Here is a 228,989-nt window from a genome sequence, read left to right on the forward strand (position 1 = left end):
CCTTCCGCTACAAGGACTACCGCCGCGACGGCGCGGACCGGCGGCAGGTCATGACGCTTGCGGCCGACGAGTTCATCCGCCGCTTCCTAATCCATGTCCTGCCGCGCGGGTTCCATCGCATCCATGCCGGTGCTGCGGTGGACGCATGATCATGATTGAGACGTTCGAGCGCTGGAGGCAACCGCGAGGACCGCCGCACGCGTCGGCGACAAGCCGGGAGACTGCTCCATGACCCGGCATGGCATGGTCGAACCTTCAGCCGCAGGCGCTCGGCCGCCGGCATCGGACCCCCGCGCGCCCAGAGTAATCACCGACGCCGACACGCGTCCGCCCGGATCAGTTCTTGGCAGCCAATACTGCGCGAAGGAGCAACGCAGCGGCCTCTTCGCATCCATCCCCACGCTTCCCGGCGGCGGTCGCGCCATCGCCGACATCGGCCGCAGTTCGAAATCCCCATAGCCGTCGACTGTGCCCCGCGGGTTCCTTCCTCGGGGACTTTCGTACGCCTGCCGGCGCCCGAAACTCTTCACGATTCCGACGGTCGACTTCTGAGCGATGAACTTGAAAAACGGACATTCAGTAGGGCGGCCGTGCAATAAAGACGCGGCGAGCTGCGATCCGTGGCGCTCGACCTGCCTCGGCTTCTCGGCAACGACCTGGCCGCAAAAGCCGATGCATCTTCTCGGTCTACTCGACGCTGAGGCATGGTAACCTACGTGTTCAGAACCGTCTTCATCGATGCGCCAATCTGCCCTCCGGCGTATTCGTCGCCGAAATCTCGTCGCGTCCGTTCATCCAGCGCGGCGAGTTCAGGCAGCGTGGACATGCGTTCGCTGAAGGCTGAGATACTTGGTGCGGTCTCAGCGAGAAGCCGATCTATGCGGTCGAACCGGTCGGTGACGGTGTGCCAGAGAGTGGCCGTAATCACATCGGCGACCCCGGGTCGGACCCCTCCCAGGAGAGATCCATCGCCTTCCGTTAGACCGTAGCGCAGGCCAAGTTCTTCCCAAATCGTCATCCATTTTCGCAGCTGTGGCTTGAACGAACGTCGGTCCACATCTCCTTGCCGCCGTCAAGGCTTAGCTCGTCGATAACGTCGTTGGCATCATGGCGACTTTCATCGCTAGAGCGCGGAGCTTTGGATCAGCGGGCATCAGTTCGAGCGTCTCACCCAGAAAGTGGACGATGGCAGGCATCTGCGAAACTGCGAACCAGGTTTCGATATCCAGAAGCACCGGCGGGCCCATGAAGGGGGCCGGCGTATCGGACGCCGGCCCTTGCATCAGGTTCGAGATAAAGTCGTCGTTAGTTTCGGTCCATTCCTGCCCGGCAAAGGCCAGGAGAGCCCGAACGAACTGACCGCAGACTATCACCTCCCGCAGCATCGGAGCCGACTTGCCGCTATCATTTTCAAAGGTTGCCTCGTATACCGTCGGCCCGCCATTACAAGAACACATCGCAGCGCGTCCGTCCTATGAGCATCAATCCGTGCCCGCTTCCTGCCAGTGCGGGTAGGTGACGTACGCCGTGACCGCTCCTTCTTCGTGAGATCGGATGGTGACCTGTTCGCCTTTCGGCATGTAGATGACTTCGCCGACTGCGCCCGTGACCATTCCCGACGGCCCTGTTACGGAAAGTTTCCCGGAGAGAACCACCATTACGTCATTCACGGCGAGCACTTCGCTCAACGTCTGATTGGGACCGTATCGGCCGAAACCGACAGTTATGGGGCCGCCGTTCTTTTGGTCGACCATATTGGCGGCGAAGATATCTTCGTCCTGGCCAGGCGACCGCTCGAACGATGCGTCGGATACTGCGAATTTCTGAACCATTGGATTGCCTTTCAGTTTTATTGCGCTGGTACGCTGGTCAACATACTGTTCGAAAGCTAGCTCCACTCCTTGGCGAAAACCGAGGGCTGGTCCCAGGCTGCGACATGTCCTCCACGGGGCGCCTCGCTACACTAGGTCAAAGCCAGATACCGCTCCTCGACCTACCGTCTGCTTGTTTCATGCAGAACCTACCTTTCGTAGGTAGGAACGAAGTTACCGTTGGTAGGTTCCCTCTTGTAGGCGATTGATGGTGTCCGGGCCGCATGACGAAAAGCATCAAAAACGATCGACCTGTCAGGCTTTCCAAGGCGGAGCGCCACAAGCAGTTGTTGCGCTGTGCCCGCGCCATTGCGAGGGATGAGGGCGTCGACCGCCTCACCTTGGGCCGCTTGTCCGGGATTGCGGGTGTCTCGAAGCCCGTCGTGTACGATCACTTCCCGACGAGAACTGCCCTGCTCACCGAACTCTACAAATGGCTGGACGCGGAGCAAGTCGACGCTTTCCGGCAGTCGATGGCGGCGAAGCCAAAATGCAGGGCGGAAACCGTGAATCTACTTGCCCAAGCTTACATCCGGTGCGCCGCGGACACCAAGGGAGAAGTTTACAACCTTGGCGCGGCACTAGCCGGCAGCCAGGAGAAGAGTGCCGTAGTGACGGATTGTCTCGATTATTGCGTCGGGATGTTCGTGGCGGTGCTGGCGCCGCACAGTTCGGTCTCGGAAATCGATCTCGTCCGCAGATGCGTAGGCTTGGTCGGGGCGGGAGAGGCGCTCGCCGCCTCGCTAATACAAGGACGCGGCGACGAAGCCGAGATCGTCGCCGCATTCGGCGCTCTGATCAGGGGAAGTCTGGAAGGATGACCAGCGCGGCACCGCAATTTGGTAGATCGGATCGGCAACAGATGGCGCGACGTGTTCATGGTGCGCCGTGAAGCGGCTGCAATGGCACAACGCCGTTCCGAAGCGAGCGATCGGGCAGGGTCAATCATTCCTCTTCTCTTTCGGAAAAGCTTGGCGATGCCCCTCGCGCCGATGACCGTTGGATGCTGAACCGGATTGGATCGCAATAAGCTGGCGTTTCCCAACGCTACGGCCCGGCAACCGCCAGTTTTACAGAAACCCGCATTTCAGGAGCAGGCTACATGAGGTCACTGCCGCTTGTGGTCGTCCAGTTTTGCAATTTCGGCATCGGCCAGACCCGATATTTGCTGCCCCATGACCTTCAGAAACACCGGCGCTCGCTCCCTGTAAGCGACCTGCTTTTCAGGCGTGCTGTCCCAGGATTGCTGAATGGTGGTGCCGGGACAGGCGATCTTCATTCCATCACTGGCAAACAGAGCCAAAGCAACTTGGTCGATGATGTTTGATGTCATTCCTGAACCCTGCTCGTTTGGACAGATGGGTGAGCTGGCAGCTAACATTGTCACTATTGCGCCCGGCTGCCGATTGGGGGCTTCGGTCTCTAGCGGCGGCAACACAAAGGCAAACTCTCGGGCTTCAAGCTGAGATCCTCGCTTGGTTCTATTGCCCTAAGCGCGGGTTGGACGAAATGACCCAGCGTCCCCGTCAAAGCGCTTCAGGCGTTGGCCAGGGAGAAGATCGTAGGGCGATCGCCAACCGGGAAGTGCCGCGTGTCGGTCCAGCCAGGCGCGCACATGCGGGTAGCTGCGGCCGAGGTCGTATCCGATCTCATCCTCGGGATAGGACAAGTACGCACACATGGAAATGTCGGCGATAGTGACATTGACGCCGACCACAAATGGCTGGTCGCGGAGACGAGCTTCGAGGATCCCGAGGAAATCGTCGATGCGGCGGCGAAAGAACGCCAGCACTGCCGGATCCGGACCTTCGCTGAACGTCCTGATGAAGCGATAGGTGGCCATATAGCCGGACATCTTCTGGTTGTCCCAGAAGAGCCACCGAAGCACTTCGTACCGTGATTCCTCCCCACCAGTGAGAAGGTTGAATTTCTCCGCCAGATAGAGCAGGATCGGTCCCGTCTGCGTCAGCTGCCTTCCACCTTCTTCAAGGACAGGAATCTCGCCCATTGGGTTAAACTTGCGGCGCCATTCCTCGCTCCAAGTAATTCGACCAGCAAAATCGGTCCACACTAATTTAAATGGCTGATCGCAGAGAGTAAGCATCTGAGCAATCTTATAGCTGTTGCCCGACTCTGGGAAATAGTGGAGACGATACGTTTCGGCCATGCCTTCTTGTCCTCTAGTCGAATTCTTCTGTTCGGCACCAGACGGTTATGCATTCATGATCGCCCCGGAGCTTGGCTCCCGGCGGAGATTGGCGCATACCTCGCACGCACCAACCCCGATATTCTATGGTCCTATGGGGCTGTTGGGGACTAGCTTTCGGTCTCAAGTTCGAGAGAAGCATAGCTGGCCCGCAGGAATTCGGCCGGGGTCGTCGGCTTACGACCAAGGAGTTTCTCCATGTCGCCGGACTTGCCCTCCCACTCGCCAGCGTTGACGCCATGGACCCACGTAAGCACGAACCCCGCAGCCGGTTCCGGCAGGCCGGCTGACACGAGGTTGGCGATGTACTCCTGATCGGAGACCGTTTTGAACGGTACAGGCCTGCCGCTGATGTCCGACAGGATCCACGCAATGTCCGAAAAGGACACCGCCGGGTCGCCATACAGAGAGTAGGACTTGTTCTCATGGCCAGCCTCGGTCAACACGACGGCATGGGCTTCCGCCAGATCCTCACGGCAGGCGTAGCCCGCCTTGCCTGTACCGGCCGGCGCATGAACCCCGGCCTCCAGCGCACTGCCGCCAACGTAGAGTTCGACATTGTCGAGAAATGGCGGATGACGGACAAGCGTGTATGTCAGGCCGGAGGACTTGAGTTTTTCCTCGACAAAGCGGTCCTCCTCGGTGACTTGTGGCAGCATAAAATCAGACCCAGCTTTGCGAATAATCGGCATGAAAACGATGTGCTGGACATGGGCTTCTCGTGCCGCATTGATCACGTTTTCATGCTGGGTATTCCGGTCTGTAAATGCCGTCGCCGACACGAGCATCACCTTCTCGATGCCCTCGAACGCACGCACCAGCCCGTCATAATCCAGGTAGTCGCCCTGGCGGATCTCGATCCCCTTGGCGGTAAGATCTGCCGCTTTGGCCGGTTCGCGCGCGAGACCGACAATGTCATCGGCGGGCACCCGGTTTAGAAGATGGTTGAGGGTCATGCGGCCGATGTTACCGGTAGCGCCGGTGACGAGGATTTTGGTCATGGATTTTCCTTTCGGTTCATGGGGGTGGTGCGGCGGAGTAGCGCCAAGCTCTGAATTGATTGGGGCGAGCTGGATCAGTCAGGCGGCGATCACGATCTTTCCGATCGTACGTCTGCTCTTGAGTGTTCATGTGCAGTCTTCATGTCCTCGGCGGTCAGTCCGTCGAGCCGAGTGGAAACGATCGGGCGCAGCCCCCCAGAGGCAACGCGATCGGTAACCTCAGCGAGGATCTCGCCCTGACTGGCGAGGTCAAAGCCGCTGATCACCTTCGCGAACACCATCTCGGTATGGAGAGAGATGGATTTCGACACGATTGGGCTGACGTCGAACGGCGGCGCGCGATCGTTTGTGCGACCACACCTGCTCCGATAAATCCGAACCTCATAGACGCCTCCTAAAAATCTTAATCGCGCACGCTCAATCGGCGATTGTCGAACGCGGTGCGCGTCGACAACGTGGTCGGATCCAGTTAAGACAGAGCAGACGCTTCTTCCAGTACCAACCATTTTGTAAGTGTAAGATTTAGGAGATCAGAATGACCGAGACAAACTTTCGATGCGGCCTGGAAGCGGTCCTGGCAATCCTTGGCGGCAAGTGGAAGCCGCTTATTGTTTATCACCTCGCCAGCGGTTCCAAGCGGACAGGACAGCTCCGCAGGCTCGTTACCAATGTCAGCGAGAAGATGCTGATCCAGCACCTGAAGGAACTGGCGGACGATGGGGTCGTTCGCCGTATCGACTTCCAGACGGTGCCACCGCACGTGGAATACGAGCTGACGGATTTTGGTCGAAGCCTGGCCGAATTGCTCGCGCCGCTATGCGAATGGGGAACCCGTCACAATGCGGAGGTAGCGATGATCGTAGAGAAGCGAGCGCGCGTGGAAGAGTTGACCTAGCAGACCGATCCTTCATCAGGCTCTGCTGTCTCGAAGCGCGCCTTTGAATAGTTCGAAAGCACTCGTGCCTTCTCGGTCGGGATAATAGAGATGATAGCCGGGGAACGGCTCGCACCATGGCTCCAGCAGCCGGATAAGGCGGCCGTCGGCGATCGGCGCCGCCACCAGATCCTCCAGGATGTAGAGGATGCCAAAACCCTCAAGGGTGGCGGCCACCAGCAGGTTGCCATCGTTGAACACCGGCCCCCGCCCTGGCGTGACCGTCACAGCTCGGCCGCCGCGCTCGAACGACCAGGGAGACAGGTCGCCCTGCGCGTTGCGATAGCCGATGCAGCGATGTGCCGTGAGGTCGGCGGGCTCCAGTGGCGCGGGACGCTCGGCTAGATATCCGGGAGCCGCCACCACCGCGACGCGAAGCTTAGGTCCGACCGCCAACGCGATCATGTCCTTCTCCAGTCGCTCGCCGAGGCGGATGCCCGCATCATAGCGGCCCGCGACAACGTCAGTCATTCCGTCCTCCACGCACACCTCCACCTCGATGCCGGGGTGGCGGCGCATGAAGGACGGGAGCATCGGCCACAGCACTGTATCCGTGGCGTGTTTGCCTGACGTGATCCGGACGGTGCCGATCGCCACGCCGCGGGCTTGGGACAGCGCCTCGATCTCGTTGTCCAACCCGACCAGTGCCGGCGACAGCGTGGCGAGCAGGCGCTCGCCGGCACTGGTCGGAGCGACGCTGCGCGTGGTGCGGGCGAGCAGGCGAAAACCGAGTTGGGATTCCAAACGCTTCATGGTCTGGCTCAACGCCGACTGGGTGACGCCGAGCCGACGCGCGGCACGCGTAAAGCTTCGGTCTGAGGCGATGGCCGCAAAGACGGCGAAATCGGCAAGCTGATCAGGACGCATCGATGACCCCTGCTAATCAAACCTATTACTAATAAGGCGGTTCTCACGATCAATTAGCATGACTACCTAGTGAGCAACAGTTGAAGGCATGAGGAGCAGGTGGTGGATAGGGTTTGGCTGATAACCGGAGCAAGCCGCGGACTTGGATGCGAGATCGCGCGCGCCGCGCTCGACGCGGGCGAAACGGTCGCAGCAACGGCGCGGTCCGCCGACGCGGCACGCGAAGCACTTGGGGGCGAACATGGACGCCTGCACGTCCTCCCGCTCGATATCACCGACGCGGTCGCCGCGAACGCGGTTGCCGCCGAGACGATCAAGCGGGTCGGTGCAATCGACGTGCTTGTCAACAATGCCGGCTATGCCGAGTTGGGCTACTTCGAGACCTTCTCCGATGCCGCGGTGCGGCGCCAGTTCGAGGTCAACCTATTCGGCACGATGAACGTGGCACGCGCGGTCGCCCCCCACATGCGGGCGCGCCGCTCGGGTCTCATCGTCACCATCTCGTCGGTCAGCGGGCTGGTCTCCAATGCCGGAGGAGCCGTCTACTCGGCGTCGAAGTTTGCGGTCGAAGGATGGATGGAGGGCTTTGCGCAGGAACTGGCACCCTTGGGCGTCCGATCGCTTCTGGTCGAGCCGGGGATGCTGCGCACCGACTTCATGGACCGGAAGTCGGCAAACTTCGGCAGCATCGACACTCCCGACTACGCCGAAGCGATCACGCAGTACCGCGCCTTCGTCAACGAGGCCAATGGCAATCAGCCCGGCGATCCAAGGCAACTCGCCGCACGGATCGTGACGCTTGCCTCGCAGAGCGAAGTGCCATCGAGGCTCGTGTTCGGCGATGACGCACGCCAGTGGGCCAGTGCGAAGGTTGACCAGTTGCGGCAGGAGATCGCCAGGTCCGCCGATCGTTAGGGCGCCGTGAGTATGCTTCGCCCAAATGCGACAATGGCGGCGCTGACCTGATCCGGGCATTACTGGGGGAGCCAGTGCCCACCGCCGCTTACGAACACGGGCTCCTGCACACGAGGCGCAAGTGTCGGCATCGCCTGTATGATCTCCGTCATGCCCGGAATCTGCAAGCCAGCATCGCGCTGTCCGGCGATGAACAGAGCCGGAACCTCGACCTTCATACCGGAGAGCGACACCTGGAGCTGCCAGTTGCGATCCAGATTGCGATAGTAGTTCAATCCGCTGCGAAAACCTGTCTTCGTGAACGCCTCCGCGTAGATATCCAAGTCAGCCTCGGAGAGCCAAGCGGGGAGTTTGTCGGGATAAGGCAGAGGAGCCAGCAGGCCGTCGCGCCGCGAAACCATTCCGAATGGATTGGGTGTCGTATCCCCGCTCGCGCGGGCCTGCGTCACCGGACGCAGCATAAAGCAGCATGCGCAATGTGCGCCGAAATGTCCTTCTCCAGTTCGGCTTCTGCAATACCGGGTTCCTGGAAGTAGAGCGTATAGAGCTGGGCATCCTGGGTTTGCGGGAAGATGGTTGTCGGAGGCACCGGCGGTCTGCCCATCATAGGCACGCTGAGCGCCACCACACCGTTAAATCGGTGAGGCCTCAGCTGTGCGGCTTGCCAAGTGACTGTGGCGCCCCAGTCGTTGCCGACGATGATTGCCTGCTGTTCTCCAAGAGCGTCGAGCAACGCGATCATATCACCGACGATGTGAAAAAGGGTGTATTCGTCGATCGACTCCGGCGTGTCGCTGCCGCCATAGCCGCGCATGTCGGGCGCAATAGCGTGGAAGCCGGCTCCGGAGAGTGCCCGCACTTGGTGCCGCCAGGCATAGGAGGTTTCCGGGAAGCCATGGCAGAGCAGGACGGCGGGACCGCGGCCCTCTTCGATGATGTTCATCTTGATCGTGCTGGTTCCGACAGTCCGCTGTTTCAAGGCGCTCTCTCGTGGCCTGATTGCCGCTCCTGCCTCAGGTACGGTACGGTGGATAAGGCGACAGAAACGACAAGCCCGCCAAGCAAGACCGTTTGCTCTTCATGGCCTCATGATCGTTCCGTAACTTCATGAAGTGCGGTATAGCAGGAAAGGTCGAAAGCGCGACATTTCAAGTTACGGAATAGGGTGTCGGTATGAAGCAGGACGGCAGGCTGGCGCGAATGGTCCACGTTTTGGTTCACATGGGCTTCTGGGCGGTCGGGAGACTTCAGATACGATCGCGCGGATGCTAAACACCAACCCTGTCGTGGTACGCTGGTTGATGGGTCTGCTGAAGGCTAAGGGTATTGTCGATTCCGAGGGCGGACGAGGTGGGGGATGGACGCTGCAGCAGTCACTTGCTGATATTACAATCCTCGACATCCAGTCAGCGCTTGTCGAGGACCTGTGTTGAGCGCTGGTGTCTCGGGAGATCATCCCAGCTGCCCAGTGGAACGCGCAACTAACGCGGCGCTGACAGCAGCGTTCGGCGCGGTAGAGATCGCAATTCGAGATGAGTTCTCTCGCGTGACCCTAGCGGAGATAGCACAAAAGGCCATCGCTGGAAACGTCGTGAGTGTTGCGGCCAGTTAGCGCGTTACGAAGCTGTGCCACCCCACGTGCGAAAGGGACGCTTTCGATGACGCAGGTGAAATCCATCAGCTTTGCGTCGCAGCAAGCCGATCTCTTACGCGCTCGCGCGACTGCAAGCCAGTTTGATCCCCATCTACACAGCACCTACTCGATTGTTGCGCTCAAGCGGGGTTCGGCCGAAATCAGATCGGCTACATGGAGTGATACCGCCCACGCGGGCGACGTCTTTTTCTTCAACCCATATGAGGTCCATTCGGCGCATTGCCGCGAGAAAGATGTCGAGTACGACGTGTTGTATCCATCCAAGGAATTTCTTAGCAAGTGTCTTGGGTTTGAGTGCTGCCATGGACCTCTCAGGATTCAGACTACCATTCTCAGGCGGCGCTCAAGTACAAGAGAGTTGATCGATGCCCTGGACGCACCTACGGAAGAGGGCAAGTCCATCGAGGCATCGCTTGGAAGGATGCTCGCGGCGTGTGTCTTCTCGACGGATTCTGCGGATGAAAGCTCCAGGGAACTGGCGCGCAGAGCCTGTATGCTGATCCGGAAGAACTGCACACGTGCAATGCGGACCGAGGAACTCGCAAGCGAAATGGGGGTGCACAAGAGCCATCTTGTCAGGGCCTTCAGCAAGGCGGTGGGAATGGCACCTCAGAAATATATGCGTCAGGTTCGCATAGCGAAGGCCACAGAGTTGATTTCTGAGGGCTTTCAACTCAGTGCGGTCGCGCTGATGCTCGACTTTAGCGATCAGGCTCATTTCACACGAGAATTCAAGAAGGTATTTGGGGTGTCTCCTGGCGCACTTTCGCGAGTCATTGACGGGTATCGACGAAAGAAAGGCGGTCAACCCCGCCAAGTCCGTTAGTCAGATCAAGCTGATCGCTAGGCAGGATGGCCTCACTAGCCCCAGCCGCCAACACGGCATGCAAATCATGTTCAATACGCCACATTAGTCAGTGACGTAGCCTTCGGCATCAACAGGTCGAGGTTATCGAGATGCCGCAGCGAGACCACACGTATCCAATGAAATTCCCCGATACGGAGGGCTATTTTGGGCAGTTTGGCGGCAATCACTATCCGCCTGAAGTGTGGCCGGCACTTGAAGAACTCACATCAACCTATCGCTTGCTGAGGTACACGCCCGACTTTCAGCACGACCTGGAGACGGTTCGCGTCGGTCTGCAGGGGCGACCGACGCCGGTCCACTTTCTCAAGAGAACGACCGCTGAAGTCGGTGGCGCGCGAATATACGTCAAGCGTGAGGACCTGAACCATACGGGTGCGCACAAGATCAATCATTGCGTGGGTTTCGCGCTGCTTGCCCGCAAGATGGGCAAGCGCAAGCTGATCGCGGAAACGGGAGCGGGGCAGCACGGGGTCGCGCTCGCCGCCGCCGCCGCCTACTTCGGTCTCGAATGCGAGATCCATATGGGCGAAGTGGACATGGTCAAGCAGGGCTCAAACGTTGGGCGCATGCGCCTCCTCGGTGCCCGGGTGGTTGCTGCAAACGCTGGGCAGTCCGCATTGAAAGAGGCGAGCGATGCCGCTTTCAGCGCCTATGTCGAGCAGCGTGACCACGCCCTCTACGCAATCGGTTCAGCAATTGGGCCGCACCCCTTCCCGATGATCGTAAGGGATTTCCAGTCGGTCGTTGGGCATGAGGCTCGCGGTCAGTTTCTGTCCCTGAACGAGGGGGTATTGCCCGACCACGTCGTGGCCTGCCTAGCTGGCGGATCGAACGCAATGGGCATGTATTCGGGTTTCCTCGACGATCCCGGCGTTGCCTTGCATGCAGTGGAACCTCTGGGTACGTCAGATGAGACCGGGAAACATGCTGCGACTCTCTCCTTCGGAACTCTTGGAACGCTTCATGGGGCGCTGTCCATCGTTCTGCAGCAGGAAGACGGGACGCCATCGCAGGTGTCGTCGGTGGCATCCGGCTTGGTCTATCCCGGGGTGGGACCAGAGATCGCAATGCTGCATGAGGCCGGCCGCCTAAAGGTCTCGGCCATCTCCGACGAAGAGGCGATCAGCACCTTTTTCCGGATAGCAAAGTCGGAGGGAATCATACCAGCTCTCGAAAGTTCCCACGCGCTGGCGTTCGCGATAAAGTTGGCAGAGCGCAGTCCTTCGTCGGAAAGTATCTTGGTGAACCTGTCCGGCCGAGGTGACAAAGATGTCGATTTCGTTCTGAACCACCATTGGGACGAGGACGATTCATGAGAGGTAAACCAGCCTCAGGCGCACATGCTGGTCGCCGATATTCAACTGTCAAGAACTGCCTTCTCACTGACTAGCGCAGCCTGCTTCACAGCTCGAGCGTCTGAAATCCTACACGTAAGCCGCCCGGCTCCACCGTTTCGCGAGAGCTGGCCAATGGCAAGTTTCGGGAGACGACACGTTTACCCCGAACGCCCGCAATGGCGTCGGTTGCAGAACGGCAGCTTTCAACGGACTGTTGCCAGCACTCTACGTCCGTTGTCAGCCGCAGTCCGTTAACGGCCCCGAATATGCAATTTGAGCCAACTACGAGAAGGGATCACGGCGGCTCCAGCAATGGTCGGCCGGATGCGGCGGTGCCTGCCTAGGTGACGAAAAAATCTGCTCAATCTGCAGAAAGCTTTCGACTGGAAATTTGAAATCAGGTGCGGTATAGCGGCTGCCAGCTACCCCCAGGCGTACCTCACGCAGGGGCTCAGCACCGTGCGGGTGTGGTGGAATTGGTAGACGCGCTGGACTCAAAATCCAGTTCCGAAAGGAGTGCCGGTTCGACCCCGGCCACCCGCACCATCATCTCCAGATTGCATCGCTCTCTTTGTCGCAAGGCGGTTGTTTTCCACTGAAGGATCTGTTCTGTCGAGCGGCCCGTCGAAACTTGAATGAGCTGTCGTTGCGGAATTTGCGTCGAGAACGAGGTCCCCACTTTGACAAGTCCTGTTTTAGCTCCAGATTAGTCGGAAATGCGGCCACTCCCACCGCTGGACAGGATGAGTTATGGACAATCAGCAAGAAACTGACGGCGATGCCAATCTGGTCGGTTCGGGCGTTCCCGGCCTGGATCACGTTCTGCGTGGCGGATTTGTGCGCGCCCGGGCCCACCTCGTGGAAGGTCGGCCCGGAAGCGGAAAGACCACGATCGGACTGCAGTTTCTCATCGAGGGCATCAAATGCGGCGAACGATGCCTTTACATAACTTTGTCGGAAAGCAAACGGGAACTGTATTCCGTGGCGGCGCGGCACGGGTTCGACCTGGCCGGCATCGAGATTTTCGAACTTATCCCGCCCGAACTGAGCCTCGATCCCAGCAAACGACAGACGCTGCTTCATTCCTCCGATCTCGAACTCGGCGAAACCGTAGAAATGGTCTTGGCCGAAGTCGAACGCCTGAAGCCAGACCGCGTGGTCTTCGACTCGATTTCGGAAATCCGGCTGCTGTCGCAGGGAATTTTGAAATACCGGCGGCAGGTTCTTGCCCTCAAAAGCTTCTTCCTGCTGCACGACATCACCGTGCTGTTGCTCGACGATCTGACCGGCGAGCAGGACGACCTCAATCTTCATAGCGTCTGCCATGGCGTGGTGCGTTTGGAGCAACGCGTCCCGGTTTATGGAGGCGAGAGACGGCGCCTGCGCGTCATCAAGATGCGCGGAGTCCAGATCCGCGGTGGCTACCATGATCTTGTCATTCGGTCGGGTGGCGTCACGGTCTTTCCACGTCTGGTCGCCGCCGATCATCCCATTGTGGAGGGCGGCGAGTACGCCAAAAGCAATACCGAACTTGATGCCTTGATGAATGGCGGTCTCGACAGAGGCACCACCACACTCATCATGGGCCCGTCTGGCACGGGAAAATCCTCCGTCGCCATATCGTATCTGTATTCCGCGCTCGAACGCGGCGAAGCCGGCTACCTCATGGTGTTCGATGAGACGCTGAGGGTGGTGAAGGAGCGTTCTACGGGAATGGGGATGCCGCTCGAACCCTTCATTCGGAGCGGCTTGTTGAAATTGGATCAGATCGATCCCGCCGAATTGACGCCTGGCGAACTTGCGAGCCGGATACAGGACGCAGTTGAGCGGCAGGACGCAAAAGTCGTCGTTGTCGACAGTCTGAACGGCTACCTCAACGCGATGCCTGAAGAACAATATCTCGTTCTCCAGATGCATGAAATCATCACCTATCTGAACCAAAAAGGCGTCGTCACGTTTCTCCTGCTCGCCAATCACGGCGTGGTGGGGCAGATGAACTCGCAGGTGGATCTCACTTATCTCAGCGATACGGTTGTGCTGCTCCGCTACTTCGAGGCTAACGGCCGGATTCGGCGCGCGGTATCCGTCGTCAAGAAGCGTATGGGCACGCACGAGGACACCATCAGGGAGCTTACCTTGTCTTCAAGAGGGGTGGTTGTGGGATCCGCGCTCGAGGAATTCTCCGGTGTCTTGTCAGGCATCCCAAAATATCACGGAACCAAGTCTGCGTTGATGGGAACCGATATCGGTGACGAGTGACATGATGGATGCGCTCATTCTGGCGCCCTTCGGGCGTGACGCATCCGTTGCCGCTGCTATTTTGGAAGGGCAGGGATTCAGTTCCGAGATATGTGCTGGAATCGGCGACTGCCTCGACCGATTCGATCGGGCGTTCTGTTTTATCGTCACCGAGGAAGCCCTGTTGGCAGAAGACCGCGGGCGCTTGGCGGAATGGGTCAATAACCAGCCGAAATGGTCGGATTTCCCGCTCGTTCTTCTTACCACCAGGGGCAATCCGATCGACGAGCGCCTGGCTTTCCTGAGCGAGTACGGCGTCTCTCTGGAACGACCGTTTGGGCCGCTTGCCTTGGTTGCGGCCGTACGGTCCGCAGTGCGCGCCCGGAAGCGCCAGCTGGAAGTCAGGGCTTTCCTGGATGAGCGGGAACGCACCAATGCGCGCCAGCGCCTTCTCATTCGTGAACTTCACCACCGCGTCAAAAACACATTGGCCAATGTCCAGGCAGTCCTCGGCGCCACTGCACGTTCGTCGACGTCGGTCGACGAACTCTACAAGACGTTTTCGGCCAGGGTCCAATCGCTTGCTCGCACCCACTCGTTCCTCACCGACGATTATTGGCAAACGGCATCCCTCGAAGACCTTCTGAAAGGCGAACTGGCTCATTACGACGACAGCGGTCGCGTCAGATTGGATGGTCCGGCTGTATCGTTGAACGCCGACCAGGCTGTTCCGTTGGGCATGGCAATTCATGAGCTTGCGACGAACTCCAGCAAATACGGCGCCTTGTCAGGCCCGGCCGGCGTCCTCGATGTGGAGTGGTCAACGACCAATGATGAAGGCAACGAGCGGCTTTCGTTTTTTTGGCGCGAGCGTGGCGGTCCGCCCGTCGAGGCGCCGTCGCGCAAGGGATTCGGCAGCATACTTTTCGAGCGCGTGTTGGCCGTACAGCTGGAAGCCAAGATCGACATGCAGTTCCTGCCCGCCGGACTGCAAATTGCGCTATCGCTTCCTCTCAAGCGCGATCGCCTGGTTCCTGAATATCAGGCGGCACCCTAAACCCCACAAGGCATCTGCTTACGCAGGCGGGTAGGCTCAATCCCGTGCTTCCCTCTTGCCGCATCTTGCTCTAGCGTTTCGAGCCTTGTTGCGGGCTCTGAAATGCTGACATACCCGACGCTTCGAAGGCTGTCTTTTATCGGCGCGTTTCTTGCCGCGGCGGCTTGCGTTCTGTCGTTCGGATATTCGCTGGCGACCGGGGTCTACCTCGATCAGGCCGCGTCGCGAGGGCAGACGACCTTGCGCCTGGCCATTGCCGGTCTCAGGGGCCACATCGACCGTTTCGAGCCGCTGCCGGCCCTGATCGCCGATCACGACGACATCAAGGAGCTTGCCGTCAGCCCGAACGACGCCGTCCTGCGCGACCGCGCGAACGAGTATCTCAAGGACATCAACGAACTGCTGCGCTCGTCGGACATCTATGTGATGATGGTTGACGGAAGCACGATCGCCGCCAGCAACTACGATCAGGCGACGAGCTTCGTCGGCGAGAATTTCGCATACCGGCCCTATTTTCAGGACGCTGTTCAGGGCCGCAACGGGCGGTTCTTCGCGCTCGGCACGACCTCCCTCAAGCGCGGCTATTACTTTTCGTCGCCCATTCTGGTCGGTGCCGACATTCGCGGTGTGGTGGTGTTCAAGGTCGACATGGATGCCATCGAAGCTTCGTGGAGGGGCGGCGACAACGAGATCATCGTCGCCGATCCCGAAGGCATCATCTTCATGACCGGGCGCAAGGACTGGCTCTATGCCGGCCTGCTGCCGCTGACGCGCAAGCGCATCGCGCGAACCGAGCAATCCAAGCGCTATGCCAATGCCGTGCTGACGGAACTCCCTGTTTCCAACAGTTCCTATGACGGCCGCCTGCCGCTTCTGACCGTATCGGAAAGCAACGAGCGCCGCGAATATCTCGACGTGTCGGATACGATGGAGGACGCCGGCTGGACGGTGCACGTGCTGCTCGACACGCGCTCCGCCCGCGCCCAGGCTTTCACCGTGGCTGTCGCTTTTCTGCTGGTGCTCGGGCTAGCCGCCCTTGCCGGATTGATCCTGTGGCAACGGCGCGCGCGGCTGGCGGAACGCCTGGAATTGCAGCGGTCCGCGCGCATCGAACTCGAGCAGCGCGTTGACGAACGGACGGCCACGCTGGCGAGCGTCAACAGACAGCTGGAAACCGAAATCGACGAGCGCCGCGCCACCGAGCGGCAATTGCGCCAGACGCAAGCCGATCTCGTCCAGGCCGGCAAGCTCGCAGCGCTCGGGCAGATGTCGGCGGCCTTGTCGCATGAATTCAACCAGCCGCTGACAGCTGTCAAAACCTATGCCGACAACGCACTCGTGCTGCTCGACCGCGAGCGGATCGCGGAAGCGCGGGACAATGTATCGCGGATATCGGGCCTCAGCGACCGCATGGCTTCCATCAGCAGGCATTTGCGCAACTTTGCGCGGAAGCCGAATGAGCAATTGGGGCCGGTCGAGATAGAATCGGTGATCGACGACACGCTCGCCATTGTCGCCTCGCGTCTCAAATCGGCACGCGCCGAGCTGTCGATCGATCTTGGCCCTGCGCCGCTGATGGTCAGGGCAGGCGCGGTCAGGCTGCAGCAGGTGCTGGTCAATATCATCTCCAATGCCGCCGATGCGGTGGAGGGTTTGAAGGACCGCACCATCGAGCTTTCGGTGCAAGCCGACGCCGGACGCGTCCGCATCGCCGTGCGTGACCATGGGCCGGGGGTGCCCGACGCCATCGCCGAGCGTATTTTCGATCCGTTCTTCACAACGAAGGGTGTCGGCAAGGGCCTCGGCCTGGGGCTGTCGATCTCCTACAACATCGTCAAGGATTTCGGCGGCAGCCTGTCGATCGCCAACCATCCCGAGGGCGGCGCCGTGTTCACGATCGAACTCGACGCGATGCCGATGCAGCGGCATGAGGCTGCCGAGTGACGCCATCGACCATCATCCTCGTCGACGACGAAGACGAGTTGCGGCGCTCGACGGCGCAGACGCTGGATCTGGCCGGGTTCAAGGTGCGCGACACGGCGTCGGCGGAGCGCGCGCTGGACCTGTTGAATCCCGGTTTCAATGGCGTCGTCATCACGGATATCCGCATGCCCGGCATGGATGGCATGACTTTGATGAACCGGATTCGCGATATCGACGTCGATATCCCCGTCATCCTGATCACCGGACACGCCGAAGTGCAGCTTGCGGTGAAGGCGATGCGCGAAGGCGCTTATGACTTCATCGAAAAGCCGTTCAACGCCCAGGATCTGGCCGACCGCACGGCCCGCGCCATCGATCATCGCCGACTTGTGCTGGAAAATCGCATCCTGCGGGCCGCGGCCGGCAAGCGCGACGATATCGAAGCGCGTCTTCCAGGCCGCACGCAGATCATGGTCGACCTGCGCTACCAGTTGCGCGCGGTGGGCGGCACGGATGCGGATGTGCTGATCATCGGCGATACCGGCTCGGGCAAGGAGGTTCTGGCCCGCGCGCTTCACGACATCAGCGGACGCGCGGAGCGTCCCTTCGTCGCGATCAATTGCGCGGCATTGCCGGAAACCCTGATCGAAAGCGAGTTGTACGGCCACGAAGCCGGTGCGTTCCCGGGTGCGCTGCGCGCTCGCTATGGAAAGTTCGAGCATGCGCGCACCGGCACGATCCTGTTGGACGAGATCGGATCGATGCCGCTTGAATTGCAGGCGAAATTGCTGCGCGTCATTCAGGAGCGTGTGATCACCAGGCTCGGTTCGAACGAGCCGGTGCCTCTCGATGCGCGCTTCATCGCAACCAGCAAGGTCGATCTCGAGGCCGAAGTCGCCGCCGGCCGATTCCGCGCCGACCTGTTCTACCGCCTGAATGTCGTCACATTGCGCATGCCTTCCCTGGCGCAGCGGCGGGCGGATGTGCCCTTGCTGTTTCTTCAACTGGTCCGCGAAGCCTCCGGGCGCTACCGCCGGGACCACGTCGAGGTCGCGCCGGAAGTGCTCGTCGAGGTTGCGCGCCGGCAATGGCCCGGCAATGTCCGGGAACTGCGCAACGCGGCGGACCGGTTCGTTCTCGGTCTCGGCCTTGGCGGCGAACAGGAAACGCTGCGCGATGCCGACGGCGGACGGCTTGCCGACCAGGTCGCTGATTTCGAAAGAAGTGTGATTGCCGGCACGCTTTCGGCGCATCGCGGAAATCTGAAGCCGGTTTACGAGGCGCTCGGCATTTCCCGTAAGACGCTCTACGAAAAGATGCAGCGCTACGGCCTGGACAAGGGAACTGCGCCGTCGGAGTGACCGCAATTGCGCAGATGGGTGAATCTTCACCCACCGCATCCCTTCGATGTTACGAATTCCACCCATTTTTGACGGTTATGCGGAGAAATTGCGAAGAATTGAGCTTTAGCGCTATGCCACGCCGCTACAACTCGGCAAGTTGCATCCATCACCTGATCGGGCCGGGAGGAAATCGGCGCGTAGGAGGTTGTTTCAAGGGAGGAAATCCGTGAAGACTCTGTTCACAGGCCTGATGGTCGCCGCTGCTTTCGCCGTCACCGCATTCGATGCCAACGCGCAGACCTATCCGGACCGCAACATTACCGTCGTGGTGCCCTTCGCTGCGGGCGGACCGACCGATACCGTCACGCGTCTCGTCGCAGAGGCGATGGGCAAGGATTTCGGCCAGCAGATCATCGTTGAAAATGTCGGCGGCGCCGGCGGCACGCTCGGTGCGGGACGCGTCGCGTCGTCCGATCCGGACGGCTATACGCTGCTGCTTCACCACATCGGCATGGCCACGTCAGCGACGCTCTACCGCAAGCTCGCCTATGACACGCTCAACGCGTTCGAATATGTCGGCCTCGTCACCGAGGTGCCGATGACCATCGTCGGCCGCAAGGATCTCGAGCCAACCGATCTGAAGGGTTTGGTGGAATATGCCAAGGCCAACAAGGATACGGTTACGGTCGCCAATGCCGGCATCGGCGCGGCGTCGCATCTGTGCGGCATGCTGTTCATGAGTGCGATCGGCACCCCGCTGGTGACCGTGCCCTACAAAGGTACCGGACCGGCGATGACCGACCTTTTGGGCGGCCAGGTCGACATCATGTGCGACCAGACCACCAACACCACCAAGCAGATTCAGGGCGGCACCATCAAGGCTTACGCGGTGACCTCCGAGAATCGGCTCGACATCTTCCCAGACCTGCCGACCGTGACCGAAGGCGGCCTTCCGGATGTGACCGTCGGTATCTGGCACGGCCTCTACGCGCCGAAGGGTACGCCGGCGGAGGTTACCGAGCGGCTGTCGAAGTCGCTCCAGCTTGCTCTGCAGGACCCCAATGTGGTGGCCCGCTTCGCCGAACTGGGTACCACGCCGTCTCCGGCGGAAGACGCCACCCCGGCCGCGCTGAAGGAAAAGCTGGAAGGCGAAGTGGCGCGCTGGAAGCCGATCATCGAAGGCGCGGGCCAGTTCGCGGACTGATGTCAAAAATGCGCCGGCGGCCTTATGCCGCCGGCATTTTTCCGCATTCCCGTTCCTCATGCCAGTCGGTGAGACCTCATGAAGTCCTTTACCATTGACCCGGTAAACGGAGCCTGCGGTGCGATATTCGTCGCGCTTGGCGGCTTCTTCGCGTTCCAGTCGCAACAACTCGATTTGGGCACCACGTTCCGCATGGGGCCTGGATATTTCCCGCTCGTGCTCGCCCTGGTCCTGGTCCTGCTCGGTCTCGTCGTCGTCGTCCAGGCGACGCGGATCAAAGGAGAACCGCTCGGCCCCATTGCCTGGCGCGGCGCGCTGTTCATCCTGCCGGCGCCGATCCTGTTCGGTGTCACCGTCCGCGGTCTCGGCTTCGTACCGTCGCTGTTCCTGACCTGCCTGCTTGCATCCTTCGCCAGTTCGCGGATGACGGTGCCGCTGGCCCTGATCCTTTCCGCTGTCATCACCGCGTTTTCGGTCGCCGTCTTCAGCTACGGCCTTGGCCTGCCGTTCCGCAACATCGGCCCCTGGCTGAGCTTCTGAGGAACGGCGACGATGGAACTTTTCAGCAATCTCGCACTCGGCTTTTCCACCGCCACGACGCTGACCAATCTCGGCTTCTGTCTCATAGGCGTCCTTCTGGGCACGCTGATCGGCGTTTTGCCGGGTATCGGCGCCACGGCGACCATCGCCATGCTGTTGCCGATCACCTTCCAGATCGGCGACCCGGTCTCTTCGCTGATCATGCTTTCGGGCATCTATTACGGTGCGCAGTATGGCGGCTCCACCACCGCCATTCTGATCAACATGCCCGGCGAATCCTCTTCCGCCGTCACCGCCATCGACGGCTACCAGATGGCGCGCAAGGGGCGCGCGGGCGTAGCGCTCGCAGTTGCCGCGATCGGCTCGTTCTTCGCCGGCTCGGTGTCGACCTTCCTCGTCGCCTTGTTCGCGCCGCCGCTGACGGCCATCGCGCTGCAATTCGGTGCGGCCGAATATTTCTCTCTCATGATGGTCGGCCTGGTGTCGTCCATCGCGCTCGCCCATGGCTCTGTCGTCAAGGCGCTGGCGATGGTGGTTCTGGGGCTGCTTCTCGGCCTGGTCGGCACGGACATCTATTCCGGAGCGCCGCGCTTCACGCTCGGCATTCGTGAATATGCCGATGGGCTGAACTTCGTGGCCGTAGCTGTCGGCGTCTTCGGTGTCGCCGAAATCCTGCGCAATCTCGAAAGCGAGAAAACGCGCGAGGTCCTGTTGGCGAAGGTGACCGGGCTCATGCCGACGCGCGCCGATTTAAAGGCCATGGCAGCACCCATTTTGCGCGGCACGGCGATCGGCTCGGTCCTCGGCATTCTCCCCGGCGGCGGTGCGATCCTGGCTTCGTTTGCCTCCTACACCGTCGAAAAACGTGTCTCCAAGAACCCGGCGGAGTTCGGTCACGGCGCCATTGCCGGCGTTGCGGGACCGGAATCGGCCAACAATGCCGGTGCGCAGACCTCGTTCATTCCGATGCTGACGCTCGGTATTCCGGCCAATCCGGTCATGGCGCTGATGATCGGCGCAATGATCATTCAGGGCATCGTTCCCGGCCCCAATGTGGCATCGGAACAGCCTGCGCTGTTCTGGGGCATCATCGCCTCGATGTGGATCGGCAATCTGATGCTCATCATCCTCAACCTGCCGCTGATCGGGCTCTGGGTGAAACTGCTGACGGTGCCGTATTACGTGCTGTTCCCCATCATCATGGCGTTCTGCTCGATCGGCGTTTACAGCGTCAACTCGAACGTCTTCGACCTCTACGCCGTCGCCCTCTTCGGGCTTCTCGGCTACATGCTGACCAAGCTGCGCTGCGAACCCGCTCCGCTGCTTCTCGGCTTCGTGCTGGGACCGCTGCTGGAGGAAAATCTGCGGCGCGCCATGATCCTGTCGCGTGGCGATCCCGCCACCTTCGTGACGCGCCCGATCAGCGCCATCCTGCTTGGACTTGCACTCTGCGTATTGATCGTGGTGCTGCTGCCCAGCGTGCGCAAGAAGCGCGACGAGGTGTTCGTCGAAGAAGATTGAGCCGATCAAGCATTGGTTTAGACTTGGGCCGCCCTGCAACGGGCGGCCTAAAAAGTTTGGCTCAGCGTTGAACAGCCCTCAAATCTCGGCGTCGCCGGCAGGCGGTCAATCTGCTGTAGGTGCCCAGCCTTCCTTGAGCAACCGCGCCGCCCATATGCCGGCAAGCATGGCCGGAACAAAGGCAAGTGTGCCCGGTGCTGAAAGGAGAAGTGCTGTGAAAGCCGGGCCAGGACAGAGGCCGCCCAGCCCCCAGCCGATACCGAAAAGCGCCGGACCGAAGAACAGCGCCGGGTCGATCTCCTTGCGGGTCGGGAGTTGGAAACGGCTCGCCAGAAGCGGCCTGCTACGTCGAAGAACAAATCGAAAGCCTACGCTGGCCACCGCCACCGCACCCGCCATGACGAAGGCAAGCGATGGATCCCAAGTTCCGGCAAGGTCGAGGAAATTCAGCACCTTGGCCGGATTGGCCATGCCGGACACGATCAGTCCGGTTCCGAACAGCAGGCCGAGGAGCAGATTGATCAGGATCGACATGGATCAAGCTCCGACGATGTGCCTGGCGATGAAGACGGTCACAAAGCCTGTTGCGAGGAAGATGGCGGTTGCCAGAAAAGATCGTGGTGAGAGCCGTGCTATGCCGCAGACGCCGTGGCCTGACGTGCAGCCGCTTCCCCAAACGGAACCGAAGCCGACAAGCAATCCTGCTGCGATCATCGGCGGTATGTTGGAGGAAATCGACTGTTGAATCGGTTGGTCGGTGATTGAGTTCGCGACCAACGGTGCGAACACCAGCCCCAGGATGAAAGCTAGGCTTCTCGCCAGCGCCTTGTCACGATAGGGCGGGAAGAGGCTGCCGACGATGCCGCTGATGCCCGCAATACGGCCGTCGGTCAACATCAGCAGGACAGCCGACAAACCAATAAGGACCCCGCCAAGCAAGGAAAGGAGTGGCGTGAATTCGGTCATGATGCGACTTTCTGCTTGCGCTGGGGCGCTGAAGGGACAGGCTGGCAGAACAGGCGGTGCATGGTGGATATGAAGACCGTTATGCGCGGGTCGGCAAGCCGGTAGAACACCTGCTTTCCGTCCTTGCGGCCGACGATCAAATCGGCAGCGCGCAATTCGGCCAGCTGCTGTGAAAGGCCGGGCTGGCGGAGACCCAGCAGATCCTCCAACTCGCGCACCGAGCGTTCGCCATCCACCAGCACACAGCAGATCAGCAATCGGTCTGGGTTGGACAGTTTTTTCAGGAAGACCGATGCCTCGTCGACATGCGCCTTCATATTGGCCGCTTCGCAAGACAGCTGTTCGGTCATTGACTTAGCCCCAGCACGCGTCGGGAAACTGGTCGAGCGGGATTTTGAGGTAGCGCACGCCATTGGCCTCGGGCTTTGGCAGGCACCCGCCATTGGTATTCACTTGCAGGGCGTGCAGGATCAGCTTGGGCATGGGAAGCGTCTTGTCGCGTGCCTCCCGCGCGGCGACGAATTCTGCCGCGCTCTTGAATTTCGAGATGTGGATGTTGCCGGCTTTCTGTTCGGCCACCGTGGATTCCCAGCGCGGTTCGCGGCCGCCCGGCTGGTAATCGTGCCCGGTGAAGAGCCGTGTTGCGTCGGGGAGGGCGAGGATATTCTGGATCGAGGTCCACAACGCTGTGGCGCTGCCGCCAGGGAAATCGGCGCGCGCGGTGCCGCCATCGGGCATGAACATCGTGTCGTGGATAAAGGCGGCATCGCCGATGACATAGGTTATCGAGGCGAGCGTATGGCCGGGCGAAAACATCACCCGCGCATCAATGGAGCCGACCTTGAAAGTCTCGCCATCGGCAAAGAGCTTGTCCCACTGCGAACCATCGGCCCGGAATTCAGGCCAGTTGTAAAAACCCTTCCAGAGTTTCTGGACCTCGGTCACTTTCTCGCCGATTGCCGTCGGTGCGCCGGTCTTGCCCTTGAGATACTGAGCCGCGGAAAAATGGTCGGCATGCGGATGCGTGTCGAGAATCCAGGAGAGCGTGTATCCTTTCTCCGCGATGAATTGGAGCAGGCGGTCGGCATTCTCCGTACCGGTTCGCCCGGACTTCTCGTCGAAGTCGTGCACCGGGTCGATGATGACACAGATGCGGGTTTCGGGGTCCGCCACGACATATTGGACCGAACAGGTACGCGGGTCGAAAAAGGCGGCAACCTCAGGTTTCTGCGTCATGACTTTCCTCCCAGCATCGCCCGCGCACCTTGGTCAAGGCCAACGTTATCGGCAAAATGATTGCAATAGTTTGCAATCATTAAAGCGTGATTGTCGCGCACGTCAAGCCGGTGATCGACAGTCCAGCCAAAAGAAAAGGCACCGAGCCTCAGGAGGTTCGGTGCCTTCGCAGATCGGCTGATAAGCCTGGAGTGTCTTACTTGCAGGGAGCCAGGAAGGTAACCGGGCGTCCGTTGCGATCGTACATCGGACGGCCGCGATCGTCATATTGGTGATAGCGGCATTCGCCGGGAGCCGTGCCCGCGCCGATCATGGCGCCCGCCAGACCGCCGAACACGGCGCCTGCAACGGTGGCGCCGGTGTTGCCGCCGATCGCCTGGCCGAGCAGCGCGCCCGTACCCGCGCCGATGGCGCCGCCCGCGACAGCCCGTTCACCCGGAGTATTGCAACCCGCCAAAGCAAGGGTTGCAGCAACTGCACACAACGCAACAAAACGCTTCATTTTCTTTGTCTCCCTGATGGTTATCTCAACGCTACCATAGCAATATACGCATATCCAGCGACTTCGGATCGACCTGCCATCATGCTTTGCAGCGATTGAGGTGCCCGCCATTGATCCTGAAACGGCGTGGCACCCCGTCGCCACGGTTCTCTATGAGAAGGGTGTTGCAGGCCAACTTCCCCAAAGCTCTGCCGCCACATGGCTGCGAAGGGCTGGGCGGCCGCTGGATGCAGCTTTCCGCAGCGTCGCGCGGCGGAGTGGAACTGTTGACGTTCGCAGCCGTTTTCGGGAGTTAACTCGAACAGGAAGGATCGTCATGAATCTCCGCAAATCCGTCGCGCCGCTTTTGCTTTTGTCGATGATGGCAAGCCCCGCCCTGGCGCAGACCACGCCATCGCCGGTCCCGCCGGCAAACAGCATGAAGCTCTCGGAGATTGTCGCAAAGGTCGAGGCGCGCACCCAGTTCGCCTATATCGACGAGATCGATTGGGACGACGAAGGCTATTACGACGTCACCTACTACACCACCGATAAGGCCAAGGTGGAAATCAAGATGGACCCGTCCACCGGCGAGCCCCGCTGATACAGGTCGAAGGCAGGCCGCTCACACGAACGGTCTGCCGATCGGGAATTTGCCCGGCACCAGCCGCTTGAGATAATCGAGCCCCGGCTGGGCGATGTGATTGACGTCCGTCAGCATGAAATCGTCTGGCATATGCCGCGTCTTGCCGGCCACGTCCGACAGCGCCACCTGGCGGATCACGGTCTTTCCGTCGTCCTCCTGCAAGGCCACCGAACCACCGCCGCGCTCGGCCACCTCGACGGCGAAGACGCCGGCATCGAAAGCCTCCTGCGCATCGGTATGGTTAACCGCGCCGACATATCCGCGCGGCACGTAGCCCAGAGCATCGACGCGCGCACGCGTCCCTGGGAGACCCTCGGCCAACGCCTGCTCCAGCGCCCGGTTGAGGTCACTGCCCGACAGCTTCACATTCCCGTGCGCGTCCCGCTCCAGCCGGTCGGGAGAAACCAGGCTTTCGACCAGAGAGCGGCCGTCCGCCGTCGAAACGCCCTCGGAAATCGCCACCACGCAGCGGCCGTATCGACCCATAGTCTCCTTGATGTCGGAGACGAAGCGCGGCACTGAGAAAGCGCGCTCCGGAACATAGAGAAGATGCGGCCCATCGCTGTCCTCGTCGCGCCAGGCGGCTGCGGCTGCGGTGAGGAAGCCGGCATGGCGGCCCATGACGATACCGACATAGATGCCGGGCAGGGCGCGGAAATCCAGATCGATCGACAGAAAAGCGCCGGCGACGAATTCGGCCGCCGAGATGAATCCCGGCGTGTGGTCGTTTTCCATCAGGTCGTTGTCGATGGTCTTGGGCGCGTGCACGAACGCCATGCCGCCGCCCGATGCGTCGGTCAGGATTTGCTGGGTGCCGGCGGTATCGTTGCCGCCGATATAGACGAAGGCGTCGGCGCCGACTTTCTTCAGGCCGGAAAGGACGACATCGCAATAGGCGGCGTCGGGCTTATCTCGGGTGCTGCCCAGTGCTGCGCTCGGCGTGGCGGCGATGCGGCGGAGCTGTTCTTCGGGAATGTCGCTGAGATCGACATAGTCGCCGTCGCGAATGCCGCGCACGCCATGCCGGGCGCCGAGCACTTTCGCGCCAGGATGTCGCCTGCGCGCTTCGAGCACGATACCGGCCAGGGTCTGGTTGATGACGGCGGTAGGACCACCGCCCTGGGCGATGACGAAGGTCTGCGGCATGAAATTCTCCCCGGTGTTTCGGAGAGGATAGCAGAAAGCGTTTTGGCTTTCGCGCTCGTTCTGTCGCGTCAGCTCACGACGATCGGCGTTTTTCCAGAGACGCGGCTATAGAGGTCGATGATGTCCTGGTTGATCAGGCGCACGCAGCCGGACGACATGGCCTGGCCTATGCTCCACCATTCCGGCGAGCCGTGCACGCGATAGCCGGTGTCTTTGCCGTCCTTGAAGATGTAGAGCGCGCGCGCGCCGAGAGGATTGTCGAGGCCGCCTGGCTGGCCGCCGCGCCATTTCACCAGTTCGGGCTTGCGGCCGATCATCTCCGCCGGCGGGGTCCAGGTCGGCCATTTGCGTCCATACTGGATGTTGGCGCGGCCGGACCATTCGAAGCCGTCCTTGCCGATGCCGACGCCGTAGCGGATCGCATCGCCGCCCGGCTGGACGAGATACAAGTGCTTTTCCTGCAGCCTCACGACGATGGTGCCGGGCGCCTCGCCGGTCGGGTCGACGACGATCTGGCGGCGGTATTCAGGCGCGACTTTCTCGAAGGGTACTTTCGGCAAGGTGAAGCCGTCGTCGGTGAAGGACGCATACATCAGCTCCGGGCTCGTCACCTGCTTGTCGACGCTGATGCGCGGACGGATGGTGCCGGTGGGGCTCATGTCGAGCTGCGGCACGTCGAAGGCGTTGGTGAAGCTTGAGGTGGAGCAGCCGGCCAGCATGCCCGCCGCGCCGAGGCCGAACAGCATCTGGCGGCGCGAGGTATGGTGGCGGGGCGCGCTTTCTGGATCTTCAGGATGCAGATCGGAGGATGAGGACACGATACAATTCCACTCGGTTACGCGGATGACGGCCTCGAGACGCTCGGCGCCGGTTATCGACCATCATCAGGAAACATGGTTGATAAAGCATGAACGCCGCAAACCTTTGTCAGAAAAGGATTTGCCGGCCCCTCGGCAGCCGTCTGCCCAGACGCCGACCGTTTTTCCCGGCGCTGCACATCATGACCCAGCGTTGGTCACAATCTCGGCCAGAGCGCTGCCTGAGCCTTTGATCCGCAGCAGACGAGGCAATCATCAGCGAGACACTGAAAACCGATCTGGCGCTGTTCGCAGCGACTCGGCCGGCTGTCGCCTGGTGCTTGGCGCCGTTACGGATATGTCCGAACTCGCCGCCTCGCTGCTGCATTGAGCGAACTCGAAAATAGCGCTTTACAGTTTGCGCCGGCCAAGGATTTATCGTTCTCTTTGACGGAGAAAATGTCATGTCCTTCGAACACTGGGCCGCGTTCGCAGCCGCGTCGTCCATCCTTCTGATCATCCCCGGCCCGACGATCCTGCTGGTCGTATCCTATGCATTGGGGCAGGGCTGGCGTACCGCGCTTCCCATGGCGGTCGGCGTGGCGCTCGGCGACTTCACGGCGATGACCTTGTCCATGCTCGGCATCGGCGCGCTGCTCGCCGCTTCGGCTGGAGTGTTCATGCTGTTGAAATGGGTGGGTGCAGCCTATCTCATCTATCTCGGCATCAAGCTGTTCCGCGCCGGCGGCGCGCTGAACGCAGAGCCTCGCCGCGATGCCGTATCGGCTGCCAAGATGACCGCACATGCCTGGCTGGTCACCGCGCTCAATCCAAAGAGCATCACTTTCTTCGTGGCGTTCCTTCCGCAATTCATCGACCGCAACGGCGATTTCCTCAGCCAGATGCTAATCTTCCAGGCCACCTTCCTGACCCTCGCCTTCCTCAACGCTTTCGGCTATGCGCTCATCGCGTCGCGGGCGCGCTCGGTCGTCGCCAATCCGCGCGCGATCCGTCTGTTCAACAGGGCTGGCGGCACCATGCTGGTCGGTGCCGGCATCGCCACCGCGACGATGCGCTCGGGACAGTGAGCGAACAATTATTGCGGGCCGCGAAAAAATCACGTCCCGGTGCCGCCGGGCGGTTTCGTGCCGCCCAGTTTTTGCTATGAGATAGGCGATCAAGGGAGGATCGCTTATGTATCTCGGGCTCGATCTCGGCACATCCGGCGTCAAGGCGCTGCTGATGGACGCAAACCAGACCATCGTCGGCTCTGCCAATGGCGCGCTCGACGTGTCGCGGCCGCATCACGGCTGGTCGGAGCAGGATCCGGCGCACTGGATCCGCGCCACCGAGGAAGCGGTCGCAGGCCTCAAGGCGAAACATCCGAAGGAACTGGCAGCGGTCAAGGGCATCGGCCTGTCCGGCCAGATGCATGGCGCGACGCTGCTGGACAGCGGCGACAAGGTCCTAAGACCCTGCATCCTGTGGAACGACACGCGCAGCCATCAGGAAGCCGCTAAGCTCGATGCCGATCCGCGCTTTCGCCAGATCACCGGCAACATCGTCTTTCCCGGCTTCACCGCGCCGAAACTGGCCTGGGTAAAAGTCAACGAGCCCGAACTGTTCGCCAAGGTCGCCAAGGTGCTGCTGCCCAAGGACTTCCTGCGACTCTGGCTTGCCGGCGAGCATATTTCGGAAATGTCGGATTCCGCCGGAACCTCTTGGCTCGATGTCGCCCAGCGCAGATGGTCGCCGGAACTGCTGGCTGCGACCGATCTCGACGAAAGCCGGATGCCGCGTCTGGTCGAGGGCACGGAGCCCGCCGGCACGCTGCGCGCCGAGCTTGCCGCGCAATGGGGCATGGGGGCCAATGTGATCGTTGCGGGCGGCGCGGGCGACAATGCCGCGTCCGCCGTGGGCATGGGCACCGTGGCGCCCGGCCAGGCCTTTGTGTCGCTCGGCACGTCGGGCGTGCTGTTCGCTGCCAACGGCGCCTATCTGCCCAATCCGGAAAGTGCGGTCCACACATTCTGCCATGCGCTACCCAATGCCTGGCACCAGATGGGCGTCATCCTGTCGGCGACCGATTCGCTGAACTGGCTGAGCCAGATCAGCGGCAAGAGCGCTTCGGACCTGACCTCCGAACTCGGCGACGACCTGCGCGCGCCGACGGGCGTGACCTTTCTGCCCTATCTGTCGGGCGAGCGGACCCCGCACAACGACGCGGTGATCCGGGGCTCCTTTACCGGGCTTGAGCATGGATCCGACCGGGCAGTGTTGACGCAGGCCGTGCTCGAGGGCGTGTCATTCGCTTTCCGCGACAGCCTGGAAGCGCTCGCCAAGGCGGGTACGACGCTGACCCGCGTCACCGCCATCGGTGGCGGCTCACGCTCCCACTACTGGCTCAAATCCATCGCCACCGCGCTCGGCATCCCGGTCGACATTCCCACGGACGGCGATTTCGGCGCTGCCTTCGGTGCGGCCAGGCTGGGACTGATCGCGGCGGAAAGCGCCGATCCGCATCAGGTCTGCACGCCGCCGAAGACCTCGGAAACCATCGAGCCGGATGCCGCGCTCAGCCAGGCCTATGCCGATGCCTATGCGCGCTACCGGTCGCTCTATCCGGCGATTCGGGCGGTCTCATAAGGCCGGCATCGCCACCCACGTCGCTCAGGAGCTTCAAAAAAACCGGCATGGCAAAAAACATTGCCGTGTCGCGCAACATTTAGCACGCTCGCCCGTTCATCGTCGCTGGAACGACACGCCGTTGCCTTACGGTTGTCATGCAACGCGGATACGATACGGACCATGATGACCAACACGAGCGATAGAGCCATGCAGACCACCGGCGATTCGGCGATTTCCGCATTGTTTTCACGCGCCCGCGACGGCGTGTCGATCGTAGACCAACTCATGGATATGCCGGCTGCGGCCGACAACGATTCGGTGTCTCCCGAATGGAACGCGGCCGTCGCGCGCCGTCTCGAAGGCAAGCTCGTCAGCGCGATGCGCGCCGTCCTCGACAAGAAGGATGGCGGCGTCACCGTCATCACCCGGACCGCCTGCTGATCTGTCCGTCGGGCAAGGTCTCAATCACCCCCTCACCGGTTTGCTGCGCAAACCACCTCTCCCCCACTTCGCAGGGGAGAGGACTGCTGCCTCGTAGGACGAATGCTTCCCAGAACTTGGGTTCCTCGCCGCCTTAAAGGGGAGAGGTGGCGAGCGCAGCGAGACGGTGAGGGGATATTTACTCTGCCGCCGCTCGCAAAAATCGATACGATATTGTCTTCAATTCAGCGGAATGTCGTTTGCTTCCTTGCTCGACTGGTAGGTCGCCGACATGCGGTCGTAAAGTTCGGCGATGGCCTGGCGCCGGGCTTCGAGCCGGCTGCGGTCGGGTTCGGGCAGCTCGCTGATCAGCCGGCCAATGGAATACGCCGTCCAATAGTCGTTGGCGTCGTTGTAGCCGCCGTCGTCGAGGGTGAAAACCTCCTTCAGGATTTTCAGATCGTGCGGAATGGCGAAGGCGTCGCGCGAATCCTGATAGCTGAAGAGGTAGTAGAAATTGTCGAAGCCCGTCCAGGTGATGGCCGACAGGCACAACGAACAAGGCTCGTGAGTGGCGATGAAGATGCAGTCCTTGGTATCGGCGCGCTCTTCTTTCGGCATCTCGTAGAACTTTTTCAACAGATGCACCTCGCCATGCCACAGCGGGTTCTCGATCTCGTTGTTTGTTTCGGCGATCACCAGCGACAGGTCGTCCTTGCGCAGCATGGCGGCGCCGAACAGCTTGTTGCCCTTGGCCACGCCTTGCGCTGTCTTGGGGGCGATGTCGTTTTCGATCACGTCGAGCAGTCGGTCGAGCGTGGCGGCGTCGGTCATGCGACAGGTCCTTCCGTCAGACGGATTTCATAGGGTTCGGGGAAAACGAATTCTTCGAGATTGGTGCCGTCGCCGCCGCGATCCACAACCAGAAAGTCCTGTGGCGCGCCGATGGGCGTCAGCACACCGTGCCACCGCCCGCGCGGATAGTTCACACCTTGTCCGGGCGCCGTCAAGAAGGCTTGCGGTGTGCCTGGCCCGTTTGGCGTATCCGGGCAGACGATGACCAGGAACGGGTTCTGCGACAGCGGCATGAACGCCTGGCTGCCGAGCGGATGCCGCTCGACCATCGTCAGCTGCAACGGGAAATCATAGGGCGTTCCCCTGAAGATCGAAATCAAGGTGCGGGCGTTGTCGCCCGCGGTCTCGACCCTGGCGAGATCGTGATGGCGGATGCACTTCCCGGCATTGATCGGGAAATGGCCTGCGCCTGCTGTGTCGATGATATCGCCGAACGGAGCGAAGTTTTCGCGTGTCAGGGGCTGTGCGGTGATGATGCGGGTCATGGTCGAAATCCCGCTTCTTGCCTGCCTGTCGGGTTCTCGGTGTGGATCAGAAGATTCACCGGAAGCCGCCCAGCTTCGCGTGCCGGTTGACATCCTTGTAGAGCAGGTACCGGAACTTGCCCGGCCCGCCGGCATAGCAGGCCTGCGGGCAAAACGCGCGCAGCCACATATAGTCGCCGGCCTCGACCTCCACCCAATCCTGATTGAGCCGGTAGACCGCCTTGCCTTCGAGCACGTAGAGCCCATGCTCCATGACATGGGTCTCGGCGAAGGGGATGACCGCGCCCGGCTCGAAGGTCACCACGGTCACGTGCATATCGTGGCGCAGATCGGCTGGGTCGACAAAACGCGTCGTCGCCCATTTGCCGTCGGTGCCCGGCATGGCCGAGGGCGTAACATCCGCCTCGTCGAGAAACAGAGGCGGCGGCGTGTCGATGCCCTCGACCGGCTCATAGGCCTTGCGGATCCAATGGAAGCGGGCATGACCGCTGCTTTCGTTGCGCAGCGTCCAGCCGCTGGAAGGCGGCAGATAGGCGTAGCAGCCGGGATGCATGACATGGGTGTCGCCGCCTATCGCGACCGAGATCTCGCCCTCGACCACGAACAGGACGCCCTCGGCAGCCGGGTCGAGTTCCGTCCGGTCGCTGCCGCCGCCGGGCGCCACTTCCATGATGTATTGCGAAAACGTCTCGGCGAAGCCGGACAGCGGACGCGACAGGATCCAGGCGCGGGTGCCGTCCCAGAACGGCAAGGGGCTGGTGACGATGTCGCTCATCACGCCCTTGGGGATGACCGCATAGGCCTCGGTGAAGACGGCGCGGTCGGTGAGCAATTGCGTCTGTGGCGGCAGGCCGCCTGTTGGCGCATAATAGGTGCGGCCTTGCATCGTCATGTCCTCTCAGGCGGGCAGAATATCCTTGAGGCGGAGCAGCGCGATGCGCTCCACCTGCTTGGCGGCCGTGTCGAATTCGGTGGCGCGGTCGTTGGAAACGCGCGCCTTGAAGGCGTCGAGGATTTCGGCCTTGCTGCGCCCCTTCACGGCAATGATGAAGGGGAAGCCGAATTTCGCCGTGTAATCCTCATTCAGCGCGGTGAACGTCGCGCGCTCTTCGTCGGTCAGCGCGTCGAGCCCGGCGGAGGCCTGTTCGTTCGCCGATTCGGGTGTCAGCCGCTTTGCCTGCGCCAGCTTGCCGGCGAGGTCGGGATGGGCTTGCAGCACGCCCAGACGCTCGCTCTCGCTTGCCGAACGGAAGATGCGGCAGAGCGCGTTGTGCAGCCCGCCGGCGCTGTCATGGGCGGGGCCAAGCTCCAGCCCGAAGGCGCGCTCGGCGATCCATGGCGAGTGTTCGAAGATGCCGCCGAACCTCTGCACGAACGTGGCCTTGTCCATGCGCGAGGGGCGCAAGATGGGTGCGCGGTACGGATGCTGTTCGCGCCAATGGCGGGCGATGTCGATGCGGCGCGGCAGCCAGACCTTGTCGTGGCTCTGCACGTAGTCGATGAAGCGCTTCAATGCCGCCGCGCGGCCCGGTCGGCCGACGAGGCGGCAATGCAGCCCGACGCTCATCATGCGGGGGTGCCCGGCTTTGCCTTCTGCGTAGAGCGTGTCGAAGCTGTCCTTGAGATAGGCGAAGAACTGGTCGCCGGAGTTGAAGCCGCCGGCCACAGCGAAGCGCATGTCGTTGGCGTCCAGAGTGTAGGGGATGATCAGTTGTGGGTCGATCGGGGCGCCGTGCCCGTCATGGTCGAGCCAGTAGGGCAGGTCGTCGTCATAGGTATCGGAGACATAGTCGAAGCCGCCTTCGGCAGCGGCGAGCCGCACGGTGTTGACCGAGGCGCGTCCTTCGTACCAGCCCGTGGGGCGCTCGCCGGTGACTTCGGTATGCAGCCTTATGGCTTCCAGCATGTCGGCGCGTTCGGCCTCGATGCCGTGGTCGCGATAGTCGATCCAGCGCAGGCCGTGCGAGGCGATTTCCCAGCCGGCGTCCTGCATGGCCGCCACCTGGTCGGGCGAGCGCGCGAGTGCGGTGGCCACGCCGTAGCATGTGGCCGGCACGCCTGCGTTCTTGAACAGGCGCAACAGCCGCCAGAAACCGGCGCGGGCGCCATATTCGTAGATCGACTCCATGTTCCAGTGCCGCATGCCCGGCCATTGCGCGGCGCCGACGATTTCCGACAGGAACGCCTCGGATGCGGCGTCGCCATGCAGAATGTTGTTTTCGCCGCCTTCCTCGTAATTGACCACGAACTGCACGGCGACATGGGCGCCGCCCGGCCATTTCGGATCGGGCGGGTTGGCGCCATAGCCGCGCATGTCTCTTACGTAACGCATCAAGTCCCTCGCAGATGGGGCGTGAACCCAATGTGCACGATAGCAAAGGGAGAGGTGGCCAATCCCCTCAAAAAATTTGAAAGTCTTTTTGCCGCCGTCTGGTTGGATGGGGCCTATACATAGCCTTGAATTGCCGCAGAATGCACCGTTCGCGTTCGAATGTACCGGCGAAGGGAGGGCTGATGACGAAAGCCTCGGGCGGGCGCCTTACCACCCATGTTCTTAACACCGCGTCCGGCCTTCCGGCGGCGGGGCTCAAAATTGCGCTCTATCGGGTCAGCGGCAATTCGCATCGCAAGCTGCTTGAGGCCGTCACCAACGAGGACGGACGCTGCGATGCGCCACTGCTCGAAGGGAAAGCCTTTCAGACCGGCCAGTATGAGCTGATTTTCTCCGCAGGCGACTATCTCCGAGCCGCTGGCTTGGAACTGCCGGAGGTTGCATTCCTCGACCAGATCCCGATCCGCTTCGGCATGGCCGAAGCCCGGCATTACCATGTGCCGCTGCTGCTCTCGCCCTATGGCTATTCGACGTATCGGGGGAGCTGAGCAATGGTTGAAGTGCGCTCCCACATCCGCTTCCTGCTCAACGGCGATGACATCACCCTGTCAGATGTTAAGCCGGATGAGACGCTGCTCGATTACCTTCGCCTGCGCAGGTCGCTGCGCGGCAGCAAGGAAGGCTGCGCGGAGGGCGATTGCGGCGCCTGCACGGTGCTGGTGGGGCGGCTATCCGGTGGCGGCCTCGTTTATGAAAGCGTCAATGGCTGCATCCGCTTCCTCGCTTCGCTCGAGGGCTGCCATGTGGTGACCGTCGAACACCTCAACGGCCAGGGCGATTCACTGCACCCGGTGCAGCAGGCGATGGTGGATTTTCATGGCTCGCAATGCGGCTTCTGCACGCCGGGTTTCGTCATGTCGCTGTATTCGCTGTGGATGCGCACGCCGGAGCCTTCGGATGCGGCCATCGAAAAGGCGCTGCAAGGCAATCTCTGCCGCTGCACCGGCTACGAGGCCATCATCCGCGCAGCCCGCGCCATCTCCAGCTATGGCAAGTCGGCGAACGACCCATTGGCCCTCGAACGTGCAGCAATTACCGCGCGGCTGTCCGCCCTGCGCGACGGCGCCCGGGTCGAGATCGGCTCCGGCAAGGAGCGGCTGGTCATCCCCGCCGATGTCGACGACCTCGCCGACATCCTCGTCACCTCGCCGAACGCTACCATCGTCTCGGGTTCGACCGATGTCGGTCTGTGGGTGACCAAATTCATGCGGGACATCGCGCCGGCGGTGTTCATCGGCAATCTCGAAGGCCTGCGCATCATCAGCGAGACGGATGGCGTCCTCAGCATCGGCGCGGGCGTCAGCTACACCGAGGCTCATGCCGTCTTGTCGCGGCATGTTCCGGCGCTGGGCGCGCTGATCGACCGCATCGGCGGCGAGCAGGTGCGCAATATGGGCACCATCGGCGGCAACATTGCCAACGGCTCGCCTATCGGCGATACGCCGCCGCCGCTCATCGCGCTCGGGGCCTCCGTCACCCTGCGCAAGGGTGGCGAACGCCGGACGCTCGATCTGGAGGACTTCTTCATCGCCTATGGCAAGCAGGATCGGGCGCCTGGCGAGTTCGTCGAGGCTGTGCATGTGCCGCTGCCGGGCGCGGAGGTGAAGTTCGCAGCCTACAAGGTCACCAAGCGGCGCGACGAGGATATCACCTCCACCCTCGGTGCCTTCCGGCTCGAACTGGCTCATGACGGCACGGTGGCGGCGATCCGTATCGCCTATGGCGGTATGGCGGCGACGCCGAAGCGCGCCAGGGCAGTCGAGGCGGCGCTGCTCGGCAAGCCTTGGACGGAAGAGACCGTGGAAGCGGCGCTGGCCGCCTATGCCGAGGATTTCACGCCTCTGACCGATATGCGCGCCTCCGCTGAATACCGCGCGCTGGCCGGGCGCAATCTTCTGCTTCGCTTTTTTGCCGAGACGACAGGGTTCGCCGGGCCGTTGACGATCTCCAGATACAAGGCGGCATGATGGGCCATTTTTCACCCCCCTCTGTCCTGCCGGACATCTCCCCCTCAAGGGGGGAGATTGGCAACTTCGATGCTTCGCCTCAATCGTTGACGCGGGAGATTGGGGAAAGCGGTCGATATAGCTCGATCTCCCCCCTTGAGGGGGAGATGTCCGGCAGGACAGAGGGGGGTGCCTCGTGGGGGATGCCTGCATGAACCACACCCCCGATCTCAAGGCCGCTGCGATCAAAGGCGGTGTCGCCACCGACCAGCGCCACGATTCCGCGCACAAGCATGTCAGCGGCACGGCGGTCTATATCGACGACATGCCCGAGCCGGCCGGCACGCTGCATGGCTGCCTCGGACTTGCGGATATCGCGCATGGCACGATCACAGCGATGGATCTGTCGGCGGTGCGCGTTGCCCCCGGCGTCGTCGCGGTGCTGACCGGCGCCGATGTGCCCGGCGAAAACGACATCTCGCCGACCGGTCGCCATGACGAGCCGATCCTGACCGACACGCTGGTGCAATTTCACGGCCAGCCGATCTTTGCCGTCATCGCCGAAACGCGCGAGGCCGCGCGTCGCGCCTGCCGTCTGGCCAAGGTGGAATACGACGCGCTGCCCTTCGTCACCGACATCGGCGCGCTCGATCCGCTCAACGACAAGCTCGTCACGCCGCCGCTGACGCTGAAGCGCGGCGATGCGGCTGATGCGATTGCCGCCGCACCGCGCAGAGTGAGCGGCAGAATGCGGATCGGCGGACAGGATCATTTCTATCTCGAAGGCCACATCGCCCTCGCCATTCCCGGTGAGGATCAGGACGTCACCGTCTATTCCTCCACCCAGCATCCCAGCGAAGTGCAGCATATGGTGTCGCATGCGCTGGGCGTTCCCAGCCACGCGGTGACGGTGGAAATCCGCCGCATGGGCGGCGGGTTCGGCGGCAAGGAAACCCAGTCCAACCAGTTCGCCGCCATCGCCGCCATCGCTGCCAAGAAGCTCAACCGAGCGGTGAAGATCCGGCCCGACCGCGATGACGACATGACGGCGACAGGCAAGCGGCATGATTTCCTGGTCGACTACGAGGTCGGCTTTGACGACGAGGGCAATATTCTCGGCGTCGACCTGGTCTATGCCGCGCGCTGCGGCTTCTCCTCCGATCTCTCCGGGCCGGTGACGGACCGCGCGCTGTTTCATTGCGACAACGCCTATTTCTGGCCCGCCGTGAAGGCGGTGTCGGCGCCGCTCTACACCAACACCGTATCCAATACGGCGTTTCGCGGCTTTGGCGGGCCGCAGGGCATGATCGGGGCCGAACGCGTCATCGATGAGGTGGCCTTTGCTGTCGGCAAGGACCCGCTCGAAATCCGCAAGCTGAATTTTTACGGCCCAAATGGCGATAAGAATGGTGACAGAAACGTCACGCCCTACCATCAGACGGTGGAGGACAACATCGTCCACCGCATCGTCGCCGAGCTGGAAGAGAGCGCCGACTATGCGCGCCGCCGCCGCCAGATCGCGGCTTTCAACGCCAACAGCCGCTTCATCAAGCGCGGGCTGGCGCTGACGCCGGTCAAGTTCGGCATCTCGTTCACCGCCACGCATTACAACCAGGCCGGCGCGCTGGTGCATGTCTATACCGACGGTTCGGTGCACCTGAACCATGGCGGCACCGAAATGGGGCAGGGCCTCTATGTCAAGGTAGCCCAAGTGGTGGCCGAGGAGTTCCAGATCGACATCGACCAGGTCAAGATCACCGCAACCACCACCGGCAAGGTGCCGAACACCTCTGCTACCGCCGCCTCCTCGGGCTCGGACCTCAACGGCATGGCAGCGCAGAACGCGGCGCGGCAGATCAAGGATCGGCTGGTCGATTTCGCCGCCGACAAGTTCCAGGTCGCCGCCGACCAGATCGTCTTCCTGCCCAACCGCGTGCGCATCGGCAATCAGGAAATCGCCTTCGCCGATCTGGTCAAGATGGCCTATTTCGCCCGCATCCAGCTGTCGGCGGCGGGCTTCTACAAGACGCCGAAGATCCATTGGGACCGCGACAAGGGCGAGGGACATCCGTTCTATTATTTCGCCTACGGCGCATCGTGCTCGGAAGTCTCGGTCGATACGCTGACAGGCGAATATGTCGTCGAGCGTACCGATATCCTGCACGAGACCGGCCGCTCGCTGAACCGCGCCATCGATCTCGGCCAGATCGAGGGCGGTTTCATCCAGGGCATGGGCTGGCTGACGACGGAGGAGCTGTGGTGGGACGACAAGGGGCGGTTGCGCACGCACGCGCCCTCGACCTACAAGATTCCGCTGGCGTCGGACCGGCCGAAGATTTTCAACGTCACGCTGGCCGATTGGCCAGAGGCGTTCGAGCCCACCATCCACCGCTCCAAGGCCGTCGGCGAACCGCCCTTCATGCTCGGCATGTCGGTGTTTCACGCGCTGTCGGATGCGGTCGCGAGTGTGGCCGACCACCGCATCTGCCCGCGCCTCGATGCCCCCGCCACCCCCGAACGCGTGCTGATGGCGATGGAAAGGTTGAAGGGCGAGGTGGCCGGTGTTTCGAAGAGATGATCTTTAAAGTGATATCGGCCAGGCCGGTGCTTTATGGCGCCCCCCTCTGTCCTGCCGGACATCTCCCCCGCAAGGGGGGAGATTGGATGTCGCCTTGGCTTTCGCCAATCGCAGACGTTGCAGAAAAGACGGGGAGCGTGAAGCAGCTAATCTCCCCCCTTGCGGGGGAGATGTCCGGCAGGACAGAGGGGGGCAACGTCGAGCACCGGGCTTTACCAAGCTGCTCATCCTGGCGGTCTGCCTGATGACTTCACCTGCAAAATCCCTCCGCGCCTTTCTCGACGTCTCTCCCTCCACTGCCCTTGTTCAAGTGACTGAGGCCCAAGGCTCCACGCCGCGCGAGCAGGGCGCCTGGATGCTGGTCTCGCCGGCGGCGATTTACGGCACCATCGGCGGCGGGCAGCTCGAGTTCATGGCGATCGACAGAGCGCGGGAGATGCTGGCGGACGCCTTACCTTCCCCCTTGTGGGGAGGGTCGACGCGTAGCGTCGGGTTGGGGGTGTTTGATAAACCAGAACCCCCACCCCGTCTCGCATCCTCCGCTGCGCTACGGATGCTCTCCGATCCTCCCCTCAAGGGGGAGGGTAAAGGTGGGCCGCTCACCCTCGACATTCCCCTCGGCCCGGAGATCGGCCAGTGTTGCGGCGGGCGCGTGCTTCTCACCATTCGGCTGTGCGACGACGAGCTGCGCGCCGGCCTGATCACCGAAGCGGAAGTGGAGGACGAGGCGCGCCCGCGCATCCTTGTTTTCGGCGGCGGGCATGTCGGGCAGGCGCTGGCCTTGGCCTTTGCCCTGCTGCCGGTGCATGTCGTGCTGGTCGAAACGCGGGCCGACGCGCTGGAGGGCATGCCCGCAGCCGTCGAAACGCGGCTGACCGCCGTGCCGGAGGCCGAGGTGCGCGATGCACCGCAGGGGGCTGCCTATGTCGTGCTGACCCACGACCACGCGCTTGACTTCCTGATCGTCGCAGAAGCGTTGAAGCGGCTGGATGCCTGCTATGTCGGCATGATCGGGTCGAAGACCAAGAAGGCGACGTTCAAAAGCTGGTATCTCAAAACAGCGGGCGGCGACGAAGCTGCTTTTGCGCGCCTCGTCTCGCCCATCGGCGGAAATGCGGTCAATGATAAGCGGCCGGCGGTCATCGCCGCGCTGGCCGCTGCCGAGATCATGACGGCGCTCTCGCGCTGACGGTCATTCCTTTTCCTGGATATGCGCTTCCAGGAACCACAACGACTTGTCGAGCGAGCGCGAATAGGCGGTGAAGATGTCGGCGGTATCAGCGTCGCCCGCCTCGTCGGCTTCGTCGATGGCCTTGCGCGCGTTGTTCGCTGATGTCGCATAGGCGTCGATCAGCGCGTGGATGTGGTCGACCGTCTTGTAGATGTCGGTGGGGTAGGGCTTCAGGCTCGAGGCTTCCTCAACCACTTGCGTGGTGCCGAGAGCCGTGCCGCCGAGCTGCACGGCGCGTTCGGCTATCGTGTCGACATGGTTGTCCAGATCCTTACGGAAGCCGTCCAGCATCTCGTGCACTGCGATGAAATGCGGACCCTTGATGTTCCAGTGCGCCTGCTTGGTGATGAGAGCGAGATCGATTGCGTCGGCCAGCCGCGCATTCAGGAGTTCGATCGATGCCTTCTTCGCATTCGAAGGCACGTCGTTGCGCGTTTCATGGTTTTTCATAGAGATGGCTCCTTGGTCGCGTATGGGATCGCTTGAAGACAGCGCGCTCGGCGGCGCTGCTGCACAGACTATGCAATAATTGGTTCCCTTGCAGCGCGGTTCCAGTGCCCAAGATGGATTATTTTGGACGTCGCTTCGCACGGCCCGACCGGTATTCCGTCTTGCGAACCGACCCTGTCTGGACCATCTTCACCGCATCCGGAGGAGGATGAGATGGTTTTGCGGCTGTACTCCCACCCGCTTTCTTCGTTCAGTCATAAGGTGCTTATCCCGCTTTACGAGAACGACACGCCGTTCGAGCCAATCGTGGTCGATTTCGGCGATCCCGCCTCCCTCGCCGCCTTCAAGGCGGTGTGGCCGATGGGGAAAATGCCGGCATTGGTCGATACCGACCGTGGCGAAACGGTTGCCGAATCCAGCATCGTCATCGAATATCTCGACCGGCACCATCGCGGTGCGGTCCGCTTCCTGCCGGACGATCCGGACCTTGCCAGGAAAGCGCGGTTCTGGGACCGCTTCTTCGATTTCCATGTCCATATTCTTATGCAGCAGATCGTCGGTGACAGGCTGCGGCCGGAAGGCAAGAGCGACCCGACCGGCGTCGAGAAGGCGCGTCGCCTGCTGCGCGATGCCTACGGTGTCATCGAGACCCGGATGGCAGGGCGGACATGGGCGATGGGCGACACGTTCGGCATTGCCGACTGCTCGGCCGCGCCCGCCTTGTTCTACGCCGATACCGCCGAGCCGATCGGAGACCAGTTTCCGGAGACGAAAGCCTATCTGCTGCGGCTTTGCGCCCGGCCTTCCTATCGCCGCGTGCTGAAGGAAGCGAGGCCCTATTTCCGGTATTTCCCGCTCGAAAAGAAGCCTGTCATTCCAGAAGCGTGACGTTCAGCGTCCCGCCAGCGTCTCGCGGATGACGCGCTGGCAGCGCTCGGCCATGTAGTCGAGGAACAGGCGGACCTTGGGGTCCTGCAGCTTGCGATGCGGATAGACAGCGGCAAGCTGGATCGGTGTCGGCGGATGGTCCGGCAAGATGATTTTCAGCCGCCAGTCCCGGATGAAGGGCTCGACCTCGAAACGCGGCTTGTTGATGATGCCGCGCCCCGACAGCGCCCAGCCGGTCAGCACGTCGCCATCGTCGGAATCGAACGGCCCGCGCACATCGTATTTCGCCGCCACGCCATTGGTCTGCAGCAGCCAGTAGAACTCGCGCATGCCGGGATAGCGCAGAAGCAGACAGTCGTGGCGCTGGCTGATGAGCTCCTGCGGCGTCTTCGGCTCACCGCGCCGTTCGAGATATTTCGGCGAGGCTACAAGCACGCGTTCGCAGTCCAGGATACCGCGCATCTTCAGGCTGGAATCCTCAAGCTGGCCGAGCCGGAAGGCGATGTCGATGCCTTCCTTCATGATGTCGACATTGTGGTCCGACAACCGCAGCCGCACCTCGATGTCCGGGTAGGTGTCGTGGAATTCGGGAATGCCCGCCGCGATCAGCCGGCGCCCGAGCCCGAGCGGCGCGGTCACCCGGATCGTGCCGCGCGGCTGGCCCGAAAGGGCAGCCACCGACGCCTCCGCTTCCGTGACTGCATCCAGCACCTGCTTCGCGCCCGTATAGAAGACCGAGCCGTGCTCGGTCGGCATCAGCTGCCGCGTGGTGCGGTTGAACAGCCGCACGCCGAGATGTTTTTCCAGTTCCTTGATGCGATTGGACGCGACGGCGGGCGAAATCCGCATGTCGCGGCCCGCGGCCGAAAGATTGCCAAGCTCCACGACGCGGACGAAAACGGCGATGTTATCGAGATAGGCCATGCGCTCACTATGCCGGGATATGAGAGATCAGGCTAATATTTTCGCGATTTTTTTGAAAGTCCTGGCGAAAGCAAACCCTTTCGCAACGTGGCGACACCAGTAAGATCAGGAAGAGTGAAAAGGGACGGCGCATGAACGACTACGCGGTGTTGTGGGACTGGCTGAGCTTCGGCGTGCGCTGGCTGCATGTCGTCACCGGCATTGCCTGGATCGGCTCGTCCTTCTACTTCATCGCGCTCGATCTCGGCCTGCGCCAACGCCCCGGCATGCCCGCCGGCGCCTATGGCGAAGAGTGGCAGGTGCATGGCGGCGGCTTCTACCACGTCCAGAAATATCTCGTCGCGCCTGCCGAAATGCCGGACCATTTGACCTGGTTCAAATGGGAGGCCTATTCGACCTGGCTGTCGGGCTTCGCGTTGCTCTGCATCGTCTATTATGCCGGCGCTGATCTGTTTTTGATCGACCGCAACGTGCTCGATGTTTCCGCGCCTGTCGCCATCGGCATTTCGCTCGCCTCCATCGCGCTGGGCTGGCTGCTCTACGACCTGTTGTGCAAATCGCCGCTGGGCCAGAACGACACGATCCTGATGCTGGTGCTCTATGCCATCGTCGTCTTCATGGCTTGGGGCTACACGCAGCTGTTCACCGGCCGCGCGGCCTTCCTGCATCTCGGCGCGTTTACCGCAACGATCATGTCGGCAAATGTCTTCATGGTCATCATCCCGAACCAGAAGATCGTGGTGGCCGACCTGATCGCCGGTCGCAAGCCCGACCCGAAATATGGCCGCATCGCCAAGACGCGCTCGCTGCACAACAACTATCTGACATTGCCGGTGCTGTTCTTGATGCTGTCGAACCACTACCCGCTTGCATTCGGCACCCAGTTCAACTGGGTCATCGCCTCGCTGGTGTTCATCATCGGCGTGCTGATCCGGCATTACTTCAACACGGTGCACAAGCGCGCCGGCAACCCGCACTGGACCTGGCTGGTCGCGGCCATTCTGTTCGTCGTCATCATGTGGCTGTCGACCGTGCCGAAAATCCTGACCGGCGAGCCCAAGGTAGCTGAGGCCAACCAGGTCTTCATCGCCTCCAGCCATTTCCCTGCCGTGCGCGACACCGTGCTGGGCCGCTGCTCGATGTGTCATTCGCCCGAGCCGTTCTATGACGGGGTCACCCACGCGCCCAAGGGCGTGGTGCTCGACACCGATTCGTCAATTGCCGACCATGCGCGCGAAATCTATCTCCAGGCCGGCCGCAGCCACGCCATGCCGCCCGGCAATGTCACGGCGATTACGCCCGAAGAACGCGCGCTTTTGGTGGCGTGGTTCGAGCAGGCGCGGTAACGAGCGGTTATGAGAATCGAAATCACCCCCTCACCGGTTTGCTTGGCAAACCACCTCTCCCCCTGCCTGGGGGAGAGGAACCCAAGCTGGAAAAGCGCTGACGCAGACGCTGCCTTTCCTCGCCCCTGGGCAGGGGGAGAGGTGGCCCAAAGGGCCGGTGAGGGGGCTTTTTTCCAGTTTGGTGGAGCGTTGCGATGACCGACCTTCTCCTCCGGGGCCGCACGCTGAGCTTCCTGCGCTGGCCCGACAGCATCGCCGACCACGCCGCCTATGCCTTCGAGGAGGACGGTGCTGTGCTGGTCCGCGACGGCAGGATCGTGGCGGCGGGGCCATTCGAAGCCATTGCGCCGCAGGCCGGCGAAGGCACGCGCACCGTCGACCATCGGCCGCATCTCATTTTGCCGGGCTTCATCGATGCGCATGTCCACATGCCGCAGATGCAGGTCATCGCGTCCTATGGCGCTGAGCTGCTCGACTGGCTCAACACCTACACCTTCCCCGAGGAGTCGAAGTTCGCCGACGCCCAGCATGGACGACGCATCGCGCGGCTGTTCCTGGACGAGATGATCCGCCAGGGCACGACCACGGTCGCCGCCTATTGCTCGGTCCACAAGCAGTCGGCTGAAGCCTTTTTCGCCGAAGCGCATGACCGCGACATGCTGATCGTCGCCGGCAAGGTGATGATGGACCGCAATGCGCCGGAAGGCGTTCTGGACACGCCGCAATCGAGCTATGACGACACGAAGGCGCTTATCGCCGAGTGGCACGGCAAGGGGCGTGGCCTTTATGCGATAACCCCGCGCTTCGCCATCACCTCTTCGCCCGAACAGATGGAGATGGCGCAATCGCTTGCGCGCGAGCATCCCGCCCTGCATATCCAGACGCATCTGTCGGAAAACCACGCCGAGATCGCGTTTACGCAAGACCTTTATCCTTGGGCGAAGGACTACACCCATATCTACGAGCATTACGGCCTGCTCCGCAGCCGCACGCTTCTTGGCCACTGCATCCATCTTTCGGAACGCGAAGCGGACGCGATCTCCGATGCCGGTTCCATCGCGGTCTTCTGCCCGACCTCGAATCTGTTTCTGGGTTCCGGCCTGTTCGACTACCAGCGCTTCCGCCAGCGCGAAAAGCCTTTGCGCATTGCCACCGCCACCGATGTCGGCGGCGGCACCAACTATTCCATGCTGCGCACCATGGACGAAGGCTACAAGGCCATCGCGCTGAATGGCGAGAAGCTCAACCCGTTCGCCTCCTTCTGGCAGATGACGCGCGGCAATGCCGAGGCGCTGTCGATTGCCGATCGCGTCGGCACGCTGGAGCCCGGCACGGATGCCGATCTGGTCGTGTTGAACTCCGCCGCCACGCCGGGCATGACGCTGCGCATGGAGACGGTCAGGTCGCTCGCCGAAGAGCTGTTCCTGCTGCAAACGCTGGGCGACGACCGCGCCGTGGTCGAGACCTATGTCGCGGGAAGGGCGGCAAAATCCGAACTTCCGTCGTCGCTCTCTTGACCTGACACCACGGACGCTGCATCCCGTTCCTGAAACGCGGAGGTGGACATGAGTGCCGAGGATATCGCAGGGATCATCGAGCAGGAGCGTCGGTTGGTGTTGCCCGCCTTCGACGAGGCTGTGGCCTTCGCGCTTGGAGCAGCGATCCGCGAGCGCGGCCTGAAGGAAAAGCTGTCCATCGTCGTCGACATCCAGACATGGGACCGTCCGCTCTTTTACGCCGCCTTGCCCGGCTCCAGCGCCGACAACGCCAACTGGGCGCGGCGCAAGCGCAATGTCGTCCGCCTGACACTCAAGAGCACCTATCGGTTGGTGCTGGAAAAACAGCGCCCCGACAGAACGTTTCCGGTCGGACAAGGGCTCGATCCTGCCGATTACGTGCTGGCCGGCGGGGGCTTTCCCATCGCGGTCGCCAATGCGGGCGTGATCGGCGTCATCGCCGTGTCGGGCCTGCCCGAACGACAGGACCACGGTGTCGTGGTCGATGCGCTGTGCGATCACCTCGGCATCGCCCGCGCGGAGTTGGCGCTGGGATGAGGACGGCACTCACCCCCCTCTGCCCTGCCGGGCATCCATGACCCTCGCCCCCAAACCCTTCCTGACCTCCATCTTCGACGCTGCCGTGGCCGCCGCCGATCCCGAGCGGACGATCCGCGACCATCTGCCGGCGAAGCCCAAGGGACGCACCGTCGTCATCGGCGCCGGAAAGGGTTCGGCGCAGATGGCGGCGGCGTTCGAGAAAGCGTGGGACGGCCCGCTGGAAGGCGTGGTCGTGACGCGCTACGGGTTTTCCGCGCCCTGCGACCGCATCGCAATCCTCGAAGCCTCCCACCCGGTTCCGGATGCGGCTGGCCTTGATGCCTCCAAGGCGCTGCTTAAGACCGTTTCCGGGCTGAGTGAGGACGATCTCGTCGTCGCCCTGATCTCCGGGGGCGGCTCCGCGCTGCTGCCATTCCCGGCCGGCAACCTCACGCTCGAAGACGAGATTGCCGTCAACGAGGCGCTGCTCGCCTCCGGCGCGCCGATCGCGGCCATGAACGCGGTGCGCAAGCATGTCTCGGGCATCAAGGGCGGCCGCCTGGCGCGGGCGGCGTGGCCCGCGCGCGTGGTATCGCTGGTTGTCTCCGACATACCCGGCGACAACCCGGCACTGGTCGCCTCCGGCCCCACGGTGCCGGATGCTGCGACGCGTGCGGACGCCCTGCGCCTGATCGAAACCTACCGCATCGCTTTGCCGGAAAAGGTGTTGGCGCATATCCGCAGCGAGGCATCGGCTGCGCCGCTGCCTTCCGACGTGCATTTCGCCCGCAATGAGGTGCGTGTCATCGCTTCCGCCGCCGTCTCGCTGGAAGCAGCGGCCGCCGAGGCTGGGCGGCAAGGGGTCGAGAGCGTCATCCTTTCGGATTCCATCGAGGGCGAGGCCCGCGATGTGGGCTCGGTGCATGCCGCTATCGCCCGCGAGGTGGCATCGCGCGACCGGCCGTTCCGCAAACCGGTGCTGATCCTGTCGGGCGGCGAGACCACGGTGACGCTTCGCTCCAAAGGCAAGGGCGGACGCAACAGCGAGTTCCTGCTGGCCTTCGCCATCGGCATCGATGGGGTGGACGGCATTTCGGCGCTGGCCGCCGATACCGACGGCATAGACGGCTCGGAAGACAATGCCGGCGCCTTTGCCGACGGCAGGACAGTGGCAAGGATGCGCAGGGCAGGGGTGGACGCCAAGGCGAAACTGGCCGGAAACGATGCCTGGACGGCGTTTCGAAGCGTCGACGACCTGTTCGTCCCAGGCCCGACCGGCACCAATGTCAACGATTTGCGGGCCATTCTGATTCGCTGATTGTCTACCTTGGCTGCGTCTTTGCTTGCTCACCCCCGCCCCTAACCCCTCCCCACAAGAGGGAGGGGGACGTTCCGGCGGAAGCTTTTCCCTAAGCTTCCGAAACCTTTGATGTCCGGCGAGGAAGGCGTCTCCCTCCCCCTTGTGGGGAGGGATAAAGGGTGGGGGTGCAATCAGCGAATGCCATGCCGTATTGCGGGGTGCAAAACGCGGATGGACATCTTATATGGGGGCGACAATTTTCCTCATGAGGCCATCATGACAGACGCTCAGACGCAAATCCCGGTAACCGTGCTGACCGGTTATCTCGGCTCCGGCAAGACAACGCTGCTCAACCGCATCCTTTCCGAAAACCACGGCAAGCGTTACGCCGTCATCGTCAACGAGTTCGGCGAAATCGGCATCGACAACGACCTGATCGTGGAGTCCGACGAGGAAATCTACGAGATGAACAATGGCTGCGTCTGCTGCACCGTGCGCGGCGATCTGATCCGCGTGGTCGAAGGCCTGATGCGCCGTCCCGGTCGCTTCGATGCGATCGTCGTCGAGACCACCGGCCTGGCCGACCCTGTTCCGGTCGCGCAGACCTTCTTCATGGACGACGATGTCCGCTCCAAGACCAAGCTCGACGCGGTGGTCGCGCTGGTCGACGCCAAGCACCTGCCGCTGCGGCTCAAGGACAGCCGCGAGGCCGAGGACCAGATCGCGTTTGCCGATGTCGTCGTGCTGAACAAGACCGATCTCGTGACTGCGGACGAACTGCGCGACGTGGAAGCCGCGATCCGCGCCATCAACCCGACCGCCAGGATCCATCGCACCACCCGCTCGGGCGTCGATTTGACCGAAGTGCTGGACCGCGGCGCCTTCGACCTCAAGCGCGCTTTGGAAAACGATCCGCATTTCCTCGATGCCGACGACCACGGCCATGATCATGCCTGCGGCCCGGATTGCGACCATGACCACCATCACCACGGTCATGATCACCATCACCACCACGACCATGGGCACGATCACCATGACCACGCCCCGTCGGCGATCCATGACGTGACGGTGCAGTCGGTTTCGTTGCGCGGCGGAGAGATGGATTCCAAGAAGTTCTTCCCCTGGATCGAGAAGATCACCCAGATGGAAGGGCCGAACATCCTGCGGCTCAAGGGCATCATCGCCTTCAAGGACGACCCTGAGCGCTACGTCATCCAGGGCGTGCACATGATCATCGAGGGCGACCACCAGCGCGCCTGGAAGGATGGCGAGAAGCATGAAAGCCGGCTGGTCTTCATCGGCCGCGAACTCGACCGTGAGCGCCTGGAACGCAGCTTCCTCGCCTGCCAGGCTTAAGGCCGACTTGTTTGTTGCGTGCGCCGCAAAGCTCGCGCAATTTCCCCCCGCCGGCTCGCTGCGCTCGCCACCTCTCCCCCACTTCGTAGGGGGGAGGAACCCAGGCTGGAGAATGGCCGCTTCCATCGAGGCCGCGTTTCCTCTCCCCCGGGCAGGGGGAGAGGTGGCGAGCGCAGCGAGCCGGTGAGGGGGTGCTTCATCCCACCCGATTCGCTTACGGAAATCGAACATGCCAACAGTCGCCCCACTTGATCTCGACAGCCATTGCCTGGCGACCGCCTTCATCGCCGATGTGCCCTATTTCGCGCTGGCCGATGGGGTGGTTCATCGGCTCGACAATGGCCACAAATGGAGCGAGCTGCATGATGGGCTTTTGGCCACCGCCTATGACGCCGCCAAGGGACGGCTGATCACCGGTGGCGAGGACGGCAAGGTGCTCGCGGTCGGTGCTGGCGGTGCGTCCGAACAGCTCGCGGAGATCGGCCGCAAGTGGGTAACCAGCGTTGCCGCCGGCCCGCAGGGCGCGGTTGCCTTTGCGTCGGGGCGCAACGCCTATGTGCGGTTTGCCGACGGCAAGGTAAAGGAACTCGCCCATCCGCGCTCGGTCGAGGGCGTCGCTTTCTCGCCCAAGGGCATGCGCATCGGCGCTGCCCGCTACAACGGCGCGACGCTGCATTTCCCCGCCGCCGAGGGCAAGCCGGTCGAGCTGGAATGGGCAGGCGCGCATACCGGCATAACCTTTTCCCCCGACGGCAACTTCGTCGTCACGACCATGCAGGAAAACGCCCTGCATGGCTGGAAGCTTGCCGACGGCAAGCACATGCGCATGACCGGCTATCCCGCCAAGGTCAAAAGCCTGTCGTGGAGCGCCAAGGGCAAGTGGCTGGCAAGCTCGGGCGCGCCGGCGGCTATCGTCTGGCCGTTTTCGGGCAAGGATGGCCCGATGGGCAAGGCTCCGCTGGAACTCGGCACGCGCGGCAACTCCATGGTCACCTGCGTCGCCTGCCACCCCAGCCAGGAGATCGTGGCGGTCGGCTATGACGACGGCATGATCCTGGCCGTCCGGTTCGGCGATGCCAAGGAGGTCGTGCTGCGCCGCGCCGGCAAGGGCGCTGTCACCGCCATGAGCTGGGATCAGGAGGAACGCCGCATCGCCTTCGGTTCGGCGGCCGGCGACTGCGGTGTCATCGATATCGCGGCCTGACGCCCTGACCCAACGTTCACCTGATGCCTGACGATTGCACCATCCTGTTTCGTCTGGCTAAAGTGCGCCCGCATTGAAGGCGAGGGCATCATGACGGCATCGACCGAAGGCGGGATCGCGCTGGAGCGCATTGCAGCGCTCCACGCTGGCGAAAGCGCTGTATTCCGCCGCGCAAGACCGAAGTCGGAAGCCGCCATCGGCAACGGCCTGCCCGGCTTTTTCGGCGGCGTGCCGATGCACTGGATGACCGACTGGCCGACGCCGTTCCCCATCGTGGTCGAGACGGCGCGAGGCGCCACCGTCACCGATATAGACGGCATCAGGCTCGACGATTTCTGCCTTGGCGACACCGGCTCCATGTTCGGCCATTCCCCGGCGCCGGTGGCGCGCGCCATTCGCCGCCAGGCCGGGCGCGGGCTCACCTACATGCTGCCGTCGGAAGATGCGCTCGAACTCGGCCTCCTGCTTCAGGGAACATTCGGCCTGCCGCACTGGCAGATCGCCACGACCGCGAGCGACGCCAATCGCTTTGCGCTCCGCGTCGCCCGCGCCGTCACCGGCCGCGATAAAATCCTGGTGTTCAACGGCTGCTATCACGGCGCCGTCGACGAGACGATGGTGCGGCTGAAGGGGGGCAGGCCGGTCAACCGGCCCGGCCTCGCCGGCGAGTTCCGCGACCTGACCCAGCGCACGCGCATCGTCGAGTTCAACGATCCGGCAGCACTCGAAGCGGAACTGGCCCACGGCGATGTCGCCTGCGTCATCACCGAGCCGGTGCTGACCAATTCCTGCATGGTGCTGCCCGATCCGGGTTTTCACGATGCCCTGCGCGCACTGACCCGCAAGGCGGGCACGCTGCTCCTGATCGACGAGACGCACACCGTTTCGACAGGGCTCGGCGGCTACACCCGCGTGCATGGCCTCGACCCCGACCTGTTCGTGCTCGGCAAGCCGGTTGCCGGCGGCGTGCCGGCCAGCATCTGGGGCATGAGCGAGGCGGTCGCCGACCGCTACCAGGCCTACAACCGCACGAAGGAGCAGGGTTACTCCGGCATGGGCACCACCCTGTCAGCCAATCCGCTGCAGTTCGCAGCCATGCACGCGACGCTGACCGAGGTGATGACCGCCAAGAATTATGCCCATATGGACACGCTGGCAGAGCGGCTTCAAGCCGGCCTTGCCCGGGCGATTAGGGCAAACGGGCTGCCATGGCACGTCGCGCGGGTCGGCGCCCGCGTCGAGTTCATCTGCGCGCCGGGGCCGCTGCGCAATGGCGGCGAGGCGGAAGCCGCCCATGCCTCGCGTCTTGAGGCGGCGCTGCATGTCGCGCTGGTCAATCGCGGTGTGCTGATCGCGCCGTTCCACAACATGATGCTGGTCTCGCCGGCCACCACGGCGCGGCAGGTCGACCGCCTCGTCTCGGCCTTTGGCGATATTGCTCAAGGCCTTACGGCGTGAGACAAGCGAGTGACCAACCGAGACCCATCATGACCTCACCTTCCGGCTCGACCGTCGACGAAGCCAAGGCCTTCCTCGACGCCCATCCCGAAATCGAAGCGATCGACATCGTTCTGACCGACGTCAACGGCATCGGCCGGGGCAAGATTATCCGCCGACACGAATTGCTGGGCTTCTACGAGGGCGGGCGGCATCTCCCGATCTCGATCCTCGGCCTCGATATCACCGGCGAAGACGTGCACGAGACGGGGTTGATCTGGGATTCCGGGGATGGCGATCTGCGCGCATGGCCCATTCCGGGTACCCTCAAACCGCTTTTTGGCACCCTTCCGCCGCGCGGTCAGGTGCTGATGTCGATGTATCATCTCGACGGGACGCCGATGACCTCCGACCCGCGCCTTGCGCTGCGGCGGCAGGTCGAGCGGCTGGCCGAAAAGGGCCTGCATCCGGCGGGCGCCTTCGAACTCGAATTCTTCCTCCTGGCCAACGAGCGCGACGCCGACGGCAAGGTGCAGCCGGCGCTGGCGGTGCTCGACGGACGCCGCAGCGGCAAGACCGAGGTCTACTCCGTCGACCATCTGCACGGCATGGAGCCGCTGTTTTCGGATATCTATGCGGCAGCGAAGGCGCAGGATATTCCGGCCGAGACGGTGATCTCGGAATATGCGCCCGGCCAGTATGAGCTGACTTTGCACTACCGCAAGGACATCATGCGGGCGGCCGACGATCTGGTGCTGCTCAAGCGCATCGTGCGCATGGCGGCGCGCCGGCATGGCGTCACCGCCTGCTTCATGGCCAAGCCGATCGAACGTTATGCCGGTTCGGGCATGCATCTGCATGTCTCGCTGTCGGACGATGACGGCCGCAATGTCTTCACCGAGGCCAGGGAAGGCGAATGGTCGCCTATGCTGCTGCATGCGCTGGGCGGGCTCGCCGCCACCATGGCCGAATCGATGCTGGTGTTCGCGCCCCATGCCAATTCCTGGCGGCGCTTCGTGTCGCAATCCTATGCGCCGGTCGCACCGAGCTGGGGCGTCAACAACCGCTCGGTTGCCTTGCGGGTGCCGGCGGGCGATGCCAAAAACCGCCGCCTCGAGCATCGCCCCTCGGGTGTCGACGCCAACCCTTATCTGGTCGCGGCGACCGTGCTTGCCGGCATCGCCAAGGGGTTGGACGAGCAGCTCGATCCCGGCCCGGAGACGACCGGCAACGGCTATGCGCAGACCGCGTCCACCGGGACGGCAATGCCTCCCGACTGGCGCAGCGCCATCGAGGCTGCGAAAGCCTCGGAGTTTCTCAAGCAGGCGCTGGGCGAAGACCTGCACCGCACCTTCACCGAGATCAAGCATGCGGAATATCTACGGGTCGCCCGCACGGTCAGCGAGTTGGACTACCATCTCTATCTGCACGAGGTCTGAGGCGTCTCCTAGTCTGCAAAGCATATGGTTTGCCGACGCAGTTTCTTGTCATTAGGCTGTAACATCCTTCTGTCAAAGAGCGCGGTGTCGGGACCGTGAAGCGGGCTTTCGTCCGTGTTATGATGTTTCCGGCCATGGCTGTGTGCCATGAATGTCGGATCGGTCTGTCCCAGAGAGGGTTCATATGGCCAAGTCGAACAAAAGCGCCGCCATCAACCGGCTTCACTCCGTAGCCCGCCTCGCCAGAACGACGCTTGCCGCGCGGCTTCTGGCGCACGGCTTCTATGCCGGGCAGGACCAGATCATGCTGGCGCTGAGCGTCGAGGACGGCCAGACCCCGGGCCAACTGGCGACACGGCTGGGCGTGCGCCCGCCGACCATTACCAAGACCATCAACCGCCTTCAGGCACAGGGTTTTCTGGAAAAGAAGGCGTCCAGTTCGGACGCGCGCCAGGCGCATATCTTCATGACCGAGACCGGCCGCGACGCGATCCGCGCCATCGAGAAGTCGGTGCGCAAGACCGAGAAGCAGGCGATGAAAGGCCTCGACAAGAAGGAGATCAAGCAACTGACCAAGCTGCTTCACCGCATCGAGGCGAACCTGTCCAACGTCGTCTATGCCGATGCCGACGACGAAGCCGATCTGCCCGAATTGGCCGAGGTGCTCGAAACGGCGGACGCCGGTGCGCAGGAACCGGATGTGAAGGCCGCCGCCGAATAGGAGCTTCGGCTCGGCCGTCATTTCGTCCGATCGACTGGTCTAGCCGTTTGTTCTTGCGGCAAGGCGGCGACTCACCCAGAGTTGCCGCAGATTTTCCCGCCCAATGGCGAGCCGTTGACTGCAACTTCCCAAGACAAACCCACCCCGGTCGCCGCGATCCTCTTCATTTTCGCGTCCGGGCTGTTGTTTTCATTTTTGGATTCGAGCGCGAAATATCTCGTCCTGTCGGGAATGGACGCGGTGTTCGTGTCCTGGTGCCGCTTTGCCGGTCACGCGGTGCTTGTGTTCATCATGTTCCGTGGCTGGAGCAATTTCAGTATTTTCAAGACACGAAGTCTGCCGCTTCAAATCGTGCGCGGAGTGTTCCTGTTCGGCTCGACGATCTTCAATTTCCTGGCGCTGCGGCAACTGCAGCTTGCCGAAACGATGTCGATCGCCTTCTTCGCGCCCATGATCATCACGGCGCTGGCCGGGCCATTGCTGGGCGAATGGGCGGGCTGGCGACGCTGGATGGCCGTCCTGGTCGGCCTTCTTGGCGTGCTCGTCATCACGCGGCCAGGTTTCGGCAGCTTTTCGCTCGGACATCTCTGTGCCCTGGCTTCGGCGGTCAGCTACAGCCTCTATGTGCTGATGACGCGCAAGATGTCGGTGAAAGAGTCGACGGAAAGCCTCATCTTCTATTCCGCCATGGCGCCGATGGTGTTGATGGCGCCAGCCTTGCCCTACACCGTCTCGGCGCCGCCGCATGCCTGGGCCTGGGTGCTGCTGGCAAGCCTGGGCATATTCGGTGGTGTCGGGCACTACTTCATCATTCTTGCCTACCGCCGTGCGACCGTCACCGCGCTGGCTCCCTATCCCTATCTGCAGATAGTCTGGATGATCCTTCTGGGCTGGCTTGTCTTCCAGCAATTGCCGGATCTGTGGACCGTCGCTGGAGCGGGCATCATCGCGCTTAGCGGTCTCTACATCGTTCGCCGGGAACATGTGCTGCGCGTTCAGAACCGCGCCGCGTTGCTGGCCGAAACAGAAGAGCTGGCAAAAAAACGTTGATTTGCCCGCCTGGATTGTCCTATCGCTTTTAAACAGTTTAAAAAGCGAAGCTCTGGGCAAGGCGCCCGATGGCGGAGGAGGCCATACTGGGTCAGAAGATCAAGCTTTCCACAATTGCCGATGCGCTCGGCGTGTCCACTGCGACGGTGTCGCTGGCCTTGCGCGACAGCCCGCTTGTGGCAGACGAGACTCGCGAACGCATCAAGCACCACGCCCGAGAAATCGGCTATATCTACAACAGGCGCGCTGCGAGCCTCCGCACCTCCCGTTCCGGTATCCTCGGCGTCGTCGTTCATGACATCATGAACCCGTTCTTCGCCGAAATCCTACGCTCCATCGAAACCGAACTCGACCGCAGCGGCCAGACCTTTCTTCTGTCCAACCACTATGACGACCTGGAAAAGCAACGCAGCTTCATCGACACGCTGCTGCAGCTCGGCGCTGACGGCGTCATCATGTCGCCCGCAATCGGCACACCGGCCGAAGACATCGCCATGGCCGAACGCAACGGCTTGCCCGCCGTGCTGATCGCGCGCGCCGTGGAAGGCGCTGAAGTGCCGGTGTTTCGTGGCGACGACGCCTATGGCACAGCACTGGCCACCAACCATCTCATTTCGCTCGGTCACCGCAGGATCGCCATGGTCGGCGGCACGGACCAGACTTCCACCGGAAGGCACCGCTACCAAGGTTATCTGGACGCAATGACCGCCGCGGGACTCGAGGTGAAGCCGTCCTGGCGCATTCCAGGGCCGCGCACCAAGCAGGCCGGTTTCGACGCGGCGGGCCAGTTCCTCACCATCGAGGACCGGCCAACCGCCGTCTGCTGCTGGAACGATCTCGTCGCGATCGGGCTGATGAACGGCATCGCGCGCGCGGGCCTTGTTCCCGGGGTGGATGTCGCGGTGACGGGATATGACGACATCGAGGAGGCGGCCATTGCAACGCCGGCCCTGACCACCGTCTGGAACGGCCAGCGCGAAGTCGGCCGTCGCGCCGCCAGCGCCCTGCTCGACAAGCTGAACGGCAGGCCCGTGCGGCTGTCCCAGGAACTCATCAAGCCGGAGCTGCATGTCCGGCAATCCTCCGGAGTGCCCATAAAGACGCCATGACCGACCGACCTTTCGTTCTCATTCCAGGCCATCCGCATCCGCGTGTTTTCGAGCGTTTGCAGACCGGTTTCCAAATCGTCCGGATCGACACCGCGGACCCTGCTCTGGTCACGCCGGATATCGCGAAGAAGGTGCGTGCCGTCGCGGTGTCAGGCGCCGGCACCGGCCGCATCACGGCCGACTTCATGGCCGCGCTGCCCAATCTCGAGATCGTCGCCAATTTCGGCGTCGGCTATGACGGCGTCGACGCACCATATGCCGGCAGGAACGGCATCATGGTTACCAACACGCCGGACGTTCTGACCGAGGAGGTGGCCGATGTCGCCCTCGGTCTCGTCATTGCCACCGCGCGCGAGTTCCACAAGGCCGAGACCTGGCTGCGCCAGGGCCGCTGGGCCAGCGAAGGCAATTATCGCCTGACGCCGGGCAGCCTGCGCGGCCGCAAGGCCGGTATTTTCGGCATGGGCCGCATCGGCCTGGCTGTTGCCCGCCGGCTTGAAGCCTGTGGGCTGCCGGTCGCCTATCACAACCGCCGGCAGGTGCCGGATGTGGTCTATGACTATCATCCGACGCTAAAGGGGCTCGCCGAGGCGGTCGATATTCTCGTTTCCGTCGTTCCGGGAACGGCGTCGACCGAAAAGGCTGTGAATGCCGATATCCTGAAGGCGCTGGGACCGCACGGCATCTTCGTCAATGTCGGGCGTGGCAGCACGGTCGATGAAGACGCGCTGATCGCCGCACTGTCGGATGGCACCATCCTGGCAGCCGGCCTCGACGTGTTCGCCGACGAGCCCAATGTCCCGCAAGGCCTGCTCGACGCGCCCAATGCGATGCTCCTGCCGCATGTGGCTTCAGCCAGCATCATGACGCGCAACGCCATGGCCGATCTCGTGGCCGACAACATCTTTGCCTGGTTCGATGACGGCCGGCCGCTGACCGCGGTGCCTGAAACGGCGGATGTGAAAGCCGCCGCGCGGTAGCGGCGGCTATTCGGCCGCGGCGCGGGTTGCGCCGCGAGCCAGCGCATGCAGGCGAACAGCCTCGCCGAAGGCACGGAAGATTTTCTGCGAGGCGCTGTCCGAGTTCACCCAATATTCCGGGTGCCACTGTACGCCGACGGCGAAGGCGCGCGAATCCCTGACCGACACGGCCTCGACCGTCCCATCCTCGGCCACGGCCTCGATCTGCAGCGTTTGTCCAAGCCGCTCGACGGCCTGCCTGTGGACCGAGTTCACCTGGATTTCGCCGGCGCCGAACACGGCGGCGAGGCAGGTGCCTTCCTTGATCTTCACCGGCTGGCGGATCGCGAAGCGCTCGTCCTGGTTGTCGCTGACCGGCGCGCGGTGGTCCATGATTCCCTCGCGCTCCTGGATCTCGCTCGCCAGCGAGCCGCCGAGCGCGACATTCATTTCCTGGATGCCACGGCAGATGGCGAGCAGCGGCACGCCGCGCTCCACCGCGCGGCGAATCAGCGGCAAGGTGGTGGAATCGCGGGCGTGGTCGTAGGGGCCGTTGGCTTCCGTCGCCTCCGCCCCGTAGAGCCGTGGGTCGACATTGGATTTCGAGCCCGTCATCATCACGCCGTCGACCCGGTCGAGCAGCATGTCGAGATCGAGCCGATCGCCGAAGGAAGGAACGAGAAGCGGAAAGACGCCGGCGCCCGCAATCGCCGCCTCAAGATATTGCTGGGGCGCCGCGTGCCAGGTGTAGTTGTCGAACTGGCGAACGTCGGTGGATACGGCGACAAGCGGCTGATGCATTTCGAACTCTCGGGATTGGCTTTGAAGGCACTCTGTATTGTGCCCACAAAATAGGCGATTTCTCGACTTTTGCCAGCGCGTCCGTTGCGGTGGCCAAAGTCATATCCGGATTGGCCTTAGACTATAGTTTTACCGCCGTTGATACCGTTCAGATTTTTTTCGCTTTGATACCAGAAGCGTTTCGCACGTGGCTTTACTAGGCTTTTCGCCTGTGTATTGTCGAGGCAACGTCGCCTAGCAAATCCAAGGATTTAACCGGTGCCGTCGCCTTACGGATCCACCCAGGGAGGAATTTCATGGATCGCCGTTCATTCTTCAAAAAGGCTGGTGCAGCCGGCGTCGGCGCGGCCGCCGCTACAGCCCTTGCCGCGCCTGCCATCGCCCAGTCCAATCCGAAAGTGACGTGGCGTATCGCCTCGTCCTTCCCGAAGTCGCTCGACACCATCTATGGCGGTGCCGAAGTGTTTTCGAAAATGCTGTCTGAAGCGACCGACGGCAATTTCCAGGTTCAGGTGTTTGCCGCCGGTGAAATCGTTCCTGGCCTGCAGGCCGCGGACGCTGCCGCGAACGGCACGGTCGAAGGCTGCCATACGGTTGCCTATTATTATGTCGGCAAAGACCCGACCTGGGCCCTCGGTGCAGCTGTTCCGTTTGCGCTGAATGCGCGCGGCATGAACGCCTGGCACTATCATGGCGGCGGCATCGCGCTGTTCAACGAGTTCCTGGCCAAGCAGGGCCTGTACGGTCTGCCCGGCGGCAACACCGGTGTGCAGATGGGCGGTTGGTTCCGTAAGGAAATCAACACCGTCGCCGATCTTCAGGGCCTGAAGATGCGTATCGGCGGGTTTGCCGGCCAGGTGCTCAGCAAGCTCGGCGTCGTGCCGCAGCAGATTGCCGGCGGCGACATCTATCCGGCACTCGAAAAGGGCACCATCGACGCCGCCGAATGGGTCGGCCCCTACGACGACGAAAAGCTCGGCTTCCAGAAGGTCGCGCCTTACTACTACTATCCGGGCTTCTGGGAAGGCGGCCCGACCGTCCACCTGATGTTCAATAAGGCGAAGTACGAAGAGCTGTCGCCGGCCTATAAGTCGCTGGTGCATACGGCTGCCCAGGCTGCCGACGCCAACATGTTGCAGAAATACGATTATCTGAACCCCACCGCGATCAAGAACTTGGTGGCCAATGGCGCGCAGCTTCGCCCGTTCAGCCAGGAGATCCTGTCGGCCAGCTTCGACGCAGCCAACGAGGTCTATGCCGACGTCGAGGGGAAGAACCCCGACTTCAAGAAAATCTGGGAATCGATCAAGGCCTTCCGCAAGGACTATTACGTCAACATGCAGATCGCCGAATACAACTACGACACCTTCATGATGATCCAGCAGCGCGGCAGCAAGCTCTAAGCTCCAGCGCAGCACAGAGACGGCGAACCCCGGGGCATCATGCTCCGGGGTTCTTTTTTGCCCGCATTCCTGCCGGCGAACGGCTCTGTCAAAAAAGAAGGGCGCCGCGAGGGCGCCCTTTTCAAGTGTTGCCGTCCGCTCAGTTGAAGCTTGGCGGCTGCGACAGCGGATTGGCCGGGGCAGGCGGCTGCGGCGGCGCCGGCGTACCGCCCGGAGCGGGTGCCGGTGCGGGCTGGTCGCCGGGCATGGCAGGCGGAGCGCCGAAGGGCGACGACCCCAGACCGTTGTTGCCCAGGCCGCCACCGCCGAGGCCGGGAAGGTCTGGCATCTGGATCTGGATCGAGCCTGGATCCACCGGTTTGCCTTTGTAATGCAAGACCATCTGCGGGAACATGATCGTGAGCGTGACCATGACGATCTGGATGCAGACGAACGGCACCGCGCCACAATAGATCTGGCCGCTGGTAATCGGCTCGATCTTCTTGCCGGTAATGCGGTCCAGATAGGGCACGCGCGCCGCCACCGAACGCAGGTAAAACAGCGCGAAGCCGAAGGGCGGGTGCATGAAGCTGGTCTGCATGTTGATTGCCAGCAGCACGCCGAACCACACCAGATCGATGCCAAGCGCATTTGCCGGGCCGACCAGAAGCGGCACGATGATGAAGGCCAGCTCGAAATAATCGAGGAAGAAGGCCAGCAGGAACACCAGGATGTTGACCACGATCAGGAAGCCGACTTCACCGCCGGGCAGCGAGACCAGCAGATGCTCGACCCAGATATGGCCGTTGACGCCGTAGAAGGTCAGCGAGAAGACGCGCGCACCGAGCAGGATGAACATCACGAAGCTGGACAGGCGCGTGGTCGAGGCGAGCGCCTGCTTGATCACATCCAGCGTCAGCCGGCCTTTGAACGCGGCGAGGATCAAGGATCCCACGGCGCCCATGGCGCCGCCTTCGGTCGGCGTGGCAATGCCGAGGAAGATGGTGCCCAGAACAAGGAAGATCAGCGCGAGCGGCGGGATCAGCACGATGATGACCTGCTGCGCCAGCCGCGACATGATGTTGAGCTTCATTGATTTGTCGACGATGGCGAAGACGTAGATCAGGATGACGCCGATCGTTGCCCCCAGAATGTCGGCATTGGCGCCTTGTGTCGGGGACAGCATGATATGGGCGACATAGGAGACGATTGCGACCGCGACGAGCGCCACGATCAGCGACGTCACGCCCGAACCCAGCGTGCGCGCCTCCAGCGGCAAGGCCGGCATGGAGTTCGGCCGCAGGAAGCTCATGACCAGAACGTACAGCATGTAGAGGCTGGTCAGCACCAGGCCGGGGACCAGTGCGCCGGCATACATGTCGCCGACCGACCGGCCGAGCTGGTCGGCCAGAATGATCAGCACCAGCGAGGGCGGGATGATCTGCGCCAGCGTTCCCGATGCCGCGATGACGCCGGTCGCCGCGCGGCGGTCATAGCCGTAACGCATCATGATCGGCAGCGAGATCAGGCCCATGGCGATGACCGATGCCGCGACGACGCCTGTGGTGGCCGCAAGCAGCGCACCGACGATGATGACCGCATAGGCCAGGCCGCCGCGAATAGGCCCGAAAAGCTGGCCGATCGTATCGAGCAGATCTTCGGCCATGCCGGAGCGTTCCAGCACGATGCCCATGAAGGTGAAGAACGGAATGGCCAGCAGCGTCTCGTTCGACATCTGGCCCCAGAACCGTTCCGGCAAGGCGTTCAGCAAGGGCCAGGACAGGGTGATCACGCCGTTCGAATAGGGAGCGAGCTCCACGCCGATGACGAAAAACAAAAGTCCGTTGGCAGCCAGCGCGAAGGCGACGGGATAACCGAACAGCAAAAAAAGCATCATGGAGGCGAACATGATCGGCGCCATGTTCTGGGCGATGAACTCGATCATTTCTTGATCTCCTCGGCGAGCGCCTTGGCTTCGAGTTCAGCCGCTTCGTGAGCCGATATGAACGGGTTTGGATCGTCCATGTCTCCGCGCATGATCGCGATCTTCTTGATGATCTCCGAGACGCCCTGGAAGGCGAGCAGGATGAAGCCGACGAGAAGCACCGCGCGCGCCGGCCAGATGATCAGGCCGCCGGTGTTGGAAGACATCTCGCTGGTCCGATAGGCCTGGAGCGTATAGGGCGTCAGGTAATAAACCATCAGCAGACAGATGGGCATGAGGAAGAAAACGTGGCCGAACAAGTCGACCCAGTGCTGGCGCTTGCGTGACAGCGAGCCGTAAAGCAGGTCAATGCGGATATGCTCGTTCTGCTTCAGCGTATAGGCGGCCGCCAGCATGAAGGCAGCTCCAAACAGGTACCACTGCAATTCGAGCCAGGCATTCGACGACATGTTGAATGCCTTGCGAATGACGGCATTGATGGCGCTGACAAGGATCGCGGCAAGGATGCACCATGCCACCGCCTTGCCGATGAATTCATTGATTCGGTCAATGAGTCTGGATAGAGCGAGAAGCCCTGCCATGCATTTCCTCCCTGGTGTTGGCGAAGCGCCGTTCCCCGACTTTTTCTATCCGCTCCACCTTGCATCGGTATGACCCGACCAAGCCAGTGGCGTCAACAGAACAAGTCCTCAGGAAACTTGAGCGAATTGGACTTGGCCTGTAGAGCAAGGCGCAGCGCGTTTGGATTCAACCAAAGTTCAAGGCGGGCAGAAAGCCTTAGATTGTCGCTTTTGTGCCGCTTGTGCTTTTCATGAGGACGAGGGCGACGATCAGCAGCCCCAGCATCCAGGCGTCGCGCCACTCGATTGGGAAATAGCCTGCCCACAGCGACTCGGCGAAACCGAATACGGCCGCGCCGGCGGCGGCGTTCAGCGGCTCGCCGCGCGACCCGAGTGCCGAGACGAACAGGATCTTCAGCCCGTAGATCAGCCCGGCGCCGAAGCCGAGATTGCCATAGTAGAGCGCTGCCATGATGCCGGAGGCCGCCGCGTAAGCGCCGGCGAGAAGCATGGTCCGCTGAAATACGGAACGGGTGTCCACGCCGCACAGGCTCGCCGCTGTCGGGTCGTCGGCCACAGCGCGCCACAGGCGGCCGAAGGCGTGCTGCCTCACGAGCAGAGCGCCTGCGCCGACACAAACCAGGGCGGCCGCGCAGTTGATGAGCTGGATGAGCGTCAGCGTCGCGTCATACCGTCCGTCCGATGCGAGGACGACCGGGGTTGCCAGCATCGGCGGCAACCAGAAGTCGCGCGTGTCGGCGGCGATGCGGCCTGCTTCCGACAAGACGATGGCGACAGCCAGCGTGGCGACCACGATGGCATTGGGCGAGCGCTCCGCAAGCGGAGACAGCACCAGGCGCGAGACGATGACGGCCGCGGCACAGGCATAGAGCAGGCCGATCGAGACTGAGAGGGCGACGGTGGCAGGCAGGGCAAGCCACAGCACGTTCCAGGCGAAGACCGACGCCAGGATCGCGGTTTGCCCGGCAAAAGCAAACAGCGCGCCATGTGCCAGGTTGGCGCGGTGCAGGACGCCATTGCCCAGCGCGTAGCCGAAGGCGAGCAGCGCATAAAGAGCTGCGGAATGGGCGCCGTTGAGGAATTGCTGCACGAAATAGAGCATGGCGGCCTTCGGATGTCCAAAAGACAATATAACTTGTAAAAGCAATTTTACAGGTTAGATTTTGCCATGGCCATCGAATGGAACGCACATCGATTTTCGGGCGGCGTGTTGGCGCTTGATGTCGCCAACACCGTGGTGCTGCGCGGCGACGCCGAACGCGGCTTCGACCGATTTTCAGACGTGTCCGAGATCGGCCGGTTCGCCGGCGCGGCCAGTGTTTTTCGCGCCGAGGAGCTGCGGGGCAGGAGGCTCGACGTGTCCGATGCGCAGCGCATCGGACCGCTTGTGATTGCGCTGAGAGAAGCCACAGACCGGCTGTTTCGCGACGCGGTCGGGCAGGGCAGCTTCTCAGCCGAACAGGCCGCCTGCGTCCTCAAATTTTGTTCCGAGGCGCTGTCTGGCTCGGGAGAACGGATCGGCGCGCCGTCGCATGGCGCGATTGCTTTCGAGGCCGCTTTGGCGGTGTCGGCGCTGTCCCTGCTGCGCGAGGAAATGCTGCCGAGGCTCAAGATCTGCGCCAATTGCCGCTGGCTGTTTGTCGACCGCAGCCGCAATGGCAGCCGGCTTTGGTGCGACATGACCGTCTGTGGCAACCGCAGCAAGGCGCGGCGACACTATCGCCGCCATAGGGCGCGGGAGGGTGTCGGTCATGGCTGAAGGCAGGTTTCGCCTCGCTGCTTTCGCGCTCTGCGCCGTTCTCGCGCTGGCGGCCTGCCGCGAGCAGGGGGCGGAAGGCGAATATTTCGAGGTTTCAGGGCGGATGTTCGTGTTCAATTATCGCCTGGCGACCGCGCACTATCTCGTCACGCTGCGCCCGATGCGGCCTATCGCGTCCGGCCAGAAGGCGGTCGTCCGCTTCGAGAATCCGGCGGGCGGCGACGAGATCGAGACCAGCCGGACGATCTGGCCGCGCAGCGAAAAGCTGGTGCTAGAAAGTCCACCCGTCGAGTGCGTTGTGAAAGACCGGCCCTACAAGATTTCCATCGCCATAGAGGATGCCGGGGGAGAGGTCCTGCAGCGGATCGAGACGACGCTGAAATCCTCCGAAGACCAGTCTGTCCTGCCCGACCGTCCGCTGGTGGTCGGGCCGTTTTATTCGCCCAATCCCGATGTCGCGGGCCATCCCGACGGGAAGATTCCAGGCGGTCGCGGGGTGATCTGTCCGAAGCTGTAGCTTTGCAGCGTAACAAAGATGCCTTGATGCGGCCATCGAAGGCCTTTTCGTGCGTGGAAAGGCGCAAGCGCTTGTCTTCGACTGCTCTTTTCGGTGGAGCAGCAATTTTGTTTGACCTTGCGGTGATGGGGGGAAACACTGTTGCTGCTAACCCACGTCGAGCGTTCCGAATCACAGGACGCCTCACAAGGAACGGCAGGATGACGCTTCACGACGTTGCGCTCGGCGACAAGTTCGACCTCTCCAGGGAGCGCATCTTCCTGTCCGGTTCGCAGGCCGTGATCCGCATGATGCTGATGCAGCGCGAGCGCGACCGCCTGACCGGCCTGAACACGGCGGGCTTCGTCTCCGGCTATCGCGGATCGCCCCTGGGCGGCCTCGATCTCCAGCTGTGGAAAGCGAAAAACCAGCTCGAAACCTCGGGCATCGTGTTCCAGCCGGGCCTCAACGAAGAACTTGCGGCCACCGCCTGCTGGGGCTCGCAGCAGACCGAGCTTCTGGGCGAGGGCACGCATGACGGCATCTTTTCCGTCTGGTACGGCAAGGGTCCCGGCGTCGACCGCTCCGGCGACGTCTTCCGCCACGCCAATCTGGCAGGCTCCTCCAGGCATGGCGGTGTTCTGGCGCTGATGGGCGACGACCACACCGCCGAATCCTCGACCAATGCGCATGCGACGGAGTTTTTGTTCGTCGACACGATGATCCCGATCCTCAATCCGGCCGGCGTGCAGGAACTCATCGACTACGGCCTCTACGGCTTCGCCCTGTCGCGCTTCGCCGGCACCTGGGCCGCGATCAAATGCGTCAAGGACAACATCGAATCCACGGCCTCGGTCGATGCATCGTTGAACCGGCTGAACATCGTCCTGCCCGAGTTCGACATGCCGCCCGGCGGGCTCAACATCCGCCACGAGCTCGACCAGCTCGGCCAGGAAGCGCGCCTGCACGAATACAAGCGTGCCGCCGCAGCCGCCTTCATTCGCGTCAACGGCCTGAACAGGATGGTCTATTCCGGCGGACATAGCGCCAAGATCGGTATCATCACGGTCGGCAAGAGCTTTCTCGACGTGCGCCAGGCGCTGGACGATCTCGGTATCGACGAGGCGCAGGCCAACCGGATCGGGCTTCGGCTGTTCAAGGTCGGCTGTCCCTGGCCGCTCGACTTCGAGCACATCAAGGAGTTCGCCCAGGGCCTCGAGATGATCGTCGTCGTCGAGGAAAAGCGCTCGCTCATCGAGACGCAACTGCGCGAGATGCTCTACGGCACCGCCATGCAGCCCAAGGTCGTCGGCAAGAAGAACGAGCGCGGCGAGTGGCTGTTTGCCGCCAAGGGCGCGCTCGACCCCAATGACATCGCGATTGCCATAGGCGAGCGGGTGCTGTCGGTCATCGGCGCGTCGGAGGAGATTTCCGCCCGCGTCAGCCGGCTCAGGCAGTACCAGGCGATGCTCGCCGACACCAAGGACATTGCAACCCGCACGCCGTTCTTCTGCTCCGGCTGCCCTCACAACACGTCGACAAAGCTGCCGGAAGGCTCGATCGCCGGCGGCGGCATCGGCTGCCACTTCATGGCGCTGTGGATGGATCGCGGCACGATCGGTTTCACCGCCATGGGCGGGGAGGGCGCGCAGTGGGTCGGCCAGGCGCCGTTCTCCAAGCGCGAGCACATCTTCCAGAATCTCGGCGACGGCACCTACAATCATTCCGGCGTGCTGGCGCTGCGGTTCGCGCTCTCCGCCAAGGTCAACATGACCTACAAGATCCTCTACAACGACGCGGTGGCGATGACCGGCGGCCAGCCGCATGAGGGCGGGCTGACGGTCGACATGATCGCCCAGCAGGTGCGCGCCGAAGGCGTCGAGCGCATCGCGGTGGTGACAGACGAGCCCGGCAAATATGTCGGCGTCGCCCGCTTTCCCGACGGCGTCACCATCAGTCCGCGCGAGGATCTCGACCGCGTCCAGCGCGAGCTGCGCGAGGTCAAGGGCGTGTCGGTGCTGCTGTACGACCAGACTTGTGCGGCCGAAAAACGTCGCCGCCGCAAGCGGGGCACCTTGCCCGATCCAGACAAGCGCGTGTTCATCAACGAACTCGTCTGCGAGGGCTGCGGGGATTGCGGCGTCAAGTCGAACTGCGTGTCGATCCAGCCGTCCGAGACCGAATTCGGCCGCAAGCGCCGCATCGACCAATCGAGCTGCAACAAGGACTTTTCCTGTCTCGAAGGCTTTTGCCCGTCTTTCGTGACGGTGCATGGCGGCAAGCTGCGCAAGGGCAAGGGCATGGCCGGCACAGACGACCCGCTCGCCGACGTGCCCGCGCCCAAGCCCTTTGCGCTGGGCGTGGAAGGCTGGGCTGCAATCATCGACGGTGTCGGCGGCACCGGCGTGGTGACGGTCGGCGCCATTCTCGGCATGGCGGCGCATCTGGAAGGCAAGGGCTGCGGCATGATCGACATGGCAGGTCTTGCCCAGAAGGGCGGTTCGGTCTTCACCCATGTGCGCATCGCCAACAGCCCCGACGACATCAACGCTATCCGCGTTTCGGCAGGCAAAGCCGACCTCGTTCTGGGCTGCGACCTCGTCGTGTCCGGCGCCAAGAAGGTGCTGGCCTCCGTCCGCGAGGGGCATACGGTCTTCGTCGCCAACACATCCGAAATCATGCCCGGCGACTTCACCCGCGCAGCCGATTTCTCGCTCCCCACGGAGCGGTTGAAGAAGACGATCCGCCAGGCTGCCGGCGAGGAGCAGGCGCATTTCTTCGACGCCACGCGGACGGCCAGCGCGCTGTTCGGCACCTCGCTTGGCGCCAATATGTTCATGCTCGGCTTCGCGTTCCAGCATGGCGCGGTGCCGCTCGGCGCGGACGCGGTCGAAAAGGCCATCGAACTCAATGGCGAGGCGGTGGCGATGAACCTCGCCGCCTTCCGCTGGGGCCGCCGCGCCGCGCATGAGCCGGAGACGGTGCGCGCGCTGGTTGCGCGCAGCGGCCCAGCCGCTCCCACAGCTGCTCTATCCGCCTCGCTGCGGGAGATCGTCGACCGGCGTTCCGAGTTCCTTGCTGCCTATCAGAACGAAGCCTATGCCCGGCGTTACCGCGACCGTGTCGATGCCGTGCGTTCAGCCGAGGAACGCGCCGCTCCGGGCTCGACCGTTGTCGCGGAGGCTGTGGCGCGCGGTCTGTTCAAGATGATGGCTATCAAGGACGAATACGAGGTCGCACGGCTTTACACGGACGGTTCGTTCAAGCGTGCCCTTGCCGAGCAGTTCGAAGGGTATGACAGGCTGGAATTCCATCTTGCGCCGCCGATACTCGGGCGCAAGGACAGCGACGGCAAGCCACGCAAGTCGCGCTTCGGTTCGTGGATGATGACCGGGTTCAAGCTCCTTGCCGCGCTCAGGGGGCTGCGCGGAACGGCTCTCGATCTGTTCGGCTACACGGCCGAGCGCAGGATGGAGCGGAAACTGCTTCGGCAGTACGAGGCCGACCTGGATTTGATCGCCGGCTCGCTGATGCCCGGCCGCATCGAAACCGCCGCCGCACTGGCGTCGCTTCCCCAGCTGATCCGCGGCTACGGACATGTCAAACACCGGAATTCCGAGACTGCGAAGCAGGAGCGCGAGCGGCTTCTCGTGCGGTTTCACGATGCGAAAGCATCACCTGCGCTGGCTGCCGCAGAGTAATGTCGACGCCTGGCCAAGCAACGATCAGACGATTGTTTTGACAAGCCGGCAGCGCCCCTCTAAGCCTTTCTTAAGCCGATTATGGCAAAGCTCTGTCTCCCTGGACGGGCCCTAGCGTGAACAAAAGAAAGAGCGAACTGGCGAGAGACATCTATATACCGTTTGTGGGAACGCTTTTCCGCGACGGGCTTACGCTCACCATTGGCTTTTCGGCCCAGATATTTCTCGTCCTGCTCGTCTACTGGAAAACCAGCGACAACACCTATCTGGTCATCGCCGGCCTTTTCCTGCTGGTCGCCTTCCTGCGCATGCGCAACATCCGCAAATACCGATATGCGCCGCCGCCGCGTGATATCGGCGAAGCAAGGCATCGCGAGAACGACTACATCCTCTATGCGTCGATGCATGGGCTGATGCTCGGCCTGTTTTGCTTCGCCGGCATCTATTGGGCCCACGATAACTTCGCCGAAATTGCCGCGGTCTGCGTCACGCTCGCCTCGGCGACTTCGATAGCCGGCCGCAATTACGGTTCGCCGCGCATGGTGATGATCTTCATCGCCACAATGACCTGGCCGATCTCCCTCGGCTTCATCCTCCGCGGCGATATCTACCATGTGCTGCTAGGGCTTTTGTCGGTTCCCTTTCTTTTCGCGATCAAGCGCTATGCCGATCTCGTCAGAGACGTGCTGTTTTCCGCTCTTTCGGAAGAGCAGAAGGCGAACAACATCGCCCAGCGCTTCAACCGCGCGCTCAACACCATGTCGCATGGACTGGTGATGCTGGGACCCGACGGGCGCGTGGTGGTCGCCAATGCCGAAGCCGCTGCGCTGATGCTGGTTGAGAACCCAGAAAAGCTGATGGGACGCTCGATCCGGGGCATGCTGCTGCGCGGCGTCGCCGGCGGCATGCTGTCGATTCGCGACTGCCGCTATATCGAGGCGCAATTGACGCGTGCCTTGCGCGAAGGCAAGAGCCGCAAGGTCCTGGTCAGCCTCGCCAACGGTCAGCATTACGAATTTTCGGCTCGCGAAGGCAGCCAGGAGTTGGGCGTCATCACCTTCGAGGACGTGACACAGCGCGTCGAGGCGGAAGAGAAGATTCGCTTCATGGCCCGTTACGACAGCCTTACCGGCCTGCCCAACCGGGCCTATTTCCATGAACTGGTAAGCGAGCGCATGGCGGTCGGCGACCGTGACCGCCTCTGCGGCATCGCCGTCATCGACATGGACGATTTCAAGAGCGTCAACGACACGCTCGGCCATCCCGTTGGCGACGGGCTGATCTATGCGGTGGCGGAACGTATCCAGGCGCTGGAAAAGCAGGACATCGTCGTCTGCCGCTTCGGCGGCGACGAGTTCATGATCTATGTCGACAGCATCGCCGATGCAGACCAGTTTTCGTACCTTCTGGACAACGCCTTTTCCGATCTGCATGGCTGGGTCGATGTCGCCGGCCATTCGCTGCGCATCCAGGTCAGCGGCGGGGCGGTTCTGGGGACGGTGGGCGAAAACGACGTCGACGGCATGATCGTCAAGGCCGATCTGGCGCTGCACAAGGCCAAGGAACTGGGCAAGAACGGCTGGCGGCTGTTTGAAACCGTCATGGACGAAGCCTTCCGCAAGCGCCAGGCGATGAAGGTCGACCTGCGGCATGCGGTGGAGACCAAGGCGCTGCGCGTCGTCTTTCAGCCCATCGTGTCGATGAACTCCATGCGTATCGTCAGCTGTGAAGCGCTGTGCCGGTGGGATCATCCCCAGCTTGGGCCGATTTCGCCGGCGGTTTTCATTCCGCTTGCCGAAGAGATCGGCATCATCTCCGACATCAGCACCTTCGTGCTTGAGGCCGCTTGTCACGAATGCTGCAAATGGCCAGATCCGATCGGCGTGTCGGTCAATCTGTCAGCCAATGATTTTCGCTCGGGCAACATCGTCGACAAGGTCAGGGATGCGCTCGAGACATCGGGCCTGTCAGCCGACCGGCTGGAAATCGAAGTCACGGAAACCGTCCTGCTCGACGAAAAATACGATGCGCGCGGCTATATAGAAGGTATTCGCGCCCTGGGGGTGAACATCGCCCTGGACGACTTCGGCACCGGCTATTCCAGCCTCAGCTATCTCAACAAGCTGCCGCTCGACAAGATCAAGATCGACCGCAGCTTCCTGTTGGACATCGCCCGCAACGAACGCGCGCTGCATCTGCTGAAGGGCATCGTGGCCTTGTCGAGGCCTCTCGGCCTCGCCGTCACGGTCGAGGGCGTCGAAACCTTCGAGCAGTTGAAGGTCCTCGCCAAACACGTAAAGCCCGATCTGGTCCAGGGCTTCTTGTTCGGCGCCGCCCTTTCGCCGCTGGGGATCGAAACCATGTCCGCAACCACATGGCCGTTCGCCAGTGAGGTCCACGGCTTTCGCCACAAAGTTTCTGCCTGACCACAGATCGTGGGCGGTCGGGACAAATATCGCAGGCGGCGACCAATTATCGGGATGAAAACGTGATCGGCGAAAAGGTCCGTTAACCTTAACGTTTGGTAAACAGAATATGGACCAGTTTCGGCTTTACATATCTCCGCCCATCGTTCTCTAATCCGGCATTGTTTTCATGACGGGGTTTGTTTGATGGCGCATCTTTCGGGGCCGGGCCAGACGGCTGGCGCGGATCAGGCGGACGCGTCGGAAGTATCGAGTTTTGCGCGCAATGTTTCGTCCCTGCTGGACCGCGTGGAGTACCGCCGCTGCGACAAGGGCGAGGATCTCGAGGACATCTACCGGCTTCGCTACAAATCCTATCGTCTCGTCGACATGGTGCCGCATAACGAGAACAGCATCGTGCACGATGCGTTGGACGAGAGCCCGAACTGCTACAAGTTCGGCATCTATGTCGACGGCACGCTGGTCAGCACGCTCCGCATCCATCACGCCCATCGCGAGGTGATGGATTCGCCGTCCACCACCGTCTATGGCGACCTGCTGCGCCCGCAATTGGCGAAAGGCGTCAGTTTCGTGGACCCCAGCCGTTTTGCCGCCGATCCGGAATGGTCGCGCGTCTATCCGCAGATCCCCTATGTCACGCTGCGGCTTGCCGGCATGGCCTGCTTTCATTTCAACGCGCCGTTCTGCCTGTCGACCATCAGGCCCGAACATGCCGGTTTCTATCGCCGCATCTACCAGTCCGAGCAGATCGGCGAATTGCGCGACTACCCCGGCCTCAACTACCAGGTCGTTCTGTTCCGCGCCGACGTTAATGCGATCCGCGCGCGCTCGTTGCAACGCTTTCCATTCTTCCGCTCCAGCGTTCTTGAGCAGCGGCTTCTGTTCGATGCCCCTTCGGTCGGCGAAAACGCGCCGCTGACGGTGCTTCCATCGGCCAAATACATTCGCGACGCCGCCTGACTCGGGAAAACCGAAGGGTCGCGCGTTGAATCTCACGCGCCATAAGCTACCTTTGCGTCCATGAGCCGTCGAACCCGGAGCCTATGACCAGCAAATCCGAACTTGTCAGAAACGTCGTCTGGGCGGGCGATCTCACCGCCGACGAACTCGAAAGAGCCATCCGCGGCGTTTCCGAAAAGCTGTTTGCCAAGGGCAACTATCTTTGCCATCGCGGCGATCGTCTCGACTACTGGACCGGAGTGGTGACCGGCCTCGTCAAAATGAGTTCGATCACCCGTGACGGCAAGGCGATTACCTTTTCAGGCATCGGCGCGGGCGGCTGGCTGGGCGAGGGGTCGGTGCTCAAGGACGAGCCGCGCAAATACGATCTGGTCGCGCTGCGCGAAACCCGCGTTTTGATGATGAACCGCGCGACGTTCCACTGGCTTGCCGAAAACAGCATCGGTTTCAACCGTTTCCTGGTGCGTCAACTCAACGAACGGCTCGCCCAGTTCATCGCCTCGACGGAGTATGAGCGCATCCTCGATCCGAAGGCCAAGGTCGCGCGCAACCTCTCATGGCTGTGCAATCCGGTGCTGAACCCGCATGTCAAGGCGCTGATCGAGATCACGCAGGAGGAGCTTGCGCTGCTGTCGGCTGTGTCGCGCCAGGTCGCGAATCGCAGCCTGCAGGAACTGGAGCAGGAGGGGCTTCTGCGGGTCGAGCACGGTCGCATCCACATTCTCGACGCCGACGCGCTCGGCGCCTATGGCGCGCAGAACCGGAGGCTGGATTGAGCCGGCTTCTTTCGAATTTTCAGGCTGGAGCGCGGAGGCCGCGCATTTAAAAGACTATCTGCCGCCCTGTCTGTCAAGGGCCCCGTTGATTGCCGCTGCCTTTAGCGGCTAGCCTCGCACAGATGTTGGAATCGAGGAGGGTTCCGGCATCGTGGATGGATCGCCATTCCGGGAGGAACGCAGTGGACGATGCCTGCAAGGCTCAGCGCTATGCCTGCCGCTCTTGGTCGAAGGGCGGGGTTGTTGTTCGCGCGCATCATGACACAATGCCGAACAACACCGCGAACAAGGCGGGACCGGGAGGAACAGGGTCATGAGCGTTGCGGCATCCGCCGGCCTGCTGGACACGTTTCCAAAGTATCTGCTTCTCAACGCGCAGCGTTTCGCCGACCGCCCTGCCATGCGCCACAAGGATTACGGCATCTGGCAGAGCTGGAGCTGGGCCGAGCAGTTCGATGAAATCCGAGCCCTGGCGCTCGGGCTGCAAGGCATGGGGCTCGGCCATGGCGACCGCATCGCGGTGGTCGGTGCGAATCGCCCGCGCATGTACTGGACATTTGCCGCCGCGCAGTCGCTGGGCGCCATTCCGGTGCCGGTCTATGCCGATGCGGTGGCCGAGGAGATGGCTTATGTCATGGCCGATGCGGGCGTGCATCTCGCCGTGGTGCAGGACCAGGAGCAGGTCGACAAGATCGCCAGCTTCGCCGAGCAATGTCCCGACCTTCGCGCCCTGATCTATGACGAGCCGCGCGGGCTGCAGGACTACGACCGCGCCCGCCTGCACGATTTCGCCGATGTCCAGGCCAGGGGCAGGGCGCTGCTTGCCGCCGATGCCGCGCGCGGCCGGCGCTGGGAACAGGGCATCCGCGAGGCCAGCGGCGACGACATTTCCGGCATGCTTTATACCTCGGGCACCACCGGCCGCTCCAAGGGCGTCATGCTCAAGGCGTCGAGCGCTGTGGCAGCTGCGAGCGATACCGTTGCCTTCGACCGTCTCACCGATACGGACAGCGTGCTCGCCTATCTGCCGCTCGCCTGGGTCGGCGACCACTATCTCAACTATGCGCAGGGTTATGTCTCGGGCTTCTGCATGAACTGCCCCGAGAGCGCCGACACCGTGGCGCAGGATCTGCGCGAGATAGCACCCACCTTCTACTTCGCGCCGCCGCGCGTCTTCGAAAGCCTTTTGACTAGCGTAACCATCCGCATGGAGGACGCCGGATGGTTCAAGCGCAAGCTGTTTTCCCATTTCATCGGCGTGGCGAAGAAGCATGGCGAAGCGCTTCTGGAAGGCCGGCCCGTTCCGCTCGGCGGACGCATTTCCTATCGCCTCGGCGAGTTCTTCATCTACGGCCCGCTCAAGAATGTGCTCGGCCTGTCGGGCATCCGCGTCGCCTATACGGCGGGCGAGGCAATCGGGCAGGACCTGTTCTCGTTCTTCCGCTCGCTCGGCATCAACCTCAAGCAGCTTTACGGCCAGACCGAAGCATTTCTCTATGTCACCTGCCAGAAGGACGGCGCGGTGCGCGCCGATACGGTCGGCCCCGCGGCACCCAACACCGACATCCGCATTTCGGATGCCGGCGAGGTTCAGTTCCGCTCGCCCGGCCAGTTCGCAGGCTATTACGGCCAGCCGGAAAAGACCGCCGAGGCCTTGACCGAGGACGGCTACGTCAAGACGGGCGATGCCGGCTTCTTCGAAAGCGACGGACAGCTTCGCATCATCGACCGCGCCAAGGATGTCGGCAAGCTTGAGTCGGGCGCGCTGTTTGCGCCGAAATACATCGAAAACACGCTGAAGTTTTTTCCTAACATCAAAGAAGCGGTGGCCTATGGCGATGGACGCGGTTTCGTCGGCGTCTTCCTCAACATCGACCTTCAGGCGGTGGGCAACTGGGCCGAGCGCAACAACATCGCCTACGCTTCCTACCAGGAACTCGCCGGCCACCCGGAGGTCTACAAGATCGTCGCCGGCCATGTCGACGAGACCAACCGCCGGCTGTCCCGCGAGCCGATGATGGCGGGCGCGCAGATCAAGCGCTTCCTCATCCTGCACAAGGAACTCGACGCCGACGATGGCGAGCTGACGCGCACCATGAAGGTGCGCCGCTCCTTCGTCGCCGAGCGCTACAAGACGCTGATCGATGCGCTGTATGACGGGTCGCCGGAAAAATATGTCGAGACCGAAATGACCTATGAGGACGGTCGCAAGGGCTCCGTGCGCGCCACCGTCAGGATCATGGACGTCAAGACTTACGAGCCCGCGCAGGCCGCCGGCTTCAAGGAGGCCGCCGAATGAACGCGCATAGCGACGCGGTCGCAGCCGTGGCCCCCGACGACGGCATCGCGCCGGGCGAGCTTCTGATGGATGTGCGCAACGTCTCGCTGCGCTTCGGCGGGGTGAAGGCCATCACCGACATCTCCTTCGATGTTCGCAAGGGCGAAATCCGCGCCATCATCGGCCCCAACGGCGCCGGCAAGACCTCGATGCTGAACGTCATCAACGGCTTCTACACGCCCCAGGAAGGCACCATCACCTTTCGCGGCAAGCAACGCCGGGCGATGAAGCCGCACCATGCCGTGCGCCAGGGAATCGCCCGTACCTTCCAGAACGTGGCGCTGTTCAAGGGCATGTCGACGCTCGACAACATCATGGCCGGCCGCTCGGTTTTGATGAAACGCAACCTGTTCTGGCAGATGCTGTGGCACGGCCCGGCGCTGCAGGAGGAAATCGCGCATCGCCGCGTGGTCGAGGAAATCATCGACTTCCTCGAGATTCAGCACATCCGCCGCACGCCGGTGGGCAAGCTGCCTTACGGCTTGCAAAAGCGGGTCGAGCTTGGACGGGCTTTGGCGATGGAGCCCTCGCTGCTTCTGCTCGACGAGCCGATGGCGGGCATGAATCTCGAGGAGAAGGAGGATATGAGCCGCTTCATCATCGAGGTGAACCGCCAGCGCGGTACCACCATCGCGCTAATCGAGCACGACATGGGTGTCGTCATGGACCTTTCGGATCGCGTCGTCGTTCTGGACTACGGCAAAAAGATTGCCGACGGCCCGCCCGAGGCCGTGAAGTCCAACCAGCAGGTTATCGACGCCTATCTTGGCGTCGCGCACTGAAGGAGTTTCCCCATGACCATTTCCACGCTCGCCCTCACCCCGCTCGTCTCGCTCATAGCCGGCGTGCTGATCCTGATCATGCCGCGCCTGCTCAACTACATCGTCGCCTTCTACCTCATCATCGTCGGGCTGTTGGGGCTGTTCCCCAATTTGCTCGGGTAGTTCGAAAGGGAGCGCGGTATTGACTGAAATCACCCCCATCTGTCCTGCCGGACATCTCTCCCTCAAGGGGGGAGATTGGATAGCATCCACGCCGGTGCCCTTCGCTACACCGCATCAGGTTTTTGGGGCGCTCGATGAAGGCCAATCTCCCCCCTTGAGGGGGAGATGCCCGGCAGGGCAGAGGGGGGTGAACGTTGCCTCGCCACCAAAGGGAGGCAACTCATGGATTTCCTGAATTCCATCTTGGTCAAGCCCTTCGCGGATATGGCCGCCGCGCCGGATTTCCTGCTCCAGGTGCTGTGGGAAGGCATTGTCTCGGGCGTGCTCTATGCGCTGATCGCGCTCGGCTTCGTGCTGATCTACAAATCCTCCCGCATCTTCAATTTCGCGCAAGGCATCATGGTGGTGTTCGCCGCGCTCACTCTGGTCGGCCTGCATGAGAAAGGCGTACCGGCGCTGCTCGCCGTTCCGCTGACGCTGGTGGTCATGTTCATCCTGGCGGTGGGCATCGAGCGCGTCGTGCTGCGGCCGCTGGTCAACCAGCCCGACATCATCCTGTTCATGGCCACCATCGGCATCACGCTGTTCCTCGTCGGCTTCGGCGAGATCATCTTCGGCGGCGAAAACAAGGTGATGATCACCGAACAGCTCTACATTCCCACCGGCAGCTTCGAGTTCGAGCCTTTCGGCGGTTTCGTGTCCATCGAGCAGAAGGACCTGACCGCCGTCATCGGCGCAGGGCTTCTGGTGATAGCGCTGCTGGTCTTCCTCAATCGCTCCAAGATGGGCCGCGCCATCCGCGCGCTCGGCGACGACCATCAGGCAGCCCTTTCGGTCGGCATTTCTCTGTCGACCATCTGGGTGCTGGTCTGGTTCATCTCCGGCATCATCGCGCTCGCCACCGGCATCGTCTGGGGCGCCCGCGCCGGCGTGTCCTTCGCGCTTGAAGTCATCGCCTTCAAGGCGCTGCCGGTGCTGATGCTGGGCGGATTGGAATCGGTGTCGGGCGCCATCATCGGCGGCCTGATGATCGGCATCCTGGAAAAGCTGTTCGAGATTTACTGGGGCCAGCCGCTTCTCGGCGGCAACACCGAAACCTGGTTCGCCTTCGTCTTCGCGCTGTTCGTCCTGCTGTTCCGGCCGCAAGGCCTGTTCGGCGAACGCATCATCGAGCGGGTGTGAAGATGGGCATTTTCGCGCGTGCGGTAGATGCAGTGCGGGGCGCATCCCTCCCCCTCGAGGGGAGGGATGCCGCGAAGCGGTCGGGTGGGGTCATCTCGGCAGTGCTCGGCATTCTTTCCTCCAACATGGAAGGATTCCGCTGATGCCCCGCACGCGCGTTTCCTTCGAGATGCGGCAAAAGGCGCGAGCGTTACGTCACATATCGACGAAGGCAGAATCCCTGCTGTGGAACGAACTTCGCGACCTCAAACCGCTTGGCATCAAGTTCCGCCGTCAGTCGCCCATTGGCCCTTACATCGCGGACTTCGCTTGTCTCGCAGCAAGGCTGATCGTCGAAGTCGACGGTGATGCCCACGAGACAGAGCGAGGAAAGCGGCATGATGCCAACCGCGATGCCTATCTGCATTCCCTTGGCTTTACCGTCCTGAGGGTCGACGAGCCGGATGTCATCGCCAATGCCTGGCATGTTGCGCAAACGGTGAAGGACAGAGCCGAGCATCTCCTCGGGGACCCCACCCGGCCGCTGCGCGGCCACCCTCCCCTCAAGGGGGAGGGAAACGTCGCGCCCGCCATCGAGGAAACCGCCTGATGCTCTACCGCACCGCCGGCCAGTTCAAGACCTCCTATGTCGCCGACCACGCGCTGTTTCCGGTCAGGCAGGATGCGTGGCTGCTCGCCTTCATCCTGCTGCTCGCTTTCGTCGTCTTCCCGATGACGGCGAGCGAGTTCGCCTTTCGCGCGCTGCTCATCCCCGTGCTGATCTATGCGCTGGCGGCACTCGGCCTCAACATCCTCACCGGCTATGCCGGGCAGTTGTCGCTGGGCACCGCGGCCTTCATGGGCGTCGGCGCCTATGCCTGCTACAAGATGACGACTGTTTTCCCCGGCATGAACCTGCTTCTGGCGATCGGCCTGTCCGGTTTCTTTTCGGCAGCCGTCGGCGTCGCCTTCGGCCTGCCGTCGCTCAGGATCAAGGGATTCTACCTCGCCATCGCCACGCTGGCGGCGCAGTTCTTTCTCGTCTGGCTGTTCGAGAAATGGGCCTGGCTTTACAACTACAACGCGTCGGGCGCGATCCAGGTCACCAACATCCAGATGTTCGGCATCACCGTCGCCGGGCCGCAGGCCAACGCCATAGTGCAATACTACTTCGTGCTCGGCGTGGTCTGCCTGGTCACCTTCTTCGCCATCAACATCACGCGCGGCCGCATTGGCCGGATGTGGAAGGCGGTGCGCGACATGGACATCGCCGCCGAACTGGTCGGCATCAACCTGATGAAGGCCAAGCTCTCGGCCTTCGCCGTGTCGTCCTACATCGTCGGCATAGCGGGGGCGCTGTTCGTGTTCCTGTGGCGCGGGGCTGCCGAACCGGTCCTGTTCGACATTCCCTTGTCGTTCCGGGTGCTGTTCATCGCCATCATCGGCGGGCTGGGCTCGATCCTGGGCAATTATCTCGGCGCGATCCTGATCGTGGCGCTGCCCGTCATCATCAGCACGCTGCCGGCGGCGCTCGGCCTGCCCATTCCCTCGGCCATGGTCGAGCATCTCAACACGATGATCATCGGCGCGCTGATCATCGCATTCCTGATCATCGAGCCGCATGGGCTCGCGCGCTTCTGGGCAATCATCCGGGAAAAGCTGATCATGTGGCCGTTCCCGCATTGAGGTGGAGGAGGGCCGGCCTTGCCGGTCCAGCAACGTGGAGGAGATACGGAATGAAAACGCTTTCGAGACTGGGGCTGCTGTCGGCGGCGGTCGCGATGGGGGCCCTGGCAGGCCTGCCCGCGCTGGCGGAAGACAGCGTCAACGTGACCAACCTGTCCTACCGCACCGGCCCGTTCGCAGCCACCGGCACGCCGGTGATGAACGGCCAGCGCGACTACATGCTGATGCTCAACGAGCGCGACGGCGGTGTGAACGGCGTCAAGATCGTCTATGACGAGTGCGAGACCGGCTACAACACCGAAAAGGGCGCCGAGTGCTACGAGAAGACCAAGGGCTCGAGCATCGTCACCCAGCCATGGTCGACCGGCATCACACTCCAGGTGCTGCCGAAATCCAATGTCGACAAGATCCCGATCTTGGCACCCGGCTACGGCTTCTCGCCGATGGCCGAAGGCAAGACCTTCACCTGGGCCTTCAACCCGCCGACCACCTATTGGGACGGCGCTTCGATGATCCTGCAGAACATTGCCGACGGCAATCTCGACAGCCTGAAGGGCAAGAAGATCGTTCTGCTGCATCTCGATGCGCCCTTCGGCAAGGAGCCGATCCCGCTGATGCAGGCCTATGCAGAAAAACACGGCTTTACCCTGCTGCCCATTCCGGTCGGGCTGAAGGAAATGCAGAACCAGTCGGCGCAGTGGCTGCAGATCCGCCGCGAGCGGCCTGATTTCGTCGTCATGTGGGGCTGGGGCGCTATGAATGCCGGCGCGCTCACCGAAGCCGCCAAGACCAAGTTCCCGATGGACAAGTTCGTCGGCATCTGGTGGTCGGGTTCGGATGCCGACCTCAAGACCGTCGGCGACGCCGGCAAGGGCTACCGCTCGATCTCCTGGAGCTTCCCGGTGTCGGATTCCAAGGTGATGCAGGACATCAAGACCCACGTCATCGACAAGGGCAAGTCCCTCAGCGCTCCGGGCGAGTTCGACTATGTCTTCTACCAGCGCGGCGTCGTCATTTCGATGTTCGCCGTCGAGGCGATCAAGGCAGCACAGGCTCATTTCGACACCAAGGTTGTCACGCCCGAGCAGCTGCGCTGGGGTTTTGAGAACCTCAAGCTGGACGACGCGTATCTGGCCGAGATCGGCTTCACCGGCATGGTGCCGCCCTTTTCCACTTCCTGCGCCAACCATGCCGGCCATTCCGGCGGCTGGATGCTGCAGTGGGACGGCGCGAAGTTCGTGAAGTCGTCCGATCTGCTTAAGGCCGACGAGGCCATGATCGAGCCGCTGGCGATTGCGGAAGCCAAGAAATACGCCGAGGCGAATGCACCCTGGCCGACCAACGAAGAGTGCAAGATGTAGCCGACTCAACCCTCCCCCTTGTGGGGAGGGTCGATCCGCGCAGCGGATCGGGGTGGGGTCGTCAAGGCCAAGCTGGACCGGCGACCCCACCCCACCTCGCAAACTTCACTGCGTGAAACTTGCTTGCCGACCCTCCCCTCAAGAGGGAGGGATTCTGTCAAAACGGAACCGCCATGACCCAGCCCGCACAGCAACCATCACCCGCCGAACCGATCCTGACGGTCAACAATATCGAGGTGATCTACGATCACGTCATCCTGGTGCTGAAAGGCGTGTCGCTTTCGGTGCCGCTGGGCGGCATCACGGCGCTGCTCGGCGCCAATGGGGCAGGCAAGACAACCACGCTCAAGGCCATCTCCAACCTGCTCCATGCCGAGCGCGGCGAGGTGACCAAGGGCACCATCGTCTTCGGCGGCGAGGAGGTCCAGGCGCTGTCGCCGAACGATCTGGTGCGGCGCGGCTGCATCCAGGTCATGGAGGGGCGGCATTGCTTCGGCCATCTCAGCGTCGAGGACAATCTGCTTACCGGCGCTTTCACCCGGCGCGACGGCAACGCCGCCATCCGCGCCGATCTCGACATGGTCTATGAGTATTTTCCCCGTCTCAAGGTGCGGCGCCAGAGCCAGGCCGGCTACATTTCGGGCGGCGAGCAGCAGATGACGGCAATCGGCCGGGCGCTGATGTCGCGGCCCCGGATGATCCTGCTCGATGAGCCGTCGATGGGGCTCGCGCCGCAACTGGTGGAGGAAATCTTCGAAATCGTTCGCAAGCTCAACGAGGAACAGGGCGTGTCCTTCCTGCTCGCCGAGCAGAATGCGGGGGTTGCGCTGCGCTATGCCAAATACGGCTATATCCTGGAGTCAGGCCGTGTCGTGCTCGACGGCGACGCCGAGGCGCTGCGCAACAACGAGGACGTCAAGGAGTTCTATCTCGGGGTCGGCGGGGAAGGGCGGAAGTCGTTCCGGAATGTGAAGCACTACAAGCGCCGCAAACGCTGGCTGGCTTGAGGGCCGATGAGACCGTGTCGCCGTTTTGAGCAATGAAAACCCAAGGATAGGCAGTATCCGACGCAGATCATGTCGCAGCCGGAAATGGAATCTTTCCGTTGCCCTTGACGGCGCATTTCGCTATGTGCGCAAGGATACATTTCCGGAGGGGAACTGACATGGCAGACCATACGCCCGCGGGTCCGATCGAAATCGGCGCCAAAATGGACTATCCGGAACATGAGCGCACCTATGCCATGTTCATTCATCTGGCGAAATACGGCACCCTTGTCTGCGTGGCTTTGCTCATTGCGATGGCTTTCGGACTTCTTGGCGGCGCGGGCTTCATTGCTTCGACGATCCTTTTCGTTCTGATCTGCGCCGTCGGCGGCTTTCTGTTTCGCTGATTTCTCCGTCCGCTTGAGTTCGTAGCGTAGAGCGCCGCCGCACAGCGTCCGGCGCATTGCGTTTGATAAGGTTCCAGCTGAAAGGATCTGCTGGTGGGACAGCTCATATTCGTTCCGAAAGAAATTGACGTAACGGAAAGCCGGGTCGCGGCTTCGCCGGATACGGTCAAGCGTCTGGTCGGTCTCGGTTTCGACGTGGTGGTGGAAGCAGGCGCAGGCACCTTGTCGCGCATTCCCGATGACGAGTTCGCCAAGGCCGGCGCGTCCATCGGCACGGCGTCCGATGCGGGCAGGGCGGACGTGGTGCTCAAGGTGCGCCGCCCGACCGAAGCCGAGCTGAAAGGCTACAAGTCCGGTGCCGCCGTTCTGGCGATCATGGACCCCTATGGCAACGACGCGGCGGTGGCAGCCCTTGCCAAGGCTGGCGTCACGGCCTTTTCGATGGAGTTCATGCCGCGCATCACCCGCGCCCAGGTCATGGACGTTCTGTCCTCGCAGGCCAATCTCGCTGGCTATCAGGCCGTGCTCGACGGCGCCTACGAATATGACCGCGCGCTGCCGATGATGATGACGGCCGCCGGCACTGTGCCCGCGGCCAAGGTGTTCATCATGGGCGTTGGCGTCGCCGGCCTCCAGGCCATCGCCACCGCGCGCCGCCTGGGTGCGGTGGTCACCGCCACCGACGTTCGCCCCGCCGCCAAGGAACAGGTCGCCTCGCTCGGCGCGAAATTCCTCGCCGTCGAGGACGAGGAATTCAAGGCGGCCGAGACCGCCGGCGGATACGCCAAGGAAATGTCCAAGGAATACCAGGCCAAGCAGGCCGCGCTGACGGCGGAGCACATCGCCAAGCAGGACATCGTCATCACCACCGCGCTCATTCCCGGCCGTCCGGCGCCGAAGCTGGTGTCCGCCGCCATGGTCGCCTCGATGAAGCCCGGTTCGGTGCTGGTCGATCTCGCGGTCGAGCGCGGCGGCAATGTCGAAGGTGCGGTTGCCGGCCAGATCGTCACAACAGCCAATGGCGTGAAGATCGTCGGCCACCTCAACGTCGCCGGCCGCATCGCGGCATCGGCCTCGCTGCTCTACGCCAAGAACCTCTACAACTTCCTCGAAACGATGGTCGACAAAGCAAACAAGACCATCGTCATCAACCGCGACGACGAGCTGGTCAAGGCGACGATGCTGACCGATGGCGGCAAGGTCGTGCATGCGAACTTCGCCGCTGCTGCGGCGCCTGCGCCTGCTGCCCCTGTCGATGCCGCGACGCCGCCTGCTGCCGCCGAGACCGACAAGCCGAAGCGTGGCCGCAAGCCGAAGGCGGAAACAGCGGGTGCGGCGGAAGCCGAATTCGCCGCCGAGGAAGGGTTCGACCCAGCGCCTCCGGCCGAGCCGGCCAAGGCAAAGCGCGGCCGGCCACCGAAAACGGCGGCCGTACCGGTTTTTGCTGCGGCTGCCGACAAGCCCAGGCGTGGCCGCAAGCCCAATGCCGCCGTCGCGTTGGGCGAGGCGGAAGCCGAGTTTGCCGCCGAGGAAGGCTTCGATGCGGTTCCGGCCGAACCGGCTTCCACTGAACTTTCCAAGCCGAAGCGCGGACGCAAGCCCAAGACCAGCCTGGGGGATGCCGTCATCGCCGGCACCGATGCGGCCAGCTCCACAGAGGCAGGCTCCGCAGAGACTGGCACCACCGATACGCCGAAGGGAGATGCGTGATGGACAAGACCGCGCTCGAACGAGCCCTCGACCAGCTTGACCAGGCCGCCGCCGCGATCCGTCTCGGCGTGCAGGATCTCGCCGCCCATCCGGGCGCTGCCGATGCAGCCCATGCGCTGTCCGGCGGGGCCATCGATCCCTTCGTCTTCCGGCTTGCGATCTTCGTGCTGGCAATCTTCGTCGGCTATTATGTCGTCTGGTCGGTGACGCCAGCGCTGCATACGCCTCTGATGGCCGTCACCAACGCGATTTCCTCGGTCATCGTCGTCGGCGCCTTGCTGGCGGTCGGCATCTCGGCCTCGGGCCTTGCCACCGGCTTCGGCTTCATCGCGCTGATCCTGGCCTCGGTGAACATCTTCGGCGGCTTCCTCGTCACCCAGCGCATGCTGGCGATGTACAAGAAGAAGGATCGCTGACGGTGAGGCCGTTCTTAAAGCCTGCAACTGTGGCGCTTGCGGTTCTCCTGTTCGCGCTCAATTGCGCTGTCGCCCGCCCGATCACCCCCGCCGAGCGGACCGCGCTTACCGATACGGTAGCGAGGTTTGATGCTGCCATGCGCGGCACCGACCTCGAGGCCATTGCCCAGACTGTGCCGCCGAAAGTGCTGGACCATATCGCCAAGCAAGCCAATGTCACGGTCGAGCAACTCCGCACGACGTTGATCGATCAGATCAAGACTGCGCTCGCCGCCGACACCATCGATTCGTTTAAGATGGATCTTGCCGAGGCGGAATTTCTCGAACTACCGGACGGCAAGCCCTACGTGTTGATCCCGACGGAAACCGTAGTCAAAACCGAGTCGGGCAAGATGGCGGTCGGCGGCAAGACGCTTGCCTTTATGGACGGCGACAGCTGGTATCTCGTGCGTGTCAGTGAGCCTCAACAAGTGAACATCCTGCGCGCCGTTTATCCGGAATTTGCGACGATTGAAATGCCCGAAGGCACGATGAAAGCGGTGCAATAAATGAACGCGAACCTAGCCTCTTTCCTCTACCTGGTCTCCGGCGTCCTGTTCATCATGGCGCTGCGCGGCCTGTCGCACCCCACCACCAGCCGCAAGGGCAACACCTACGGCATGGTCGGCATGGGCATTGCCATCGTCACCACGCTGGCGCTGGCAACCCCGTCCTTCGAAGGCCTCGGCCTGATCGTGCTCGGCCTCGCCATCGGCGGCGGCGCGGGCACCTTCATCGCCCGCCGCATCGCCATGACGTCGATGCCGCAGCTGGTCGCAGCGTTCCACAGCCTCGTCGGCCTCGCCGCCGTCATGGTGGCCGCCGCTGCCATGTACGCACCCGAAAGCTTCGGCATCGGCACGGTTGGCGCCATCCATGGTCAGGCACTGGTCGAAATGAGCCTCGGCGTCGCCATCGGTGCGATCACCTTCACCGGCTCCGTCATCGCCTTTCTCAAGCTCGACGGCCGCATGTCGGGCAAGCCGATCATGCTTCCCGGCCGCCATCTCATCAATGCCGCTCTCGGCATAGCGCTGGTCGTGCTGATCGTGCTTTTGGTCACCACCCAGAGCTACACGCTGTTCTGGCTGATCGTGCTGGCCTCGCTGGCGCTGGGCGTGCTGCTCATCGTGCCGATCGGCGGCGCCGACATGCCGGTGGTCGTTTCCATGCTCAACTCCTATTCGGGTTGGGCGGCGGCGGCTCTCGGCTTCACGCTGGGCAATCTGGCGCTGATCATCACCGGCGCACTGGTCGGCTCGTCGGGTGCGATCCTGTCCTACATCATGTGCAAGGGCATGAACCGCTCCTTCATCTCGGTCATTCTCGGCGGCTTCGGCGGCGAGACGGCAGCGGCTGCCGACGACGGGATCGAGCGCACCGTCAAGCAGGGCTCGGCCGACGACGCAGCCTTCCTGATGATGAACGCGTCCAAGGTCATCATCGTGCCCGGCTACGGCATGGCGGTCGCCCAGGCGCAGCATGCCGTGCGCGAAATGGCGGACAAGCTCAAGGCCGCCGGCGTCGAGGTGAAATACGCCATCCATCCCGTCGCGGGCCGCATGCCCGGCCATATGAACGTGCTTCTGGCCGAAGCCAACGTGCCTTACGACGAGGTGTTCGAACTCGAGGATATCAACTCCGAGTTCGCCCAGGCCGACGTCGCCTATGTCATCGGCGCCAACGACGTGACCAACCCGTCGGCGCGTGACGACAAGAGCAGCCCGATCTACGGCATGCCGATCCTCGATGTCGACAAGGCCAAGACCTGCCTGTTCGTCAAGCGCTCGCTCGGCTCCGGCTATGCCGGCATCGACAACACGCTGTTCTACAAGGACGGCACCATGATGCTGCTCGGCGACGCCAAGAAGATGACCGAGGAAATCGTCAAGGCCATGGATCACTGATCCGGGTCATCTCATCGACGAATACACAAAAGCCCGGCTCGTCCGGGCTTTTGTGCTTGTGTGGCCACCCTCTCCCCGCCGGGGTCCGAAGGACGGGTCGAGACCCGTGGCTCGCCCCCGGGCAGTGGCCCGAAGGGCCGGATGATGGGGCATGAAATCTATATGCGATCCGCTTGCCGTTTGAAGGGAGGCGGGTGCCGACGGGAGGATGAGGAGCAGCGCCGATCTACAGCAAAACGGCGGAGCGCTTGAGGACGCTCCGCCGTTTTAGATCATGTCTATGAGAACTTTCGCTACGCCCCGCGGGTGCGGGCGAGGCCGTCGACAGCCGGCTTGTAGTTGGGATCGAGGCGGACCGCAGCGGCATAGGACTTCGCCGCCTTGTCGCGCTCGCCGCGCCGCTCATAGACCAGAGCCTGGTTGGCCCAGCCTTCGGCAAGGTTGCCGTTGAGCTTGATGGCGGTGTTGAAGTCGGAGAAGGCGTTGTCGTCGTCGTTCATCGCCAGATAGGAGACGCCGCGGCCATTATAAGGCTCGGCGGAGTCCGGCGACAGCGAGATCGATGTCGAGAAATCCTCGATGGCGAAGGCGTGCTGGCCCTGCGACTGATAGATCAGGCCGCGATTGTGATAGGCGCGCGGATCGGTCGTATCGAGCTGGATCGCCTTCTGGAAGTCGGCGAAGGCGTCCTGCGTCCGGCCGTTCAGCCGGTAGAGGTTGCCGCGACCGATATAGGCGGCGTCATAGTTCGCGTTGAGCTGGATGGCGCGGTTGTAGTCCGACAACGCGGCCGCGTTGTCGCCGAGGAAGCGCTGGATCAGCGCGCGGTTGGAATAGGCCTGGTAGAAGCTCGGATTGAGTTCGATGGCGCGGTCGAAGTCGCGCTTGGCCTCGCGATACTTGCCGCCGCGACCATAGGCCGAGCCGCGCACATTGTAGGCTTCGGGGTCGCTCGGGTTCTGGTTGATGACCGCCGTCAGGGAGGAGATGTTCTCGTCCGAGCTCTGCGCCAGATCGACGGTGGCGAGATCGCTTACCGGATTGGAACTCTGGCAACCTGCAAGGGCGAGAGCGAGCACGGAAGCAGCGGCGAACAGCGCGCCACGGAAGGCGCTTCCACGGACGCCCGGCTCCAAAGGCCTGTCGATTGCAATCATCACGCTTTCCTCGTTTCCGGCCTGCGGATACCGCCGCCGACCGGCCTCAACCGGAACAAGAAGCCGGACTTCGCCGACCAGCACTGTGCAGCGATTGGCTGAACAGGATGTAAACAAAAAGGTGGCGGCGAATTTTCATCGCCCCACCTCGTCGTTATCCTTCGAAAAGGACCAAATATGGGCGGATCAACGCGCCGGACGTGCTGCGGCGCCTGCGCCGGGAGCCGGACGGGGCGCTGCGCCGGGCAGGAGACCTTCGCGCTGGGCACGCTTGCGAGCCAGCTTGCGGGCGCGGCGAACGGCTTCAGCCTTTTCGCGGGCGCGCTTTTCCGACGGCTTCTCGTAGTGGCCGCGCATCTTCATTTCGCGGAAGATGCCTTCGCGCTGCATTTTCTTCTTGAGAGCGCGAAGCGCCTGGTCAACATTGTTGTCGCGGACGAGTACCTGCACGAGCGATCCTGTTCCTTACGTGTTCGAGACTAAAAGGCTTTGCGGCAGAGCCGACAGCCTCCGCGATGGCACCCATCACGAATTTTGGCGGCAGATAGCAGAATCGACGCCCCTTGTCCACTAGGCCCGCATGCTCTTCGATAAGTTTGCGGGCAAATTGTGCGCTGTACCCAGAAAACGGTCCTGGGCCGATGCTCTGCGGTGCTATGCGTTCGACCGCCGGCTGGTCAGGTAAAGCACGGCGAAGGCCAGAAAGCCACCGATCAAATAGATCAGGACGCTGTCGGAAAATTCCCGCTGCGGGCTGCTGCTCGAAGCCAGCAGAAACGGCGCGAGCACGGCGACCGGGACGACGCCGACCAGATAGGACGCCAGACGGGGCATAGGGAATATCCTGCGCGCGACCCAGGCCAGCAGGGCCCCGAGCAAGGCGATCCCCAAAGTCGCCCCGACGATCGCGCCGATCAGTTCAGCCATCCCGATCCCCCCTTGCCTAGAACAGGAACATTGTCTTCCAAAACGTCCCGTCAAGATCGGCCTGCGAAATGCCAAGGCGCATTTCTGGCACCCGCATTGCGCTTCTGTGGTGCCATGCTTTATCCGTTCGCACCTATTATGCGGATGACAGCGCCGGAGTTCGGCGCCGAGGAGTAGTTTCAGTGGCAGATACGACCGCACCGTCGCGCAATGAAGCGGATGGAACCGTCTTCGCGGTTCTTCTCGCGGTCAGCTTTTGCCACATGCTCAACGACATCATGCAGTCGCTGCTGTCGTCGCTCTATCCGATGCTGAAGGACGACTTCAACCTGACTTTCGGCCAGATCGGCCTGCTGACGCTGACCTTCCAGGGTACGGCGTCGCTGCTGCAGCCGTTGATCGGCATGTACACCGACAAGAAGCCGCTGCCCTATTCGCTGCCGGTCGGCATGTGTTCGACGCTGTTCGGGCTGCTTACGCTCGCCTTCGCGCACAGCTACGGCTTCCTGCTCCTGGGCGCGGCTCTGATCGGCTTCGGTTCGGCGGTCTTCCATCCTGAATCGTCGCGTGTCGCGCGCATGGCCTCGGGCGGACGGTTCGGCCTGGCGCAGTCCGTGTTCCAGGTCGGCGGCAATTTCGGCACCGCCATTGGCCCGCTGCTGGGCGCCTTCATCGTGGTGCCGAAGGGGCAGGGCAGCGTCGCCTGGTTCTCGCTCGCCGCGCTGCTCGGCATTGTCGTGCTGTGGCAGGTCAGCGGCTGGTATTCGCGCTATACCGCCGCCCGCGCGCGGCGCAGCGTGCCCGCGTTCGTCTCGCCGCTGTCGCGCCGCACCGTTGTGGTGTCGCTGGTCGTGCTGGCTCTGCTGGTGTTCACCAAGAACATCTACACCGCCTCGATGTCGAGCTACTTCACCTTCTACACCATCCACAAATTCGGCGTGTCGGTTCAGGAGGCACAGGTGCTTCTGTTCATCTTCCTCGGCGCCATGGCCGTGGGCACCGTGGCGGGCGGACCTTTCGCCGATCGGTTCGGGCCGAAAGCGGTCATCTGGTTCTCCATCCTGGGCGTGCTGCCGTTCACCTTGGCCTTGCCCTATGCCGACCTGTTCTGGACACGCATCCTGATCGTGCTGATCGGCCTCATCCTGGCCTCGGCCTTCTCGGCCATCGTCGTCTTCGCGCAAGAACTGGTGCCGGGCCGGGTCGGCATGATCGCCGGCATCTTCTTCGGCTTTGCCTTCGGCATGGGCGGTATCGCTGCCGCCGCCCTTGGCGAACTGGCCGATCTCAAGGGCATCGACTTCGTCTATCAGGTCTGCTCCTATCTGCCGCTGCTCGGCCTGCTCACCATATTTTTGCCCAGCATGAAGGCGCTGCGCGCGCCTGCGACAAAGCGCTGAAAACAAGTGACGCAAACCGGCAATCTTCGTCGCAAACAGGGCAAGGATGGTGCCGCGATTTCGCTAGTGATAAGCCTCGCCTGAGACGTCCAGCGGGGCAGAACGATGCGGAAATATTCGGTCTTTGCCATAGCCCGAGAGGCCATGCGCGGCCATAAAGGGTGGGAGGAACAGTGGTCCTCCCCAGAGCCGCGCAGCGAGTACGATGTGATCATCGTCGGCGCCGGCGGCCATGGGCTCGCCACGGCCTATTACCTCGCCAGGGAACACGGCATCACCAATGTCGCGGTCCTGGAAAAGGGCTGGCTCGGCGGCGGCAACACCGGCCGCAACACGACCATCATCCGCTCCAACTATCTCTATGACGAAAGCGCTGGGATCTACGAGCACGCCGTCAAATTGTGGGAAGGCCTGTCGCAGGACCTGAACTACAACGTCATGTACAGCCCGCGCGGCGTCATGATGCTGGCGCATAATGTGCACGACGTGCAGGTGTTCAAGCGCCACATCCATGCCAACCGCCTCAACGGCATCGACAATGAGTGGCTGACGCCGGAAGAGGCGAAGGAATTCTGCCCGCCGCTCAACATTTCGCGCGGCGCGCGCTATCCGGTGGTGGGTGCGGCGCTGCAGCGGCGTGGCGGCACCGCCCGGCATGACGCCGTGGCCTGGGGTTATGCACGCGGCGCTTCGGCGCGGGGCGTGCACATCATCCAGAATTGCGAGGTCACCGGCGTCCGCCGCGACATCAATGGCCGGGTCAGCGGTGTCGAGACCTCGCGCGGCTTCATCGGCGCAAAGAAGGTCGGCGTCGTCGCCGCAGGCCACAGCTCGGTCATCATGAACATGGCCGGCGTGCGCATGCCGCTCGAATCCTATCCGCTGCAGGCGCTGGTGTCGGAGCCGGTCAAGCCGGTGTTCCCTTGCGTCGTGATGTCCAACACCGTGCACGCCTATATCTCCCAGTCCGACAAGGGCGAACTGGTGATCGGCGCGGGCACCGACCAGTACACGTCTTATTCGCAGACCGGGGGCTTGCACATCATCAACCACACGCTCGACGCCATCTGCGAGATGTTCCCGATGTTCACGCGGATGAAGATGCTACGGTCATGGGGCGGCATCGTCGACGTGACGCCCGACCGCTCGCCGATTCTGGCCAAGACGCCGGTGCCGGGGCTCTACGTCAATTGTGGCTGGGGCACGGGCGGCTTCAAGGCGACGCCGGGCTCGGGCAATGTCTTTGCCCACACCATTGCCCGCGACGAGCCGCACCCGATCAACGCGCCGTTCACGCTGGAACGCTTCCGGACCGGCCGGCTGATCGACGAAGCCGCCGCCGCTGCCGTGGCGCATTGAGGGTGCTCTTGACGATGTGCGATCCCACACCCCCACCCCTTACCCCTCCCCACAAGGGGGAGGGGAGCGTCAACGTTGCAGAATTCCCCTCCCCCTTGTGGGGAGGGGTAAGGGGTGGGGGTATCTTCGTGCCATTCTTTGCGGAAAGTCTGTTTCAATGCTTTTGATCCGCTGCCCCTATTGCGAGGAAGAGCGCCCGGAGCTCGAATTCCGTCATGCCGGCGAAGCGCATGTCGTGCGGTCGTCTGATATGGCCGAAATCAGCGACGAGGCGTTCGAGCAGTTCTTCTTCATCCGCTCCAATCCCAAGGGCATCGTCTTCGAGCGCTGGCGGCACCTGCATGGCTGCGCGCGGTTCTTCAACGCCGCGCGCGACACCGTCAGCGACCGGTTTTTGGCGACCTACAAGGCCGGCGAACCAAAGCCGGATGTCTCGAAATTCGCCGCAGATGCCGGCCCGGCAGCCTACGCCAACGTGCCGCCGGCTGAACTCAACGACAGGGAAGGCGGAGCAAAGCAGTGACACAGCCCTTCCGCATCCCCGGCGCGGGACGCCTGACGCCGGCGAAAATCGCGCGCTTCACCTTCGACGGCAAGGCTTATACCGGGCTGGAAGGCGACACGCTGGCCTCGGCTCTTCTGGCCAATGGCGTGCATCTGGTCGGCCGTTCGTTCAAATATCACCGCCCGCGCGGTTTCCTGTCCGCCGGTGCGGAAGAACCCAACGCGCTGGTGGAGATTTCGCGCGACGCCACACGCAGGACCCCGAACGTTCGCGCCACCGTGCAGGAGCTTTATGACGGGCTGGCCGCGCAGTCGCAGAACCGCTGGCCGTCGCTCGGCTTCGATGTCGGCGCCGTCAACAACCTTTTGTCGCCCTTCCTGTCGGCAGGCTTCTACTACAAGACCTTCATGTGGCCGAAGGCCGCCTGGAAGCGGCTCTACGAGCCCAATATCCGTGCGGCGGCCGGTCTCGGCGTGGCCCCCGAAGAGGCGGATCCCGACCATTACGCAGCGCGTTTCGCCCATTGCGACGTGCTTGTGGTGGGTGGCGGCGCGGCGGGCCTCGCGGCGGCGCTGGCGGCGGCCGAAACCGGCGTCCGCGTCATCCTGTGCGACGAGCAGCCCGAATTCGGCGGCGCGCTGCGCTATGAAAGCGGCGCGCGCATCGAAGGGCTGGACGGCTATAGCTGGGCACGGCAGGCGGTCGAAAAGCTTGCTGCCATGGACAATGTCCGGCTGCTCACCCGCACCACGGCCTTCGGCTATTATGCGCAGAATTTCGTCGGGTTGACCGAACGCGTCACCGACCATCTCGCCAGCCCCGGCAAGGCGCCGCGCGAGCGGCTGTGGCAGGTGCGCGCCGCCCGGGTCGTGCTCGCTACCGGCGCTATCGAGCGGCACATGGTGTTTGCCGACAACGACCGCCCCGGCGTGATGCTGGCCTCGGCCGCGCGCGCTTTCCTCAACGAATATGGCGTGGCCGTCGGGCGCACCATAGGCGTCTACACCGCCAACGATTCCGCCTATGCAGCGGCCATCGACCTGAAGAAGGCCGGCGTCGACATCGCTGCCATCGTCGACCTGCGCGACGATCCGTCCGGCCCGCTGGTCGAGCAGGCGCGTTCGCTCGGCATCGAGGTCAATCCCGGCCGCGCGGTTGTCGGCGTCGGCGGGCGGCAGCGCGTCTCCTCGATGATCGTCCAGCCCACGGGCGGCGGCGGCAAACGCACCATCCCCATCGATGCGCTGCTGGTCTCGGCGGGATGGACGCCATCCGTGCATCTGTTTTCGCAATCGCGCGGCAAGGTCGCCTTCGATGCCGGGTCCCAGCGCTTCCTGCCCGGCCTTTATGCGCAGGATTGCCGTTCCGTCGGTGCCTGCAACGGCACGGATGGGCTGGCCGAGACGCTGAATGAGGCGTTCGCGGCGGGCGAGGCGGCGGCGAAAGCCACGCTTGGGGAAACGTCGGCAGGAGGTGGGGGCAATGCCCCCAAAGTCGACGCCTCGGAAGACTGGGCCGGCGGCATGCTGGGCTCGGCTCCAGGCGCGGGCGCGGACACCACCGTCAAGGCCTTTGTCGACTTCCAGAACGACGTCACCGCCAAGGACATCCGCCAGGCCGTGCGCGAGGGCATGCGCTCCATCGAGCATGTCAAGCGCTTCACCACCAATGGCATGGCCACCGACCAGGGCAAGACGTCCAATATGCACGGCCTGGCGATCGCCGCCGAGACCCTGGGCAAGGAGATCCCGGAAGTCGGTCTCACCACTTTCCGGGCGCCCTATACGCCGGTCACCTTCGGCGCGATCGTCAACCATGCCCGGCACGAGCTGTTCGACCCGACGCGACGCACTGCCACGCACGGCTGGGCGGAAGCCCATGGCGCGGTGTTCGAGGATGTCGGCCAGTGGAAGCGCGCCTGGTATTTCCCGCGTCCGGGCGAGGACATGCATGCCGCGGTCAACCGCGAATGCGTTACCGTGCGCCGCTCCGCCGGCCTGTTCGATGCGTCGACGCTGGGCAAGATCGAAGTGGTCGGCCCGGATGCCGCCGCCTTCATGGAACTCATCTACACCAATCCCTGGCAGAAGCTCGAGCCCGGCCGCTGCCGCTACGGCATCATGCTGCGCGAGGACGGGTTCATCTATGACGATGGCGTGGTCGGACGTCTTTCGGACGACCGGTTCCATGTCACCACCACCACGGGCGGTGCGGCGCGGGTGATGAACCACATGGAGGATTATCTCCAGACCGAGTTCCCGCATCTCAATGTCTGGCTCACTTCGATCTCCGAGCAATGGGCGGTGATCGCCGTGCAGGGCCCGAAGAGCCGCGACATTCTTGCGCCGCTGGTCGAGGGCATCGACCTGTCGGACGCGGCCATGCCGCATATGTCGGTGCGCGAGGGCAGCATCTGCGGGGTGCCGACCCGGCTGTTCCGCATGTCGTTTACCGGCGAGCGCGGTTTCGAGGTCAACGTACCGGCCGATTACGGCCAGGCCGTCTGGGAGGCGATCTGGGCGGAGGGCGAAAAACACGGCGCCTGCGCCTATGGCACCGAGGCGATGCATGTGCTGCGCGCCGAAAAGGGCTACATCATCGTCGGGCAGGATACCGACGGCACAGTCACGCCCAACGATGCCGGCCTGGACTGGGCGGTGGGCAAGAAGAAGACCGATTTCGTCGGCATTCGCGGCCTCAAGCGCCCCGACCTCCTGGCTCCGGGCCGCAAGCAACTGGTCGGGCTGAAGACGGTCGACCCCAAGGTGGTGCTGGAGGAGGGCGCACAGATCGTGCAGGATCCCAACCAGCCGATCCCGATGAAGATGATCGGCCACGTCACCTCGTCCTACTGGTCGGAAAATTGCGGCCGGTCCATCGCCATGGCCGTGGTTGCCGGCGGCCATGGCCGTCTTGGCGAGACGCTGCATGTACCGATGCCGGACGGCAGCATCGCGGTGGAAATCGTCAGCGCCGTGTTCTTCGACGAGACGGGAGAGCGCCTGCATGGGTGAGATGACGATGCGTGTCGTCGGCCTTGGGCTGATGGTCGAAACCACCCCGTTACCGGTTTGCTTTGCAAACCACCTCTCCCCCTGCCCGGGGGAGAGGAACCGCGGCCTCTTACGCAGCGGCCTGAAACCAGCTTGGGTTCCTCGCCCCCATGCAATGGGGGAGAGGTGGCGAGCGCAGCGAGCCGGTGAGGGGGTATTTTCCGGCATCGATGCGATGGTTGCTCCGTTCCTTTCGGCAAAGAAATCGTGGAGAGGTCAGGTCTAGATCATGCCGACACAAATCGACGTTTCGAACACCTCGCCCCGGCGCACGAGTTCTGCAAAGCAGAACGTGCCGGCGGATCCTTCCCACAAGGGGCAGGACAAAGCACTGCGCCGCACAGGTCCGCTCGATGGCCGCATCGCCGTCCCGGGCGGGCTGTCGCTGACGGTCCTGCCGCCGGCAAGCCGGCTGTCGCTGCGCGCGCCGGCAGGCTCCGTCGCTGACTTGTCCGCAGCGCTCGGCATGGACCTGCCGCGGTCTCCCAAGACGTCCGCATCCGATGGCAAGGGGCGTTTCGCCCTCTGGCTCGGCCCGGACGAGTGGCTGGTCGTCGACGAGGCAGGCGGCGACCTGGTCGCTGCATGCCGTGCCGTGCAGGCATTGCATTCGGCGGTCGATATCTCCCACCGCAATGTCGGCCTGCTGGTCTCCGGGCAGGGTGCGGCCAACGCCGTCAATGCCGGCTGCCCGCAGGACCTTTCGCTTCAAGCGTTTCCGGTCGGCGCCTGCTCGCGCACCGTCTTGGGCAAGATCGAGATGGTGCTGTACCGCCCTAGCGCAGATTCCTTCCGCATCGAGTGCTGGCGGTCGTTCGCCGATTATGCCCATGCTTTCCTGGCGGAGGCTATCGCCGACGCATCGGCCTAAGCAGTGCTTGAAACCGTGGCGCATCCTGCCAAGATCAGGGTGGACCAACAGGAGCGCAACCGATGCCCGGACCAAAAGAAACCGACTCCAACAAGACCGACGCGCGACCGGTGGACAAGGACGATCTCGAGGAAGAGCTGGAAGAGGGGCTTGAAGACAGCTTTCCCGCCAGCGATCCGGTCTCGGTGACCTTCACGTCCATTCCCGGCGCACCGAAGCCGAAGAAGGACTGAGTTCGCGCATCCTTCAGCATGAAAAAGGGCACGCCGTGGGGCGCGCCCTTTTTTGCATCCTGGGAGGACAGCTTGCGCGGTCGGGATGCGGGAGTTCGGTCTGGGATAAAGGACAGGCTCAGAAGCCGGTCATGATCCAGGGGTTGGTGTCCATGCCCAGGCGCGGCTTCTCCGTCTTGATCGTGTTGTCCTGGCTGATCGATCCCGTCGGTGCGCAATCCAGTTTCTTGCCGTTGTCGATGCAGGTCACCGGGGCGGGCGCGACGGGCTTTGGGGCGGTTTCGGCCGCCGCTGCCGAGCCGGTGGCACCAAGAACAAGGGCAAGAGCCAATGCTGTCTTTCTCATGGAAAGTCTCCGCTGAATTTTTTCCGTACTTGTACGTTACGGCGTACATATACGACGGAGAATGGTGCGCCGCAAGAGATAACTCGTACATGTACGAAAAAATTGCAACGCCGGCCTGAGCCGTCGCTATGTCGAGCGATGAAGGGGTATGGAGGTTTGGCGGTGCGGACCGGTTCAGCCCTTCGGGCTGCTTGCGTCTTCCAGAGGCAAAACATCCATCGTGGCGATGCCGGCAAGGGCGATTTCGCCGATGCGCATGATGTAGTCCTGCGGATTGCCGAACGGGTAGTGCGGGAAATTGATCAGCAGCGAGATGGCGCCATGCCCAACGGTCCAGAGGACAGTCGCTATCGCCTGTACGTCACCCTTGAACCTGCCCGCGGCGATGCAGGCGGCGACGCGCTCGTTGAGAATGATGAGCGCGGGGTTGTTCTTCTCCAGCCGGTCGATCATCTCCGGCTCGTCGCAGTCGGGATGAAGCTTTTCCGTCATGAAGATCGTGCGGTATTCGTTCGGGTTTTCGAGACCGAAGGTGGCGTAGTCGCGCAAGGTCGCACGCAGTGCTTCGACCGGATCTTCGGGCTGGTTCTTGCGCAGCTTTCGCGCCAGGGTCTCGAACGTGTCCTCGGCGAGCGCCATCAGGATGTCGTGCTTGTCGGCGAAATAGGAATAAACCGACATCGGCGCATAGCCCGCCCGCTTGGCGAGGTTGCGGATCGTCAGCCCCTCATAGCCGCTTTCCTGCACCAGCTTGCGCGCCGCGTCGATCAGCTCGGCCCGCGTCTCGGCCTTCTGTCTCTCGCGTTTGCTTCTGGCGCTTGAGGGCGCGCTCTGCCGTGCGGCCTGCGTCATGAGGATTATCTATACGCTGTACGGAAATCCGGCAAGGGATGGGATTGCGCGGCAGGGTCGATCTCCCGATGTTGAGGGAGATTCCGCGCTCAGTTCTGTTGACGTAGTTGTACCTTCGCTGAGTTCTGCTGCCGTAGTTGCAGCTCTCAAGTCACGGAATGGATTCCCGGGTTTCCGCCGTCGCTCCGCTCCGGCTCCACCCGAGAATGACGAAGGCGCGGGTGGCAGACGTCAATCTCAAACGTTAGAGGTTGGCGGAGACGCCTCCACCTTCGTCATTCTCGGGCAAACGAGGCGAAGCCGAGTGCGACCCGGGAATCCATTCCGTGACGCGGACGGAGGCGCCGGCGGACCAGAACAAAGCCAGCGTGGATGAACATTCCGCGCGATCCGCCTAACCCCTTGACCTCATACCGCGCACAAAAACGTGTCCAGCCATTTTGCTCACCTCTCCGGAGCCTGGCGCATAATCCTCTCATGTCATCGCGGGAACCGGTCAGGAGCCGGATATGCGTGAGGGAGGACGGCCGGGTGGTCAGCCGTGGATGTGGAGGTGCTTCTTGCCTGTATGAGACGACGAAAATAGTATACCCCCCTATAGTATATTTGAGGTGCTCGATGTCGCATACGATCAAGGAAAAGTCCCGGCTTCTGGCGCGGGTTCGCCGCATCAAGGGGCAGGTCGAGGCCGTCGAGCGGGCTCTGGAGGCCGAACTCGGCTGTGCCGATGTCCTGCAACTGGTTGCCTCCGTGCGCGGCGCCGTCGGCGGGCTGACGGCGGAACTGATCGAGGATCATATCGCGCACCACGTGCTGGAACCGACCGATGCGGGCGACCGCGCGCGAGGCGGCGCCGAACTCGTCGACGTCATAAGGACCTATCTGAAATGAGCGCCAACACGGCTTCGGCAACCCATAGCCATGTCTTTCTCGGCGAGGACCACGACCGCAACGCCCGCCGCACCTGGCTGGTCATCGCGCTGACCGCGACCATGATGGTCGCCGAGATCGTCGCCGGGTCGATCTACGGTTCGATGGCGCTGATCGCCGATGGCTGGCACATGTCCACCCATGCGGCGGCGATGCTGATCACCGCGCTTGCCTATGCCTTTGCGCGGCGGCAAGCGCTCAATCCGCGCTTCACCTTCGGTACAGGCAAGATCGGCGATCTCGCAGCCTTTGCCAGCGCCATCGTTCTGGCGCTGATCGCCCTTATGATCGGCTGGGAAAGCCTGATGCGCTTCTACGAGCCGGTCTCGATCAGCTTCAACGAAGCGATTGCGGTTGCCGTGCTCGGGCTCGGCGTTAACCTTTTGTCGGCCTGGCTGCTGCGTGACGATCATCATCACCATCATGGCGGGCACGGAGGCCATCATGGCCACGGTCACGATCATGATCATGAGCACGGCCATGGTCACGGTCATCCCCATCACGATCATCCGCATCAGGGGCATCCGCATCAAAGCCATGCATCCAAGGGGCATCGGGACAACAATCTGCGGGCTGCCTATCTGCATGTCGTCGCCGACGCCTTCACCTCGGTGCTGGCTATCGTCGCGCTTCTCGCAGGCAGCCTTTATGGCTGGCAGTGGATGGACCCGGCCATGGGCATTGTCGGCGCGCTAGTCATTGCGCGCTGGTCATGGGGGCTGATCCGTGACACCGCGCGGGTGCTGGTCGACTACATTCCGGAAGAGGAAGACCTGCCGTCCGACATCCGAAAGGTCATCGAGACCGGCGAGGATCGCATCACCGATCTGCATGTCTGGAAGGTCGGGCCGGGCCACAATGCGGCAATCGTTTCGATCCGCTCGGCAAACCCGTTGCCACTGGCACGCTACAAGGAAAAGCTCGCGGCCATCCATGACCTGTCGCATGTCACGGTCGAGGTGCAGCCGGCCTGATGGGGTCGGGTGGCTGTGGCCAGGGTCGGGTGATGGTTCAGCCCGGGGCGGGTGTCAGGAAAGCTGGGCTGCTTTTTCTGGATCGACGAAGCCGAGCGTCTGCCAGCGCGCTGTGAGAGCGGGCTTTTTCGAGCCCTCGATCTCGATGGTGACGTCATGCGTGACCTGCACCCAACCGGACGGGCGCACCTTGAATTCGGACAGCACGAAGCGGGCGCGAATGCGCGAGCCCGTTTTCACGGGGGCGGCGAATTTCAACTGCTCGAAACCCTGGTTGATGCCCATGTCGGAGCCTTCCAGCCGGGGCAGCGTCTCGAACGTCATGGCCGACAGCAGCGACAGTGTCAGGAAGCCATGTGCGATGGTGCCGCCGAAGGGCGCTTCCCGCGCGGCGCGCTCGGGGTCGCAGTGGATGAACTGATGGTCGTCGGTGGCATCGGCGAACAAATCGATCATCTGCTGCGTCACCACGCGCCAGGGCGAGACGCCAACCTCCTTGCCGAGGTAGGCATGCATTTCCTCGATGGTGACGGTCCTGGGACTCATCCGTTCCGATCCAAATGGCGTTGTCGTTCCGACATACAGATTCGCGTTCGGCCTGTCATCGCCGTATCGGTCCGGTGCGGAAAAATGGTCTTCGACTTGCGGAACGCCGCTTATTCGGCAGGTTCGACATTGGTGTAGGCGGCTTCCTCGAGTTCGCGCTTGAGGCGGCTTTCCTCCTCCACCTTCGGCGTGACGAAGCGGCCCAGCAGCAGATAGGCCACCGGCGTCAGGAACAGCGTCGAGGCCGTTGCCAGGCCCAGGCCGCCGACGATGACCCAGCCGAGCGCGATGCGGGCTTCGGCACCCGCGCCGGCTGCCAGCACCAGCGGAACGCCGCCGAGAATCGTGCAGATCATCGTCATCATCACCGGACGCAGGCGGATGTTGGCGGCCTGCTCGATGGCCTCGCGCACGCCCAGCCCCTTGTCGCGGAGCTGGTTGGCGAATTCGACGATCAGGATGCCGTTCTTGGCCATAATGCCGACGAGCAGCACAAGGCCGATCTGGCTGTAGGCGTTGAGCGAGGTGCCGGTCAAAAGCATGGCGAACACGGCACAGGCGAGCCCCAGCGGCACGGTCGCCATGATGATGATGGCGCTGACGAAGCTCTCGAACTGCGCGGCCAGCACCAGAAGGATGATGACGACGGCGAAGCCGAAGATCATCAGCATGCCGCTGCCGGTTTCGCCCAGCGTCGCGGCTTCCGCCAGCGGGACGATGCGCATGCCGGCGGGCAGCTGGTCGGCTGCGATGCGCTGCACTTCAGACCAAGCGGTGCCGAGCGCGAAATCGCTGCGCAGGTTTGAGGTGATCGACACCGAGCGCTGCTGCTGTTCGCGCGACAGGGTCGGCGGCACCGCCACTTCGGTCAGCGTGGCGATGGTCGAGACCGGGACGTAGCGGCCGTCCTGCGTCTTGAGGAAGGTGTTTTCGAGATCGGTCGGATCGTTGATCGGATTGCTGGTGGAAACCAGCTTCACGTCGTAGCTGCGGTCGTCGATGAAGACCGAGCCGATCTGGCGGCCGTCGAGCATGGCCTGGATGGTCACCGCGAGACCGTCAATGTTGATGCCGAGATCGGAGGCGCGCTCGCGGTCGATCTGTATCATCAACTGCGGCTGGGTCGAATCGTTGGACAGGCGGGCGCGCTGGAAGCGCGGGTCCTGCTCCATGGTCGAGACCATGCGGACGGCGGCGGCGTTGAGATCGGCGTAGTTGTTGCCCAGAATGGCGAATTGCAGACCGTTGCCGGCGCCGCGGATGCCCAGGCTGTTGGGCTGCATGACGAAGGCCTGGACGCCGGGAACGCGCGTCGCGAGCTGCTGGATCTCGGCAGATATCTCCTGCTGGGTGCGGGTGCGCTCCGACCACGGGGCGAGCGACAGCACCATGAAGCCGCTGTTGACGTTGCCGCCCATGCCGCCATTGACGAAGGTGCTGGAAATCTCGCCGGACTGGCGCAGCGGCTCGATCAAATCCTCGATGCGGCGCATCTGGGCCGTGGTGTAGTCGAGGCTGACGCCTTGCGGCGCGGTGATCCGCATCAGGACCAAGGAGCGGTCTTCGGTGGGCGTCACCTCCTGGCGGATCAGGCCGAAGGCCGCATAGGCGCTTGCGGCAAGCAGCAGCGAAATCAGCACCACGAGCCAGGGCGCGCTGAGGCAGGCGCTGAGGCAGCGGCGATAAAAGCCGGCGAGGACGCCGCCGACGCCGCCGACGCCGCGGCCGCTGCTTTCATGCTTGATGGAATGAGCGCCCAGCATGCGCGAGGCGAGCATCGGGCAGAGCGACAAAGCGACTATGGAGGACAACAGCACGGCGATGGCGAGAACGAAGCCGAATTCCCGGAACAGCCCGCCGGTCTGGCCGGGCAGGAAAGAGAGCGGGACGAAGACGGCCGCGAGCGTGGCTGTCGTCGCGATGACGGCGAAAAACACCTCCTGCGCGCCGAGCACGGCGGCGGCGCGGGGCCCCATGCCCTCATTGCGGCGGCGGACGATGTTTTCGAGCACGACGATGGCGTCGTCGACCACCAGGCCTGTGGCGAGCACCAGCGCCAGAAGCGTCAGGATGTTGATCGAAAAGCCGACGAGATAGATCGCCGCCAACGTTCCGATCAGCGCCACCGGCATGGCGAGACCGGGGATCAGCGTGGCGCGCCAGTCGCGCAGGAACAGGTAGATGACCAGCAGCACGATGGTGACGGACAGGATCAGCGCGATCTCGACCTCGTGGATGGCGCCTTCGACGAAGACGGCGTCGTCGCTGGTCACCTTGATCGCCATGCCTTCGGGCAAGGTGCCTTGGATTTCGGCGACGGCTTGTTTCACTCCTTCGGAGATGTCGAGGGTGTTGGACTGGGCCTGGCGGATGATGCCGATGCCGATGCCGGTCTTGCCGTCGGAACGCAGGGTGGAGGCCGCGGGGTCGCCGCCGAGCGTGACGCTTGCGACATCGGCCAGGCGCGTCTTGCCGCCGATGATGAGGCTTTCGAAGGCTTCGGGGGTGTTGACGGGAGCTACGGTGCGGACGATCAGGTTCTGGTCGGACGTCTTCAGCGCGCCCGCCGGCGTGTCGAGCGCCATGGTGCCAAGCGCGGTACGTATATCGGCGACCGTCAGGCCGAGGCTGGCGAGCTTCGCCTGGTTGACGTCGATGCGGAAGAGTTTTTCGCGGTCGCCATAGGTCTGGACGTCGGCGACGCCTTCGACCGCTGCCAGGCGGTCGAGGATCTGGTCCTCGACGAAGATGGTCATGTCCTCCACCGGCATGGTGTCGGAGGTCACGGCGATGCGCATGACGGCATCGGCATTGGCGTCGGCCTTGACGATGCGCGGAGCGTCGGCGTCGTCGGGCAGGCTGTTGGTGACGCGGCTGACCGCATCGCGTGTGTCGGACGCGGCGACGTCGAGATCGACGCCGTCATTGAACTCGATGGTGACGCGGCTGCGGCCATAGGACGAGCTCGATGAAATCGACTTCACGCCCGGCACGCGGGCAACGGCGCCTTCCAATTCCGATGTCAGTTCGCGGTCGATGGTCTCGGCGGCGGCACCGTCATAATCGGAGGTAACGGTGATGACGGGACGGTCGACATCGGGCAGTTCGCGGATCTCGATGCCATAGAAGGCTGCGAGGCCGGCGACTGCGATCAAAACGTTGATGACGAAGGCCAGAACAGGCCGGCGAACGAAGAGGGCGGTCAGACCGTTTTCGGGCTTCTCGTCGGCTGATGAACTCATCCGGCCGGCCTCACCGAGCCGCTCGGGACGGCGGGCGGGGCAGGTTCGCCGGCCATCATCACCGCGGCACCTTCGCGCACGGCATAAACGCCTTCGGTCACGACCTTGTCGCCTGCGACGAGAGCCGCTTCGACAAGCACGCTCTCGGTGTTGCGCTGGACGATCTTGACAGGCATGCGCACGGCCTTGCCATCGCGCACGGCCCAGACATAGGCGCCGTCGAGGCTCCACTGAATGGCCAGCGGATCGACGGAGGGATAGTTGTTGCCGGGAAACTTCATCGAGACCTGGAACGACATGCCGGCGCGCAGCGTGTCGTCGTCATTGGGGATCGAGGCCTGTACGCGCAGCGTGCGGCTCGCCTCGTCGATACGGTTGTCCACTGCGCTGACGGTGCCTTCGATGACCTGGCCGGGCGTGGAAATCGGCGAGGCGGACAGGGGATTGCCCACCGCGATCATGGTGGCGAAGCGCTCGGGTACCCAGAAATCGACGGTGATGCGCGAGCGGTCGTCGATCGTGGCGACGGTGGTCTGCGCGGCAACGTAGTTGCCGGCCTCGACCGGCAGGATGCCGACGATTCCGGAGATGGGCGAGACGATCCTGCGCCTGTCGAGCGCCACCTGGGCGTCGCGCGCCGCGAGGGCGGCGTCGCGCACAACCAGTTCGGCATCGCTGACCTGGACCGCCGTCGAGGTGTTGCTGGCCCGCAGCGCTTTCACGCGGTCGAGCTTTGCCTGGGCATCGTCGCGGGCGGCATTGGCGCGTTCGAGGGCGATTTCCTCGACGTCCGAATCGAGCATGGCGATCACAGCACCCGCCTCGACCCTCTGGCCGGGGGCGATGACGATTTCCCTGAGCTGTCCCGATGTGTATGGCGTGACGGCCACCGACTTGTTGGCGCGGCCGCTGCCCACGGCCTGAAGACGGTCATTGATGGTCGACTGTGCGACATCGGCGGTGACGACGCGGGTTTGCGGTGCGCCGCCACGACCGCCCTGCCGGCCTTGTCCCGAAGGTTCAACATTGGCGGAGGCCGGCCCGCCGAGTCCGAGCCAGGCTATCCATTCCCTGCCATTGGGAGCGAAACTCGTCCACAGCGCAGCTGCGGCTGCAACAATCACTATGGCCCAAAGAAGTTGCTTCCAGGCTTTCATCGATACTCCGAGTTGGCGGCGGCTGATGCACCATCCCGAAGTCAAAAGGCCGGGCGGCGCTACTCGTCAGATAGTCTTCCGAAAGGATAGGACCACTTTATGGCAATTCCCCTTCGCGCTTGCACATTAATTTCCTGTAACCCTCACAGGTTCCACGGCGCGCCACTTGTCGCAAACTACCGTAATTCCTCGACTTCCTTGATCCGGCGGGCACCCTCCGGACCGAGCTTGCGTGTCAGCGACCCGATCACGGTTTCGGCAACGACCATCAAAGTGGCCGAAGAATCCCACGCGGACGGAACCGCGGTGCGCCCGGCGATGACGTGACGAGCGAAGCGGGCGATGGGCGAGAGCCACTGATCGGTGAACAGGACGACGGTCGCGCCGCGCTTGTGCGCCTTTTCCGAAAACCGCAGGAGACTGTCCTGATAGCGTCTGATGTCGAGGACGATGAGCACATCGCGCTTGCCGATATCGGCAAGCCGGTCATGCCACAGGCTTTCCTGGCCTTCGAGATGGACGACGCCCGGGCGCAGAATGGACATGTGAGCGGACATGTAACGGGCGACGGGATCGGTGAAGCGGCCGCCGACGAGATAGATCTCGGCGCGAGGCGCTGCGAGCGCTTCGACGATATCGCTTATCTGGCGTTCGGACACATGGCGGAAGGTTTCGCGTATGTTTTCAATCACCGCATCCGCCAAGGGCGGCGAGGCGCTGGCCTGGGCGGGAGTGGCCGTGCGCGACAGCGGCGACTGGAGCTGGGCTGCGAGCTCGTCCTGAAGGGCGGACTGGAATTCGGCGTAGTTCTGAAACCCCAGCCGCGCGACGAAGCGCAGAATCGTGGGCGAACTGATGCCGGCGCTTTGGGAGAATTCGGCAACCGTCTTCAAGCCGATCAGCGGATAATTGGCCACCAGAGTCTGGGCCGCGCGCCGCTCTCCCGCAGGCATCGTATCCAGTCGTTCCGCAACGATTTCGGCAACGCTTGAGTTCATGCCGCTGTTTTTGCTCCGATGTTCGACCCGTTGCCGGAATCGGGCGAAATCATGTTTGACAAAGCCTCGGAATATGTATGAAATAATCCACAAATGCGCAATCGAGCAGAATACGTATCATAAGATACGAAGCGCGAGGGGTGTCAATCGTATGCCGGGCGACGATTTCGTCAGCGATTTGGGAACGGCGGCGGAGATCGTGAACCCGGAGGGCGCGAGCCCTTACGTGCTGATTTGCGATCATGCATCGAATTTTCTGCCGGCGGCCCTTGGCAGCCTCGGGCTGAGCCAGGACGATCTCCAGCGCCACATCGCATGGGACCCCGGCGCCCAGCCCGTCTCCCGCTATCTGAGCGAGGCGCTCGACGCGGTTCTGGTGGAATCGCGGGTGTCACGCCTGGCGATAGATTGCAACAGGCCGCTGGATGCGCCGGACCTCATCGCCGAGGTCAGCGAGACGACCGTCATTCCAGGCAATGCCGGTCTTTCTCTGGCGCAGCGCGACGAGCGCATTGCCATGTCCTGGACACCGTTTCACGATGCCGTCGACCGCGTGGTGGGCAAAAGGCTCGACCAGGGCCGGGAAACGATGCTCGTCTCAATCCATTCGTTCAACCCGGTCTATCGCGGGGTCGACAGGCCCTGGCATATCGGTATCATCCACGACAGCGACATCAGGCTGGCGGGCCCGATGATCGACCATCTGAAGACGCTGCCGGGCATCGTCGTCGGCGTCAACGAACCTTATTCGCCGGCAGACCGCGTTTATTTTACGCTGGAAAAGCACGGGCGTTCGCGCGGGCTGGCCTGCGCGATGATCGAAATCCGCAACGACGAAATCCGATGCGAAGAGGCGCAACGGGGATGGGCGCAGAAGCTGGCTGCAATTCTATCCGGTGAAAAGCTTGTGGGAAAACGGGCGCTCGAAGACATGGGAGGTGCGGTGCGATGACGACTCTGGTCGCACCGCGAAGGCCGAGCGACTCGGCCTACATTCAATCCGCCCGCGGACTGCCCGCGCTCAAGCTCCTCACGATCTTTGGAAACCATCCATGCCCAAGGTGCTGAAGACCTATGTAAGAATTATCGATGCGTGCAGTTGGTACATGGGTATCTTTGCCATGTATCTCATCTTCGCGATGATCGCGATCCTGTCTTACGCATCTGTTATGAAGGTGTTTTTCCTTCCGGCGAACTGGACCGTCGAGATGGCGCAGTTCTTCATGGTCGCCTATTTCACTTTGGGCGGCGCCTTCGCGCTCAAAGAAGGCGAACACGTACGCATGGACCTGCTCTACAGCGGCTTCACGATGCGTGGGAAGGTCAAAATGGACCTTTTGACCTCGTTCGTTTTAATCGGCTTCCTGGTGATGTTGCAGATCGGCGGCGTGTCGTCGCTGATTTATGCCTTCCAATATGGAGAAAAGAGCTTTTCGTCCTGGGCTCCCATCATGTGGCCTATCAAAGTGGTCATGAACCTGGGGATTTTCCTGACTTTGCTGCAGGCGATCTCGCTGTTCATAAAAGACTGGGCCGCGCTCCGGGGCGAGAAACTTTCATGAGCTACGGCATTATTGCGACCCTGATGTTTTCCTCGATGATGCTTCTGCTGCTGACGGGGCAGCGGATCTTCGCCGTGATCGGTTTCGTCGGAGCCGCCGCAGCCGTGCTGCTCTGGGGTGTCGGCGGCATCGAGCTGCCATTCACCGCAATCATCAAGGTGATGAAGTGGTATCCGCTGCTGACCCTGCCGCTGTTTGTCTTCATGGGCTACATGCTGGCGGAATCGAAGATCGCCGACGACCTCTACAAGATGTTTCACATCTGGTTCGGGTCGCTCCATGGCGGGCTGGCAATAGGCACCATCCTGATGATGGTGATCATTTCCGCAATCAACGGATTGTCGGTCGCCGGCATGGCGGTGGGCTGCACGATCGCGCTGCCGGCCTTGCTGAGCCGGGGTTATGACAAGGCGATGGTGACGGGGGTGATCCAGGCCGGCTCGACACTGGGCATCCTTGTCCCTCCGAGCGTCGTCCTGGTTCTATATGGCATGATCGCGCGCCAGCCGGTCGGCAATCTGTGGATGGCGGGGGTGTTTCCGGGCCTTCTGATGGCGGCGTTGTTCATCGGCTACATCGTCATCCGGTGCTGGCTGCAGCCCGAGCTCGGACCGCCACTGCCCAAGGCGGAGCGAGATCAGTATTCGTTCAGGCAGAAGCTCGCACTGGGCAGGGCGGGTTTGGTCCCGCTGGTGATCTTCCTTTCGATGACCGGTCTTTTCCTGACCGGCGTTACCAGCCTGGTGGAAAGCTCGGCCGTGGGTGCCGTGTCTTCCATCCTTGCGGCATGGTGGCGGGGAGGCCTGACCTGGAAGGTGATGCACGATACGACACGAAAGACGCTCGGCATCTCCTGCATGTTCTTCTGGATCATCATGGCGGCGCTGTGCTTCGGCGCTGTGTTCGATGGCCTTGGCGCGGTCAGGTCGATCGAAACGCTGTTTATGGGCGAAATGGGGTTGGAGCCCTGGCAGGTCCTGGTGCTGATGCAACTCACCTTCCTGGGCCTTGGCATGTTCCTGGACGACACGGCAATGCTTGTGATCGTTGCGCCGCTGTTCATTCCACTGGCGGGAGCACTCGGTTTCGACCTTGTATGGTATGGCGTAATGTACACCATTACCTGCCAAATCGCATACCTCACCCCGCCATTTGGCTACAACCTGTTCCTGATGCGCGCCATGACTCCGCCGGAAGTCACGCTGCCGGACATTTACTGGTCGGTTATTCCGTTCGTCGGGATCATGCTGCTGACACTCGTTCTGATCGGTTTGTTTCCGGAGATCGCAACCTGGCTGCCGAACCACTATTACGCGAAGTAAATCCAGAGTTTTCAACCAGAGGGAAATTAAAAAAATGGTGCAAAACAGACGCAACTTCCTGAAAAAGGCCGGTCTCATGACCGTCGGGGCGGCCGGAGCCACCACGCTTTCAGCACCCGCGGTTATCGCACAGGCACCGATCAAGTGGCGGCTCCAGACCTATGCCGGTGCAGCGCTGGGCCCGCATGTCACCAAGCCCGCGGTCGACATGTTCAACAAAGCCGCCCAGGGTGAGATGGAGATCGAACTTTACTACGCCGACCAATTGGTCCCGACAGGCGAGCTGTTCCGTTCCATGCAAGCAGGTACGATCGACGCCGTTCATTCCGACGACGATTCGATGGCTGCACCTGTCGATATTTCCGTTTTCGGCGGCTATTTCCCATTCGCCACCAAGCATATTCTCGACGTGCCGGTGCTATTCCAGCAATACGGACTGGCGGATATCTGGCGCGATGCCTATGCCAAGGCGGGCGGGGTCGTCTGGTTATCGGCCGCCGGCCAGGATCCGTGCCACTTCAACACAAAGAAGGCCCTGAACAGCCTCGCCGACCTGCAGGGCCTGCGGCTCTACACCTTCCCCACCGCGGGCCGGTTCCTGTCGCAGTTTGGCGTGGTGCCCGTATCGATCCCTTACGAAGACGTGCAGGTTGCCGTGCAGACCGGCGAGTTGGACGGAATGTCGTGGTCAGGCATCACCGAGGATTATACGGTGGGCTGGGCCGACGTGACGGACCATTTCACCACCAACAACATTTCCGGCGCCTGGATCGGATCCTGGTTCGTCAACGAAAAGAAGTGGGCCGATACGCCCGAGCACCTCAAGCAGCTTTGGCTCGCCTGCGTCGACGCCGGACATACCTATCGCAATCAATGGTATTGGGGTGGCGAGGCCAAGCTCCGCGCGACGGGCGACAAGCTTAAGCTGACCACCATTCCCGCTGCGGAATGGGCTGAGGTCGAGAACGCTGCGCTGAAGTTCTGGGACGAAATTGCCGCTGAGAGTGAACTGCGCGCCAAGGTCGTGGGTATCTTCAAGGAATACAACGAAATCCTGAAGAAGGCGGGCGGCGTTTACGCGCAGAACTGATTGCTGACCAGACACATTATCGCGGCCGGGATTCTCCCGGCCGCGTTTCAGGTTCAAGACAGGCGTACAGGTCGTCTAGGGGGAATGAATGGCTGGAAATTTATCGTTCGAACAGCTCAAGAAAGCGGTCGCGGAAGACGAGATCGACACCGTGCTCGCCTGTGCGGTCGACATGCAGGGCCGGCTGATAGGCAAGCGCTTCCTGGCGAAATACTTCGTCGAATCCGCTTATGACGAGACGCATGGCTGCAATTATCTGCTGGCCAACGATATCGATATGGAGCCGGTGCCCGGCTACAAGGCGGCGAGCTGGTCGAAGGGCTATGGCGATTTCGTCATGAAGCCGGACCTTGCGACCATCCGCAAAGTGCCGTGGCTGGAAAAGACGGCGCTGCTGCTGTGCGACCTGCTCGACCACCACACGCATGACGACCTGCCGCATTCGCCGCGCGCCATCCTGCGCAAGCAGGTCAAGCGCCTGCAGGAGCGCGGCTATCTCGCCTATTTCGCTTCGGAACTCGAATTCTATTTGTTCAGCGAAACCTATGACAGCGCCCGCGCCAAGCATTGGCAGAACCTGGACACCGCCTCGCCCTATATCGGCGACTATCTGATCGGCATCACAACCAAGGAAGAGGGCGTGATGCGCCGCCTGCGCAACGAGATGGAAGCCGCCGGCATTCCGATCGAGAACTCCAAGGGTGAGTGGGGACCGGGCCAGGAGGAGATCAACGTCCGCTATGCCGAAGTGCTGGAGATGGCGGACCGCCATGTCATCCTCAAGGACGGGGCCAGGGCGATCGCCGCCCAGGAGGGTAAAGCGATCTCGTTCATGTCCAAGTATAATTACGGCCTGGCGGGCAACTCCAGCCACATCCACAACTCGCTGTGGAGCGCCGACGGCAAGACGGCCTTGTTCTACGACAAGGATTCCGACTACACGCTGTCGACGCTCGGCCAGCAGTGGGCGGCGGGCCAGCTCAAATACGCCAAGGAATTCACCTGGTTTCTGGCGCCCTACATCAATTCCTACAAGCGGTTCCAGGCCGGCACCTTCGCGCCGACCAAGATCATGTGGAGCGAAGACAACCGCACCGCGGGATTCCGCCTGTGCGGGGAGGGGACCAAGGGCATCCGCATGGAGTGCCGCATCGGCGGCGCCGACCTCAATCCCTATCTCGCCTTCGCAGCCCTGATCGCCGCCGGTCTGGCCGGCATTGACGAGAAGCTTGAGCTGCAGAAGCCTTTCGTGGGCGACGCCTACCAGGCCTCGAGGCTGCCGGAAATCCCCAAGACCTTGCGCGACGCGACCGAGACCTTGGCGAAATCGAAGATGCTGAAGGAAGCGTTCGGCGACGATGTCGTCGAGCATTACGTTCACACCGCCCGCTGGGAACAGTTCGAGTACGACCGCCGCATCACGGACTGGGAGCTCCACCGGGGATTTGAGCGGTATTAAAATCGTAGCGTTTGACTGTAAAAAGACGACCGGCGGCAACGCCGTGTGACAGGAGATACTCTTGGAAACCATCAAACTGAAATCCCCCATCGACGGCTCGATCTATGCCGAACGCCCCGTCGCCGAGGACAAGGCGGTGAATGCCGCCGTCGAACGCGCCAGGGCCGCGCAAGTCGACTGGGCGCGGACGTCGATCGACGAGCGCTGCAAATATATGCTGGCGATGCTCGAGGCGCTGGTGGGCATGACCGACGAGATCGTGCCGGAACTGGCGCATATGATGGGCCGGCCGGTACGCTATGGCGGCGAGTTCGGCGGCGTGAAGGAACGCGTCGCCTATATGGTCGAGATTGCCGAGCAGGCGCTGAAGCCGGTGATGGCTTCGAACCCGAAGGACGGCTTCCGGCGTTATGTGAAGAAAGAGCCGCTCGGCGTCGTGATGGTCGTCGCGCCGTGGAACTATCCGTATCTGACGGCGGTCAACACCATCGTGCCGGCGTTGATCGCAGGGTCGACCGTGATCCTCAAGCATGCAGCGCAGACGCTGCTGGTGGGCGAGCGGTTCGCGCAGGCCTTCGAGAAGGCGGGATTGCCGAAAGGCGTGTTCCAGAACATCGTCCTGAACCATGGCCAGACCGAAAAGCTGCTCGGATCGGGCAAGATCGACCATGTCAATTTCACCGGCTCGGTGGCCGGCGGACGCGCCATCGAAAAAGCCGCGGCCGGCACCTTCATGACGCTTGGCCTGGAACTCGGCGGCAAGGATCCGGCCTATGTGCTGGCCGACGCCAAGCTCGACCATGCGGTGGCCAATCTCGTGGAAGGCGCGTTCTTCAATTCGGGCCAATGCTGCTGCGGCATCGAACGCGTCTATGTGCATGAGAAGGTCTATGACCAGTTCGTCGAGGGCTTCGTCGCCGAGACGAAGAACTACGCACTCGGCAATCCGCTCGATCCGGCGACGACGATGGGACCGATGGCGCAGGCGCGTTTCGCCGATTTCATCCGCGAGCAGAAAGCCGAGGCGCTGCGCAAGGGCGCTGTGGCGCATATGAACACCAAGACGGAGAACGACAAGGAGGGCTCGCCCTATCTGTCGGCCGAGGTGCTGACCAATGTCGATCACCAGATGAGCGTGATGCGCGAGGAGAGTTTCGGTCCGATCGTTGGCATCATGAAGGTGCGCAACGACGAGGAAGCCATCGCGCTGATGAACGACAGCCCCTATGGCCTGACCGCCTCGATCTGGACGCGCGACACCGAGCATGCCGTGGCCATCGGCGACCGCGTCGAGACCGGCACGGTGTTCATGAACCGCTGCGACTATCTCGATCCGGCGCTGGTCTGGACCGGCGTGAAGGACACCGGCAAGGGCGCTGCGCTTTCGCAGATCGGCTACGACAACCTGACGCGGCCGAAGAGCTATCATTTGCGCGAGGTGATTTGACGCAAGCATCAGGGTGAGGACCGAACCCCCTCATCCGGCCCTTCGGGCCACCTTCTCCCCGAGGGGAGAAGAAGCATGGCGGCAACGCCGGCGCCCTCCTCTCCCCGGCGGGGAGAGGGTGGTTTGCGAAGCAAACCGGGTGAGGGGGCTTATCGGCATTTTTTGGATATCCCTCCCATGACCACGCTTGTTTCCAAATGGAACTACCCCACCACCGTCCGCTTCGGCGCGGGGCGCATCAAGGAGTTGCCGGAGGTGCTCGAAGCGGCCGGCATCAAGAAGCCGCTCTTCGTCACCGATCCCGGCCTCGCGAAGCTGCCGACCGTGGCCAATACGCTCAAGCTGCTGGACGATGCCGGCATCGCCTATGGCGTCTTCTCCGACGTCAAGCCGAACCCGGTGGAAGCCAATCTCATCGCCGGCATCGAGGTGTTCAAGACCGGCGGTCATGATGGCGTCATCGCCTTCGGCGGCGGTTCGGGCCTCGATCTCGGCAAGCTGATCGCCTTCCAGGCCGGCCAGACACGGCCGGTGTGGGATTTCGAGGATGTGGGCGACTGGTGGACGCGGGCGAATTCGGATGCGATTGCGCCGATCGTGGCGGTGCCGACGACTGCCGGCACAGGGTCCGAGGTCGGTCGTGCCGCCGTCGTGACCAACGAAGAGACCCATACCAAGAAGGTCATCTTCCATCCCAAGCTTTTGCCGGCAATCGTCATCGCCGATCCGGAACTGACAGTCGGCATGCCGGCGTTCATCACCGCGGGAACGGGCATGGACGCGCTTGCGCACTGTCTGGAAGCCTATTGTGCGCCGGGCTACCACCCCATGGCGGACGGCATTGCTGTCGAGGGCATCAGGCTCGTCTTCGAGAACCTGCCGAAAGCCTTTGCCGATGGAAACGACCTGACCGCGCGGGCGCATATGATGAGTGCCGCGGCGATGGGCGCGGCTGCCTTCCAGAAGGGGCTTGGCGCTATCCATTCGCTGTCGCATCCGGTCGGCGCGCTCTATGACACCCATCATGGCATGACCAATGCCGTGTTCATGCCTTATGTGCTGGCCTTTAACCGCGGGGCCATCGAAGAGCGCATTATCCGTCTTTCGGCGTATGTCGGAATTGAAGGCGGGTTTGACGGTTTTGGAAAGGCTATCCTCAAGCTGAGGAATGACCTTAACGTACCGCATACTCTGCCGGAGCTGATCAAGGGGCTGGATATGGATGACGAGCGCAAGTCGCTCATCGCTGACATGGCAATCGTGGATCCCACGGCGGGTGGCAACCCTGTCGAACTCACCAAGACGGCCGCGCTGAAAATCCTGCAGAACACCATCGACGGCACGCTCTGAGACGTCACCGCACCCGGCCGCTTCATGCGGCCGGATACCACCAACAGGAAGGAGTATTAAGGATACCGATATTTAGCCGGAAAACGACAAGGGGAACATTGCTACAACCGGTTAAAAAGAGTTAGCTTTTCATCACATGCGCGCAGGCCGAATGACGTTCATCGGACTGTCACAGGGAAAAGATAACGCATGGCAAGCGCTGCACCGCGGCGCGTCAATGAGGAGAACAAAATGTTCAAGTTTGCAGGGAAGGTGCTTTCGCTTACAGCGGCATCTTTGATGGTCACGACCGTCATCGCTTCGGCTCAGTCGGCCGAACTGGTTGCCGCGGCGAAGGCCGAGGGACAACTCACCACCATAGCGCTTCCGCATACCTGGTGTGGTTACGGCGAAGTCATCGCCGGCTTCAAGAAAAAATATCCTGAGATCAAGATCAACGAACTCAACCCAGACGCCGGTTCGGCCGACGAGATCGAGGCCGTTCGTGCCAACAAGGACAACAAGGGCCCGCAGGCTCCCGACGTGATCGACGTCGGCCTGTCCTTCGGTCCAGCCGCTCAGGCTGAGGGTCTGCTGCAGCCGTACAAGGTCGAAACCTGGGATTCGATCCCCGACGACGCCAAGGATGCTGCAGGAAACTGGTACGGCGACTATTACGGCGTGATGTCCTTCATGGTGAACAAGGATCTCGTGGCAAATCCGCCAAAGTCCTTCGCCGACCTTCTTAAGCCCGAATACGCCGGACAAGTCGCTCTCGCCGGTGACCCGCGCGCGTCCAACCAGGCTATCCTAGCCGTTCTCGCCGCCGGCATGGCCAATGGCGCCGAACCGGGCGAGGCAGCCGCAAAGGCCGGTCTTGAGTTTTTCAAGAAGCTCAATGATGCTGGCAATTTCGTCCCGGTCGTCGGAAAGGCCGGCACGCTGGCCCAGGGCACAACCCCGATCATCATCGCCTGGGACTACAATGCGCTTTCGTGGCGCGACTCGCTGAACGATAACCCGCCCGTCGAAGTCGTCGTTCCGTCGGACGCCGTTCTGGCCGGTGTTTACGTTCAGGCTATCAGCGCTTATGCGCCGCAGCCGAACGCCGCCAAGCTGTGGATGGAGTATCTTTATTCCGACGAAGGTCAGTTGGGCTGGCTCAAGGGATATTGCCATCCGATCCGCTTCAACGATCTGGTAGCGAAGGGCGCGGTACCGCAGGAAATGCTCGACAAGCTGCCGCCGGCAGAGGGCTACGCGAAAGCCGTTTTCCCGAGCCTCGACGCCGTGAATGCCAACTCGGATGCGGTCAAGGCCGGCTGGGACGGCGTGGTCGGCGCCAACGTCGTGCAGTAACACCGACAGACGGACGCGTGCCTTTTACAAGGCCGCGTCCGTTTCCGTTTTTGCGGGATTCCGAGCGCATGTCACAACACCTCGCCGGCCGCCGCCTGCCGACCCATTGGCTGGGCGTGGCGCCGTTTTTCCTGTTCGCCCTGCTGTTTCTGATCCTGCCGGCGCTGTCGATCGTCATCGGAGCGTTTCGTGGACCCGGGGGTGGCTTCACGCTCGACAATCTCTTCGGCCTTAACACGCCGACAATCCGAAATGCCTACTGGGTTTCGATCCGCGTAAGCCTCTGGTCCGCGTTTCTCGGCTGTCTTGTCGGTTTCGCCATGGCCGCTGCCGTCGTGCTGGGCGGTCTGCCGAGGTCCATCCGTTCTCCGCTTTTGACCTTCTCCGGCGTCGCGTCCAATTTTGCGGGCCTTCCTCTTGCCTTCGCCTTTATCGCAACCGTTGGCCCCGCTGGCCTCATCACGGTCTGGCTGCGCACCGAATTCGGCATCAATCTGCGCGCTGCGACCGGGTTCAACCTGTTCAGCACGACCGGCCTGATCGCCACTTACATGTTTTTTCAAGTGCCGTTGATGATCCTGATCATCACGCCGGCGCTTGACGCATTGAAGCGCGAATGGCGGGAAGCGGCGGAGATCCTGGGCGCGAACGGCTTTCAATATTGGCGCATGGTTGCCTTTCCAATCCTGCTGCCGTCGCTGATGGGCACCTTCGCGCTGCTTTTTGCAAACTCGTTCGGCGCAGTCGCTACCGCGTTCGCGCTTGCCGGGCCGCAGCTCAACATCGCGCCGATCCTGCTGTTTTCGCAGATCCGCGGCGACGTACTCGGCAGTCCGGGCCTCGGCTATGCCCTGGCGTTTGGGATGATCGTCATCACTGGCATCGCCAACGCGCTTTACCTTTGGCTTCGCGCCCGAACCGAGAGATGGCAGAAATGAAACGCTTTTTCGCGTGGACCGCATTCCTGCTGGGGCTGCTCATCTTCATCCTGCCGTTGATCGGCATGACGGAATTCTCGCTGTCGATGCGTCGCGGCGTATATTCCCTCGATGCCTATGTATCGGTTTTATCCGATCCCCAGTTCCGCGCTACCTTTACCTATTCGGTGGTCATGGCGCTGTTCACCATCATCTTCGGCGTGCTTCTGGTGGTTCCCACCGCTTACTGGGTTCGGTTGAGGATGCCGGGTCTGCGGCCCGTCGTCGAATTCATCACTCTGATGCCTCTGGTCATTCCCGCGATCGTGATCGTTTTCGGCTATATCCGGCTTTACAACACCTCAAGCTGGCTGCCGCTGACCGGTTCTTCGATGGGAACCAACGTGCTTCTGATGTTCGGCTATACCGCGCTCGCGCTTCCCTATATGTATCGCGCCGTTGACACCGGACTTCGCGCTATCGATATCACGACGCTTACCGAGGCTGCGCAATCGCTCGGAGCCGGCTGGACCACGGTTTTTTCGCGCGTGATCCTGCCCAATGTGTTCGTTTCGGTCCTTTCGGGCGCTTTCCTTACATTTGCGATCGTCATCGGTGAGTTTACCCTGGCCGCGCTTCTCAACCGTCCGGCTTTCGGCCCTTATCTGCAGCTGGTCGGCGCCAATAAGGCCTACGAGCCATCGGCGCTTGCCGTCATCTCCTTCGCTATCACCTGGCTCTGCATGGGCTTCATCCAGATCGTGGCGCGGCTGGCTCCAAAGCCGCCGGCGCAACAGCATTGATTACGGGATCGACAATGGCTGAGCCTTATCTGAAAATCGAGAATGTCCGCAAAAGCTTCGGGCAGACGACGGTCGTGCAAGACTTCAACATGGCGGTCGAGCGCGGTGAGTTCATCTCGTTCCTCGGGCCGTCCGGATGCGGCAAGACAACGGTACTGCGCATGGTGGCAGGTTTCGAACAGCCGACGTCCGGCAGCATCAGGATCGGCGGCAAGGATGTCACCAATCTAAAACCGAACCAGCGCAACATTGGCATGGTCTTCCAGGCCTATGCGCTGTTTCCGAACATGACGGTGGGGCAGAATATCGGTTTCGGCCTGAAGGTCGCCGGAAAGTCGAAGGCCGAGATCGACAAACGCGTCGACGAGATGCTGGAACTCATAAGCCTTCCGGGTTTCGGCGATCGCTATCCCTATCAGCTCTCCGGGGGCCAGCAGCAGCGAATAGCGCTTGCTCGTGCGGTTGCGCCCAAGCCGAGCGTTTTGCTGCTTGACGAGCCGCTGTCGGCACTCGACGCCAAGGTGCGCGTATCGCTGCGCGATCAAATCCGCACAATTCAGCGCGAGCTTGGCATCACCACAATCTTCGTGACCCACGACCAGGAAGAGGCGCTTTCCATATCAGACCGCATTGTCGTCATGTATGGCGGCAAGGCCGAACAAGTCGGCACGCCGTTCGAAATCTACAACAAACCGACGACGCGTTTCGTCGCCAACTTCGTCGGCACGCTGAACGTGCTGAAGGGCACCGTGGTCGATCCTGCCAGTGGCCAAGTGAAGGTTGGCGACAACACTGTCAATCTCGACCGTGACCTTGGCGCGCGCAAGGCTGGCGACAGCGTGTCTCTGGCCTTGCGACCGGAGGCGGTCTCGCTGGGCCGTAACGACCTGCGCGAGACCAGTGTCGCGGCGACGATCAGCGACGTGCATTTCCTTGGGTCGGTGATCCGCGTGCGCGCCAAGGTGGGGGAGAATTCGGTGTCGCTGGACACCTTCAACGACCCATCCGCCCCGCCGCCGTCCGCAGGCTCGGCCGCGGAGATCAGCTTCGCCCGGCGCGACCTGATGGTGCTGGACGACTGAGCCAGCCTCGGCTCTGGACCAGTTTGCGAGTCCGTTCTGCCTGTTGAAAGTCGGCTAAGCAAGGCTTACTGCGGATGGGACTCCGGAGTGGTTTGCAATGTCTAGAGCCGCGCTCGCCGGCCTTGTCCTTTCGCCCAAGGCAACTGCTGCATGACGCCGGCGGTTTTTCTCGCCGTTCTGGCCGCCGCTGCCATGCACGCAAGCTGGAACGCGATGATCAAGGTGCGGCTCGACCGTTTCGCATCGGTCACGCTGATGACCTTCGGCATGGCTGCCGCGGCGCTTCCGGTGCTGCCCTTTGTCGATGTGCCTGATGCGGAGGTCTGGCTGTGGATCGCCATCTCCGTCTTCTGCCACATGGGCTACAAGCTCTGCCTGATCAAAGCCTATGAGGCCGGCGATCTGGCGCAGACCTATCCGCTCGCACGCGGCACGGCACCGCTTCTGACGACGATCGGCGGTGTTTTCCTGCTATCTGAAATCCCGCAACCGCTGGCGCTGGCCGGCATCGTGTTGCTCTGCGCTGGCACCTTGCTCATGTCGTTTCGCGGCGGCCGGCATCTCGAACGGCTGAACACGGGAGCGGTCGGCTATGCGCTGGCAACTTCCGTGTTCATCGCCGGCTATACGCTGACCGACGGCAGCGGCGCGCGGCTGGCGGAATCGGCGAGCAGCTATGCGGCGTGGCTGTTTCTCTGCGATGGGCTGTGGTCGCTGGTGCTGTGCCTGATCCTGCGGGGCCGGGGCACGCTCGCCGCGGTCGCCGGCGAATGGAAAATGGGCCTGCTCACCGGCGCGCTCAGCGCTGCCGCCTATTGGATCGCCATGTGGGCGATGACGAAGGCGCCGATTGCCTCGGTTGCTGCGCTGCGCGAGACGTCCATCCTGTTTGCGATGATGATCTCGGTGGTTGTCCTGGGCGAAAAACTGACGCGGTGGCGTATCACGGCAGCCCTGACCATCGTCGCCGGTGTGGTGGCGATGCGGCTCGCCTGATCCGAAAATCCCGGAACCCCAGCGGTTCGCATGCGTTTGCCCCGCAAGAAAGCGGTCTGCGGCGCTCCTTATGGACGCGCGGCCGGCCTGCCGGTGAGCTTCAGTACAGCTCGCGCAAACCGTCGAGAGGGAGATGTCGGATGAAGCGACTATCATCTATTTTAGATCGAAATGCCCTGCTGGCCTTGCCGCTGGTCCTAGCACCGGCGATGACACTTCAGGCCCAAGGGCTGCAGACCGAAGGCGCGGTGGATGCCATCGTCGGCGGCGATATACGCACGGACGAGGCGAGCGTGCAGGCCAATGCCGCCCGCGTTCTGGCGGCGCTCGACTTAACGGTGGACAATGCGGACGACGTCCGCCGCCGCTTCAAGATCGACAGCGTCGACATCGTCTTCCTGCCGGAGATCAAGGAACGCAACAAGCAGATCGGCGCCAAGGTCGCCGAGAACGAGCCGCAGATCGTGGAACTGCAGAAGGCCATCGAAGGCAGCGCAATCTTCTACCACGCGATCAACTCGCAGCGTGTGCTGCCGCGCGATATCGTCGCGATGGAATTCGACGCCTCCAAGGACAACGCGACCATCTTCGTGGCGGCGGCACAGCCGGCGGCGGCAACCGGCAATTAGCCTCAGCCGTTATGCAGTGTGCCTCGTTCGATAAGCCTTTGTCAGCCTCGAACGAAGCAAGATCCGCGAAATCAGATCACCACAAAATCCAAATGCGACAGGGTCGGTTTGTTGTAGAAGGTGCCGATATGAATGGCGGCTCGGACGCCGTCACCATCGGCATCGAAGAACAACTTGCCGGTGTCTGTGTCGTAGATCAGACGGTCGTCGGCGTCCGCCGCCTGACCGCCTGCATTGGCGGCAAAAGCCGACGCCGCAAGCGCGCCGACCGGCAAGCCCCTCAAAATCGCATTTTCGAGATGAACGGTGTCGTCTGCGGCAGAGAAGTCCGTGACATGATCGATGTTGGCGCTCTTCTTGGCGGCGAAAACGAAGATATCTTTTCCGGCGCCGCCGGTCATTATGTCGTTGCCGTGCTGGCCGGACAGCACGTCGTCGCCTGTACCGCCTAGAAGCACGTCATTGCCGCGTCCACCGAAAAGCTTGTCGTTGCCGCCTTTGCCGTCGATGGTGTCATCGTACCGGCTTCCGAAGAGGACACTGCGAAAATCTGCCCAATCGCCGTCCACCATGTTCTTAGGTCCGGAGGTGTCGAAGATGAAGTCCTTGGCGGTCAGTTGGCTCGGCAGGACGTTGTTGATTTGAATCCAAAACGAGGTGCTGTAAGCATATGCGTCGAAATAAGCATCGGTGCCGTTTTTCGTTTCAAGAATCTGCTGCAACTGGTCAAAGTTTGAGATTCCATAAGCTGAGACATCGATGCGGTCGCCTTTTTCAAAGTCGGCGATAACTATCGCTTCGCCGCCGCCATAAGAAGTCCCAGCGTAGCCTCTTAGGCTGGTCATGAACACGTCATGTCCTGCCTCCCCATAGAGAATACTGAAATCCTTTTCTACAGTGGAGCGGCCGCCGCCAAAGATCACATCGTCGCCGTCACCTGCGAAGACGATGTCGTTGCCCCATCCGGCGTAGAGCTTATCCCCATATCGGCTGCCGAAAATATGGTCTTGATCCCATGTATTGTCGCCGTATCCTGTTCTTGGTCCGGAGTTGTCGAAGATGAAATCGCCCGCGCTCAGTTCAGAGGGCAGGATGTTATGTATGGTGATGGTGTTTGAGCCATGAGCTCTAATCACTATGGACGTATCAGTGCCATTACCGGTCTCCAGAAAGCGCTGAAGCTGGTAGAAGCTCGAAATGCCATAATACGAAACGTCGATCCTGTCGCCGGCCTCAAAGTCAGTCACGATGTTAAGACTGGAAAGAGTTTTTAATCCGCCACCGGGACCCATTTTGAAGATGTCATCGCCGCTGCCGCCATAATACATCGTCCGGCTCCCTCCTCCTACGAGAAGATCGTCGCCACCGCCGCCAAAAAGTTCGCTGTAACCAAACCAGCCGCCTGGAACGGCAAGAGAGTCGTCTCCATCGCCGCCGAAAAGGCGGGTTCCGCCGGAATCCGTCACCGAGATTGTTCTCGGCTCGTTGTTGGCGAAGATGAAGTCATTAGCCGTGAGGTCCGCGACCGCCACGCCTCGAATTTGAACGGCACGAGCCGATCCAGAATAATAGGCGTCGAAATAGGCGTCGGTGCCATCCTTGGTTTCGAGGATGAATTGCAACTGTTCGAAGCTCGTTATTCCGTAAGCAGAGATGTCGATCCGGTCGCCCTTCTGGAAATCGGCAATGATGTCGAGGCGGTCACCTTGGCCTCCCGCTGGGGGCTTTACCCGAAAAATGTCGTTGCCGCCCTCGCCGTAAAGCGTGTTGGTGCCTAGTCCGCCGATGATGACATCGTTGCCGGCGCCGCCATAGATCAGGTCGTCTCCGCCCAATCCGCTGATGGCGTCGTTGCCCGATGTGCCTTTTAGTGTCTCGCTCTTACCGGTACCCTTGATCGTCGCCATTGCCGCCTCGCAAACCTCTGTTGGCTGAACGGTTATTCCAGCTTGCAGAGGGCGACAACGCAGCTTTCACGACGCGCCGTGTTTTCTCGATAAGGTTGGTAAATGGCGCCGTTTTGAGACAAAAAGTGACCCGATTCGGGCCGCGGGGAGTCTTGGTTCGGTACGATCGGTCCCGGAAAAAACAAAGGGCTCGGCGATTGCTCGCAAAGCCCTTGGGGTTCGGATGGTGGGCGTGACAGGGATTGAACCTGTGACCCCTGCAATGTCAATGCAGTGCTCTCCCGCTGAGCTACACGCCCATCCGACGAGGCGCATACACCACTTTTGCTCCAACGCGTCAATAGGAGCCTGTGGGGAAATTCGCTCGTTTTACTTTTCCCCAGCGAGAGCCGGGGAAAAGCGCTTCACGATCTCTGGCGTCAGGCCGCCTGGAGCATCTTTTCGACCTCGTTGACGAGGTCGCGCAGGTGGAATGGCTTGGACAGGACCTTGGCGTCCTTGGGGGCGTTCGAATCGGGGTTGAGTGCGACGGCGGCAAAGCCGGTGATGAACATCACCTTCAGATCCGGGTCGATCTCGGTGGCGCGGCGCGCCAGTTCGATGCCGTCCATCTCCGGCATGACGATGTCGGTCAGAAGCAGCGAAAACGGCTCCTCGCGCAGGCGCTCATAGGCGCTCGCGCCATTATCGAAGTCGCTCACCTGGTAGCCGGCGCGTTCAAGCGCTTTTACCAGGAAGCGACGCATGTCGTCGTCGTCTTCCGCCAGAAGAATGCGTGCCATCGTTTCCCGTCCGAATCAGCGAAACCGGAAGTTGTTTCCACGATGTTCCGGTTAACCATGTTCTATATGAGGAAGGGAGGGTAAACATCAAGTGAACGGAGCCGCATGCATCATGGGGTCACGCTGGACAACACCCGCGCCCGGTGGCACTTTCGTCGCATGATCCTACCCGATGTGAAGCCTTGCCCGCCGCTATGACCGCAGCCGACGATTTCAAGGATGTCGTGCCGTTCGAGATCCGTTCGAGCGCGGAGCAGCGCGTGCCCTTCGTGTTCAATTCGCCGCATAGCGGCCGGTTCTATCCGCCACGTTTCCTGGAGATGAGCCGCCTCGACAAGCAGGCGATCCGGCGTTCTGAGGATTGTTATGTCGAGCAGCTTTTCGGCGGCGCCGCCGCCTTGGGTGCGCCGCTTCTCTTGGCGCATTTTCCGCGTGCCTATCTCGATGTGAACAGGGAGCCGTGGGAACTCGATCCGCGGATGTTCTCCGATCCGCTGCCATCGTTCGCCAATATCCGGTCCCCCCGGGTTGCCGGCGGCCTGGGGACAGTGCCGCGTCTTGTGGGCGAGGGGCTGGATATCTACAAAACACGGCTGCCCCTGTCGGAGGCTTTGTCGCGCATCCAGGGCATCTATGAGCCTTATCACGAGACGCTGCGGCATCTCCTGGGCCGCACGCAGATGCGCTTCGGCTATGCGGTTCTCGTCGATTGTCATTCCATGCCGGCGAGCATCCGCATCGGCGAAAACGGTTTGCGGCCCGATTTCATCATCGGCGACCGTTTCGGTGCCTCCGCCGCGCCGGAACTGACGGAGGCCGCGATCCGTCTTCTTGCGGGGATGGGCTATACGGTGGCCTACAACAAGCCTTATGCCGGCGGTTTCATCACCGAGCACTATGGGCGGCCGGCGCGCAACCGCCACGCGATCCAGATCGAAATCAATCGCGGGCTCTACATGAACGAGCGCAGCTTGGAGAGGCGGTCGGGCTTCGATGCGCTGACCGACGACCTCACCCGTTTCTGCTCGGATCTCATGGCTTTGCCGGATCACCATTTCAGGCAGGCGCCGCCACTGGCCGCCGAATAGAGATGCCGGGCTCGTGCCCTAAGATTTCAGGCAAAAAAAGACCGCTCCGAGGAGCGGTCTGAAGTCTAGGGAGGAAACGCCCAAGGAGGGCACGGACAGAACAAACTGTCCGAGGATCAGTTTATTGTGCATTGCATCAATGTCAATGAGGAATCGCTGATTAATGCCTTTTAAAGTGCAAAAAAATTCGTTGCGAAAAAATGCGGCAGCCTGCATCCGGCGTTGCCGAAACAAGGAGACATAGTTTGACTGTAACTTCTGAGTTCCTGCGCCGGATCGCCATGGCCGCCGCGGCCGAGACCTTGCCGCGGTTTCGCGCCCAGGGTGCCGTGAGCAACAAGCTTGCCGGCGGCTTCGATCCCGTTACCGAAGCGGACCAGGAGGCTGAGCGTGCGGTCCGCGCCCTGATCAATGCTGAGTTTCCAGGCCATGGCATTCTGGGCGAGGAGCATGGCAGCGAAAACATCACCAACAGCCATGTCTGGGTGATCGATCCGATCGACGGCACCCGCGCGTTTATCTCCGGCGTACCGGTGTGGGGGACGCTGGTGGGCCTGACGGTCGATGGGGACGCGGTGGCAGGGCTGATGTCGCAGCCCTTCATCGGCGAGCTCTTCTATGCCGACGGTTCGGGCGCCTATTACGAAGGCCCGGGCGGGCCGCGCCGGCTCACGGTGAAGGATACGACCAGCCTGGCCGATGCGACGCTGTTCACGACGACACCTGCGCTGTTTACGGGCGACGCGCGCGGCCGTTTCGACGCGCTCGAGTCGCAGGTTCGTCTGTCGCGCTACGGCACGGATTGCTACGCGTTTGCGATGCTGGCGGCGGGGCAGATCGACATCGTCGTCGAAGCCGGCCTGAAGCCCTACGATATTGTGGGCCTCATTCCGGTCATCGAGCAGGCCGGCGGCATCGTCACCACCTTCGATGGCCGTGCTGCGGAAAAGGGCGGCGACATCCTCGCGGCGGCGACGCCCGAACTGCATGCTGCAGCCATGGCAATTCTGAGAGGCTAACCCTCTACGGGGTCCGCCTGTATGTGCATGGTTTCGGAGCCTGGCACGAAGGCGTCGAAGGCAGCCAGAACCTGTTCGCGATAGATGTCGGCTTCCTGCAAAAGCTCATGACGGGCGCCGTAGATCGTGACCAGCGAGCCCAGGCGAAGGCTGGTGGCATAGGCTTCGATCTTGCTGGGATCGACGACGCGGTCGGCAGTCGGGTTGACGAACAGCATGGGGATTCTCAGCGCGCTCATGAAGCCCGGATCGGTGACCTTTTCCACCGCGCGGGCGGCAGCCGCCACCCAGCTCACCGTAGGTCCGCCCAGCGCGAGTTGCGGATAAGCGAGGTAAATCTCGATATTGCGGCGGAACCGATCGGGGTCGCTGCTCAGCTTGTTGCCCTCGAAAGCAAGCGGGACAGCGGGGCGCGGCCCGCCGCCGATGTAGCGCCGGCCGAGGCCGAACAGGCTGAGCGTACTGGTGACGCGCTTGACCGTGCGCATCTGGAGCCTGGTTATCGCGATCTGCAGCAGCGGCGCCAGCAGCACCATGCGCTGGACCCGGTTGACGAGATAGGGCGCTGTCAGCAGCGCGATCAACGCGCCGCCGGAATGCGCCATTATGTAATAGGGACCTCGGCAGTCGGGCAGGACGATATCGTCGAAGAAGGTCCGCAGGTCGCGGGCATAGTCGTCGAAGCTCTTCACATAGCCGCGCTGACCGTCCTTGATCAGCCGGTCCGAGCCGCCTTGGCCGCGCAGGTCGAACGTCGCGGTTGCGAAGCCGCGGCGGGAAAGGTCTATCGCGGTCTCGAAATATTTCTCGATGCACTCGTTGCGGCCCTGGATCAGGACGACGGTGCCCTTCAGAGGCCGGGCTTCCGCTGGGAAGATCGCATAGCGCAGGCGTTTTCCGTCTTTCGACAGGAAGAAGTCGCCACGGGCGCCTGCGGGCCTGGGATTGGCAGGAATATCGTAGAAAACATCCATTCGGAGGCCCGCGCCCGCTTCGATATCGTTTCGATGGTGATAAGCCCGGCGCGCCGAAAAGGAAACTGCCGCCATTCAAGAAGCAGCACGGCCGGAGGCCGATAATCCAGCCTCCGGCCGCTGTCGGACCGGGAGGAAGGGACGATACACCCGGTTCGGCTTCGGTGCGGCGGTTTTTTCCGCCGCCTGTCTCGATGTCGGGTGCAGAATAGCCGGGCGGAACTGAACGGGCGCCAAAGACGCGGTTCATCCTGCGTTCATCTGAACGGAAGGCGCAGAGGAATTTTTCGCTCTTGAAACGGCTTTTACCGCTCCCCAAATGTCTCCTGCAGCCGCCGAAACCGGGGCTGCTGATCGAAAGGAACGCCAAATGGGTTCCCCGGCGATCAAATCGCAAACTTGTTGCTCAACAGGAGAACACACCATGCGTCACGTTGATTTTTCCCCGCTCTACCGTTCGACCGTCGGCTTCGACCGTCTGTTCAGCATGCTCGATTCCGTCGGTCAGCCCGAGGCCGTCCCGAGCTACCCGCCCTACAACATCGAGCGCACCGGCGAAGATTCCTATCGGATATCGATGGCGGTTGCAGGCTTCTCCGATAGCGAGATTTCGATCGAAGCGCACCGCAATGTGCTGACCATCAAGGGCGAGCGCGGCACCGAAGCCAATGGCGAAGGTTCCGAAGTGCTGTATCGCGGCATCGCCGCACGCTCCTTCGAGCGCCGCTTCCAGCTTGCCGACCATGTCGAGGTCACGGGTGCCAACCTCAAGAATGGCCTGCTTCACATCGACCTGAAGCGCACCATTCCGGAAGAGCTGAAGCCCCGCAAGATCGCGATTTCGGCCGATGCCTCCAAGGCCAAGCAGATCGAGGCCAACAGCGTCAACTAAGCCTGTCTCCTCCCAGGGAGCGAGCGGCGCCTTCGGGCGCCGCTTTCATTTTATCGGGCAAGTGTTGCCGCAAAACGCTCGACGTCCTCGTCCGTCGTCGCGAAACTGGTGACAAGGCGGCACAAGGTTTCGTCACTGGCGATCTCGCCGTCAAAGTCGACTGGCGCGTGCCAGTCATAGAACACGGCGCCTTCTGCTTTCAGGCGCTCGACATCGGATTTCTTGAGGATCGGGAACACCTCGTTTGCCTGAGGTTCCCAGCCGAGACGCGCCGACCCGGAGGTGCCGATGGCATCGGCGAGTTTTGTCGCCATGGCGTTGGCGTGGCGCGCGGTCTCAAGCCACAACCCGCCTTCGAAATAGGCGTCGAACTGGGCGGAGATGAAACGCGATTTGGAGAAGAGCTGGCCGGCGCGCTTGCGCAGAAAAGCGAACTCCTTGGCCTTGTCGAGATCGAACAGGACAACCGCCTCCGCGCACCAGCAGCCGTTCTTGGTGCCGCCGAAGGAAAGAATGTCGACGCCGCGTTTCCAGGTCATCTCCGCCGGCGTGGTGTCGAGCGCCACCAGGGCGTTGGCGAATCGGGCTCCGTCCATGTGCAGCGGCAAGCCGTTTTCCGAGGCGATTGCCGAGATCGTCTCGATGTCGTCCAGCGAAAACAGCGTGCCCATTTCAGTGGCCTGGGTGATCGAGATCGCCATGGGCTGACCGCTATGGACAAATTCGGCGGGATATCTGGCGATGGCTTGCCGAAGGAGAGCCGGTTCCATGCGGCCCAAGGGCCCGTCGACAGGGCAAAGGCGCGCACCGCCGGTGAAGAATTCGGGCGCGCCGCACTCGTCTTCCACAATATGTGCGCCGCGGTGGCAGAATGTCACACCACCCGGCCGATTCACGCTCGACAGCGACAGCGCGTTGGCCGCGGTGCCGGTGGCAACGAAGAACACGGCCACCTCACGCTCGAAAATCTCGGAGAAAGTCCTGTAGACCTGCTTGTCGAGATCGCCGGATCCGTAACCCGCGCTGAAGCCCGAGGCATTTTTCCCAAGCTTTTCCGCGATGAGCGGATGGGCGCCGGCCCAGTTGTCGGAAGCGAAGAACATGTATGACGATCCATCAGGCAAATTTCGATGGTGACCTTGGCTCTTTCGCGGCTTGAAGATCAAGACTGCACCATCCAGTTTGCATATCTCCGGCGAGCCGCTATCTCCAGTCACGGATGCGATCTTGCGCAACTGCCCTGTCTGACGAAACTTTATGTCGCCAAGGCTTGGGCAAATTTGTGAATCAGTCTTGTAACGCCAATGGAATTCTGGCATACAAAATTTAGGACAGTAGTGCTGTCTTATTTTGTCCGACACACTCCATCCGGATTGGCGTAAAATGCGCTCGTCCGGTTTCGGTGTGCCGGGTAGAGGAGTCGGGCTGCGCATTTCGCGTCAGCCTCAGTTTTTCGAAATGTCGAGTCCGGAGATGGGCCACCCAAACAGGCCAGCCATCGCGGTACATGACGCCCGAAAGGGCTGCAACGGAGGAAGGACGATGACGGATATGACGCCATCTGTGACGACGGAGATTGTGCCGGCCGTGCAGACGAAAGCGGCCGCCGTCAAAGCCGCGCTCCGAACCACCACCGGCTATGCCGCGCATGGCCTTTACGATCCGCGCAACGAACATGACGCCTGCGGCGTCGGCTTCATCGCGCAGATGAAGGGCGTGAAGTCGCATCAGATCGTCAAGGACGGCCTGTTCATGCTTGAGAACCTCACCCATCGCGGCGCGGTGGGCGCCGATCCGCTGATGGGCGATGGCGCGGGCATGCTCGTCCAGATTCCGGACAAGTTTTTCCGCAAGGAAATGGCCAAGCAGGACATCGAACTGCCCGAGCCCGGCCATTATGCGGTCGGTCATCTGTTCATGCCGCGCGACCCTGACTTGCAGAAGCACATCGAAGGCATCATCGCCGATGTCGCCCATGCCGAAGGCCAGCCGCTGATCGGTTTCCGCGCTGTTCCGGTCGACAACGAATCGCTGTCGAAGGCGCCCGATATCGCCGCTTCGGAGCCTGTGCACATGCAGGTCTTCATTGGGCGTGCGCCGGGCATCGAGAGCGACGACGATTATGAGCGGCGGCTTTATGTGCTGCGCAAGGTCATTTCGGGCCGCATCTATGCGGAGACCGAAGGCCGCGACAACGGTTTCTACATCGTGTCGATGTCGTCGCGGACCATCGTCTACAAGGGCATGTTCCTGGCCTACCAGGTCGGCGCCTATTACAAGGACCTGAGCGACCCGGATTTCGAGACGGCGATCGCGCTGGTCCACCAGCGGTTCTCGACCAACACCTTCCCGTCATGGAAGCTGGCGCATCCTTATCGCATGGTGGCGCATAATGGCGAGATCAACACGCTGCGCGGCAACGTCAACTGGATGGCAGCGCGGCAGGCATCCGTCGATTCCGAACTGTTCGGCAACGACATCTCCAAGCTGTGGCCGATTTCCTATGAGGGGCAGTCGGATACGGCCTGCTTCGACAACGCGCTCGAATTCCTGTTCCAGGGCGGCTATTCGCTGACCCATGCGATGATGATGCTGATCCCGGAAGCCTGGGCCGGCAACAAGTCGATGGATGCCGACCGCAAGGCGTTCTACGAGTATCACGCGGCCCTGATGGAGCCGTGGGACGGCCCGGCGGCGGTCGCCTTCACCGACGGCCGGCAGATCGGCGCGACGCTGGACCGCAACGGCCTGCGTCCTGCTCGCTACATCGTCACCGACGACGACCGCATCATCATGGCGTCCGAAGCCGGCGTGCTGCCGGTCGAGGAAAAGCACGTCGTCAAGAAGTGGCGGCTGCAGCCCGGCAAGATGCTTTTGATCGACACAGAGAAGGGGCGCATCATCTCCGACGAGGAGATCAAGGCGGAGATCGCGACGCGTCACCCCTACAAGACCTGGCTCGCCAACACGCAGCTGATCCTCGAGGATCTGAAGCCGGTGGAGCCGCGCGCGCTGCGCAAGGACGTGTCGCTGCTCGACCGCCAGCAGGCCTTCGGCTACACGCAGGAAGACACCAAACTTCTGATGGCGCCGATGGCTACCACGGGCCAGGAAGCTGTTGGTTCGATGGGTACCGATACGCCGATTTCGGCGATGTCGGACAAGTCGAAGATGCTCTACACCTACTTCAAGCAGAACTTCGCGCAGGTCACCAATCCGCCGATCGATCCGATCCGCGAAGAGCTGGTGATGAGTCTGGTGTCGTTCATCGGGCCCCGCCCGAACATCTTCGATCTGGTTGGCTCTTCGCGCAAGAAGCGGCTCGAGGTGCGCCAGCCGATTCTGACCAATGGCGATCTGGAGAAGATCCGGTCCATCGGCCATACCGAGGACCGTTTCGACACCAAGACCATCGATGTCACCTACAGTGCCGTGGAAGGTGCGGCCGGCATGTCCGGCGCCATCGACCGTCTATGCGAGCGTTCGGAGGCGGCGGTTGCCGGCGGCTACAACATCATCATCCTGTCCGACCGGCAGGTCGGACCCGACCGCATCGCGATCCCCGCGCTGCTGGCGACGGCTGCCGTGCATCATCATCTGATCCGCAAGGGCCTTCGCACGTCCGTGGGTCTGGTCGTGGAGTCGGGCGAGCCGCGCGAAGTGCATCATTTCTGCTGCCTTGCCGGCTACGGCGCGGAAGCGATCAACCCCTATCTCGCCTTCGACACGCTGCTCGGCATGCACAAGAACGGCGAACTGCCCGAAGAGGTCGACGCTTACGAGGTGGTCTCGCGCTATATCAAGTCGATCGGCAAGGGCATCCTGAAGGTCATGTCCAAGATGGGCATCTCGACCTACCAGTCCTATTGCGGCGGCCAGATTTTCGACGCCATCGGCCTGAAGACCGACTTCGTGCAGAAGTATTTCACCGGCACTGCGACCAACATCGAAGGCGTCGGTCTTGACGAGGTGGCGGAGGAAACGGTTCGCCGTCACACCGATGCGTTCGGCGACGATCCGGTGCTGCGCAACGCGCTGGAAGTCGGCGGTGAATATATGTACCGCATGCGCGGCGAGGCCCATGTCTGGTCGCCGGACGCCGTGGCATCGTTGCAGCACGCCGTTCGCCAGGGATCGTGGGAGACCTTCAAGGAGTTTTCCGCGCAGATCGACAGCGAAACGGCGCGGGCGCAGTCCATTCGCGGCCTGTTCAAGATCAGGCTGGCGGAGCAGTCCGGCCGCGCGCCGGTCGATCTGGCCGATGTGATGCCGGCGGCCGATATCGTAAAGCGTTTCTCGACAGGGGCGATGTCCTTCGGCTCGATCAGCCGCGAGGCTCATTCGACGCTGGCGGTCGCCATGAACAGGATCGGCGGCAAGTCCAACACCGGCGAGGGCGGCGAGGAGCCGGACCGTTACCTGCCGCTGCCCGGCGGCGGCGCCAACCCAGAACGTTCGGCGATCAAGCAGATCGCCTCGGGCCGGTTCGGCGTGACGACGGAATATCTCGTCAACTCCGACATGATGCAGATCAAGGTTGCGCAGGGTGCCAAGCCCGGCGAAGGCGGTCAGTTGCCCGGCCATAAGGTCGATGCGACGATTGCCAAGACGCGTCACTCGACACCGGGTGTCGGCCTGATTTCGCCGCCGCCGCACCACGATATCTACTCGATCGAGGATCTGGCGCAGCTCATCTACGACCTGAAGAACGTCAACCCGACAGCCGATGTGTCGGTCAAGCTGGTATCGGAGGTCGGCGTCGGCACGGTCGCGGCGGGCGTCGCCAAGGCGCGCGCCGACCACATCACCATCTCCGGCTATGACGGGGGCACGGGCGCTTCCCCGCTGACCTCGCTCAAGCATGCCGGCAGCCCTTGGGAAATGGGCCTGGCCGAGACGCACCAGACGCTGGTGCTGAACGGCCTGCGCAGCCGCGTGGCGCTGCAGGTCGACGGTGGCCTCAGAACCGGGCGCGACGTGGTCATCGGCGCGCTTCTGGGCGCCGACGAGTTCGGTTTCTCAACCGCGCCGCTCATCGCCGCGGGCTGCATCATGATGCGCAAGTGCCATCTCAACACCTGCCCGGTTGGCGTCGCCACCCAGGATCCGGTGCTGCGCAAGCGTTTCAAGGGTGCGCCCGAGCATGTCATCAACTACTTCTTCTATGTGGCCGAAGAGGTGCGCGAGCTTCTGGCGGCGATGGGCTATACCCATCTCGACCAGATCATCGGCGACACCGATCTTCTCGAAAAGCGCGAGCTGATCGACCACTGGAAGGCCAAGGGCCTCGACTTCAGCAAGATGTTCTTCAAGCCGGATGCGCCGGCCAAGGCCGTCTACTGGACCGAACGCCAGAACCACCCGATCCATGACGTGCTCGACCGCAAGCTGATCGAGATGGCCATGCCGGCGCTCGAATCGCGCCAGCCGGTCAAGCTCGACGTCAACATCCGAAACGTCGACCGCTCCGCCGGCGCGATGCTGTCGGGCGAGGTTGCCAAGCGCTACCGGCACAAGGGTCTGCGCGAGGACACCATCTCGGTGAAGCTGCGCGGCACGGCCGGCCAGTCCTTCGGCGCGTTCCTCGCCAGAGGCATCTCGTTCGAGCTGATCGGCGACGGCAACGACTATGTCGGCAAGGGCCTGTCGGGCGGTCGCATCGTCATCCGTCCGCCGGAAGACACCAACATCGTCGCCGAAGAGTCGATCATCGTCGGCAACACGGTGCTGTATGGCGCCACTGAGGGCGAATGCTACTTCCGCGGCGTGGCCGGCGAACGCTTCGCCGTCCGCAACTCCGGCGCGGTCACCGTCGTCGAAGGCGTGGGCGACCATGGCTGCGAATACATGACCGGCGGCGTGGTGGTCGTCATCGGCAAGACGGGCCGCAACTTCGCGGCCGGCATGTCGGGCGGCGTCGCCTATGTGCTGGACGAGGAAGGCGATTTTGCCGAGCGCTGCAACATGGCGATGGTCGAACTCGAACCGGTTCCGGAAGAGGACGACATGCTCGAGAAGCTGCATCACCATGGCGGCGACATCGCGCATAAGGGCCGCGTCGACGTGTCGGGCGACATGACCCGTCACGACGAAGAGCGCCTGGTGCAACTGATCTCGAACCATATGCACTACACCGGATCGACACGCGCCAAGGCCATTCTCGACGATTGGGCGACCTATCGGCCGAAATTCCGCAAGGTCATGCCGGTGGAATACCGCCGCGCGCTGATCGAAATGGAACGGATGCGCATGGGGGTAGCTGCGGAGTGATGACGACGCGGACATCGGCTCCGTCGAGCGAGTTGGTCTTGGCGTCAGCTTCTGTTTGCTTGCATACGTCGTTGAAATCCCGCACCCTGAGGCCTATGCTTTGTCATAGGCCAAGCGATGGAGGCGAGAGATGACGGCGCCGGTCCAGAAAGAAAGGGAGGTAAGCTTATTCCGCAATGGTCGGAGCCAGGCGGTCCGCATTCCAAAAGAGTTCGAATTCGATGCCGACAGCGTGTTGATCTCACGGGATGAGGAGGGGACAGTCCATCTTCGTCCAAGGATAAGACGGAAATCGCTTGTAGAGGTTCTCGACTTGCTGAAAGAGGACGGCCCGATTGAGGACTTTCCTGGAGACCCGGGTGAGGACGGATTGCTGCCGCTTGACGATATCAAACTGTGACCCGCTATCTGCTCGATACGAATATCATCTCCGACCTGTTTCGAAACCCTGGTGGTGCGGTAGACCAGGCTCTGCGGGTTCATGGAGGCGATGAGATCGGCACGAGCCTGATCGTCAAAGGCGAGATATTGTTCGGTCTGAAGAAAAACAGCAATCTGCGCGGTTTGCGGCAGTTTGAAATGTTTCTTGAGGCGATCGTGGTTTGGTCGCTGGAAGAACCGGTTGAAGACCGCTACGCGGCGTTGCGAGTGGAGATGGAACGGCGCGGCGATCAGATAGGGGCAAACCATCTCTGGATAGCGGCTCAGGCTGTGGCTATCGATGCGGTGGTCGTCACGGACGACCGGGCTTTCGCACGCTTGCCAGGACTGAAAATAGAGAATTGGTTGCGCGCCTGAGAGCGCGAATTGAGTGGAACAGACATGGGCAAGGTTACAGGTTTTCTCGAAATCGACCGGCAGGTGCACAAGTACCAGCCAGCTTCCGACCGCATCCGGCATTTCCGTGAATTCACGCTGCCGATGTCGGACAAAGAGGTCGAGAAACAGGCCGCGCGCTGCATGGATTGCGGCATCCCATTCTGCCACGGACCGACCGGCTGCCCGGTGCACAACCAGATCCCTGACTGGAACGACCTCGTCTACAATGGCGATTGGGACAATGCGATCCGCAACCTGCATTCGACCAACAACTTCCCGGAATTCACCGGCCGCATCTGCCCGGCGCCCTGCGAGGAAGCTTGCACCCTGAATCTCGAGGACATTCCCGTCGCGATCAAGACGGTCGAACAGGCGATTTCCGACAAGGCCTACGAGCTGGGCCATATCAGGCCCTATCCGGCTGAGCACAAGACCGGCAAGCGTGTCGCCATCATCGGCTCCGGTCCGGCCGGCATGGCCGCCGCCCAGCAGCTCGGCCGCGTCGGCCATGAGGTGCATGTCTATGAACGCGAAAGCAAGGCCGGCGGCCTGCTGCGCTTCGGCATCCCCGACTTCAAGATGGAGAAGCACTATATCGACCGCCGCGTCGAACAGATGAAGGGCGAGGGCGTGACCTTCCACTACGGCGTCAATGTTGGCGTCGACAAGAAGGTTTCGGAACTGCTGGCCGACTATGACGCCGTGCTCTATTGCGGCGGTTCGGAAACGCCGCGTCCCGCCGGCATTCCGGGTACGGAGTTCGAAGGCGTGTTCGATGCCATGCCGTATCTGGTGCAGCAGAACAAGCGCGTCGGCGGCGAGGACATCCAGTCGGTCGCATGGAAGCAGGAGCCGATCCTGGCCGGCGGCAAGCATGTCGTCGTGGTTGGCGGCGGCGATACGGCGTCCGATTGTGTCGGTACGGCATTCCGTCAGGGCGCTGTGCGCGTCACCCAGCTCGACATTCGCCCGCAGCCACCGGAAAAGGAAGACAAGCTCGCGGTCTGGCCCTATTGGGCGACCAAGATGCGTACGTCTTCCTCGCAGGCGGAAGGCGCTCAGCGCGAGTTTCAGGTCGCTACGCTGGAGTTCATTGGCGAAGAAGGCCAGCTGACCGGCGTGAAATGCTGCGAAGTGGATGAGAAGCGCCAGCCCATCGCCGGCAGCGAATTCGTCATCCGCGCCGATCTCGCCTTCATCGCCATCGGCTTTTCCGGGCCGATGACCAACAGCGTGCTGAAGGAAATGGGCGAAAGCCTTAAGGTGACCACCGATGCGCGCCGCTCGTCCAACGTCGCGGCCAACGACCGCGACTACAAGACGACCGTCGACAAGTTCTACACCGCCGGCGACGTTCGCCGCGGGCAGTCGCTCGTGGTCTGGGCGATCCGCGAAGGTCGCCAGGCCGCGCGGTCCATCGACGAAGCGTTGATGGGCAAGTCGGTTCTACCGCGCTGATCGAAGACTGATCGCGCCGTGACAAGCGCCTCCGGGCGCTTTTCAATCGATGCCAGGTTTCAGCGTTTGATGGCGCTGGTCGTCGCCCCGTCGGCGGATTGGGTGATACGGCGCTGTGGCACCCATTTGAAATCGTCCGCTCTGCCAGGAGTCGGTTCCGGCGCGATGCCCAGGACCTGTAGTTTCTCGCTCGGCGTGCGCGGTTCCTGCTTCGGTCCCGCTTGGGCGCCAAGCAGTTCGGTCGACCCATCCAACTCCGGATCGTTCAGCGAAATCGGCATGGTGCGGTCGATATCGGTAGGCAAGGTGAGGGCGCCAGGCGCTGCGCCGGGCAGTCCGGCGACAGGCGCTTCTCCGGCCAAGGACAGGCCGAGCAGCTTGTTCAACGGCTTCTCGGCATAGAAAGCCATCTTGCGCTTGCCCTGGCGGGTCATGTTGATGCCGTCATCCGAGCGAAGCCGCACCGGCTGGCCGTTGATGTCGGGACCGGTGGTGACGAAGGCACCGTTCTGGTCGGTGAAACCATCCCAGATATCGACGAACTCGATGCCGGACTTGGACGCGACCGTGCGGTAGATGTCGTTGAGCGCCACCATGTCCGCGGTCATCTTCGAGGCCTTGAACGATGGCATGCCGACCCAAAGGGCAGGCACCTTGCTGTCGGTGACGATCTTGGCGAGCTGCGCCGCTCGCCTCGTATATTCGGTGTCCCATGCATCCGACATGGGTGCGGCGCGTTCGCTGCCCACCTTCAGCTGCTGGCGGTCGTTGGAGCCGAGCATGACCAGAACGGCGGCGGGTTTTTGCTCTTCGATGATCTTGCCGAGTTGGCCAGGCCAGTCGAAATAGTCGTCGCGAACGAGGCCAGAGGATCCGTTGCTGCGGTCTACGACGCGTATGCCAGCGTTTTCTGCAAAGACCGTCGACAGGCCTTCGGCCAGACCGCCGCCCAGAAAATCGCCGACCACCAGGATGACGCGGGCGTCCTCCTTTTTTTCGGCGACGACGACTTCCGGTTCCGGCGGTTTGCGTGGGGTCGCCACGGCTTTGCTGCGCCTCACCGGGGCAGATCTTACACCGGGTTGGACGATGATGGGCGGTCGGGAGTAACGGCGTTCAGGTTCCGGAGGTGGCGCTGGAGCGAAAAGTTCGCGGAAAAAACCGCGGCGCAGGACACCTTCCTGCGCCGTCGCCGAAACGGATGTGGAGAGGATTGCGCCCGGCACGAGCAGTGCCGAGAGCAGAATCAGTTTCGCCGCGCGCAAAGGCCTTTTATGCAGTGATGATCCTTGGGCGCGACGCATGAAAACTCTTTACTGGCCTCTCAGCCTCTTCAACACTTCCAGGCTCGGATGGCCGTCCGGGTCCAGGCCGGCCTTCGACTGGAACGACATGATCGCCGAACGCGAGCCCTGGCCGATCTTTCCGTCGAACTTCCCATCATAATAGCCGTATTGTGACAGGCGCTGCTGCAATTCCTGTTTCTCGGTGAAGGACAGCTTGGTGAAAGGCCGGTTCCAGTCCTGAACCATGCCGCTGTATCCGGCGATTTGGTCGGCAAGAAGGCCGACGGCCAACGCATAGCGATCGGAGTTGTTGTAGCGCTTGATGACGAAGAAGTTCTTGGTCATCAGGAAAGCCGGGCCGCTGCGGCCGTCGGGCACTTTCAGCTCGGCATTCATGCCGCCGTTCGGAAAGGCCTTGCCGTTTGCGCGGGTCACCCCGGCGGAAGCCCATTTGGAGATCGACATCGATCCGCTGGGGAATTTACCACCGGCGGGAAGGCGTACTTCGTAGCCCCAGGTCTGGCCACCCTGCCAGCCGTTCTTGGCCAGCAGATTGGCCGCAGTCGCCAACGCGTCGGGAATCGAGGTCCAGATGTCGCGACGTCCATCGCCATCGGCGTCCACCGCATAGGCCTGGTAGCTGGTCGGGATGAACTGGGTATGACCCATGGCACCCGCCCATGAGCCGGTGAGATGACTTTCGTCGATGTCGCCACGCTGCAGGATCTTGAGGGCTGCGATCAACTGGGTGCGCGCGAATTTGGCGCGCTTCTGGTCGCCATAGGCCAGCGTCGCCAAAGAGCGCACGACATTGCGCATCACCTGATCGTTCTTGAGGATTTCGCCGTAATTGGACTCCATCGACCAGATCGCAAGAAGGATGTGGCGGTCGACGCCGAACCGGGCTTCGATCCGGTCGAGCCAAGGCTTCCACTTGCGCGCCATCTCGCGGCCGACGGTGATGGATTGCTCATGCACCCGGTTGTCGAAATAGTCCCAGACCGGAGCGGTGAATTCCGGCTGATAGCGTGCCTTTTCCAGCACTTCCGGGTCGGCGGATGTCACGCCGCGGAAGGCGCGATCATAAGTCGAGCCGGATATGCCGCTTTGCGCAGCTACAGACCGAAAACTCGCCACCCAGCGCTGGAAACCCGCGTCCGCCATGGCCTGGCCGGCGGGCAGCAGCAGGGAAAGCGAAAGGCCTGCAACCACTGCGGCGCTTTTCAGGCGTCGTAGAACCTGGTTGACGGACATCATTTTCCTCCTTGCAGAATTTAGGAAGATCAATCTTCGCCCATGCGGGTTAGCAATAGGTTTACCATAGCTTCCAGAGGAACCAAAAATGCTCAATTGGCTTGTCGTCATGTACACAAAAGCGTTACCCATTTAGCATTCATCAACATCGGCATGAAACTATAACGCGCCAGAACAGGCCCATAAGAAACGGATATCGGCACAATGAAAAAAGTTCGGAAAGCGGTTTTCCCGGTGGCGGGCCTCGGCACCAGATTTCTGCCGGCCACAAAGGCTGTTCCCAAGGAAATGCTGACTGTCGTCGACCGCCCGGTGATCCAGTATGTCGTGGACGAAGCCCGCGAGGCCGGCATCGAGCACTTCATTTTCGTGACCGGCCGCAACAAGGCGGTGATCGAGGATCATTTCGACGTCCAGTTCGAGCTTTACGACACGCTTGCCCAGCGCGGCAAGGATGAGGTTCTGGCGAAGCTGCAGCGCCTTCAGCCTGCACCGGGACAGACCAGCTTTACCCGCCAGCAGGTGCCGATGGGCCTGGGTCACGCCGTATGGTGCGCGCGCGAGATCGTCGGCGACGAACCGTTCGCGCTGCTCTTGCCGGATATGATCATGCAGTCGGAGAAGAGCTGCATGAAGGAGATGGTCGATCTCTACAACGAGGCCGGCGGCAACATCATCGCCGTGCAGGAATGCGATCCAGCCGAGACCCACAAATACGGCATCGTCGGCCGCGGCAAGGACGTGCACAACGGCTTCGAGCTGACCGAGATGGTGGAAAAGCCGAAGCAGGGCACTGCCCCGTCCAACCTGTTCATCAACGGCCGCTACATCCTGCAGCCGGAAATCTTCGAAGTGCTGTCGACGCAGGAACGCGGCGCCGGCAATGAAATCCAGCTGACCGATGCGATGCTGAAGCTGAAGAACAACCAGGACTTCTACGGCTACCACTACCAGGGCAAGACCTTCGACTGCGGATCGCCCGAGGGCTTCGTCGAAGCAAACGTGGCCTTCGCGTTGGGCCGGGCCGACTTGCACGACCGCATGTCCGAGACGATCGGCAGTCTTCTGAAAGAGACCACCCCGATCGAGCGCCGCAAAGTCGCGCGCTGACTCATATAGGACGTGACAAGAGGCGGAGGCTGCGAGGCCTTCGCCTCTTTTTATGTCGATATATCCGCCTCAGCGGCGAACCGTAACGCCCAGGAAAGCGCTGGTCGCGTCATAGTCGCGACCTTCCATGGTGCTTTTCAGAGTCTCATAGGCGAGACGCCCGGTAAGCCCGGCGTAGCGGTTGATCCACCATGTGGCGCTGGCTTCGGCCGTGAAGGTTTCGTCGTGGTCGTCGCTGCCGACGTAGTCGCGCCAGGCATAGCCCAGGGCGGCTGTGGTGGTGATGTTGCGGCGCAGTTCATGGGTAACGGCCAGGCGGCTTTCATAAAGCACCGAACCGCTTTCGCCAGCGCTGGTAGCGGCCTCGGCACGCGTCGCCCCGCTGAGCCTGACATCCCAGCCGCGCCGGGGCGACCAGTTTATCGCGCCGTCGACGGTGAAGGCGGATACCGGATCGAGCCGGTCGTCGTCGAACTTTTCGCGCAGCCAGCCCAGGGCAAGCTCGCCGGTCAGTTTCTCGCGGAGGTCTACCGCGATGCCGGCGCGCGCGGCGAAGATATCGGCGGAACGCTGGTACCCGGCTGAATCGATACGATTGTCATATGTCTTCCGGCCGGCCTGGATCTCGGCAAAGGGAATGAGCGCAGGCGACAGCTCATAGCCGCCGCGCAATGTTGCCGACAGGGTGGTACTGTTGCGGTCTTCCTGCGAAATCCGGTCGCCATTGGACAGTTCGGCGTCCTCGAACGTGTCGCGCTCGACATCGCCGACAAGCCGCAGCCGCAGCTTGCCGATATCCTTGTGAAGACCGGCGCTGCCGGTGACGATGTGCCGAAGCGGCCGTGAGACTGTTCCCTCGACGATGTTCGGAGAATTCGCCGATTCAGGCCGCACCTCATAACTGAAGCGCCCGATGCCCGTCAGGTCGCGACCCAGATCCAGATCGAGTCCGGCATCGAGGCCGCCGAGATTTTCATCGAGGTCCTGGCCGGAAATCGAACGGCGGGCGGTGGCGTAGGCGTTTACCCGTGCGGAGTGTCGCGACCAATCCGACTCGGCATTGAGCCGGATGGTCGTCTCGGAGATCGTCGCCGATCTGCCGGTTGCCGACGAATCGGCGTTGGTCGTGCCGCGCAGCCCCTGCTCTACGCTGGGCCGGAGAATGAAGGAGCCGGCCCTGATGCCTTCCGCCGCATAGGGCTCGGCCACGGCGGTGCGGGGCCGAACCTGCACGGCAGGCTGGCGTGTTGCCGCCTCCGCGCGCCCGAAACCGGGATCGGTTTCCACCGCGGGCTGCCGAACGCCGCCTGTCGCGGTATCGTCCAGGGGAGCGCGCGCCGCCGGGACATCCTCTTCCTCGGCCTCCGCCGCATCTTGGTCTCCGCCGTCCAAGGGGGCGGTTTCGGCGTCCTCGTCGGACCCGAGAGGATTTTCCGATATGCCCGTCCTGTTGACGCCGCGAACCTCATCCGCGGGCTGGGCGGGTTGGAGCGCGCTGTCTGGATAGAGCTGGTTTTGCAGCATCTGCCGGTCGCGTTCCAGCAGATATTGGCTGGTGGCGTTTTCGTCGACTTCCCCGCGCAACGGCGGCAGGTCCTGCGCGGCAGCCGGCGTCGCCAGCAAGGCGACGACGCTCACTGTTGCCAGCAAGACGTAAATCGCCCTTCCGGGGGCGCGGGACCGTCTATGTCTTCTCGCCGTCATGCTCACCATAGCCTCGGCGCAAGCGCGCCATGCTTACCAAGCGGTAAACAGGTTTGGTTAACGGGGGGTTTAAGCAGCCTGCGACGGCCATGCCTTGCCAACGAAATCATGGACAGAAGCGGTTGGACGCGCTAACGCACGGCCATGCATCCAGGCTCTTTGAAGAAGACCATCGACCGCGAAGCCGTCATCGCCTCGGCGCTCAAAACCGTGGAGACCGAGCGTGCGGGATTGACCGCTCTGGCCGGTGCGCTCGAAAGCGGGCTGGCATCGGCTTTTGCCGATGCGGTGGCGTTGCTCGCAACCATCAAGGGCCGCACCATCGTGACCGGTGTCGGCAAAAGCGGTCATATCGGCTCGAAGGTCGCTGCAACGCTCGCCTCCACCGGAACGCCGGCCTTCTTCGTGCATCCTGCCGAGGCCATTCACGGCGATCTCGGCATGATCGCACATGACGACGCTATCGTGGCGTTGTCATGGTCCGGCGAGACCGCCGAGCTTAAGGGCATCGTCGCTTATTCGCGGCGGTTTTCTATTCCTTTGATCGCAGTCACCTCAGGCGAGACTTCGGCGCTGGCGCGTCGGGCCGATGTGGTTCTCCTTCTGCCCAAGGCGGCTGAAGCCTGTCCGCACGGTTTGGCGCCGACCACATCGACGCTGCTGCAACTGGTCGCTGGCGATGCGCTGGCGATCGCGCTTCTGGAAGCACGCGGGTTCACCGCGGATCATTTCCGCACCTTCCATCCCGGCGGCCAATTGGGCGCAAGCCTGACGCCGGTGGGCGAACTGATGCATATCGGCGACGAACTGCCGATCTGTTCACTCGGCACCAAGATGCCGGCGGCGGCGAAGGAACTGTCGCTGAAGCGTTTCGGCTGCGTCTGTGTGGTGGGGGCTGACGGAAGACTCGAGGGCATCATCACCGATGGCGATCTCGCCCGCAACATGGACCGCAACCTCGCCGAAACCGTCGTCGACGAGATCATGACCCGCAATCCCAAGACCGTTCCGCCTGATATGCTGGCCGGAACCGCGATTGCGATGCTGAACGACCACAACATCAGCGCGCTGGTCGTGGTCGAAAGCGGGAAGCCGGTCGGGCTGGTTCACTTCCACGACCTGCTGCGGGTCGGCGCAGCGTAATTAACAAGCGTCTGCCCGAATCAAAGAACGGCCGGAATTTCCTCGACAACCAGATCGAGTTCGGTTTCGCCAGTCGCAACCACGCGCACCCGCGCGCCCGCGGGCAGATCCGGCCCGGCGACGCGCCACATCGTATCGCCGAGTTGAATGCGTCCACGTCCCTCGCGGATCGGCTCGGTCAGGGTCGCGGTGCGACCGACCATCTGGGCGCTGCGCCGGTTGAGGAAAGGCTGGTCGCTAGTGTCCTTGCGGTTGGCTGTGATGGTCCGCCCTGCGAAGGCGGCGACAAGAGCCAGCACGAGAAACACGATGACCTGAACCTGCCAGCCCCAGAACGCCGTGCCGGCGAGGGCCAGCGACAGCGCGCCGGTGATCAAGGCCGCGATGCCGACCCAGAGCAGAAACACGCCGGGCATGAAGATTTCGAGCACGAGCAGGACCAGGCCGAGCAGCATCCAGTTCCAGGGGCCAAGCTCAAGGATCAGATCGTAGATCACCGCATTCTCCTCCAGCCGCAGCGGGCCTGTGGCTACCCGAGATGGTGCAAGTCGCTCGCTCCACTCGTCATCATCGCAAAGCGCTCGGTAGGCGGTGCTAAGCCTGATCCGGCGTAATGCGAGGCGGACGATTGGTCGAGCGCGGCTGTTGCGGGTTTGCGCTGTCGCCGAACACCTCGCGGGCAATGGCGCCGATGCCGCCGAGCGAGCCGATCAGCGCGGACGCTTCCATCGGGAACAGCACGATCTTGTTGTTGTTCGAAGAGCCGATCTTGGCCAGGGCCTCGGTGTACTTCTGCGCCACGAAGTAGTTGATGGCCTGCACGTCGCCCTTGGCGATGGCTTCGGAAACCACCTGCGTCGCGCGCGCTTCAGCTTCCGCCGAGCGCTCGCGGGCTTCGGCGTCGCGGAAGGCGGCTTCCTTGCGGCCCTCGGCTTCCAAAACTTGAGCCGCCTTGAGGCCTTCCGCCTCCAGGATCTGGGCGCGCTTGTTGCGCTCGGCCATCATCTGGCGCGCCATGGATTCGACCATGTTGGCAGGCGGGTTGATGTCCTTGATCTCGATGCGGGTGATCTTGATGCCCCAGGGATGCGCCGCTTCGTCGACCACGCGCAGCAACCGATCGTTGATCGCATCGCGGTTCGACAGCAACTCGTCGAGGTCCATGGAGCCCATGACCGTTCTGATGTTGGTCATGGTCAGGTTGAGGATCGCGTTCTCCAGACCTGACACCTGGTAGGCCGCCTGCGGCGCACTCAAGACCTGATAAAACGCCACCCCATCCACCGCCACAATGGCGTTGTCGCGGGTGATGACCTCTTGCGTCGGTACATCGAGCACCTGTTCCATCATGTTCAAGCGTGCGCCGATACGGTCGATGAAGGGGATGATCAGGTTGAGGCCGGGTGTCAGCGTCTTGGTGTAGCGGCCAAAGCGCTCGACCGTGTAGTTGTTTCCCTGTGGCACCGTCTTGATCGATGCAAAGAGGAACAGCAAAACCAGAATCACCAGGATCGGGATGATGATGTCGGGACCGGTCAGTTGCATGGTTTTCTCTCCTGGCGGGCTGGTGTCTGAAATCCGTCCCGCAGACGTAGCGCATCGGCCGTGAAACCGGAATCGGTTTCTTGACCCTAAGTGGATCTAAGCCGTTCGCCGCCGGATGTCATACCCATCCCGACAGTTCGCGACGCACCAGCGTTTCGATCACGGCCATGCCTTCTTCGCTGTCGTTGAGGCATGGAATATGGGTAAAGTTCTTGCCGCCTGCGTGATGGAAGATTTCACCGGCTTCGCCGGCAATTTCCTCCAGCGTTTCCAGGCAATCGGAAACGAAGCCGGGATTGAACACGGCAATCGACTTGACGCCTTCCTTGGCGAGCTTTTCCACCGTCATGTCGGTATAGGGCTGCATCCATTCTTCGGGTCCGAAGCGCGACTGGAAGCAGCCGATCAGCTTCTTCTCGTCCCAGCCAAGCCGCTCGCGCAGAAGCCGCGTCGTCTTCCAGCAATGGCATGGGTAGGGATCGCCGCGCTTGAAATAGCTCTGCGGGATGCCGTGATAGGAGGCAATGACCACCTCCGGCTCGAAGTCGAGCGCGGCGAGATGCTTTTCGATCGAACGGGCGAGAGCCTCGATATAGACCGGCTCGTCCTGGTAGGACGGAACCGTGCGCACGGCCGGCTGGAAGCGCAGCTTCATCAGCGCCTCGAAGAACTTGTCGTTCACCGTGGCCGTCGTGGTCGCCGAATATTGCGGGTAGAGCGGGAACATGACGATGCGCTGGCAGCCGGCGGCAAGCATCTTCTGGACGACGCTTTCCATCGACGGGTTGCCGTAGCGCATCGCCCAGTCGACCACAACATGGTCGTGATCCGCCAACGACATAGCGAGCTTTTCCGACTGGGCGCGGGTGAAGGTGCGCAGCGGCGATTCGTTGCGCTCCTTGTTCCAGATCAGATCATAGGCTGCGCCCGATTTCTTCGGACGGGTGTTGAGCACGATGCCATGCAGGATCGGCAGCCAGAGCGCGCGCGGCCATTCGATGACGCGTTTGTCGGAAAGGAACTCCCTAAGGTAGCGCCGCATCGACTTGACGTCCGTAGCGTCGGGTGTGCCGAGATTGACCAGCAGAACGCCCACCTTGTCGACCCTCACCACCGGGTGTTGCGGCGGCAAAGGACCGAGAGCCTTGGCGGCCTTCAGGTCAATTGTGGTGTTGAGGGTCATGGTCGGTCTCCGATCTCGCTCTTGCCTATCCCAACCGCAGCCGCCTTAGAATGCAGCGTGTAGCCGCAGGCGAGCACAGGAATGAAAAGACCCGCCCGGAGCGTTCCGAGCGGGTCTTGTCGGTCAGAGCTTATACGGCTCAGTTGGCCGCCGGGATCACCAGTGTCTCGCCGATCGTCAGGTGCCGTGCGCGCGCGTCGGGGTTGGCTTCGGAAATCAAGCGCCACTTCAGCGGATCGCCATATTTGGCCTCTGCCAGATCCCAGAACGTGTCGCCTGCAATGATGGTGTGCGAGCTCTCGGCAGATGCAGCCGACGTGCCTGGGGTTGCCGGTGCGGGAGCAGAAGGTGTTGCCGGGGCCGGCGCAGGTGCGGCCGGTGCTGGAGCAGACGGCGCAGGTTCAGCCGGTGCTGGCGCTGCGGGTGCCGCCGGTGTCGCAGGGGTGCCCTCGATCTTTGGCGGGGTGTTGGCGATGTCGCTGGAGCCGGCCGGAGGTGCCGGCATGGCCGGTGCAGGTGCTTCAGCTGCCGGCGCGGAGGGGGAAGCCGCGGGCGGGGTCGCAGGAGCGGTTGGCGCAGCCGGTGCAGCAGGCGTAGCCGGGGCGGCGGGTTCCGCCGGCGTTGCCGCGGGTTCCGCAGGCTTCGGCTCCGCCGGCGTTGCCTGTGCCAGTTGGGTGATACGGCCGTCGAGCTTGGGGGTGAAGGGGCGGTTCTTGCCGAGATAGTCGGCCACCACCTGTTCCAGGCTCGGGCCGTAATCGTAAGCGTTCTGGCCATTGGATGCGAAGAGCTTGTAGCCGTCGCCGCCCTGGCGGACATAATTGTTGGTCGCCACCGTGTAGACCTTGGCCTCGTCGATCGGCGCCCAGTTGCCGCCGTCCATCACTTCGACCGATTTGATGCGGCCTTCATTCGGCTTTACCGATTTGTCGAACGAATATTTCAGGCCGGCGACCTGAGGGAACTTGCCCTTGCCTTCCTCAATCTCGCTGACGCCTGCCTCCAGCGAAGCGACGATGTCCTTGCCGGAAAGCTGGAAGGTGGCAAGCGTGTTCTGGAACGGCAGCACCGTCAGAACCTCGCCCATGGTGATGACGCCCTGGTCGATGGAGGCGCGGATGCCGCCGCCGTTCTGGAACACGATGGTGACGCCTTGATCCTTGACGCGATCGAGGATCGCATCGGAGATCAGATTGCCCATCTCGCATTCCTTGGCGCGGCAGGTCTCGCGGCTGCCGTCGATCATGGCGGTCGCCTCGGAAACTTCCTTGTTCTTCAGCTCCTCGATGGGCGCGCCGAGTTCCTTGATGCGGGCGAGAACGGCCTCATCCGGCTTGATCGCGTTGTCGAGGAAAAGGGGGTCGCCATTGGCTTCCTTGACGACGCCATTGTCGTCGAAGACGACTTTGAACTCGCCGAGATATTTCGAATAGGAGGCCGCCTGGGTGACGGGCACCTTATACCCTTCGGGGTTGTCGACCATCGTGGGATAGGGGCCCTCGGCCTTGGCGTCCGTGTTAGACAGCAGCGAGTGCGAGTGACCGCCGACCACCACGTCGACGCCGGGGATCTTGGCGATCAGCTCCTTGTCGCGGGGATAGCCGACATGCGTCAGCGCGATGATCTTGTTCACCCCTTCCGCCTTCAGCTTCTCGACTTCGGCGGTGATCGTCTTGATGTCGTCCTCGATGGTGATGTTCGGGCCAGGGGAGGCGACTTCGGGCGTGTCGTTGGTCACGGCGCCGACGATGCCGATCTTCTGGCCGCCGACCTCGATCACCATCGACGGCTTGATGCGGTCGCCGACCTTCGACTGCGCGTTGGGATGAACATTGGCGCTCAGCACTGGAAATTCGATTTTTTCCAGGAATGGCACCAGCGCCTCTTCGCCATCGTCGAACTCGTGGTTGCCCACGGTCATGGCGTCGAATTTCATTTGGTTGAGGAATTCGGCTTCCACCGCGCCCTTGTAGGTGGTGTAAAACAGCGAGCCCTGGAAGTTGTCGCCGCCGTTCAGAAGCAGCACGTTCTGGCCGTCGAGCGCCTTTCGGCGGTCGGCAATGGCGGTCACCAAGCGGGCCGCGCCGCCGATGCACTTGCCTTCCGTTTCTTCCTTTTCGGAACAGGTCGATTCAGTGGCGTTGTTGGATTCGATGCGGCTGTGCCAGTCGTTGATGTGCAGGATGTTCAACGTGTAATCGGCAAAGGCGCTGCCTGCCGAAATCCCCATTGCCGACACGGAAAGCGCGGCAAGTGCTGCGAATTTTCTCATATGATGTCTCCCGAGTGATCTGGTGCGAGCCATGGAGCCGTTCGCCCGCCGAAACCGGTGCGTTCTGGGGTCATGTTCACACCCCCGTTTTTCGGATGCAAGGAGAATCCGACCCTGTTCTGGCGACGCGGTTAATTCGTGTAGTCGCGCTCGTCGGCTATGACCTTGCCATCGTTTGGCAGGCTTCCTTTGCCGGCTATGACGACATCGCCGCTCAGCTTGGTGATATCGCGCAGCGAGGCTGCAACGGCTTCCGACGCGATCTCGTCTGCCGGTTCGACATGCAGCGCCATGACGTCGCGCTCGCCGTCGCGCCGAACCACCAGCCGGGCCTTGGCGATCTCGGGATGCCGCTTGACGATCTCGGCGATCTGCTTGGGATCGATGAACATGCCCTTGACCTTGGTGCGCTGGTCGGCGCGGCCCATCCAACCCTTGATGCGCATGTTGGTGCGGCCGCAGGGCGACTGGCCGGGAAGAACAGCCGAGAGGTCGCCGGTGCCGAGCCGGACAAGCGGATAGGCTGGATTCAGACAGGTCACGACCAGTTCGCCAACCTCGCCGTCCGGCACGGGATCGCCGGTGCCGGGCCGGACGATCTCGACCAGCAGGTTCTCGCTGACGATCATCCCGGGCAGGGGGGTGCCCTCGTCATCGGCACTTTCATAGGCGATGACGCCGAACTCGGCCGTGGCGAAACATTGCAGCACCGCGATGCCGCGCATGCGGTATTCCGCTCTTAGCGACGGGAACAACGCGCCGCCCGAAACCAGGCCCAGCGCGATCGAGGACAGGTCCTTGCCTGTCTCTTCCGCGCGATCGAGGATGACCTTGAGGAAGTCGGGCGTGCCGCTGTAGGCTTTGGGCTTGAGCACCGCAGCCGCGTCGACCTGCATGTCGGTGTTGCCGGTCCCTGCTGGAAAGACCGAGCAGCCCAAGGCACGCGCGCCTTCGTCCATGAAAAAGGCGCCCGGCGTCATATGATAGGAATAGGCGTTGTGGACCGTATCGCCTTGCCGGATGCCGGCTGCGTACATTGCGCGGGCCACGGCCTTGGCCTCCGTCTCGCCGCCCTGCGGCTCCCAGATCGGCCCGGGCGACAAGAAGATGCGCTTGCCGACCACAGCATCGGGATCGACGAAGCCGCCAAAGGGCGGCGTGCGGGCCTGGAAATCCATCAACTCCGGCTTGCGCAGCACCGGCAACCGCGCCAGATCCTCGCGGCTGCGGATGCCAAGGTCATGCCCGTAAAGCCATGAGCGCAGGCCAGGGAGCTTTTCTGAAGCCGTACTCAGGAAGGGCGCAAGGCGCTCGAAAAATGCCTTTTCGCGCGCCTCGGGACTGCGTGTTTCGTCCGTATCGAAATGCTTCACCGACAACCTCCCCGTCTTTTGAGGGAAGTTATCGCAACAGCCCGCCGCCCGCGCAAGCGCGCAGGCAACCGATCGTTCAGACGCGCCGGGTCAGCGTGAACTGCTGGTTGGCCGACGATGTGCAGTTGAGCTGATTGAGCGAGACCATCAGGCAGTTGAAGCCGATGGGTGCCTGACGGATCAGCGAGGTTCCGGTGATCTGGACCGCGTTGGCGCCCGTCATGGTGTAGCTGCCGTCGGACAGGGTCTGGCCGGTGTCGGTGGCAACGGTCTTGAACGAGCCCGCCGAGAAGGTCGACAGGCCGGTGCCCTTCGCGTCGATCCAGGTACCTTCCACGCCGGTCGGCGCGGGACGGCCGCCCGGACCTCCGGAGGGAGGCGAGCCGGCGGTGGTGCATGCGGCAAGTGCTGCCGCGAGCAAGGTCATCGACCCCGCCCGAATGATGGTGCGATCAATTTTCATATGCCGTCCTCTCCACATCCGCCTTGCTTCAATCGCTTGATTTGGCGATGAAAGCAAGGCGGTGCGTCGGATTTGTGTCCCAAAACAGGGCAGATTACCGCACCAGAATATTGCGGAACTGCCACGGGTCGTCTTGGTCGAGGTCTTCCTCGAACAGGCCGGGCCGGCCTTCGAGCGGGGTCCAGTCGGTGTAATAGCCCGCTGTCGTGCCGAGATAGCTGGACTGCACTTCGAGGCAGCGGCGATAGTCCATCTCGTCGGCCTCGACGATACCGGCCTCCGGATTTTCCAAAGCCCAGACCATTCCGGCCAGCACCGCCGACGTCACCTGCATGCCGGTGGCATTCTGGTAAGGCGCCAGCTTGCGGGCTTCTTCGAGCGTCAGCTGCGAACCGTACCAGTAGGCGTTCTTGTCGTGGCCGTAGAGCAGGACGCCCAGTTCGTCGCGCCCGTCCACCAGCTCGTTCTCATCGAGGACATGAAGCAGCGGCTGCGGTTTGCCCGCCGCGCCGAACATCTCGTTCATCGACAGGATGGCGTCGTTGCACGGATGATAGGCGTAATGGCAGGTCGGGCGATATTTGACTTTCCCCTCCTTCGATCGGACCGTGTAATAGTCCGAAATCGAAATCGCCTCGTTATGGGTCACCAGCAGGCCGTATTGCGGCCCCGGGGTCGGACACCAGGTGCGCACGCGCGTGTTGGCGCCGGGCTGCTCCAGGAAGATCGCCGCCTTGCAGCCTTTCTTTTGCTTCCGGGCGTTTTTCGGCATCCACTTTTCGTGCGAGCCCCAGCCGAGTTCGGCGGGTTGCAGGCCTTCCGAGATGAACCCTTCGACCGACCATGTGTTCCAGAAGACGTTGAGCGGCTTGGGCTCCTTCGCACGCTGCGTGTCGCGCTCGGCGATGTGAATACCCTTGACGCCGGCCTTCTTCATCAGCTTGGCCCAGCCTTCGCGGTCGGACTGTGCCGGTTCCTCGAAGTCGAGTTCCAGATCGCGTGCGAGATTGAGAAGCGCCTGCTTGACGAACCAGGAGACCATTCCGGGGTTGGCGCCGCAGGTCGACACGGCGGTCGTGCCGCCCGGGTGCTTGCGGCGCTCGGCCAGCAGTGTTTCGCGCAGCGCATAATTGGTGCGCTCGGCATTGTCCTTGTTGTCGTCGAAGTAGAAACCGAGCCAGGGCTCGATGACGGTGTCGATGTAGAGCACGCCGAGCTTGCGGCAGAGATGCATGAGGTCGACCGATCCGGTATCGACCGACAGGTTGACGCAGAAGCCTTGTCCCCCGCCTTTCGTCAGCAATGGCGTCAGCAGATCCTTGTAGTTCTCCTTCGTGACCGAGTCCTGGACAAAGGCGATGCCGCGCTCGTCCAGAATTTTCCGATCCGTATCGCGGGGGTCGATGACCGTCATCCGCGATGTGTCGAACTTGAAATGGCGTTCAATGAGGGGGAGGGTTCCGCGACCGATCGAGCCGAAGCCGATCATCACGATTGGTCCTGTTATCTCACCGTAGACCGGCCATTTTGCTTTCGCCATTTACGGGGGCACTCCTTTTCTGTTGCTGTGCTTTTCCTATTGTTTGGCTAATCACAGAACTGTGTCACAATAAACCCCAAACTGCAGGTTTCGTCGGAGATGGTTACCTGCAACGAACTGCTGCTACCACAGTTGCATGACGGTTTCGGGTTGTTTTGCGCCAGTTCATCGCAAGGATACTGGAATAAGCCCGCGAAGCGAATTGCCGCAGAACAGGCGGGCGTACCGTTCGAGGTCGGCGTGATGAACGATCTTTTCTACAGCCTTGCCGCTCGCAAGCAGTTCTTCCCGCAAAACCCCGGCCAGCAGGCCGGATGAAAGCGGCGGCGTGACCAAGATGCCGTCATCGCGCTCGGCGAAGATGGTGGTGATCGTGCCTTCGCAGATCTCTCCAAGCTCGTTGAGGAGAATGACTTCGTCGGCGTCGTCGCGCGAGAACTCGGCGCGGGCCGCATCGTAAACGCCGCGTCGCGTGGTCTTGTGGCGCAGCTGAGTGTCCGTCGAATCGAGCTGCGCCTGGGCGATGCGGACGTTCCAGACCGTATCGGCAGGCAGTGGCACAAAGGGTTGTGCGGCCAGATCGATGGTGCCTGTGGCGGAGAGTTCGAGCCGGACCCGCAGCGCGCCGTTTCCGCGGATGCGGGCCAAGCGATCTCTGATATCGGCCTCGGGATAGACAAAGCCAAGAACCGCCGACGAGGCAACGAGCCGAGCCAGGTGCCGCTCCAACCTGACGAAGCCGCTCCCGGGTTCCCACCGAAACGTCTCAATCAGCCCGAAGCTGGAACCGTTCCCGTCGCGAAGCGCGCTTTCAGAAGGCATTCCGCATATTCCTCCTCGGCCGTGGAATCGAACACCACGCCGCCGCCGACATTGTAGACCGCCTCGCCATTCTCGTGCAGTGTGATGGTGCGGATGGCGACGGAAAAGCGCATCGGGCCGGTCGGCGAAACCCAGCCGATGGCGCCGCAATAGGCGTCGCGCGGCACGGCTTCCAACTGGCGCAGGATTTCCATGGCGCGGATTTTCGGTGCGCCGGTGATCGAACCGCAAGGGAACAGGGCCGCGAAAATGCGCTCGATCGTCAGGTCCGGCAGCAGCTTGGCTCTGACACGGCTGACCATGGTGTGCAGGGTTGGATAGGTCTCGATGCGGAACAGTTCGGGCACGTCCAGGCTGCCGACCTCGCTGATCAGCGAGATGTCGTTGCGCAGGAGATCGACGATCATCCGATTCTCGGCCTGGTTCTTCTCATCGTTGCGCAGGAAGCGCTTCTGCCGCTCGTCTTCGGCCTTGGTGCGGCCGCGTGGCGCCGTCCCCTTCATCGGATGGGTTTCGATCCACCCTTCCGCGTCGATGTCGAAGAACAGCTCGGGAGACCGCGACAGCACAGCGGGACCGGCAAGCGAGACCAGCGCGCCATATTTCACCGGCTGACGCTCCACCAGCGCCTCGAACGCGCTCAGCGGCGTTCCCGACCATTGCGCTCTTACCGGAAAGGTGAGGTTGCCCTGATAGCAATCGCCCTGCCGCAGATGCTGGTGCAACCGAGCGAAACGTTCGGCGTAATCGCTTTCCGACCATGCCGCGCGCGCCTCGAAGATCGGCCCGTTGGTCGCAGGCGAAGGGGTTGGCAGGGTTCGTTCGGAAGGTTGGGTGAAAACACCCATGCAGACCAAAGGGGTGCGTCGGCCCTCGGGCAGGATCGGCCGCAGCTTCGGCTCCAGCAGATAGCCGGCCTCATAGGAAAAATAGCCTGCCAGCCATTTCCCAGCGCGACGCGCCCTTTCCAGCGCGTCCATGGCCGGGAAGAAAGCATCCGCCGTCTCCGCCACGATGATCTCGGCGGGACTTTCGAACAGAAGGTCATGTCCCGCCACATCGTCGCGAAACAGCACGAAAGGCGCGCTCATCGGCTAGTCGAGCGTTTCCAGCTCATCGATCAGCGCGCTGATGACCGACAGGCCCTTCTGCCAGAAGGCGGGATCGGACGCATCGAGCCCGAACGGCTTGAGCAACTCAGAGTGATGCTTGGTGCCGCCGGCGCGCAGCAGGTCGAAATACTTGTCCTGGAAGCCGCGCTCGGCATTCTGGTAAACGGCGTAGAGCGAGTTCACCAGGCAGTCGCCGAAGGCATAGGCATAGACATAGAAGGGCGAGTGGATGAAGTGCGGGATATAGGTCCAGAAGGTCTCGTAGCCCGCGCGCATGGTGATCGCAGGCCCGAGGCTTTCGCCCTGAACTTCGAGCCACAAGGCGCCGAGCCGATCGGAGGTCAATTCTCCGGCGCGACGTTCGGTATGCACCCGGCGTTCGAATTCGTAGAAGGCGATCTGGCGCACGACCGTGTTGATCATGTCCTCGACCTTCTGGGCCAGCATCGCCTTGCGCTCGCGCTTGTCGGTGGTGCGGTCGAGTAGGGAGCGGAACGTCAGCATCTCGCCGAACACCGAAGCGGTCTCGGCCAAGGTCAGCGGCGTTGATGCCATGAGCGCGCCCTGGCTGCCGGCCAGGACCTGATGGACGCCGTGGCCGAGTTCATGGGCGAGCGTCATCACGTCGCGCGGCTTGCCCATATAGTTGAGCAGGACGTAAGGGTGCGCCGAAGGAACGGTCGGATGCGCGAAAGCGCCCGGCGCCTTGCCAGGACGCACCGGAGCGTCGATCCACGAGCGGTCGAAGAAGGTGCGGGCGATCTTCGCCATGTCGGGCGAGAAATCGTTATAAGCATCGAGCACGGTGTTCTTGGCTTCTTCCCAGCCGATGATCGCCTGCGGCGTTTCCGGCAGCGGGGCGTTGCGGTCCCAGTGGTTCATCGTCTCCATGCCCAGCCACTTCGCCTTCATGGCGTAGTAGCGGTGAGACAGGCGCGGATACGCCTCGCGCACGGCCGAAGACAGCGCGTCGACGACTTCGCGTTCGACGCGGTTGGCAAGGTGACGGGAATCGGCGATGTCGTCGAAACCGCGCCAGCGGTCGGAAATTTCCTTGTCCTTGGCCAGCGTGTTGGTGATCAGCGTAAAGGTGCGCAGGTTTTTGCCGAAGGTCTTTGCCAGGGCTTCCGCGGCCAGGCGGCGCATTTCTGGATCGGCGGACTGCAGGCGGTTCAGCGCCGGCTCCAGCGTCAGCTCCTCGTCCTGGATGTCGAAGCGCAACGCGGTCATCTGTTCGTCGAACAGCCGGTTCCAGGCGCCGCGGCCGGTGATCGACTTCTCGTGAAACAACTGCTCGACCCGGTCTTCCAGCTGGAACGGCTTTTCCTTGCGCAGGTCCATCACCCAGGGACGATAATGGTCGAACAGGGGATCGTTATCGAGGGCCGCTGAAATCAGCGTGTCGTCGATCTGGTTGAGCTCGAGCGCGAAGAACAAGAGATGCGCGCTGGCATCCGTCATCTTCTCCTGGATGTCGCCATAGAGCTTGGCGCGCTGCGGATCGGCGGTGTTTCCGGCATAGACCAGCCCCGCATAGGAAACGATGCGGCCGATCAGTTCCTCGAGCATCTCATAGGATTGGAGCGCTTCGCCGAGGCGTCCATCCTTGCCGCGTCCGGCCTCGACGAGCAGGGTTCCCTTCCAGCGGCTCTCGAAGGCGATGGCGTCCTTCTCCGCCTTCTCCATGTCGCGCTTGAGTTCCGGCCCGTCCATGGTCGGATAGAGGTCGGCGAGATTCCACTCTGGCAAGTTGCCCAGAGCCGCGCCCTCCGCCGCCGCAAGGCCCGGTGCTCGGTTGCCGGTAGTCCGATGCATGCAAGTCCCTCTTTGCCGCGCCGCGTCGACGCAATCATAATTCTAGTATTTCGTTCACCGGGTTTCTTGAAAGCTTGTTTATAACCCTGTGCCAAGATGATCCACTAAAGTCTCACCTATCGGACGCGCATCATTCATTCATGACAGGTTCCATACTCATAGTCGATGACGATCCTGTGCAACGCCGCCTCATCGAAGCGGCGTTGGGCAAGTTCGGCCACAGCACCATCGTGGTCGACAGCGGCGAGGCCGCTGTGGCCGTGCTGGATGGTCCGCGCGGACAGGACGTCACCGCCCTGGTTCTCGATCTCGTCATGCCCGGCCTCAGCGGGATCGGCGTGCTCGAAGCTATGCGCGAGCGAGCGATGTCCATCCCCGTCGTGGTCCAGACCGCGCAAGGCGGCATCGACACCGCCGTGCTGGCGATGCGGCACGGCGCGTTCGATTTCGTGGTGAAGCCGACGTCTCCGGAACGGCTGAATGCCGCCCTGGTCAAGGCCTTGAAGGTCGAGGAATTGGGCGGCAAGATTCGTCGCGCCGCTCCGAAGCCGTCGCTCACGCCCACCTTTCGCGACCTTGTGACCAACAGCAAGGCGATGGAACGTGTCATTCAGCTCGGGCAGAAGGCCTCGGCGTCCAACATCCCGATCATCATCGAGGGCGAATCGGGCGTCGGCAAGGAACTGGTCGCCCGCGCCATCCAGGGCACCGGCGACCGCCGGTCGAAACCCTTCGTCACGGTCAATTGCGGCGCGATCCCGGAAAATCTGGTCGAAAGCATCCTCTTCGGCCATGAGAAGGGCTCTTTCACGGGAGCCACCGAACGGCACATCGGCAAATTCGTCGAAGCGCATGGCGGCACCCTATTCCTCGACGAGATCGGCGACCTCCCGCTGGAGGTCCAGGTCAAGCTGCTTCGTGCGGTGCAGATGGGCGAGGTCGATCCGGTGGGCGGACGTTCGGCCGTCAAGGTCGACATCCGGCTGATTTCGGCGACCCACCGCAATTTGCTGCAACTGGTCAGGGACGGAAAGTTCCGGGAGGATCTGTTCTACCGGCTCAACGTGTTTCCGATCTTCGTGCCGCCCTTGCGCGAACGCCGTGAAGATATTCCGCTGCTTGCACGGCATTTCCTCGTCCGTTTCGCCGAGTCCACGCCGCATGGCCGCGTGCCCGGCATTTCCGACGAGGCGATGCGCCTGCTCGAAGCCTATGACTGGCCGGGCAATATACGCCAGCTCGAAAATGCCATGTTCCGCGCCTCGGTGTTGTGCGATGGCGACATGCTGGGAGAGGACGAGTTTCCGCAGATCCGTGCCCAGGTCCACGGCATCGCGGAGGAGGGCGGTCGCGACGTTACGGGAACCGATCCAGTCGCCGGTGCCGGCGTTACGCAGACAAAAGCTGCGCCGCAAATGCCTGGCGGCGCCTTACGGGTGCTCGATGAGCGCGGCAATATGCGTTCGCTCGCCGATGTCGAACTTGAGATGATCAGGATGGCCATCGAGCACTACAATGGGCAGATGAGCGAAGTCGCCCGCCGTCTGGGCATCGGCCGCTCGACGCTTTACCGCAAGCTCAAGGAATATGGCATCGAGCCTGAAATTGACCGCATGTAAGGCAGACCGAAAAAAGTTCGCCCTGCCGCGGCGCTGATGTCCAAGCCCATTTGCCTAAATAAACCATTGGTTTACCATGAGGCGGTGGGCGGCGTTTTTGTCTGTATATCGCCACGCTCTCACCGCATTTCCTCTTCAATAAGCAGTGATTAACCATTAGGATCGATAGTCGGACACGAATCCAACGCTGTCCGGATTTCAAATCCGGGGACAACTGGCAGCCTAAACAGGGCCTTTTGATTTGAATAGAATCGAAGACGACAAGCGCAGGCCGCATGCAAATCCAAGCCGTTGGGCCAAGTGGCTCACGGGCGTCATGCTCGCCTGCGGTTTCATCGCAGCTTCTCCCACTGGTGCAGCCGCGGAAACGCGCACGCTGAAGGTGCACTTCATTCACACCGGCGAGAAGGCGGAGATCACCTTCAAGCGCAACGGTCGTTACGATGCCGATGGCTTGAAGAAGCTCAACCAGTTCCTGCGGGACTGGCGCCGTAACGAGCCGACCAAGATGGACCCGCGCCTGTTCGATCTGGTGTGGGAAAACTATCGCGCTTCCGGCGCTTCCGGCTATATCAACGTCGTTTCCGCCTATCGCTCGCCGGCCACCAATTCGATGCTGCGCAGCCGCAGCAAGGGCGTGGCCGAGAAAAGCCAGCACATGCTCGGCAAGGCGATGGACTTCTATATTCCCGGCGTGAAGCTGAAGACGCTGCGCGACAACGCCCTGAAACTTCAGGGCGGCGGCGTCGGCTATTATCCGAGCTCTGGCTCGCCCTTCATCCATATGGATGTCGGAAATGTCCGCCACTGGCCGGGCATCAGCCGCAGCGAACTGGCTTCCATCTTCCCGAATGGCAAGACGCTTCACGTGCCCAGCGACGGCAAGCCATTGCCTGGCTATGAGCAGGCGCTTGCATCCTACAAATCCCGCAAGGCCAGCGGCTCGCTGAGCGTTGCTTCGGCCAGTGCGCCGAAACGCTCGGGTGGTCTGTTGGCGGCGCTGTTTGGCGGCGGTGCCGACGAGGACGAGGATACCGGCGAATCCCAGGTCGCCGTGGCGGCTCCGCGCCCCAAGGCGCCGACCAGACCGGCTGCGGCGCCGGTGCGTGCGCCTGTCGCCGTTGCTTCTGCGCCCGCTCCGGCCCCGAAGGCGTCGCTGCCGGGCATCCAGGTCATTGCGCCCGAATACGCACGGCGTGCCGAGCTTCCGCAGATTGCGGAGCAGGCTCCGGTCGAGACGCCTGAGACCATTATCGCGGCACTTCCCGTACGCAGTGTGCCGATCCCTGCCTTCGCGCCCCGTCCGCAGGCGGATGTCGCGCCGGCCCAGCAGCAGATCGCCGCCGTCATCGCGGAGGCGCCGACGCCCGCCGTCGTGCCTGCCGCGCCGCAGAACATCCCGTTCGGCGCAGCTTCTGGCGATCCGGCGCCGGAACTCGCTCCGACAACAGCCGAAACCACCATCGCCGAAGCCAATGTTCCGCTTCCGACATGGCGTCCCGCCTATACGCCGGCAGCTCCGGCGACCGTCGCCGAAGCTGCGGCGCAGCCCGAGACTTTGATGGCCCTGGCTTCGCCCGAGGCTCCGAAAGCACCTGTGGCGGCACCGGTCCCGGCAGCGCGTCCGCAGGACATGGCGGTTCAGGCCGCGATGGCCGCAAAGCAGGCGCCTGCGCCGACACCTGCTCCGCAGGCAGCGCCGCGTGGCGAAGAACTGACTGTAGCCGCCCTGGTAGCGCAGCAACCGCCGGTGGCCGTCTCCGCGCCGAAGGTGGCCGCGACCGCCGCGCCTAAGCCGGCTGTCGTTGCCCGTGCCGAAAGTGTCGATCCCGTTGCATCGGCCGCTGCAGGCGCCAAGACCACACGCAAGGCGGCACGTCCCGCCGCGCAGGATACGAAGCCGGATCGCAAGCCGGTCGTCGTCGCAGCCGAGCCGAAAGGCGCGCGCTGGGCTCTGAGCAGCAACCAGGCCGTGACGACAGTGACCGATGCGACCACTGCGCCGCGCTTCGCCTACAACATCGTTCGTACCGCGCCGCAGGAAGTCTACACCTCCGGTTTCCAGACCAGCGAGCAGCAGGCCGAAGCCAACCGCTTCTCTGGCAGCGCCGTGAAGTTCCTCTCGGTGGCGCGCTTCAAGGCCGACTGAGCGCGGTCTTAGAATTGAATACAAAAACCGGCGGGAATTGATTTTCCCGCCGGTTTTTTGTTGTCGAGTTTTACCGCCAGGGCTGCTTAGAGCGCCGTGCGCCCATTCGGACGCACAAAGGACGCTCTAGGTTTTTGACTACGCATCGTGCTTCCGAAATCGATTCCGATTTTCGGGCAGATGCTCTAGCAGTCAGGCCTTGCGCAAGCCGCTGGCTTCGCGCGCCAGGGCTTCGATGGCGTCCCAGTTTCCGGCCTTGACCAGGTCGTCGGGTGCGACCCACGATCCGCCGACGCAGATCACATTGGGAAGGCTGAGGTAGTCTTTGGCGTTCTTGGCGCTTACGCCGCCGGTTGGGCAGAATTTGACGTCCTGGATCGGCGAGGACAGCGCCTTGAGGAAAGCCACGCCGCCGGCTTGTTCAGCGGGGAAAAATTTCAGGAAATCCAGACCGGCGTCACGTGCGGCCATGATCTCGCCGGGCGTGATCGCGCCGGGCAGCAGCGGCACTTCGCTTGCGGCTGCCGCGCTCAAGAGGTTCTGGGTAACTCCGGGGCTGACGATGAATTTCGATCCGGCAGCCACGGCCTCCTCGAAATGGCGCGGGTCGAGAATGGTGCCTGCGCCGACGATAGCCTCTTCCACCTCTCCGGCAGCACGGCGAATCGCTTCCAGCGCCTCTGGCGTCCGCAGCGTGATCTCGATGGCTCTCAGCCCGCCCTTGGCCAGTGCGCGCGCCAGCGGCACGGCGTCTGCGGCGCGGTCGATCTTCAGCACCGGGATGACGGGCTGGCCGTCGAGAAGGGAAAGCAGTCGTTCGGTCTTGCTGGTCATGGCGTTTCCGGGTCGTCTTGTGTCAACACTATCTAACCGATTTAACAGAGGCTCCGCTCCAAGTCCACGCTGCGGGGCCTGTCATGCGCGGGCTTTGAAGACGCCGCGCAGCCAGGAGAACAGGGCCTGTGCTCCGTGCTTTGTGGTGACCTGTCGGGTCGGGATGGGCAGCCCTTCGATAGCCGGGGAGGCCGGCATTTTGAGCGCGCTGTAGCTCTTATAGGCGGCGGCCATCTTGGTGTGATAGCCGTTCGCTTTGTAGCCCGGCCCGTTGTAGCTGCGCGCAAAGGCCTCCCAATCATGTCTGCGCAGTGCTGCGTCCAGCCCGTTTTTCTTGATGAAGCGGATCATCAGCCGCGCTTGTCCTGCTGCGCCGCTGCGTGCTTCCGCCATAAAGGCGTCGATGCTGTCGTAGCCAAGCCACGACCAATGCGCACCCATGACCTGCCCAATCCCCCATGAGGTGGATTCATATGCCGCCTTGCGGTCGATGGCTGCGGCGGCGCGCAGCAGGCGCCAGCGCGCCGCTTGCGTGCGCGGATTTGCGACGCCGCCGGCCCTGGGGGAAGACAGCCCCGCCTTGCGCGCTTTTTCACGGTTGGCGTCAGAAAGCCGCCTGTCGAAATAATGGCCTTCGAAGCGGATCAAGGGTTCGTTGCGGCCCTCGACGATGGCGAACAGCCTGCCTGCGCTTTCCACCGCGATGACGGCCAGCAGCGCTGCCGCCTCCAGCCCGTTGTCCTTGGCGATCTGGCTCAATTCCTGGATCAGTTCCTGCGTAAACATGCGTGTTGCTCCCGTTGCGTGAACAGGATTTTCGCACCGAACCGGACAGTGTTGATGAAACTCTTTCGCAAAGGCCCTGCAAGTCTGACCGGGCATAGGGCCAAGTCGTTGGAATTGCTCACCCAATCAGCCTCTCTTGAAACTATCATCGCGAGGGGATAGGGCGTTGGCGCATGAACCCGCCAACTCCGTCATTCCGCGTTGCCGCGCTTTACAAGTTCTGCCGTCTCGACCGCTTCGAGGCGCTGAAGACACCGCTTGCCGAATTGTGCTGTTCGCGCGGCATTAAGGGTACGCTGCTTCTGGCGCGCGAGGGCATCAATGGCACGGTTGCGGGCAGCGAGGCGGCCATCGCCGAATTGATCGATTTCCTCCAAGCCCAGCCAGAATTCTCGGGTCTGGAACTGAAGTTCAGTTCCGCCGAGGAGATGCCGTTTCACCGGATGAAGGTGAGGCTCAAGCGCGAGATCGTCACCATGGGGGTCGAGGGTCTCGATCCTCTCGAAGGCAAGGGCGCCTATGTCGACCCCGGCGACTGGAACGCTTTGATAGCCGACCCCGAAACCGTCGTCATCGACACCCGCAACGACTATGAGGTGTCCATCGGCACCTTCCGCAACGCGCTCGATCCGCAGACGAAGAGCTTTCGGGATTTCCCCGCCTGGGTCGAACAGCACCGCGAGGAGCTCGAAGGCCGCAAGGTGGCGATGTTCTGCACCGGCGGCATCCGCTGCGAAAAGGCAACGGCCTATGTGCGGTCGCTCGGCATTGACGAGGTTTTCCACCTCAAGGGCGGCATCCTGAAATATCTTGAGGAGGTGCCTGCGGAGGAAAGCCTGTGGCAGGGCGAATGCTTCGTCTTCGATGAGCGCGTTTCGGTCGCCCACGGTCTGGTCGAGGGCGAGGCGGAACTGTGCCGCGCCTGCCGGCATCCGCTGGTCCCGGCGGAAAAGCTGTCGCCGAAATTCGAGCCCGGCATATCGTGCCCGCATTGCTTCGATGCCCGAACCGACGAGGATCGCGCCCGTTATGCCGAACGCCAGCGCCAGGTCGAACTCGCCGAAGCGCGCGGCGCCAAGCCTCACATCGGCACCTGAACTCATCTGCCCGACATCATTGTATTGTCGCCTTCAGCGCCCTACCTCACCCAGACACCAACTTTCTAGGCTGGAGACGCTGATGTTCGACCCCAAGAAACTGCTTGACGATCTGCTTGGCGCAAAGGTTCCCGGAACCCAGGCTACGGTGCGCGACAAGGCAAGCGGCGCGGTGCAGATGGCCAAGGACAATCCTATGGCGGCAGGCGCTCTCGCAGCCGTCCTTCTGGGCACCGGTACCGGCCGGAAGATGACCGGAACCGCCGTCAAGATGGGCGGTCTCGCGGCGATTGCCGGTCTCGCCTACAAGGCCTATCAGAATTACCAGGCGGGCAAGTCTCCGCAGGACGCCAATGCGCCCGAGCAGGTCGCCAAAGAGCCCGAACTGCTGCCGCCGCCTTCCGATAACGGTTTCCATCCGCAGCAGGCGCCACAGGGCGAGGCCGAGTTCTCGCTGACCATCGTGCGGGCGATGATCGCCGCGGCCAAGGCCGATGGGCATATCGACGACGAGGAACGCAAGAAGATCGCCGAACGCCTCGGCTTGCTGGGCATGGGCGCTGAGGCCGAACAGTTCCTGATCAAGGAGCTCGAGGCGCCGGTTGATGTCGACGCGCTGGTGGCTGCTGCCAGGACCGAGGAGCAGAAGATCGAGCTCTACACCGCTTCGCGGCTGGCGATCGACAGCGACACCCGCGCCGAGCGCGGATATCTCGATTTGCTTGCGGGCCGCCTGCAACTGCCCGATGCGCTGGTCGATCACGTCGACGCCACCGTATCGACGGCAAAGGCCGCGGTTCCTGCCAATTCGCCTTGGTGACCCCAGAAAACCGCTCCGGTCGCGTGTTAGGATTTCGTTAACCTAACGGGCGCATCATTTTCTCAATCGGATCGGCTCCCCTCCCAAGCAGGTTCGACATTGGGCGGTCGCAAATGACCGCCCATTTTGTGTGATCGGCTGGTCAAAGCCTGCCGCCACCCTGTAAGGGTGGCTGAGCCTGAATCGCGGGAGATTGCATCGTGACCATCAACAAGACAGCCATCGTCACCGGGGCAGGCAGCGGTATCGGCAAGGCCGTCGCCATTGCCTTGCTGCATGCCGGCTGGAATACGGTGTTCTGCGGACGCAGAAAGCATGTGCTGGACATGGCTGTCGCCGATGCGGGACCTGCGAAAGCCAAGGCCGTTGCCATTGCCTGCGATGTCGGCAAGGCCGATCAGGTCGAGGCGATGTTCGCCGACGTGTCGAAGTTGTTCGGCCGAGTCGACCTGCTTTTCAACAATGCGGGCAGGGGCTACCAGACGGCCCTCATCGACGAAATCCCCGTCGACATCTGGGACGATGTGCTGGCTGCCAATCTGACGGGATCTTTCCTCTGCGCCCGCGCCGCCTTCGGCGCCATGCGCCGGCAACAGCCGATGGGCGGCCGGATCATCAACAACGGCTCGATTTCGGCGCATGCGCCGCGTCCCGGCTCGGTGCCCTACACCACGACCAAGCACGCCATTACCGGCCTCACCAAGTCTCTGGCGCTGGACGGTCGACAGTTCGACATCGCCTGCGGCCAGATCGATATCGGCAATGCGATGACGGAACTGGCCTCGAAGATGGCCACCGGCGTTCCCCAGGCCAATGGCAGCATCGCGGTCGAACCGCTGATCGATGTCGAGCGGGTCGCCGAGGCGGTTGTCTACATGGCAGGCCTGCCGCTCGACACCAATGTCCTGTTCATGAACGTCATGGCGACGAAAATGCCATTCGTCGGCCGGGGCTAATCGGCCGTCAGGCGCGCTGTTTCTCAAGAAAGGCTTCGATCCTTTCCAGCGCGCGCAGGATGTTCTCTTCCGAGTTGGCGTAGGAGAGGCGGATATAGCCTTCGCCGAGAATGCCGAAGTCGGGACCGCCGATCAGCGCGACGCCGGCCTCGTCCAACAGTGCGGACGCCAGTTTCTTTGCCTTCCAGCCGGTCTCGGCGATGTTTGGAAAGGCGTAGAAAGCACCTTTCGGGGTGATGCACGAGATACCGGGCAGGCCATTCATCCCCTCGACGACGAGCTTCCGGCGTCTGTCGAAGGCTTTCATCATGGCCTCGACCTCGTCCTGCGGGCCGTCGATCGCGGCAATGCCGGCGAACTGGCTCGGGGCGTTGACGCAGGACCAGCAATTCACCGCAAGCTTGCGCACCTTGTCGCCGAGATTGCCGGTTTCGGCCTTGTTCGGCCAGATCGACCAACCCATGCGCCAGCCGGTCATGGCCCAGGTCTTCGACCAGCCGTTGAGGACGATCAGCCGGTCGCGAATTTCGGGAAACTGGAGCAGCGAGCAGTGCCGTTCGCCGTCATAGGTCATGACGTCATAGATCTCGTCCGACAAAACAGCGACATGCGGATGTGCCTCGAGCCCCTTCACCAGCTTTTCGATCTCGGCGCGCGGCGTCACTCCGCCGGTGGGGTTGGCTGGCGAGTTGAGGATCAGGAGCCGGGTCTGCGGCGTGATTAGCGACAGCGTTTCCTCAGCCGAAAAAGCAAAGCCGTTTTCCTCGCGCATCGGCACCGGGACGGGTCTAGCGCCCGTATATTCGATCATCGAGCGATAGATCGGAAAGCCGGGATCCGGGTAAAGGATATCGGCGCCGGGTTCGCCGAACATCAGGATCGCGGCGAACATGGTCGGCTTGCCGCCGGGCATGATCATCACATCGTCGGCCGAGACTTCGATTCCCGTTGTCGTCAGCGTACGGCGGACAACGGCCTCGCGTGTGGCCAGAAGACCGTTCGCCGGGGTGTAGCCATGATGACCGTCGCGCAGTGCCTTGATGGCAGCCTCGACGATATGGTTCGGCGTTTTGAAATCCGGCTGGCCGATGCCGAGATTGATGATGTCGCGGCCTTGCTGGGCAAGCGCGGTGGCCCGCGCCAGAACGGCGAAGGCATTTTCCTCGCCAAGACGATCGAAGGCGGCGATGGTGTGGAGCATCGGTCGGTTCTCTCTGGTTCTGTTTCCTCGACGCGGTTTGTGGACGGTGCTAGCCGTCTAAGTCAATGGAATGGAGCCCTGGCATGACGGAGAATATTGCGAACTGGACACCGCGTCCACGCCCGGCCCGCACAGTGCTGGAGGGCCGCTATGTCAGGCTCGAACCGCTGGATGCGACGCTCCACGGCGACGGGCTCTATGCCGCTGCCACCGCCTCAGATGCGGATAGCCGCTTCCGCTGGCTGTTCGAGACCCCGCCGGAAAGCCGCGAGGCGTTCCAGCCCTGGCTGGACAAGGTTGCGGCCAGCGAAGACCCGCTGTTTTTCGCTGTCATCGACAAGGCGAGCGGCACGATCGCCGGCCGCCAGACGCTGATGCGGATCGACCAGACCTATGGCGTCATCGAGATCGGCAACATCCTGTGGGGCAGCATCGTGGCGCGGAAGCCGGCGGCCACCGAGGCGCAGTTCCTGTTTGCGCGCTATGTCTTCGACGATCTCGGCTACCGCCGCTATGAATGGAAATGCAACAACCGCAACGAGCCCTCGAAGCGTGCGGCGGAACGCTTCGGCTTCAGCTTCGAAGGCGTTTTCCGTCAGCATATGATCGTGAAGGGTGAAAACCGCGACACGGCGTGGTATTCGATCATCGACAAGGAATGGCCGGCGCTGAAACAAGCCTATGAGGCCTGGCTCGATCCGGCGAATTTCGACGATGAGGACCGCCAGAAGCGGCGCCTTGAGGATTTCCGCGCAGAGTTCGGTGGCTGAACCGCTCCCTCGTGCGGCGAAAGGACAGTGCAGTGGCGATGATTTTCAAACCGGTGACGCGCTGATGGACCGGGATACGCGACGCGCGGCTGTGGCCGCAGCATGGTTCCTCATCATTTTCGGTGTCCTGGCCTACTATCTACCAAGCATTATGCTTGCGGTCGGCAATGTCTCCACCATCGCGGCCGGCGGCGTCGCCGTGCTGTTCGTCATCGCCTTCTTCGGCGTCTTCTGGCTGCGTGGCCGCAGCCAACGCACCAAGAACGGTCACTGAGGCCAGCCTGCGAATGCGTGATCGTCACCGTCGTTCCGCTGTTTTATGGGCCTCGCCGCGTTCTCTCTTGCCGACGGCAATCACGAGAACAAGAATTTCGCTGTCCCGAACCTCATAGACAAGGCGATAGCCTGGGCCTCTCAGCTTGATCTTGTACCGGTCGGTACTGCCGGACAGCTTGGCTGAGGGTACTCGTGGATTCTCGCAGCGTTCGGCGAGCTTCTTTTTGAATTGTTCGCGGGTGTTGCTGTCGAGCTTGCGCCATTCCTTCAGAGCTGCGTCGAGAAAGCCGAGCTCATAGGTCATCCAGCGTGACTTTCAGAACAGGCTCGCCAGCTCTCGAATCCGCGATGGCGTTGAGTTCGATATCTTCCAACCGTTCCAGCATCGCTTCATAGGTCCGAGCGGGAACGCAATAGAAGGCCGGTTCGTTGCGATTGAGGATTGCCACAGCCGCGCCCTCGCCAGCCGCCACCGTCCCCATCGGGTTCTTCTTCAGCTCGGAAACGCTGGCCGTCATCTCTGCCAAAACAATATGTGCCATAAGACCACTCCTGAGCATCAACAACGGTGCCTTACATAGCACGCTTAAGTGGTCATTTCCAGTTGGATGGCACGGGCGGAAGGTGGTGCTTACGCCTGCAGGCTTGCCGCCAGCAGCGTCAGCCCAAGCAGCATCACCAGAGCGGCCCCGCCGATTTCAATGGCGGCATGAATGCGGTTGCCGGCGCGGCCGTCGCCGGCAAAGGCCACCGCCCAGTTCTTGGCGGCGACCGCCATGATCGCCAGGATCGACACGGTGATCGCAGTGCCGATGGACATGGCGAGGACGGAGAGAAAGCCGCCCAGCCAAAGCCCGTTGAGAAACGAGAAGCTGAGCACGATCAGCGCGCCGCTGCAGGGCCGAAGCCCAACCGCGACGATGGCTGACCACGCCGATTTCCAGTCGAACTGCTCGCCCGACAGGAGAGCGGGATCCGGCGCATGGGAATGGCCGCAGCTGGCGCAGACGAAGGTGCTGCCGCTTCTCTCCTGCGGCTCTTCGAACAGAAGGCCGTGGTTGCAGGATGCCGTATGGACATGGGCTGCGGACAGGCTGTAGGCGGGCGCCCGGCCGAACAGACCCTTGAGGCGCGGTGCCGCCTTGCCCCACAGCAGCCAGGCGCCAAAGGCGGCGATCAGCGCGTAGCTCACCGTCTCCAGGAACCATGTGGCATTGGTCATCGAGATCGATGTGCCGCGCAAGGCGAGATAGACGACCGCCATCAGAACGATTGCGACCAGACCTTGCAGCAGCGCGGAAATGAAGGACAGCAGGATGCCCCGCCGAAGGGCGACCTCGTTGGCCAGCATGTAGGACGAGATCACCGCCTTGCCATGGCCGGGACCTGCGGCGTGGAACACGCCATAGGTGAAGGACAGGCCGACCAGCAGCCAAAGCTTGCCGCTGTCGTCGCGCATCGCCTTCAAGGCGCCGGTCAGTTCGCGGTAGAATTGCTGTTGCTGGACATTGATCCAGTTCAGCCAGCCTGCGAAAAGCCCGGTCGAGGGAACGGTCGCCTCATTGGTGCCGATGCCGAGCGAGCTCTGCGCATGCGCATGGCCGAGAAAATGCGTCAGCACGTAGCTGACGGCGATCAGGGCGAAGATCGCCCGGATTGTCGTCTTCTTGGTGTTCACCGTATCAGCCCTCGGCCTTGCAAGTCACTTCCAGTCTCGTCGCAAATATCTTGCTCATGTCGGTTCCGGCGGGGTCGTTGAAAAACGCGTCGGTCAGCGAGCTTTGGTTCTGCGCAATGGCCTCGTCGGGATCTGGACGCACCACCGCCTGGCTGCAGGCCGCCGGCAGGCTGTCCACCTTCATGTTGTCGTCCTCAAGGAATTCGATGGCCGTGTAGAAGGTTGGATCGTAGACGCCGAAGGTCACTTTGTCGGTGAGCTTGAGCGGATCCTTCGGCTCGGACTCGAACAGGATAATCAGTTGATCCTTGTCATAATTGGCCATGAGCTGTGCCGGCGGCTTCATGGCCACGTCCTTGCCGCCCTCGGTCACGATCTGGAAATAGTTGAACTCGCCGATGGAGTCGAAAACCGTCTGCGACACTTCCTGAAGTTCAGCGTCGTCCAGCTTCAGGTCGCTGTTCTTGTCGAATTCCATCAGCACGGTGCTGGAAAACAGGTCGTCGAACCGCCAGAGGTGGCGCAGCGATTTCACCGTCTTTCCGTCGGCATTGAGCACGATGTCGAGCCGCGCTTCGGCAAAGACATGCGGATGCACCTGCGCGGGAACGGTGGAAAGCAGCAATGCCGTGGCCACTGAAGCCAGGAAGGTCGAGCGGGCGCGAAGGATCATGGGCAGGGACGGTCCGGGCAAATCGGTCATTGCCGACAATTACCAGAAACCGGGCAGAAATGGGACCGTCTGCAATAACTCCGTTTACTCCTTGTCCTTGAACCATTGTACGAGATAGTCGACGAAGACGCGCACCTTGGCCGGAAGATAGCGGCGATGCGGGTAAACGGCGAAAATGCCGCCGCCGCTGAGCGTGCGGTCTTCCAAAAGACTGATCAGCCTGCCGGCCTCCAGATCGGGAGCGGCGATGAAGTCTGGCAGAACAGCGAAGCCGAGGCCGGCGACCGCGCCATTGCGCGCAGCGATGGGGCTGTTGACCTCCAGCGGCCCCGATACCGAGACGCTCATCGGATCGCCATTGTCGCCCTTGAACGGCCAGTTGGACAGCCAGCGGCCGTTGGTGTCGATGATACAGGGCTTGTTGCTCAAATCCTGCGGCCGCTCCGGCTTGCCATATTTCTCGATCAAGTCGGGTGAGCCGCAGAGCTTGATGGAAAAGGGCGAAAGCCGGCGTGCAATCAAGGACGAGTTGTCGAGCCGGGAGATGCGGATCGCCATGTCGAAGCCTTCTTCGACGAGATCGGCGAAGCGGTCGTCGAGATGGATTTCCAGCACGATGTCGGGATAGGCCTTGGCGAAATCGATCAGCGATTGGCCGATCGGCGCATCGGCAAAGGTGCGGGGGGCGGAGAGCTTGATGCGGCCGCGTACGTCGCCGGACGAATCGCGCACGGTGTCCGCGAGGCTGTCGATTTCACGCACGATCTCGGTCGCGCGGCGATAATAGGTGTGTCCCGCCTCGGTGAGCGAGAACTGGCGGGTCGTGCGGTTGAGCAGCAACGCGCCGAGTTCGTCTTCCAACTCGCGGACATATTTCGACAACAGCGCCTTGGAGCGGCCGATCTTGCGGGCGGCGGCGGAAAAGCCTTCCGCCTCGACCACGTCGATGAAAGCGCGCATGCGGGTTAGGGTGTCCATTTCGGTTACTCCTTGGCCGCGGCGCCGAGAATGCGTCTTCCGAGATCGATCAGCGCCAGATCGCTTCCGGCAGGACCGAGCAGCGAGATGCCGAAGGGCGCACCATGGACGGTGCCGAGCGGCAGCGTGATCTGCGGAAAGCCGGACAGGCCTGAGAGGCACAGCATGTGCAGCGCGCGCTCTCGATAGGCCTGAAGCTCGTCCTGGGGCAGGCCGATCGACGGAGCAGCGCTCGGCACAGTCGGCATGACGACGACGCAGTCCGATCCGAGCAGCGCTGCCATCTCCTCGCGGAAGGCCGCGCGCAGGGCTTTTTCCGTCTCGTAGTCATCGCGGGAGACCGTGGCCCCAAACTGGAAGCGGTCGCCAACGCCGGGACCGAGAGCCCGGTCGCCTGCGGAAATCCAGCCGCCATGCTCGGCCCAGGCCTCGAACGCCTGGATCTTGCGAAACGCCCAGTAGAGCCGATCCGGTTCGGCGCTGAACTCCTTCGCTGCCTTCGACCCTCCAAGCACCGAGGCCACGATGCCGCCCATACGCCGATATTCGGTGCGTTCGGCGTCTCCAGGCAGCAGGCCGTCGACCCAGCCGATGCTGACACTGCGTGTCAGAGCCGGAGCTTTCTCGTCGTCCAGCAGAAGTCGGGCTACCTTGTCATAGATATCGATGTCGCGGGCGAACCATCCGAATGTGTCGAGGCTGGGCGCCAGCTTCATGGCGCCCTCCAGAGAAATGCGACCTTGCGTGGTGCGCAATCCGATCAAGCCGCAGAAGCTTGCCGGTGCGCGGATCGAGCCGCCCGTGTCGGAGCCGATGGCGATATCGGCCAGCCCGCCGGCAACTGCGGCTGCGGAACCGGAGGACGATCCGCCGGTCACGCGTTCGGGTGCCTTTGGATTGATTGGGAAGGGGTAGTGCGCATTCTGGCCCATCAGGGAGAAGGCGAGTTCGTCGGTTTGGGTCTTGCCGACGAATCGCGCGCCCGCGTCGAGCATCGTCTGCACCGCCGGAGCGGTCCTTTCCTCGGGACTTGCCTCAGCCAACCTGTCGGGGTTGCCGCAGCCGGTCCTCATGCCCGCAACGGCATAGATGTCCTTCACGGCAAGGCGAAGCCCCGACAAAGGTCCATTTTTCTCAGCAAAAACAGCGGTTTGTCCGGTCTGGACAAAGGCGTTGAGGGAATCTGTATCGGCAGTCATCGTTCGCCCTTGATGCACAATGCGCACACCGTCGTTCACCATTCGATTTTTTTCAAGCGAGGCCGAATTTTTATTTGATTGTGACAGGCGACGCGCCTATATCCGCGCTTGCCCAAAGTCGCACGTGCCTGTGGGTGTCCGCCGATCCCTCGAATGGCGAGGAAATCGGTAAGGTAACTGGAGCTAACCCCTCCAGTCGGTTCAGTGGCCAACCACCGACCCGAGGACACCTTGAAGCAACGACGGTGCGGGCCTTTCTGGTTCTCTTCCGGTTGTCCAAATGCCGGGGTTACTAAAGAGGCACACCTTCATTGCCGGCAGTGCGGAACGGGTCTCCCATTTCCAAGCCAAGGCAGACAAAGCGGATTTTCAGCCGGGCAGGCTGAGAGTTCATCGCCGCGCAGAGCGCGTTCATGGATCCGGGGTCTCCACCGGCTGGTTTCATGAATATGCGGTTGCGCCTTTGTCCACAGCGTGTTCGCGAGGCTGACGCCCGCTGACCGCAGCCTTTTGTATACGCTGAAAAAGCGTGAATGGAGAGACCGATGGCCACTCAGCGCATCCTCGACTTCCTCGCCACCCGTCGTCCGAACGGTCCTTGCCTCGTGCTCGACCTCGACGTGGTCGCCGACAATTTCCGCGCTTTCGAGAAGGCGCTGCCGCAGTCGCGCATCTACTATGCCGTGAAGGCCAACCCGGCCCCGGAAGTCCTGCGCCTGCTTGCTTCGATGGGGTCGTCCTTCGACACCGCTTCGGTCGCCGAGATCGAAATGGCGCTCGACGCCGGCGCCACCGCCGACCGCATCTCCTTCGGCAACACCATCAAGAAGGAACGCGACATCGCCCGCGCCCATGAACTCGGCATCGGCCTGTTCGCCGTCGATTCGGTCGAAGAAGTCGACAAGATCGCCCGTGCAGCGCCCGGCGCCCGCGTGTTCTGCCGTGTGCTGACCGATGGCGAAGGCGCCGAATGGCCGCTGTCGCGCAAGTTCGGCTGCGTGCCGGCGATGGCCGTCGATGTGCTGCGCCATGCCCGCTCCCTCGGCCTCGATGCCTATGGCGTGTCGTTTCATGTCGGTTCGCAGCAGTGCGACCTGTCGGCCTGGGACCGCGCGCTGGGCGATGCCAAGCGCGTCTTCGCCACGCTGGCCAATGAAGGCATCGTGCTCAAGATGGTCAATATGGGCGGCGGGTTCCCGACCCGTTACCTCAAGGATGTTCCGGTGGCGCAGGCCTATGGCCAGGCCATCTTCGAAGCGCTGAGCAAGCACTTCGGCAACAACATCCCCGAGACCATCATCGAGCCGGGCCGTGGCATGGTGGGCAATGCCGGCGTCATCAAGTCGGAAGTCGTGCTGATCTCGAAGAAGGCCGACAACGACAATGTGCGCTGGGTATTCCTCGACATCGGCAAGTTCGGCGGTCTCGCCGAGACGATGGACGAGGCGATCCGCTACCCGATCTCGACCGTGCATGACGGTTCCGAGACCGCGCCTTGCGTGCTCGCCGGCCCGACCTGCGATTCGGCCGATGTGATGTACGAGAAGACGCCGTACCCGCTGCCGCTGTCGCTGACCATCGGCGACGAGGTTCTGATCGAGGGTACCGGCGCCTACACGACGACCTATTCCTCGGTCGCCTTCAACGGCTTCGAGCCTCTCCGATCCTACGTGATCTGACGGGCTCAAAAGCCCCTCGGATCACTAAAGGTCTCGGGCGGACTGTTCCGCCCGATTCCGCTCGCTTGTGGACAATCTCCGCTCGTGAAGGATCACGGATATGGAACTCTCGACCTCTCTCGCTCACACCATCGACGCAAATGCCTGGCAGGACGCGGCCACCTTCGTGGTCGGCATCGAAGCCGATGGCGATATCGCCGCGCGCGAAGCGCTGCTTGACCGTGCCATGGGCGCGGGCCGCAAGCGCAAGTCCTCGGAAAAGCTGCGTCGCGGCCGCCGTCCGTCCGAAGGCCTTGCCTTCGTCGCACGCGACGGGTCCGGCGACCTGATCGGCACTGTCCGCCTGTGGGACGTGACGGCGGGCGAGGGCGGTGCGAAGGCGCTGCTGCTCGGTCCTCTGGCCGTCGATCCTTCGGTGAAGAGCGCGGGCATCGGCTCGGCGTTGATGCGGCATGCCATCGGCGAAGCAGCGCGGCTGGGCCACAAGGTCATCCTGCTGGTTGGCGACGCGCCTTACTATGCACGGTTCGGCTTCACCGCCGAAAAGACCGGATCGCTTGCCATGCCCGGCCCTTACGAGCAGCATCGTTTCCTGGCGCTGGAACTGGTCGAAGGCGCTCTCGATGGTGCACGCGGCGTGCTCAAGGCCGCCGGACGCAAGCAGCGCTCGGCGCCTGTCGCAATCGCCGCCTGAGATCACAGGCACAAGAGCCGTCCGCGACACGATGGCCTGCCGTCCGGCAGGCCATCGTCGTTCCAGGCTGCTGTTCTACGCAGCGGAGGCGAGCCCGTCGCGGTGATTGAACACCTCGCGGGCGGCGAACAGCCCGTTGAGCGCCGCTGGAAAGCCGGCATAGACCGCCATTTGCATCAGGATCTCGACGATCTCCCCGCGTTCGAGCCCGACATTCAGGCCGGCCTCGATATGCACCTTCAGCTGGGGTGCCGCGTTGCCCATGGCGGCCAGCGCTGCGATGGTTGCGATCTCGCGCGCCCGAAGGTCAAGGCCAGGCCGGGAGTAGATATCGCCGAACGGGAATTCGAGCAGGTAGGTGGCGAAGTCGGGCGCTATGTCGGCAAGCGAGTCCACCACCTTCTGGCCTGCCTCGCCGTCTATTTGCGCCAAGGCGCGGATACCCCGCTGCAGACGGCTTTCGGTGGTGTGGGTTTCATGGTTCGTCATCGGTCTCGATCCTTTTTTCCGCGTCGGCATAGCCGGCGATCTTGGTGTCGAGGACGAGAAGAGATGCCTGCAGTTCGGCAATTTGGGCAGCCACGCCCTGCCGGTGGGCTTTCAGAAGCGCCATACGTTCGGCGTTGGTCTGAGGACCTTGCTGGCGCAACATCGCATAGCGCAGCATCTCCTGGATGGGCATGCCGGTTGCCTTGAGCCGACCCAGAAACGCGATCCAGGTCAGGATCGACGCGTCATAGTCCCGCTGCCGGGAGGCATCGCGGTCGGCATAAGGCAGGAGACCGATCCGCTCGTAGTAGCGGATCGTGTAGGCCGACAGGCCAGAGCGTTGAGCGAGTTCGCCGATCTTCACAGGTACCGTCCTTCGTCACGACGCCTGGGAAGCTACGAGTTAGAGCGCACTCTAAGTCAAGCGCTGTTTTGAAGGCTAGTTCTCAGCCGATCAACTGGCTCAGCGCCATGGCGACGGACATGTCGCCCTCGACCTTGATCTTGCCGGTCATGAACGCCATCGTCGGGTTCAGTTCGCCTGCAATCAGCGACTCCAGATCGTCGAGCGAAAGCTTGATCGTGCAGTCCGTGGGCGCGTCCGTGGTCGAAATGGTCGGGCCGTCGATGACGATGACGCCGTCGCTGCCGGTGTCGAATTTCACCGAACGGTCGAAGCTGGAGCTTTCGACCTGGGCTTTGATCTTGTCGGCGACTGCCTGAATGCTCATGGCATTGTTCCTCTGCAAAGTGATGCCGGCCTATGATGAATGCGGCGAACAGCCGGTGGGGAAGGTCAGCTATAAATGCTTGTTGACGTTTACGTCAACGTAGAGCGACGGGATGTACGAATTTTCCGATGCTTGACGCCGAGCGTTACGTGCATCGGCAGAAGCGGATAACTCAACCCGCTATGGTCACTGCAATCCATCGCGGATGAATTGGGATACCTCGATCAGGCCGTCGAAATTCTGCGCGCGACCTTTCCGTATGGCTTCGGACTCGCGCAGGACCCACATGCCGACCGAAATCAGGTTGGTCCGCAGCTCATTGGGCAGCGCGCTCTCTGGGTTTTCCAGATCGTTGAGGAAGGTCGTCCAGACGCGATTGGTAAATTGCAGCGCAGCGGTGGCCTCGCGGGAATCGGCGCCGCTGGCGCGGGCTTTCATCAGCATTTCGATGGATCGATCGAGAACCTGCTTTTCGCGGTTCCGGGCGTCGACAACGGTGTCGGACTGCCTCTCGTCATAGGAGAGTTGGTACATGCGCGCGTCCTCGCTCGCGGTCAGCCTGGGAAAGTCGGCAGCGTGGTTGCTGGATGTATGCGGGGAAACGTCAACGATGCCTCTATGCGGTTTGCACGGTCAAAGAGGTAGCCTTCATGTCTTGCGCCAGGCTGACCGCTTGAACGTCAGGACCGGCTCAGATGACCAGACGGTAGCCGAGGAAACGCTTGGACTCGATGGGGTCGCGGCCCAGCCGCTCGCGCAGTTTCTTGCGCAGCTTGCTGATGTGGCTCTCCACCACATTCTCCTCGACCTCGTCGTCGAACACGCCATAAATGGCGTTGAAGACCTGGGTCTTGGTGACGCGGCGGCCGCGGTTGCTGGCGAGATATTCGAGGATGCGGCGCTCCCGGCGCGGCAATGGCATCGGCTGGCCGTTTATTTCCGGATCGCGTCCGTCCATGAAAATCCGCATGTCGGCTATATCCGTGCAGCTCGTTTCAGGCTGGGCACGGCGGCGAATGGCCGAAATCCGCGCGAGAATTTCGCGGATGTGGACGGGTTTGCGGATGACGTCGTCGACGCCGGATTCGAACAGCCGCAGCGTCTGTTCCAGCGTGTGCTGGTCGCTCAGGGCAATAACGGGCGCGTCGGTCCTGTCCCTGATGCTGCTCGGCGATACCTGAGAATCGCCACAATCGCCGATCAGAAAGGCATGGACGGAGCGGAAATCCTCGTCGGCTGCGCTGGAAACCCACTCGCCGAATTCGCGTGAGCGGAAGCCTGCACTTGCAACACCCTCACGGCTGAAAAGCGAGTTATATCCATCGGTCACGAGCTCGCGCTCGTCGACGATCACGATCATCGGTCCGCCTTCCGAATCAGTTTATTTCCCCACTTACAAAGGCGTACCCCGCTGGTCAGCAGGTGAATAACCCCGATATTTCACGCCTGATTTCTAGGGGTGCGGAATTTGAGCCTACGGCCGGCGTAAGGCCTTCATACGCCTATGGAATCCGCCGAGAAACCGGCGTTCCCGCTGCCGACCACACGGCCTTCCTCACTCCATGTACGAGCAAGTTTCGGCGGATAGGGTTCCCGGCGTCGCGATCTGCCAATCCGCGGCGGAACCGGTTTGCATTGCCCAGCTCGATGCAGCGCAGGACTTAAGGCCGAGATTGATGAACCGACAGAGCCACGCACCGTCCCGGGAAGCGATCGTTGCCAATGCGATGCATCCGGTGGTGCGCGAACTGCGTCTTGTCGATATCGCCGACTACATAGCGTTCATCCGGCTCGAGCATTTCGCTTCGCTGTCCGATATCGTCGATTCCTCGGCGGAACTCTATTTCATGCCCGGCACGCTGCGGCTGGGGCATGGCGGCGAGGCGGATGTAGGCTGGCAGGGAAACCCGCGTGTCGTGCTCGACCTGGAGCTATGCCCTGAGGGGGCGAGGGTCTATTTCCAACTCACCATGACTGCGCTCGATGCGTCGATCGAGATCAACTACGTAGCGTTCGACAAGCCCCACGACGATCCGCAGGCCGATACGGATTTTCTGGCCTCAGCGCTGGACCGGGCGCGCTTTCAGCCGTTGACCCTCTCATAACTCCTCAGCCGATCAGGCCGAGGCGGAGCGCCTTGGCGACCGCATGCATGCGGTTGACCGCGTTCAGCTTCTGCGCCGTCTGGGTCAGATACTGGTTGGCCGTGTGCACTGAAAGCTTCAGCTGCCGCGCGATCTCCTCGCTGGTGCAGCCGGCCGAGGTCAGCCGCAGGCATTCCAGTTCGCGCCGCGAGATTGCCGGCGCGCGTTCGGCCTCAGTCCGGCGGATGCGGTAGACGGCCTCGAACAGCGAAAAACAGCGGCCGTGAAATTCGTGGATGCTGTCGGCCTCAGCCATCAACTCCGTGCCGGAAAATACGACGACGCCGCTCTGGCCGCGCTCCGTGTTGACCGGGAAGGCCAGACCGCTCGTGCTTATGTCCGAAGCGCCGATGCGGGGAGCGAAGGGCAGGTCCTGCATCACATCCGCGAAGGCGGCATTTTTTCCCCACCAGCATGGCGCGGTGGAGGCTCGAGCATGCCGCGCCAGCTGTTTTCGGTCGATGCCGGCGAGCTGAGGAGCGGCGCGGCAGAATTCCGGATAGTTCGAATCGAAGCACGCCGTCATGGTCACGCCTTCCGACGAGACGTTGAGCATATAGACGCCGAAATGCTCGGCATTGAGGTCGGTGGCGATCCAGCGGCAGTGGCGGACGGCGTCAGGCAGCTTGCCGGTCGCCGATGTCTGCGCAGGCACCTTGACGCCCAAGGGCGCAGTGTTCTGCTCGACGATCGGTGCGCTGAAGAGCCGGCGTTTCAAATGATTCCGTTCCTGATTGCCGTGGCGATGGCCATGGCACGATTGCTGGCGGACAATTTCTGGATGGCGTGGGTGATGTAGCTGTTCACCGTGTTGGACGACACGCCCAGGATCATCGCGACATCGTCGGTGGTCTTGCCTTCCGACACCCAGAACAGGCATTCGCGCTCTCGGTCGGAAAGCGGGTCCTGCAGGCGCGAGGCGCTGAGCAGTTCGGGCATTTGCGACAGCGCATAGCAGCAGTTGAACTGGATCTTCGACAGCTTTGCCGGGTCGATGATGCCGGCATCGGCGGAGGAGAGCAGCAGGAACAGACGCTGGTGGCCGATATGCAGCCGCAGCGAGAAGATTTCGCCATGGCCGAGCACGTCGAGCATGCGCGCTTCTTCGCTGTCGAGGACGCCGTCTATGGTTCCGGGCTGCGCCGTGGTCACCGATTGCGGCCGGATGCCTGGACCGGTCGCCAGCGGCCCCTGCGCCAGGGCTGCAATGAGCGCATGGCCCGCGAGCTGTATGGCGTCGTAGATCCAGTTGGAGGAAACGATCTCCGGTTGCGGTCCGTCATGCGTCTGATGCATCGCCAGCAGCAGGTAGCAGTCGGCCTCGACCTCTTCGCAGAGCTGCATGAGGAACGCTGTGAGGTCGCCGCGGCCCGCAAGCCGCCCTCCCACCTTGGTTCTGTCTGATCGCTGAGCCGTGGCTGTCATCTCTGCTCGCGGACGGAATCCATTCTCGACCGACGCGGGGGTATCCCGCGGCCGGCATGCACTGCGTTTGTTTTTTACGAAAACCCGACACGGACGCCGAGATCGGACGAATCCCGACGTACAACGCGAAGCCATCCGCGCCCTGAACCGGAGCTATCCGGCATCCCAGAGTTCTGAAGGTCTCGCCGTCCGTCCCCGGGATCGGCTGATTCGTCCTTAATCTAACCTCTCGCGAATCCGACATCAAACAGGAATTGACAAAAAGTGGATTCGGAGTCCGTCCGCAGACTCAGCGGCCGGGAAATGCGCTGCTTCCAACTGATTTTTTGCGCGGGTAAAATTTCGTCCTTGAATGGCGGACGCGAGCCGGGCAATGAATGCGTCTGACACCAAAGTCTGGGAGAGACGCATGAAACGGTCGAAGGTCAACGAGATTCTGCGCGAGAGCGACGCCTTCATTCGCTCCTTCGGCTATATCATGCCGCCCTTCGCCTACTGGACCCCGGAGGAGCTGATTTCCCGCCGTCCGGAAGGCATTATCGGCGCGCGGCTGGGCTGGGACATTACCGACTACGGACGCGGCAAGTTCGACGAACTCGGCCTGTTCCTGTTCACCGTGCGCAACGGCCGCGCCGAGGACCTGACGCGCGGCACGGGCATGCTGTACGCCGAAAAGATCATGATCTCGCGCAAGGACCAGATGTCGCCGATGCACCGCCACAATGTGAAGGCGGAAGACATCATCAACCGCGGCGGCGGCAAACTGGTGCTGGAACTGTTCATGTCCGCTCCCGACGGCAGCGTCGACCCGGAGGCCGAGGTCGAGGTGCCCACCGATGGCGTGGTGCGCAAGCTCAAGGCGGGCGGTCTCCTGAGTCTCGATCCTGGCGAGAGCGTTACCCTTCTGCCGGGCGTCTGGCATGCTTTCTGGGGCGAGGGCAAGGATGTGTTGATCGGCGAGGTTTCCACCGTCAACGACGACCTGACCGACAACGTGTTCAACGAGCCGATCGGCCGGTTCTCCAGCATCGAGGAAGACGAGGCGCCGCTGCACCTGCTCGTCTCCGACTATGACAGCCGGATCGCCTGAGCTCAGAAAATCTCGCGCAGGATGTGGTCGTGCAGCAGCTGGCCCGCCGGCGACAGGGTTCGGTTGCGCATCATGATCAGGCTGTAGGGCTGGACATTGATCTCGAAGGCGGTGGGCAGGATTTCGATCCCGCCCGCCAGACCGCTCTTGCTGTTGATGAAATTCGCCACGTCGAAGGCCACGGGCGCTATCGCATCCGATTGCGCCACCATGACCAGCGTCAGAAGCAGCGAGCTGGTGTTGAGAACGCGGTCGGGCAGGCGTGCGTTGCGGCTCATGAAAATGCCTTGCATGGTCTGGCGCAGCAGCGAGCCGCCGGGCTGGAAGACCCAATCGTAGTCCCCCAGCCCTTCGATTTCGACGGTGCGCCCGTCGGCCAGGGGGTGCCCCCGGCGGACGATGAGGCAGGCCTTTTCCACGCCGATGATGCGGCTTTCGAACAGGCGCGGATCGAGATCGTCGGGCACGCGGGCGATGATGAAATCGTGCCGCGCTGAAATCAGCTCGCGCGCCAGCACCGAGCTGGTTTCCACCTGAATGTTGATCTCGATGCGCGGATAGCGCTGCCTGATCTTGCGGATTGCCGGCACCACGATCTCGACGGCAGGCGCGGTGACGGCGCCGATGAACACCGAGCCGCCCTTGCCCTGCTTGAGTTCGCCGATCTCGCGCTCGACCTGCTGCATTTCCAGAAGGATGGTGCGGCCGCGCCGCGCCAGCGTCGCGCCATAAGGCGTGAGCGCGATGCCGCGCGGCAGCCGCTCGCAGACCTTCACCCCCAGGATCGCCTCGATCTCCGACAGCATGCGCGATGCCGCCGGCTGGGAGATGTTGAGAATCTGGGCGGCTGCGCTCAACTGCCCGTGCTCGTCCAGCGCGACCATCATATGCAGGTGCCTGAGCTTGAGGCCGCTGCGCAGCAGGGTCTCGCTTTCCTCGACCGGCGCGTCGCTGGTCTCGCGATGCTTCATGCCGCCCATTTCGTGCCTCCCCGCTGCGTTCGATTATCACCGTCTTATACCAAATCCGGTATGGTTGCAGCGCATCTTTGCATTTGACAGTTATGCCAACCTCCCCGATTTTCGGCGTGTCGTGACAACCGGTCGGTTTGGGCTTCGAGCCTGAGCAGGTAGCGGTGCGGCGCGATGTATTGGGAGGTCAATACACGCAACGAATTTTCGGTATCGCGCCTGCCTCGGGCGGAATTTGCGTGCGTGCTTTCCGCACGCCTAAAGGGAGAGAAAACGTGAGGATCATCAAGACATTCGTGGCTGCGTTGTCGATCGGTCTTGCCGCCATGACCTATTCGGCATCGGCACAGGACAAGGGCACCGTCGGCATCGCAATGCCCACCAAGTCGTCGCTTCGCTGGATCAGCGACGGCAACGAGCTGAAGGCCGCTCTGGAGGCAAAGGGCTACACCGTCGACCTGCAATATGCGGAAGACGACATCCCCAACCAGCTCGCCCAGATGGAGAACATGGTCACCAAGGGCTCGAAGGCCCTGGTCGTCGCTTCGATCGACGGCACGACCTTGTCGCAGGTTCTGCAGCAGGCGCATGATGCCGGCGCCATCGTCGTCGCCTATGACCGCCTGATCCGCGAGAGCCCGAATGTCGACTATTACACGACCTTCGACAACTTCAAGGTCGGCGTGCTGCAGGCCGAATCGATCCTGAAGGGTCTCGGCTATCCGGAGAAGCAGGGTCCGTTCAACATCGAGCTGTTCGGCGGTTCGCCCGACGATAACAACGCCTTCTTCTTCTATGACGGCGCCATGAGCATCCTTCAGCCGCTGATCGACAAGGGCGTTCTCGTCGTCAAGTCCGGCCAGATGGGCATGGAAAAGGTCGGCACGCTGCGTTGGGACGCCGCTGTCGCCCAGGCCCGCATGGACAACATCCTGTCGGCCAACTACTCCGACGGCAGCCGCGTCGATGCGGTTCTTGCACCGTATGACGGCCTGTCGCGCGGCATCATCTCGTCGCTGCGCGGTGTGGGCTATGGTTCGGGCGACCAGCCGTGGCCGATCATCTCCGGCCAGGACGCCGAAACGCCTTCGATCAAGGCGATCATTGCCGGCGAACAGTATTCGACTGTGTTCAAGGATACGCGCGAACTGGCCAAGGTCACCGCGGCGCTCGTCGACACCGCTCTGTCGGGTGGCAAGCCTGAGATCAACGACGAAAAGACCTACAACAATGGCGTGAAGGTCGTCCCGTCCTACCTGCTCGAGCCGGTTTCGGTCGACAAGAGCAACTATGAGCAGGTCGTGGTCGAGTCCGGCTACATCAAGGCGGAAGAGCTGAAGTAAGCCAGTTCCGTTCCTTCTCCCCGCCTGCGGGGAGAAGGCATCACGAAGTGACGGATGAGGGGCCGCGATGAATTTTCGTGATTCACGCCGACCCCTCATCTGCCTGCCGGCATCTTCTTCCCGTGAACGGGGAGAGAACAGCTCCGGGGTAACAGCATCATGAACGACACCATTCTGGAGATGCGCGGCATCACCAAGACGTTTCCCGGCGTCAAAGCTTTGCAGGACGTCAATCTCGATGTGCGTGCAGGCGAAATCCTCGCCGTCGTCGGCGAGAATGGTGCGGGCAAGTCGACGCTGATGAAGGTGCTCTCCGGCGTCTATCCATTTGGCGATTATTCCGGCGAAATCCGCTATTTCGGCCAGGAAAACCGTTTTTCAGGCATCCACGACAGCGAGCGCGTCGGCATCGTCATCATCCATCAGGAACTGGCGCTGGTGCCGCTTCTGTCGATTGCCGAGAACATTTTCCTCGGCAATGAGCAGGCGCGCTTCGGCGTCATCGACTGGAATCTCGTGCGCACCAAGGCCGCGGCGCTGTTGCGCAAGGTGGGCCTGCGCGAAGACCCCGACACGCTCGTCACCAATATCGGCACCGGCAAGCAGCAACTGGTCGAGATCGCCAAGGCGCTCGCCAAGGACGTGAAGCTGCTGATCCTCGACGAGCCGACCGCCAGCCTGTCGGAGAAAGACAGCGAGGCGCTGCTCAACCTGCTGCTCGAGTTCAAGGCGCAGGGCATGTCCTGCATCCTGATCTCGCACAAGCTCAACGAAGTGAAGAAGGTCGCAGACCGGGTCACCGTCATCCGCGACGGGCGCACCATCGAGACGATGGACAAGGACGCCATCACCGAGGATCGCATCATCACCTCGATGGTGGGCCGCTCGCTGGAAGACCGCTATCCGGCGCGCACGCCGAAAATCGGCGAGACGATCTTCGAGGTGAAGAACTGGGTGGTGCACCACCCGATCCATCCCGAGCGGCAGATCATCAAGGGTATCAATCTCAATGTCCGAAAGGGCGAGGTGGTCGGCATCGCCGGGCTGATGGGCGCGGGCCGCACCGAATTCGCCATGAGCGTGTTCGGCCGCAGCTATGGCACCGGAATCAGCGGCGAGGTCTACCTGCACGGCAAGCCGGCGGATACATCGACTGTCGGCCGCGCCATCGACGCGGGCCTTGCCTATGCCACCGAGGACCGCAAGACCTACGGGCTGAACCTGATCGACCACATCAAGCACAATGTGACGCTTGCGCATCTGCAAGGCGTGTCCAGATCCGGCGTCATCGACGACATGGCCGAAGTCAAGGTCGCCAACGACTATCGGCGCAGGACCAATATCCGGTCCTCGAGCGTCTACCAGATCACCGGCAATCTTTCGGGCGGCAACCAGCAGAAGGTCGTGCTGTCGAAATGGCTGTTCTCCAAGCCCGACGTGCTGATCCTGGACGAGCCGACGCGCGGCATCGACGTCGGCGCCAAATATGAAATCTATGGAATCATCAACCAGCTGGCCGACGAAGGCAAAGGCGTTCTGGTCATCTCGTCGGAGATGCCGGAACTGCTCGGCATCTGCGACCGCATCTACGTGCTAAACGAGGGCCGCATCGTCGGCGAACTCGGCCGCGAGGAAGCCAGCCAGGAGAAGATCATGCGGGCCATCGTCCGTGGTGAAGAAAGGGCAGTCCAATGAGCACGGAAACCGCACCGTCCACCGTCAATTCGGGCAAGGCTTCCATGCAGGACGCCATCAAGGAGAACCTGCGCGAATACGGCCTCGTTCTCGCCCTCGTCGTCATCATGCTGTTCTTCGGCTACATGACCAACGGCATCCTGTTCCTGCCGGTCAACCTCACCAATGTGGTGCTGCAGAACTCATACATCATCGTCATGGCGCTGGGCATGCTGCTGGTCATCGTCGCCGGTCACATCGATCTGTCGGTGGGCGCGGTGGCGGGCTTCGTCGGCGCCGTGGCCGCGATTCTGATGGTCGATTTTGGCGTGAACCCGCTGCTGGCCGGCCTGCTCTGCATCGCGCTGGGCGGCGCCATCGGCGGCGTGCAAGGCTATTTCATCGCCTTCATGAAGATTCCGTCCTTCATCGTCACCCTGGCCGGCATGCTGGTGTTCAAGGGGTTGCTGCTCAACGTGCTGAGCGGCCGTTCGGTCGGTCCGTTTCCGCCGCTGTTCCAGCTTCTGAGCGCCGGCTTCATCCCCGACGTGATCGGCCGCTGGACCATCGTTGCGCCGACGCTGAATGCCGCCGGAAACCCCATGCCCGGAACGGGCATCGTGCTGCATTCGACGACGATGGTGATCGGTGTGCTGATCGTCGCCGTGATGCTCTATTTCGCGCTCGCCAGCCGCAGAAGCCGCGAAAGCCACGGCTACAATGCCGAGCCCTTCGTATTCTTCGTGCTGAAGAACCTGGTGCTTGCCGGCATCATCCTGTTTTTGATGTATAAATTCGCATCCTTCCGCGGCCTGCCCAACGTGTTGGTCGTCATGGGCCTGCTCATCGGCGTGTTCGTCTTCGTCACCAAACGCATGACTTTCGGTCGCCGGATCTATGCCATGGGCGGCAATGAGAAGGCGTCGAAGCTGTCGGGCATCCATACCGAGCGGCTGACCTTCATGATCTTCGTCATCATGGGCATGCTGGCGGCCCTTGCCGGCCTGATCTATTCCGCCCGCCTGAACATGGCGACGCCGAAGGCCGGCGCCGGCCTGGAACTGGACGTCATTGCCGCCGTCTTCGTCGGCGGCGCATCGGCGCTGGGCGGCGTGGGCCAGGTCATGGGTGCCGTTATCGGCGCCTTCATCATGGGCGTGATGAACAACGGCATGGGCATCATGGGCATCAACATCGACTGGCAGCAGGTCATCAAAGGCCTCGTGCTGCTCGGTGCCGTCGCCTTCGATCTGTACAACAAGAAGAAAGCATAAGCGGACAGGCGCGGCGGTTTCGCCGCAGCCCAAGACAGGGTCCGCCGCGCCAAGCGTCCGGACACTGCCCTGACAGAATGAGAACACCCGGTCCGGATGCCCGATGGTCTCCGGCAAGAAGAATTTTTGCCCGCGCACAGGCGGAGGAACGAAAGGAAAGATGATGCTGATCTCACAGATCATGACCCAGGACGGCAAAGTCCGTGTCGCGGTTCGCGACGGTGCGGACGCGCATTTCATCAACGATGCGAAATCGGTCTATGCGCTTGCGCTGGAGGCGATCCGCGGCGGCATTGGGCTTAAGGAGATCATCCAGACGCGCGGGCTCGGCGAGAGTGTCGACATCGCAGCCGCCTATGCCGAGGGCAGGATGCTGGCACCGATCCGCCACCCCGATCCCGCGCATCTGCATCTGACCGGCACGGGCTTGACCCATCTCGGTTCCGCGTCGACGCGCGACGCCATGCATAAGAAGCTCGATGCCGCGGGCGAAGAGCAACTGACCGATTCCATGAAGATGTTCCGGATGGGCCTGGAAGGCGGCAAGCCGTCCAACGGGGCTGTCGGCGTGCAGCCGGAATGGTTCTACAAGGGCAATGGCACGATGATGGTCGAGCCCGGCAAGGCGTTGTCTTCGCCCGGCTTTGCGCTCGACGGCGGCGAGGAGCCCGAGATCGCCGGCATCTATCTCATCGGCGACGACGGTACGCCGTTCCGCATCGGCTTTGCGCTCTCCAACGAGTTTTCCGACCATGTGACCGAGCGCATCAACTATCTCTATCTCGCCCATTCCAAGCTGCGCAATGCATCCATCGGCCCTGAAATCCTGGTCGGCGACCTGCCAGAGGACATTCGCGGCATGTCGCGCATCCTGCGCCAGGGCGAGACCTTGTGGGAAAAGCCGTTCCTGTCGGGCGAGACCAACATGTCCCACACCATAGGCAATCTCGAGCATCACCATTTCAAATACGACGTCTTCCGCCAGCCCGGCGACGTGCATGTGCATATGTTCGGCACTGCCACTTTGTCCTTCGCCGATGGCGTCAAGGTTGAGGAAGGCGATGTCTTCGAAATCGAGGCGACCGATTTCGGCCTGCCGCTGCGCAATCCTCTCGCCGTCGCCCGCGATGCGGGTGTCGTCGTCGTGCGGGCTTTGTGAGGAACGACATCATGGTTGACAGAAACGATATGCTTGCACGCTACCCCAGTCTCTCAGGCCGGCCGGTGCTGATTTCCGGCGGCGCCACCGGCATTGGCGAGGCGCTGGTGCGCGCCTTCGCGGATCAGGGCGCCAAGGTCGGCTTCGTCGATCTTGCCGAGGCCGAGGGGACCGCGCTCGCTGTCGAATTGCAGGGGCAGGGGCATAGCGTCGCCTTCCGGCGTTGCGACATCGCCGACATTGCCGCCTACCGCACGGCCATTGCCGAGATCGAGGCCGAGCATGGGCCGACACTGGCGCTGCTCAACAACGCCGCCAACGACACCCGTCACGACTGGCGCGACGTCACGCCCGATTATTTCGACGCCCGCGTCGCGGTTAACCTGCGGCATTCGTTCTTCGCCATCCAGGCGGTCGCGCCCGGCATGATCGAGGCGGGTCATGGCGCCATCGTCAATTTCGGCTCGGTGGGCTGGATGATGGCGACAGGCGGCTATCCCGCTTATGCCGCGTCGAAGTCGGCGGTGCAGGGCCTGACGCGCTCCTTTGCGCGCGACCTCGGCAAGCATGGCATCCGCGTCAACACACTGGTGCCCGGCTGGGTGATGACCAAGCGCCAACTCGACCTATGGGTCGACGATGCCGCCAATGAATTGATCGACCGCAGCCAGTGTCTCGCAGACCGCGTTCTGCCCGACGATATCGCCCGCATGGCGCTGTTTCTGGCGTCTGACGATTCGCGCATGTGCTCGGCGCAGAATTTCATCGTCGACGGCGGCTGGGTGTAACCCAATTCAGTCGAAGCGATATTCCGTCACCTGGCTGTAGACTTCGCCGGGCCTCAGAACCGCGCCGGCAAAGTCGGCGTGGTTGATGGCGTCGGGGAAACGCTGCGGCTCCAGGCACAAGCCGCCGAAGCGGACGCTTTCGCGGCCGCCGCGCAGCGGATGGGGCAGGGGCAGTCCGGCGCCGTCATAGAATTGCAGCCCCGGCTCCGTCGACCAGATTTCCATGGCGGTGTCGCCCTTGCCGCCTTCGAGCCGCGCCACGCGATGGGGGCGCTCGGCGGGCTGCATGGCGAGCACGAAATTGTGGTCGTAGCCTTCATGATGGCTTGCATCGCCCTGGCCGATGCTGCGCGGTTTGCGGAAGTCGAAGCGAGTGTCTTCCACGGTGGCGATCTCGCCGGTGGGGATGAGCGCGTCGTCGACGGGCGTGTAGCTTTCCGCCGGGATCGTCAGCCGGTGGCCGAGAATGTCGCCCTCGCCGTCGAGGTTGAAATAGGCGTGGGTGGCGAGGTTCACCAACGTCGGACGGTCGGTGCGCGCCTCAAGCGCGATGGTCAGCCGTGTTGCGCTTGCCGTGTAGCGGCAGGTTACCTGCACCGCGCCGGGATAGCCCTGGTCGCCGTCGGGCGAGGTCAGCGCCAGAAGCACGAAGTCGTCGTCGGCCTCCAGCACGGTCCAGATGCGGTTCCAGAACCCGTCCGATCCGCCATGCAGATGGGTTGCGCCTTTCTCGTTGAGGTCGAGCTGGTGGGTCTGGCAGTCCAGTTCGAAGCGTCCGCCGGCGATGCGGTTGGCGCATCGCCCCGCCACGACGCCCAGAAACCCCGGCGTGTCGCGATGCCCTTGCGGCCCGTCAAATCCCAAGATCACCGAGCGCCTTCCGCCGCCGGCAACCGGCACGAGAAGATCGGACAGGGTAGCGCCCAGCGTCAGGATCTTCGCCTGCAGCCCGCCCTCCTTGCCGATCGTGATGGTCTCGACCGCCGTGCCGTCCCTCAACGTCGCGGATATCCGTCTCATAGCTCCCCCCGTGCGATTCGCGACACAGTGTAGCGCGGAGCGCGGAAATCCTCACCATCTTGTCACGCGTGCAGCTGCGTAACGTCGATTGGTCCTAGCGTCAGACCTGTGCCTGGACCGATGCTTTTATGCGTCTATATGTTGGAAATGCGTGCCATCGTGCCTAACTTGGCGTAGAACGCCCACGGCTCCGGCGCCCGCCGGACCTCCCGCACATCCGCAATCGTCCGTTCCATCACGAAAGAATTTTCCATGTACAAAGACACATTGCTCCTCATCGACGGCAAATGGCGCCCCGCCCAGTCCGGCCGCACCATCGACGTCGTGAATCCGGCGACCGAAGAGGTGATCGGCACCGTGGCGCATGCCGGGACAGCCGACCTCGACGAGGCACTGGAAGCGGTGTGGAAGGGCTTCCAGACCTGGAAGGCGATGTCGGCCTATGACCGCAGCAAGATCATGCGCAAGGCAGCCGACCTGTTGCGCAGCCGTGCCGACGAGATCGGCCGCCTGATGACGCTCGAACAGGGCAAGCCGCTGGCCGAAGCCAAGGGCGAGGTGATCGGCGGCGCCGACACCATCGACTGGTTCGCCGAAGAGGCCCGCCGCGCCTATGGCCGCGTGGTTCCGGCCCGTCGCGCCGATGTCTTCCAGCTGGTCATCAAGGAGCCGGTCGGTCCCGTGGCGGCGTTCACGCCGTGGAACTTCCCGATCAACCAGGTGGTGCGCAAGGTCTCGGCTGCACTTGCCGCAGGCTGCTCGATCATCGTCAAAGCGCCGGAAGAGACCCCGGCTTCGCCCGCCGAGCTGATCCGCGCCTTCGTCGATGCCGGCGTGCCGGAAGGCGTGGTCAATCTGGTCTATGGCGTCCCCGCAGAGATTTCCGAATATCTGATCCCGCACCCCTATATCCGCAAGATCTCGTTTACCGGCTCCACGCCTGTGGGCAAGCATCTGGCGGCGCTTGCCGGCACGCATATGAAGCGCGCCACGATGGAACTGGGCGGCCATGCGCCGGCCATCGTGTTCGACGATGCCGACCTCGACAACGCAGCTTCGCTGCTCGCCACGTCGAAGTTCCGCAATGCCGGCCAGGTCTGCGTGTCGCCGACGCGCTTCCTGGTTCAGAACGGCGCCTATGACAGCTTTTTGGACAAGTTCATGGGCTCGGTCAGCAAGATCAAGGTCGGCGACGGCCTGGCAGAAGGCACGACGATGGGACCGCTGGTCAATGCGCGTCGCCTCGCTGCCATCGAAGGCCTGGTCGCGGACGCCACCAAGCATGGCGCCAAGGTGCAGGCCGGCGGCCGCCGCATCGGCAACAAGGGCTATTTCTTCGAGCCGACCGTGCTGACCGACATTCCGTTGGAAGCCCGCGTCCTGAATGAAGAGCCCTTCGGGCCGCTGGCGCTGGTCTCGCGCTTCGACGACATCGAGGACCTGACCAAGGAAGCCAACCGCCTGCCGTTCGGCCTCGCCGCCTATGCCTTCACCAGTTCCGCCAAACGGGCGACGCAGGTGGGCACCATGGTCGAAAGCGGCATGATCACCATCAACCATCTCGGCCTTGCCCTGCCGGAAGTGCCTTTCGGCGGCATCAAGGATTCGGGCTATGGCAGCGAAGGCGGCGCGGAAGGCATAGAGCCCTATCTGAACGTCAAGTTCCTGACCCAGGCCGGCATCTGAAGCTTTCGACGGCGAAGACCGGGCGGTAAAGCCCGGTCTGAGAGCAACGCGAAACTATATCGAAAAGCCGTGGCGCAAGCCGCGGCTTTTCTGCGCAATCTAAGCAGCAATTATTCAAGTGTTGCTCTCGTTATTCGCTCTTTCGCATTGTATGATCCTGGTGCTGGCGCAGCGTCAGCGGCATTCTGGATGTAGCCTTTGCGGAGTCTCCCATGGTTTCCGTTGCCCAGCCATGCACCATTGAAGCAAAGCTGAACCCCCGTCCGCGCAGACGTCTTTCAAGCACGCCGACGCCGCAATGGGACGCCATCTTCCAGCAATATCTCGGCTACTCGCCGGGTGGTTATGCCTATTGCATCGGGCAGAACGGCACGCTGGTCGATTCCGGCTCATGGGGCTATGCGCGGATGCCGCAGGATACCTCGGACGGGCAGGGCATCCCGTTCACGGTAGACAGCCGCTGCAACCTCGCCAGCGTTTCCAAGACGGTGACCGCCACGGCCGTCTTCAAGATGGTGCAACGCGGCTGGATCAAAAGCGTCAACCAGCAATTCTGGCCGTTTATCGAAGCGCTCTACCCCAATCTGCAGCCTGCTCCGGGCGTGAAGACCGTGACCATCGCGGAGCTTCTGACGATGACCGCGCGCCTGCCGGAAAACGGAACGCTCTACTCGTCCGACAGCGCCGACGGTTTCGTTGAGCAATATCTGGGGTCGAACGGCGTGCTGCCGCGCCAGCTCTACGTCTATTCCAACACCAATTTCACCATCCTGCAGGCGATGATCGACAGCATCTGCCAACAGCAGGGCCTGACCGATTATGTCAGCTGGGTGCAATCGGAAATCCTGACGCCACTCGGCATCGACACCAGCATCTTCAGCCCTGTTCCCGACGACCCGTCATGGGCGACGCTCAGCTACGATCCGTCTTCACCCGAAGCCCAAGGTTATTACTGGCCGGAAATGCAGTGCGTCGGCCCGGGCGGCTGGATCTCCTCGGCATCGGCCTTGCTGACCTATCTGATGGGTTTCCGCGACAACACGGTGCTGCTGCCCGAATACAGCGACTTCATGATGCAGCGTATGCTGGGCTGGTATCCCGGCGCGACCACCTATGGGCTGGCCTATCATCACAATGGCGGCCTCACCCAAAATGTCGGCAGCCTCAGCATGGGATTGAGCACCGGCATCATCCAGTTGCCCAACGGCTACGACGCTGTGCTGTTGTCCAACAAGCCGGTCGACGACATTATCGGCCTGATGCTGGAAGCGTTCGACGCGACGTGAAATTGGCGGCGGAGGGATGATGGCCCCGCGTAAAGCCACGTCCCTTCAATGCACTGGCATACTCGCCGAGCTGGCATCTGCCTTGTCATGAACACCGAACCGGTCGATCATGGTTGCACTTGCCTCGTTGAAACCCACCACATCGACATCCACACCGTTGCGTCTGTATTTCAGGACCACCTTATCCAGCGCTGCCACCGAGGTGATGTCCCAGAGATGCGCTTGGCTCACATCGATGACGACTTTGCGCACCGGTGTGGTGAAGTCGAACGCCGTGACGAAGCTTTCCGCGGAGGCAAAGAAGATCTGCCCGGTGACGGAATAGGTTTTTTCCTGACCGTCGGCCTGCGTCACCACGTTAACGCGGAACATCTTGGCCACTTTGCCCGCGAAGAACACGCCCGATAGCAGCACGCCCACCAGAACGCCTTTCGCAAGATCGTGCGTTGTTACCACTGTCACCACGGTTGCGAGCATGACAATGGACGACGGCAGCGGATTGCGCCTCAGGTCGAGGATCGACCGCCAGGAGAACGTGCCGATCGACACCATGATCATCACCGCCACCAGTGCGGCCATGGGAATGATCCTGACCAGATCATCGAGCACGAGGATCAAAAACAGCAGGAATGCACCGGCGATGAAGGTCGAAAGTCGCCCGCGTCCGCCGGACGTGACGTTGATCACGGACTGGCCGATCATCGCGCAGCCGCCCATGCCGCCGATCAACGCGGAGGCGATGTTGCTTGATCCCTGACCGATGCATTCCTGGCTCTTGTTGCTGGGCGTGTCGGTCATGTCGTCGACGATCTGTGCTGTCAAAAGCGATTCCAACAGCCCGACCGCGGCCAGCGTGATCGAGTATGGAAGGATGATCCGCAGCGTCTCCAGCGTGAACGGAACCTGCGGCAGTGCGAGAACCGGGAAGGAAGAAGGCAGTTCGCCCAAGTCGCCGACGGTCCGCAGGTCCATGCCCGTCCACCAGGCAATGGCAGTCAGGACCGCGATGGCCACAAGCGGCGAGGGGACTGCCTTGGTGATCCGCGGGAACAGGTAGATGATGGCAAGGCCGGCGGCGATCATCCAGTAGGTTTGCACGGGCACATTGATGAGTTCCGGAAGCTGAGCCATGAAGATCAGGATCGCCAAGGCGTTGACGAAACCGGTGATGACCGAGCGGGACACGAAGCGCATCAGCCGGCCGAGCTTCGCAAACCCGGCGACGATCTGCAGGAGGCCCATCAGTATGGTCGCAGCGAACAGATATTGCAGGCCGTAATCCTTCACCAGCGACACCATCACCACGGCGGTGGCGGCAGTGGCGGCAGAGATCATTCCCGGCCGTCCGCCGGTGAAGGCACAAACACAGGCGATTGCGAAGGAGGCAAACAGCCCGACTTTCGGATCGACACCGGCAATCACGGAGAACCCGATGGCTTCCGGGATGAGCGCCAGCGCAACGACAATGCCGGAGAGGATATCGCCACGAATGTTGGAGAACCATTCAAGGCGGTAGGTGCTGAGATTTTTCATGGGGATTCCGCAAACGCTCGACGCACCGGGTTCATCATCCGGCTGCACAAGGGAGCGTGTCTTTGCGTTGTCTGGCGGATCGGCGGCCAGAAGAGCCACCCGGAATTTCACCGGGTCCATGTTGATGGACCTCTATAGCGGCAAAGTTCGCCGCGATGCAATATGCGGAGCGTGGGTGAGGGGTTTCTGGTCGGATCCTCACGCCAATCGTCGTTATCGGCTACTTCTTCTTCACGATATTCAGTGCCACCGCCGCCAGGATCAACCCCTTCAACGCTTCTTCATCGATGGTGTCGCCCTCGTGGATGTCGATGGCGCGGCGGGTGTTGCCGTCCAGGCTGGAGTTGAACAGCTTTTTGGGATCGTCCAGCGAAGCGCCCTTGGCGAAGGTCAGTTTCACGACCGACTTGTAGGTCTCGCCGGTGCAGAGAATGCCGGAGTGCTCCCACACCGGAACGCCGCGCCACTTCCATGTCTCGACAACCTCCGGGTCGGCCCGCCTGATGAGGGCGCGGACGCGGGCGAGGGTTTCGCCGCGCCAGTCGCCCAGCTCCTCTATCCGCGCATCGATACGGTGCGAGGCGGAGGGTTCGGTTTCATTCGTTGCCGGTTTGGTCGGCATGATGTCGCTCCCAATTTCAAAGTCACATTTTTTCGCCGGGCAGTCGGCTCGCCTGTGTCACCCAGTCGGTGAATTGAGTCTCGTCGATGGCCTCGTTCTCATGGATGTCGAGATAGCGGACATCCTTCTGCTTGGAGGCTCCGGGCGGCACGGGCTGCAGGGATGCGCCGCGGAAGAACGCCACCTTCACGTATTTCGTGAAGCAGTGCATGCTCATGAACCAGCCTTGGCCCTCAATGCCATAAAACGGCGAATTCCATTTCACGGCCTTGCTAACCTGGGGAACAGCGCGGACGATCAGCGCATCGATTTGCTGCCCGATATCGCGTTTCCAGCCCGGCATGGCGGCGATATAGGCCTGCACCGGTTCGTCGCCATAGCCCTTGGCGATTTGAGGATTGCCGCCCGACAGCAGAACCGGCTCGTCGGGCTTTTTGTTTGCAGACTTCGCCGGCTTTCCGGATGGTTCCTTCATCGGTGGTCCTCCAACTGGCCTGCAAACATATCACCGCCAGACAGTTGCCTCCAGGCTTCGGGCGTGAGCGAATGCTTTTGCACCGCTTGACAGCACAGTCTTCGCCGCTATTGTCCGGCCCATCCGAGGGGTGCACCGAACGGTGCTGAGATGGCGTGGAGCCGGACCCTTGAACCTGATCCGGGTCATGCCGGCGTAGGAACGGAACTAGGGTTTCTCCCGCACTTCTGGCTCTTTCCGCCATGCACCGGGTCTTCTGGCGAAAGCCTGAAGGGACTGAGGTGGGAAGACCGTTTGACCCGACCAGACGCTCCGCATTGCCCATGGCGCTGGGCCTGGGCCGTGTTGCGCAGGCTGTGGCCGGCGGGTTGCTGGCGGTGCTCCTGATCTGGCAGCTCGCAATCTGGCTGTTTGCGCCGCCCGCCTTCATTTTGCCCGCGCCGGCCGCCGTTGCCGCCCAACTGGTGCTGCGCGCGGAGTTTCTTGCCCGCAACGCCGTGCTCACCTTCTCCGAAGCCTGCCTCGGCCTGTTGGCGGGCACGCTGGCGGGTGCGCTTGTGGCCATCGGCATCGCAGCGCTGCCGCGCATCGGCAGCGTCGTCTGGCCGCTGGTGCTGGTGCTGCAGGCGCTGCCGGTCTTCGCCATCGCGCCGCTTCTGGTCATCTGGTTCGGCTTCGGCATGGCGTCGAAAGTGGTGATGACGTCGCTGATCGTCTTCTTTCCCGTCGCCTCCGCCTTTGCCGACGGCATCCGCCGCACCGACCGCGCCGTGCTCGATGCCTGCGCGCTGACCCCTGCCAGCCCGCTTCAGGTGCTGCGTCTCATCCGCGTGCCGCTGGCGCTGCCCTATTTCGTCTCTGGCGTGAAGGTCGCCGCCCCGCTCGCGCCGCTGGGCGCGGTGGTGGGCGAGTGGGTCGGCTCGGCGGGCGGTCTCGGCTTCGTCATGCTGCAGGCCAATGCCCGCATGCAGACGGCTGAGGTCTTTGCCGCGCTGGTGTTCATCGCGGTTCTCACGCTCGTGCTTCGCGCACTGGTCGATGCCGTCACCGCCCCGCTTGCGCCCTGGGCGCGCGAGACCGCGCCCGAACGCGCCTCCCGTTTCATCATGCCTCGAAAGGAAATTTCCACGTGATCCGTGCTCTTGCCCTTGCCGCCGGCCTCGCCGTCGCCGCACTCCCCACGCCGGCCTCGGCGGCCGACAAACTGTCGGTGCTGCTCGAATGGTTCGTCAATCCCGACCATGCGCCACTGGTGGTGGCACAGGAGCTCGGCTATTTCGCCGACGAAGGGCTGGAGGTCGAGCTGACCCCGCCGGCCGATCCATCCGCGCCGCCGCGCCTGGTCGCGGCGGGACAGGCCGACATTGCCGTGCATTACCAGCCCAATCTCTATCTCGACGTCGATGCCGGCCTGCCGCTGGTGCGGTTCGGCACGCTGGTCGAAACCCCGCTCAACACGCTGACGGTGCTGGCTGACGGTCCGATCAAGGCGCTGGCCGACCTCAAGGGCAAGACGGTCGGCTTTTCGGTCGCCGGCTTCGAGGATGCGATGCTGGGCCAGATGCTGAAGGGTGCCGGGCTGTCGAAGGACGACGTCAAACTGGTCAATGTCAATTTCTCGCTGTCGCCCTCGCTGATCGCCGGCAAGGTCGATGCCACCATTGGTGGCTTCCGCAATTTCGAGCTGGCGCAGATGCACATCGAGGGCCATGAGGGCCTAGCCTTTTACCCCGAAGAGCACGGCGTACCGGCCTATGACGAGCTGATCTTTGTCACCCGCACGGAACTGGCTGCCGACCCGCGCCTGCCGCGCTTCCTGACGGCGGTGGAAAAAGGGGCGATCTGGCTGACCAACCATCCCGACGAGGCGTGGAAACTGTTCGTCAAGGCGCATCCCGACCTTGACGACGACCTTAACAGGCAGGCCTGGGCTGCGACACTGCCGCGCTTCGCCAAGCGGCCCGCGGCGCTGGATAGGGGGCGGTATGAGCGCTTCGGCGCCTTCCTGCGGGAACAAGGGCTGATCAGGGCAGCGCCCGCCGTGGACGAAATCGCGGTGAGCCTGCCATGACGCCAGCGGATATCGTCGAGACCGCATCGCGCTGCCTTTCGGAGATCAGGCAGCGCAGCCCGCGCGTGCATTGCCTGACCAATACGGTGGTGCAGAAATTCATGGCCGACGGCCTGTCGGCTCTCGGAGCCCATCCTTCGATGACGTCGAGCATCGACGAGGTCGCATCCTTCGTCGCCCGCACCGACATCATGGTGATCAATCTCGGCACGCTCGACCCGGCGCGGCGCGAGTCGAGCGGCGTCGCGGTGGCAGAGGCGCGCAGGCTCGGCAGACGCTGGGTGCTCGATCCGGTGCATTGCAACCTGTCCGACCTGCGGCTGGCTTTTGCCCGCGAGCTCATCGACGCCGGTCCTGCCGTGGTGCGCGGCAACCATGCCGAAATGGCGGCCATCTCAGCGCTGCCGGACAGCATCGTGCGGGTGGAGACCGGCGCGCGCGACACGATCGGTTTCGGTGGCGCGACGATTGTCGTGTCGAACGGGCATCCGCTGATGGCGCAGGTCACCGGCACCGGCTGCCTGGCCGGCGGCGTGCTCGCAGCCTTCGTGGCCGTCGAACCCGACGCGATGAAAGCCGCCGCCGCCGCCATGACCGCCATCGGCGTCGCCGCGGAACTGGCGGCACCCTTCAGCCGCGGCCCCGGCACCTTCGGTCCCGCGCTGCTCGATGCACTGGCCGCGCTTGATGCCGATGCCCTCCAAACCCATGCAAGGATCGACATTTCCCATGCCCAAGGTTGATTATCGCCTCAACGCCCTGGTCGACGCCGACAATCTCGACCCCGCCCGCCTGGCGGCGCTTGCGCGCACCGCCGCCGAGAACGGCGCAACTTTGATCCAGTATCGCGACAAAACAGCGCCGACGCGGGTGATGGTCGAGCGCGCCCGCGCCATCCATGCCGCGCTCGCCGGCACCGGCGTGCCGCTGGTGGTCAACGACCGCATCGATGTGGCGCTGGCAGCTGACGTCGAGGGCGTGCATCTCGGCCGCGAGGACATGCTCTGCGAAGATGCGCGCCGCCTGCTTGGACCGGGTGCGATCATCGGCCTGACGGTCAAGAACGATGGGGATGCCGATGCGGCGGCGCAGTCTTCCGCCGATTATGCCTGCATCGGCGGGGTGTTTGCGACCATCTCCAAGACCAATCCCGACGCTCCGGTGGGGCTGGCGGGCCTGTCGGCGCTTTCGACGCGCATCCGTGCCATGCGGCCCGACCTGCCCATCGGAGCGATTGCCGGCATCGATCTGCAGACCGCGCCGCAGGCGATTTCAGCCGGGGCCGATGGGGTCGCGGTGATCTCAGCGATTTTCCGTGCCGCCGATCCGGCGCAGGCCACGCGCGAACTGCGCAACGCGGTCGATCTTGCTTTGAAGGAGCGCGGCGCATGACGGCGATTGCGCTCACCATTGCGGGGTCGGACAGCGGCGGCGGCGCCGGCATCCAGGCCGATATCAAGACCTTTTCAGCGCTCGGCGTCTATGGCGCCTCGGCGCTGACGGCTGTCACCGCGCAGAACACGCTCGGCGTGTCGGCCATCGAGGACATCTCGCCCAACATGGTCGCGGCCCAGATCGAGGCTGTTCTGTCGGACCTCGATGTCGGTGCGATCAAGATCGGCATGGTCTCGCGCGTCGCCACCATCGAGGCCATCGCCGATGCCTTGGCTTATGTGACCGTGCCCATCGTCGTCGACCCGGTGATGGTGGCGACATCGGGCCACGCGCTGCTGCAGCCGGACGCCGTCGAGACCTTGCGGCGAAGGCTTCTGCCGCAGGCTGCCATCGTCACGCCCAACCTGCCCGAGGCGGCACTTCTGACGGGTGAGCCGTTGGCTGCCGATGAGGCGGCAATGCTGCGCCAGGCGCGGGCTATCGCGGCGATGGGAGCGAGATCCGTGCTGGTCAAGGGCGGGCACGGGTCGGACCGAGACAGCACCGACCTGCTGTTCGACGGCAAGACGGTGCATCGTTTCGTGAGACCTCGGCTGGCCACGCGCAACGACCATGGTACGGGATGCACGCTGGCCGCCGCCATCACGGCCGAACTGGCCAAGGGGGCTGCGCTCGAGGCTGCGGTGGGCACGGCGAAAACCTATCTGCACGATGCGCTCGTGGCATCCGGGACGCTGACCGTCGGCAAGGGCAGGGGGCCGGTGCATCATTTCCACCGCTGGTGGGACAAGGGCGCCGCGCTTTAGACATCCCGGCAAGGACGGTGGTGCTGCGTGATTGCGGCGCTGCGGGCTTGAGTTCGCTTTTTCGGATCGCTATGTCGGGCGCGTACGGAATGGACAGGGATCGGAACCATCATGACGCCGCGCATTGCAGTGCTGGGATGCGGATACTGGGGCAGCAACCACATCCGCACCCTCAAGGGGCTTGGCGCGCTGGCCGCCGTTTCCGATGTCCATCTCGAACGCGCCGAGGCGAAGGCCGCCGAACATGGCTGCCTCGCGCTGACCCCTGACGCGCTTATCGCCAGTCCCGACATCGACGCCATCGTCCTGGCCCTGCCGGCGCAGTTTCATGCCGACTATGCCGAACGCGCGGTCAAGGCGGGTAAGGACGTGCTGGTGGAGAAGCCCATCGCGCTGACGGTGGCGGATGCCGAGCGGGCGGTGCAGGCTGCGCGCGACGCCGGCCGCGTCTTCATGGTCGGCCATATCCTGCGCTTCCACCCGGCATTCGAGGGGCTGAAGGCGCTGGCCGACAGCGGCGAGCTGGGCAAGGTCGGCTACATCCATTCGCACCGGCTGGGGCTTGGGAAGTTCCATACGGAAAACGACGCGCTGTGGGATCTCGCGCCACATGACCTGTCGATGATCCTCGCCATTACAACAACCGAGCCGGTAACGGTGAGCGGCGAGGGGGCGGCGCTGGTCGATCATCTCAGCGACTTCGCCCATGTCCACATGACGTTTCCCGATGGCGTGCGCGGCCATGTCTTTGCCTCGCGCCTCAACGCCTATCGCGAGCGCCGGATCGCGGTGGTCGGCGACAAGGCGATGGCCGTGTTCGACGACATCGAGCCCTGGGAGCGCAAGCTTGCCATCTATCGCCACAAGGTCTGGCGCGAGGACAATGGCCACGCTTTCACCTGGGCCGATCCCGAATATCTGCCGGTCGAGCCTGCCATGTCGCTGACGCGCGAACTGGAGCATTTCATCCACTGCATCCAGACGCGCGAAGAACCGCGCACCGGCGGCCAGGAAGCTATCGCCGTGTTGCGGATTTTGACGCAAGGCTCCGTGACGCACGGGTAAGGCGTGTTGGGACGGGGCCGGGTTGGCCGTTGTCAACAGAGGCAAACTGACCGGCTTTTGCTTGCGGACGGTACTCGCGTTCCTTCGCGCCCCCTCTGTCCTGCCGGACATCTCCCCCCATGCGGGGGAGATGTCCGGCAGGACAGAGGGGGCGCCGTGGAGCAAATTGTTTACCTGTTTACCGAGGCCGCGCTGCCTACTCCGCGGCCACCACATGCGTCGGCTTCCCAGCCAGCCGATTGAGCATGGCTTCCGCTTCGGCGCCGCGCTCGGAGCGCTCGATGAAGCCGCCGCCGAAGACTCGGGCGTCGTTGCCTTCGTCGGAATAGAGCACGCAGGCCTGGCCCGGCGCGATGCCGGCTTCGCCTTCGGCCAGTTCGACCCAGGTGGCGCCATCGCGGTGGTGAAGGCTGACGGGACGCGGCGGGCGCGACGAGCGCACCTTGGCGAACATTTCGATGCCCTGCGCGGGCGTGTCGGCAAGTGCGGTGTCGCCCAGCCAGTTCATATTGCGCAGGAAGATCTTGTGCGTTTCCAGCGCCTCGCGCGGGCCGACGACGACGCGGGCGCGCTCGGCGTCGAGATGCACGACATAGAGCGGTTCGCTCGAAGCGACGCCGATGCCGCGGCGCTGGCCGATGGTGAAGCGCAGGATGCCGTCATGCCGGCCCAGCACACGGCCGTCGATATGGACGATCTCGCCGGGATTGGCAGCCGTCGGCCTAAGTTTGGCGATGATGTCGGTGTACTTGCCCTGCGGGACGAAGCAGATGTCCTGGCTGTCCTGCTTGGCGGCAACGACCAGCCCCATGCGCTCGGCGGCGGCGCGCACGTCGGGCTTGGACATGCCGCCCAGGGGAAAGCGCAGATAGTCGATCTGCTCCTGGGTGGTGGCGAACAGGAAATAGCTCTGGTCTCGGTCGGCATCGACCGGGCGATAGAGCGCGCGATGGGCGCCTTCCGCGCGGCTGCGGATGTAATGGCCGGTGGCGAGCGCATCGGCGCCCAGTTCGCGGGCTGTGGCGAGAAGGTCGGCGAACTTGACCGTCTGGTTGCACGACACGCAAGGGATCGGCGTTTCGCCGGCCATGTAGCTTTCGGCGAACGGATCGATCACCGCCTCGCGAAACCGCTGCTCGTAGTCGAGCACGTAATGCGGGATGCCCAGCGTTTCGGAGACGCGGCGGGCGTCGGCGATGTCCTGGCCGGCGCAGCATGAGCCGGCGCGGTGGGTGGCTGCGCCATGATCGTAGAGCTGAAGGGTTACGCCGACGACGTCATAGCCTTCCTGTTTCAGAAGGCCGGCGACGACGGAGGAGTCGACGCCGCCTGACATGGCGACAACGACACGCGTATCCTCGGGGCGGCCGGGGAGATCGAGACTGTTCATTTCTGTGCACTTCCACTGTTCAAGGCAGGGGGTTGCGTAAGTGACCTTATAGCAATCAAAAATGGTTTTTCCAAAGGCTAAAGGTCCGGCACTCAATGCCAAGACCGGACCTGCAGGTCAAGGTACGGCTTGGGACCAATCGACATTCGTGGATCGGTTGCGGCGCGTGCCAACGCGGATTGTGGCGGCGTCGATGTACATCGACGACCGGATACGGGAATACAGGCAACGCCATAGTTTCCAGCAATCGTTAAAATCCAACTGAGCCGGATAACGTTCCGTTCATGAACGTTACTTTGCTCTTAGGAAGTGCTTAGGCAATTTTTAAAGCTGTGGCGTTAGTGTGGCGTCGGTAGGTCTTTGAGTTTTTGTAGAGAGTACGATGACCGATCTGGTTAGACCGCGTGTGAAATATGTGATTGGGCCTGACGGCAGCCCTTTGACGATTGCCGACTTGCCGCCCACCAACACGCGGCGCTGGGTCATCCGCCGCAAGGCCGAAGTGGTCGCCGCCGTTCGCGGCGGGCTGCTCAGCCTCGACGAGGCGTGCCAGCGCTACAAGCTGACGACCGAGGAATTCCTGTCCTGGCAGGCTTCCATCGACGAATATGGGCTGGCGGGACTGCGCACGACCCGCATCCAGCAGTACCGCCACTAGATTTCATGGACATTTAAGAGGCTGGCAGCGATGCCGGCCTTTTAAATGTGTGGGTACATGGTCGCGTACCAGACATGTCTTCATTGTCGTATGTGGGTTGCCCGACCAAGGTCGAAGCACCCCCTCACCGGTTTGCTTCGCAAACCACCTCTCCCCCTGCCCGGAGGAGAGGAACCGCTGCCTTTGACCGCGCATCCTTCGCAGAGCCTGGGTTCCTCGCCCCCATGAAATGGGAGAGGTGCCGAGCGGAGCGGGGCGGTGAGGGGGGGCAGCCTCGCCAGCGGCTAAAACTCTCCATTCACTGGAGAGGATGCCGGCAGTCGCAACCGAGCAAACTACTTTTCAGCAACGCCCTTGGGCCCAGAGCTTCCGCTCCGGACCTGAAAGATATTCGCTCGTCGGCTTAAACTCAGCCGATCATCGCGCTGCGGCCGCCGCTTTCGTCGCGGGCCTTCTGGTCGCGCGATTCCAACATCTCGGCCTTGGACAGTTCAGCGTCCGCCTCGGCTAAAGCCTGGGCCGCTGCGCTGCGCTGCTCCATCAGATTGTGCTGGGAATCCTTGAGATTGTCGCGGCGAAGGCGCGCGGCCTTGGCGAAGGTCGGGTAGGCGAAATGCGACTGGTCGGTAATCCCGGCCTTCTTCTCTTCGGCGACGACCTGCAGTTCGAGTTCGGTGGCCATGCGATCGAACTCGGCGATCATGGAATCGAGTTGCGCAAGCTTGCGACGCTTCTCGTTCACCTGGAACAGCTTCAGCCGGACGAGGTTCTCCCGTGACTTCATACCCGCGATACTCCCCTACACTCAAAACTCTTAACGCTGCCCGCATCCCTCTCCGGCCCGGCCTGGTTAACAATCAAGGAAAACAAATTCCTAAGATTCTCGCCGGCCGGTAACCATTCGTTTACGGGCATCGTTAATCATATGGGTCAGGACTTAAGACCCGGTAAAGATTCCGGTTTTCGGCAAAGTGTCGAACCGCTTCCGCAGGGTTCGCTTAGTCTGGATTGTTAATGCACTGCCTGACGGACGGGGTTTCGGATTCATCTTTAGATTCAAGCTGGTGTAGGCACCCGTTAAGAATCATGGTAGCGTCCGTCACATAAAATTAGGTTTTGTTAACCATTCGATGGCACCTTCGATTCAGGCAGTCACTGCGCCGGACCCAGTTGAGTTTCGGGCAACGGGCCGGTGGCAGAAAAGGGGATATATATGCGCGTTCTGCTGATTGAAGACGATAGTGCAACCGCACAGAGCATCGAACTGATGCTGAAGTCGGAGAGCTTCAACGTCTACACGACGGACCTCGGCGAAGAGGGTGTCGATCTGGGCAAGCTCTACGATTACGATATCATTTTGCTGGACCTCAACCTGCCCGACATGTCGGGTTACGAAGTCCTGCGCACGCTGCGCCTTTCCAAGGTGAAGACGCCGATCCTGATCCTGTCCGGCATGGCCGGTATCGAGGACAAGGTGCGCGGCCTGGGCTTCGGCGCCGACGACTACATGACCAAGCCGTTCCACAAGGACGAACTGGTTGCCCGCATCCATGCCATCGTCCGCCGCTCCAAGGGCCATGCCCAGTCGGTCATTGCGACGGGCGACCTGATCGTCAATCTCGACGCCAAGACCGTCGAAGTGGGCGGCCAGCGCGTGCATCTGACCGGCAAGGAATACCAGATGCTGGAGCTGCTCTCGCTGCGCAAGGGCACCACGCTGACCAAGGAAATGTTCCTGAACCATCTTTATGGCGGCATGGACGAGCCCGAACTGAAGATCATCGACGTGTTCATCTGCAAGCTGCGCAAGAAGCTCGACGCTTCGTCCGGCGGACAGAACTATATCGAGACGGTCTGGGGCCGCGGCTATGTGCTGCGCGAGCCCGAGGAAGTCCGCGAAATTGCCTGACCCGATCCCATGGCGGACGCCTGGGCGGCAAAAGTCGCCCAGGCGTCACGCTTTGCCATAGTTCGCTTCATATGAAAAACCCGGCTTTTGGCCGGGTTTTTTCGTTTAACCAGTTGGCGCGGTGTGTCCGGACCTATTCGGCCGAGAGAATGATCTCGTCTGATGTGGCGTGGATGGAAATCACCATGCCGGCCTCGCGCGCCATCAGCAGCGTGTAATAAAACTGGACCGAATGCGCGTCGATGGGCTCTTCGGGCTTCTGGCCGGACTGCAGCTCCAGGAATTTTGGCGGCACGCGCAGCATGGTGCCGCGCGACGCGATGGAAATCTTCGGCGACGTGTCGAGGTTCTCCAGCGTCACGACGATCTTGCCGCCACGCGGAATCGACGAGTTGGACACCAGAAGCAGGTTGAGGATCAGCTTGACCTTGTTCTTGGGCAACAGCGAGCGGGTGCCGTTCCAGACCAGTTCCGGCTTCTCGTTCTTAAAGAAGGCGTTGGCGACCTGCTCTGCATCGCCTGTGTCGATCAGCATGCCGGCGGACCCCGCCGCACCAAAGGCGATGCGGGCATATTGCAGGCGCGCCGAGGCATTGCGCGCGCTGGCGCGGATCAGCCGCATTGCGTCTTCGTCGGCGCCGCCCTCGTCGAGAAGCTCGAGGCCGTTGTTGATTGCTCCCACGGGGGAGATGATGTCGTGGCAGACGCGGCTGCACAGAAGTGCTGCCAGATCGGTTGCGGAGAGCGAAAAGACTTCGGCCATAAATCGGTTCCCACTGGCTGGGTGCAAGAAATCGGCGATCCGCCATGTGCGAATCAGCAATAGTATTTGGCGACTTTGGTTACATAGCGATGCCGCGCGGGCAAGGAAACGATCGGATTGCCGTCGCTATACCGTTCCGCCACCGTTACGAGTGGCTTTTGGCCGGGTTATCCGCCTTCTAAACGCCATCTTCCCCTTTATGCTTAACGGAAGGAAAAGGGTTGCGGTCTTAATTTGCCGGCAAGACCCTGAAGCGGCCGATAGAGCCGCGCTGGGACGAGGCGTCGGAGGAAGTGCTCCCTGACGGAGATTTGGAAGCATGATTTCCCCTATTGGCGTCCGGGCCTGTATCCGAGCCATCGCAGTTTTCTGCGCGCTGTTCAGCGCGCTTGTCGTGTCGACCCAGGCATCCCGGGCGCAGGAATACACCGCGCAGGAGGTCCTCGATTCCGGCCACCGCTTCTTCGGCTCGACCTCGGGCGGTCTGGCGACGGTGGTCGAGAAGGTCTTTTCCTCCTATGGCCTGCCCAATGGCTATATCCTCGGCGAGGAAGGCTCCGGCGCCTTTATCGGCGGGCTGACCTATGGAGAGGGTACGCTCTACACCAAGAATGCCGGTGACCATAAGGTGTTCTGGCAGGGGCCGTCGCTCGGCTTCGACTTTGGTGGCCAGGGCTCCCGCACCATGGTGCTGGTCTACAATCTCGATGACGTCAACAGCCTCTACGACCGGTTCGCCGGTGTCGCTGGCTCGGCCTATGTCATCGCCGGCGTCGGCTTTAACGTTCTCAAGCGCGACAACGTTTTGCTGGTCCCGATCCGCACCGGTGTCGGCGCCCGGCTTGGCGTCAATCTTGGCTATCTGAAACTGACCCAGCAGCCGACCTGGAACCCGTTTTAAATCCCATGCGATCGGCCTGACCGGGTGTTGGCGCCCGTCACATTGGCGAGCAATGTGTTCACAACCATCCGGCCGTATCCAACAGGTGCGGCCGGATTCGCGCTTGCACTGGATTTCTGTCATGGCTGCATGGCAAAATGCCGTGTCAGGCAGAGGTGAAGCGTTTTGATTCAGTACGTCCTGCTTTTCGTTCTCGGATTTCTCAGCGCGCTTTTGCTGGCGTTGTTGGTGGCGCCCGCGCTGTGGCGCCGCGCCGTGCGCCTGACGCGCAACCGGCTGGAAAGCACGTTGCCGATGACGATGGCCGAAATCCAGGCCGACAAGGACGCGGTGCGGGCAGACTATGCCATGGCGGTGCGGAGGCTTGAGATGAGCCTGAAGGCCGCGCAGGACAAGGTGCTGACGCAGTCGGTCGACATCAGCCGCTATCAGGAAGATCTCAAGCTTCTCGACGCCGAGCGGGCGGAGAAGGCGGCGGCCTTGCAATCGCTGGCCGGGCGTGAGGAAGAGCTGAACGCTGCGCTGGAGCGTCTGCGGAAAAACCAGGAAGAGCTGGAACGCCGCGCCAGGGAGTTGGACGACATGGGCGCTCGCTATGAGGATGCAAGCTATTCCTCCAGCAATCGCCAGATCGAACTGGTTTCGCGCGAGGCCGAGATCGAAAGGCTGACCGCCGAGATCACCTCGCTTCGCCGGACTCGCAAGGATGGCGAGGAACGCATCCGCGCGCTCGAAGAAGACAACAAGGCCATTCGCGAGGCGCTGCTGTTGGAAAAGCGTCGGGTGACGGAAGCCGAACAGAAGCTGGAACGCATGCGGACGGAGCTGAGCGACTGCGAAGAAAAGCTCGAACGCCGCGAACGGGAGATCGTCCGTCTGCGGGAGAAATCCGGCCAGAGTGGCGGGCTGGACGAAGACGACGACGAGGAGGACCTGCCGCCTGGCAGTGACGAGAAGAGCCGGCAGGAAGCCCGCATGACGCGGCTCTTGCGGGAGAACAAGAAGATCCGGGCGGAGCTTTCCGAACTGAAGGCCATGCCCCGCGCCGCGCCGGATCAGGATGACCTGCTGCGCGATCAGATGCATCAGCTGGCCGCGCAGGTCGTGGCGATGACGGCGAAGCTGGAAGGTCCGGACTCACCCATCGAATCCGCGTTGGCCAAGGCGGAAACCAGCGGCAAAGAGGCTGCCTTGCCGAGCCTTGCCGAGCGGATAAGGGCTTTGCAGGGACGAGGCGCGGGCTGACTTCGAGCAGCATGAGCATTTGCCGCTGCTGCTGCCCTCACCGTCTCGCCCTTCGGGCTCGCCACCCCCCACTTTGTAGGGGAGAGGAATGTTGCCTTGAAGGCTGCGACTTTCAACCAGCTTGGGTTCCTCGCCCCCATGTAATGGGGGAGAAGTGCCGAGCGTAGCGAGGCGGTGAGGGGCGTTACAAGCTGCTTCCTAGGCAGGATTGCCAAGGCTGCCTCATCCCATGAAATGGTGCAGCGTGATCGCCGAGGCGGCGGAGACGTTGAGACTGTCGAAGCCCGGTGCCATGCGGATGCGGGCGGTATCGATGCGATCGAGGATGGTGTGCGGCAGGCCTGGTCCCTCGGCACCGAAATACAGCGCGAGCCGGTCTGGGCGGGTGATTTCGGTGATGTCCTTTTCGCCTGCCGGCGAAAGCGCGAGCTGAGTGAAACCGGTAGCCTCCAGCGCCGTGGCAATCTCCAGGCCGGTGCCGCCGAGCGCAAACGGTACCTTCAGGGCTGCGCCCACCGAAACCCTGATCGACTTGCGGTAGAGCGGATCGCAGCTCGTTTCGTCCAGCAGCACCGCATCGCAGCCGAAGGCAGCAGCGTTGCGGAACATGGAGCCGACATTGTCGTGATTGGCTATGCCGACCAGCACCATGACCAGCGCGCGGCTGGGCAGGGCTTGCAGGATCGATTCGATGCTTTCGGCATGCCGTCGCTGGCCGATCGCCAGAATGCCGCGATGCATGTGAAAGCCGGCAATGGCGTCGATGACCTCGGCGGAGGCGACATAGACCGGCAGGTCGTCAGGTGCGGAGGACAGGGTCTCCGCAAGACCGGCAAGTCGGTTTTCCAAGACCAGAACCGATTCCGGAACGAAGCGCCGCGCCGAAAACAGCACGTTGAGCACCACCTTGCCCTCGGCGATGAAGCGGCCTTCGCGGCCGGTCAGGTCGCGTTCGCGGATGTTGAGATAGGCCGCGACGCGCGGATCGGCCGGATCGTCGATGGGAATTGTCTGCATGCCCAGTCTTTACATCGCGGCGTCACGAACGGAAACCGTCCGGCAAACTCGCCTCGTCGCAGAAGACGCGCGTCCGTTCAGGCCCAGAAGATCTGCGTCAATGCTCACGAAACGGCGTTGACTGCGGCGCGGCTGCTTTTCGCCATCTCGACCAGCAGCTTGTGGAAATCGGCGGGCTCCTTGGCTGGGCGCTCGAAGAAGATGCGGCGCACGTCGTCGCCATTGACGAGGTCCATGCCGTCGGAGTCCAGCCCGGTGAGCAGCCAGCCGTCGCCGGAAGCCTTGGAAAAGTGCCGGGCGTAAAGCGCGATGGCGTCGCGGTGATCGGCGTTCATGTGGTCCAAGGCCGACTGTTCGCCCGCAGCCAGTATGACAAGGTGGTCGCCTTCATGGATCAGGTCGGAGCGATCCAGCAGATAGGCTTTGCCGAAGCCGCCATTGAGGCTGGCGCGCTCGACATCGAGCCGATGGATGGAGAAATCGCCGAGACCGACATAGAGCTTGGCCTTGGGGTTGCGATTGAGATAACGCCGCTCGGCACGCTCGTAGTCCGGCGTGCTGCGCTCAAGCCGCATCGCGCGGCAAAACAGCGTTATGCGCGGATAGGCGAGCGGGTCGCCCTTGCCGGGTTCGCCCAAAAGCAGCGAGCAGGCCGGATTGCCGTCGATGGCGCGTGTATGGGCGGAAAGCTGCGAGATCAGGATCAGCGGCGTGCCGTCGGTGTCGGTGGCTACGCCGACGCGGCTTGCCAGCGGAACGCCGGTGCCCGGCTCTATGGCTGCCAGCGCACCGAAACGCGCGGTGCGCATCAGCGTCTTGCCAAGCCGGATCGCTTCCGCATCCGTCTCGCGGATGACATCTTTCTTCGGTTCGACCACGGCTCTATACCTCGTCCAACTGGAAAGCAGCCGTTTAGCTGGTCTAGCCGGCGGCTGACAAGGCTGAGGCTGGCATCGCGGAGAGGGGGTCGGGCATTTCATGCCGAACCGGCGCCTTGTCGACATGGCACAGTTCCCCGGTCAGTGAAGCGACCGCGCCAGGCAGGATTTCATGCGCCAGAAGCCGGTTTGGGTCGACCGGCCGGGGCATGGTCATCTGCCCGCGCGCGATGCGCGAGAAGCCTAGCGGCCCATAATAAGGCTCGTCGCCGACGAGGATCACCGAGGGCACGGATGCTTTTGCCGCCGCCCTGAGCGCCATGGCGACCAGTTCGCGGCCGATGCCGAGGTTTTTGTAGGCAGGCTGGACGGCGAGCGGGCCGAGAAGCTGCGCGCGGCCTTCGCCAGCGGCAACCGGCGTCATCCGTACGGAGCCGACGACCAGCCCCCCGCTGAGCGCGACGAAGGACAGCGCCCGGTCGTGCGGCCCGCCTTCGCGGATCTTGTAGGCGGCCTTGACGAAGCGCCCGGGGCCGAAGGCTTCAGCGTTGATGGTGTCGATCTCGACATCGTGCGCCGGGGTTTCGGGCACGAAAACAAAGTCTGCAAGGGTCATGGTTCAACGATCCGATATGCATGAAGGGGTGCTGCGAACAGGCTGCAGCAGTCGCCGGTCAGCGCTTACGCGCGGGCGCCCATTCGTCGTCGGTCGAACCGGACAGTTGCACAAAAATCGTTCATGGAAAGCCCGCTATCATCATTCCCGAACCGCGTCCATCCGGTTTCTTGCCGAAGCCGCGGTTGACTGACTGTTCAGTGCGGAATGTTTTCCGAAAGGGCTGGCATGCCCTACATGTGCAGCACGAGAAAAGATGAACGAGGATGGCCCGATGGGACTGCTGGTAGACGGAAAGTGGCACGACGCCTGGTACGATACAAAGGCGACGGGCGGAAAGTTCGAGCGCAGCGAAGCGGTCTGGCGCGACTGGATCACGAAAGACGGCACACCGGCGGAGGGCCGCACGCGCGGTTTCAAGGCCGAGCCGGGGCGCTACCATCTCTACGTCTCGCTGGCCTGCCCCTGGGCGCACCGCACGCTGATCTTCCGCGCGCTGAAGAAGCTCGAAGACGTCATTTCCGTGTCGGTCGTGCATCCCTTCATGGGCAAGAACGGCTGGAGTTTCGACACCGACGCGGCCGCCACCGGCGACGATCTCTACGGCCTGGACTTCCTGCACCAGATATACACCCGCGCCGACCCGACCTATAGCGGACGGGTAACCGTGCCGGTGCTGTGGGACAAGAAGCAGGAGACCATCGTCTCCAACGAGTCGTCGGAAATCATCCGCATGCTGAACTCGGCCTTCGACGCATGGGGCGATGCCTCGCTCGATTTCTATCCCGAGGCGCTGCGCGGGGAGATCGATGGGGTCAATGCCAAGGTGTATGCGGCGGTGAACAATGGGGTCTATCGCGCCGGCTTCGCCACGACGCAGGAAGCCTATGAAGAGGCGTTCGACAAGCTGTTTGCACAGTTGGACGAACTTGAGCAACGGCTGTCGAGCCAGCGCTATCTGGCGGGCGGACACATCACTGAAGCGGACTGGCGCCTGTTCACCACGCTGGTGCGGTTCGATCCTGTCTATGTCGGTCACTTCAAGTGCAATCTGCGCCGGATCGCCGATTATCCCAACCTGTCGAACTATCTGCGCGAGCTTTATCAGGTTCCCGGGGTGGCAGGCACCGTCAACATCGACCACATCAAGCGGCACTATTATGGCAGCCACGACACGATCAATCCAACACGCATCGTGCCCAAGGGGCCGGAACTCGATTACGAAGCACCGCATGATCGGGCGCGATTTGGGTGAGGACGGCCTGCAAATGGCGGTGTTCTGCGCTTCCGATGCTCGTGTACCAAATGTACACTCCGCTTCGGTTCTCAAACCCCGTCATTTTCGGCACGTCCTGACCCGAATCCGGCGAGTCTGCAGCGTCACCAATAGGGCGATGACGCCTGGCCGCCGAAAACCTCGCCGATCCGGCGCAGCGTAGCGGGCGTGGTTTCCTCCGGTAGGGCGTCGAGCGCAAAGAAGCCGGCTTCGGCGATTTCGCGATCCGGCGCCTTCGGCGCGGTCTGGGTGAAATTCTCGACCAGATAGAAAGCGACATGGTCGCGCGGGCTTGAGCGACCGTTGAGATGCAGCGAGCGCAGTTCGGGGTCCGCCGTCATCTCGATATTGCATTCTTCCTGCAACTCGTGGGTGAGCGCCTCGAAAAACGTCTCGCCGGTTTCGACGCCGCCGCCGGGAAGCTGCCAGCCCGGCACATAGGTGTGGCGCACCAGGAAAACCGCGTTATTGGGGCGGTCATAGATCAAGCAGCGCACGCCGAGCGTCATCGGCCGTTTCAGCAGGAAATAGAGATGGAACAGGCGCGCGCGCAGGCCCGGCCAGCCGCGCTGGCGAAAGCGCAGTTCGGGATCGTGATGCGGATTGTCTATCATAAGCCACCGTATGGGTGGAAAGCAGCGCGGCTGTGACCTACAAAGGAGGCATGTTCAGGCTTGCGCATATTTCCGACGTCCATCTCGGCCCGCTTCCCGATGTATCCTATCGCGATCTCGCCTCCAAGCGGATGGTTGGCTACATTAATTGGCAGCGCAACCGCCGCAAGCATTTGCATGACGGGGTGATCGACACGATCACTGCCGACATCAAGGCCGCTGGCGTCGATCATCTGGCTGTGACCGGGGATTTGGTCAACCTCGCGCTCGACGGTGAAATCGAACTGGCCAAGCTCTGGCTGGAGACCCTGGGTTCTCCGCAAGATGTATCGGTCGTGCCCGGCAATCACGATGCCTATGTCCCCGGCGCCTTCGACAAGGCGTGCCGCTCGTGGGGCCCATGGATGCGCGGCGACGACAACACGCATACGGTCAACCGCGATGCGTTTCCTTATATGCGCGTGCGCGGGCCGGTGGCGCTGATCGGCGTCACTTCGGCCAGGGCGACGGCACCGTTCATGGCCAACGGCTTCTTTCGCGAACGGCAGACGGCGCGTCTGGGCCAGCGGCTGCAGGAGGCCGCTGGGCGCAAGCTGTTCCGTGTGGTGATGATCCACCATCCGCCGATCCGCGATGCAGTGCCGCAGCACAAAAGGCTGTTCGGCATCGGCAAGTTCCAACGCACGATTGCGCGCCATGGCGCCGATCTCGTTCTGCATGGCCATTCTCACATTCCCTCGCTGAACTGGATTCCCGGCGCGGACGGCCGCAAGGTGCCGGTGGTGGGCGTGGCGGCGACGGGGCAAGCTCCCGATGGCAAGCATCCGCCGGCGCAGTACAATCTCTTCGAGATCGGCGGCGGGCCCGGCGACTGGTCGATCAAGCTGACACGGCGGGGGCTGACCGGGCTGGCACTGCCGCCCTCCAATCTCGAAACAATCCAACTGGTCGAAAGCGCGCAACCCGAACTGGCCGCAACCTGATTGTCTATTGCTGCCGCAACAGCGGCAGCATGCTGTCCCACAGCATGGCGACAGAAACCGAAAGGCCGAGCAGCGTGCCGACTGCGAAGAAGGCCAGCCCGCGCAGGATCGGCAGCCAGTCATCGTCTCGAGCGCTGAGTGCAGGTTCGGCTTCCTGCACAAAGCCGCGTGTGCGCGACGTGACCGCTTCGACGCGACCTTCCAGCATCCGCTCGCGCTCGACGACACGTTCGGCGATGTAGCGAGTGACGTGATCGGCGATGGGCTGGACCTGGCTCGACTCGGCCAGAACGACGCGGCCGATGCGGGTATCGCGCAGGAAACGGTAGGTGCGGCCGTCGCGGCCCATGCCGACATGGGCGACCGCATCGATCCACAGGCGGGGCTGCATGCCCGACGAAATGGCGAAGTCGAAGCTGTCGATCTCGGCTGGAACATCGGCGAAAACCGGTTCAAGCTCGGCAACAAGCATGTCGAGACGCGTGCGATGGACTTCGCGGAGCTCGTCGATCACGTCGGCCTTGTCGGCCGCGGCATTCTTGGCATCGCGCACGGCATCGGAAAGACTGCGGGCCTGTCTTATCGCACTGACGTTGTCCGCATAATTCTTCATCCAACGCCCCCTGAAGTCTGTTTAGCGTTGGATTAACACACTCCAAAAGGCCGTGAAAGCAGCGGTTTCGTTGGCTTTTTGCCCCATCTGTCCTTGATTGGGACAGGTGCGAATCCACAGCCCCAAGGCTCGCCGTTCCATCTGTTCGCTACGTCCCGAAGTGGAGCACCTGGCCTGTTACAGCTATGTGCCCGACGTTACGGTCATTTGCCGGATCAGCATTTCGGCAACCGCTTCGGGTACTTCCTCTGGCAGCCGGTGGCCGGCTTCGTCGATCCATTCGAAGCTGATCTTGGCCGCCAGGGAGGCGAGGTGGGGTGCGGGCAGCACGGCGTCCCTTGTGCCCCAGGCCATGGCGATGGGGCAGGGGATGGCCGAAATCATGTCCTGCGGAATCACGCCCTGCTTGTCGCCACGCGTAATCGCGGCGCCGAGTTCCAGAAACACGTCCAACTGCCCATCCCTCAGTCGCATGACCAGCGCACGGTCGACGGTAGCGGGTTCGATCACCGCTGCCGGTCCCGACATTTCGCGCAGGCAGGTTTCGAGCGCAGCCGTATCGCGGGCCGCCGCGTAGCGGCGCAGCAGCGGGCCATTGATACGCTCATCGAAGCCGCCCGGCGCAAACAAGGTGAGCGATGCAGCGATATCGGGTGCGGTGGCTGCCAGCAGCGTGCTTGCGGCCCCACCCATGGAGTGGCCGCCGAGATGGGCCTGGCCGATGCCCCGCTGCCGGAGGTCGTCGAGCACGGCAGCCGCGGCTGCTTTTGCGGAGGGCTTTCCCGGATAGTCCAGCGACGCGCCATGGCCGGGCAGATCGTAGGCCAACACCCAGACCTCATCGCCAAGCGCTTCGATCACGCTGTCCCACACATGGTGGCTGCCCGCGAAACCGTGCAGGAGGACCAGTGGCGTCGCGGAAGAAGCGCCGCTTTCGCGACAATAAAGGCGGTCGGTCATGATGAACCTTATTTTTCGGGGCGCAGCCCTGCGGCTTCCAGCGCTTCGGACAGCTTGACGGCCATGTCGTCGGGATAGTTGCGGGCGCGGAACACGGCTTTCGGGTTGGCGGTAAATTTTGGATAGAGATCGCGGATCTGTTTTATCAGCGCCTTCGTCGCCTTGTCATCTCCATCGGCCTTGGCTGCGATCAGCCGCGCCGCCAAATAGTGCGAGACGTCGGTCGCGGCAAGCGCGGTGCTGGCCGCGTACGCCTCGGCGTTGCGGCCTTGCATGAATTGACCGAGGAACAGCCCAAAATCCCACCAGGTCGGATGGGCGCTGGCCGCATCGATGGCCTTGGCCATGATCGGCGTTCCGTCGGCATAGTTGCCTGTGAAGATCAGCGCGTAGCCGTATGAGGCAGCCATGCTGAGGTCGTAAGGGCTGAGCTCATAGGCCTTCTTCATCCATCGCAGCGACTCGTCGGCATGGCCGCTGCGGGTCTGGAAATAGCCGAAGGCGCGATGCGCGTAAGGACTCGCGGCGCCGATCTGGATCGCTTGCCGGGCAAGGGCAAGGGCCGCGTCGTGGTTGGCGCCGGAGGGATAGGGATAGTTGGCCGCGACGGCTTGAAGCTGAAGCGAGGCGAGTTCGGCGTAGACCAGCGGCGACTTCACGCCGACGGCCATCAATCCTTCCATGCAGCGATAGGCGACTTCAAGCTTCTCGGCGTCCTGCTCCGCGTAAAAGCGCTCGGATTTCAGCAGGCACGAGACGAGACCGCTCTGAATGCCCGTCTTCTCAAGATGGTGATAGATGACGCCCGATACGGGAGCTACCTCCGTGGCGAGCCCCGCGATCCGGTCGTTCAGATGCTCAGGCGCCAGATCCTCGGCAGCAAGCACGCGCGAGGTCAGCACCACGCCGCTGGACATGTCCTGCAGGTCGACCACCACACGCCCGCTTTCCGGCCCAGGCTGGACCTCAAGCAGGAAGCGCATGGCGTTTAAGGCAGTGTTGCCGTCCGATGCCTGGTCGCGGGTGACCACCGTCGTCGTGTCGAAGCCGGACAATGCCGTGCGCAGAAGCGAGGCCACCTGCTTGACCGGCGGTTCGTCGGACGATGTCGTGACCATCAGTTGCGGCAGTGCGTCGGGCATGCCCTTGCTCGTCACGCTCAATGTCGACAGCGGCAGGCCCTCACCCCAGGGGAGCCCGTCGCGAAAGACGAGCAGGCCGAACAGCAGGATGACCACGATGGTGGACATGCGGAAGAATCGCAGCTGTCGCACGATTGAGGGGCGTCGGCCGAAGCGGCTGCGTCGAACGGACGGCGCGGAAGCCTCAGGCCGAGGCTCCCCGGCTTCAGGGCCTGCGCGCCAATCGTAGGTGGGAATGTAACTTCCGCGCGGAATGAGGATGCGGACCGGCTCCTCACGGCCCTCCGTCGCGTAATATTGATCCAGCAGTTCGCGCAACCGCCCCGCCTGGACCCGCACGACGGCATCGGTAGACGAATCGAATTCAGAATCCTTGCCGAACACATCGACGGCTATGGAAAAGCCCTTCAGCTTGGCAGCCTTGCCGGCCTGCTCCTGCTCGACAAGATAGGACAAAAGGCTGCGGGCGCGATCGGAACGCTTGAAGGTATCGCTGAGGAGAATTTTCTCCAGCGTTTCGCGCACTGCGGGGGCGGCAGGCGTTGCAAGCAAGTGTCGATCCTTTTCGAAACCGGCACGATCACGCGCAGATCATATTCGCCCCGCGCCTCGACACAAGCGCTCATTCGGAAAGCGCCTCGCGATGGCGTTTTGCCGGGGACGATATCCCCGGCAAAACTCCGAACTTCAGGCTGTCAGCCCTGCTTGCCGAGAATACGGTTCGTCGCCGCAACAACCGCTTCGAGCGAAGCTGCGACGATGTTGGTGTTGATTCCCGCGCCGAAGAGCCGTCCGCCCGGATATTCGATTTCCATGTAGCAGATTGCCGAAGCGTTGGAGCCGCGCTGGATCGAATGCTCGGAATAGTCGAGCACAGACATGTCGACGCCTACATAGGACGACAGCGCATTGACGAAGCCGTCGACGGGGCCGTTGCCGGTGCCGCTGATGGTCTTCTCGACGCCATTGTCGGTGATGGTCGCCTCGACGATGCGGCGGCCCTTCACCTCGGTGTCGGGATAGGTCTGGTGGTCGACGAATTTCAGGCGCGCACCGGGTTGGTCGACGTAAACCTTGAGAAACTGCTCGTGGATACGCTTGACCGAGACTTCCTTGCCTTCGACATCGGTGATGTTCTGAATATGCTGACTGAACTCGACCTGCAGGCCGCGCGGCAGGTTGAGGCCGTAATCCGCCTGCAGGACATAGGCGATGCCGCCTTTGCCGGACTGCGAGTTGATGCGGATGATCGCCTCGTAGCTGCGGCCGACATCCTGCGGGTCGATGGGCAGGTAGGGCACTTCCCAGATTTCGGTGTTGGCCTTCTTGATCGCCTTCATGCCCTTGTTGATGGCGTCCTGGTGGGAGCCGGAGAAGGCGGTGTAAACCAGTTCGCCGACATAAGGGTGGCGCTCCGGGATCACCAACTGGTTGGAATATTCATAGACGTCCTTCATCCGGGTGATGTCGGAGCAGTCCAGTTCCGGATCGACGCCCTGCGTGTACATGTTCAGCGCCAGCGTCACGACATCGACATTGCCGGTGCGTTCGCCATTGCCGAACAGCGTGCCTTCGACGCGGTCCGCACCCGCCATCAGGCCCAGCTCGGTCGAGGCGATCCCGGTGCCGCGATCGTTGTGGGGATGCAGCGAGACGATGATGTTTTCGCGATTGTCGAGATTGCGGCACATCCACTCGATGCGGTCGGCATAGGTGTTGGGCGTCGCCATCTCGACCGTGGAGGGCAGGTTGAGGATCAGCTTGTTGTCGGCCGTCGGCTGCATGATCTCGGTGACGGCGTTGCAGATTTCCAGCGCCACTTCCAGCTCGGTGCCGGTGAAGCTTTCGGGCGAATACTGGAAGCGATAGCCGCCGCCTGCCTTGGCGGCCATGTCGGCGATCATCTTTGCGGCATCGGTGGCGATGCGCTTGATGCCGGCGACGTCTTTTTCGAACACCACGCGGCGCTGCAACTCACTGGTGGAGTTGTAGAAGTGAACGATCGGCGTGTTGGCGCCCTGCAGCGCCTCGAAGGTGCGGGTGATCAATTCGGGCCGGCACTGCACCAGCACCTGCAGATCGACCTCATCGGGGATTTCGGCCTGCTCGATGCACCAGCGGGCGAAGTCGAAATCGGTCTGCGACGCCGACGGAAAGCCGATCTCGATTTCCTGGAAACCCATGTCGACGAGCAGCTTGAACATGCGCGCCTTGCGCTCATGTCCCATCGGGTCGATCAGGGCCTGGTTGCCGTCGCGCAAGTCGACGGAGCACCAGATCGGCGCCTTCTCGATGCGCTTCGACGGCCATGTGCGGTCAGGCAGATCGACAGTTGGGTAGGGCTGATATTTTCGCGCCGCGTCGGGCATGCCTTTTTTGGCGCCGGTTGCGGTAACCTTGTTCTGGACGTTCATTTTAGTCTCTCCCGGCGGGCTCGCACGGCTCTTGGCCATGATGCAAGCGCACCTCATACCGAACTTCATTCAACTGTGTAGCTGAGAGGAGCATCCGCGCGTGGCGCCGGCAATCGACCGCCGGGCGCTCCTTCAGCGGGCCCGGCGGTCGCCGATAAGGCCGAGAAGAAGGATGGCGTTGGAGAGCGCGCGCAAGGTCTCGCCCGCAAAAGCGGCGGAACGGCTTACAGTCTGGGCGCGACGCGACAACATGGCGCTCTCATACATGAGAGGTTTGAGGCTGGCAAGGGAGGGTGGCGGCGTCAGGCGACGAAGCGCGCAACGAATCGGGCCAGCCATGGTCCAAAAAGAAGCACACACAGAAACCGCATCATCTGCAACGCCATGATGAAGGAGAGGTCGACCGAATGCGAGGCGGCGGCGATGATCGCCACCGAGTCCATCCCGCCGGGGCTGGTGGCGAGATAGGCGGTCAGCGGGTCGATGCCGAGGCTGTGGGTGAGGAACCAGGCGATGCCGCCGCAAAATGCCATCAAGGCCAGGATCGAACCAACCACCTGCGGCAGGGCCCGGGCGGCATGGCGCAGGATCGCGGCAGTGAAGTTGAGCCCTATGCTCCAGCCGATCAGCGGATAGCTTATCGCCAGAAGCCAGTGCGGCAGTTGCAGGGGGACAGAGAAGCCAAGGTGCAGAACCACGCCGACGATCATGGCGCCGAGGAAGAATGGCGAGGGCAGGCGCAGCAGGCGGCCGAGAGTCGCGCCTCCCGCTGCGATGAGGAAGGTGGTTGCCAGAGGCAGCGGCTCGATTGCCGGGAACCAGTCAATGGCCACGGGCTCGACGGTCGATGTGTCGACCCAGAGGCGGGCAATGAGTGCCGCGGCGGCCGACACCATGATGACGCGCAGATATTGCATGAAGGCGACGAGGCGCGCATCGGCGCCGAAACTCTCCGCCATGAACACCATTGCCGAGGAAGCGCCCGGCGCCGACCCCCACACGGCTGTCGTGCCCGGCAGGATTTTCAGGCGGCTGATGGACCAGCCGAGAAAACTGCTGGCGAGAATTGTTGAGACGGCGGCGCCGGCGAAGATCGGCCATTCCGATACAAGCGTCGGGAAAATCTCAGGCGAGATGGACATCGCGATGAGGCATCCGACAATCGCCTGGCCGGAGAGGAACAGAGTGCGCGGCAAGCGGATCGTGGCGCCCTGCACGCCCGCGACGATGCCTGCGAACATCGGGCCGAGCAGGAGCGTTGCGGGCAGATGCACAAGCTCAAGCACTGCCGTGATGACGGCGGACAGCGCAAGCAGGATCAGCCACTGGAGGAAGGGATGGAGTGTGCCGAGCCGGGAGGGTGATGGTACAACGGGAGACATATGCCCCCTTCTTATCCCGCCTGAAGCGTGCGGCAATGCGTGAGCGGTAAAAAATGCTTACGGAAGAGCATTCCCGGAAACCGGTACCACGCCGATCAGGCAAACGGAACGGCGGCCGTGCCCAGGGGCAGCTTGGCCTCGTCGTCCGGTTCGACATGGATGATGACGCGGACGGAGGGGATTTCCGAGCGCAGGGCGTCCTCGATGCGATCGCAGATGACGTGGCTTTCGCCGACGCTCATCGTCGCTTCCACCACGAGATGAAATTCGATGAAGGTGGCGCGGCCGGCGATGCGCGTCTTCAGGTCATGCACCTCCAGCGCGCCCTTGGCATTGACGGAGATGATGTCGCGGATGCGCATGTGCTCGTCCGGCTCGACGGCGCGATCCATCAGACCGTTGACCGATGAGCCGATGACGTGCCAGCCCTGCCAGAGGATGTTGAGCGCGACGATGATGGCGAGTATCGGATCGAGGATGGTCCAGCCCGTCAGAACGGCGCCGACGAGACCCGCCAGCACGCCGAGCGAGGTGACGACATCGGTCATGATGTGCCTGCCATCGGCAACGAGCGCCGGCGAACGGGCCGAGCGGCCGACGCGGATCAGAAGCAGGGCCCAGAACGCGTTCACGCCAGCGGCAGCCGCGTTGACGCCAAGACCTGCCCAGGGCTGCTCGAGCGACAGAGGTTCTCCCCAGGACCGGTAGACCTCGTTGAGGATCAGAATAGAGGCGACGACGATCAGCACGCCTTCCAGCACCGCGGAGACGTATTCCGCCTTGTGGTGGCCGTGCTGGTGATCGTTGTCGGCCGGCTTGTGGCTGACCTGGACAGCCCAGAAGGCGGCGAGCGACGCGATGACGTTGACGATCGATTCCATTGCGTCGGAATAGAGCGCGACGGAGCCGGTGAGCCGCCAGGCGACGAACTTCAACCCCATCACCCCAAGGGCAACGAAGATCGACAGGAAGGCGAGCCTGGCGACCCGCTCTTTGGACTGCTCGGCCGTCAAGATCAGGCTGCCTTTTCGCGGGCCTTGCGCGGCAGATGCGCGACGACGTTCTCGATCATCCGCATGCCGGCGTCATGGCCGAGCGTCATGATCGATTCGGGATGGAACTGCACTGCCGCGATCGGTTCCTTGCGGTGTTCGAATGCCATGATCACACCATCCTCGGTTTCGGCGGTCACGATGAAATCGTCGGGCAGGCGCACCGGATCGGCGAAAATCGAGTGATAACGGCCGACGGTGACCTCCTTTGGCAGGCCCGAGAAGATGATGCCTGGCTTGGAGACGCGGATGCGCGACGGCTTGCCATGCATGGGGACGTGCAGTTGCCTGAGTTCGCCGCCATAGGCTTCGGCAAGCGCCTGCAGACCGAGGCAGACGCCGAAGATCGGCAGTTCGCGGGCGCGCGCCTTCTTGATCGTGGCGGCGCAATCGAAATCCTTTGGCGTGCCGGGGCCGGGCGAGAGCACGACGAGATCGGGCTTGAGCCGGTCGAACACTTCGTCGGCGACCGGCGTGCGCACCGTCGACACGACAGCGCCGGTCTGGCGGAAGTAGTTGGCAAGCGTGTGGACGAAGGAGTCCTCATGGTCGACAAGCAGGATGTTCACGCCTTCGCCGACACGGGCGCTGGTACGCTGGTCCTTTGCGGCGTTGCCGGCCTTGGCGTCGCGAATGGCTGAGATCATGGCGGATGCCTTCAGTTCGGTTTCGGCTTCTTCTTCCTGCGGGTCCGAATCGTAAAGGAGCGTAGCGCCCGCGCGGACCTCTGCGATACCGTCCTTGATGCGGATGGTGCGCAGGGTCAGGCCGGTGTTCAGGTCGCCGTTGAAATGCACCATGCCGACCGCGCCGCCATACCAGGCGCGCGGACTCTTCTCATTGTTCTCGATGAAGCGCATGGCCCACAATTTTGGCGCGCCTGTGACCGTGACGGCCCAGGCGTGGCTGAGAAACGCGTCGAAGGCGTCCATGCCTTCGCGCAGGCGGCCTTCGATGTGATCGACGGTGTGGATCAGGCGCGAATACATCTCGATCTGGCGGCGGCCGATGACGCGCACCGATCCGGGCTCGCAGACGCGGCTCTTATCGTTGCGGTCCACGTCCGAGCACATGGTCAGCTCGGACTCGTCCTTCTTGGAATTGAGCAGCTTGAGGATCTGCTCGCTGTCTGAAATCGCGTCCTCGCCGCGCTTGATGGTGCCCGAGATCGGGCAGGTCTCGACGCGGCGGCCGTTGACGCGGACGAACATTTCCGGCGAGGCGCCGACGAGGAATTCGCCTTCGCCGAGATTGATGAAGAAGGAGTAAGGAGAGGGATTGGTCGCCTTCAGCCGGCGCGAAATCTCCGATGGCGCCGTCTCGCAACGCTCGAAGAACATCTGGCCCGGCACCACCTCGAACAGGTCGCCGCGCCGGAAGCTTTCCTTGGCGCGCTCGACCAGGCTTGAATATTCGCCCGGCTCATGGTCGCCGCGCGGAGGGATGCGGTCCGAGGGTCTGAAGGGCTCCTCCACCGCATCGCGGGGCAGGCCGGCCGTGTCGAAACCGTCACCGGAATAGTCGTAGCGGTCGGTCCAGGCCTTTGCCATGTGGTGGTCGACCACGAGAATCTCGTCGGGCAGGAACAGCACCAGGTCACGCTGGCTTTCCGCACGGACGAGCTTGTGCTCGACCGGGTCGAACTGGAAGGCGAGATCGTAGCCAAAGGCGCCGTAGAGGCCGAGATTGCTGTCGTTGGCTGTTTTGAACAGGGAGGTGATCGCGCGCAGCACGGTGAAGACCGAAGGGATGCGCGAACGCTCTTCCTCGGTGAAGACGCGGTCCGGCTGGGCGATGACAAGGGCCAGGCGGCGCTTGGTGGTCTGGGTCAGCGCAATGTCTTTTTCGGCCAGCAGCGTGCGCGCAATGATCGGCAGCATGACTTCGCCGCGCTGGTTCAGCGCTTCGATGCGCATGTGGCGATTGCGCGCGGAGATGACCAGCGGCGGGTCGATCATGGCGGTGTCCCAGCGCGTGTAGCGGCCGGGATATTCGTAGTTGGAGGAGAACACCGCACCGCGCCGCGAATTCAGCCCGTCGACATAGGTCTCGATCGCACCCGGATAGGTGGTTTCGTGCCGCGTCCGCGTGATCGTCACGCCGCCTTCGGTCACGAACCGTTCGGCGCCGTCTTCCAGAACTTCCACCGTCATTGCCGTCTCCATCTCACGCCGCAGGAGGGTCCGGATCGCGCATAAAACAAATGGCCGCCCGGATATTCCGTTGCGGCCATCACATTTTCCACGCGCACGCGCTTCAACAGGCCGCTGTCAGCGAGCCCACCACCAATTGCCGATGTTCGAAGCGATGTTCATGGATTTTCAATAGCCGCGAAGTGGGGACCGCGCAACTGGATTCCGCTCACGGCAATTCGTGGGCGGGTTCGGCGCGCGGCAGACGTCCGTCCATCATGTGGGAGACGAGGCCAAGTGCGGCACCGGCCAGTGCAAGGCCCGCGCCGACCAGTGGCAATTCGGCATAGCCGATGCCTTGGGCGATGGCTAAGCCGCCGATCCAGGCGCCCGCCGCATTGCCCATGTTGAAGGCGCCCTGGTTGAGGGTGGATGCGAGGTTGGGCGCTTCATGGGCGGTTTCCATCACCCGCATCTGCAAGGGCGGTGCGATGAGGAAGGACAGGACGCCCCACAGCACGATGAGGGTGACGGTGATCGCCGCATCTGCGCCGAAGTGCGATAGCGCAAGCTGCGTGACCGCCACCATGACGAGAGCGCCGATGGCGGTCGGCATCAGCTTCCAGTCGGCGAGCCGTCCGCCGACCAGATTGCCGACGGTCATGCCGCCGCCGAAGAGCAGCAGGATATAGGTCACGTTGTCGACGGCGATGCCGGTGACATCGGTAAGCATCGGCTTGATATAGGTGAAGACCGAAAACAGGCTGGCGGAAGCCAACATCGAGATCAGCATGGCGAGCCAGACCTGCAGCTTGCCGAGAACGCGCACTTCGCTCTTGAGTCCGCCGCCGCTGGGCGGTGCCACATTGGATGGCACGAGGGCGGCGATGGCAGCAACCGATATCAGGCCGATCACCGCCACGGCCCAGAAGGTCATGCGCCAGCCGAAACGTTCGCCCAAAGCGGTGCCGCCGGGTACGCCGAGAATGTTGGCGAGGGTCAGCCCTGCAAAGATCAGCGCCACGGCACTGGCGCGTTTGTTGCGCGGAACGAGGCTCGCGGCCACCACGGCGCCGAGGCCGAAAAACGCGCCATGGCCGAAAGCGGTGAAGACGCGGGCGCCCATCAGAAGCCAGTAGTTCGGCGCCACCGCGCACAAGACATTGCCGACGACGAAGAGTGCGGCCAGGCCGATCAGAACCGCCTTGCGTGGCAGGCTCGCGGTGAAGATGGCGATGAGGGGAGCGCCAATGACGACGCCAAGCGCGTAGCCCGTGACCAGCAGCCCCGCGTCAGGGATAGACACGCCAAGATCTGCGGCCACTTCCGGCAGCAGGCCCATGATGACGAATTCGGTGGTGCCGATGCAAAAGGATGCGACGGCAAGAGCGAAGATGGGCAGCGGCATGTGCGGGGAAACCGAAGCATAAAACGATTGAAAGCACTTCATGCGCCTGTGCCGCGCAGGGCACAATCGATGTCCTTGCATTGCAGCTTTGCATTGGCGTCATGGCTGCCATGCAAGGCCGCCTGAAAACGGATTGGTTTTGAGACGGAGATTTCCGCTTGCGCCACGCCGCAGAAAAACTCATCTGTAAATTCGCACCAGGGGGAAACAAAGTTGCGGCGGCGGCGTTCTCGCATCACGTCCATTCGGAAAGTATTTCTTGCATGACAGCGCAGCAGATCGTCGCCGTGGCCATCATCGTCGCGATGATGATAGCTTTTCTCTGGGGGCGGCTGCGGTATGACCTGGTCGCGGCTCTTGCGCTGCTGGCAGCCATAGGCCTGGGCGCGGTTCCTTTCGACCAGGCTTTCAGCGGTTTCAGCGATGATATCGTCATCATCGTCGGCAGTGCGCTGCTGGTCAGCGCGGCGGTTGCCCGCTCTGGAATCATGGAAGTGTTGATCCAGCGCTATGTGCCGCCGCTGAAATCGATCCGCATGAAATTGATGCTGCTGGTGCTGATCGTCACCTTGCTTTCGGCGGTGGTCAAGAACATCGGCGCGCTGGCGATCATGATCCCCATCGCCTTCCAGTTCGCCAAGCGCTCGAACGTGTCGCCCTCGCTGTTCCTGATGCCGATGGCCTTCGGCTCTCTGCTGGGCGGTCTGATGACGCAGATCGGCACGTCGCCCAACGTGATCGTCTCACGCGTTCGGGAAGAGATAACGGGCCAATCCTTCACCATGTTCGATTTTACGCCGGTGGGTGCAAGCCTGGCCGTTGTGGGCGTGATCTTTCTCGTCTTCTTCTACTGGCTGGTGCCGATCCGGCAGCGCGAGAGCGGATCGTTGCACGATGCGCTTGAACTGTCCGACTACGTCGCCGAAGCGGAGGTGACCAAGAGCTCAGCGGTGTTGGGCAAGCCGGTGTCCGATCTGTTGAAGATGGCCGAGGGTGCCGCGCGCATCTCATCGATCCTGCGGCAGGGCGGGGTGCGCATTACGCCTTTGCCGGACTCCGCGCTGAAGGAGGGCGACGTCTTGCTGTTGCAGGGCGATGCCGAGGCCATCGACCGGCTTGCCTCGCAAGCCAAGCTGTCGCTTACCGGCGGGCGCGATCTCGGGGTCAAGGCAAGCGATGCCGAAGCCATCGAGGTCGTCATTGGCGAGAATTCCAGCCTGATCGGTCTTTCCGCCAAGCAGCTGTCGCTGTTCGACCGCCACGACGTCAACCTGCTCGCGGTCAGCCGCAAGGGCGCACGGATTGAGCAGCGCCTGGGTAATGTCATGCTGAGAATGGGCGATGTGCTGGTGCTGCAGGCGAGCCGCGCGCGCATTCCCGAGATGCTGCGCGATTTCGGCTGTCTGCCGCTTGCCGAACGGCCCATCCTGATGGGCAGCGTGCGCAAGGGCATCGTGCCGCTCGGCATTCTTCTGGCCGCCATGGCGGTGACGGCGGTGGGCCTGCTGCCGGTACCTGTGGCGTTCTTCGCCGCCGCGGTGCTGGTCGTTGCGTTCAAGGCGATACCGTTGCGCGAGGTCTATGATGCGCTTGACGGGCCGATCCTCGTCATGCTGGCAGCGCTCATTCCTGTCAGCGGCTCGCTGCGGACGAGCGGCGCAACCGAGCTGATGGGCGCGGGGCTGTCGCAAATCGCCATGTCGCTGCCGGCCTGGGGCGCCTTGGCGCTGATCCTGGTGGCGGCAATGGCGGTGACGCCGTTTCTCAACAACGCCGCCACCGTGCTTGTCATGGCGCCGATCGCAGCGACCTTTGCCGGACAGCTCGGCTATCGACCGGAGGCGTTCCTGATGGCCGTGGCTATTGGCGCGGGCTGCGATTTTCTCACCCCCATCGGTCACCAGTGCAACACGCTGGTGATGGGGCCGGGAGGCTATCGCTTCGGCGACTACTCGCGGCTCGGACTGCCGCTGTCGATCCTGGTGATCCTGGTTGCGGTGCCCATGCTGATGATCGTCTGGCCGGTGGGGTAAATCTCACACCGGCTTCATCTCGGCGATGACGGTGGGCAGCAGTTCCGAGACGGTTGGGTGGATGTGCACGGCGCGTTGCAGCACGGTGTAGGGCGCCTTGGCATACATCAGGTCGAGTATGCCGTGGACGACCTCGTCGCCGGTCGTACCGAGTATGGCGGCGCCGAGGATTTCCTTAGTGTCCGCGTCGGCGACGATCTTCATGAAGCCTTGTGTCTCGCCCTTTTCCACAGCGCGGCCGACCTGGCTCATCGGGCGTGTGCCGACGAGAATGCTGCGGCCGCTTGACCGGGCTTCCGCCTCGCTCATGCCGCAGCGGCCGAGCGGCGGATCGATGTAAAGAGCATAGGCGGACAGCCGGTCGCTGACCTTGCGCGGATTGTTGTCGAGCAGATTGGCGGCGACGATTTCGAAATCATTGTAGGCGGTGTGGGTGAAGGCGCCTTTGCCGTTGCAATCGCCCATCGCCCAGATATGCGGGACGCTGGTGCGCAACTGATCGTCGACCACGACATAGCCGCGCTTGTCGGTGGCGACGCCGGCGACCTCCAGGCCGAGATCGTCGGTGTTGGGCGTGCGACCGATGGCGAGCAGCACATGCGAGCCGACCACCATGCGGTCGCCATCGTCGCAATCGACATTGACCGCAACACCATCGGCATGCTGTGCGAAGCTGATGCACTCGGCCTTGAGCCTGAGGCCGATGCCTTCGTTTTCCAAGATGCCGCGAATGGCGTCCGACACGCCCTCGTCTTCCCGTCCGACCAGGCGTGGACCTTTCTCGACAATGGTGACCTGGCTGCCGAAGCGCCTGAACATCTGGGCGAATTCCAGCCCGATATAGCTGCCGCCGACGACCACGAGATGGCGCGGCAGCACATCGAGCTCCATCGTCGAGACGTTGGTGAGATAGCTGATGTCGCCGATGCCGGGCATGTCGGGGATGTTGGCGCGGCCGCCGACATTGAGGAAGATCCTGTCGGCTGAGAGCGTTTCGCCGCCGACATCGACCTCGTGCGGGGAGATAAAACGGGCATGGCCGCGAAACAGCGTACAGCCCTTCATGCCGCCGACCCAGTCGTCGAGTCCTTTGCGGGACTCCAGCGTGACCTTGTCCTTGCGCGCCTTGACGGCCTTCATGTCGACGGTGACCGGCCCGCCGATCTCGACGCCATAGCGGGTTCCGGTGCGGGCGAGATGGGCGGCATAGGCGCTGGCAACCATGGTCTTGGTCGGTTTGCAGCCGGTGTTCACGCAGGTGCCGCCGAGATGCTTGCGTTCGATCAGCGCGACCGTCTGGCCGGCCTGCGTCAGCCTGCCGGCGAGAGACGGTCCGGCCTGGCCGCCGCCGATGATGATGGCGTCGAAATGCCGGCTCATAGCACGGCGCTGACGACCAGGGCGGCAACGACGATGGCCACCACGTCTTCGACGATCGCAGCCGGCAAATCCTTGCCGAAGGATTTCGCCAGCCTGCCGCGCAGTTCAGCCCCGCCGTATGTGCCGATGACGGCGCCGACGACGCCCGCTATCAAGCCGCCCACCGTGACGCCGGCGACCGCGCCGATGCAGGCGCCGCTCAACGCGCCCGAAACCAGGCGTGCGCCGAATTGCTGCGCTACCTTGCGGCTGGGCGTGGACGGCAACTGGTCGGTGACGAGTTCGGCGATGGCGGCGAGGGTGAAGATCGCGACCGCGATCCAGTGGCCCATGAACCAGGCCCATGTGTCGCCGAGCGGCAGCCAGCCAAGCCACGCCGCCCAGGCAATGGCGGCTGGTGCGGTCATCGCCCTGAGCCCGGCAACGATGCCGATGATGAGAGCAAGAGCATAAAGCATGTGATCCCCCGGAAAGCATGAAACCATCCGGTGGGGCGCGGCCAGCAACATGCCACGGAACCAGCGGAACCAACGCTACACTTACAATTCAGGCACTCTGCGAAGCTGACAAACAGTAGCGGAGACCAAGATCGCACGCCAGATGCTTGGCAGGGGTTTTTCGGATTTCGAAATAGGTCTTTAGGCTGCCTCTTCCTCAGCAACGAATACTGGCCGGTTTCGACTATTCATCGGTCCGATGCTTCCTCCGCATGTACCCAAAAAGAGGTATTCACTTTATAGTTGTATATTTCTGGAATTCGCGCTTAAATTGAAGATCGGGTTGGGGATGAGACAATGCGATCAGTCAAGACAGTTCTCGTTTGCATAGCGATAGCCTGGCTGAGCTTCACGCGCCCAGCCCTGGCGCAGGTGCCGCCGCATTATCCAGGATCAATCTGTTTCACGCCAAGCTTCTGGTGCTGGGCGCAATGGCCGGGACCTCCGGGATCGCCCTGCGGGTGTCCCGGGCCATATGGTTACGTCGCTGGTTTTCTTGGCTAAGGGCGGAGACGAGCCAGATGTCCAATGCACCTTACGTCAACGTATTGCTCCGCGACGCCCGAATGGTTGCAGAATTTCTGACAGCCACAAACGGTGTCACGAATACGGAACTCAGATCAGCGATAGATGCAGTTGAGCGGTTGCCAACCAAAGATCGCCTTCTGAGCGCTCCAGCTGTCACCCAACTGGCTCAAATATATGAAGACTTGCGCAAACAGGTGCCGTTTAAACAATTCTACGCACTTCGAAGTGGCTGGCGTGTTTTTCCATCGAAGTGGCGGCGATTGTGGACAGCTGTAATGGTCCTTGCCGCCATAGCCTTCATGATCTGCACACTCCACCTAACCCGCATCTATAATCGGGGAGTTGAGATTTCTGCAGCGCTTACAACGCTCGAGCAGAACGAAGCAGAGATGCGATATGGAGAGTTGGAACGCAGGCTCCTTGATGCTCAGAAACAACTGGGAGATGAGTTGCAGTATTCGAATTTTGGCGATGCGCAAACTACCAACGCTGGAACGGGGACTGCAATAATTGGTTCGAGAGTGATGCGGGACAACGAACGCTTCCTGCTTGCGCGTGAAGCCTCCCATAGACTCCTGTACGAGTTGGTTAATCTCGATCAGAGAGTTGGTACTGTCAAACTGATGGCTGACAGCTTCCAACGGCAAGCCCGATATCCCGTTGCCGGTCAGCAAACAGTTGAAGGTTATCTGCTTAGCCTAGGAATGAAGTTCGGCGCGCTCAGCAAATCCCAAAAAGCGTGTCCCTCCGGGGTAGATGCCGGCGGACAGTGCATAAATGGCGGAAACGGTCACAGCAAAAATGACTTCGTGTATACTGGTTTTTTCGATCCGCGCCTCGCCGGAATGCGTCAAGCCTTTTGTGGGAGTGTGGGTCTTCTAGAGCAATATGCGCTTGGGAAAATCACAAAAGCTGAAATTTCGAAAAGAAATCCCTTCATTGGGCAGTTAGTATACAGCTTTGATAAAACATTGGGCGTCGATACAGCAGAATCTATTTTGCGCAGCTGTGCGCTGCGCCTCAATTTCTATTCTGGTGCTTTTCCAGATATCGAAGCACTCAACATAGACGTTCAAGATACACTAAATCTGTATTCCCTTATCATATTGCCTGCTGTTTACGGAGCGCTTGGAGCGATTATATATTTCCTGCGAGCCTTTCTGAACCCACAGGAACCCAATGAAGGTTGGAGCCGCACCGTCTACCGGATTTCGCTGGGTGCCTTAGCGGGGATGATCATGGCATGGCTCGGCATGGGGTTGCTTGGCAACGATGAAGCGTTCAAAAGAATAGGACTTGGGCTGTTTGCCTTTGCGTTCATCTTAGGCTTCAGCATTGATGTCTTCTTCGACCTTTTGGAGAATTTGGTGAAAGCGGCGCGCAAGACGGTAAGGCAGGTGGGCTCTGCTGATGAGAATGCATTGCCCAAGGACCCTTCTAAAGGACAAATGGCTCCGCCCCATAACGAGCCTATCGTAGGCCAATAATTTCGGTTGTTGACACGTCCCTCAAAACAGTCCCTCGATATACCCCCGCTCATTCAGGAAAATCCGTTCCGAAGACGGTGAGCGGGGCAGGCCGGGCATGGTCATGATCTCGCCGCAGATGGCGACGACGAAGCCGGCGCCGGCCGACAGGCGCACCTCGCGGATCGGCACGACATGGCCGGTGGGCGCGCCGCGCAGGGTCGGATCTGTCGAGAAGGAATATTGCGTCTTGGCGATGCAGACCGGCAGGTGGCCGTAGCCGGCTTGCTCCCAGGCGTGCAACTGGTCGCGGATCGCCTTGTCGGCTATCGCCTCGGTGCCGCGGTAGATGCGCTTGACGACGGTGTCGACCTTGTCGAACAGCGGCATGGCGTCGGGATAGATCGGAGCGAATTGCGACATGCCGGATTCCGCCAGTGCGGCGACCTTGCGGGCAAGCTCCTCGATGCCGGATGAACCTTCCGCCCAATGTCGGCAGACGATGGCCTCTTCGCCCAGAGTGGCGACGAACGCCTTCATCGCCTCGATCTCGGCTGGGGTGTCGGAGTGGAAATGGTTGATGGCCACCACGGCCGGCACGCCGAACTGCTTCACATTCTCAATGTGACGGCCGAGATTGGCGCAGCCGCGCCGAACCGCGTCGATGTCCTCGGTGCCCAAATCCTCCTTCTTGACGCCGCCATTCATCTTCATGGCGCGCACGGTGGCGACGATGACGGCTGCTGCCGGCTTGAGCCCCGCCTTGCGGCACTTGATATCGAAGAATTTCTCAGCACCCAGATCGGCGCCGAAGCCGGCCTCGGTCACGACATAGTCGGCAAGCTTGAGCGCGGTCGTGGTGGCGACCACGGAGTTGCAGCCATGCGCGATGTTGGCGAAGGGACCGCCATGGACGAGGGCGGGGTTGTTTTCCAGTGTCTGAACGAGATTGGGCTGCATGGCGTCCTTGAGCAGCACCGCCATGGCGCCGTCGGCCTTGAGGTCGCGCGCAAAGACCGGGCTCTTGTCCCGGCGATAGGCGACGACGATATCGCCCAGGCGGTTTTCAAGGTCCTTCAGATCCTTGGACAGGCACAAAATAGCCATGACCTCCGAAGCGACGGTGATATCGAAACCTGCCTCGCGTGGGAAACCGTTGGCCGGGCCGCCCAGCGAGCAGACGATTTCGCGCAGGGCGCGGTCGTTCATGTCCATCACCCGACGCCAGACGATGCGGCGTGTGTCGATCTCCAGCTCGTTGCCCCAATAAATGTGGTTGTCGATCAACGCGGAAAGCAGATTGTGGGCGGCGGTGATGGCGTGAAAATCGCCGGTAAAATGGAGGTTGATGTCCTCCATCGGCACCACCTGGGCATAGCCGCCGCCGGCAGCCCCGCCCTTGACGCCGAAGCAGGGGCCGAGCGAGGCCTCGCGGATGCAGATCACCGCCTTTTTGCCGATGCGGTTGAGCCCGTCGCCGAGGCCGACGGTGGTGGTGGTCTTGCCCTCGCCGGCAGGCGTGGGGTTGATCGCGGTGACGAGGATAAGCTTGCCGTCGGGCCGCGAGCGGGTTTCCGCGATGAATTCTGCGGAAATTTTCGCCTTGTCATGGCCGTAAGGCAGCAGGTGTTCGGCTGGAATGCCGAGCTTTCCGCCGATTTCCTGGATCGGCTTCTTCCTGGCCGCGCGCGCAATCTCGATGTCGGATTTCACCTCGGTCATGGTCTCGCCCCCTTTGCTGCCGCGCGATCTATGGTCGCCTGTCTGGCTCATCGGAGCCTGGCAAGGAAAGTGCCCGCGTTCAGCCGATGACGCAACCTTAGGACCGATCCACGGCTGTCGATTGGTCCTACCTATCCAGCACGCTCCGGATCTCGACGATCTGCGAGCGGGCGCGGAGCAGGTTGAAGCCCATCGTCGCCAGATGCGACGGAAAGAAGGAGCTCGACTCGTTGCCGTTGGAGATGATCAGCGGCTGCATGTTCAGCGCGTCGCGCATCTGCACCTGCATGGTGTCCCACAGCGTGGTGATGTTGCGCTCCCGGATGACAGCCGAGAAGTCGGTGCTGGTCGCGCTCAGAATGCCGTAGTAGGCGTAGAGCTGGCCATAGGCGAACCAGAAGCGGTCGTCGGCGCGAGGGTCGAACCAGCCTGCATCCGACGCTTCCAACTGGCTGCGCAGGATATCGGAGGTCGAGCCGATGTCGCCGGCGATACGGTCGAGGAACGCCAAAAGGTTGTCGGAGCGCGCGTCGAAGGTGGCGTCGCACTTTTCCAGGCTGGCGTTGAAGCTGCGCAGTTTCTGGATCGCCTCGCGGTAGACGCTCGGCGTCGGGCGCGTCGGTCCGCGCAGGCCGATATACCAGGCGTCCTCGTTCCAGGCCAGAGCCGTGCGCGCATCCTGCAGGTTCTGGTCGATGCGTGAGGTGCCGCGCGCGCGGCCGAGCGTATCCACCAGTTCGGTGGTGGTGCGGCGCAGAACCTGGTTGATGCCGAGCTGGAACGCGGCCTTGTTGTCGAAATAGGGCGTGTTGCGCCATGGAATTCCGAAAAAGCCCAGCTTGGACACCAGCATGGAGGAAATCCAGGCATTCTGGTTGACGTTGAAGTCAACCAGATCGGCGGCGGTCGCAGCGATTTCCGAGCGCTTGCAGGTTTGCGCAGCCGAGGCTGCCGGTGTGGCGCCGGCGGCCGGGGCGGCGGCACTTGCCGGAAGCTGATCGCCCGCCACCGCGTCGGTCGCCTGGGCCGTGGTCGAGGCGGCCTCGATCTGGTTCGGGTAGTCCGGGTCGAAGTTCGTCCAGAACTGCGTTACGTAGAAGAAATAGGCATATGAGGCGACAATGCCGACAATGACGACGCCGGCAACGGCCTTGAGAATCCAGCCGCTGCTGATGTACCAGCGGCCCAGCCACAGAAACGGCCACAGCAGAACGCCGATGAGCAGACCGATGCCTCGCCCGATCCATTGGAATATGCGGGTGAAAAAGCTCACGATCGGATCAAGCATCAAAAAGTCCCCTCAGTCGACCAAACCGTAGAGCCGCGCGCGAAACGCCGCCTTGTCCTTCAGATATGTGCTTTTCAGCGTCTCCACAACATGCGACCGCCATTGCGGGGTAAGCTGTTCGTAGTCCTTGTAGAAACCATCCTTGTTGAAGACGTAGCGGGAGAGGAAATCCGACGGCACGAAATCCGAGATCAGCCGGTTGGTCAGCCAGGCGTCGGGATGGTCGGGCTTGGCGCGGACGACGAGGAAGCGGTTTTCGGGCTTAACCTCTTCAAGCTTGAGCTGGCCGAGCTGGGCGATTTCGCGCTTGGCGGCATTGAGGAAGGGGAAGGTGCCGTCGCGGTTGATCTCGGCGGCATGGCCGTGGATCCAGGTCTGCATCCAGACTTTGTCGACGGTGCCGAGATCGCGGGTTGGCTCCTGCTTGCGGATCAGGTCGCGCACCGCCATCTCTGCGCGGTGCTCGAGATAGCCGGACTGCTCGATCCACGAGGCGCGCGGCAGTTCGATCCGGCCGGTTGAGGCAAGGAAGACGAAGACCTTTTCAGCGTCGAGAATCGACAGATAGCTGACCTGCCAGGGCCGGGACCGGCGGAAGCCGGGTGCCGACGGATCGCTGATGACGGTGGTCATGTCGGGATCGACGAAGACGTAGAGCCCGCCGAAATGACTGGTCCAGTACGCGTTGTGGCGGAAGATGACCTGGTCCGGCACCAGCGCGTTCTCGCGAATGTCGCCGCAGACTTTCGCCAGTTCCACCATGCGCTCAAGCATGGCGTCGTCGCGCCAGGCGTTGGGTTCGAGCTTCAGCCGGTCGACCAGCTTGCCGAGCTCTGCGGCCTTGCCCAGCACGTCCTCGGCCGACAGCACGCGGAACTCGACCTGATTGATCGACAGCAGGTCTTCGATATCCTCGACGCGCGAAACCGAATCCTCGATCTCGCCATAAATCACATCCTTGATCGTCAGCGCGTTGATGGCGCGCTGGTTCCTGCTCATGAATTCGTAGAGCAGCTGCGAGGTGTTCGAGAAGGCGGTGTGCACGACCGGCAGGTCGCCTTGCGCCGGGGTTAAGATGATAAAACGGCGGTTGATGGCGCCGGGATCGAGATAGAGCGGATCGCCGAGCTCCTCGGCAATCTGCGGCGAGAAGCCGGAGCGGTCGATCTCGAAAGCTTGCAGGTCGGTCGGCGCCAGCCCGAATGCCTTCAGCGCCTTGTTGTAGCGCTCGATCAGATGCGGCTCGTCGATGGTGAGCAACCGGCCATAGATGAGATCGGAATCGCGGAGAAGGTTCATCTTGAAAGCCTGAAATATTGGATCATCCCAAAATTTCCCTTAGCGGGTATATTTTCGCAAAGCTGCCGGGAAGCAAAACTAGAACGAGCTGGAGGCCGATGAGTATCAGGGCGATTTTTATCGCCCTTGGGATAGCGCCTCTGAAATTTCGAATTCCCCTAGCATAATTCGTGTTTCCTGAATGTCTTTGCTGGTTCGTCAAGTGGATTTTTACATCTTCAGCTGCACCTGCGTTTATGCCTTCAATCCATACCTTCCACGCGAAGTACATCGAAAATAAGTATATTGCCGCAAACAAAAATCCAGCTAGGCTGGTATTGTAAATATATTCAAAAATTATGGAAATAAATTCCACGATTATCCCTGATATCTTCTTTGTTGAAGCAATTTTCCTAAAGCTTCAACAGCATCGTGTTCTATGCGAATCGGATTCGCAGGGAAGGTCATCTTTTCTTTTGACCGTAGACGGGGAGAAAGTTTGTCGCGCGCCATCATGACACCGCTCCGAACAAGGCAATCCCCGTGCGCTCGGCCGCCTGTGCCAAGCGCGCGTCCAGCGTTGCCAGCGGCAATCTCCGGCGCTGTGCCAGTTCCAGATAGGTCGCATCATAAAGCGACAGGCCATGTGTCGCAGCCAGGTCGAGGCATGTCGTCCATACATATTCAGTGCCAGCCGTGTCCTGCTGCAAAGGCAGGTCGCCAATCTTTTCGAATATCTCTTCGCGAAGTTCGGCCGTGATCCGATTACGCCTGACGGCGAGAAGAAGAGCGTTGCCAACCTCAAGGCGGAAAAGAAGCGGCACGACCGCTCCCTGTACGGACACCCGATCCAACACCGTGTCGGCAAGAAGGCTGCCCTCGTCGGGCAGCACCCAATTCAATGCGACCGAGCAGTCGAGAACAACACTCAATAGCGTCTGCCCATGTCGATGTAGTCGCGGATCGAGAGGCCTTCCGGATCAGGTTTCACCTGCTTGCGCAATTCGCGCAACGCCTGCGCTGTCGCGCGTGCCTTTTCCACATCCGGTGCATGGGCGGGTACCAGCCGCGCCACGGGTGTCCCGTGTCGCGTGATGGTAATCTCCTCTCCCTTCTCGACAAGCTCAAGCAATGCACTAAGGGAATTTCGCGCTTCAAGCGTTCCTACTTCGCGCATGTCATGCCCTTTCTAGCCACTCTAGCCAGAATCTATGCCTTATCCCGCCGACATTCAATCCTCTGCCCTCACGCATCCCATAGCCCCTTCTGCTTCAACGCCTCCATTTCGCGGCCGGCGCGTTCGCGCAGGCGGGCGTCGCGGAGCAGTTTCTGCACGGCTGCGTCGTCCGATTTGTCGGCGTAGCGGAATTCGGAATCGGCGTAGCGGTTGATCTCCTGCATGACGATGTCGAGCGAGAACGGGCCGCGCAGCTCCTCGATCATGGCTTTCTTGTCGTCATAAGTCTTGTGCATGAAGGTCTCGGGCTTTTCGAACCAATCGTCGGGCAGTTCGATATCCATGGCGCGCATCTTGATGGCATCGGTGACGTTCTTGATGGCGCGGCCGGTGAAGCGCGGCTCGGCCTCCTTGATCAGGTGCAGATATTCGCCGACATCGGCTAAGGTCCTGGGCTCGCCATTTTCCTTCAGAAAGCGATCATAGACCTTCATCAGGCCGTCTTCCTGCGGTTTCGCATGGCCTTCATAGGCATCCGAGACCGCGCGCTTGATCTCCTGCGCGGCGTAGAGGTCGTGCTCGCCAAGCGGAATCTTATGGTTCTTGCCGGCCAGCAGCACGAAGATGTCGATATAGTCCTCGCGCGTTTGCGGGCCGTCGACCAGCCAGCGGGCGCCGGCGCGCTGACGCAGCGCGTCGTCGACATTTTCGGGATAGTTGGAGAACATGCCGAAGGTCGAATTGCCGCGTATCACGGTGGAGGCGCCGGCGAAGGCATCCATCAAAACGCCGGTGATTTCCTGCTGGCCGGCGGATGCGCGGTCGTCGGAGCGCTTGGCCGCGACCTGGTCGATGTCGTCGATGGTGCCGAAGCCGATGGCGCGCGGGTTCAAGACATTGGTGATGAACTGGCGGCAGTTCTGGCCGGACTTGCCCTGGTAGGAGGAAATCTGGTCGACGCCGAAATTCTCGTAGACGAAGGGGTAGCCGGCAACCTGGCAGTAGCCGTGCATCAGGCCGGCGATCATCTGGATCAGCGTGGTCTTGCCGGTGCCGGGGGAGCCGTCGCCGATGAAGGTGAACAGAAATCCGCCGAGCTCGACGAAGGGGTTGAGTTCGCGGTCGAAATCATAGGCCATGATCATTTTGGCCAGCTTGACCGACTGGTACTTGGCGATGTGGTTGCCGACGACCTCCTCGGGCTTCTTGAAGGTCATCACCAGCGGCTTGGACTTCTTGCCTGGGGCGATGTCGAAACCGTCAATGGTGAAATCGTCCGCGTCGATGTGGATATGCGCATTCTCGAACGCGCCAAGGCCGTCGAAACGGCCTTTCCGCGTCAGCAGCCCGTCCACCGCGACGCGTGCATAGGCGCGGGCGCGGGTGGCGAGATCGGCGTCGTCCGTGGCGCCGGAAAGGGCTGCGTCGAGCCCGGCGAGCACCGATTTGACGCCATCCTGCGGGGTGTCGAACTGGAAGGCCGGTTCGGCGATATCGTTGGGCGCCTCGCCGTCGGTCTCGATCATCTGCAGCAGATAGGCGGCGAAGGTGAAGGCTGCGACATAGGCCGATGCCGACAGAAGCTTCTTGAAGCGGGTGGCTTCCTCGCCGTCGAGGGGACTGCGGGCATTTTTCGCCTGCAGGGCTTCGAGGTCTGTGCTACGCGCAAAGACGTCGGACACGGCGAGCGCTATCGCGATTCCGCGGCGGGCACGGTAGAGCAGCGTGTGCTGCGGGATGGACAGGAGCTGGTCGTCGGGGTGGATCGCACCGACGGTTTTCGCGAGCTCGATCTCGCGCGTGCGGCGCACCGAACCGGTCGAGACGGTGGAGACGAAGCGTCGGTTCGTGCCGGCGAGACCCGTGCCCGACTGGCTGGACGAATCCTCCAGCACGACGATGCGCGTGATGAAGCTCTGCGCCGTAGCGCGGTGCTTTTCGATGTCGGCTTCGGCAATGGCGGTCAGGCCGGTGTCCATGGTCAATCTCCCGTGTCGCGGGTTTGGGATTGCGAGCCCCCTCCGGCCCGAAGGGTCGGAGGGGGCATCTTTCTATGATCTTCCGCTGCCGCAGCAATCTGCATCGGCCGGTACGTGGTGGTGAGCGCCGTCGACCTCCACAACCAATCGCGCTTTGGGACAGTAGAAG

At 62.3% G+C, this 228,989-nt stretch carries 215 protein-coding genes, 2 tRNA genes, 2 pseudogenes, 1 riboswitch and 1 other annotated feature (1 of these 221 running past the window's edge); of the genes and pseudogenes, 118 read left to right on the forward strand and 101 right to left on the reverse strand.

The features are described 5' to 3' along the window. Positions 1–232, forward strand: a pseudogene (locus ICI42_RS24325) (transposase); the annotation flags it as partial. Between the two features lie 480 nt (positions 233–712). Here ICI42_RS24325 and ICI42_RS23445 read toward each other — a convergent pair. The 3 genes from ICI42_RS23445 to ICI42_RS06485 form a co-directional block, all read right to left on the reverse strand. Beyond that, a complete protein-coding gene (locus ICI42_RS23445; RefSeq protein WP_210317040.1) occupies positions 713–1,018 on the reverse strand; it encodes a hypothetical protein in 306 nt (101 codons plus the stop codon). 61 nt (positions 1,019–1,079) lie between these two features. Next, positions 1,080–1,385 carry a hypothetical protein gene (locus tag ICI42_RS23450; protein WP_210317042.1) on the reverse strand — a complete coding sequence of 102 codons (306 nt, stop codon included), beginning with the start codon at positions 1,383–1,385 and terminating at the stop codon, positions 1,080–1,082. A 96-nt stretch (positions 1,386–1,481) separates the two neighbouring features. Beyond that, a complete protein-coding gene (locus tag ICI42_RS06485) occupies positions 1,482–1,832 on the reverse strand; it encodes an ethanolamine utilization protein (protein ID WP_188163754.1) in 351 nt (116 codons plus the stop codon). Positions 1,833–2,095: 263 nt separating this feature from the next. Here ICI42_RS06485 and ICI42_RS06490 point away from each other — a divergent pair, with 263 nt between their 5' ends. Next, complete coding sequence (locus ICI42_RS06490) at positions 2,096–2,692, forward strand: TetR/AcrR family transcriptional regulator (RefSeq protein WP_188163755.1); 597 nt, start codon at positions 2,096–2,098, stop codon at positions 2,690–2,692. 287 nt (positions 2,693–2,979) lie between these two features. Here ICI42_RS06490 and ICI42_RS06495 read toward each other — a convergent pair whose 3' ends face one another. From ICI42_RS06495 to ICI42_RS06505, 3 genes are all read right to left on the reverse strand, one after another. Continuing rightward, positions 2,980–3,204, reverse strand: a complete 225-nt coding sequence (locus ICI42_RS06495) for a hypothetical protein (protein WP_188163756.1) — start codon at positions 3,202–3,204, stop codon at positions 2,980–2,982. 156 nt (positions 3,205–3,360) lie between these two features. Beyond that, positions 3,361–4,038, reverse strand: coding sequence for a glutathione S-transferase family protein (locus ICI42_RS06500; protein WP_188163757.1), 678 nt, complete (start codon positions 4,036–4,038; stop codon positions 3,361–3,363). Between the two features lie 149 nt (positions 4,039–4,187). Next, positions 4,188–5,078 carry an SDR family oxidoreductase gene (locus ICI42_RS06505; protein WP_188163758.1) on the reverse strand — a complete coding sequence of 297 codons (891 nt, stop codon included), beginning with the start codon at positions 5,076–5,078 and terminating at the stop codon, positions 4,188–4,190. A gap of 535 nt (positions 5,079–5,613) precedes the next feature. On the opposite strand from ICI42_RS06505, the gene ICI42_RS06510 reads away from it, so the two are divergent. Next, positions 5,614–5,973, forward strand: a complete 360-nt coding sequence (locus ICI42_RS06510; RefSeq protein WP_188163759.1) for a winged helix-turn-helix transcriptional regulator — start codon at positions 5,614–5,616, stop codon at positions 5,971–5,973. Between the two features lie 15 nt (positions 5,974–5,988). Here the strand turns inward: ICI42_RS06510 and ICI42_RS06515 are convergent, their stop codons facing one another. After that, positions 5,989–6,879: a LysR family transcriptional regulator gene (locus ICI42_RS06515; RefSeq protein ID WP_188163760.1), complete on the reverse strand. Its 891-nt coding sequence runs from the start codon at positions 6,877–6,879 to the stop codon at positions 5,989–5,991. A 102-nt stretch (positions 6,880–6,981) separates the two neighbouring features. Between ICI42_RS06515 and ICI42_RS06520 the strand changes: the two genes are divergently transcribed. Continuing rightward, positions 6,982–7,794: an SDR family NAD(P)-dependent oxidoreductase gene (locus ICI42_RS06520; protein WP_188163761.1), complete on the forward strand. Its 813-nt coding sequence runs from the start codon at positions 6,982–6,984 to the stop codon at positions 7,792–7,794. Between the two features lie 59 nt (positions 7,795–7,853). Here the strand turns inward: ICI42_RS06520 and ICI42_RS24245 are convergent, their stop codons facing one another. Next, entirely contained in the window at positions 7,854–8,255 is a 402-nt protein-coding gene (locus tag ICI42_RS24245; protein WP_407945137.1) for a hypothetical protein, read from the reverse strand. Beyond that, a complete protein-coding gene (locus ICI42_RS24250) occupies positions 8,240–8,737 on the reverse strand; it encodes an alpha/beta fold hydrolase (RefSeq protein WP_407945138.1) in 498 nt (165 codons plus the stop codon). The genes ICI42_RS24245 and ICI42_RS24250 overlap by 16 nt, the downstream gene beginning before the upstream one ends. A 322-nt stretch (positions 8,738–9,059) precedes the next feature. On the opposite strand from ICI42_RS24250, the gene ICI42_RS23565 reads away from it, so the two are divergent. From ICI42_RS23565 to ICI42_RS06580, 11 genes are all read left to right on the forward strand, one after another. Further along, positions 9,060–9,227: an Rrf2 family transcriptional regulator gene (locus ICI42_RS23565; protein WP_230980212.1), complete on the forward strand. Its 168-nt coding sequence runs from the start codon at positions 9,060–9,062 to the stop codon at positions 9,225–9,227. Between the two features lie 225 nt (positions 9,228–9,452). Further along, positions 9,453–10,274 (forward strand): AraC family transcriptional regulator, encoded by an 822-nt coding sequence (locus ICI42_RS06535; RefSeq protein WP_188163762.1) that lies wholly within the window; start codon positions 9,453–9,455, stop codon positions 10,272–10,274. 158 nt (positions 10,275–10,432) lie between these two features. Then, the gene (trpB, locus tag ICI42_RS06540) at positions 10,433–11,632 is read left to right on the forward strand and encodes a tryptophan synthase subunit beta (protein ID WP_188163763.1); all 1,200 of its coding nucleotides are present in this window, start codon (positions 10,433–10,435) and stop codon (positions 11,630–11,632) included. A 482-nt stretch (positions 11,633–12,114) separates the two neighbouring features. Then, positions 12,115–12,199, forward strand: a tRNA-Leu gene (locus tag ICI42_RS06545). 204 nt (positions 12,200–12,403) lie between these two features. Continuing rightward, entirely contained in the window at positions 12,404–13,912 is a 1,509-nt protein-coding gene (locus tag ICI42_RS06550) for an ATPase domain-containing protein (protein ID WP_188163764.1), read from the forward strand. Positions 13,913–13,916: 4 nt separating this feature from the next. Then, positions 13,917–14,948: a sensor histidine kinase gene (locus ICI42_RS06555; RefSeq protein ID WP_407945139.1), complete on the forward strand. Its 1,032-nt coding sequence runs from the start codon at positions 13,917–13,919 to the stop codon at positions 14,946–14,948. Between the two features lie 102 nt (positions 14,949–15,050). Further along, positions 15,051–16,892 carry a sensor histidine kinase gene (locus ICI42_RS06560; RefSeq protein WP_188163766.1) on the forward strand — a complete coding sequence of 614 codons (1,842 nt, stop codon included), beginning with the start codon at positions 15,051–15,053 and terminating at the stop codon, positions 16,890–16,892. Then, the gene (locus ICI42_RS06565; protein ID WP_188163767.1) at positions 16,889–18,232 is read left to right on the forward strand and encodes a sigma-54-dependent transcriptional regulator; all 1,344 of its coding nucleotides are present in this window, start codon (positions 16,889–16,891) and stop codon (positions 18,230–18,232) included. The genes ICI42_RS06560 and ICI42_RS06565 overlap by 4 nt, the downstream gene beginning before the upstream one ends. Before the next feature lie 232 nt (positions 18,233–18,464). Further along, complete coding sequence (locus tag ICI42_RS06570) at positions 18,465–19,418, forward strand: tripartite tricarboxylate transporter substrate-binding protein (protein WP_188164440.1); 954 nt, start codon at positions 18,465–18,467, stop codon at positions 19,416–19,418. A 78-nt stretch (positions 19,419–19,496) separates the two neighbouring features. Then, the gene (locus ICI42_RS06575; protein WP_188163768.1) at positions 19,497–19,958 is read left to right on the forward strand and encodes a tripartite tricarboxylate transporter TctB family protein; all 462 of its coding nucleotides are present in this window, start codon (positions 19,497–19,499) and stop codon (positions 19,956–19,958) included. Between the two features lie 12 nt (positions 19,959–19,970). Then, entirely contained in the window at positions 19,971–21,479 is a 1,509-nt protein-coding gene (locus ICI42_RS06580) for a tripartite tricarboxylate transporter permease (RefSeq protein ID WP_188163769.1), read from the forward strand. Positions 21,480–21,584: 105 nt separating this feature from the next. On the opposite strand, the gene ICI42_RS06585 is transcribed toward ICI42_RS06580, so the two are convergent. The 5 genes from ICI42_RS06585 to ICI42_RS06605 form a co-directional block, all read right to left on the reverse strand. Then, complete coding sequence (locus ICI42_RS06585) at positions 21,585–22,013, reverse strand: DUF6691 family protein (protein WP_188163770.1); 429 nt, start codon at positions 22,011–22,013, stop codon at positions 21,585–21,587. A 3-nt stretch (positions 22,014–22,016) separates the two neighbouring features. After that, entirely contained in the window at positions 22,017–22,445 is a 429-nt protein-coding gene (locus ICI42_RS06590; RefSeq protein ID WP_188163771.1) for a YeeE/YedE family protein, read from the reverse strand. Beyond that, entirely contained in the window at positions 22,442–22,795 is a 354-nt protein-coding gene (locus ICI42_RS06595) for an ArsR/SmtB family transcription factor (protein ID WP_188163772.1), read from the reverse strand. The genes ICI42_RS06590 and ICI42_RS06595 overlap by 4 nt, the downstream gene beginning before the upstream one ends. A 4-nt stretch (positions 22,796–22,799) precedes the next feature. Further along, positions 22,800–23,681 carry an MBL fold metallo-hydrolase gene (locus tag ICI42_RS06600; RefSeq protein ID WP_188163773.1) on the reverse strand — a complete coding sequence of 294 codons (882 nt, stop codon included), beginning with the start codon at positions 23,679–23,681 and terminating at the stop codon, positions 22,800–22,802. A gap of 196 nt (positions 23,682–23,877) precedes the next feature. Further along, complete coding sequence (locus tag ICI42_RS06605; RefSeq protein WP_188163774.1) at positions 23,878–24,183, reverse strand: hypothetical protein; 306 nt, start codon at positions 24,181–24,183, stop codon at positions 23,878–23,880. Positions 24,184–24,499: 316 nt separating this feature from the next. On the opposite strand from ICI42_RS06605, the gene ICI42_RS06610 reads away from it, so the two are divergent. Continuing rightward, a complete protein-coding gene (locus ICI42_RS06610; protein WP_188163775.1) occupies positions 24,500–24,766 on the forward strand; it encodes a PepSY domain-containing protein in 267 nt (88 codons plus the stop codon). 21 nt (positions 24,767–24,787) lie between these two features. On the opposite strand, the gene ICI42_RS06615 is transcribed toward ICI42_RS06610, so the two are convergent. Beyond that, complete coding sequence (locus tag ICI42_RS06615; protein WP_188163776.1) at positions 24,788–25,954, reverse strand: diphosphate--fructose-6-phosphate 1-phosphotransferase; 1,167 nt, start codon at positions 25,952–25,954, stop codon at positions 24,788–24,790. Positions 25,955–26,022: 68 nt separating this feature from the next. Continuing rightward, positions 26,023–26,700 (reverse strand): L,D-transpeptidase, encoded by a 678-nt coding sequence (locus tag ICI42_RS06620; protein ID WP_188164441.1) that lies wholly within the window; start codon positions 26,698–26,700, stop codon positions 26,023–26,025. Positions 26,701–27,215: 515 nt separating this feature from the next. On the opposite strand from ICI42_RS06620, the gene ICI42_RS06625 reads away from it, so the two are divergent. The 3 genes from ICI42_RS06625 to ICI42_RS06635 all read left to right on the forward strand — a co-directional run bounded on the left by ICI42_RS06625 (position 27,216) and on the right by ICI42_RS06635 (position 29,820). After that, positions 27,216–27,839, forward strand: a complete 624-nt coding sequence (locus tag ICI42_RS06625; protein WP_188163777.1) for a LysE family translocator — start codon at positions 27,216–27,218, stop codon at positions 27,837–27,839. A 106-nt stretch (positions 27,840–27,945) separates the two neighbouring features. Beyond that, entirely contained in the window at positions 27,946–29,397 is a 1,452-nt protein-coding gene (gene xylB / locus ICI42_RS06630; RefSeq protein WP_188163778.1) for a xylulokinase, read from the forward strand. A gap of 162 nt (positions 29,398–29,559) precedes the next feature. Next, positions 29,560–29,820, forward strand: a complete 261-nt coding sequence (locus ICI42_RS06635) for a hypothetical protein (protein WP_188163779.1) — start codon at positions 29,560–29,562, stop codon at positions 29,818–29,820. A 219-nt stretch (positions 29,821–30,039) separates the two neighbouring features. Here the strand turns inward: ICI42_RS06635 and ICI42_RS06640 are convergent, their stop codons facing one another. Genes ICI42_RS06640 through puuE form a run of 4 tightly spaced genes read right to left on the reverse strand, consistent with a single transcriptional unit; the run spans position 30,040 to position 33,471 of the window. Continuing rightward, positions 30,040–30,633, reverse strand: coding sequence for a nucleoside deaminase (locus ICI42_RS06640; RefSeq protein WP_188163780.1), 594 nt, complete (start codon positions 30,631–30,633; stop codon positions 30,040–30,042). Continuing rightward, entirely contained in the window at positions 30,630–31,139 is a 510-nt protein-coding gene (locus tag ICI42_RS06645; protein ID WP_188163781.1) for an ureidoglycolate lyase, read from the reverse strand. Before ICI42_RS06645 ends, ICI42_RS06640 begins: the two co-directional genes overlap by 4 nt. A gap of 55 nt (positions 31,140–31,194) precedes the next feature. After that, positions 31,195–32,025 carry a bifunctional allantoicase/(S)-ureidoglycine aminohydrolase gene (locus ICI42_RS06650; protein ID WP_188164442.1) on the reverse strand — a complete coding sequence of 277 codons (831 nt, stop codon included), beginning with the start codon at positions 32,023–32,025 and terminating at the stop codon, positions 31,195–31,197. A gap of 12 nt (positions 32,026–32,037) precedes the next feature. Next, on the reverse strand, positions 32,038–33,471 hold the full coding sequence (puuE, locus tag ICI42_RS06655; RefSeq protein WP_188163782.1) for an allantoinase PuuE: 1,434 nt from the start codon (positions 33,469–33,471) through the stop codon (positions 32,038–32,040). A 182-nt stretch (positions 33,472–33,653) separates the two neighbouring features. On the opposite strand from puuE, the gene uraH reads away from it, so the two are divergent. From uraH to xdhC, 4 genes are all read left to right on the forward strand, one after another. Further along, on the forward strand, positions 33,654–34,019 hold the full coding sequence (gene uraH / locus ICI42_RS06660; protein ID WP_188163783.1) for a hydroxyisourate hydrolase: 366 nt from the start codon (positions 33,654–33,656) through the stop codon (positions 34,017–34,019). 3 nt (positions 34,020–34,022) lie between these two features. Beyond that, on the forward strand, positions 34,023–35,498 hold the full coding sequence (xdhA, locus tag ICI42_RS06665; protein WP_188163784.1) for a xanthine dehydrogenase small subunit: 1,476 nt from the start codon (positions 34,023–34,025) through the stop codon (positions 35,496–35,498). Positions 35,499–35,688: 190 nt separating this feature from the next. Beyond that, positions 35,689–38,055, forward strand: coding sequence for a xanthine dehydrogenase molybdopterin binding subunit (xdhB, locus tag ICI42_RS06670; RefSeq protein WP_188163785.1), 2,367 nt, complete (start codon positions 35,689–35,691; stop codon positions 38,053–38,055). 244 nt (positions 38,056–38,299) lie between these two features. After that, positions 38,300–39,244, forward strand: coding sequence for a xanthine dehydrogenase accessory protein XdhC (gene xdhC / locus ICI42_RS06675; protein WP_188163786.1), 945 nt, complete (start codon positions 38,300–38,302; stop codon positions 39,242–39,244). Between the two features lie 3 nt (positions 39,245–39,247). Here xdhC and dps read toward each other — a convergent pair whose 3' ends face one another. Beyond that, positions 39,248–39,736 carry a DNA starvation/stationary phase protection protein Dps gene (gene dps / locus ICI42_RS06680; protein WP_188163787.1) on the reverse strand — a complete coding sequence of 163 codons (489 nt, stop codon included), beginning with the start codon at positions 39,734–39,736 and terminating at the stop codon, positions 39,248–39,250. A 213-nt stretch (positions 39,737–39,949) separates the two neighbouring features. On the opposite strand from dps, the gene ICI42_RS06685 reads away from it, so the two are divergent. After that, a complete protein-coding gene (locus tag ICI42_RS06685) occupies positions 39,950–40,624 on the forward strand; it encodes a glutathione S-transferase family protein (RefSeq protein ID WP_188163788.1) in 675 nt (224 codons plus the stop codon). A gap of 3 nt (positions 40,625–40,627) precedes the next feature. Here the strand turns inward: ICI42_RS06685 and ICI42_RS06690 are convergent, their stop codons facing one another. Next, positions 40,628–41,548 carry a LysR family transcriptional regulator gene (locus ICI42_RS06690; RefSeq protein ID WP_188163789.1) on the reverse strand — a complete coding sequence of 307 codons (921 nt, stop codon included), beginning with the start codon at positions 41,546–41,548 and terminating at the stop codon, positions 40,628–40,630. A gap of 131 nt (positions 41,549–41,679) precedes the next feature. Between ICI42_RS06690 and ICI42_RS06695 the strand changes: the two genes are divergently transcribed. From ICI42_RS06695 to ICI42_RS06750, 12 genes are all read left to right on the forward strand, one after another. After that, entirely contained in the window at positions 41,680–42,894 is a 1,215-nt protein-coding gene (locus ICI42_RS06695) for a urate hydroxylase PuuD (RefSeq protein WP_188163790.1), read from the forward strand. Between the two features lie 194 nt (positions 42,895–43,088). Then, the gene (gene guaD / locus ICI42_RS06700; protein ID WP_188163791.1) at positions 43,089–44,411 is read left to right on the forward strand and encodes a guanine deaminase; all 1,323 of its coding nucleotides are present in this window, start codon (positions 43,089–43,091) and stop codon (positions 44,409–44,411) included. 48 nt (positions 44,412–44,459) lie between these two features. Then, a complete protein-coding gene (locus ICI42_RS06705; protein ID WP_188163792.1) occupies positions 44,460–44,948 on the forward strand; it encodes a heme-degrading domain-containing protein in 489 nt (162 codons plus the stop codon). A 37-nt stretch (positions 44,949–44,985) separates the two neighbouring features. After that, positions 44,986–46,248 carry a glycerate kinase type-2 family protein gene (locus ICI42_RS06710; RefSeq protein ID WP_188163793.1) on the forward strand — a complete coding sequence of 421 codons (1,263 nt, stop codon included), beginning with the start codon at positions 44,986–44,988 and terminating at the stop codon, positions 46,246–46,248. 258 nt (positions 46,249–46,506) lie between these two features. Beyond that, positions 46,507–47,586 (forward strand): CobW family GTP-binding protein, encoded by a 1,080-nt coding sequence (locus ICI42_RS06715; RefSeq protein ID WP_188163794.1) that lies wholly within the window; start codon positions 46,507–46,509, stop codon positions 47,584–47,586. A gap of 229 nt (positions 47,587–47,815) precedes the next feature. Continuing rightward, on the forward strand, positions 47,816–48,790 hold the full coding sequence (locus ICI42_RS06720) for a WD40 repeat domain-containing protein (RefSeq protein ID WP_188163795.1): 975 nt from the start codon (positions 47,816–47,818) through the stop codon (positions 48,788–48,790). Positions 48,791–48,880: 90 nt separating this feature from the next. Beyond that, positions 48,881–50,248, forward strand: a complete 1,368-nt coding sequence (locus tag ICI42_RS06725) for an aspartate aminotransferase family protein (RefSeq protein WP_188163796.1) — start codon at positions 48,881–48,883, stop codon at positions 50,246–50,248. 29 nt (positions 50,249–50,277) lie between these two features. After that, entirely contained in the window at positions 50,278–51,666 is a 1,389-nt protein-coding gene (locus ICI42_RS06730) for a glutamine synthetase family protein (protein ID WP_188163797.1), read from the forward strand. A gap of 184 nt (positions 51,667–51,850) precedes the next feature. Then, the gene (locus ICI42_RS06735; protein ID WP_188163798.1) at positions 51,851–52,387 is read left to right on the forward strand and encodes a MarR family winged helix-turn-helix transcriptional regulator; all 537 of its coding nucleotides are present in this window, start codon (positions 51,851–51,853) and stop codon (positions 52,385–52,387) included. A gap of 114 nt (positions 52,388–52,501) precedes the next feature. Then, positions 52,502–53,437, forward strand: a complete 936-nt coding sequence (locus ICI42_RS06740) for a DMT family transporter (RefSeq protein WP_210317046.1) — start codon at positions 52,502–52,504, stop codon at positions 53,435–53,437. 86 nt (positions 53,438–53,523) lie between these two features. Next, on the forward strand, positions 53,524–54,546 hold the full coding sequence (locus tag ICI42_RS06745; RefSeq protein WP_188164444.1) for a LacI family DNA-binding transcriptional regulator: 1,023 nt from the start codon (positions 53,524–53,526) through the stop codon (positions 54,544–54,546). Further along, positions 54,543–55,526 (forward strand): 2-hydroxyacid dehydrogenase, encoded by a 984-nt coding sequence (locus ICI42_RS06750; protein WP_188163799.1) that lies wholly within the window; start codon positions 54,543–54,545, stop codon positions 55,524–55,526. The genes ICI42_RS06745 and ICI42_RS06750 overlap by 4 nt, the downstream gene beginning before the upstream one ends. Positions 55,527–55,532: 6 nt before the next feature. Here the strand turns inward: ICI42_RS06750 and ICI42_RS06755 are convergent, their stop codons facing one another. After that, the gene (locus ICI42_RS06755) at positions 55,533–56,306 is read right to left on the reverse strand and encodes a gamma-glutamyl-gamma-aminobutyrate hydrolase family protein (protein WP_188163800.1); all 774 of its coding nucleotides are present in this window, start codon (positions 56,304–56,306) and stop codon (positions 55,533–55,535) included. A gap of 296 nt (positions 56,307–56,602) precedes the next feature. Between ICI42_RS06755 and ICI42_RS06760 the strand changes: the two genes are divergently transcribed. Beyond that, positions 56,603–57,709, forward strand: coding sequence for a TRAP transporter substrate-binding protein (locus tag ICI42_RS06760; protein ID WP_188163801.1), 1,107 nt, complete (start codon positions 56,603–56,605; stop codon positions 57,707–57,709). A gap of 139 nt (positions 57,710–57,848) precedes the next feature. On the opposite strand, the gene ICI42_RS06765 is transcribed toward ICI42_RS06760, so the two are convergent. The 3 genes from ICI42_RS06765 to ICI42_RS06775 all read right to left on the reverse strand — a co-directional run bounded on the left by ICI42_RS06765 (position 57,849) and on the right by ICI42_RS06775 (position 61,316). Next, positions 57,849–59,633, reverse strand: coding sequence for a TRAP transporter large permease (locus tag ICI42_RS06765; RefSeq protein WP_188163802.1), 1,785 nt, complete (start codon positions 59,631–59,633; stop codon positions 57,849–57,851). Further along, the gene (locus ICI42_RS06770; RefSeq protein ID WP_188163803.1) at positions 59,630–60,214 is read right to left on the reverse strand and encodes a TRAP transporter small permease subunit; all 585 of its coding nucleotides are present in this window, start codon (positions 60,212–60,214) and stop codon (positions 59,630–59,632) included. Before ICI42_RS06770 ends, ICI42_RS06765 begins: the two co-directional genes overlap by 4 nt. A gap of 196 nt (positions 60,215–60,410) precedes the next feature. Further along, complete coding sequence (locus tag ICI42_RS06775; protein WP_188163804.1) at positions 60,411–61,316, reverse strand: branched-chain amino acid ABC transporter permease; 906 nt, start codon at positions 61,314–61,316, stop codon at positions 60,411–60,413. A 66-nt stretch (positions 61,317–61,382) separates the two neighbouring features. Here ICI42_RS06775 and ICI42_RS06780 point away from each other — a divergent pair, with 66 nt between their 5' ends. From ICI42_RS06780 to ICI42_RS06870, 19 genes and pseudogenes are all read left to right on the forward strand, one after another. Then, positions 61,383–61,973: a CGNR zinc finger domain-containing protein gene (locus tag ICI42_RS06780; RefSeq protein ID WP_188163805.1), complete on the forward strand. Its 591-nt coding sequence runs from the start codon at positions 61,383–61,385 to the stop codon at positions 61,971–61,973. Continuing rightward, positions 61,966–62,490: a hypothetical protein gene (locus ICI42_RS06785; RefSeq protein ID WP_188163806.1), complete on the forward strand. Its 525-nt coding sequence runs from the start codon at positions 61,966–61,968 to the stop codon at positions 62,488–62,490. Before ICI42_RS06780 ends, ICI42_RS06785 begins: the two co-directional genes overlap by 8 nt. A gap of 125 nt (positions 62,491–62,615) precedes the next feature. Next, complete coding sequence (locus tag ICI42_RS06790) at positions 62,616–66,170, forward strand: indolepyruvate ferredoxin oxidoreductase family protein (RefSeq protein ID WP_188164445.1); 3,555 nt, start codon at positions 62,616–62,618, stop codon at positions 66,168–66,170. Between the two features lie 116 nt (positions 66,171–66,286). Beyond that, positions 66,287–68,596 (forward strand): putative bifunctional diguanylate cyclase/phosphodiesterase, encoded by a 2,310-nt coding sequence (locus ICI42_RS06795; RefSeq protein ID WP_188163807.1) that lies wholly within the window; start codon positions 66,287–66,289, stop codon positions 68,594–68,596. A 186-nt stretch (positions 68,597–68,782) separates the two neighbouring features. After that, positions 68,783–69,556, forward strand: a complete 774-nt coding sequence (locus tag ICI42_RS06800; RefSeq protein ID WP_330999121.1) for an N-acyl amino acid synthase FeeM domain-containing protein — start codon at positions 68,783–68,785, stop codon at positions 69,554–69,556. Between the two features lie 83 nt (positions 69,557–69,639). Further along, positions 69,640–70,332, forward strand: a complete 693-nt coding sequence (locus tag ICI42_RS06805; RefSeq protein ID WP_188163809.1) for a Crp/Fnr family transcriptional regulator — start codon at positions 69,640–69,642, stop codon at positions 70,330–70,332. A gap of 313 nt (positions 70,333–70,645) precedes the next feature. Then, entirely contained in the window at positions 70,646–72,631 is a 1,986-nt protein-coding gene (locus ICI42_RS06810) for an AMP-dependent synthetase/ligase (RefSeq protein ID WP_188163810.1), read from the forward strand. Continuing rightward, positions 72,628–73,452: an ABC transporter ATP-binding protein gene (locus ICI42_RS06815; protein WP_188163811.1), complete on the forward strand. Its 825-nt coding sequence runs from the start codon at positions 72,628–72,630 to the stop codon at positions 73,450–73,452. The genes ICI42_RS06810 and ICI42_RS06815 overlap by 4 nt, the downstream gene beginning before the upstream one ends. A 12-nt stretch (positions 73,453–73,464) precedes the next feature. Beyond that, complete coding sequence (locus ICI42_RS06820) at positions 73,465–73,614, forward strand: DUF3096 domain-containing protein (RefSeq protein ID WP_188163812.1); 150 nt, start codon at positions 73,465–73,467, stop codon at positions 73,612–73,614. A 222-nt stretch (positions 73,615–73,836) separates the two neighbouring features. After that, complete coding sequence (locus ICI42_RS06825) at positions 73,837–74,796, forward strand: branched-chain amino acid ABC transporter permease (protein ID WP_188163813.1); 960 nt, start codon at positions 73,837–73,839, stop codon at positions 74,794–74,796. A 142-nt stretch (positions 74,797–74,938) separates the two neighbouring features. Next, complete coding sequence (locus ICI42_RS06830) at positions 74,939–75,385, forward strand: endonuclease domain-containing protein (protein ID WP_188163814.1); 447 nt, start codon at positions 74,939–74,941, stop codon at positions 75,383–75,385. Next, positions 75,385–76,461, forward strand: coding sequence for a branched-chain amino acid ABC transporter permease (locus tag ICI42_RS06835; protein WP_188163815.1), 1,077 nt, complete (start codon positions 75,385–75,387; stop codon positions 76,459–76,461). The genes ICI42_RS06830 and ICI42_RS06835 overlap by 1 nt, the downstream gene beginning before the upstream one ends. Before the next feature lie 50 nt (positions 76,462–76,511). Continuing rightward, positions 76,512–77,822 (forward strand): ABC transporter substrate-binding protein, encoded by a 1,311-nt coding sequence (locus ICI42_RS06840; protein ID WP_188163816.1) that lies wholly within the window; start codon positions 76,512–76,514, stop codon positions 77,820–77,822. A gap of 173 nt (positions 77,823–77,995) precedes the next feature. Next, entirely contained in the window at positions 77,996–78,829 is an 834-nt protein-coding gene (locus tag ICI42_RS06845; RefSeq protein WP_188163817.1) for an ABC transporter ATP-binding protein, read from the forward strand. A 158-nt stretch (positions 78,830–78,987) separates the two neighbouring features. Then, positions 78,988–79,215 carry an aa3-type cytochrome c oxidase subunit IV gene (locus ICI42_RS06850; RefSeq protein ID WP_188163818.1) on the forward strand — a complete coding sequence of 76 codons (228 nt, stop codon included), beginning with the start codon at positions 78,988–78,990 and terminating at the stop codon, positions 79,213–79,215. A 93-nt stretch (positions 79,216–79,308) separates the two neighbouring features. After that, positions 79,309–80,490, forward strand: a pseudogene (locus ICI42_RS06855) (Re/Si-specific NAD(P)(+) transhydrogenase subunit alpha); the annotation flags it as partial. Positions 80,491–80,924: 434 nt separating this feature from the next. Further along, positions 80,925–81,341: an NAD(P) transhydrogenase subunit alpha gene (locus ICI42_RS06860; RefSeq protein ID WP_188163819.1), complete on the forward strand. Its 417-nt coding sequence runs from the start codon at positions 80,925–80,927 to the stop codon at positions 81,339–81,341. 29 nt (positions 81,342–81,370) lie between these two features. Continuing rightward, positions 81,371–81,889: a hypothetical protein gene (locus ICI42_RS06865; protein WP_188163820.1), complete on the forward strand. Its 519-nt coding sequence runs from the start codon at positions 81,371–81,373 to the stop codon at positions 81,887–81,889. After that, positions 81,890–83,287, forward strand: a complete 1,398-nt coding sequence (locus ICI42_RS06870; RefSeq protein WP_188163821.1) for an NAD(P)(+) transhydrogenase (Re/Si-specific) subunit beta — start codon at positions 81,890–81,892, stop codon at positions 83,285–83,287. It begins immediately after the preceding gene. A gap of 293 nt (positions 83,288–83,580) precedes the next feature. Here the strand turns inward: ICI42_RS06870 and ICI42_RS06875 are convergent, their stop codons facing one another. The 3 genes from ICI42_RS06875 to ICI42_RS06885 all read right to left on the reverse strand — a co-directional run bounded on the left by ICI42_RS06875 (position 83,581) and on the right by ICI42_RS06885 (position 85,371). Next, positions 83,581–84,444: a tetratricopeptide repeat protein gene (locus ICI42_RS06875; protein ID WP_188163822.1), complete on the reverse strand. Its 864-nt coding sequence runs from the start codon at positions 84,442–84,444 to the stop codon at positions 83,581–83,583. 186 nt (positions 84,445–84,630) lie between these two features. Continuing rightward, positions 84,631–84,894 (reverse strand): 30S ribosomal protein S21, encoded by a 264-nt coding sequence (rpsU, locus tag ICI42_RS06880; protein ID WP_188163823.1) that lies wholly within the window; start codon positions 84,892–84,894, stop codon positions 84,631–84,633. A 204-nt stretch (positions 84,895–85,098) separates the two neighbouring features. Next, entirely contained in the window at positions 85,099–85,371 is a 273-nt protein-coding gene (locus ICI42_RS06885; protein ID WP_188163824.1) for an AzlD domain-containing protein, read from the reverse strand. Between the two features lie 182 nt (positions 85,372–85,553). On the opposite strand from ICI42_RS06885, the gene ICI42_RS06890 reads away from it, so the two are divergent. The 6 genes from ICI42_RS06890 (at position 85,554) to ICI42_RS06915 (ending at position 92,792) form a co-directional block, all read left to right on the forward strand. Next, positions 85,554–86,771 carry an MFS transporter gene (locus ICI42_RS06890; protein WP_407945140.1) on the forward strand — a complete coding sequence of 406 codons (1,218 nt, stop codon included), beginning with the start codon at positions 85,554–85,556 and terminating at the stop codon, positions 86,769–86,771. A 105-nt stretch (positions 86,772–86,876) separates the two neighbouring features. Next, positions 86,877–88,130 carry a sarcosine oxidase subunit beta gene (locus ICI42_RS06895; protein ID WP_188163826.1) on the forward strand — a complete coding sequence of 418 codons (1,254 nt, stop codon included), beginning with the start codon at positions 86,877–86,879 and terminating at the stop codon, positions 88,128–88,130. A 157-nt stretch (positions 88,131–88,287) separates the two neighbouring features. Further along, entirely contained in the window at positions 88,288–88,653 is a 366-nt protein-coding gene (locus tag ICI42_RS06900) for a sarcosine oxidase subunit delta (protein WP_188163827.1), read from the forward strand. Beyond that, on the forward strand, positions 88,650–91,649 hold the full coding sequence (locus tag ICI42_RS06905; protein ID WP_188163828.1) for a sarcosine oxidase subunit alpha: 3,000 nt from the start codon (positions 88,650–88,652) through the stop codon (positions 91,647–91,649). Before ICI42_RS06900 ends, ICI42_RS06905 begins: the two co-directional genes overlap by 4 nt. A gap of 268 nt (positions 91,650–91,917) precedes the next feature. Continuing rightward, entirely contained in the window at positions 91,918–92,559 is a 642-nt protein-coding gene (locus ICI42_RS06910) for a sarcosine oxidase subunit gamma (protein WP_188163829.1), read from the forward strand. Between the two features lie 62 nt (positions 92,560–92,621). Beyond that, a complete protein-coding gene (locus tag ICI42_RS06915; protein WP_188163830.1) occupies positions 92,622–92,792 on the forward strand; it encodes a hypothetical protein in 171 nt (56 codons plus the stop codon). A gap of 118 nt (positions 92,793–92,910) precedes the next feature. Here ICI42_RS06915 and ICI42_RS06920 read toward each other — a convergent pair whose 3' ends face one another. Both ICI42_RS06920 and ICI42_RS06925 read right to left on the reverse strand, forming a co-directional pair. Beyond that, a complete protein-coding gene (locus ICI42_RS06920; RefSeq protein ID WP_188163831.1) occupies positions 92,911–93,138 on the reverse strand; it encodes a DUF680 domain-containing protein in 228 nt (75 codons plus the stop codon). Between the two features lie 174 nt (positions 93,139–93,312). Beyond that, complete coding sequence (locus tag ICI42_RS06925; protein WP_188163832.1) at positions 93,313–93,990, reverse strand: TetR/AcrR family transcriptional regulator; 678 nt, start codon at positions 93,988–93,990, stop codon at positions 93,313–93,315. 618 nt (positions 93,991–94,608) lie between these two features. Between ICI42_RS06925 and ICI42_RS06930 the strand changes: the two genes are divergently transcribed. Beyond that, positions 94,609–94,881: a metal/formaldehyde-sensitive transcriptional repressor gene (locus ICI42_RS06930; RefSeq protein ID WP_188163833.1), complete on the forward strand. Its 273-nt coding sequence runs from the start codon at positions 94,609–94,611 to the stop codon at positions 94,879–94,881. Next, a complete protein-coding gene (gene dmeF, locus ICI42_RS06935) occupies positions 94,878–95,894 on the forward strand; it encodes a CDF family Co(II)/Ni(II) efflux transporter DmeF (RefSeq protein WP_188163834.1) in 1,017 nt (338 codons plus the stop codon). Before ICI42_RS06930 ends, dmeF begins: the two co-directional genes overlap by 4 nt. Before the next feature lie 54 nt (positions 95,895–95,948). On the opposite strand, the gene ICI42_RS06940 is transcribed toward dmeF, so the two are convergent. From ICI42_RS06940 to ICI42_RS06955, 4 genes are all read right to left on the reverse strand, one after another. After that, a complete protein-coding gene (locus ICI42_RS06940; RefSeq protein WP_188163835.1) occupies positions 95,949–96,440 on the reverse strand; it encodes a MaoC family dehydratase in 492 nt (163 codons plus the stop codon). A gap of 110 nt (positions 96,441–96,550) precedes the next feature. Then, the gene (locus ICI42_RS06945) at positions 96,551–99,682 is read right to left on the reverse strand and encodes an efflux RND transporter permease subunit (protein WP_188163836.1); all 3,132 of its coding nucleotides are present in this window, start codon (positions 99,680–99,682) and stop codon (positions 96,551–96,553) included. Beyond that, positions 99,679–100,839 carry an efflux RND transporter periplasmic adaptor subunit gene (locus tag ICI42_RS06950; protein ID WP_188163837.1) on the reverse strand — a complete coding sequence of 387 codons (1,161 nt, stop codon included), beginning with the start codon at positions 100,837–100,839 and terminating at the stop codon, positions 99,679–99,681. The genes ICI42_RS06945 and ICI42_RS06950 overlap by 4 nt, the downstream gene beginning before the upstream one ends. A 176-nt stretch (positions 100,840–101,015) precedes the next feature. Further along, positions 101,016–101,837: a MurR/RpiR family transcriptional regulator gene (locus ICI42_RS06955; RefSeq protein ID WP_188163838.1), complete on the reverse strand. Its 822-nt coding sequence runs from the start codon at positions 101,835–101,837 to the stop codon at positions 101,016–101,018. Between the two features lie 151 nt (positions 101,838–101,988). Here ICI42_RS06955 and ICI42_RS06960 point away from each other — a divergent pair, with 151 nt between their 5' ends. The 13 genes from ICI42_RS06960 (at position 101,989) to ICI42_RS07020 (ending at position 115,832) form a co-directional block, all read left to right on the forward strand. Next, positions 101,989–102,789 carry an N-formylglutamate amidohydrolase gene (locus ICI42_RS06960; RefSeq protein ID WP_188163839.1) on the forward strand — a complete coding sequence of 267 codons (801 nt, stop codon included), beginning with the start codon at positions 101,989–101,991 and terminating at the stop codon, positions 102,787–102,789. Beyond that, the gene (locus ICI42_RS06965; protein WP_230980214.1) at positions 102,743–103,399 is read left to right on the forward strand and encodes a TRAP transporter small permease subunit; all 657 of its coding nucleotides are present in this window, start codon (positions 102,743–102,745) and stop codon (positions 103,397–103,399) included. The genes ICI42_RS06960 and ICI42_RS06965 overlap by 47 nt, the downstream gene beginning before the upstream one ends. Beyond that, complete coding sequence (locus ICI42_RS06970; protein WP_188163840.1) at positions 103,396–104,721, forward strand: TRAP transporter large permease; 1,326 nt, start codon at positions 103,396–103,398, stop codon at positions 104,719–104,721. The genes ICI42_RS06965 and ICI42_RS06970 overlap by 4 nt, the downstream gene beginning before the upstream one ends. Before the next feature lie 37 nt (positions 104,722–104,758). Continuing rightward, complete coding sequence (locus ICI42_RS06975) at positions 104,759–105,811, forward strand: TRAP transporter substrate-binding protein (RefSeq protein WP_330999143.1); 1,053 nt, start codon at positions 104,759–104,761, stop codon at positions 105,809–105,811. Between the two features lie 88 nt (positions 105,812–105,899). Then, complete coding sequence (locus tag ICI42_RS06980; RefSeq protein ID WP_188163842.1) at positions 105,900–107,270, forward strand: glutamine synthetase family protein; 1,371 nt, start codon at positions 105,900–105,902, stop codon at positions 107,268–107,270. 61 nt (positions 107,271–107,331) lie between these two features. Continuing rightward, positions 107,332–108,717, forward strand: a complete 1,386-nt coding sequence (locus ICI42_RS06985) for an aldehyde dehydrogenase family protein (RefSeq protein WP_188163843.1) — start codon at positions 107,332–107,334, stop codon at positions 108,715–108,717. A gap of 177 nt (positions 108,718–108,894) precedes the next feature. Continuing rightward, the gene (locus ICI42_RS06990; RefSeq protein ID WP_188163844.1) at positions 108,895–110,067 is read left to right on the forward strand and encodes an iron-containing alcohol dehydrogenase; all 1,173 of its coding nucleotides are present in this window, start codon (positions 108,895–108,897) and stop codon (positions 110,065–110,067) included. 231 nt (positions 110,068–110,298) lie between these two features. Beyond that, positions 110,299–111,405: an ABC transporter substrate-binding protein gene (locus ICI42_RS06995; RefSeq protein WP_188163845.1), complete on the forward strand. Its 1,107-nt coding sequence runs from the start codon at positions 110,299–110,301 to the stop codon at positions 111,403–111,405. A 68-nt stretch (positions 111,406–111,473) separates the two neighbouring features. Beyond that, positions 111,474–112,343: an ABC transporter permease gene (locus ICI42_RS07000; protein ID WP_188163846.1), complete on the forward strand. Its 870-nt coding sequence runs from the start codon at positions 111,474–111,476 to the stop codon at positions 112,341–112,343. Beyond that, positions 112,340–113,125 carry an ABC transporter permease gene (locus tag ICI42_RS07005; RefSeq protein ID WP_188163847.1) on the forward strand — a complete coding sequence of 262 codons (786 nt, stop codon included), beginning with the start codon at positions 112,340–112,342 and terminating at the stop codon, positions 113,123–113,125. Before ICI42_RS07000 ends, ICI42_RS07005 begins: the two co-directional genes overlap by 4 nt. 14 nt (positions 113,126–113,139) lie before the next feature. After that, positions 113,140–114,207, forward strand: coding sequence for an ABC transporter ATP-binding protein (locus tag ICI42_RS07010; protein ID WP_188163848.1), 1,068 nt, complete (start codon positions 113,140–113,142; stop codon positions 114,205–114,207). 150 nt (positions 114,208–114,357) lie between these two features. Then, positions 114,358–115,203 (forward strand): EamA family transporter, encoded by an 846-nt coding sequence (locus ICI42_RS07015; protein WP_188163849.1) that lies wholly within the window; start codon positions 114,358–114,360, stop codon positions 115,201–115,203. A gap of 140 nt (positions 115,204–115,343) precedes the next feature. Then, positions 115,344–115,832, forward strand: a complete 489-nt coding sequence (locus tag ICI42_RS07020) for a hypothetical protein (RefSeq protein WP_188163850.1) — start codon at positions 115,344–115,346, stop codon at positions 115,830–115,832. Between the two features lie 71 nt (positions 115,833–115,903). On the opposite strand, the gene ICI42_RS07025 is transcribed toward ICI42_RS07020, so the two are convergent. From ICI42_RS07025 to cpdR, 3 genes are all read right to left on the reverse strand, one after another. After that, positions 115,904–117,739 (reverse strand): calcium-binding protein, encoded by a 1,836-nt coding sequence (locus ICI42_RS07025; protein WP_188163851.1) that lies wholly within the window; start codon positions 117,737–117,739, stop codon positions 115,904–115,906. A 224-nt stretch (positions 117,740–117,963) separates the two neighbouring features. Next, a tRNA-Val gene (locus tag ICI42_RS07030) sits at positions 117,964–118,038 on the reverse strand. A 120-nt stretch (positions 118,039–118,158) separates the two neighbouring features. Next, on the reverse strand, positions 118,159–118,521 hold the full coding sequence (gene cpdR / locus ICI42_RS07035; protein WP_188163852.1) for a cell cycle two-component system response regulator CpdR: 363 nt from the start codon (positions 118,519–118,521) through the stop codon (positions 118,159–118,161). Positions 118,522–118,664: 143 nt separating this feature from the next. Between cpdR and ICI42_RS07040 the strand changes: the two genes are divergently transcribed. Both ICI42_RS07040 and hisN read left to right on the forward strand, forming a co-directional pair. Next, a complete protein-coding gene (locus ICI42_RS07040; protein ID WP_407945141.1) occupies positions 118,665–119,609 on the forward strand; it encodes an N-formylglutamate amidohydrolase in 945 nt (314 codons plus the stop codon). Positions 119,610–119,854: 245 nt separating this feature from the next. Further along, positions 119,855–120,628, forward strand: coding sequence for a histidinol-phosphatase (gene hisN / locus ICI42_RS07045; RefSeq protein WP_188163854.1), 774 nt, complete (start codon positions 119,855–119,857; stop codon positions 120,626–120,628). Here the strand turns inward: hisN and ICI42_RS07050 are convergent. Then, entirely contained in the window at positions 120,625–121,602 is a 978-nt protein-coding gene (locus tag ICI42_RS07050) for an alpha/beta fold hydrolase (RefSeq protein ID WP_188163855.1), read from the reverse strand. The two genes, hisN and ICI42_RS07050, sit on opposite strands and share 4 nt — an antisense overlap. 424 nt (positions 121,603–122,026) lie before the next feature. On the opposite strand from ICI42_RS07050, the gene ICI42_RS07055 reads away from it, so the two are divergent. Further along, positions 122,027–122,494: an Hsp20 family protein gene (locus ICI42_RS07055; RefSeq protein ID WP_188163856.1), complete on the forward strand. Its 468-nt coding sequence runs from the start codon at positions 122,027–122,029 to the stop codon at positions 122,492–122,494. Between the two features lie 50 nt (positions 122,495–122,544). Here ICI42_RS07055 and ICI42_RS07060 read toward each other — a convergent pair whose 3' ends face one another. Next, positions 122,545–123,597, reverse strand: coding sequence for a threonine aldolase family protein (locus tag ICI42_RS07060; RefSeq protein WP_188163857.1), 1,053 nt, complete (start codon positions 123,595–123,597; stop codon positions 122,545–122,547). 439 nt (positions 123,598–124,036) lie between these two features. On the opposite strand from ICI42_RS07060, the gene gltB reads away from it, so the two are divergent. From gltB to ICI42_RS07080, 4 genes are all read left to right on the forward strand, one after another. Next, a complete protein-coding gene (gene gltB / locus ICI42_RS07065; protein ID WP_188163858.1) occupies positions 124,037–128,764 on the forward strand; it encodes a glutamate synthase large subunit in 4,728 nt (1,575 codons plus the stop codon). Between the two features lie 130 nt (positions 128,765–128,894). Further along, on the forward strand, positions 128,895–129,164 hold the full coding sequence (locus ICI42_RS07070; protein ID WP_188163859.1) for an antitoxin: 270 nt from the start codon (positions 128,895–128,897) through the stop codon (positions 129,162–129,164). Next, the gene (locus ICI42_RS07075; RefSeq protein ID WP_188163860.1) at positions 129,161–129,562 is read left to right on the forward strand and encodes a PIN domain-containing protein; all 402 of its coding nucleotides are present in this window, start codon (positions 129,161–129,163) and stop codon (positions 129,560–129,562) included. The genes ICI42_RS07070 and ICI42_RS07075 overlap by 4 nt, the downstream gene beginning before the upstream one ends. 24 nt (positions 129,563–129,586) lie before the next feature. Next, positions 129,587–131,041, forward strand: coding sequence for a glutamate synthase subunit beta (locus ICI42_RS07080; RefSeq protein WP_188163861.1), 1,455 nt, complete (start codon positions 129,587–129,589; stop codon positions 131,039–131,041). Positions 131,042–131,100: 59 nt separating this feature from the next. Here the strand turns inward: ICI42_RS07080 and ICI42_RS07085 are convergent, their stop codons facing one another. Both ICI42_RS07085 and ICI42_RS07090 read right to left on the reverse strand, forming a co-directional pair. Further along, positions 131,101–132,102, reverse strand: coding sequence for an SGNH/GDSL hydrolase family protein (locus ICI42_RS07085; RefSeq protein WP_330999123.1), 1,002 nt, complete (start codon positions 132,100–132,102; stop codon positions 131,101–131,103). A gap of 252 nt (positions 132,103–132,354) precedes the next feature. Beyond that, a complete protein-coding gene (locus ICI42_RS07090) occupies positions 132,355–133,584 on the reverse strand; it encodes a lytic murein transglycosylase (RefSeq protein ID WP_407945142.1) in 1,230 nt (409 codons plus the stop codon). 201 nt (positions 133,585–133,785) lie between these two features. Here ICI42_RS07090 and galU point away from each other — a divergent pair, with 201 nt between their 5' ends. Further along, the gene (galU, locus tag ICI42_RS07095) at positions 133,786–134,691 is read left to right on the forward strand and encodes a UTP--glucose-1-phosphate uridylyltransferase GalU (protein WP_188163864.1); all 906 of its coding nucleotides are present in this window, start codon (positions 133,786–133,788) and stop codon (positions 134,689–134,691) included. Between the two features lie 69 nt (positions 134,692–134,760). Here the strand turns inward: galU and ICI42_RS07100 are convergent, their stop codons facing one another. After that, entirely contained in the window at positions 134,761–136,341 is a 1,581-nt protein-coding gene (locus ICI42_RS07100) for an outer membrane beta-barrel protein (RefSeq protein WP_188163865.1), read from the reverse strand. Positions 136,342–136,539: 198 nt separating this feature from the next. Between ICI42_RS07100 and ICI42_RS07105 the strand changes: the two genes are divergently transcribed. Further along, the gene (locus ICI42_RS07105; protein ID WP_188163866.1) at positions 136,540–137,538 is read left to right on the forward strand and encodes a KpsF/GutQ family sugar-phosphate isomerase; all 999 of its coding nucleotides are present in this window, start codon (positions 136,540–136,542) and stop codon (positions 137,536–137,538) included. Positions 137,539–137,558: 20 nt separating this feature from the next. On the opposite strand, the gene ICI42_RS07110 is transcribed toward ICI42_RS07105, so the two are convergent. The 10 genes from ICI42_RS07110 to ICI42_RS07155 all read right to left on the reverse strand — a co-directional run bounded on the left by ICI42_RS07110 (position 137,559) and on the right by ICI42_RS07155 (position 149,663). Then, positions 137,559–138,035, reverse strand: coding sequence for an NfeD family protein (locus tag ICI42_RS07110; RefSeq protein WP_188163867.1), 477 nt, complete (start codon positions 138,033–138,035; stop codon positions 137,559–137,561). Between the two features lie 97 nt (positions 138,036–138,132). Continuing rightward, on the reverse strand, positions 138,133–139,083 hold the full coding sequence (locus tag ICI42_RS07115) for an SPFH domain-containing protein (RefSeq protein ID WP_188163868.1): 951 nt from the start codon (positions 139,081–139,083) through the stop codon (positions 138,133–138,135). Positions 139,084–139,201: 118 nt separating this feature from the next. Further along, on the reverse strand, positions 139,202–140,266 hold the full coding sequence (gene hemH / locus ICI42_RS07120) for a ferrochelatase (RefSeq protein WP_188163869.1): 1,065 nt from the start codon (positions 140,264–140,266) through the stop codon (positions 139,202–139,204). A 139-nt stretch (positions 140,267–140,405) separates the two neighbouring features. Beyond that, the gene (locus ICI42_RS07125; RefSeq protein WP_188163870.1) at positions 140,406–142,538 is read right to left on the reverse strand and encodes a bifunctional metallophosphatase/5'-nucleotidase; all 2,133 of its coding nucleotides are present in this window, start codon (positions 142,536–142,538) and stop codon (positions 140,406–140,408) included. A gap of 131 nt (positions 142,539–142,669) precedes the next feature. Next, positions 142,670–143,917: a phenylacetate--CoA ligase family protein gene (locus tag ICI42_RS07130; RefSeq protein WP_188163871.1), complete on the reverse strand. Its 1,248-nt coding sequence runs from the start codon at positions 143,915–143,917 to the stop codon at positions 142,670–142,672. Positions 143,918–143,987: 70 nt separating this feature from the next. Beyond that, positions 143,988–144,374 (reverse strand): hypothetical protein, encoded by a 387-nt coding sequence (locus tag ICI42_RS07135; protein WP_188163872.1) that lies wholly within the window; start codon positions 144,372–144,374, stop codon positions 143,988–143,990. Between the two features lie 94 nt (positions 144,375–144,468). Continuing rightward, on the reverse strand, positions 144,469–145,914 hold the full coding sequence (locus ICI42_RS07140) for a homospermidine synthase (protein WP_188163873.1): 1,446 nt from the start codon (positions 145,912–145,914) through the stop codon (positions 144,469–144,471). 165 nt (positions 145,915–146,079) lie between these two features. Then, a complete protein-coding gene (locus ICI42_RS07145; RefSeq protein WP_188163874.1) occupies positions 146,080–146,736 on the reverse strand; it encodes an aminotransferase class IV family protein in 657 nt (218 codons plus the stop codon). Beyond that, on the reverse strand, positions 146,685–147,827 hold the full coding sequence (locus ICI42_RS07150; RefSeq protein WP_188163875.1) for an aminodeoxychorismate synthase component I: 1,143 nt from the start codon (positions 147,825–147,827) through the stop codon (positions 146,685–146,687). The genes ICI42_RS07145 and ICI42_RS07150 overlap by 52 nt, the downstream gene beginning before the upstream one ends. 3 nt (positions 147,828–147,830) lie before the next feature. Then, positions 147,831–149,663 (reverse strand): M3 family oligoendopeptidase, encoded by a 1,833-nt coding sequence (locus ICI42_RS07155; RefSeq protein ID WP_188163876.1) that lies wholly within the window; start codon positions 149,661–149,663, stop codon positions 147,831–147,833. Positions 149,664–149,803: 140 nt separating this feature from the next. On the opposite strand from ICI42_RS07155, the gene ICI42_RS07160 reads away from it, so the two are divergent. Both ICI42_RS07160 and ICI42_RS07165 read left to right on the forward strand, forming a co-directional pair. Then, positions 149,804–151,282, forward strand: a complete 1,479-nt coding sequence (locus ICI42_RS07160; RefSeq protein ID WP_188163877.1) for a sigma-54-dependent transcriptional regulator — start codon at positions 149,804–149,806, stop codon at positions 151,280–151,282. Between the two features lie 316 nt (positions 151,283–151,598). Then, positions 151,599–153,431: a DUF882 domain-containing protein gene (locus ICI42_RS07165; RefSeq protein ID WP_188164447.1), complete on the forward strand. Its 1,833-nt coding sequence runs from the start codon at positions 151,599–151,601 to the stop codon at positions 153,429–153,431. A 192-nt stretch (positions 153,432–153,623) separates the two neighbouring features. Here ICI42_RS07165 and ICI42_RS07170 read toward each other — a convergent pair whose 3' ends face one another. Further along, a complete protein-coding gene (locus ICI42_RS07170; RefSeq protein WP_188163878.1) occupies positions 153,624–154,265 on the reverse strand; it encodes a 2-dehydro-3-deoxy-phosphogluconate aldolase in 642 nt (213 codons plus the stop codon). Between the two features lie 81 nt (positions 154,266–154,346). Beyond that, the gene (locus tag ICI42_RS07175; RefSeq protein ID WP_188163879.1) at positions 154,347–155,051 is read right to left on the reverse strand and encodes an N-acetylmuramidase family protein; all 705 of its coding nucleotides are present in this window, start codon (positions 155,049–155,051) and stop codon (positions 154,347–154,349) included. A gap of 173 nt (positions 155,052–155,224) precedes the next feature. Between ICI42_RS07175 and trhO the strand changes: the two genes are divergently transcribed. From trhO to ICI42_RS07190, 3 genes are all read left to right on the forward strand, one after another. Further along, positions 155,225–156,148 carry an oxygen-dependent tRNA uridine(34) hydroxylase TrhO gene (trhO, locus tag ICI42_RS07180; RefSeq protein ID WP_188163880.1) on the forward strand — a complete coding sequence of 308 codons (924 nt, stop codon included), beginning with the start codon at positions 155,225–155,227 and terminating at the stop codon, positions 156,146–156,148. Between the two features lie 82 nt (positions 156,149–156,230). Beyond that, on the forward strand, positions 156,231–156,968 hold the full coding sequence (locus tag ICI42_RS07185; RefSeq protein ID WP_188163881.1) for a tellurite resistance TerB family protein: 738 nt from the start codon (positions 156,231–156,233) through the stop codon (positions 156,966–156,968). A 200-nt stretch (positions 156,969–157,168) separates the two neighbouring features. Next, entirely contained in the window at positions 157,169–157,924 is a 756-nt protein-coding gene (locus tag ICI42_RS07190) for an SDR family oxidoreductase (RefSeq protein ID WP_188163882.1), read from the forward strand. Positions 157,925–157,931: 7 nt separating this feature from the next. On the opposite strand, the gene ICI42_RS07195 is transcribed toward ICI42_RS07190, so the two are convergent. Beyond that, on the reverse strand, positions 157,932–159,125 hold the full coding sequence (locus tag ICI42_RS07195) for a pyridoxal phosphate-dependent aminotransferase (protein WP_188163883.1): 1,194 nt from the start codon (positions 159,123–159,125) through the stop codon (positions 157,932–157,934). An 83-nt stretch (positions 159,126–159,208) separates the two neighbouring features. Here ICI42_RS07195 and ICI42_RS07200 point away from each other — a divergent pair, with 83 nt between their 5' ends. Together ICI42_RS07200 and ICI42_RS07205 are read left to right on the forward strand one after the other, a co-directional pair. Further along, positions 159,209–159,895 carry a GNAT family N-acetyltransferase gene (locus ICI42_RS07200; RefSeq protein WP_188163884.1) on the forward strand — a complete coding sequence of 229 codons (687 nt, stop codon included), beginning with the start codon at positions 159,209–159,211 and terminating at the stop codon, positions 159,893–159,895. Positions 159,896–159,959: 64 nt separating this feature from the next. Then, positions 159,960–160,169, forward strand: a complete 210-nt coding sequence (locus ICI42_RS07205; protein ID WP_188163885.1) for a hypothetical protein — start codon at positions 159,960–159,962, stop codon at positions 160,167–160,169. Positions 160,170–160,193: 24 nt separating this feature from the next. Here the strand turns inward: ICI42_RS07205 and ICI42_RS07210 are convergent, their stop codons facing one another. From ICI42_RS07210 to ICI42_RS23930, 7 genes are all read right to left on the reverse strand, one after another. Continuing rightward, positions 160,194–160,475, reverse strand: a complete 282-nt coding sequence (locus ICI42_RS07210) for a type II toxin-antitoxin system RelE family toxin (protein WP_188163886.1) — start codon at positions 160,473–160,475, stop codon at positions 160,194–160,196. After that, positions 160,465–160,713 carry a type II toxin-antitoxin system Phd/YefM family antitoxin gene (locus ICI42_RS07215; protein WP_188163887.1) on the reverse strand — a complete coding sequence of 83 codons (249 nt, stop codon included), beginning with the start codon at positions 160,711–160,713 and terminating at the stop codon, positions 160,465–160,467. The genes ICI42_RS07210 and ICI42_RS07215 overlap by 11 nt, the downstream gene beginning before the upstream one ends. An 89-nt stretch (positions 160,714–160,802) precedes the next feature. Further along, positions 160,803–161,849, reverse strand: a complete 1,047-nt coding sequence (locus ICI42_RS07220) for a nickel/cobalt transporter (RefSeq protein WP_188163888.1) — start codon at positions 161,847–161,849, stop codon at positions 160,803–160,805. A 4-nt stretch (positions 161,850–161,853) separates the two neighbouring features. Further along, entirely contained in the window at positions 161,854–162,522 is a 669-nt protein-coding gene (locus ICI42_RS07225) for a DUF1007 family protein (protein WP_188164448.1), read from the reverse strand. An 84-nt stretch (positions 162,523–162,606) separates the two neighbouring features. Next, positions 162,607–163,500, reverse strand: coding sequence for a LysR family transcriptional regulator (locus ICI42_RS07230; protein WP_188163889.1), 894 nt, complete (start codon positions 163,498–163,500; stop codon positions 162,607–162,609). Between the two features lie 5 nt (positions 163,501–163,505). Next, the gene (locus tag ICI42_RS07235) at positions 163,506–164,699 is read right to left on the reverse strand and encodes an amidase (protein ID WP_188163890.1); all 1,194 of its coding nucleotides are present in this window, start codon (positions 164,697–164,699) and stop codon (positions 163,506–163,508) included. A gap of 292 nt (positions 164,700–164,991) precedes the next feature. Further along, complete coding sequence (locus tag ICI42_RS23930) at positions 164,992–165,114, reverse strand: hypothetical protein (RefSeq protein WP_269140758.1); 123 nt, start codon at positions 165,112–165,114, stop codon at positions 164,992–164,994. A 130-nt stretch (positions 165,115–165,244) separates the two neighbouring features. On the opposite strand from ICI42_RS23930, the gene odc2 reads away from it, so the two are divergent. Then, positions 165,245–166,378: an ornithine/lysine decarboxylase gene (odc2, locus tag ICI42_RS07240; protein ID WP_188163891.1), complete on the forward strand. Its 1,134-nt coding sequence runs from the start codon at positions 165,245–165,247 to the stop codon at positions 166,376–166,378. A gap of 100 nt (positions 166,379–166,478) precedes the next feature. Continuing rightward, positions 166,479–167,072, forward strand: coding sequence for a GNAT family N-acetyltransferase (locus ICI42_RS07245; RefSeq protein WP_188163892.1), 594 nt, complete (start codon positions 166,479–166,481; stop codon positions 167,070–167,072). A 75-nt stretch (positions 167,073–167,147) separates the two neighbouring features. Here ICI42_RS07245 and ICI42_RS07250 read toward each other — a convergent pair whose 3' ends face one another. The 5 genes from ICI42_RS07250 to ICI42_RS07270 all read right to left on the reverse strand — a co-directional run bounded on the left by ICI42_RS07250 (position 167,148) and on the right by ICI42_RS07270 (position 169,652). After that, positions 167,148–167,561, reverse strand: a complete 414-nt coding sequence (locus tag ICI42_RS07250) for a carboxymuconolactone decarboxylase family protein (protein WP_188163893.1) — start codon at positions 167,559–167,561, stop codon at positions 167,148–167,150. Continuing rightward, positions 167,548–167,925 carry a MerR family transcriptional regulator gene (locus ICI42_RS07255; RefSeq protein WP_188163894.1) on the reverse strand — a complete coding sequence of 126 codons (378 nt, stop codon included), beginning with the start codon at positions 167,923–167,925 and terminating at the stop codon, positions 167,548–167,550. Before ICI42_RS07255 ends, ICI42_RS07250 begins: the two co-directional genes overlap by 14 nt. 82 nt (positions 167,926–168,007) lie before the next feature. Further along, on the reverse strand, positions 168,008–168,292 hold the full coding sequence (locus ICI42_RS07260; RefSeq protein WP_188163895.1) for an SCP2 sterol-binding domain-containing protein: 285 nt from the start codon (positions 168,290–168,292) through the stop codon (positions 168,008–168,010). Between the two features lie 186 nt (positions 168,293–168,478). Further along, positions 168,479–168,826 (reverse strand): flagellar biosynthesis regulator FlaF, encoded by a 348-nt coding sequence (flaF, locus tag ICI42_RS07265; RefSeq protein WP_188163896.1) that lies wholly within the window; start codon positions 168,824–168,826, stop codon positions 168,479–168,481. Positions 168,827–168,983: 157 nt separating this feature from the next. Beyond that, a complete protein-coding gene (locus ICI42_RS07270; protein ID WP_188163897.1) occupies positions 168,984–169,652 on the reverse strand; it encodes a response regulator transcription factor in 669 nt (222 codons plus the stop codon). A 316-nt stretch (positions 169,653–169,968) separates the two neighbouring features. Between ICI42_RS07270 and ICI42_RS07275 the strand changes: the two genes are divergently transcribed. Beyond that, positions 169,969–170,397, forward strand: a complete 429-nt coding sequence (locus ICI42_RS07275; protein WP_188163898.1) for a hypothetical protein — start codon at positions 169,969–169,971, stop codon at positions 170,395–170,397. A 4-nt stretch (positions 170,398–170,401) separates the two neighbouring features. On the opposite strand, the gene ICI42_RS07280 is transcribed toward ICI42_RS07275, so the two are convergent. Together ICI42_RS07280 and ICI42_RS07285 are read right to left on the reverse strand one after the other, a co-directional pair. Further along, complete coding sequence (locus ICI42_RS07280) at positions 170,402–171,154, reverse strand: helix-turn-helix transcriptional regulator (RefSeq protein WP_230980215.1); 753 nt, start codon at positions 171,152–171,154, stop codon at positions 170,402–170,404. Next, complete coding sequence (locus tag ICI42_RS07285; RefSeq protein WP_188163899.1) at positions 171,151–171,861, reverse strand: helix-turn-helix transcriptional regulator; 711 nt, start codon at positions 171,859–171,861, stop codon at positions 171,151–171,153. The genes ICI42_RS07280 and ICI42_RS07285 overlap by 4 nt, the downstream gene beginning before the upstream one ends. Positions 171,862–172,270: 409 nt before the next feature. Between ICI42_RS07285 and ICI42_RS07290 the strand changes: the two genes are divergently transcribed. Beyond that, positions 172,271–172,951: a D-lyxose/D-mannose family sugar isomerase gene (locus ICI42_RS07290; RefSeq protein ID WP_188163900.1), complete on the forward strand. Its 681-nt coding sequence runs from the start codon at positions 172,271–172,273 to the stop codon at positions 172,949–172,951. Positions 172,952–172,953: 2 nt separating this feature from the next. On the opposite strand, the gene ICI42_RS07295 is transcribed toward ICI42_RS07290, so the two are convergent. Beyond that, positions 172,954–173,931 carry a LysR family transcriptional regulator gene (locus tag ICI42_RS07295; protein WP_188163901.1) on the reverse strand — a complete coding sequence of 326 codons (978 nt, stop codon included), beginning with the start codon at positions 173,929–173,931 and terminating at the stop codon, positions 172,954–172,956. Positions 173,932–174,248: 317 nt separating this feature from the next. Between ICI42_RS07295 and chvE the strand changes: the two genes are divergently transcribed. The 5 genes from chvE to ICI42_RS07320 all read left to right on the forward strand — a co-directional run bounded on the left by chvE (position 174,249) and on the right by ICI42_RS07320 (position 180,160). Further along, on the forward strand, positions 174,249–175,265 hold the full coding sequence (gene chvE, locus ICI42_RS07300) for a multiple monosaccharide ABC transporter substrate-binding protein (RefSeq protein ID WP_210317086.1): 1,017 nt from the start codon (positions 174,249–174,251) through the stop codon (positions 175,263–175,265). 159 nt (positions 175,266–175,424) lie between these two features. Further along, the gene (mmsA, locus tag ICI42_RS07305; RefSeq protein ID WP_188163903.1) at positions 175,425–176,960 is read left to right on the forward strand and encodes a multiple monosaccharide ABC transporter ATP-binding protein; all 1,536 of its coding nucleotides are present in this window, start codon (positions 175,425–175,427) and stop codon (positions 176,958–176,960) included. Next, a complete protein-coding gene (mmsB, locus tag ICI42_RS07310) occupies positions 176,957–178,213 on the forward strand; it encodes a multiple monosaccharide ABC transporter permease (protein ID WP_188163904.1) in 1,257 nt (418 codons plus the stop codon). Before mmsA ends, mmsB begins: the two co-directional genes overlap by 4 nt. A 163-nt stretch (positions 178,214–178,376) precedes the next feature. Continuing rightward, entirely contained in the window at positions 178,377–179,372 is a 996-nt protein-coding gene (gene araD1, locus ICI42_RS07315; protein ID WP_188163905.1) for an AraD1 family protein, read from the forward strand. 11 nt (positions 179,373–179,383) lie between these two features. Further along, positions 179,384–180,160, forward strand: coding sequence for an SDR family NAD(P)-dependent oxidoreductase (locus ICI42_RS07320; protein ID WP_188163906.1), 777 nt, complete (start codon positions 179,384–179,386; stop codon positions 180,158–180,160). Between the two features lie 6 nt (positions 180,161–180,166). Here ICI42_RS07320 and ICI42_RS07325 read toward each other — a convergent pair whose 3' ends face one another. Continuing rightward, the gene (locus ICI42_RS07325) at positions 180,167–181,180 is read right to left on the reverse strand and encodes an aldose epimerase family protein (protein ID WP_188163907.1); all 1,014 of its coding nucleotides are present in this window, start codon (positions 181,178–181,180) and stop codon (positions 180,167–180,169) included. Positions 181,181–181,432: 252 nt separating this feature from the next. Between ICI42_RS07325 and ICI42_RS07330 the strand changes: the two genes are divergently transcribed. Both ICI42_RS07330 and ICI42_RS07335 read left to right on the forward strand, forming a co-directional pair. Continuing rightward, complete coding sequence (locus tag ICI42_RS07330) at positions 181,433–182,866, forward strand: NAD-dependent succinate-semialdehyde dehydrogenase (RefSeq protein ID WP_188163908.1); 1,434 nt, start codon at positions 181,433–181,435, stop codon at positions 182,864–182,866. A gap of 212 nt (positions 182,867–183,078) precedes the next feature. Continuing rightward, a complete protein-coding gene (locus ICI42_RS07335) occupies positions 183,079–184,152 on the forward strand; it encodes a serine hydrolase domain-containing protein (RefSeq protein ID WP_188163909.1) in 1,074 nt (357 codons plus the stop codon). Between the two features lie 45 nt (positions 184,153–184,197). Here ICI42_RS07335 and ICI42_RS07340 read toward each other — a convergent pair whose 3' ends face one another. The 3 genes from ICI42_RS07340 to ICI42_RS07350 form a co-directional block, all read right to left on the reverse strand. Next, complete coding sequence (locus tag ICI42_RS07340) at positions 184,198–185,685, reverse strand: SulP family inorganic anion transporter (RefSeq protein WP_188163910.1); 1,488 nt, start codon at positions 185,683–185,685, stop codon at positions 184,198–184,200. Positions 185,686–185,750: 65 nt separating this feature from the next. Then, positions 185,751–185,806 (reverse strand) — a sequence feature (sul1 is cis-regulatory element that is thought to sense ions involved in sulfur or methionine metabolism; They are found in Alphaproteobacteria). Between the two features lie 99 nt (positions 185,807–185,905). Continuing rightward, positions 185,906–186,307 carry a DUF1801 domain-containing protein gene (locus ICI42_RS07345; protein ID WP_188163911.1) on the reverse strand — a complete coding sequence of 134 codons (402 nt, stop codon included), beginning with the start codon at positions 186,305–186,307 and terminating at the stop codon, positions 185,906–185,908. A 22-nt stretch (positions 186,308–186,329) separates the two neighbouring features. Next, positions 186,330–186,782 carry a DUF1801 domain-containing protein gene (locus tag ICI42_RS07350; protein WP_188163912.1) on the reverse strand — a complete coding sequence of 151 codons (453 nt, stop codon included), beginning with the start codon at positions 186,780–186,782 and terminating at the stop codon, positions 186,330–186,332. A gap of 116 nt (positions 186,783–186,898) precedes the next feature. Continuing rightward, positions 186,899–187,001: riboswitch (TPP riboswitch) on the forward strand. 104 nt (positions 187,002–187,105) lie between these two features. Here ICI42_RS07350 and ICI42_RS07355 point away from each other — a divergent pair. The 6 genes from ICI42_RS07355 (at position 187,106) to ICI42_RS07380 (ending at position 192,119) form a co-directional block, all read left to right on the forward strand. After that, positions 187,106–187,915, forward strand: coding sequence for an ABC transporter permease (locus ICI42_RS07355; protein WP_188164450.1), 810 nt, complete (start codon positions 187,106–187,108; stop codon positions 187,913–187,915). After that, complete coding sequence (locus ICI42_RS07360; protein ID WP_188164451.1) at positions 187,915–188,853, forward strand: ABC transporter substrate-binding protein; 939 nt, start codon at positions 187,915–187,917, stop codon at positions 188,851–188,853. Before ICI42_RS07355 ends, ICI42_RS07360 begins: the two co-directional genes overlap by 1 nt. Next, complete coding sequence (locus ICI42_RS07365; protein WP_188163913.1) at positions 188,850–189,596, forward strand: hydroxyethylthiazole kinase; 747 nt, start codon at positions 188,850–188,852, stop codon at positions 189,594–189,596. The genes ICI42_RS07360 and ICI42_RS07365 overlap by 4 nt, the downstream gene beginning before the upstream one ends. After that, on the forward strand, positions 189,583–190,245 hold the full coding sequence (thiE, locus tag ICI42_RS07370) for a thiamine phosphate synthase (protein ID WP_188163914.1): 663 nt from the start codon (positions 189,583–189,585) through the stop codon (positions 190,243–190,245). Before ICI42_RS07365 ends, thiE begins: the two co-directional genes overlap by 14 nt. Continuing rightward, positions 190,242–191,054: a bifunctional hydroxymethylpyrimidine kinase/phosphomethylpyrimidine kinase gene (gene thiD, locus ICI42_RS07375; protein WP_188163915.1), complete on the forward strand. Its 813-nt coding sequence runs from the start codon at positions 190,242–190,244 to the stop codon at positions 191,052–191,054. The genes thiE and thiD overlap by 4 nt, the downstream gene beginning before the upstream one ends. Before the next feature lie 111 nt (positions 191,055–191,165). Beyond that, positions 191,166–192,119: a Gfo/Idh/MocA family protein gene (locus ICI42_RS07380; RefSeq protein ID WP_188163916.1), complete on the forward strand. Its 954-nt coding sequence runs from the start codon at positions 191,166–191,168 to the stop codon at positions 192,117–192,119. A 196-nt stretch (positions 192,120–192,315) separates the two neighbouring features. On the opposite strand, the gene mnmA is transcribed toward ICI42_RS07380, so the two are convergent. After that, positions 192,316–193,509, reverse strand: a complete 1,194-nt coding sequence (gene mnmA, locus ICI42_RS07385; RefSeq protein ID WP_188163917.1) for a tRNA 2-thiouridine(34) synthase MnmA — start codon at positions 193,507–193,509, stop codon at positions 192,316–192,318. Positions 193,510–193,891: 382 nt separating this feature from the next. On the opposite strand from mnmA, the gene sciP reads away from it, so the two are divergent. Next, positions 193,892–194,167 carry a CtrA inhibitor SciP gene (gene sciP, locus ICI42_RS07390; protein WP_013529904.1) on the forward strand — a complete coding sequence of 92 codons (276 nt, stop codon included), beginning with the start codon at positions 193,892–193,894 and terminating at the stop codon, positions 194,165–194,167. A gap of 409 nt (positions 194,168–194,576) precedes the next feature. Here the strand turns inward: sciP and ICI42_RS07395 are convergent, their stop codons facing one another. Beyond that, complete coding sequence (locus ICI42_RS07395; protein ID WP_188163918.1) at positions 194,577–194,951, reverse strand: flagellar export protein FliJ; 375 nt, start codon at positions 194,949–194,951, stop codon at positions 194,577–194,579. A 429-nt stretch (positions 194,952–195,380) separates the two neighbouring features. Here ICI42_RS07395 and ctrA point away from each other — a divergent pair, with 429 nt between their 5' ends. Beyond that, on the forward strand, positions 195,381–196,076 hold the full coding sequence (gene ctrA, locus ICI42_RS07400) for a response regulator transcription factor CtrA (RefSeq protein ID WP_188163919.1): 696 nt from the start codon (positions 195,381–195,383) through the stop codon (positions 196,074–196,076). 133 nt (positions 196,077–196,209) lie between these two features. On the opposite strand, the gene chpT is transcribed toward ctrA, so the two are convergent. Next, the gene (gene chpT, locus ICI42_RS07405; protein ID WP_188163920.1) at positions 196,210–196,839 is read right to left on the reverse strand and encodes a histidine phosphotransferase ChpT; all 630 of its coding nucleotides are present in this window, start codon (positions 196,837–196,839) and stop codon (positions 196,210–196,212) included. A gap of 319 nt (positions 196,840–197,158) precedes the next feature. On the opposite strand from chpT, the gene ICI42_RS07410 reads away from it, so the two are divergent. Together ICI42_RS07410 and ICI42_RS07415 are read left to right on the forward strand one after the other, a co-directional pair. Next, positions 197,159–197,740 carry a DUF1134 domain-containing protein gene (locus ICI42_RS07410; protein ID WP_188163921.1) on the forward strand — a complete coding sequence of 194 codons (582 nt, stop codon included), beginning with the start codon at positions 197,159–197,161 and terminating at the stop codon, positions 197,738–197,740. 165 nt (positions 197,741–197,905) lie between these two features. Next, entirely contained in the window at positions 197,906–198,985 is a 1,080-nt protein-coding gene (locus tag ICI42_RS07415; protein ID WP_188163922.1) for a coiled-coil domain-containing protein, read from the forward strand. A gap of 222 nt (positions 198,986–199,207) precedes the next feature. On the opposite strand, the gene ICI42_RS07420 is transcribed toward ICI42_RS07415, so the two are convergent. The 3 genes from ICI42_RS07420 to ICI42_RS07430 all read right to left on the reverse strand — a co-directional run bounded on the left by ICI42_RS07420 (position 199,208) and on the right by ICI42_RS07430 (position 201,496). After that, the gene (locus tag ICI42_RS07420) at positions 199,208–200,002 is read right to left on the reverse strand and encodes a TrmH family RNA methyltransferase (protein ID WP_188163923.1); all 795 of its coding nucleotides are present in this window, start codon (positions 200,000–200,002) and stop codon (positions 199,208–199,210) included. A gap of 104 nt (positions 200,003–200,106) precedes the next feature. Then, positions 200,107–200,880, reverse strand: coding sequence for a HugZ family pyridoxamine 5'-phosphate oxidase (locus tag ICI42_RS07425; protein ID WP_330999125.1), 774 nt, complete (start codon positions 200,878–200,880; stop codon positions 200,107–200,109). Positions 200,881–200,923: 43 nt separating this feature from the next. After that, positions 200,924–201,496: a GNAT family N-acetyltransferase gene (locus ICI42_RS07430; protein WP_188163924.1), complete on the reverse strand. Its 573-nt coding sequence runs from the start codon at positions 201,494–201,496 to the stop codon at positions 200,924–200,926. A gap of 274 nt (positions 201,497–201,770) precedes the next feature. Between ICI42_RS07430 and ICI42_RS07435 the strand changes: the two genes are divergently transcribed. Continuing rightward, positions 201,771–202,751, forward strand: a complete 981-nt coding sequence (locus tag ICI42_RS07435; protein ID WP_188163925.1) for a glutathione S-transferase family protein — start codon at positions 201,771–201,773, stop codon at positions 202,749–202,751. Positions 202,752–202,876: 125 nt separating this feature from the next. Here the strand turns inward: ICI42_RS07435 and ICI42_RS07440 are convergent, their stop codons facing one another. Beyond that, positions 202,877–203,386 (reverse strand): NUDIX domain-containing protein, encoded by a 510-nt coding sequence (locus ICI42_RS07440; protein ID WP_188163926.1) that lies wholly within the window; start codon positions 203,384–203,386, stop codon positions 202,877–202,879. Between the two features lie 50 nt (positions 203,387–203,436). Here ICI42_RS07440 and ICI42_RS07445 point away from each other — a divergent pair, with 50 nt between their 5' ends. Next, entirely contained in the window at positions 203,437–204,369 is a 933-nt protein-coding gene (locus tag ICI42_RS07445) for a metallophosphoesterase family protein (protein WP_188164453.1), read from the forward strand. Between the two features lie 4 nt (positions 204,370–204,373). On the opposite strand, the gene ICI42_RS07450 is transcribed toward ICI42_RS07445, so the two are convergent. From ICI42_RS07450 to ICI42_RS07490, 9 genes are all read right to left on the reverse strand, one after another. Further along, a complete protein-coding gene (locus ICI42_RS07450) occupies positions 204,374–204,982 on the reverse strand; it encodes a hypothetical protein (protein WP_188163927.1) in 609 nt (202 codons plus the stop codon). A 183-nt stretch (positions 204,983–205,165) separates the two neighbouring features. Then, positions 205,166–205,942: an alpha/beta fold hydrolase gene (locus tag ICI42_RS07455; protein WP_188163928.1), complete on the reverse strand. Its 777-nt coding sequence runs from the start codon at positions 205,940–205,942 to the stop codon at positions 205,166–205,168. Between the two features lie 8 nt (positions 205,943–205,950). Further along, entirely contained in the window at positions 205,951–207,636 is a 1,686-nt protein-coding gene (locus ICI42_RS07460; RefSeq protein WP_210317048.1) for a tetratricopeptide repeat protein, read from the reverse strand. Positions 207,637–207,779: 143 nt separating this feature from the next. Then, a complete protein-coding gene (gene leuA / locus ICI42_RS07465; RefSeq protein ID WP_188164455.1) occupies positions 207,780–209,453 on the reverse strand; it encodes a 2-isopropylmalate synthase in 1,674 nt (557 codons plus the stop codon). Positions 209,454–209,800: 347 nt separating this feature from the next. After that, on the reverse strand, positions 209,801–210,880 hold the full coding sequence (locus ICI42_RS07470) for an AbrB family transcriptional regulator (RefSeq protein WP_188163929.1): 1,080 nt from the start codon (positions 210,878–210,880) through the stop codon (positions 209,801–209,803). 95 nt (positions 210,881–210,975) lie between these two features. Beyond that, complete coding sequence (locus tag ICI42_RS07475; RefSeq protein WP_230980217.1) at positions 210,976–211,893, reverse strand: cation diffusion facilitator family transporter; 918 nt, start codon at positions 211,891–211,893, stop codon at positions 210,976–210,978. A gap of 2 nt (positions 211,894–211,895) precedes the next feature. Then, positions 211,896–214,085: an anthranilate synthase gene (locus tag ICI42_RS07480; protein ID WP_188163930.1), complete on the reverse strand. Its 2,190-nt coding sequence runs from the start codon at positions 214,083–214,085 to the stop codon at positions 211,896–211,898. A gap of 208 nt (positions 214,086–214,293) precedes the next feature. Then, positions 214,294–215,472, reverse strand: coding sequence for an MFS transporter (locus tag ICI42_RS07485; RefSeq protein ID WP_188163931.1), 1,179 nt, complete (start codon positions 215,470–215,472; stop codon positions 214,294–214,296). Positions 215,473–215,510: 38 nt separating this feature from the next. Beyond that, on the reverse strand, positions 215,511–215,717 hold the full coding sequence (locus ICI42_RS07490) for a hypothetical protein (RefSeq protein ID WP_188163932.1): 207 nt from the start codon (positions 215,715–215,717) through the stop codon (positions 215,511–215,513). 18 nt (positions 215,718–215,735) lie between these two features. Between ICI42_RS07490 and ICI42_RS07495 the strand changes: the two genes are divergently transcribed. Further along, positions 215,736–217,505: an SLC13 family permease gene (locus tag ICI42_RS07495; RefSeq protein ID WP_188163933.1), complete on the forward strand. Its 1,770-nt coding sequence runs from the start codon at positions 215,736–215,738 to the stop codon at positions 217,503–217,505. 3 nt (positions 217,506–217,508) lie between these two features. Here ICI42_RS07495 and ICI42_RS07500 read toward each other — a convergent pair whose 3' ends face one another. Beyond that, a complete protein-coding gene (locus ICI42_RS07500) occupies positions 217,509–218,885 on the reverse strand; it encodes an FAD-containing oxidoreductase (protein ID WP_188163934.1) in 1,377 nt (458 codons plus the stop codon). Continuing rightward, a complete protein-coding gene (locus ICI42_RS07505) occupies positions 218,882–219,343 on the reverse strand; it encodes a DUF4126 domain-containing protein (protein ID WP_188163935.1) in 462 nt (153 codons plus the stop codon). Before ICI42_RS07505 ends, ICI42_RS07500 begins: the two co-directional genes overlap by 4 nt. Positions 219,344–219,903: 560 nt before the next feature. Here ICI42_RS07505 and ICI42_RS07510 point away from each other — a divergent pair. Then, positions 219,904–221,397 (forward strand): hypothetical protein, encoded by a 1,494-nt coding sequence (locus ICI42_RS07510; protein WP_188163936.1) that lies wholly within the window; start codon positions 219,904–219,906, stop codon positions 221,395–221,397. A gap of 21 nt (positions 221,398–221,418) precedes the next feature. Here the strand turns inward: ICI42_RS07510 and ICI42_RS07515 are convergent, their stop codons facing one another. From ICI42_RS07515 to ICI42_RS07550, 8 genes are all read right to left on the reverse strand, one after another. Beyond that, the gene (locus ICI42_RS07515; protein ID WP_188163937.1) at positions 221,419–223,098 is read right to left on the reverse strand and encodes a formate--tetrahydrofolate ligase; all 1,680 of its coding nucleotides are present in this window, start codon (positions 223,096–223,098) and stop codon (positions 221,419–221,421) included. 127 nt (positions 223,099–223,225) lie between these two features. Beyond that, on the reverse strand, positions 223,226–224,386 hold the full coding sequence (locus ICI42_RS07520; RefSeq protein WP_188163938.1) for a DUF2333 family protein: 1,161 nt from the start codon (positions 224,384–224,386) through the stop codon (positions 223,226–223,228). Between the two features lie 12 nt (positions 224,387–224,398). Beyond that, complete coding sequence (locus ICI42_RS07525) at positions 224,399–225,685, reverse strand: DUF6638 family protein (protein ID WP_188163939.1); 1,287 nt, start codon at positions 225,683–225,685, stop codon at positions 224,399–224,401. A gap of 22 nt (positions 225,686–225,707) precedes the next feature. Further along, positions 225,708–226,040 (reverse strand): hypothetical protein, encoded by a 333-nt coding sequence (locus ICI42_RS07530; protein WP_188163940.1) that lies wholly within the window; start codon positions 226,038–226,040, stop codon positions 225,708–225,710. A gap of 136 nt (positions 226,041–226,176) precedes the next feature. Then, the gene (locus ICI42_RS07535; protein ID WP_188163941.1) at positions 226,177–226,596 is read right to left on the reverse strand and encodes a type II toxin-antitoxin system VapC family toxin; all 420 of its coding nucleotides are present in this window, start codon (positions 226,594–226,596) and stop codon (positions 226,177–226,179) included. Beyond that, a complete protein-coding gene (locus ICI42_RS07540) occupies positions 226,593–226,841 on the reverse strand; it encodes a type II toxin-antitoxin system Phd/YefM family antitoxin (RefSeq protein ID WP_188163942.1) in 249 nt (82 codons plus the stop codon). Before ICI42_RS07540 ends, ICI42_RS07535 begins: the two co-directional genes overlap by 4 nt. Positions 226,842–226,909: 68 nt before the next feature. Beyond that, positions 226,910–228,820, reverse strand: coding sequence for an AAA family ATPase (locus ICI42_RS07545; protein WP_188163943.1), 1,911 nt, complete (start codon positions 228,818–228,820; stop codon positions 226,910–226,912). 72 nt (positions 228,821–228,892) lie between these two features. Then, positions 228,893–228,989 carry the 3' end of an endonuclease domain-containing protein gene (locus ICI42_RS07550; protein ID WP_188163944.1) on the reverse strand. Its footprint extends 152 nt past the window's final position, so 97 of the gene's 249 nt are visible here — the last part of the coding sequence; the start codon falls outside the window, past its right edge; its stop codon occupies positions 228,893–228,895.

The sequence above is a fragment of the Oryzicola mucosus genome, from assembly GCF_014534685.1.
GTDB lineage: Bacteria > Pseudomonadota > Alphaproteobacteria > Rhizobiales > Rhizobiaceae > Oryzicola > Oryzicola mucosus.

Coding starts and splice junctions, on each gene's coding strand:
- ICI42_RS06485 (WP_188163754.1), bottom strand. CDS start 1,832: ATGGTTCAGAAATTCGCAGTATCCGACGCATCGTTCGAGCGGTCGCCT.
- ICI42_RS07050 (WP_188163855.1), bottom strand. CDS start 121,602: ATGGATGTTTTCTACGATATTCCTGCCAATCCCAGGCCCGCAGGCGCC.
- ICI42_RS06895 (WP_188163826.1), top strand. CDS start 86,877: ATGCGGAAATATTCGGTCTTTGCCATAGCCCGAGAGGCCATGCGCGGC.
- ICI42_RS06765 (WP_188163802.1), bottom strand. CDS start 59,633: ATGATCGAGTTCATCGCCCAGAACATGGCGCCGATCATGTTCGCCTCC.
- ICI42_RS07140 (WP_188163873.1), bottom strand. CDS start 145,914: ATGGCGAAAGCAAAATGGCCGGTCTACGGTGAGATAACAGGACCAATC.
- ICI42_RS06710 (WP_188163793.1), top strand. CDS start 44,986: ATGACCCTCGCCCCCAAACCCTTCCTGACCTCCATCTTCGACGCTGCC.
- ICI42_RS07330 (WP_188163908.1), top strand. CDS start 181,433: ATGTACAAAGACACATTGCTCCTCATCGACGGCAAATGGCGCCCCGCC.
- ICI42_RS07540 (WP_188163942.1), bottom strand. CDS start 226,841: ATGCGCGAAGTAGGAACGCTTGAAGCGCGAAATTCCCTTAGTGCATTG.
- ICI42_RS06820 (WP_188163812.1), top strand. CDS start 73,465: ATGACCATTTCCACGCTCGCCCTCACCCCGCTCGTCTCGCTCATAGCC.
- ICI42_RS07175 (WP_188163879.1), bottom strand. CDS start 155,051: ATGTTTACGCAGGAACTGATCCAGGAATTGAGCCAGATCGCCAAGGAC.
- thiE (WP_188163914.1), top strand. CDS start 189,583: ATGCCCAAGGTTGATTATCGCCTCAACGCCCTGGTCGACGCCGACAAT.
- ICI42_RS07005 (WP_188163847.1), top strand. CDS start 112,340: ATGAAACGCTTTTTCGCGTGGACCGCATTCCTGCTGGGGCTGCTCATC.
- ICI42_RS07155 (WP_188163876.1), bottom strand. CDS start 149,663: ATGCATCGGACTACCGGCAACCGAGCACCGGGCCTTGCGGCGGCGGAG.
- ICI42_RS06755 (WP_188163800.1), bottom strand. CDS start 56,306: ATGCATCAGCCGCTTGTCGCCGTATCCACCGACGTTCGCCAGTTCGAC.
- ICI42_RS07025 (WP_188163851.1), bottom strand. CDS start 117,739: ATGGCGACGATCAAGGGTACCGGTAAGAGCGAGACACTAAAAGGCACA.
- ICI42_RS07260 (WP_188163895.1), bottom strand. CDS start 168,292: ATGAGCATTCAGGCAGTCGCCGACAAGATCAAAGCCCAGGTCGAAAGC.
- ICI42_RS06830 (WP_188163814.1), top strand. CDS start 74,939: ATGCCCCGCACGCGCGTTTCCTTCGAGATGCGGCAAAAGGCGCGAGCG.
- puuE (WP_188163782.1), bottom strand. CDS start 33,471: ATGCGTTACGTAAGAGACATGCGCGGCTATGGCGCCAACCCGCCCGAT.
- xdhC (WP_188163786.1), top strand. CDS start 38,300: ATGACTTCACCTGCAAAATCCCTCCGCGCCTTTCTCGACGTCTCTCCC.
- ICI42_RS06760 (WP_188163801.1), top strand. CDS start 56,603: ATGGATCGCCGTTCATTCTTCAAAAAGGCTGGTGCAGCCGGCGTCGGC.
- ICI42_RS06640 (WP_188163780.1), bottom strand. CDS start 30,633: ATGACCGACGCCGCCACGCTCGACCGACTGCTCGACGTGATCGAAAAC.
- ICI42_RS06650 (WP_188164442.1), bottom strand. CDS start 32,025: ATGCAAGGCCGCACCTATTATGCGCCAACAGGCGGCCTGCCGCCACAG.
- ICI42_RS06835 (WP_188163815.1), top strand. CDS start 75,385: ATGCTCTACCGCACCGCCGGCCAGTTCAAGACCTCCTATGTCGCCGAC.
- ICI42_RS06495 (WP_188163756.1), bottom strand. CDS start 3,204: ATGACATCAAACATCATCGACCAAGTTGCTTTGGCTCTGTTTGCCAGT.
- ICI42_RS07455 (WP_188163928.1), bottom strand. CDS start 205,942: ATGACCGACCGCCTTTATTGTCGCGAAAGCGGCGCTTCTTCCGCGACG.
- ICI42_RS07000 (WP_188163846.1), top strand. CDS start 111,474: ATGTCACAACACCTCGCCGGCCGCCGCCTGCCGACCCATTGGCTGGGC.
- ICI42_RS07215 (WP_188163887.1), bottom strand. CDS start 160,713: ATGGCACATATTGTTTTGGCAGAGATGACGGCCAGCGTTTCCGAGCTG.
- ICI42_RS07435 (WP_188163925.1), top strand. CDS start 201,771: ATGGGACTGCTGGTAGACGGAAAGTGGCACGACGCCTGGTACGATACA.
- ICI42_RS07230 (WP_188163889.1), bottom strand. CDS start 163,500: ATGGACACCCTAACCCGCATGCGCGCTTTCATCGACGTGGTCGAGGCG.
- ICI42_RS06550 (WP_188163764.1), top strand. CDS start 12,404: ATGGACAATCAGCAAGAAACTGACGGCGATGCCAATCTGGTCGGTTCG.
- ICI42_RS06990 (WP_188163844.1), top strand. CDS start 108,895: ATGACCACGCTTGTTTCCAAATGGAACTACCCCACCACCGTCCGCTTC.
- xylB (WP_188163778.1), top strand. CDS start 27,946: ATGTATCTCGGGCTCGATCTCGGCACATCCGGCGTCAAGGCGCTGCTG.
- flaF (WP_188163896.1), bottom strand. CDS start 168,826: ATGTACCAACTCTCCTATGACGAGAGGCAGTCCGACACCGTTGTCGAC.
- ICI42_RS23445 (WP_210317040.1), bottom strand. CDS start 1,018: ATGACGATTTGGGAAGAACTTGGCCTGCGCTACGGTCTAACGGAAGGC.
- ICI42_RS07420 (WP_188163923.1), bottom strand. CDS start 200,002: ATGCAGACAATTCCCATCGACGATCCGGCCGATCCGCGCGTCGCGGCC.
- ICI42_RS06925 (WP_188163832.1), bottom strand. CDS start 93,990: ATGACGCAGGCCGCACGGCAGAGCGCGCCCTCAAGCGCCAGAAGCAAA.
- ICI42_RS07235 (WP_188163890.1), bottom strand. CDS start 164,699: ATGACTGCCGATACAGATTCCCTCAACGCCTTTGTCCAGACCGGACAA.
- ICI42_RS07350 (WP_188163912.1), bottom strand. CDS start 186,782: ATGAAGGAACCATCCGGAAAGCCGGCGAAGTCTGCAAACAAAAAGCCC.
- ICI42_RS06500 (WP_188163757.1), bottom strand. CDS start 4,038: ATGGCCGAAACGTATCGTCTCCACTATTTCCCAGAGTCGGGCAACAGC.
- ICI42_RS06535 (WP_188163762.1), top strand. CDS start 9,453: ATGACGCAGGTGAAATCCATCAGCTTTGCGTCGCAGCAAGCCGATCTC.
- ICI42_RS07430 (WP_188163924.1), bottom strand. CDS start 201,496: ATGACCCTTGCAGACTTTGTTTTCGTGCCCGAAACCCCGGCGCACGAT.
- ICI42_RS06750 (WP_188163799.1), top strand. CDS start 54,543: ATGACCGACCGACCTTTCGTTCTCATTCCAGGCCATCCGCATCCGCGT.
- ICI42_RS07495 (WP_188163933.1), top strand. CDS start 215,736: ATGACAGCGCAGCAGATCGTCGCCGTGGCCATCATCGTCGCGATGATG.
- ICI42_RS07335 (WP_188163909.1), top strand. CDS start 183,079: ATGGTTTCCGTTGCCCAGCCATGCACCATTGAAGCAAAGCTGAACCCC.
- chvE (WP_210317086.1), top strand. CDS start 174,249: ATGACCTATTCGGCATCGGCACAGGACAAGGGCACCGTCGGCATCGCA.
- ICI42_RS06615 (WP_188163776.1), bottom strand. CDS start 25,954: ATGCCGCAGACCTTCGTCATCGCCCAGGGCGGTGGTCCTACCGCCGTC.
- ICI42_RS06790 (WP_188164445.1), top strand. CDS start 62,616: ATGGGGGGAAACACTGTTGCTGCTAACCCACGTCGAGCGTTCCGAATC.
- ICI42_RS06900 (WP_188163827.1), top strand. CDS start 88,288: ATGCTTTTGATCCGCTGCCCCTATTGCGAGGAAGAGCGCCCGGAGCTC.
- ICI42_RS06920 (WP_188163831.1), bottom strand. CDS start 93,138: ATGAGAAAGACAGCATTGGCTCTTGCCCTTGTTCTTGGTGCCACCGGC.
- ICI42_RS06625 (WP_188163777.1), top strand. CDS start 27,216: ATGTCCTTCGAACACTGGGCCGCGTTCGCAGCCGCGTCGTCCATCCTT.
- ICI42_RS06580 (WP_188163769.1), top strand. CDS start 19,971: ATGGAACTTTTCAGCAATCTCGCACTCGGCTTTTCCACCGCCACGACG.
- ICI42_RS06785 (WP_188163806.1), top strand. CDS start 61,966: ATGGCTGAAGGCAGGTTTCGCCTCGCTGCTTTCGCGCTCTGCGCCGTT.
- uraH (WP_188163783.1), top strand. CDS start 33,654: ATGACGAAAGCCTCGGGCGGGCGCCTTACCACCCATGTTCTTAACACC.
- cpdR (WP_188163852.1), bottom strand. CDS start 118,521: ATGGCACGCATTCTTCTGGCGGAAGACGACGACGACATGCGTCGCTTC.
- ICI42_RS07225 (WP_188164448.1), bottom strand. CDS start 162,522: ATGATCCTTCGCGCCCGCTCGACCTTCCTGGCTTCAGTGGCCACGGCA.
- odc2 (WP_188163891.1), top strand. CDS start 165,245: ATGGCCACTCAGCGCATCCTCGACTTCCTCGCCACCCGTCGTCCGAAC.
- ICI42_RS07170 (WP_188163878.1), bottom strand. CDS start 154,265: ATGACCAGCAAGACCGAACGACTGCTTTCCCTTCTCGACGGCCAGCCC.
- ICI42_RS23450 (WP_210317042.1), bottom strand. CDS start 1,385: ATGCTGCGGGAGGTGATAGTCTGCGGTCAGTTCGTTCGGGCTCTCCTG.
- ICI42_RS07060 (WP_188163857.1), bottom strand. CDS start 123,597: ATGTTCTTCGCTTCCGACAACTGGGCCGGCGCCCATCCGCTCATCGCG.
- ICI42_RS07125 (WP_188163870.1), bottom strand. CDS start 142,538: ATGAGAAAATTCGCAGCACTTGCCGCGCTTTCCGTGTCGGCAATGGGG.
- ICI42_RS06605 (WP_188163774.1), bottom strand. CDS start 24,183: ATGAAGCGTTTTGTTGCGTTGTGTGCAGTTGCTGCAACCCTTGCTTTG.
- ICI42_RS07200 (WP_188163884.1), top strand. CDS start 159,209: ATGACGGAGAATATTGCGAACTGGACACCGCGTCCACGCCCGGCCCGC.
- ICI42_RS06970 (WP_188163840.1), top strand. CDS start 103,396: ATGAGCTACGGCATTATTGCGACCCTGATGTTTTCCTCGATGATGCTT.
- ICI42_RS23930 (WP_269140758.1), bottom strand. CDS start 165,114: ATGAACGCGCTCTGCGCGGCGATGAACTCTCAGCCTGCCCGGCTGAAA.
- ICI42_RS06515 (WP_188163760.1), bottom strand. CDS start 6,879: ATGCGTCCTGATCAGCTTGCCGATTTCGCCGTCTTTGCGGCCATCGCC.
- ICI42_RS06555 (WP_407945139.1), top strand. CDS start 13,917: ATGGATGCGCTCATTCTGGCGCCCTTCGGGCGTGACGCATCCGTTGCC.
- ICI42_RS06690 (WP_188163789.1), bottom strand. CDS start 41,548: ATGGCCTATCTCGATAACATCGCCGTTTTCGTCCGCGTCGTGGAGCTT.
- ICI42_RS06685 (WP_188163788.1), top strand. CDS start 39,950: ATGGTTTTGCGGCTGTACTCCCACCCGCTTTCTTCGTTCAGTCATAAG.
- ICI42_RS06885 (WP_188163824.1), bottom strand. CDS start 85,371: ATGGCTGAACTGATCGGCGCGATCGTCGGGGCGACTTTGGGGATCGCC.
- ICI42_RS07365 (WP_188163913.1), top strand. CDS start 188,850: ATGACGCCAGCGGATATCGTCGAGACCGCATCGCGCTGCCTTTCGGAG.
- ICI42_RS07500 (WP_188163934.1), bottom strand. CDS start 218,885: ATGAGCCGGCATTTCGACGCCATCATCATCGGCGGCGGCCAGGCCGGA.
- ICI42_RS06510 (WP_188163759.1), top strand. CDS start 5,614: ATGACCGAGACAAACTTTCGATGCGGCCTGGAAGCGGTCCTGGCAATC.
- ICI42_RS06955 (WP_188163838.1), bottom strand. CDS start 101,837: ATGAACTCAAGCGTTGCCGAAATCGTTGCGGAACGACTGGATACGATG.
- ICI42_RS07325 (WP_188163907.1), bottom strand. CDS start 181,180: ATGAGACGGATATCCGCGACGTTGAGGGACGGCACGGCGGTCGAGACC.
- ICI42_RS24250 (WP_407945138.1), bottom strand. CDS start 8,737: ATGAACATCATCGAAGAGGGCCGCGGTCCCGCCGTCCTGCTCTGCCAT.
- ICI42_RS07010 (WP_188163848.1), top strand. CDS start 113,140: ATGGCTGAGCCTTATCTGAAAATCGAGAATGTCCGCAAAAGCTTCGGG.
- ICI42_RS06840 (WP_188163816.1), top strand. CDS start 76,512: ATGAAAACGCTTTCGAGACTGGGGCTGCTGTCGGCGGCGGTCGCGATG.
- ICI42_RS07080 (WP_188163861.1), top strand. CDS start 129,587: ATGGGCAAGGTTACAGGTTTTCTCGAAATCGACCGGCAGGTGCACAAG.
- guaD (WP_188163791.1), top strand. CDS start 43,089: ATGACCGACCTTCTCCTCCGGGGCCGCACGCTGAGCTTCCTGCGCTGG.
- ICI42_RS06825 (WP_188163813.1), top strand. CDS start 73,837: ATGGATTTCCTGAATTCCATCTTGGTCAAGCCCTTCGCGGATATGGCC.
- ICI42_RS06560 (WP_188163766.1), top strand. CDS start 15,051: ATGCTGACATACCCGACGCTTCGAAGGCTGTCTTTTATCGGCGCGTTT.
- gltB (WP_188163858.1), top strand. CDS start 124,037: ATGACGGATATGACGCCATCTGTGACGACGGAGATTGTGCCGGCCGTG.
- ICI42_RS07515 (WP_188163937.1), bottom strand. CDS start 223,098: ATGACCGAGGTGAAATCCGACATCGAGATTGCGCGCGCGGCCAGGAAG.
- dmeF (WP_188163834.1), top strand. CDS start 94,878: ATGAGCGCCAACACGGCTTCGGCAACCCATAGCCATGTCTTTCTCGGC.
- ICI42_RS06725 (WP_188163796.1), top strand. CDS start 48,881: ATGACGGCATCGACCGAAGGCGGGATCGCGCTGGAGCGCATTGCAGCG.
- mmsB (WP_188163904.1), top strand. CDS start 176,957: ATGAGCACGGAAACCGCACCGTCCACCGTCAATTCGGGCAAGGCTTCC.
- ICI42_RS07245 (WP_188163892.1), top strand. CDS start 166,479: ATGGAACTCTCGACCTCTCTCGCTCACACCATCGACGCAAATGCCTGG.
- ICI42_RS07210 (WP_188163886.1), bottom strand. CDS start 160,475: ATGACCTATGAGCTCGGCTTTCTCGACGCAGCTCTGAAGGAATGGCGC.
- ICI42_RS07510 (WP_188163936.1), top strand. CDS start 219,904: ATGTCCAATGCACCTTACGTCAACGTATTGCTCCGCGACGCCCGAATG.
- ICI42_RS07105 (WP_188163866.1), top strand. CDS start 136,540: ATGCATCCAGGCTCTTTGAAGAAGACCATCGACCGCGAAGCCGTCATC.
- ICI42_RS07340 (WP_188163910.1), bottom strand. CDS start 185,685: ATGAAAAATCTCAGCACCTACCGCCTTGAATGGTTCTCCAACATTCGT.
- ICI42_RS06945 (WP_188163836.1), bottom strand. CDS start 99,682: ATGAGTTCATCAGCCGACGAGAAGCCCGAAAACGGTCTGACCGCCCTC.
- ICI42_RS06705 (WP_188163792.1), top strand. CDS start 44,460: ATGAGTGCCGAGGATATCGCAGGGATCATCGAGCAGGAGCGTCGGTTG.
- ICI42_RS07145 (WP_188163874.1), bottom strand. CDS start 146,736: ATGCCTTCTGAAAGCGCGCTTCGCGACGGGAACGGTTCCAGCTTCGGG.
- ICI42_RS07150 (WP_188163875.1), bottom strand. CDS start 147,827: ATGAGCGCGCCTTTCGTGCTGTTTCGCGACGATGTGGCGGGACATGAC.
- ICI42_RS06735 (WP_188163798.1), top strand. CDS start 51,851: ATGGCCAAGTCGAACAAAAGCGCCGCCATCAACCGGCTTCACTCCGTA.
- araD1 (WP_188163905.1), top strand. CDS start 178,377: ATGCTGATCTCACAGATCATGACCCAGGACGGCAAAGTCCGTGTCGCG.
- ICI42_RS06715 (WP_188163794.1), top strand. CDS start 46,507: ATGACAGACGCTCAGACGCAAATCCCGGTAACCGTGCTGACCGGTTAT.
- chpT (WP_188163920.1), bottom strand. CDS start 196,839: ATGGCCGAAGTCTTTTCGCTCTCCGCAACCGATCTGGCAGCACTTCTG.
- dps (WP_188163787.1), bottom strand. CDS start 39,736: ATGAAAAACCATGAAACGCGCAACGACGTGCCTTCGAATGCGAAGAAG.
- ICI42_RS07480 (WP_188163930.1), bottom strand. CDS start 214,085: ATGACGGTGGAAGTTCTGGAAGACGGCGCCGAACGGTTCGTGACCGAA.
- ICI42_RS07270 (WP_188163897.1), bottom strand. CDS start 169,652: ATGATCGTGATCGTCGACGAGCGCGAGCTCGTGACCGATGGATATAAC.
- ICI42_RS07395 (WP_188163918.1), bottom strand. CDS start 194,951: ATGAAGTCACGGGAGAACCTCGTCCGGCTGAAGCTGTTCCAGGTGAAC.
- ICI42_RS06585 (WP_188163770.1), bottom strand. CDS start 22,013: ATGTCGATCCTGATCAATCTGCTCCTCGGCCTGCTGTTCGGAACCGGA.
- ICI42_RS07160 (WP_188163877.1), top strand. CDS start 149,804: ATGACAGGTTCCATACTCATAGTCGATGACGATCCTGTGCAACGCCGC.
- ICI42_RS06950 (WP_188163837.1), bottom strand. CDS start 100,839: ATGAAAGCCTGGAAGCAACTTCTTTGGGCCATAGTGATTGTTGCAGCC.
- ICI42_RS06810 (WP_188163810.1), top strand. CDS start 70,646: ATGAGCGTTGCGGCATCCGCCGGCCTGCTGGACACGTTTCCAAAGTAT.
- ICI42_RS06805 (WP_188163809.1), top strand. CDS start 69,640: ATGACCAGCAAATCCGAACTTGTCAGAAACGTCGTCTGGGCGGGCGAT.
- ICI42_RS06845 (WP_188163817.1), top strand. CDS start 77,996: ATGACCCAGCCCGCACAGCAACCATCACCCGCCGAACCGATCCTGACG.
- ICI42_RS07320 (WP_188163906.1), top strand. CDS start 179,384: ATGGTTGACAGAAACGATATGCTTGCACGCTACCCCAGTCTCTCAGGC.
- ICI42_RS07090 (WP_407945142.1), bottom strand. CDS start 133,584: ATGATGTCCGTCAACCAGGTTCTACGACGCCTGAAAAGCGCCGCAGTG.
- ICI42_RS07055 (WP_188163856.1), top strand. CDS start 122,027: ATGCGTCACGTTGATTTTTCCCCGCTCTACCGTTCGACCGTCGGCTTC.
- ICI42_RS06770 (WP_188163803.1), bottom strand. CDS start 60,214: ATGGCAGGGCTTCTCGCTCTATCCAGACTCATTGACCGAATCAATGAA.
- ICI42_RS07250 (WP_188163893.1), bottom strand. CDS start 167,561: ATGACGAACCATGAAACCCACACCACCGAAAGCCGTCTGCAGCGGGGT.
- thiD (WP_188163915.1), top strand. CDS start 190,242: ATGACGGCGATTGCGCTCACCATTGCGGGGTCGGACAGCGGCGGCGGC.
- xdhB (WP_188163785.1), top strand. CDS start 35,689: ATGAACCACACCCCCGATCTCAAGGCCGCTGCGATCAAAGGCGGTGTC.
- hemH (WP_188163869.1), bottom strand. CDS start 140,266: ATGACCCTCAACACCACAATTGACCTGAAGGCCGCCAAGGCTCTCGGT.
- ICI42_RS06635 (WP_188163779.1), top strand. CDS start 29,560: ATGATGACCAACACGAGCGATAGAGCCATGCAGACCACCGGCGATTCG.
- ICI42_RS07275 (WP_188163898.1), top strand. CDS start 169,969: ATGAACCGACAGAGCCACGCACCGTCCCGGGAAGCGATCGTTGCCAAT.
- ICI42_RS06995 (WP_188163845.1), top strand. CDS start 110,299: ATGTTCAAGTTTGCAGGGAAGGTGCTTTCGCTTACAGCGGCATCTTTG.
- ICI42_RS06570 (WP_188164440.1), top strand. CDS start 18,465: ATGGTCGCCGCTGCTTTCGCCGTCACCGCATTCGATGCCAACGCGCAG.
- ICI42_RS06940 (WP_188163835.1), bottom strand. CDS start 96,440: ATGAGTCCCAGGACCGTCACCATCGAGGAAATGCATGCCTACCTCGGC.
- ICI42_RS07295 (WP_188163901.1), bottom strand. CDS start 173,931: ATGGGCGGCATGAAGCATCGCGAGACCAGCGACGCGCCGGTCGAGGAA.
- ICI42_RS06850 (WP_188163818.1), top strand. CDS start 78,988: ATGGCAGACCATACGCCCGCGGGTCCGATCGAAATCGGCGCCAAAATG.
- ICI42_RS06870 (WP_188163821.1), top strand. CDS start 81,890: ATGAACGCGAACCTAGCCTCTTTCCTCTACCTGGTCTCCGGCGTCCTG.
- ICI42_RS06620 (WP_188164441.1), bottom strand. CDS start 26,700: ATGCTGTTCGGCCTCGGCGCGGCGGGCATGCTGGCCGGCTGCTCCACC.
- ICI42_RS07490 (WP_188163932.1), bottom strand. CDS start 215,717: ATGGACGTGATGCGAGAACGCCGCCGCCGCAACTTTGTTTCCCCCTGG.
- ICI42_RS06910 (WP_188163829.1), top strand. CDS start 91,918: ATGCCGACACAAATCGACGTTTCGAACACCTCGCCCCGGCGCACGAGT.
- ICI42_RS06505 (WP_188163758.1), bottom strand. CDS start 5,078: ATGACCAAAATCCTCGTCACCGGCGCTACCGGTAACATCGGCCGCATG.
- ICI42_RS06800 (WP_330999121.1), top strand. CDS start 68,783: ATGGCGCATCTTTCGGGGCCGGGCCAGACGGCTGGCGCGGATCAGGCG.
- ICI42_RS06575 (WP_188163768.1), top strand. CDS start 19,497: ATGAAGTCCTTTACCATTGACCCGGTAAACGGAGCCTGCGGTGCGATA.
- ICI42_RS07135 (WP_188163872.1), bottom strand. CDS start 144,374: ATGAAAATTGATCGCACCATCATTCGGGCGGGGTCGATGACCTTGCTC.
- ICI42_RS07520 (WP_188163938.1), bottom strand. CDS start 224,386: ATGCTTGATCCGATCGTGAGCTTTTTCACCCGCATATTCCAATGGATC.
- ICI42_RS06775 (WP_188163804.1), bottom strand. CDS start 61,316: ATGCTCTATTTCGTGCAGCAATTCCTCAACGGCGCCCATTCCGCAGCT.
- ICI42_RS07345 (WP_188163911.1), bottom strand. CDS start 186,307: ATGCCGACCAAACCGGCAACGAATGAAACCGAACCCTCCGCCTCGCAC.
- xdhA (WP_188163784.1), top strand. CDS start 34,023: ATGGTTGAAGTGCGCTCCCACATCCGCTTCCTGCTCAACGGCGATGAC.
- ICI42_RS06980 (WP_188163842.1), top strand. CDS start 105,900: ATGGCTGGAAATTTATCGTTCGAACAGCTCAAGAAAGCGGTCGCGGAA.
- ICI42_RS07525 (WP_188163939.1), bottom strand. CDS start 225,685: ATGAACCTTCTCCGCGATTCCGATCTCATCTATGGCCGGTTGCTCACC.
- ICI42_RS06645 (WP_188163781.1), bottom strand. CDS start 31,139: ATGACCCGCATCATCACCGCACAGCCCCTGACACGCGAAAACTTCGCT.
- trpB (WP_188163763.1), top strand. CDS start 10,433: ATGAAATTCCCCGATACGGAGGGCTATTTTGGGCAGTTTGGCGGCAAT.
- ICI42_RS07290 (WP_188163900.1), top strand. CDS start 172,271: ATGAAACGGTCGAAGGTCAACGAGATTCTGCGCGAGAGCGACGCCTTC.
- ICI42_RS06610 (WP_188163775.1), top strand. CDS start 24,500: ATGAATCTCCGCAAATCCGTCGCGCCGCTTTTGCTTTTGTCGATGATG.
- ICI42_RS24245 (WP_407945137.1), bottom strand. CDS start 8,255: ATGCTGCGTCCGGTGACGCAGGCCCGCGCGAGCGGGGATACGACACCC.
- galU (WP_188163864.1), top strand. CDS start 133,786: ATGAAAAAAGTTCGGAAAGCGGTTTTCCCGGTGGCGGGCCTCGGCACC.
- ICI42_RS06590 (WP_188163771.1), bottom strand. CDS start 22,445: ATGACCGAATTCACGCCACTCCTTTCCTTGCTTGGCGGGGTCCTTATT.
- ICI42_RS06720 (WP_188163795.1), top strand. CDS start 47,816: ATGCCAACAGTCGCCCCACTTGATCTCGACAGCCATTGCCTGGCGACC.
- ICI42_RS07185 (WP_188163881.1), top strand. CDS start 156,231: ATGTTCGACCCCAAGAAACTGCTTGACGATCTGCTTGGCGCAAAGGTT.
- ICI42_RS06815 (WP_188163811.1), top strand. CDS start 72,628: ATGAACGCGCATAGCGACGCGGTCGCAGCCGTGGCCCCCGACGACGGC.
- ICI42_RS07450 (WP_188163927.1), bottom strand. CDS start 204,982: ATGAAGAATTATGCGGACAACGTCAGTGCGATAAGACAGGCCCGCAGT.
- ICI42_RS23565 (WP_230980212.1), top strand. CDS start 9,060: ATGCTAAACACCAACCCTGTCGTGGTACGCTGGTTGATGGGTCTGCTG.
- sciP (WP_013529904.1), top strand. CDS start 193,892: ATGACCGATCTGGTTAGACCGCGTGTGAAATATGTGATTGGGCCTGAC.
- mnmA (WP_188163917.1), bottom strand. CDS start 193,509: ATGAACAGTCTCGATCTCCCCGGCCGCCCCGAGGATACGCGTGTCGTT.
- ICI42_RS07545 (WP_188163943.1), bottom strand. CDS start 228,820: ATGGACACCGGCCTGACCGCCATTGCCGAAGCCGACATCGAAAAGCAC.
- ICI42_RS06730 (WP_188163797.1), top strand. CDS start 50,278: ATGACCTCACCTTCCGGCTCGACCGTCGACGAAGCCAAGGCCTTCCTC.
- ICI42_RS07470 (WP_188163929.1), bottom strand. CDS start 210,880: ATGTCTCCCGTTGTACCATCACCCTCCCGGCTCGGCACACTCCATCCC.
- ICI42_RS07380 (WP_188163916.1), top strand. CDS start 191,166: ATGACGCCGCGCATTGCAGTGCTGGGATGCGGATACTGGGGCAGCAAC.
- ICI42_RS07015 (WP_188163849.1), top strand. CDS start 114,358: ATGACGCCGGCGGTTTTTCTCGCCGTTCTGGCCGCCGCTGCCATGCAC.
- leuA (WP_188164455.1), bottom strand. CDS start 209,453: ATGCCCGACGCGGCGCGAAAATATCAGCCCTACCCAACTGTCGATCTG.
- mmsA (WP_188163903.1), top strand. CDS start 175,425: ATGAACGACACCATTCTGGAGATGCGCGGCATCACCAAGACGTTTCCC.
- ICI42_RS06695 (WP_188163790.1), top strand. CDS start 41,680: ATGAACGACTACGCGGTGTTGTGGGACTGGCTGAGCTTCGGCGTGCGC.
- ICI42_RS06875 (WP_188163822.1), bottom strand. CDS start 84,444: ATGATTGCAATCGACAGGCCTTTGGAGCCGGGCGTCCGTGGAAGCGCC.
- ICI42_RS06915 (WP_188163830.1), top strand. CDS start 92,622: ATGCCCGGACCAAAAGAAACCGACTCCAACAAGACCGACGCGCGACCG.
- ICI42_RS07445 (WP_188164453.1), top strand. CDS start 203,437: ATGTTCAGGCTTGCGCATATTTCCGACGTCCATCTCGGCCCGCTTCCC.
- ICI42_RS07355 (WP_188164450.1), top strand. CDS start 187,106: ATGGCGCTGGGCCTGGGCCGTGTTGCGCAGGCTGTGGCCGGCGGGTTG.
- ICI42_RS06600 (WP_188163773.1), bottom strand. CDS start 23,681: ATGACGCAGAAACCTGAGGTTGCCGCCTTTTTCGACCCGCGTACCTGT.
- ICI42_RS06595 (WP_188163772.1), bottom strand. CDS start 22,795: ATGACCGAACAGCTGTCTTGCGAAGCGGCCAATATGAAGGCGCATGTC.
- ICI42_RS07485 (WP_188163931.1), bottom strand. CDS start 215,472: ATGCCGCTGCCCATCTTCGCTCTTGCCGTCGCATCCTTTTGCATCGGC.
- ICI42_RS07195 (WP_188163883.1), bottom strand. CDS start 159,125: ATGCTCCACACCATCGCCGCCTTCGATCGTCTTGGCGAGGAAAATGCC.
- ICI42_RS06780 (WP_188163805.1), top strand. CDS start 61,383: ATGGCCATCGAATGGAACGCACATCGATTTTCGGGCGGCGTGTTGGCG.
- ICI42_RS07205 (WP_188163885.1), top strand. CDS start 159,960: ATGGACCGGGATACGCGACGCGCGGCTGTGGCCGCAGCATGGTTCCTC.
- ICI42_RS07070 (WP_188163859.1), top strand. CDS start 128,895: ATGACGGCGCCGGTCCAGAAAGAAAGGGAGGTAAGCTTATTCCGCAAT.
- ICI42_RS06860 (WP_188163819.1), top strand. CDS start 80,925: ATGGACAAGACCGCGCTCGAACGAGCCCTCGACCAGCTTGACCAGGCC.
- trhO (WP_188163880.1), top strand. CDS start 155,225: ATGAACCCGCCAACTCCGTCATTCCGCGTTGCCGCGCTTTACAAGTTC.
- ICI42_RS07115 (WP_188163868.1), bottom strand. CDS start 139,083: ATGCAACTGACCGGTCCCGACATCATCATCCCGATCCTGGTGATTCTG.
- ICI42_RS07440 (WP_188163926.1), bottom strand. CDS start 203,386: ATGATAGACAATCCGCATCACGATCCCGAACTGCGCTTTCGCCAGCGC.
- ICI42_RS06490 (WP_188163755.1), top strand. CDS start 2,096: ATGACGAAAAGCATCAAAAACGATCGACCTGTCAGGCTTTCCAAGGCG.
- ICI42_RS07165 (WP_188164447.1), top strand. CDS start 151,599: ATGCTCGCCTGCGGTTTCATCGCAGCTTCTCCCACTGGTGCAGCCGCG.
- ICI42_RS07410 (WP_188163921.1), top strand. CDS start 197,159: ATGATTTCCCCTATTGGCGTCCGGGCCTGTATCCGAGCCATCGCAGTT.
- ICI42_RS07285 (WP_188163899.1), bottom strand. CDS start 171,861: ATGACAGCCACGGCTCAGCGATCAGACAGAACCAAGGTGGGAGGGCGG.
- ctrA (WP_188163919.1), top strand. CDS start 195,381: ATGCGCGTTCTGCTGATTGAAGACGATAGTGCAACCGCACAGAGCATC.
- ICI42_RS06960 (WP_188163839.1), top strand. CDS start 101,989: ATGCCGGGCGACGATTTCGTCAGCGATTTGGGAACGGCGGCGGAGATC.
- ICI42_RS07020 (WP_188163850.1), top strand. CDS start 115,344: ATGAAGCGACTATCATCTATTTTAGATCGAAATGCCCTGCTGGCCTTG.
- ICI42_RS06930 (WP_188163833.1), top strand. CDS start 94,609: ATGTCGCATACGATCAAGGAAAAGTCCCGGCTTCTGGCGCGGGTTCGC.
- ICI42_RS07505 (WP_188163935.1), bottom strand. CDS start 219,343: ATGCTTTATGCTCTTGCTCTCATCATCGGCATCGTTGCCGGGCTCAGG.